The 217,568-nt window shown below is 69.1% G+C and carries 207 protein-coding genes; 137 read left to right on the forward strand and 70 right to left on the reverse strand.

Translation table 11 applies throughout. From position 1 onward, the window contains the following. The first annotated feature begins 20 nt into the window (after positions 1 to 20). Both ACFYRU_RS16505 and ACFYRU_RS16510 read left to right on the forward strand, forming a co-directional pair. Positions 21 to 257, forward strand: coding sequence for a Rieske 2Fe-2S domain-containing protein (locus ACFYRU_RS16505; RefSeq protein WP_387658991.1), 237 nt, complete (start codon positions 21 to 23; stop codon positions 255 to 257). A gap of 5 nt (positions 258 to 262) precedes the next feature. Beyond that, positions 263 to 847 (forward strand): hypothetical protein, encoded by a 585-nt coding sequence (locus tag ACFYRU_RS16510; protein ID WP_387658994.1) that lies wholly within the window; start codon positions 263 to 265, stop codon positions 845 to 847. 30 nt (positions 848 to 877) lie between these two features. Here the strand turns inward: ACFYRU_RS16510 and ACFYRU_RS16515 are convergent, their stop codons facing one another. The 3 genes from ACFYRU_RS16515 to ACFYRU_RS16525 form a co-directional block, all read right to left on the reverse strand. After that, a complete protein-coding gene (locus tag ACFYRU_RS16515) occupies positions 878 to 1,324 on the reverse strand; it encodes a PPC domain-containing DNA-binding protein (RefSeq protein ID WP_387658996.1) in 447 nt (148 codons plus the stop codon). A gap of 1 nt (position 1,325) precedes the next feature. Next, positions 1,326 to 1,715, reverse strand: a complete 390-nt coding sequence (locus tag ACFYRU_RS16520; protein WP_387658999.1) for a VOC family protein — start codon at positions 1,713 to 1,715, stop codon at positions 1,326 to 1,328. A 1,225-nt stretch (positions 1,716 to 2,940) separates the two neighbouring features. Next, entirely contained in the window at positions 2,941 to 3,102 is a 162-nt protein-coding gene (locus tag ACFYRU_RS16525) for a hypothetical protein (protein WP_387659002.1), read from the reverse strand. A 966-nt stretch (positions 3,103 to 4,068) separates the two neighbouring features. Between ACFYRU_RS16525 and ACFYRU_RS16530 the strand changes: the two genes are divergently transcribed. From ACFYRU_RS16530 to ACFYRU_RS16555, 6 genes are read left to right on the forward strand one after another with little or no spacing between them, the layout of a single operon-like run. After that, positions 4,069 to 4,665, forward strand: coding sequence for a Na+/H+ antiporter subunit E (locus ACFYRU_RS16530; protein ID WP_387659005.1), 597 nt, complete (start codon positions 4,069 to 4,071; stop codon positions 4,663 to 4,665). Then, positions 4,658 to 4,918, forward strand: coding sequence for a monovalent cation/H+ antiporter complex subunit F (locus ACFYRU_RS16535; RefSeq protein ID WP_387662902.1), 261 nt, complete (start codon positions 4,658 to 4,660; stop codon positions 4,916 to 4,918). The genes ACFYRU_RS16530 and ACFYRU_RS16535 overlap by 8 nt, the downstream gene beginning before the upstream one ends. Then, positions 4,915 to 5,247, forward strand: a complete 333-nt coding sequence (gene mnhG / locus ACFYRU_RS16540; protein ID WP_387659008.1) for a monovalent cation/H(+) antiporter subunit G — start codon at positions 4,915 to 4,917, stop codon at positions 5,245 to 5,247. Before ACFYRU_RS16535 ends, mnhG begins: the two co-directional genes overlap by 4 nt. Further along, entirely contained in the window at positions 5,247 to 5,537 is a 291-nt protein-coding gene (locus ACFYRU_RS16545) for a Na(+)/H(+) antiporter subunit B (protein WP_387659010.1), read from the forward strand. Before mnhG ends, ACFYRU_RS16545 begins: the two co-directional genes overlap by 1 nt. Beyond that, positions 5,534 to 5,962, forward strand: a complete 429-nt coding sequence (locus ACFYRU_RS16550) for a hypothetical protein (protein WP_387659013.1) — start codon at positions 5,534 to 5,536, stop codon at positions 5,960 to 5,962. Before ACFYRU_RS16545 ends, ACFYRU_RS16550 begins: the two co-directional genes overlap by 4 nt. Before the next feature lie 32 nt (positions 5,963 to 5,994). Continuing rightward, positions 5,995 to 7,446: a proton-conducting transporter membrane subunit gene (locus tag ACFYRU_RS16555; RefSeq protein WP_387659016.1), complete on the forward strand. Its 1,452-nt coding sequence runs from the start codon at positions 5,995 to 5,997 to the stop codon at positions 7,444 to 7,446. On the opposite strand, the gene ACFYRU_RS16560 is transcribed toward ACFYRU_RS16555, so the two are convergent. From ACFYRU_RS16560 to ACFYRU_RS16595, 8 genes are all read right to left on the reverse strand, one after another. Continuing rightward, positions 7,429 to 8,205 carry a GAF and ANTAR domain-containing protein gene (locus ACFYRU_RS16560; RefSeq protein ID WP_387659018.1) on the reverse strand — a complete coding sequence of 259 codons (777 nt, stop codon included), beginning with the start codon at positions 8,203 to 8,205 and terminating at the stop codon, positions 7,429 to 7,431. The genes ACFYRU_RS16555 and ACFYRU_RS16560 overlap by 18 nt on opposite strands. A gap of 60 nt (positions 8,206 to 8,265) precedes the next feature. After that, a complete protein-coding gene (locus tag ACFYRU_RS16565) occupies positions 8,266 to 8,946 on the reverse strand; it encodes a GAF and ANTAR domain-containing protein (RefSeq protein ID WP_387659021.1) in 681 nt (226 codons plus the stop codon). A gap of 43 nt (positions 8,947 to 8,989) precedes the next feature. After that, the gene (locus tag ACFYRU_RS16570; RefSeq protein WP_387659023.1) at positions 8,990 to 9,769 is read right to left on the reverse strand and encodes a sigma-70 family RNA polymerase sigma factor; all 780 of its coding nucleotides are present in this window, start codon (positions 9,767 to 9,769) and stop codon (positions 8,990 to 8,992) included. Between the two features lie 98 nt (positions 9,770 to 9,867). After that, a complete protein-coding gene (locus ACFYRU_RS16575) occupies positions 9,868 to 10,356 on the reverse strand; it encodes a DUF6328 family protein (protein ID WP_387659026.1) in 489 nt (162 codons plus the stop codon). Positions 10,357 to 10,376: 20 nt separating this feature from the next. Then, a complete protein-coding gene (locus tag ACFYRU_RS16580) occupies positions 10,377 to 11,390 on the reverse strand; it encodes a Ppx/GppA family phosphatase (protein ID WP_387659029.1) in 1,014 nt (337 codons plus the stop codon). 58 nt (positions 11,391 to 11,448) lie between these two features. After that, a complete protein-coding gene (locus tag ACFYRU_RS16585) occupies positions 11,449 to 11,973 on the reverse strand; it encodes a hypothetical protein (RefSeq protein WP_387659030.1) in 525 nt (174 codons plus the stop codon). After that, positions 11,973 to 12,440 carry an SRPBCC domain-containing protein gene (locus ACFYRU_RS16590; protein ID WP_387659033.1) on the reverse strand — a complete coding sequence of 156 codons (468 nt, stop codon included), beginning with the start codon at positions 12,438 to 12,440 and terminating at the stop codon, positions 11,973 to 11,975. Before ACFYRU_RS16590 ends, ACFYRU_RS16585 begins: the two co-directional genes overlap by 1 nt. A 42-nt stretch (positions 12,441 to 12,482) precedes the next feature. Then, positions 12,483 to 12,977 carry a DUF3592 domain-containing protein gene (locus ACFYRU_RS16595; RefSeq protein ID WP_387659036.1) on the reverse strand — a complete coding sequence of 165 codons (495 nt, stop codon included), beginning with the start codon at positions 12,975 to 12,977 and terminating at the stop codon, positions 12,483 to 12,485. Positions 12,978 to 13,124: 147 nt separating this feature from the next. On the opposite strand from ACFYRU_RS16595, the gene ACFYRU_RS16600 reads away from it, so the two are divergent. Further along, the gene (locus ACFYRU_RS16600) at positions 13,125 to 16,550 is read left to right on the forward strand and encodes a beta-N-acetylglucosaminidase domain-containing protein (RefSeq protein ID WP_387659038.1); all 3,426 of its coding nucleotides are present in this window, start codon (positions 13,125 to 13,127) and stop codon (positions 16,548 to 16,550) included. Here the strand turns inward: ACFYRU_RS16600 and ACFYRU_RS16605 are convergent. Further along, the gene (locus ACFYRU_RS16605; RefSeq protein WP_387659041.1) at positions 16,547 to 17,749 is read right to left on the reverse strand and encodes a hypothetical protein; all 1,203 of its coding nucleotides are present in this window, start codon (positions 17,747 to 17,749) and stop codon (positions 16,547 to 16,549) included. The two genes, ACFYRU_RS16600 and ACFYRU_RS16605, sit on opposite strands and share 4 nt — an antisense overlap. 257 nt (positions 17,750 to 18,006) lie before the next feature. On the opposite strand from ACFYRU_RS16605, the gene ACFYRU_RS16610 reads away from it, so the two are divergent. After that, on the forward strand, positions 18,007 to 20,067 hold the full coding sequence (locus ACFYRU_RS16610; RefSeq protein ID WP_387659044.1) for a transglycosylase domain-containing protein: 2,061 nt from the start codon (positions 18,007 to 18,009) through the stop codon (positions 20,065 to 20,067). Here ACFYRU_RS16610 and ACFYRU_RS16615 read toward each other — a convergent pair. Next, the gene (locus ACFYRU_RS16615) at positions 20,064 to 20,486 is read right to left on the reverse strand and encodes a MarR family winged helix-turn-helix transcriptional regulator (RefSeq protein WP_387659047.1); all 423 of its coding nucleotides are present in this window, start codon (positions 20,484 to 20,486) and stop codon (positions 20,064 to 20,066) included. The two genes, ACFYRU_RS16610 and ACFYRU_RS16615, sit on opposite strands and share 4 nt — an antisense overlap. Before the next feature lie 82 nt (positions 20,487 to 20,568). Here ACFYRU_RS16615 and ACFYRU_RS16620 point away from each other — a divergent pair, with 82 nt between their 5' ends. Then, on the forward strand, positions 20,569 to 21,255 hold the full coding sequence (locus tag ACFYRU_RS16620; protein WP_387659050.1) for an alpha/beta fold hydrolase: 687 nt from the start codon (positions 20,569 to 20,571) through the stop codon (positions 21,253 to 21,255). A gap of 8 nt (positions 21,256 to 21,263) precedes the next feature. On the opposite strand, the gene ACFYRU_RS16625 is transcribed toward ACFYRU_RS16620, so the two are convergent. Beyond that, on the reverse strand, positions 21,264 to 21,923 hold the full coding sequence (locus ACFYRU_RS16625; RefSeq protein WP_387659053.1) for a FadR/GntR family transcriptional regulator: 660 nt from the start codon (positions 21,921 to 21,923) through the stop codon (positions 21,264 to 21,266). A gap of 105 nt (positions 21,924 to 22,028) precedes the next feature. Here ACFYRU_RS16625 and ACFYRU_RS16630 point away from each other — a divergent pair, with 105 nt between their 5' ends. The 8 genes from ACFYRU_RS16630 to ACFYRU_RS16665 all read left to right on the forward strand — a co-directional run bounded on the left by ACFYRU_RS16630 (position 22,029) and on the right by ACFYRU_RS16665 (position 31,375). Then, entirely contained in the window at positions 22,029 to 23,465 is a 1,437-nt protein-coding gene (locus ACFYRU_RS16630; RefSeq protein WP_387659056.1) for an MFS transporter, read from the forward strand. Continuing rightward, positions 23,465 to 24,349, forward strand: a complete 885-nt coding sequence (locus ACFYRU_RS16635; RefSeq protein ID WP_387659058.1) for an ABC transporter substrate-binding protein — start codon at positions 23,465 to 23,467, stop codon at positions 24,347 to 24,349. Before ACFYRU_RS16630 ends, ACFYRU_RS16635 begins: the two co-directional genes overlap by 1 nt. Then, on the forward strand, positions 24,346 to 25,341 hold the full coding sequence (locus ACFYRU_RS16640; protein WP_387659061.1) for an ornithine cyclodeaminase family protein: 996 nt from the start codon (positions 24,346 to 24,348) through the stop codon (positions 25,339 to 25,341). The genes ACFYRU_RS16635 and ACFYRU_RS16640 overlap by 4 nt, the downstream gene beginning before the upstream one ends. 67 nt (positions 25,342 to 25,408) lie before the next feature. Then, positions 25,409 to 26,797 carry an NAD-dependent malic enzyme gene (locus tag ACFYRU_RS16645; protein ID WP_387659064.1) on the forward strand — a complete coding sequence of 463 codons (1,389 nt, stop codon included), beginning with the start codon at positions 25,409 to 25,411 and terminating at the stop codon, positions 26,795 to 26,797. Beyond that, positions 26,785 to 27,507, forward strand: a complete 723-nt coding sequence (locus ACFYRU_RS16650; protein WP_387659067.1) for an aspartate/glutamate racemase family protein — start codon at positions 26,785 to 26,787, stop codon at positions 27,505 to 27,507. Before ACFYRU_RS16645 ends, ACFYRU_RS16650 begins: the two co-directional genes overlap by 13 nt. Before the next feature lie 119 nt (positions 27,508 to 27,626). Next, positions 27,627 to 29,048 (forward strand): MFS transporter, encoded by a 1,422-nt coding sequence (locus ACFYRU_RS16655; protein WP_387659069.1) that lies wholly within the window; start codon positions 27,627 to 27,629, stop codon positions 29,046 to 29,048. Positions 29,049 to 29,063: 15 nt separating this feature from the next. Continuing rightward, positions 29,064 to 30,485: a M24 family metallopeptidase gene (locus ACFYRU_RS16660; RefSeq protein ID WP_387659072.1), complete on the forward strand. Its 1,422-nt coding sequence runs from the start codon at positions 29,064 to 29,066 to the stop codon at positions 30,483 to 30,485. Continuing rightward, positions 30,482 to 31,375, forward strand: coding sequence for an ABC transporter substrate-binding protein (locus tag ACFYRU_RS16665; protein WP_387659075.1), 894 nt, complete (start codon positions 30,482 to 30,484; stop codon positions 31,373 to 31,375). Before ACFYRU_RS16660 ends, ACFYRU_RS16665 begins: the two co-directional genes overlap by 4 nt. Positions 31,376 to 31,398: 23 nt before the next feature. Here ACFYRU_RS16665 and ACFYRU_RS16670 read toward each other — a convergent pair whose 3' ends face one another. Then, complete coding sequence (locus ACFYRU_RS16670; RefSeq protein WP_387659077.1) at positions 31,399 to 32,670, reverse strand: ABC transporter ATP-binding protein; 1,272 nt, start codon at positions 32,668 to 32,670, stop codon at positions 31,399 to 31,401. 78 nt (positions 32,671 to 32,748) lie between these two features. Continuing rightward, positions 32,749 to 33,888, reverse strand: coding sequence for an N-acetylglucosamine-6-phosphate deacetylase (locus ACFYRU_RS16675; protein ID WP_387659080.1), 1,140 nt, complete (start codon positions 33,886 to 33,888; stop codon positions 32,749 to 32,751). A gap of 98 nt (positions 33,889 to 33,986) precedes the next feature. On the opposite strand from ACFYRU_RS16675, the gene ACFYRU_RS16680 reads away from it, so the two are divergent. Next, positions 33,987 to 34,388, forward strand: coding sequence for a PASTA domain-containing protein (locus ACFYRU_RS16680; protein ID WP_387659082.1), 402 nt, complete (start codon positions 33,987 to 33,989; stop codon positions 34,386 to 34,388). A gap of 1 nt (position 34,389) precedes the next feature. On the opposite strand, the gene ACFYRU_RS16685 is transcribed toward ACFYRU_RS16680, so the two are convergent. The 3 genes from ACFYRU_RS16685 to ACFYRU_RS16695 all read right to left on the reverse strand — a co-directional run bounded on the left by ACFYRU_RS16685 (position 34,390) and on the right by ACFYRU_RS16695 (position 38,696). Beyond that, a complete protein-coding gene (locus tag ACFYRU_RS16685; RefSeq protein WP_387659085.1) occupies positions 34,390 to 37,206 on the reverse strand; it encodes an AAA family ATPase in 2,817 nt (938 codons plus the stop codon). A gap of 39 nt (positions 37,207 to 37,245) precedes the next feature. After that, the gene (locus ACFYRU_RS16690; RefSeq protein ID WP_387659088.1) at positions 37,246 to 37,974 is read right to left on the reverse strand and encodes a universal stress protein; all 729 of its coding nucleotides are present in this window, start codon (positions 37,972 to 37,974) and stop codon (positions 37,246 to 37,248) included. Positions 37,975 to 38,051: 77 nt separating this feature from the next. After that, positions 38,052 to 38,696: an HAD family hydrolase gene (locus ACFYRU_RS16695; RefSeq protein WP_387659090.1), complete on the reverse strand. Its 645-nt coding sequence runs from the start codon at positions 38,694 to 38,696 to the stop codon at positions 38,052 to 38,054. A gap of 37 nt (positions 38,697 to 38,733) precedes the next feature. Between ACFYRU_RS16695 and ACFYRU_RS16700 the strand changes: the two genes are divergently transcribed. After that, complete coding sequence (locus ACFYRU_RS16700; protein WP_387659093.1) at positions 38,734 to 39,750, forward strand: DUF4037 domain-containing protein; 1,017 nt, start codon at positions 38,734 to 38,736, stop codon at positions 39,748 to 39,750. After that, complete coding sequence (locus ACFYRU_RS16705) at positions 39,747 to 40,778, forward strand: enolase C-terminal domain-like protein (RefSeq protein WP_387659096.1); 1,032 nt, start codon at positions 39,747 to 39,749, stop codon at positions 40,776 to 40,778. The genes ACFYRU_RS16700 and ACFYRU_RS16705 overlap by 4 nt, the downstream gene beginning before the upstream one ends. A 4-nt stretch (positions 40,779 to 40,782) precedes the next feature. Here the strand turns inward: ACFYRU_RS16705 and ACFYRU_RS16710 are convergent, their stop codons facing one another. From ACFYRU_RS16710 to ACFYRU_RS16720, 3 genes are read right to left on the reverse strand one after another with little or no spacing between them, the layout of a single operon-like run. Then, a complete protein-coding gene (locus tag ACFYRU_RS16710) occupies positions 40,783 to 42,414 on the reverse strand; it encodes an MOSC domain-containing protein (RefSeq protein ID WP_387659099.1) in 1,632 nt (543 codons plus the stop codon). After that, positions 42,411 to 43,268, reverse strand: a complete 858-nt coding sequence (locus ACFYRU_RS16715) for a DUF427 domain-containing protein (RefSeq protein WP_387659101.1) — start codon at positions 43,266 to 43,268, stop codon at positions 42,411 to 42,413. Before ACFYRU_RS16715 ends, ACFYRU_RS16710 begins: the two co-directional genes overlap by 4 nt. Before the next feature lie 12 nt (positions 43,269 to 43,280). Continuing rightward, complete coding sequence (locus tag ACFYRU_RS16720; RefSeq protein WP_387659104.1) at positions 43,281 to 43,985, reverse strand: SDR family oxidoreductase; 705 nt, start codon at positions 43,983 to 43,985, stop codon at positions 43,281 to 43,283. Positions 43,986 to 44,057: 72 nt separating this feature from the next. On the opposite strand from ACFYRU_RS16720, the gene ACFYRU_RS16725 reads away from it, so the two are divergent. The 4 genes from ACFYRU_RS16725 to ACFYRU_RS16740 are packed head-to-tail and all read left to right on the forward strand — an operon-like array spanning position 44,058 to position 51,003. After that, positions 44,058 to 46,784, forward strand: a complete 2,727-nt coding sequence (locus ACFYRU_RS16725; protein ID WP_387659107.1) for an AAA family ATPase — start codon at positions 44,058 to 44,060, stop codon at positions 46,782 to 46,784. 59 nt (positions 46,785 to 46,843) lie between these two features. Then, positions 46,844 to 47,833 carry an acetylxylan esterase gene (locus tag ACFYRU_RS16730; protein ID WP_387659110.1) on the forward strand — a complete coding sequence of 330 codons (990 nt, stop codon included), beginning with the start codon at positions 46,844 to 46,846 and terminating at the stop codon, positions 47,831 to 47,833. A gap of 60 nt (positions 47,834 to 47,893) precedes the next feature. Continuing rightward, on the forward strand, positions 47,894 to 48,637 hold the full coding sequence (locus tag ACFYRU_RS16735; RefSeq protein ID WP_387659112.1) for a beta-phosphoglucomutase family hydrolase: 744 nt from the start codon (positions 47,894 to 47,896) through the stop codon (positions 48,635 to 48,637). After that, positions 48,634 to 51,003, forward strand: a complete 2,370-nt coding sequence (locus tag ACFYRU_RS16740; RefSeq protein ID WP_387659115.1) for a glycoside hydrolase family 65 protein — start codon at positions 48,634 to 48,636, stop codon at positions 51,001 to 51,003. Before ACFYRU_RS16735 ends, ACFYRU_RS16740 begins: the two co-directional genes overlap by 4 nt. A gap of 43 nt (positions 51,004 to 51,046) precedes the next feature. On the opposite strand, the gene ACFYRU_RS16745 is transcribed toward ACFYRU_RS16740, so the two are convergent. Both ACFYRU_RS16745 and ACFYRU_RS16750 read right to left on the reverse strand, forming a co-directional pair. Further along, positions 51,047 to 51,301, reverse strand: a complete 255-nt coding sequence (locus ACFYRU_RS16745; RefSeq protein ID WP_387659118.1) for a GlsB/YeaQ/YmgE family stress response membrane protein — start codon at positions 51,299 to 51,301, stop codon at positions 51,047 to 51,049. A gap of 118 nt (positions 51,302 to 51,419) precedes the next feature. Next, positions 51,420 to 52,256 carry a hypothetical protein gene (locus ACFYRU_RS16750; RefSeq protein ID WP_387659121.1) on the reverse strand — a complete coding sequence of 279 codons (837 nt, stop codon included), beginning with the start codon at positions 52,254 to 52,256 and terminating at the stop codon, positions 51,420 to 51,422. A 101-nt stretch (positions 52,257 to 52,357) separates the two neighbouring features. Here ACFYRU_RS16750 and ACFYRU_RS16755 point away from each other — a divergent pair, with 101 nt between their 5' ends. Then, positions 52,358 to 53,458 (forward strand): DNA glycosylase AlkZ-like family protein, encoded by a 1,101-nt coding sequence (locus ACFYRU_RS16755; RefSeq protein WP_387659123.1) that lies wholly within the window; start codon positions 52,358 to 52,360, stop codon positions 53,456 to 53,458. Here ACFYRU_RS16755 and ACFYRU_RS16760 read toward each other — a convergent pair. Next, positions 53,420 to 54,292, reverse strand: a complete 873-nt coding sequence (locus ACFYRU_RS16760) for a DMT family transporter (protein ID WP_387659126.1) — start codon at positions 54,290 to 54,292, stop codon at positions 53,420 to 53,422. The two genes, ACFYRU_RS16755 and ACFYRU_RS16760, sit on opposite strands and share 39 nt — an antisense overlap. Before the next feature lie 81 nt (positions 54,293 to 54,373). Between ACFYRU_RS16760 and ACFYRU_RS16765 the strand changes: the two genes are divergently transcribed. Next, entirely contained in the window at positions 54,374 to 55,261 is an 888-nt protein-coding gene (locus ACFYRU_RS16765; RefSeq protein WP_387659129.1) for a LysR family transcriptional regulator, read from the forward strand. Here the strand turns inward: ACFYRU_RS16765 and ACFYRU_RS16770 are convergent. From ACFYRU_RS16770 to ACFYRU_RS16780, 3 genes are all read right to left on the reverse strand, one after another. Then, a complete protein-coding gene (locus tag ACFYRU_RS16770) occupies positions 55,258 to 55,458 on the reverse strand; it encodes a DUF1918 domain-containing protein (RefSeq protein WP_387659131.1) in 201 nt (66 codons plus the stop codon). The genes ACFYRU_RS16765 and ACFYRU_RS16770 overlap by 4 nt on opposite strands. Positions 55,459 to 55,517: 59 nt before the next feature. Next, positions 55,518 to 56,546: a sensor histidine kinase gene (locus tag ACFYRU_RS16775; RefSeq protein WP_387662904.1), complete on the reverse strand. Its 1,029-nt coding sequence runs from the start codon at positions 56,544 to 56,546 to the stop codon at positions 55,518 to 55,520. Positions 56,547 to 56,965: 419 nt separating this feature from the next. Beyond that, positions 56,966 to 57,643 (reverse strand): response regulator transcription factor, encoded by a 678-nt coding sequence (locus ACFYRU_RS16780; protein ID WP_387659134.1) that lies wholly within the window; start codon positions 57,641 to 57,643, stop codon positions 56,966 to 56,968. Between the two features lie 110 nt (positions 57,644 to 57,753). Between ACFYRU_RS16780 and yicI the strand changes: the two genes are divergently transcribed. Next, entirely contained in the window at positions 57,754 to 59,958 is a 2,205-nt protein-coding gene (gene yicI, locus ACFYRU_RS16785; protein ID WP_387659137.1) for an alpha-xylosidase, read from the forward strand. Next, positions 59,955 to 61,862, forward strand: a complete 1,908-nt coding sequence (locus ACFYRU_RS16790; RefSeq protein WP_387659140.1) for a beta-galactosidase — start codon at positions 59,955 to 59,957, stop codon at positions 61,860 to 61,862. Before yicI ends, ACFYRU_RS16790 begins: the two co-directional genes overlap by 4 nt. Positions 61,863 to 61,976: 114 nt before the next feature. On the opposite strand, the gene ACFYRU_RS16795 is transcribed toward ACFYRU_RS16790, so the two are convergent. Together ACFYRU_RS16795 and ACFYRU_RS16800 are read right to left on the reverse strand one after the other, a co-directional pair. Further along, complete coding sequence (locus ACFYRU_RS16795; protein ID WP_387659142.1) at positions 61,977 to 62,996, reverse strand: LacI family DNA-binding transcriptional regulator; 1,020 nt, start codon at positions 62,994 to 62,996, stop codon at positions 61,977 to 61,979. A 12-nt stretch (positions 62,997 to 63,008) separates the two neighbouring features. After that, entirely contained in the window at positions 63,009 to 63,899 is an 891-nt protein-coding gene (locus tag ACFYRU_RS16800; RefSeq protein ID WP_387659145.1) for a DMT family transporter, read from the reverse strand. Positions 63,900 to 63,939: 40 nt separating this feature from the next. Here ACFYRU_RS16800 and ACFYRU_RS16805 point away from each other — a divergent pair, with 40 nt between their 5' ends. The 4 genes from ACFYRU_RS16805 to ACFYRU_RS16820 all read left to right on the forward strand — a co-directional run bounded on the left by ACFYRU_RS16805 (position 63,940) and on the right by ACFYRU_RS16820 (position 67,096). Then, entirely contained in the window at positions 63,940 to 64,437 is a 498-nt protein-coding gene (locus tag ACFYRU_RS16805) for a MarR family winged helix-turn-helix transcriptional regulator (RefSeq protein ID WP_387659147.1), read from the forward strand. Positions 64,438 to 64,439: 2 nt separating this feature from the next. Beyond that, entirely contained in the window at positions 64,440 to 65,267 is an 828-nt protein-coding gene (locus ACFYRU_RS16810; protein ID WP_387659150.1) for an alpha/beta fold hydrolase, read from the forward strand. A 58-nt stretch (positions 65,268 to 65,325) separates the two neighbouring features. Next, positions 65,326 to 66,762 carry a glycosyltransferase family 87 protein gene (locus tag ACFYRU_RS16815; protein WP_387662905.1) on the forward strand — a complete coding sequence of 479 codons (1,437 nt, stop codon included), beginning with the start codon at positions 65,326 to 65,328 and terminating at the stop codon, positions 66,760 to 66,762. A 73-nt stretch (positions 66,763 to 66,835) separates the two neighbouring features. Next, positions 66,836 to 67,096, forward strand: a complete 261-nt coding sequence (locus ACFYRU_RS16820) for a WhiB family transcriptional regulator (RefSeq protein ID WP_387659153.1) — start codon at positions 66,836 to 66,838, stop codon at positions 67,094 to 67,096. Here the strand turns inward: ACFYRU_RS16820 and ACFYRU_RS16825 are convergent. The 4 genes from ACFYRU_RS16825 to ACFYRU_RS16840 all read right to left on the reverse strand — a co-directional run bounded on the left by ACFYRU_RS16825 (position 67,093) and on the right by ACFYRU_RS16840 (position 71,240). Then, entirely contained in the window at positions 67,093 to 67,941 is an 849-nt protein-coding gene (locus ACFYRU_RS16825) for a RimK family alpha-L-glutamate ligase (protein WP_387659155.1), read from the reverse strand. The genes ACFYRU_RS16820 and ACFYRU_RS16825 overlap by 4 nt on opposite strands. After that, on the reverse strand, positions 67,898 to 69,070 hold the full coding sequence (locus ACFYRU_RS16830) for a hypothetical protein (protein WP_387659158.1): 1,173 nt from the start codon (positions 69,068 to 69,070) through the stop codon (positions 67,898 to 67,900). The genes ACFYRU_RS16825 and ACFYRU_RS16830 overlap by 44 nt, the downstream gene beginning before the upstream one ends. Positions 69,071 to 69,351: 281 nt before the next feature. Continuing rightward, entirely contained in the window at positions 69,352 to 70,593 is a 1,242-nt protein-coding gene (locus tag ACFYRU_RS16835; RefSeq protein WP_387659160.1) for a DUF2064 domain-containing protein, read from the reverse strand. Next, on the reverse strand, positions 70,590 to 71,240 hold the full coding sequence (locus tag ACFYRU_RS16840; RefSeq protein ID WP_387659163.1) for a glycosyltransferase family 2 protein: 651 nt from the start codon (positions 71,238 to 71,240) through the stop codon (positions 70,590 to 70,592). The genes ACFYRU_RS16835 and ACFYRU_RS16840 overlap by 4 nt, the downstream gene beginning before the upstream one ends. A 122-nt stretch (positions 71,241 to 71,362) precedes the next feature. On the opposite strand from ACFYRU_RS16840, the gene ACFYRU_RS16845 reads away from it, so the two are divergent. Next, entirely contained in the window at positions 71,363 to 72,058 is a 696-nt protein-coding gene (locus ACFYRU_RS16845) for a response regulator transcription factor (protein ID WP_387659166.1), read from the forward strand. Next, positions 72,058 to 73,203, forward strand: coding sequence for a sensor histidine kinase (locus ACFYRU_RS16850; RefSeq protein WP_387659169.1), 1,146 nt, complete (start codon positions 72,058 to 72,060; stop codon positions 73,201 to 73,203). The genes ACFYRU_RS16845 and ACFYRU_RS16850 overlap by 1 nt, the downstream gene beginning before the upstream one ends. A 77-nt stretch (positions 73,204 to 73,280) precedes the next feature. Here ACFYRU_RS16850 and ACFYRU_RS16855 read toward each other — a convergent pair whose 3' ends face one another. After that, positions 73,281 to 74,273: an NAD-dependent epimerase/dehydratase family protein gene (locus ACFYRU_RS16855; protein WP_387659172.1), complete on the reverse strand. Its 993-nt coding sequence runs from the start codon at positions 74,271 to 74,273 to the stop codon at positions 73,281 to 73,283. Continuing rightward, positions 74,270 to 75,019, reverse strand: coding sequence for an S-methyl-5'-thioadenosine phosphorylase (locus ACFYRU_RS16860; protein WP_387659174.1), 750 nt, complete (start codon positions 75,017 to 75,019; stop codon positions 74,270 to 74,272). Before ACFYRU_RS16860 ends, ACFYRU_RS16855 begins: the two co-directional genes overlap by 4 nt. 77 nt (positions 75,020 to 75,096) lie before the next feature. Between ACFYRU_RS16860 and ACFYRU_RS16865 the strand changes: the two genes are divergently transcribed. Next, positions 75,097 to 75,585, forward strand: coding sequence for a hypothetical protein (locus ACFYRU_RS16865; protein ID WP_387659177.1), 489 nt, complete (start codon positions 75,097 to 75,099; stop codon positions 75,583 to 75,585). On the opposite strand, the gene ACFYRU_RS16870 is transcribed toward ACFYRU_RS16865, so the two are convergent. Then, positions 75,524 to 77,884 (reverse strand): HAD-IC family P-type ATPase, encoded by a 2,361-nt coding sequence (locus ACFYRU_RS16870; protein ID WP_387659179.1) that lies wholly within the window; start codon positions 77,882 to 77,884, stop codon positions 75,524 to 75,526. The genes ACFYRU_RS16865 and ACFYRU_RS16870 overlap by 62 nt on opposite strands. Before the next feature lie 63 nt (positions 77,885 to 77,947). On the opposite strand from ACFYRU_RS16870, the gene ACFYRU_RS16875 reads away from it, so the two are divergent. After that, positions 77,948 to 78,919, forward strand: coding sequence for an RNA polymerase subunit sigma-70 (locus tag ACFYRU_RS16875; protein WP_387659181.1), 972 nt, complete (start codon positions 77,948 to 77,950; stop codon positions 78,917 to 78,919). Here ACFYRU_RS16875 and ACFYRU_RS16880 read toward each other — a convergent pair. Continuing rightward, entirely contained in the window at positions 78,901 to 80,556 is a 1,656-nt protein-coding gene (locus ACFYRU_RS16880) for a bifunctional 3'-5' exonuclease/DNA polymerase (RefSeq protein WP_387659183.1), read from the reverse strand. The genes ACFYRU_RS16875 and ACFYRU_RS16880 overlap by 19 nt on opposite strands. A 66-nt stretch (positions 80,557 to 80,622) precedes the next feature. Between ACFYRU_RS16880 and ACFYRU_RS16885 the strand changes: the two genes are divergently transcribed. The 9 genes from ACFYRU_RS16885 (at position 80,623) to ACFYRU_RS16925 (ending at position 89,097) form a co-directional block, all read left to right on the forward strand. After that, positions 80,623 to 81,969: a PLP-dependent aminotransferase family protein gene (locus tag ACFYRU_RS16885; RefSeq protein WP_387659186.1), complete on the forward strand. Its 1,347-nt coding sequence runs from the start codon at positions 80,623 to 80,625 to the stop codon at positions 81,967 to 81,969. A 73-nt stretch (positions 81,970 to 82,042) separates the two neighbouring features. Next, the gene (pdxS, locus tag ACFYRU_RS16890) at positions 82,043 to 82,936 is read left to right on the forward strand and encodes a pyridoxal 5'-phosphate synthase lyase subunit PdxS (RefSeq protein ID WP_387659189.1); all 894 of its coding nucleotides are present in this window, start codon (positions 82,043 to 82,045) and stop codon (positions 82,934 to 82,936) included. A 450-nt stretch (positions 82,937 to 83,386) separates the two neighbouring features. Beyond that, positions 83,387 to 84,802, forward strand: coding sequence for an N-acetylglucosamine/diacetylchitobiose ABC transporter substrate-binding protein (gene ngcE, locus ACFYRU_RS16895; RefSeq protein ID WP_387659192.1), 1,416 nt, complete (start codon positions 83,387 to 83,389; stop codon positions 84,800 to 84,802). A gap of 2 nt (positions 84,803 to 84,804) precedes the next feature. Beyond that, positions 84,805 to 85,794: a carbohydrate ABC transporter permease gene (locus ACFYRU_RS16900; protein WP_387659195.1), complete on the forward strand. Its 990-nt coding sequence runs from the start codon at positions 84,805 to 84,807 to the stop codon at positions 85,792 to 85,794. Then, complete coding sequence (locus tag ACFYRU_RS16905) at positions 85,791 to 86,681, forward strand: carbohydrate ABC transporter permease (RefSeq protein WP_387659197.1); 891 nt, start codon at positions 85,791 to 85,793, stop codon at positions 86,679 to 86,681. Before ACFYRU_RS16900 ends, ACFYRU_RS16905 begins: the two co-directional genes overlap by 4 nt. Before the next feature lie 23 nt (positions 86,682 to 86,704). Continuing rightward, on the forward strand, positions 86,705 to 87,256 hold the full coding sequence (locus tag ACFYRU_RS16910; RefSeq protein WP_387659200.1) for a DUF6891 domain-containing protein: 552 nt from the start codon (positions 86,705 to 86,707) through the stop codon (positions 87,254 to 87,256). Beyond that, positions 87,253 to 87,846 carry a pyridoxal 5'-phosphate synthase glutaminase subunit PdxT gene (gene pdxT / locus ACFYRU_RS16915; protein WP_387659202.1) on the forward strand — a complete coding sequence of 198 codons (594 nt, stop codon included), beginning with the start codon at positions 87,253 to 87,255 and terminating at the stop codon, positions 87,844 to 87,846. The genes ACFYRU_RS16910 and pdxT overlap by 4 nt, the downstream gene beginning before the upstream one ends. A 34-nt stretch (positions 87,847 to 87,880) precedes the next feature. Continuing rightward, the gene (locus ACFYRU_RS16920; RefSeq protein WP_387659205.1) at positions 87,881 to 88,642 is read left to right on the forward strand and encodes a YebC/PmpR family DNA-binding transcriptional regulator; all 762 of its coding nucleotides are present in this window, start codon (positions 87,881 to 87,883) and stop codon (positions 88,640 to 88,642) included. Positions 88,643 to 88,713: 71 nt separating this feature from the next. After that, entirely contained in the window at positions 88,714 to 89,097 is a 384-nt protein-coding gene (locus tag ACFYRU_RS16925; protein WP_387659208.1) for a hypothetical protein, read from the forward strand. Between the two features lie 84 nt (positions 89,098 to 89,181). Here the strand turns inward: ACFYRU_RS16925 and ACFYRU_RS16930 are convergent, their stop codons facing one another. Both ACFYRU_RS16930 and ACFYRU_RS16935 read right to left on the reverse strand, forming a co-directional pair. Next, positions 89,182 to 89,757 (reverse strand): substrate-binding domain-containing protein, encoded by a 576-nt coding sequence (locus ACFYRU_RS16930; protein ID WP_387659211.1) that lies wholly within the window; start codon positions 89,755 to 89,757, stop codon positions 89,182 to 89,184. A gap of 142 nt (positions 89,758 to 89,899) precedes the next feature. Beyond that, the gene (locus tag ACFYRU_RS16935; RefSeq protein ID WP_387659214.1) at positions 89,900 to 90,259 is read right to left on the reverse strand and encodes a LacI family DNA-binding transcriptional regulator; all 360 of its coding nucleotides are present in this window, start codon (positions 90,257 to 90,259) and stop codon (positions 89,900 to 89,902) included. Positions 90,260 to 90,265: 6 nt separating this feature from the next. Between ACFYRU_RS16935 and ACFYRU_RS16940 the strand changes: the two genes are divergently transcribed. From ACFYRU_RS16940 to ACFYRU_RS16955, 4 genes are all read left to right on the forward strand, one after another. Further along, on the forward strand, positions 90,266 to 90,730 hold the full coding sequence (locus ACFYRU_RS16940) for a hotdog fold domain-containing protein (protein ID WP_387659217.1): 465 nt from the start codon (positions 90,266 to 90,268) through the stop codon (positions 90,728 to 90,730). A 10-nt stretch (positions 90,731 to 90,740) separates the two neighbouring features. Continuing rightward, positions 90,741 to 91,898 carry an enhanced intracellular survival protein Eis gene (gene eis, locus ACFYRU_RS16945; protein ID WP_387659220.1) on the forward strand — a complete coding sequence of 386 codons (1,158 nt, stop codon included), beginning with the start codon at positions 90,741 to 90,743 and terminating at the stop codon, positions 91,896 to 91,898. Positions 91,899 to 92,024: 126 nt separating this feature from the next. Next, a complete protein-coding gene (ispH, locus tag ACFYRU_RS16950; RefSeq protein ID WP_387659223.1) occupies positions 92,025 to 92,990 on the forward strand; it encodes a 4-hydroxy-3-methylbut-2-enyl diphosphate reductase in 966 nt (321 codons plus the stop codon). A 9-nt stretch (positions 92,991 to 92,999) separates the two neighbouring features. After that, the gene (locus tag ACFYRU_RS16955; protein WP_387659226.1) at positions 93,000 to 94,769 is read left to right on the forward strand and encodes a hypothetical protein; all 1,770 of its coding nucleotides are present in this window, start codon (positions 93,000 to 93,002) and stop codon (positions 94,767 to 94,769) included. A gap of 39 nt (positions 94,770 to 94,808) precedes the next feature. On the opposite strand, the gene ACFYRU_RS16960 is transcribed toward ACFYRU_RS16955, so the two are convergent. Next, positions 94,809 to 98,537: a S8 family peptidase gene (locus ACFYRU_RS16960; RefSeq protein ID WP_387659229.1), complete on the reverse strand. Its 3,729-nt coding sequence runs from the start codon at positions 98,535 to 98,537 to the stop codon at positions 94,809 to 94,811. Between the two features lie 149 nt (positions 98,538 to 98,686). On the opposite strand from ACFYRU_RS16960, the gene ACFYRU_RS16965 reads away from it, so the two are divergent. The 10 genes from ACFYRU_RS16965 to ACFYRU_RS17010 all read left to right on the forward strand — a co-directional run bounded on the left by ACFYRU_RS16965 (position 98,687) and on the right by ACFYRU_RS17010 (position 109,755). Further along, positions 98,687 to 99,688, forward strand: coding sequence for a helix-turn-helix domain-containing protein (locus ACFYRU_RS16965; protein ID WP_387659232.1), 1,002 nt, complete (start codon positions 98,687 to 98,689; stop codon positions 99,686 to 99,688). A 79-nt stretch (positions 99,689 to 99,767) separates the two neighbouring features. Then, entirely contained in the window at positions 99,768 to 100,364 is a 597-nt protein-coding gene (gene ruvC / locus ACFYRU_RS16970; RefSeq protein WP_387659234.1) for a crossover junction endodeoxyribonuclease RuvC, read from the forward strand. 22 nt (positions 100,365 to 100,386) lie between these two features. Further along, entirely contained in the window at positions 100,387 to 100,989 is a 603-nt protein-coding gene (gene ruvA / locus ACFYRU_RS16975) for a Holliday junction branch migration protein RuvA (RefSeq protein WP_387659237.1), read from the forward strand. Between the two features lie 3 nt (positions 100,990 to 100,992). Continuing rightward, positions 100,993 to 102,045, forward strand: coding sequence for a Holliday junction branch migration DNA helicase RuvB (ruvB, locus tag ACFYRU_RS16980; RefSeq protein WP_387659240.1), 1,053 nt, complete (start codon positions 100,993 to 100,995; stop codon positions 102,043 to 102,045). A 227-nt stretch (positions 102,046 to 102,272) separates the two neighbouring features. Next, entirely contained in the window at positions 102,273 to 102,722 is a 450-nt protein-coding gene (gene yajC, locus ACFYRU_RS16985) for a preprotein translocase subunit YajC (RefSeq protein WP_387659243.1), read from the forward strand. 95 nt (positions 102,723 to 102,817) lie between these two features. Next, positions 102,818 to 104,572: a protein translocase subunit SecD gene (gene secD / locus ACFYRU_RS16990; RefSeq protein ID WP_387659246.1), complete on the forward strand. Its 1,755-nt coding sequence runs from the start codon at positions 102,818 to 102,820 to the stop codon at positions 104,570 to 104,572. Beyond that, positions 104,572 to 105,750, forward strand: a complete 1,179-nt coding sequence (gene secF / locus ACFYRU_RS16995) for a protein translocase subunit SecF (RefSeq protein WP_387659249.1) — start codon at positions 104,572 to 104,574, stop codon at positions 105,748 to 105,750. The genes secD and secF overlap by 1 nt, the downstream gene beginning before the upstream one ends. Then, a complete protein-coding gene (locus ACFYRU_RS17000; RefSeq protein ID WP_387662907.1) occupies positions 105,750 to 106,289 on the forward strand; it encodes an adenine phosphoribosyltransferase in 540 nt (179 codons plus the stop codon). Before secF ends, ACFYRU_RS17000 begins: the two co-directional genes overlap by 1 nt. A gap of 132 nt (positions 106,290 to 106,421) precedes the next feature. Further along, positions 106,422 to 108,785, forward strand: coding sequence for a RelA/SpoT family protein (locus ACFYRU_RS17005; protein WP_387659251.1), 2,364 nt, complete (start codon positions 106,422 to 106,424; stop codon positions 108,783 to 108,785). A 310-nt stretch (positions 108,786 to 109,095) separates the two neighbouring features. Then, positions 109,096 to 109,755, forward strand: coding sequence for a hypothetical protein (locus ACFYRU_RS17010; protein WP_387659254.1), 660 nt, complete (start codon positions 109,096 to 109,098; stop codon positions 109,753 to 109,755). A gap of 59 nt (positions 109,756 to 109,814) precedes the next feature. Here ACFYRU_RS17010 and ACFYRU_RS17015 read toward each other — a convergent pair whose 3' ends face one another. Then, the gene (locus ACFYRU_RS17015; RefSeq protein ID WP_387659257.1) at positions 109,815 to 110,711 is read right to left on the reverse strand and encodes a hypothetical protein; all 897 of its coding nucleotides are present in this window, start codon (positions 110,709 to 110,711) and stop codon (positions 109,815 to 109,817) included. Positions 110,712 to 110,898: 187 nt separating this feature from the next. Between ACFYRU_RS17015 and ACFYRU_RS17020 the strand changes: the two genes are divergently transcribed. The 4 genes from ACFYRU_RS17020 to ACFYRU_RS17035 are packed head-to-tail and all read left to right on the forward strand — an operon-like array spanning position 110,899 to position 113,399. Continuing rightward, positions 110,899 to 111,501, forward strand: a complete 603-nt coding sequence (locus tag ACFYRU_RS17020; RefSeq protein ID WP_387659260.1) for a papain-like cysteine protease family protein — start codon at positions 110,899 to 110,901, stop codon at positions 111,499 to 111,501. Between the two features lies 1 nt (position 111,502). Beyond that, entirely contained in the window at positions 111,503 to 112,306 is an 804-nt protein-coding gene (locus tag ACFYRU_RS17025) for a hypothetical protein (RefSeq protein WP_387659263.1), read from the forward strand. A gap of 55 nt (positions 112,307 to 112,361) precedes the next feature. Then, a complete protein-coding gene (locus ACFYRU_RS17030; RefSeq protein ID WP_387659266.1) occupies positions 112,362 to 112,811 on the forward strand; it encodes a DUF3592 domain-containing protein in 450 nt (149 codons plus the stop codon). Positions 112,812 to 112,820: 9 nt separating this feature from the next. Further along, entirely contained in the window at positions 112,821 to 113,399 is a 579-nt protein-coding gene (locus ACFYRU_RS17035; RefSeq protein WP_387659269.1) for a GrpB family protein, read from the forward strand. A gap of 22 nt (positions 113,400 to 113,421) precedes the next feature. On the opposite strand, the gene ACFYRU_RS17040 is transcribed toward ACFYRU_RS17035, so the two are convergent. Together ACFYRU_RS17040 and ACFYRU_RS17045 are read right to left on the reverse strand one after the other, a co-directional pair. Beyond that, positions 113,422 to 114,627 (reverse strand): hypothetical protein, encoded by a 1,206-nt coding sequence (locus ACFYRU_RS17040; RefSeq protein ID WP_387659272.1) that lies wholly within the window; start codon positions 114,625 to 114,627, stop codon positions 113,422 to 113,424. Positions 114,628 to 114,750: 123 nt separating this feature from the next. After that, complete coding sequence (locus tag ACFYRU_RS17045; protein WP_387659274.1) at positions 114,751 to 115,608, reverse strand: hypothetical protein; 858 nt, start codon at positions 115,606 to 115,608, stop codon at positions 114,751 to 114,753. 127 nt (positions 115,609 to 115,735) lie between these two features. Between ACFYRU_RS17045 and ACFYRU_RS17050 the strand changes: the two genes are divergently transcribed. Then, complete coding sequence (locus tag ACFYRU_RS17050) at positions 115,736 to 119,587, forward strand: hypothetical protein (RefSeq protein ID WP_387659277.1); 3,852 nt, start codon at positions 115,736 to 115,738, stop codon at positions 119,585 to 119,587. 54 nt (positions 119,588 to 119,641) lie between these two features. Here the strand turns inward: ACFYRU_RS17050 and ACFYRU_RS17055 are convergent, their stop codons facing one another. Continuing rightward, the gene (locus tag ACFYRU_RS17055) at positions 119,642 to 120,868 is read right to left on the reverse strand and encodes a DUF349 domain-containing protein (protein WP_387659280.1); all 1,227 of its coding nucleotides are present in this window, start codon (positions 120,866 to 120,868) and stop codon (positions 119,642 to 119,644) included. Positions 120,869 to 121,114: 246 nt separating this feature from the next. Here ACFYRU_RS17055 and ACFYRU_RS17060 point away from each other — a divergent pair, with 246 nt between their 5' ends. The 4 genes from ACFYRU_RS17060 (at position 121,115) to ACFYRU_RS17075 (ending at position 125,930) form a co-directional block, all read left to right on the forward strand. Further along, a complete protein-coding gene (locus ACFYRU_RS17060) occupies positions 121,115 to 121,804 on the forward strand; it encodes an MBL fold metallo-hydrolase (RefSeq protein ID WP_387659283.1) in 690 nt (229 codons plus the stop codon). Beyond that, positions 121,801 to 123,129 (forward strand): histidine--tRNA ligase, encoded by a 1,329-nt coding sequence (gene hisS / locus ACFYRU_RS17065; RefSeq protein ID WP_387659285.1) that lies wholly within the window; start codon positions 121,801 to 121,803, stop codon positions 123,127 to 123,129. Before ACFYRU_RS17060 ends, hisS begins: the two co-directional genes overlap by 4 nt. Continuing rightward, entirely contained in the window at positions 123,126 to 124,895 is a 1,770-nt protein-coding gene (gene aspS, locus ACFYRU_RS17070) for an aspartate--tRNA ligase (RefSeq protein WP_387659288.1), read from the forward strand. The genes hisS and aspS overlap by 4 nt, the downstream gene beginning before the upstream one ends. A gap of 96 nt (positions 124,896 to 124,991) precedes the next feature. After that, positions 124,992 to 125,930 carry a glycoside hydrolase family 19 protein gene (locus ACFYRU_RS17075; protein ID WP_387659290.1) on the forward strand — a complete coding sequence of 313 codons (939 nt, stop codon included), beginning with the start codon at positions 124,992 to 124,994 and terminating at the stop codon, positions 125,928 to 125,930. Here ACFYRU_RS17075 and ACFYRU_RS17080 read toward each other — a convergent pair. Next, on the reverse strand, positions 125,927 to 126,592 hold the full coding sequence (locus tag ACFYRU_RS17080) for a class I SAM-dependent methyltransferase (RefSeq protein ID WP_387659293.1): 666 nt from the start codon (positions 126,590 to 126,592) through the stop codon (positions 125,927 to 125,929). The two genes, ACFYRU_RS17075 and ACFYRU_RS17080, sit on opposite strands and share 4 nt — an antisense overlap. Positions 126,593 to 126,711: 119 nt before the next feature. Here ACFYRU_RS17080 and ACFYRU_RS17085 point away from each other — a divergent pair, with 119 nt between their 5' ends. Next, positions 126,712 to 127,065 (forward strand): GntR family transcriptional regulator, encoded by a 354-nt coding sequence (locus ACFYRU_RS17085; RefSeq protein WP_387659296.1) that lies wholly within the window; start codon positions 126,712 to 126,714, stop codon positions 127,063 to 127,065. Here the strand turns inward: ACFYRU_RS17085 and ACFYRU_RS17090 are convergent. Continuing rightward, positions 127,050 to 127,793: a class I SAM-dependent methyltransferase gene (locus ACFYRU_RS17090; RefSeq protein WP_387659299.1), complete on the reverse strand. Its 744-nt coding sequence runs from the start codon at positions 127,791 to 127,793 to the stop codon at positions 127,050 to 127,052. The genes ACFYRU_RS17085 and ACFYRU_RS17090 overlap by 16 nt on opposite strands. A 57-nt stretch (positions 127,794 to 127,850) precedes the next feature. On the opposite strand from ACFYRU_RS17090, the gene ACFYRU_RS17095 reads away from it, so the two are divergent. The 4 genes from ACFYRU_RS17095 to ACFYRU_RS17110 all read left to right on the forward strand — a co-directional run bounded on the left by ACFYRU_RS17095 (position 127,851) and on the right by ACFYRU_RS17110 (position 133,440). Further along, positions 127,851 to 128,357, forward strand: a complete 507-nt coding sequence (locus tag ACFYRU_RS17095; RefSeq protein WP_387659301.1) for a hypothetical protein — start codon at positions 127,851 to 127,853, stop codon at positions 128,355 to 128,357. 79 nt (positions 128,358 to 128,436) lie between these two features. Further along, positions 128,437 to 130,509, forward strand: coding sequence for a M64 family metallopeptidase (locus tag ACFYRU_RS17100; RefSeq protein ID WP_387659304.1), 2,073 nt, complete (start codon positions 128,437 to 128,439; stop codon positions 130,507 to 130,509). 5 nt (positions 130,510 to 130,514) lie between these two features. After that, entirely contained in the window at positions 130,515 to 131,264 is a 750-nt protein-coding gene (locus ACFYRU_RS17105; RefSeq protein WP_387659307.1) for a hypothetical protein, read from the forward strand. Between the two features lie 166 nt (positions 131,265 to 131,430). After that, the gene (locus tag ACFYRU_RS17110) at positions 131,431 to 133,440 is read left to right on the forward strand and encodes a GxGYxYP domain-containing protein (protein WP_387659309.1); all 2,010 of its coding nucleotides are present in this window, start codon (positions 131,431 to 131,433) and stop codon (positions 133,438 to 133,440) included. A gap of 8 nt (positions 133,441 to 133,448) precedes the next feature. Here ACFYRU_RS17110 and ACFYRU_RS17115 read toward each other — a convergent pair whose 3' ends face one another. Continuing rightward, positions 133,449 to 134,069 (reverse strand): hypothetical protein, encoded by a 621-nt coding sequence (locus ACFYRU_RS17115; RefSeq protein ID WP_387659313.1) that lies wholly within the window; start codon positions 134,067 to 134,069, stop codon positions 133,449 to 133,451. Between the two features lie 64 nt (positions 134,070 to 134,133). Between ACFYRU_RS17115 and ACFYRU_RS17120 the strand changes: the two genes are divergently transcribed. The 19 genes from ACFYRU_RS17120 (at position 134,134) to ACFYRU_RS17210 (ending at position 154,544) form a co-directional block, all read left to right on the forward strand. Then, entirely contained in the window at positions 134,134 to 134,925 is a 792-nt protein-coding gene (locus ACFYRU_RS17120) for a GNAT family N-acetyltransferase (RefSeq protein ID WP_387659315.1), read from the forward strand. Between the two features lie 45 nt (positions 134,926 to 134,970). After that, entirely contained in the window at positions 134,971 to 137,526 is a 2,556-nt protein-coding gene (locus tag ACFYRU_RS17125; RefSeq protein WP_387659318.1) for an accessory Sec system translocase SecA2, read from the forward strand. A 127-nt stretch (positions 137,527 to 137,653) separates the two neighbouring features. Next, positions 137,654 to 138,292 carry a VC0807 family protein gene (locus ACFYRU_RS17130; RefSeq protein ID WP_387659320.1) on the forward strand — a complete coding sequence of 213 codons (639 nt, stop codon included), beginning with the start codon at positions 137,654 to 137,656 and terminating at the stop codon, positions 138,290 to 138,292. A gap of 28 nt (positions 138,293 to 138,320) precedes the next feature. Beyond that, positions 138,321 to 139,436 (forward strand): epoxide hydrolase family protein, encoded by a 1,116-nt coding sequence (locus ACFYRU_RS17135; protein WP_387659323.1) that lies wholly within the window; start codon positions 138,321 to 138,323, stop codon positions 139,434 to 139,436. Positions 139,437 to 139,461: 25 nt separating this feature from the next. Next, positions 139,462 to 139,710, forward strand: a complete 249-nt coding sequence (locus ACFYRU_RS17140; RefSeq protein ID WP_387659326.1) for a hypothetical protein — start codon at positions 139,462 to 139,464, stop codon at positions 139,708 to 139,710. Next, the gene (locus ACFYRU_RS17145; protein WP_387659329.1) at positions 139,707 to 140,642 is read left to right on the forward strand and encodes a hypothetical protein; all 936 of its coding nucleotides are present in this window, start codon (positions 139,707 to 139,709) and stop codon (positions 140,640 to 140,642) included. Before ACFYRU_RS17140 ends, ACFYRU_RS17145 begins: the two co-directional genes overlap by 4 nt. Positions 140,643 to 141,000: 358 nt before the next feature. Next, positions 141,001 to 142,449, forward strand: a complete 1,449-nt coding sequence (locus ACFYRU_RS17150; RefSeq protein WP_387659331.1) for a replication-associated recombination protein A — start codon at positions 141,001 to 141,003, stop codon at positions 142,447 to 142,449. Then, entirely contained in the window at positions 142,446 to 142,754 is a 309-nt protein-coding gene (locus tag ACFYRU_RS17155; protein ID WP_387659334.1) for a nuclear transport factor 2 family protein, read from the forward strand. Before ACFYRU_RS17150 ends, ACFYRU_RS17155 begins: the two co-directional genes overlap by 4 nt. 157 nt (positions 142,755 to 142,911) lie before the next feature. Then, a complete protein-coding gene (locus ACFYRU_RS17160) occupies positions 142,912 to 143,544 on the forward strand; it encodes an excalibur calcium-binding domain-containing protein (protein ID WP_387659337.1) in 633 nt (210 codons plus the stop codon). 193 nt (positions 143,545 to 143,737) lie between these two features. Continuing rightward, positions 143,738 to 144,148: a DUF948 domain-containing protein gene (locus tag ACFYRU_RS17165; RefSeq protein WP_387659339.1), complete on the forward strand. Its 411-nt coding sequence runs from the start codon at positions 143,738 to 143,740 to the stop codon at positions 144,146 to 144,148. Continuing rightward, positions 144,145 to 144,381, forward strand: coding sequence for a DUF6167 family protein (locus ACFYRU_RS17170; RefSeq protein ID WP_209695005.1), 237 nt, complete (start codon positions 144,145 to 144,147; stop codon positions 144,379 to 144,381). The genes ACFYRU_RS17165 and ACFYRU_RS17170 overlap by 4 nt, the downstream gene beginning before the upstream one ends. A gap of 5 nt (positions 144,382 to 144,386) precedes the next feature. Further along, a complete protein-coding gene (alaS, locus tag ACFYRU_RS17175; protein WP_387659342.1) occupies positions 144,387 to 147,056 on the forward strand; it encodes an alanine--tRNA ligase in 2,670 nt (889 codons plus the stop codon). Continuing rightward, entirely contained in the window at positions 147,057 to 147,515 is a 459-nt protein-coding gene (gene ruvX / locus ACFYRU_RS17180) for a Holliday junction resolvase RuvX (RefSeq protein ID WP_387659345.1), read from the forward strand. It abuts the gene before it with no gap. A gap of 11 nt (positions 147,516 to 147,526) precedes the next feature. After that, the gene (gene mltG / locus ACFYRU_RS17185) at positions 147,527 to 148,711 is read left to right on the forward strand and encodes an endolytic transglycosylase MltG (protein WP_387659348.1); all 1,185 of its coding nucleotides are present in this window, start codon (positions 147,527 to 147,529) and stop codon (positions 148,709 to 148,711) included. Position 148,712: 1 nt separating this feature from the next. Beyond that, positions 148,713 to 149,537, forward strand: a complete 825-nt coding sequence (locus ACFYRU_RS17190) for a shikimate dehydrogenase (protein ID WP_387659351.1) — start codon at positions 148,713 to 148,715, stop codon at positions 149,535 to 149,537. Beyond that, positions 149,524 to 151,110: an FAD-binding protein gene (locus ACFYRU_RS17195; protein WP_387659354.1), complete on the forward strand. Its 1,587-nt coding sequence runs from the start codon at positions 149,524 to 149,526 to the stop codon at positions 151,108 to 151,110. The genes ACFYRU_RS17190 and ACFYRU_RS17195 overlap by 14 nt, the downstream gene beginning before the upstream one ends. Before the next feature lie 14 nt (positions 151,111 to 151,124). Further along, complete coding sequence (locus ACFYRU_RS17200; RefSeq protein ID WP_387659357.1) at positions 151,125 to 152,165, forward strand: DUF2330 domain-containing protein; 1,041 nt, start codon at positions 151,125 to 151,127, stop codon at positions 152,163 to 152,165. An 11-nt stretch (positions 152,166 to 152,176) separates the two neighbouring features. Next, a complete protein-coding gene (locus ACFYRU_RS17205; RefSeq protein WP_387659360.1) occupies positions 152,177 to 152,872 on the forward strand; it encodes a prepilin peptidase in 696 nt (231 codons plus the stop codon). 88 nt (positions 152,873 to 152,960) lie between these two features. Continuing rightward, positions 152,961 to 154,544, forward strand: a complete 1,584-nt coding sequence (locus ACFYRU_RS17210) for an FAD-dependent oxidoreductase (protein WP_387659363.1) — start codon at positions 152,961 to 152,963, stop codon at positions 154,542 to 154,544. 3 nt (positions 154,545 to 154,547) lie between these two features. Here ACFYRU_RS17210 and ACFYRU_RS17215 read toward each other — a convergent pair whose 3' ends face one another. Further along, positions 154,548 to 155,651 carry an ADP-ribosylglycohydrolase family protein gene (locus tag ACFYRU_RS17215; protein ID WP_387659365.1) on the reverse strand — a complete coding sequence of 368 codons (1,104 nt, stop codon included), beginning with the start codon at positions 155,649 to 155,651 and terminating at the stop codon, positions 154,548 to 154,550. A 125-nt stretch (positions 155,652 to 155,776) separates the two neighbouring features. Here ACFYRU_RS17215 and ACFYRU_RS17220 point away from each other — a divergent pair, with 125 nt between their 5' ends. The 4 genes from ACFYRU_RS17220 to aroB are packed head-to-tail and all read left to right on the forward strand — an operon-like array spanning position 155,777 to position 158,805. Then, positions 155,777 to 155,977 carry a hypothetical protein gene (locus tag ACFYRU_RS17220; protein WP_387659367.1) on the forward strand — a complete coding sequence of 67 codons (201 nt, stop codon included), beginning with the start codon at positions 155,777 to 155,779 and terminating at the stop codon, positions 155,975 to 155,977. A 49-nt stretch (positions 155,978 to 156,026) separates the two neighbouring features. Next, a complete protein-coding gene (gene aroC / locus ACFYRU_RS17225; RefSeq protein WP_387659369.1) occupies positions 156,027 to 157,226 on the forward strand; it encodes a chorismate synthase in 1,200 nt (399 codons plus the stop codon). Next, positions 157,223 to 157,723, forward strand: coding sequence for a shikimate kinase (locus tag ACFYRU_RS17230; RefSeq protein WP_387659372.1), 501 nt, complete (start codon positions 157,223 to 157,225; stop codon positions 157,721 to 157,723). Before aroC ends, ACFYRU_RS17230 begins: the two co-directional genes overlap by 4 nt. Further along, on the forward strand, positions 157,720 to 158,805 hold the full coding sequence (gene aroB / locus ACFYRU_RS17235) for a 3-dehydroquinate synthase (protein WP_387659374.1): 1,086 nt from the start codon (positions 157,720 to 157,722) through the stop codon (positions 158,803 to 158,805). The genes ACFYRU_RS17230 and aroB overlap by 4 nt, the downstream gene beginning before the upstream one ends. Here the strand turns inward: aroB and ACFYRU_RS17240 are convergent. Further along, positions 158,798 to 159,433, reverse strand: coding sequence for a TetR/AcrR family transcriptional regulator (locus ACFYRU_RS17240; RefSeq protein ID WP_387659377.1), 636 nt, complete (start codon positions 159,431 to 159,433; stop codon positions 158,798 to 158,800). The two genes, aroB and ACFYRU_RS17240, sit on opposite strands and share 8 nt — an antisense overlap. Before the next feature lie 87 nt (positions 159,434 to 159,520). On the opposite strand from ACFYRU_RS17240, the gene ACFYRU_RS17245 reads away from it, so the two are divergent. From ACFYRU_RS17245 to ACFYRU_RS17255, 3 genes are all read left to right on the forward strand, one after another. Then, positions 159,521 to 160,672 (forward strand): FAD-dependent oxidoreductase, encoded by a 1,152-nt coding sequence (locus ACFYRU_RS17245; protein ID WP_387659380.1) that lies wholly within the window; start codon positions 159,521 to 159,523, stop codon positions 160,670 to 160,672. A gap of 5 nt (positions 160,673 to 160,677) precedes the next feature. Beyond that, positions 160,678 to 161,115: a type II 3-dehydroquinate dehydratase gene (gene aroQ, locus ACFYRU_RS17250; protein ID WP_387659383.1), complete on the forward strand. Its 438-nt coding sequence runs from the start codon at positions 160,678 to 160,680 to the stop codon at positions 161,113 to 161,115. 61 nt (positions 161,116 to 161,176) lie between these two features. After that, positions 161,177 to 161,767, forward strand: coding sequence for a LuxR C-terminal-related transcriptional regulator (locus ACFYRU_RS17255; protein ID WP_387659386.1), 591 nt, complete (start codon positions 161,177 to 161,179; stop codon positions 161,765 to 161,767). On the opposite strand, the gene ACFYRU_RS17260 is transcribed toward ACFYRU_RS17255, so the two are convergent. Next, positions 161,657 to 162,625, reverse strand: coding sequence for an EamA family transporter (locus tag ACFYRU_RS17260; protein WP_387659389.1), 969 nt, complete (start codon positions 162,623 to 162,625; stop codon positions 161,657 to 161,659). The genes ACFYRU_RS17255 and ACFYRU_RS17260 overlap by 111 nt on opposite strands. A 55-nt stretch (positions 162,626 to 162,680) precedes the next feature. On the opposite strand from ACFYRU_RS17260, the gene ACFYRU_RS17265 reads away from it, so the two are divergent. Together ACFYRU_RS17265 and fxlM are read left to right on the forward strand one after the other, a co-directional pair. Continuing rightward, positions 162,681 to 163,178, forward strand: coding sequence for a MarR family winged helix-turn-helix transcriptional regulator (locus ACFYRU_RS17265; protein ID WP_387659392.1), 498 nt, complete (start codon positions 162,681 to 162,683; stop codon positions 163,176 to 163,178). A gap of 2 nt (positions 163,179 to 163,180) precedes the next feature. Continuing rightward, on the forward strand, positions 163,181 to 164,302 hold the full coding sequence (fxlM, locus tag ACFYRU_RS17270; RefSeq protein ID WP_387659394.1) for a methyltransferase, FxLD system: 1,122 nt from the start codon (positions 163,181 to 163,183) through the stop codon (positions 164,300 to 164,302). On the opposite strand, the gene ACFYRU_RS17275 is transcribed toward fxlM, so the two are convergent. Beyond that, positions 164,277 to 165,152 carry a hypothetical protein gene (locus ACFYRU_RS17275; RefSeq protein WP_387659397.1) on the reverse strand — a complete coding sequence of 292 codons (876 nt, stop codon included), beginning with the start codon at positions 165,150 to 165,152 and terminating at the stop codon, positions 164,277 to 164,279. The two genes, fxlM and ACFYRU_RS17275, sit on opposite strands and share 26 nt — an antisense overlap. A 135-nt stretch (positions 165,153 to 165,287) precedes the next feature. Between ACFYRU_RS17275 and efp the strand changes: the two genes are divergently transcribed. Both efp and nusB read left to right on the forward strand, forming a co-directional pair. After that, complete coding sequence (gene efp, locus ACFYRU_RS17280) at positions 165,288 to 165,851, forward strand: elongation factor P (RefSeq protein WP_387659399.1); 564 nt, start codon at positions 165,288 to 165,290, stop codon at positions 165,849 to 165,851. A 24-nt stretch (positions 165,852 to 165,875) separates the two neighbouring features. Beyond that, a complete protein-coding gene (nusB, locus tag ACFYRU_RS17285) occupies positions 165,876 to 166,286 on the forward strand; it encodes a transcription antitermination factor NusB (protein WP_387659402.1) in 411 nt (136 codons plus the stop codon). Between the two features lie 167 nt (positions 166,287 to 166,453). Here the strand turns inward: nusB and ACFYRU_RS17290 are convergent, their stop codons facing one another. Then, positions 166,454 to 166,969, reverse strand: coding sequence for a transcriptional regulator (locus ACFYRU_RS17290; protein WP_141851350.1), 516 nt, complete (start codon positions 166,967 to 166,969; stop codon positions 166,454 to 166,456). 204 nt (positions 166,970 to 167,173) lie between these two features. Here ACFYRU_RS17290 and pyrR point away from each other — a divergent pair, with 204 nt between their 5' ends. From pyrR to pyrF, 8 genes are read left to right on the forward strand one after another with little or no spacing between them, the layout of a single operon-like run. Further along, complete coding sequence (gene pyrR / locus ACFYRU_RS17295; RefSeq protein ID WP_387659405.1) at positions 167,174 to 167,767, forward strand: bifunctional pyr operon transcriptional regulator/uracil phosphoribosyltransferase PyrR; 594 nt, start codon at positions 167,174 to 167,176, stop codon at positions 167,765 to 167,767. Next, positions 167,764 to 168,699 (forward strand): aspartate carbamoyltransferase catalytic subunit, encoded by a 936-nt coding sequence (locus tag ACFYRU_RS17300; protein ID WP_387659408.1) that lies wholly within the window; start codon positions 167,764 to 167,766, stop codon positions 168,697 to 168,699. Before pyrR ends, ACFYRU_RS17300 begins: the two co-directional genes overlap by 4 nt. Beyond that, the gene (locus ACFYRU_RS17305) at positions 168,696 to 169,988 is read left to right on the forward strand and encodes a dihydroorotase (RefSeq protein ID WP_387659411.1); all 1,293 of its coding nucleotides are present in this window, start codon (positions 168,696 to 168,698) and stop codon (positions 169,986 to 169,988) included. The genes ACFYRU_RS17300 and ACFYRU_RS17305 overlap by 4 nt, the downstream gene beginning before the upstream one ends. Beyond that, on the forward strand, positions 169,985 to 170,470 hold the full coding sequence (locus tag ACFYRU_RS17310; RefSeq protein ID WP_387659414.1) for a hypothetical protein: 486 nt from the start codon (positions 169,985 to 169,987) through the stop codon (positions 170,468 to 170,470). The genes ACFYRU_RS17305 and ACFYRU_RS17310 overlap by 4 nt, the downstream gene beginning before the upstream one ends. Continuing rightward, positions 170,467 to 171,600, forward strand: a complete 1,134-nt coding sequence (carA, locus tag ACFYRU_RS17315; RefSeq protein WP_387659415.1) for a glutamine-hydrolyzing carbamoyl-phosphate synthase small subunit — start codon at positions 170,467 to 170,469, stop codon at positions 171,598 to 171,600. Before ACFYRU_RS17310 ends, carA begins: the two co-directional genes overlap by 4 nt. Continuing rightward, complete coding sequence (gene carB / locus ACFYRU_RS17320) at positions 171,600 to 174,902, forward strand: carbamoyl-phosphate synthase large subunit (RefSeq protein ID WP_387659417.1); 3,303 nt, start codon at positions 171,600 to 171,602, stop codon at positions 174,900 to 174,902. Before carA ends, carB begins: the two co-directional genes overlap by 1 nt. Further along, entirely contained in the window at positions 174,895 to 175,959 is a 1,065-nt protein-coding gene (locus ACFYRU_RS17325; protein ID WP_387659419.1) for a quinone-dependent dihydroorotate dehydrogenase, read from the forward strand. The genes carB and ACFYRU_RS17325 overlap by 8 nt, the downstream gene beginning before the upstream one ends. Beyond that, positions 175,956 to 176,795 (forward strand): orotidine-5'-phosphate decarboxylase, encoded by an 840-nt coding sequence (gene pyrF / locus ACFYRU_RS17330; protein WP_387659421.1) that lies wholly within the window; start codon positions 175,956 to 175,958, stop codon positions 176,793 to 176,795. The genes ACFYRU_RS17325 and pyrF overlap by 4 nt, the downstream gene beginning before the upstream one ends. 70 nt (positions 176,796 to 176,865) lie before the next feature. On the opposite strand, the gene ACFYRU_RS17335 is transcribed toward pyrF, so the two are convergent. Continuing rightward, on the reverse strand, positions 176,866 to 177,711 hold the full coding sequence (locus ACFYRU_RS17335; protein WP_387659422.1) for a LysR family transcriptional regulator: 846 nt from the start codon (positions 177,709 to 177,711) through the stop codon (positions 176,866 to 176,868). A 69-nt stretch (positions 177,712 to 177,780) separates the two neighbouring features. Here ACFYRU_RS17335 and ACFYRU_RS17340 point away from each other — a divergent pair, with 69 nt between their 5' ends. The 10 genes from ACFYRU_RS17340 to ACFYRU_RS17385 all read left to right on the forward strand — a co-directional run bounded on the left by ACFYRU_RS17340 (position 177,781) and on the right by ACFYRU_RS17385 (position 186,929). After that, positions 177,781 to 178,746, forward strand: coding sequence for a DMT family transporter (locus ACFYRU_RS17340; RefSeq protein ID WP_387659425.1), 966 nt, complete (start codon positions 177,781 to 177,783; stop codon positions 178,744 to 178,746). Positions 178,747 to 178,755: 9 nt separating this feature from the next. Beyond that, positions 178,756 to 179,136 (forward strand): hypothetical protein, encoded by a 381-nt coding sequence (locus ACFYRU_RS17345; RefSeq protein WP_387659427.1) that lies wholly within the window; start codon positions 178,756 to 178,758, stop codon positions 179,134 to 179,136. A gap of 101 nt (positions 179,137 to 179,237) precedes the next feature. Next, entirely contained in the window at positions 179,238 to 179,612 is a 375-nt protein-coding gene (locus ACFYRU_RS17350; RefSeq protein WP_387659429.1) for a hypothetical protein, read from the forward strand. 98 nt (positions 179,613 to 179,710) lie between these two features. Further along, a complete protein-coding gene (mihF, locus tag ACFYRU_RS17355) occupies positions 179,711 to 180,025 on the forward strand; it encodes an integration host factor, actinobacterial type (RefSeq protein ID WP_141851332.1) in 315 nt (104 codons plus the stop codon). A 53-nt stretch (positions 180,026 to 180,078) separates the two neighbouring features. Beyond that, positions 180,079 to 180,699, forward strand: a complete 621-nt coding sequence (gene gmk, locus ACFYRU_RS17360) for a guanylate kinase (protein WP_387659432.1) — start codon at positions 180,079 to 180,081, stop codon at positions 180,697 to 180,699. 2 nt (positions 180,700 to 180,701) lie between these two features. Next, complete coding sequence (gene rpoZ / locus ACFYRU_RS17365) at positions 180,702 to 181,007, forward strand: DNA-directed RNA polymerase subunit omega (protein WP_141851330.1); 306 nt, start codon at positions 180,702 to 180,704, stop codon at positions 181,005 to 181,007. Between the two features lie 12 nt (positions 181,008 to 181,019). Then, positions 181,020 to 182,258, forward strand: coding sequence for a bifunctional phosphopantothenoylcysteine decarboxylase/phosphopantothenate--cysteine ligase CoaBC (gene coaBC / locus ACFYRU_RS17370; protein WP_387659436.1), 1,239 nt, complete (start codon positions 181,020 to 181,022; stop codon positions 182,256 to 182,258). A 41-nt stretch (positions 182,259 to 182,299) separates the two neighbouring features. Then, positions 182,300 to 183,412, forward strand: coding sequence for a winged helix DNA-binding domain-containing protein (locus ACFYRU_RS17375; protein ID WP_387659438.1), 1,113 nt, complete (start codon positions 182,300 to 182,302; stop codon positions 183,410 to 183,412). Between the two features lie 188 nt (positions 183,413 to 183,600). Further along, entirely contained in the window at positions 183,601 to 184,794 is a 1,194-nt protein-coding gene (metK, locus tag ACFYRU_RS17380; protein WP_387659441.1) for a methionine adenosyltransferase, read from the forward strand. A 110-nt stretch (positions 184,795 to 184,904) separates the two neighbouring features. Then, positions 184,905 to 186,929, forward strand: coding sequence for a primosomal protein N' (locus tag ACFYRU_RS17385; protein WP_387659444.1), 2,025 nt, complete (start codon positions 184,905 to 184,907; stop codon positions 186,927 to 186,929). A 1-nt stretch (position 186,930) separates the two neighbouring features. Here the strand turns inward: ACFYRU_RS17385 and ACFYRU_RS17390 are convergent, their stop codons facing one another. Together ACFYRU_RS17390 and ACFYRU_RS17395 are read right to left on the reverse strand one after the other, a co-directional pair. After that, the gene (locus ACFYRU_RS17390) at positions 186,931 to 188,004 is read right to left on the reverse strand and encodes a phosphotransferase enzyme family protein (RefSeq protein ID WP_387659447.1); all 1,074 of its coding nucleotides are present in this window, start codon (positions 188,002 to 188,004) and stop codon (positions 186,931 to 186,933) included. A 191-nt stretch (positions 188,005 to 188,195) separates the two neighbouring features. After that, positions 188,196 to 189,185 carry a helix-turn-helix domain-containing protein gene (locus ACFYRU_RS17395; protein ID WP_387659450.1) on the reverse strand — a complete coding sequence of 330 codons (990 nt, stop codon included), beginning with the start codon at positions 189,183 to 189,185 and terminating at the stop codon, positions 188,196 to 188,198. Between the two features lie 64 nt (positions 189,186 to 189,249). Between ACFYRU_RS17395 and ACFYRU_RS17400 the strand changes: the two genes are divergently transcribed. Continuing rightward, entirely contained in the window at positions 189,250 to 190,461 is a 1,212-nt protein-coding gene (locus ACFYRU_RS17400; protein ID WP_387659453.1) for an MDR family MFS transporter, read from the forward strand. On the opposite strand, the gene ACFYRU_RS17405 is transcribed toward ACFYRU_RS17400, so the two are convergent. Continuing rightward, positions 190,394 to 191,701 carry an MFS transporter gene (locus ACFYRU_RS17405; protein WP_387659456.1) on the reverse strand — a complete coding sequence of 436 codons (1,308 nt, stop codon included), beginning with the start codon at positions 191,699 to 191,701 and terminating at the stop codon, positions 190,394 to 190,396. The genes ACFYRU_RS17400 and ACFYRU_RS17405 overlap by 68 nt on opposite strands. A gap of 70 nt (positions 191,702 to 191,771) precedes the next feature. On the opposite strand from ACFYRU_RS17405, the gene ACFYRU_RS17410 reads away from it, so the two are divergent. Both ACFYRU_RS17410 and ACFYRU_RS17415 read left to right on the forward strand, forming a co-directional pair. Then, positions 191,772 to 192,767, forward strand: coding sequence for an Lrp/AsnC family transcriptional regulator (locus tag ACFYRU_RS17410; RefSeq protein ID WP_387659459.1), 996 nt, complete (start codon positions 191,772 to 191,774; stop codon positions 192,765 to 192,767). Then, positions 192,764 to 193,375, forward strand: a complete 612-nt coding sequence (locus ACFYRU_RS17415; protein ID WP_387659461.1) for an HAD family hydrolase — start codon at positions 192,764 to 192,766, stop codon at positions 193,373 to 193,375. The genes ACFYRU_RS17410 and ACFYRU_RS17415 overlap by 4 nt, the downstream gene beginning before the upstream one ends. Here the strand turns inward: ACFYRU_RS17415 and ACFYRU_RS17420 are convergent. Both ACFYRU_RS17420 and ACFYRU_RS17425 read right to left on the reverse strand, forming a co-directional pair. Further along, positions 193,372 to 194,487: a hypothetical protein gene (locus ACFYRU_RS17420; RefSeq protein ID WP_387659463.1), complete on the reverse strand. Its 1,116-nt coding sequence runs from the start codon at positions 194,485 to 194,487 to the stop codon at positions 193,372 to 193,374. The two genes, ACFYRU_RS17415 and ACFYRU_RS17420, sit on opposite strands and share 4 nt — an antisense overlap. Further along, positions 194,488 to 195,897: a C39 family peptidase gene (locus tag ACFYRU_RS17425; RefSeq protein ID WP_387659466.1), complete on the reverse strand. Its 1,410-nt coding sequence runs from the start codon at positions 195,895 to 195,897 to the stop codon at positions 194,488 to 194,490. 158 nt (positions 195,898 to 196,055) lie between these two features. Between ACFYRU_RS17425 and def the strand changes: the two genes are divergently transcribed. From def to ACFYRU_RS17445, 4 genes are read left to right on the forward strand one after another with little or no spacing between them, the layout of a single operon-like run. Beyond that, positions 196,056 to 196,604 (forward strand): peptide deformylase, encoded by a 549-nt coding sequence (def, locus tag ACFYRU_RS17430; RefSeq protein ID WP_387659469.1) that lies wholly within the window; start codon positions 196,056 to 196,058, stop codon positions 196,602 to 196,604. Positions 196,605 to 196,614: 10 nt separating this feature from the next. After that, entirely contained in the window at positions 196,615 to 197,547 is a 933-nt protein-coding gene (gene fmt / locus ACFYRU_RS17435; RefSeq protein WP_387659472.1) for a methionyl-tRNA formyltransferase, read from the forward strand. Then, on the forward strand, positions 197,544 to 198,950 hold the full coding sequence (locus ACFYRU_RS17440; RefSeq protein WP_387659474.1) for an RsmB/NOP family class I SAM-dependent RNA methyltransferase: 1,407 nt from the start codon (positions 197,544 to 197,546) through the stop codon (positions 198,948 to 198,950). Before fmt ends, ACFYRU_RS17440 begins: the two co-directional genes overlap by 4 nt. After that, entirely contained in the window at positions 198,947 to 199,909 is a 963-nt protein-coding gene (locus tag ACFYRU_RS17445; RefSeq protein ID WP_387659477.1) for a DMT family transporter, read from the forward strand. Before ACFYRU_RS17440 ends, ACFYRU_RS17445 begins: the two co-directional genes overlap by 4 nt. Here ACFYRU_RS17445 and ACFYRU_RS17450 read toward each other — a convergent pair. Then, positions 199,906 to 200,859: a DMT family transporter gene (locus ACFYRU_RS17450; protein ID WP_387659480.1), complete on the reverse strand. Its 954-nt coding sequence runs from the start codon at positions 200,857 to 200,859 to the stop codon at positions 199,906 to 199,908. The two genes, ACFYRU_RS17445 and ACFYRU_RS17450, sit on opposite strands and share 4 nt — an antisense overlap. A 100-nt stretch (positions 200,860 to 200,959) precedes the next feature. Between ACFYRU_RS17450 and ACFYRU_RS17455 the strand changes: the two genes are divergently transcribed. The 4 genes from ACFYRU_RS17455 to ACFYRU_RS17470 are packed head-to-tail and all read left to right on the forward strand — an operon-like array spanning position 200,960 to position 206,219. Continuing rightward, positions 200,960 to 202,168, forward strand: a complete 1,209-nt coding sequence (locus ACFYRU_RS17455; RefSeq protein ID WP_387659483.1) for a cysteine desulfurase-like protein — start codon at positions 200,960 to 200,962, stop codon at positions 202,166 to 202,168. Positions 202,169 to 202,181: 13 nt separating this feature from the next. Beyond that, positions 202,182 to 203,735, forward strand: coding sequence for a hypothetical protein (locus ACFYRU_RS17460; RefSeq protein ID WP_387659486.1), 1,554 nt, complete (start codon positions 202,182 to 202,184; stop codon positions 203,733 to 203,735). Continuing rightward, entirely contained in the window at positions 203,728 to 204,942 is a 1,215-nt protein-coding gene (locus ACFYRU_RS17465) for an ROK family transcriptional regulator (protein ID WP_387659489.1), read from the forward strand. Before ACFYRU_RS17460 ends, ACFYRU_RS17465 begins: the two co-directional genes overlap by 8 nt. 8 nt (positions 204,943 to 204,950) lie before the next feature. Beyond that, positions 204,951 to 206,219, forward strand: coding sequence for a glycoside hydrolase family 125 protein (locus ACFYRU_RS17470; RefSeq protein WP_387659492.1), 1,269 nt, complete (start codon positions 204,951 to 204,953; stop codon positions 206,217 to 206,219). Here ACFYRU_RS17470 and ACFYRU_RS17475 read toward each other — a convergent pair. From ACFYRU_RS17475 to ACFYRU_RS17495, 5 genes are all read right to left on the reverse strand, one after another. Continuing rightward, positions 206,212 to 207,057 (reverse strand): ABC transporter permease subunit, encoded by an 846-nt coding sequence (locus ACFYRU_RS17475; protein WP_387659495.1) that lies wholly within the window; start codon positions 207,055 to 207,057, stop codon positions 206,212 to 206,214. The genes ACFYRU_RS17470 and ACFYRU_RS17475 overlap by 8 nt on opposite strands. Further along, on the reverse strand, positions 207,047 to 207,940 hold the full coding sequence (locus tag ACFYRU_RS17480) for an ABC transporter ATP-binding protein (RefSeq protein WP_387659498.1): 894 nt from the start codon (positions 207,938 to 207,940) through the stop codon (positions 207,047 to 207,049). The genes ACFYRU_RS17475 and ACFYRU_RS17480 overlap by 11 nt, the downstream gene beginning before the upstream one ends. Before the next feature lie 75 nt (positions 207,941 to 208,015). Then, positions 208,016 to 208,681, reverse strand: coding sequence for a response regulator (locus ACFYRU_RS17485; RefSeq protein WP_387659501.1), 666 nt, complete (start codon positions 208,679 to 208,681; stop codon positions 208,016 to 208,018). 9 nt (positions 208,682 to 208,690) lie between these two features. Then, on the reverse strand, positions 208,691 to 209,335 hold the full coding sequence (locus tag ACFYRU_RS17490; protein WP_387659504.1) for a response regulator: 645 nt from the start codon (positions 209,333 to 209,335) through the stop codon (positions 208,691 to 208,693). After that, positions 209,332 to 210,474 carry a sensor histidine kinase gene (locus ACFYRU_RS17495; protein ID WP_387659506.1) on the reverse strand — a complete coding sequence of 381 codons (1,143 nt, stop codon included), beginning with the start codon at positions 210,472 to 210,474 and terminating at the stop codon, positions 209,332 to 209,334. Before ACFYRU_RS17495 ends, ACFYRU_RS17490 begins: the two co-directional genes overlap by 4 nt. Before the next feature lie 154 nt (positions 210,475 to 210,628). Here ACFYRU_RS17495 and ACFYRU_RS17500 point away from each other — a divergent pair, with 154 nt between their 5' ends. After that, a complete protein-coding gene (locus tag ACFYRU_RS17500; protein WP_387659510.1) occupies positions 210,629 to 211,150 on the forward strand; it encodes a DUF6069 family protein in 522 nt (173 codons plus the stop codon). On the opposite strand, the gene ACFYRU_RS17505 is transcribed toward ACFYRU_RS17500, so the two are convergent. Beyond that, complete coding sequence (locus ACFYRU_RS17505) at positions 211,061 to 211,834, reverse strand: FadR/GntR family transcriptional regulator (RefSeq protein ID WP_387659513.1); 774 nt, start codon at positions 211,832 to 211,834, stop codon at positions 211,061 to 211,063. The two genes, ACFYRU_RS17500 and ACFYRU_RS17505, sit on opposite strands and share 90 nt — an antisense overlap. A 74-nt stretch (positions 211,835 to 211,908) precedes the next feature. Between ACFYRU_RS17505 and ACFYRU_RS17510 the strand changes: the two genes are divergently transcribed. Further along, positions 211,909 to 213,123: an alpha-hydroxy-acid oxidizing protein gene (locus ACFYRU_RS17510; protein WP_387659516.1), complete on the forward strand. Its 1,215-nt coding sequence runs from the start codon at positions 211,909 to 211,911 to the stop codon at positions 213,121 to 213,123. Here the strand turns inward: ACFYRU_RS17510 and ACFYRU_RS17515 are convergent. The 3 genes from ACFYRU_RS17515 to ACFYRU_RS17525 form a co-directional block, all read right to left on the reverse strand. After that, positions 213,120 to 214,253 (reverse strand): sensor histidine kinase, encoded by a 1,134-nt coding sequence (locus ACFYRU_RS17515; RefSeq protein WP_387659519.1) that lies wholly within the window; start codon positions 214,251 to 214,253, stop codon positions 213,120 to 213,122. The genes ACFYRU_RS17510 and ACFYRU_RS17515 overlap by 4 nt on opposite strands. A 79-nt stretch (positions 214,254 to 214,332) precedes the next feature. Next, entirely contained in the window at positions 214,333 to 214,971 is a 639-nt protein-coding gene (locus ACFYRU_RS17520; protein WP_387659522.1) for a pyridoxamine 5'-phosphate oxidase family protein, read from the reverse strand. After that, positions 214,971 to 216,227 carry an MFS transporter gene (locus ACFYRU_RS17525; RefSeq protein WP_387659525.1) on the reverse strand — a complete coding sequence of 419 codons (1,257 nt, stop codon included), beginning with the start codon at positions 216,225 to 216,227 and terminating at the stop codon, positions 214,971 to 214,973. The genes ACFYRU_RS17520 and ACFYRU_RS17525 overlap by 1 nt, the downstream gene beginning before the upstream one ends. Before the next feature lie 120 nt (positions 216,228 to 216,347). Here ACFYRU_RS17525 and ACFYRU_RS17530 point away from each other — a divergent pair, with 120 nt between their 5' ends. Further along, on the forward strand, positions 216,348 to 216,773 hold the full coding sequence (locus ACFYRU_RS17530; RefSeq protein ID WP_387659527.1) for a hypothetical protein: 426 nt from the start codon (positions 216,348 to 216,350) through the stop codon (positions 216,771 to 216,773). On the opposite strand, the gene ACFYRU_RS17535 is transcribed toward ACFYRU_RS17530, so the two are convergent. Then, the gene (locus tag ACFYRU_RS17535) at positions 216,766 to 217,410 is read right to left on the reverse strand and encodes an alpha-ketoglutarate-dependent dioxygenase AlkB (protein WP_387659530.1); all 645 of its coding nucleotides are present in this window, start codon (positions 217,408 to 217,410) and stop codon (positions 216,766 to 216,768) included. The two genes, ACFYRU_RS17530 and ACFYRU_RS17535, sit on opposite strands and share 8 nt — an antisense overlap. Positions 217,411 to 217,568 lie beyond the last annotated feature (158 nt).

Raw genomic sequence — 217,568 nt, forward strand, 5'->3', positions numbered from 1 at the left:
CGTGAGCTGGGAGGTGTTGGATGGCGGCGTGTGGGGTTCGCGGGAACGAGTACGGCGGATCTTTCGCGGTGATCACGGGGGACCGGACGGCGCGCATCTTCGACAGCATCGAATGTGCGGTGCATGCGATCGTGTCGGCGTGTGTGCATCGTGGGTGCTGCGTGCTCGGGAGCGGCGTACAGCGTCAGGACGAGATCTCTTGCTGCGCGCACAGTGCTCGCCAAGCCGGTACCGACGCCGTCCGCGATTACGCCTGATTTGGATGCGTACTTATCGGTGGATGTGGCGGACCGTTGCCGGTGGGCTTCTGCTGCTGGCGCTGGGTGCCGGGTTGCTGATGTTGCCGGCGGTGATCTGGATGATCCTGGCGGCGCTCGCCGTACCGTTCGGGCTGATGCTGGCGATCGGCGCCGAGACGGTGGCGGCTGAGAGCCCGCGAGCGCGTCGGCTGCATGTTGTGAAGCTGACGATGGCGGGTTATCTGGTGGCTGTCGGGGCCGTGGTACTGATCAAATTCCTCGGTGCGGGCGCTTTGGCGCTGCTCGGCGTCGTACTCGCGACCTCGCCGTCGGCTGTTCGCCTGTACGGTGCACGCCTTGGCCGCGGGCGTACGGAGAGGATGCCGGAGGCAACGGTTAGTACGAGTGAACTTTGCCGCGTGTGGCTGGACAGCTATCGCGCACTGAATCAGGCTCCGACGGCCAAGGCGCGTCTTCGCGTCGTGATGGCCCGGCAACGGTGCCTCGACGAGCTGGAGCGTCGCGACCCGGACGGGCTGCAGGCCTGGCTTGCGTCGTCGGCGAGTGCGGCCGGCGACCCGAGCCGATTCCTTACCGACGACCGATGAGATTCCGGGCATGAGCGGCGGTGGGTGGGGTCAGCGCGAGCGGGGGAGGTCGATGAGGGCGAGGCCTAGTTCGGGGTGTTGGGTTTTGCGGAGGTGGGCCGGGGACTCGTGGATGATCGCCTCGAGGGTTGGCATGACCTCGCCTGCGAGCAGGTGACCGCCGCGGACCTGGCCGTCGGACAGGCCTAGTACGGCGTGTACGTGCGCCATCGGGCCGTCGTCCGAGATCGCGATGTCACCGATCAGCGAAAGCAACTCGCACTGCTCGTCGACCTCGATCCGGCGGTAGTCCTTCGCGTCCCGGTCGAACCACCCGACGGTCGCGCGCCGGAACGCCCCGACTGCCGTGATCTGCGCCGCGCCGAGTTGCTGGTCCTGGGCGAAGCCGTTGAGAATTTCGACCGCGTCGTCGCCGGTCTCGCCGATCACCACGAAGGTTCGGTCCGCATCGGTTGAGTGCAGCTCTCGCCAGTCCATGTCAGCTCACCGCGATGACGCAGAACTCGTTGCCCTCGGTGTCCCGCAGTACTACGAAGTCGTGTTCGTCGGGGTAGGGCCAGCGTTCGGGACGGGTCGCGCCGAGTTGGAGCAGGCGATCGATGTGGATGTCGCGTTCCGAGGTGTACAGGTCGAGGTGAACCGGGGCCGGCGCGGTGGGGATTGCCTCGGCGCGCTGCAGCAGTACGGTCGGGCCTGTGCCGTCGGGATCCTCCAGCTTGGCGAACTGGTCGTGGTCGCGGATCCGGTCCGGCCGGCTGTAGCCGAGCGTTGCTGACCAGAAGTCGGCGGCGCGGTTCATGTCGGTCGCGTTCACGCAGACGGTTGCCAGCCGGAGGTCTCCGATGTCGTCAGGTCGTTTGGTAGCCATACCAGTGCGGTGCCCGGCATACCGTTCGTGCTAACGATTCGCGAGTTGGTGCTTGAGGTCGTTGGCGGCGTTCTGGTCGCGGGACAGGCGGGAGCGCGGTCGCGAGTGATGCGTTGCGGGCTGCGTTGTCGGCGCGGGTTGTCGGAGCGCGGGCGCTTCGTCAGGCCGGGTCGTTGCGCCCTTTCCGTCGCGCGTTGGTCGACGTACGGCGCTAGCCGGCGTAGACGGCCGGGCCTAGCCGAGGTAGATGTCTGCGCCGTCCGGCCGATGCCTTTCAATTCCGGAGCAATTGCCGTAGGCGTCCGAGATCGTGCAGTTTGCGGTGGTGGCCGTTCCGGCGGTCGAGGCGGTGTTCGACGAGTTCGGCGAGTTCGGCGGCATGGTCGGCGTGCGTTCGTCGTACGGGCGACAGTGCTCGCGGCGTCCGTGCGGTCCTGCGAGGTTGTTTCGGTTGTCGGACGCTGTGTCCGGCAGTCGGCGGCGAGCAACTCACGCATGGTGGCGACGGCGGTCTCAGCTGAGCTGCGCTGAGGAGAGTACGAGGAGTTGGTACTGGCGATGGCTTGTCGGTTGGGCGGATTCCGGGTTGTTCGGCGTACGTCTGACTGTGGCGTTCGATGATCGGATCAACGGTGTTGGGCAGGTCACGACCGGTGTCGGGGTCGTTTGGTGTTAGGCATCGCGGGAACCGGAAAGTCATGATGAGCAGAGCGTGGCGAATGGTTGCCGCGGCGGCTCTGTTGGTGTTTGCACTGGCGCCCGCCGTGGCTGGTTCGGCAAGTGCGCAAGCGGCGCCGTCGCCGTCTCCGACGTTGGGTTCGAACTCACCGGCACCCAATCCGCCGGGTTCGGCGGACTCGAGTCCGCGGGACTACAACGGCGCGGTCTGGGTTGTGGCGGCCGTCTTGGTCGTCGCTCTTATCGTCGGCGGCGGGACGCTGTACCTGTCGCGCAGCCGCCGGATGAGCCTCGACCCGCTCAGCACACCGGAGGATAAGTCGAAGGCCAGTACGCCAGAGGACCGTGCACCGGAGGTCCGAACGTTGGAGGGCCGTGCGCGGGAGGGCCGTGCGCCGGAGGGGCGTGCTGGCGATGGGCGTACTGCTGCCGGCCGGGATGCCTGAGGTCGAGGGGGAGTGAGTCTGGTGCCGGTGGACGGGATCGGTCGCCGATCCGTGACCAGTTGGCAGCCGATCACCGGCATTGACGTGGCGGCTGCTTGTACCTAGCTGCCGCGGGGCAGTTGTTCGTCGGGGTCCTCGTCAGGGTCGGGTTCCGGATCGGGGTCCGGCGACCTGTCCGGGTCGTCCTCGGGTGCGGTGGGATCGAGGCGGTCCGGGTCGCCGAGTGGTGGTACCGGGCCTGGTGGATTCGGGATCGTGTTCATCTCAGCCTCCTCGCGAACGGAACTGATCCCGTACCGGTGCCCGTCCGCGGCGAGGCCATGCGTGGCGACGCCCGGCGCGGTTGTGCGTGGAGACGTACGGGGCGGGCGTGTGAGGTGACGTGCGGGGCGGGCGTGTGCGGAGCCTGTGCGTGGTGACGCGCGGCGTCGCCAAGCGTGGCGACGTGCGGGGCGGGCGTGCGAGGAGGCTGTGCGTGGTGGCACGCGGCGTGGTGGCGCGCGGCGCGTTTGTGTGCGGCGCGGTTGTGCGGGGCGGCTGTCTGGCGGCGCGTGGCGGCTGGGGGTGGTGGCGTACGGGGGCGGCCCCGCGTGGTGACGTGCGTGGTGACGTGCGGGGCGGGCGTGCGTGGAGGCTGTGCGTGGTGGCGCGCGGCGTGGCGATGCCCGGCGCGTTTGTGTGCGGCGCGGTTGTGCGGGGCGGTTGTCTGGCGGCGCGTGGCGGTTGGGGGTGGTGGCGTACGGGGGCGGCCCCGCGTGGTGACGCGTGTGGTGACGTGCGGGGCGGCGGTGTGTGGTGACGTGCGGGGCGGCTGTGTGTGGTGACGTGCGGGGTCGCCGAACGGAATGCCGTGTGTGGTGCTCGGGGGGCCGGGATGCGCGAGACCCAGTTCTCGTGCCAACCGCACTCGACGTGTCCCGGCTCGACCGAGCTACCAGCGCCGGTCGCGAGCGACCGGACAGTTGCGCGGGGGACGTGATTGCCCGGGTGAACTTCTGGCCGGCTGCGGGGCGTGCGTGAATACCGCAGGATCGCGGTCGGCTGTGCCGTGAAGTTCGTCCATCAACCTGTCCTTGCGGACTGGACGGGGCGGCCCCGCGCTGTTGGAGGGCTTGCCCCTTCATAGGACCCCTGATTCCGGTCCACGTCAACCCGGCATCGTTGTCAGAAGGCAACGAATGCGCGGATGCGATCGCGGGTACCGCTTCGGGTGCGGAAGGGAGTACTGGATGGCGAGGCGTGCGACGACGGTCGGGGCGCTGACGTTCTGGTGTTTCCTTATCTGGTTGGCGCTGACCGGATTGTTGACCGTTGAAGCGGTTGCGGTCGGGCTGGGTGTCAGTCTGCTGGTCGCGTGGTCGCTCGCGCCGCTCGGGCCGGTCGCTCGTCCGTGGCGGATGGTGTCGATGCTTCGGCTCACGGGGTTTGTTGCCTACAAGGTGGTACGGGCCAACTTCTCGCTGGCGCGGCGGATCTGGACGCCGTCGTTGCCGTTGGCAACTGGGATGGTGATTGTGCGGACCCGGTTCGGGGATGAGGGGCGGGTCGCTGCGGTGGGGATCGTCAGCTCGCTGATCGTCGACAACCAGATCGTCGATTTGGACCGGTCGCGGCACGAGCTGGTGTACCACTGCATCGCCGTGCCGGCAGAAGGCCGACGGTACGACGAGATCAACGGCCCACTGGAACGCCGGATCGCTGCGCTGACCCGCGCGGGTGATGCGAACGGTACGCCCGGAACTCCTGGCAATGCCGCCGGCGGTGGGAACGACGGTGCTGGGGGTGGGGACGGGGGTTCTGGTGGGGGTGGTGAGGGTGATGGTTGAGGTTTTTGGGGTGGTTGCGGTTTTGGAGGTTTTGGTGGCGGGGGTGTTGGTGGGGCGGGTTGCGGTGGGGCCTTCGGTTACTGATCGGGTGGTCGCGCTCAATGCGGTGTCTACGCAGGCGACGCTGGCGTTTTTGTTCTTTGCTGCGTATGCGGATCGGACGATTTACCTGGACGTTGCGCTGTGGATGGCGTCGTTCGGGTACTTGGGCGCGCTTGTCTGGGCTCGATTTCTGGAGCGTGGTTTGTTGTGAGGACGGCAATCGTGGTCGTACTGTCGCTGGTCGGCCTGTTCTTCTCGCTTTCCGGGGCGGTCGGCGTGCTGCGGATGCCTGATGTCTACTCGCGCATCCAGTGCACGTCGAAGGTCGTCACGATGGGCGCCTTGCCGGTGTTGCTTGCGGTTGCTGTTGGCAAGGGGTTGTTGTCGCAGTACGGCGTACATGCACTGATCGTTGGGTTCTTGCTGCTGATCCTCAATCCGGCGGCGTCGCATGCGCTGGGGCGAGCGGCGTACAAGACAGGTATCCGTCAGTGGTCGGGCGCGGTGGCCGACGAGCCGCGGGACCGGGGGAGGTCGTGATGTTCTGGGTACTCGACTACCTGTGTCTCGCCGTTGTGCTGACCGGGGCGGTGCTCGTGGTCAGGTTGCGTAATCTGGCCGGTGCGGCGATGGCGTTGTCGCTCGTCGGGACCGTACTCGGTCTGCTGTTCGTCGTACTCGGTGCGCCGGACGATGCGCACGCGCAGATCGTGGTCGGGGCGATCGCGCTGCCGACGCTGTACCTGATTGCTATCGGTAAGACTCGGACCGACGTCGAGGATCGTACGGAACTCGGCGAACCGGCCGACGATCCGGACGAACGGCCATGAAGCGGGCTGTTGTCGGATGGGTTCTCGCTGTCGCGACGGCGGGGGTGCTTGGTGTCGCGGTTGTCGGACTGCCGCGCGAGGGCGCTGCTCTCCCGGATATCGCGCGGCAGGCGATGACGGTGGCGTTGCCTGACTGGCGTACTACGGAGCCGGTTAGTGAGGTTGTGTACGGGACGCGGGCTTTTGACACGTTCGGTGAGACGTTTCTGTTGCTGGCGGCGGTGGTCAGTGTGTTGCTGCTCGCGCGGCATCGGGAACGGCGGCGTGAGTACTTCGGCGAGGAAGAGGCCGGGCTGGAGGAGCAGCAGTACGAGCATCCTGGCGACGTACCTGTCGGCCCGACTGAACGCGCCGCCCGGGCGGCCGATACCCGCGAGGACGACCTGACCGTAACCACCTGGCGCGAGGCCCACCGCTCGGGCTAACCTACGCGCTGCTGACCGCAACGATCGGTACGTTGCTCCTGCTCTACAGTCTGTCCGAGCTCGGCGGCCTCGGCGCCCACGAGGCCGGCTGGTACGCGTGCCTCGCGCAACTGTTGCTCGCAGCAATGATCGGTACGGCGCTGACCGCCGACCTGCTCAACCTGTTCGTGTGGTTCGAGGTCGCGGCGCTCGCGAGCTACGGCCTGACCGGGTTCTTCCTCGAACGTCCGTGGGCGCTGGAGGCAACCTTCAAGATGATGGTGCTGACCAACCTGGCGGGCTTCTTCGTCTTCGTCGCCACCGCGCTGCTCTACTCCGGTCACGGCGCCCTGAACCTCGGCCAGCTCCAGCACGCCCTGGCCGACAATGCCAGTACGGCGGACCTGGTCGCTCTCGGGCTACTGCTCGCCGGCTTCGGTACGAAGGCCGGGCTGATGCCGTTCCACGGCTGGCTGGCCGACGCGCACTCCGCGGCGCCGGGCCCGGTCTCGGCGATGTTCTCCGGACTGATGGTCAACCTCGGCGTCGTCGCGATCGCACGAGTCGCACTGGACGTGTACGCCGTCCATCGGACCGCGTTACCCGCCATCCTGCTGGTCCTCGGCCCGGTCTCGGCGATCGCCGGCGCCGCGCTCGCTCTGGGCCAGGACGACCTGAAGAGGTTGCTGGCGTACGACACCGTCTCGCAGATGGGCGTCCTGCTGACAGCGGTCGGCGCGGGGTCGCTGACGGCTGTCACAGGGTTCGTCTATCACCTGATCGATCACGCTCTGTTCAAGACGCTGCTGTTCCTGTGCGCCGGCGCGATTGTCCACGCCACCGGGATGACCAGGTTGTCGCAGATGGGCGGCCTGGCGCGGCATCGGCCGTTGGCGACCGCGGCGTTCCTGCTCGGTACGGCGTCGATCGCGGGCGTGCCGCCGCTGAACGGCTATGCATCGCTCGGGCTCATCCACGACGCGCTCCGCTCCGAGTATCCGGCCGCGTTCGCTGCGGTACTGGTTGCGCAGGTCCTGACGGTGGCCGCGCTCGGCAGGGCGACGTACCTGGCGTTCTTCCGGCGACGCGACGACGAGTACGACCCGCTGGAGCGCAGGCGGCCCGGCGCGTTGATCGCGTTCGGCGTACTGGCGGCCGGTTGCGTGGCGTTCGGCGTACTGCCGCGCTTCGTGGTGAACCACGTCGCCGCGCCCGCAGCCGCCGTACTACTCGACCAGCACGCGTACGCCGCCGCAGCGCTCGCCGGAAGTGCCACCGTCCACGTGACCACACCGGAGTTCAAGTACTTCGCGCCCGACGAACTCCTGATCGCGGTCGGCTGTATCGTCGCGGGCGTTCTCCTGTGCAGCTGGTACGTACGCCGCCCCGAGCCACGCGCCATCACGCTCCTCCGGCGCCTGCACACGGGCTCCGTCAACGACTACGCCGCGTACTCGATCGCAGGCCTGATTGCCTGCACGGTAGTACTACTGGCCGGACGGTAGGCGGCGACTGTCGATGAGTTGCTGCGCGACCTCACGGAGTTTGGTGTTGGTGTCCTGGGAGTAGCGGCGCAGCACCTGGAAGGCCTGGTCTCCCGTCAGGTTGTAGCGCTCCATCAGGATGCCCATCGCCTGCCCGACGAGCTTCCGGGCGTCCACCGCGACCTGCAGGTGCTGTTCGCGCCGGGCGGTCGCCATGGCCACCGCGGCGTGCCTGGCAAGGATGTACGCGACCGCGATCTCGTCCGCACCGAAGGCGTCCGGACGCTTGCTGTAAAGGCCGAGCACCCCGACCGGCCCGGACGACGTCCACAGCGGTACGTCGAGAACGCTGCGGACCCCGAGCTCGAGGACCCGCTTGGCCCAGTCGAGCCAACGCGCGTCCAGTACGGTGTCCGGCACCAGGACCGTTGCCCGCTCCGCCATGCACAACACCAGCGGGCCGTCGCCGCCGGCCGTCTGGAACTCGTAGATCTCGGCCACCACCGGCGCGGTGACCGCCGGGATCTCCAGACCGCCGCCGGAGGTCCGGAGGGCGACGCCGGCGTAGTCGCAGTTGAGCGCCTGGAGTGCGAAGTCGACCACCGCCTGTACGGTCTCCTCGATGCCCTCCGCCTCGTGCATCTCCAGCGCGAGCCGCGAGAAGACGTCCGCCGATCGCCCGGACTCAGCCTGGGTCGAGGACTCAGCCTGGGTCGAGGACTCAGCCTGGGCCGAGGGCTCGGCGTCCGCGGTACTGCCGGGATCCTCGATGTCTGTCACCTGTTCATCATGCATCCCGCCGGCCACCGAACCCAGGTGCCCCGCAGGTCGAACGCCTGATCACGTGCTGTCCCGGAAATCGAGCGTACGATTGACGATCCGTTCGGCGATCTGGTGCACGGTCGCGTCGTGGGCGAAAGCGTGCGCCCGCATCAGCGCCAAGGCGTCCTCGGGCGAAACCCGCAACTGCACCGCGGCCATACCCGTCGCCAGATGGACCACGGACCGAGCCGTCCAGGGGCCGTGGAGTTCGCCCGCCGCGGCGTCGTCCAGTACGGCGGCCCCGATCGCGTCCGCGAGGAACTGGACGATGTCGGCGGGCTCGCTCAGACCGTGCTCGGTGTAGATGCTGTACACCCCGAACGGATGGCCCGCGGGCCGCATCGGGAAGCAGTGCAGGGTGATGCCGCCGGCCGCTTCCACGGCCGACTGGGCGAACACGGGCCAGGTCCGGCTGTCCGCGTGCCGCAGGTCCGCGACCACGGGCTCGTTGAGCAGGCACGCGTCGTGGCAAGGTCCCTCGCCGAGGACGTCCTGCAGACTTTCGAGCTGGGCCGCGACCCGATCGGTCGCGGCCAGCGTCATCCGGTTGCCGGCATCGTCACTGTGGATGCTGATCGAGCTGCCCAGGCCGCCGGCGAGTTCACGGCCCGCGTCGCACAGCCGGAAGACGAGCGACTGCTGCAGATCGGCGGCCGCGACGAGCCCGGCGAACCGCTCGAGCACCGCCGCCCGATCCACAGATCTCGTCTCCCGAGGTGCGCTACGTCCGTTCTGCCGGTGGTCAGGCCGACAGCGCGAGTTGAAGGTTTCCGATGATCGTCCGGAGCCGCCGCGACACCTGCATCTGGCTGACGCCGATCTCGGCGCCGATCTCGGCCTGCGTGCAGTGGTCGACGAAGCGTCTGCGCAGGATCAGCTGATCCCGCTCCGGAAGGTTGTCGACGACCGGCCGCAACGAGTGCACCTGGTCGACGAGTTCGTAGGTGTTGCCCGGCTGGGCGACCTCACGCGCCGGTGCGGGGGCGCCGGCTTCCGTGCTGCGCTCGGCGTCCAGGGACGTCGGCTGGAAACAGCCGCGGGCCTGTTCCGCCTCGATGATCTCGGCCACGTCGGCCCCGATCGCCTCGGCGAGCTCGCGGTGGTCCGGCCAGTGCCCGAGCGACATCGCGAGCTTGCCCTGGACCGCGTTCACCTGGGACTGGATCTCCTGCAGCCGCCGCGGGAGCTTGATCGCCCACGCGTTGTCGCGGAAGTGGTGCCGGATCCCGCCGCGGATCGTCGGGACCGCGTACGACCGGAAGTCCGAACCGGGTGTCGGCCGGTAGTTGCGGGAGGCCCGGATCAGGTGCTCGATCGCGATCTGCTCGAGGTCCTCGTCGTCGACGCCGCGGCTGCGGTACCGGCGGGCGAGGGTGCGGGCGAGCGGCATGCCGCTGACGATCGCCTCGTCGAGGAGTTGCTCGCGACGAGGCCCGCGGCTGATGTGTGCGGCCCGGAGCAGGCGCTCGGTCCGGGCGGACTCTTCGGCGTACGACGCCGGGACTGGACTACTCGTTGCCATTGCGGGTTGTCCTGCCTGTGTCCGTCCCGGCCGAATGCGGCGCAAGGTTGGACCGCAACCGGGACCACCCCCGGGTACCCGCGGGTTCCACAACTGAATCATCGGTGCCGATGCCGCACGTACGCCGGAATCGCCAGCCAGAACGCCACGAACCAGAGCAGTACGCCGGCCACCACGGCGACGGCCGCGCCGCGGGGGAGTACGACGTCCAGCGCGATCAGCAGTCCGCCGCAGATCGAGGCGACGAGGAAGGCCATGCCGCCGCGAGCCAACCGATCGGCGATCGTGACGAGCCGGTCGCGCATCCCCTGCTGGTACAGGAAACGGTGGAACGCCACCGGCGCCAGGAACAGCACGACAGCGAGGGCCGCGGCCGTCAGAGTGCACGCGTAGACGGCGTGCGTGAACCCGTCGGTGGTGTGGAACTGGTTCTGGAACGCGATCCCGAGCAGGAACGCGAACAGGATCTGCGTACCGGTCTGCACCAGCCGCAACTCCTGCAGCAACTCGTTCCAGTGCCGATCCAGCCGCTCACCGGACGTCTCACCGTCGCGCTCGTACGTCAGCGACTCCTTCAGCGAGGCCATGGCGTTCCGGTACCCGGCGGTCAGCGCTTGATGCTCGTGACCACGGTCGGTGCGGGCGCGAGAGCGGTGAGCGGTTGCAGGGACTCGACCGTCAGCGGATGTTCCTGATCCGTGACGGTCTCGAGGTGATGCAGGAGGATTCCTTCGCGCAGCGCCCACGGGGACACCTCCAGACAGGCGATGTCGAGCGTGGACATCGCCGCGCTCGCGACCACCGCGCCCGCGAGGGACTGCTTGGCGCGGTACTGCGAGATGCCACGCAGGCCGGCGCGGTCACCGCTCGTCATCGCGGCGAGTCGCGGCAGCCAGCGGTGTACGTCCTTCCTGGTCAGCGAACGCCGTACGAACGGCCCGCGACGCTGCGGCGGGGCACCCGCCAGCCGGGCCAGTTGCTTGAACGTCTTCGAGCTGCCGATGACCTGTTTCGGGTCGCCCTCCCACAGCAACCGGTCGGACACCTGGCGCAGCGTCGTACGGACGTGGTGGCGCAGTTCGTGGAGCTGGTCCGGGCTCGGCGGATCGTCCGGCAGGAAGGCGCGGGTGAGCCGCCCGGCGCCGAGCGGCAGCGAGGCCGCGAAGTCCGGGCGGGCGTCACGGCCGAGCGCGATCTCCATCGACCCGCCACCGATGTCCAGCACGAGCAGGCGTCCCGCGGACCAGCCGTACCACCGGCGGACGGCCAGGTAGGTCAGCCGCGCCTCGTCCTCGCCGCTCAGGAAGCGCAGCTGTACGCCGGTCTCGTTGCCGAGCGCGACCGCGATGTCGGCCGCGTTGGTGGCGTCGCGGATCGCGGAGGTGGCGAAGGCGTACATCCGGTCGACCTGCAGGTCACGCGCCACCGTGGCGGCAGTCCGGACCGCCTCGACCACCCGGTCGACGCCCTCGGCCGCGATGGTGCCGTCCGGGCCGAGCGCCTCGCCGAGCAGGATGCGCTGCTTGAACGCGTGGGTGGGGAGCGGGGGCGCGCCCGGTACGGCCTCCGTGACCTGCAGTTGCGCGGTGGTCGATCCGATGTCCAGTACGCCGATCTTCATGCCCTGTTGGTGCCCGCGGCAAAACCAGCGCATCCGCCGGTGAACGCGGAGTGAGCGGTCAGGGTGCCGGTTCCTCCGGCTGCTGCTCGAGCAGGTGGAGGACCGGTACGCCGAGGTGGCGCCGGGCCTGCGCGGACCAGTCGACGTGCAGCAGTTCGGCGATGACGTGCGGCCGCGTGAGTACGACGACCTCCTGGCCGTGCACGCGCTTGATCTGGTCGACGAGCTCGTCGACCGGGTGCCGACGGGTGATGACGCCGTCGGCCTCCCGATCGAACGACCGCAGTCGCCCGAGTCCGCGTTCCAGCGCTGCGGTCGCCTCCGCGTCGACGGCTCGCTGGGCCTCGTCCGCCGCACGGTGGACGTCGTCGGGCGGGCGGAACCCGTACCGCGGGCCGGTCATCCCGAACATGTCCGACCCGGCGATCCCCGACAGCGACGCCTCGACCTGGGCCTGGGCGTCCTCGCACGGGACGATCAGGTGGAACCGGACGGGTTGCGGCGTACCGGCGTACAACTCCACCAGCCGTTCCGCGTCCGGCACGCTCAGTTCTTCCTCGACGAGGACCAGGACGTCGTACATCAGGCACCTCCTGCCGACGTCGGGAGCCGGCCGGCCACGGACATCGGTGCGTTGCCGGCGGCCGCCTGGACGAGGCGGTCGAGGGCGGACGTCCAGAGCAGGTCGTAGTGGTGCAGGCGGCCGGCGGGGATGCCACCGTGGGTGAGGATGAGGTGGGATCCGCGCCTGGCCGGGACCACGTCCACGAGCACTGTGCTCGAACGATGGAGCGGGTCGTTGAAATCGGCCTGGAAGTAGTGCGGTGGCTGACAGGTGGTCACCATGCCGGTTTCCTGTGTCTCCGGCCCGGTCACCACCGTGAATCCGCCGTACTGTGTGTCGCTCAGCGCTGTTGCTCCGAACCAGCTGCTGAGCAGTTCCGGCCTGGTGATGAGGTTCCACAGGCGGCCTGCGTCACAAACCAGCGTCCGGACATACCGGAGCTGTGGCGCCCGACTCGTCTGCTGTGCATGTGTAGTTCGCGCCATGCCCAACCAGTGCCCACAGACCGCCTTGGGTAGTCGTGGCTGCTACAGGGCGTCGCGGGCGTAGAAGACGTACGCCGCGGGGGTGCCGAGGAGCATCGTGGCGGCGAGGAGCAGGATCAGGACGTCGCGGAGGCGTTCCACCGCGAGAGACGTGGTGTAGAACGAGTCTGGGTTGCGCTGGTCGTACACGACGTCGACCTTGTCGCCGACGTGCCGGGAGCGGCTCCACAGCTGGAGTGTCTGCGTGGTGGTGTACGACGTACCGTCCATGGCCGTGAAGGCGATCGTTGCCTCGGTGCCGCCGCCGGTTCCCTGGGGATCCTGCGGGAGCTTGTGAGTGGCAACGATGTGGCCGACGGCCCGTTCCTGGTGCTCGGACAGGTCGCCGAGGGCGTTGATCCGCTGGATGCCCCAGATCAGCGTGACGACGCCGACCGAGAAGATCGCGAGCGCCATCGCGGTGAACACGGTCCAGGTGGCGACGACGCCGAGTCGCTTCCGGCGGGTCAGCCGCCGCGCCGTGTACTGGGTGCTCACAGGTCTAAAGAGAACCCAGCGCAACCGGCGTGTCCAGTCGAACCGGCGATTCCTGCTTCGCTGTCTGAAGTTGCCTACGTTCAAGCCTTGACGAGCAGTTCTGCGCAATGGCTAACTGGTCGGCACCCGCCTGCCCGAGGAGACTCGATGCGCCTGCTCAGGTCTGCCGTCTGCGTGCTCGCCCTGGCCGCTCCGTTCGCAGCCGTTCCCGCCAACGCGCAACAAGCCGGCACCGCAACAACCACCGCAGCAACCACCGCAGCAACCACCGCAGCAACAACCACCGCAGCCGCTGTTTCGCCCGCGCCGCAACAGCTCGTCCAACGCCCCGACGGCTTCCCGGTCACACCGGTGGTCGGTCTGGTCCGTACGTCGCGCACCGACGCCGACGCCGAGCGCGTCGTACGACAGGCCCTCGACCGCGCCGGCGTGAAGACCGTCCGGACCACCGACGGCGCCGACCCCGGTACGCCGACCACGATCTGGCTCGGCCGCAGCCAGCCGGTGCTGAATGCCCTGCACGTCAAGGACAGCATCGGCCTGTCCGCCGAGGGCTACGTGCTGGCGGCCGGCCGCGACGGCGACGACCGCGCCCAGGTCGTCCTCGACGGCGTCGACGGCGACGGCACCTTCTACGCCGCGCAGTCGCTCGCCCAACTGATCCAGCCGCGCCCCGGCCAGGACTGGGTGCCCGGCGTCGCGATCCGTGACTGGCCGACGATGCGGTACCGCGGCGCGATCGAAGGCTTCTACGGCACACCGTGGTCGCAGGCGGACCGCCTGGACGAGCTCAGCTACCTCGGCGCGCATCGCATGAACACGTACGAGTACGCGCCGAAGGACGACCCGTACCACCGGGAACAGTGGCGCGACCCGTACCCGGCCGACAAACTCGCCCAGCTCGCGTCGCTGGTCACCCGCGCCCGCGAGAACAAGGTCGACTTCACGTTCGCGCTCTCGCCCGGTCTGTCGATCTGCTACACGTCCGAGGCCGACTTCCAGGCGCTGATCGCGAAGTTCGAGGCCCTGTACGACGTGGGCGCGCGTTCGTTCAACGTGCCGCTCGACGACATCGACTACAACACGTGGCACTGCGACGCGGACAAGGCGAAGTACGGAACCGGTGGCGGTGCCGCCGGCCGTGCGCAGAGCGAGCTGCTGAACCGGGTGCAGCGCGAGTGGGTCGAGACCAAGCCGGACGTCGCGCCGCTGCAGATGGTGCCGACGGAGTACTACAACGTCAGCGAGACGCCGTACAAGAAGGCACTTCGGGAGCAACTCGACAGCGACGTCGTCGTGCACTGGACCGGAATCGGCGTGGTGCCGCGTACGATCACCGCGGCGCAGGCCGCGCAGGCGAAGGCGGTGTTCGGGCACGACATCCTGATCTGGGACAACTACCCGGTCAACGACTACGCGGCGGGCCGGTTGTTGCTCGCGCCGTACACGGGTCGCGAACCGGCCGTCGCCGACAGCATCGCCGGCATCATCTCGAACCCGATGAACCAGGCCGCGGTCAGCAAGGTCGCGCTCTACTCGTTCGCCGAACTCGGTTGGAACCCGGCGAAGTACGACGCGCAGGCCTCCTGGCGCCGCGCCCTCGCCGAACGAGGAGGCGGCGATCCCGCCACGACCGCCGCACTGCAGGTGTTCGCCGATCTGAACACGTACGACGGCACGCTGCATCCGCAGAGTGCGCCGGTCTTCGGTGCCGCGGTCGACCAGTTCTGGCAGCTGTGGCGCTCCGGGCAACGTACGCAGGCGATCGCCGTACTGCGGCCCCGGGTGAACGCGATTGTGGCCGCCCCCGCGACGATCCGGTCCGGAGTGGTCGACCCGGCCTTCGCCGACCAGGCCGAATCGTGGCTCAAGGCAACCGAACTGTGGGGCCGGGCAATGAACCGCGCGCTGGATCTGCTGGCCGCCCTGGACACGGGCGACGGTGCCGCGGCGTGGACCGCCCGGCAAGGGATGAACGCGCTCGTCAGCCAGGCGAAGGCGATCCGCGACAGCCGCCTCCCGCACAGTGGTACGTACCCGCGGATCGGTGAGGGCGTCGTCGATGCGCTGATCGCGGAAGCCGGCCGCGTTCACGACCGCTGGCTCGGCGTGCGGCCCGGGCGTACGGCGACGACCAGCCTCGGTACGTACCAGGACAACGTACCGGCGCGGATGATCGACGGCGACCCGAACACGTTCTACTGGAGCGACGGTGCGCCGAGCACCGGCTCGGAGGTCCGGGCCGATCTCGGGCAACTGTCGACAATCGGATTGATCACCATCCTGATGGGGAAGGCGTCCAGCCCGAACGACTACATCCACTCCGGCGTCCTCGAGTACTCGCCCGACGGCACGCGCTGGACCGAACTCGCCCGGGCGACCACGGCCGAGGTACGGGCGACGGCGCCGGCGGGTACGACGGCCCGCTACGTCCGGTACCGCTCGTTGAGCGCGAGCGACTACTGGCTGGTCGTCCGCGAGTTCACCGTCGAGACCATCGGCGGTCACACGACGACGCTGACCGCGAGCGGTACGCCAGCACCGGCCACCGGTTCGTCGTTCCGGCAGGCCGTGGACGGCGCCCTCGACACCGCGTACATACCGTCCACTGCGCCCGCCGCTGGTGACGCGTTGACGATCGGCTTGTCGGCGCCGCGCGAGTTGGCCGGTCTGACGATCCTCCAGCGGAACGTCGGTACGGCGGACGTGGAGGTGCAGGTCGGGGGAGGATGGCAGCGGGTCGGCACCGTGTCCTCGGCGTATGCCGAGCTTCGGGTGGCCGACCTGAAGGCCGAGGCGGTTCGCCTGGTCTGGAAGAGCGGTACGCCCGAGGTGGCCGAGGTCGTGCCGCTGTGGAGCGACACCCCGCTCGCGACGCTGAATGTCGGCAACGACCGGGCCGACGTCGTACGTGGCGTACCGTCGACGTTCACGGTCGACATCTCCGCCGACCGGAACACCGATGTCAGCGGTGCGTTGGACGTCGCCGCGCCCGCCGGGTGGACCGTCGAGACCACGGCCTCGGTGACCGTCAAGCGCGGCTTCACCCAATCCGTCCCGGTCCAGCTGACCGCACCGGCCGACGCAGCATTGTCGGCCGTAGACATTCCGGTGCGGTTCACGGTCGGCCAGACCAGCTTCGACGCGGTTCTGCGGGTCGCCGTCCGTCCGCGGACCGGCACCACCGACATCGCCCTGCACCATCCGGTCGTTGCCTCCAGCATCGAACCCGGTACGTCGTTCACCGCCGACCTGGCCGTCGACGGCGACAGCACGACCCGCTGGGCGTCCGGCTACGACGACGCGTCCTGGCTCCTGGTCGATCTGGGTACTCCGACCCGCCTCGGCAAGCTCGTACTGCGCTGGGAGGCGGCGTACGGCGCGGCGTACGACATCCAGGTGTCCGACGACGCGAACACCTGGACGACCGCGACCGCGGTCACGAACGGCGACGGTGGTACCGACACGCTCTGGCTCGACACCACCGCCCGCTACGTCCGCATGCAAGGCGTCCACCGCGCGACCCAGTACGGCTACTCCCTCTACGAACTGGAGGTCTACCCGGCGGTCTAGGAGTCCCAGATCGGCCCGAGCGCCGGGATGCCCAGGCGCTCGAGGCCGTGGACGACCGACCGCGTAACCTTCCGGTTCGACACGCAGATCACTGCCTCCGCGCCGGAGCCGGCGTACGCCGCGTACGCGAGCTTCACCATGTCGGGCTTGCCGTGCGCGTCGGTGTCCCAGATCAGCGTGTCCGGCTGGGCGCGGAGGATCTCGTCGACCAGCTCCTGTCCGTACGTCTGCACCGGGTCACGAGTCACCCAGACCAGCTTGTTCGGAACGCGCGCGGCCAGTACGTGCGCGAGCACCGGTCCGATCCCGCTGCCCGTCACAATGTAGACAATCCGGTTGAAGACGGTTCCGTAGTTGGCCATCCCGGCTGTCGCAACGCCCCGCACCCACACGCGGGCCGGCGGATTGTCGATGAAGTCGCCCGTCCAGTCCCCGGCGCGCGACACCGCCATCCGGAAGCCGGCCACCCCCGGCGTCGGGATCACCGCGAAGCTGTGCCACTCCCGCAGCGGGTGCCGCGAGATCGCCCGCGTCGACCCAGCCATCGGTGTCCGGCTGCCCGCCCGGACCAGCGCCACGTGCGAGGACGGGCGTACCACGTCGATCGGGATCCGCCGCAGCAGCGTCCACGGGATCAGCGAGCTGATCGTGGTCAGTGCGAGTACCCAGACCGCCGGCGTACTGACCAGCGACTGATGCCGCTCGGCGGCGAGCAGGACCGCGCCGGTCCAGAACAGTACGGACAACCCCCAGCCGCCGAAGCGGTGTACCCGCTCGAACAGGTCGTGCTGCTTCGCGCGGAACGAAGGTCGTGCGGTGCTCACGATGATGATCAGCAGCAGCGTCTGCACGTAGTACACGACGAGCAACGGCCAGCCGACCTTGCCGGTCGCGACGACCGTCAGCGCGAGGAACCAGAGGCTCCCGCAGGTCGCCCCGCCGACATGCAGACCGCCCAGGTGATAACCCTTCGCCAGCGCCCAGCGGACCCGCAGCGGCCAGGTTTTCGGCGCTTTCATCACCAGCTGCGAAAGCAGATTCACAAAGAACTGCTGGCGGACCAGAATTGCCGTCGCGAAATTCACCTGCGCGACCAGCGCGACGGCGCCGACCGAGCTCCACCGATCACCGGGAAGCCCACACACGAAGGTGAGAAGATTGACGACCAGCACCAGCGCCACCAGGCGGTTGCTCTGCATCAGTCGTGGATGTTTCAACAGTCGCCGGACCGCCGGCAATGCCTTCGGCAAAGCCACTTCCGGCAATACCGGATCCCAGCAAATCGCACTCATGAAATTCCCCCCGAATATATGTTCTCAATGCAGGCTGAGACGCCCGCGGGATCCGCTTCGGTTGAGCTACGGCCCGGGCCGCAACACAATCTCAACAATGTCCCCGGATGAGAGGACGCTGAGAGCCGTGTGTGTGCGTCGGTACGGCGACCTACTTTGGACAGGTGGGTGCGGCCGGGCAGGGGGTTCGGTTGCTGACGCGGCTCTTCGGCGTCAGCGCGCTGGCCGGTGCCCTGACAGCCGGGCTGGTGGTGCCGATCGCGGGGTTCGCCGGCTTCGGCAGTGAAGAGGTCGTCGACACCCTGCGGAGCCTGCCGAAACCGCTGAACAGCCAGCCGGCCGCCGTCCGGACCCGGATCGTGGCCGCGGACGGCAGCCTGATCGCGAATCTGTACGACGAGAACCGGGCGCCGGTCGGCATCGCCCACATCGCGCCGGTGATGCGGCAGGCGATCATCTCGATCGAGGACTCGCGGTTCTACGAGCACGGCGCGCTCGACCTGCAAGGGACGCTCCGGGCGCTGATCCGCAACCAGGCCGAGGGCACGTCGCAAGGTGGTTCGAGCATCACCCAGCAGTACGTGAAGCTGACCTTGCTCGAGAACGCCAAGACGCCCGCGGAGCAGCGGGCCGCGACGGCACCGACGTACGAACGGAAACTCGTCGAGCTGCGGTACGCGATCGCGGTCGAGCAGCAGCAGTCGAAGGACCAGATCCTCGACGGGTACCTGAACCTCGCGAACTTCGGCGACGGCACGTACGGCGTCCAGGCCGCGGCCCAGCACTACTTCGGCGTGACCGCCGCCCAGCTCACGCTGCCGCAGGCCGCGATGCTCGCCGGAATCGTGAAGAACCCCAGTGGCTACGACCCCGTGACGCACCCGGAGCAGGCGTTGCAGCGACGCAACACCGTGATCGAGCGGATGCTCCAGCTCGGCAACATCACGCTCGCCGAGGCGAACACGGCGTTGCGCGCACCGGTCCTCGACCTGTCCCAGGTGCACCCGATCCTGAACGGCTGCGCGAACTCGCCGTACCCGTTCTACTGCGAGTACGTCGTCTCGAAGCTGCTCGACAACCCGGCGCTCGGCGACACCCCGCAGCAGCGCGACCAGTACCTGAAGACCGGCGGGCTGACGATCCGGACCTCGCTCGATCCGCGGATCCAGGCCGCCGCGCAGAAGTCGATCGACGAGCACACCAGGCCGACCGACAACACCGTCGCGGCGATCACGGTCGTCCAGCCGGGCACCGGCCTGGTCGAGGCGATGGTGCAGAGCAAGCCGTACGGCGAGGGCCGCGACGAGACGGCGTACAACTACAACGTCGAGAAGTCGTACGCCGGCGGGTACGGCGGGTTCCAGAACGGCTCGACGATGAAGGCGTTCACGATCGCGGCGGCGATCCAGCAGGGCATCCCGATCGACCACATGATCAACTCACCGGACCAGATCGACCTCAGCGGCGTCCCGTACCGGACCTGCGACGGCTGGACCCGGGACAGCAACTACACACCGAAGAACTCGACGAAGAGCGGCGACTTCACCATGGTCGACGCCGCCAGGTACTCCGTGAACACGTACTTCCTGCAGCTGTCCCGCGAGACCGGGCTGTGCTCGATCGCGACGATCGCGGGCAAGCTCGGGATGTACAACGCGCAGACGCTGCATCCGCTGGACCAGGTCGTCTCGATGACGCTCGGCGTCGGGTACGTGACCCCGCTGATGCTGTCGAACGCGTACGCGACGTTTGCCGACCGCGGCGTGTACTGCGCACCGCTGCTGGTCACGTCGATCACCGACGAGAGCGGCAAGAGCCTCGCGACGCCCGGCCAGGCGTGCAAACAGGTCCTCGAGCCGTGGGTCGCGGACGGTGTGAACCGGGTGCTGAGCGCGGTCATGCAGCCGGGCGGCACCGGCGGCAACCTGAGCTTCGGCAGCTGGGACCTGGCCGGCAAGACCGGCACGATCAACCAGAACCTCGCCGTCTGGTTCTCCGGTTACACCCCGAACCTCGCCGCGGCAGCGGTCGTCGCCGACGCCACGCCGCCGTACACGAACCTCATGTACGGCCACCAGCTCAACGGCCAGGACATCACCGACCCCACCGGCTCCGGCACCGCGGGGCCGCTGTGGGAGTCGGCAATGCGCGGAGCCCTGCAGGGCCTACCCCGCGAGTCCTTCGTCGCACCACCCGCCCGCGTCCTGGGCAACCTTCCGAACTAGGCGGTCGGGTCCGGGCCGAGGGCGGTGTCGAGGAGGTCGCCGAGTTGCTGGAGTTGGGTGGGGGAGAGGGTGTCGAACGACGTCTTGACAACGGCGTTCACGGCTTCTTGGCCGTCGGCGCGGAGTTGCTCGCCCTTCGGGGTCAGACGGTGTTTGACGGCGCGGCCGGGGCCAGGGACGCGTTCGATCAGGCCGCGGTCGGCCATCCGCGTCGCCAGCGACCCGAAGGACTGGTCGGTCTGGAAGGTCAGCACAGCCAGGTCGTGGAGCGACGCGTCGGGCCGGCGGTCGAGGTGGCGCAGGGTGTCCCACTGCACGAGTGAGAGGCCGAGCGGCGCGAGCGCCTGGCTCAGGGCGCGGTGGTGACGGTACTGCAGGCGCTTGACGGCCAGGGCGACGTCAGCGGGCTGGTGCTTCATGATCTGCACTGTATCAGGTTGCTTAGATCAATATCCTGATCTAAGGTTCCTGATATAAGCATCCTGAGATCATGGAGAGTCGATGATGAGCACGTTCCTGCTGTTGCACGGTGGTGGCGGTGTCCTGACGATGGCCGGCTTCGCCGACCTGCTCAGGGAGCGCACCCACGCCCGGGTCCTCCTGCCCACGCACCCCGGCTTCGGCGGTACGCCGCGGAACGACGCGGTGCGGGACGTGCGGGACTTGGCGATGATGTACGTCGGGATGCTCGAGGAACTGGACCTCGCCGACGTGACCGTGATCGGCAACTCGTTCGGCGGGTGGGTCGCCGCGGAGCTCGCGCTGCGGCACAGCCCGCGGGTCAGCGACGTGGTGATCGTCGACGGGATCGGCATCGAGGTCGAGGACCAGCCGCTGACCGATGTGAGCGGGTTGTCGATCGCCGACATCCAGAAGCTGTCGTGGCACGACCCGTCCAAGGCACCGGCCGCCGGCGGCACCGGACCGAGCCCCGACGTCCAGGCCCTGATCGGATACACCGGCCCGACGATGTCCGACCCAACCTTGCTGCACCGCCTCGCCGCCATCGACATCCCGGTACGCGTCGTATGGGGCGAGAGCGACCGAATCGCCGGCCCCGACTACGGCAAGGCGTTCGCCGCCGCGATCCCGTCAGCGACGTACACACTGCTACCCCGCACGGGCCACCTTCCCCAACTGGAAACCCCCGAGGAACTGCTCAGTGCTCTGTTGGGTGCCGACGACTGAGAGGAAGCCTAGGTGGTGCTTTCCAGGAGGGATAGGGAGGCGGCGGCTGCGGTGGTGGTGTCGCCGGCTTCGATTGCGGCGGCCAGGGCCTCGTGCCAGGTGTCCTGGCCGGAGGTGAAGTTCTGTAGGCACTGGTCGTCGCGGACGCTCTCAGTCAGGGCGTGGGCGAAGCTCGTGTAGAGCTCGATCAGGACCGGGTTGTGCGAGGCGCGGGCCACGCACAGGTGGAAGTCGACGTCGCCGGCCACGAAGGCCGCCTCGTCGCCCGCATCGCCGGCGGCAGCGCGGGCGGCGAGCGCCTTGGTCAGCGCGCGGATGTCGGACCTGGTCCGGCGTGCGGCCGCCAGTCCGGCCGCGACGATGTCGAGGCCGCGGCGGACCTCGAGCACGTCGCCGTGCTCGGCCGCGCCGAGGCGGCGGCGGATCGCGACGTCGGTGGGGTCCTGGGCGGTGACGTAGGTGCCGTCACCCTGCCGGGTGGCGAGCAGACCCGCGTGCACCAGGCCGCGCACCGCCTCCCGGACCGACGCCCGGCTGACACCGAGCTGTTCGACCAGCTCGGTCTCCGACGGGATGCGCTCACCGACCGTCCAGCGGCCCGCGGTGATCTCGTCGCGGAGCTGGGTCCCGACGGACTCGACCAGGGAGACCCGCTCGACCTTTTTCATCGCAGCCCCTTCCTCAAACATCAGATGACTGGTAATCCTATCACCAAGCAACCCCGAGATCCCGGCTCGGTTCCGACAAACATCCTTCGACGGAAGGTCGGTCCGATGCACTCGACTGAATCATCGAACCAGCTCACCTCACGGCCGGCGGACGCCGTCTCCGTGGTAGGTCGTGTCCTGGACGCGATCCCGTTCAACCGCGCGCACCGCCTGATCCTGCTGATGGTGCTGCTCGGCGCGTTCTTCGACGTGATGGAGGAGAACTCGCTCGGCGCCGTCGGACCGGCGCTGAAGTCGGTGTGGAACATCTCCACGCCCGAGTTGGCGTTCCTGCAGACCGTGACGATCGGCGCGATGATCATCGGCAAGGTGGTCACCGGCGCGCTCGGCGACCACAAGGGCCGCCGGTTCGCGCTCGCGTTCAACCTGGCCGTGTACTGCCTCGGCGCGCTGATCTGTGCACTCGCCCCCGGGTACGCCGTCCTCGCGGTCGGCCGGTTCGTGGTCGGCGTCGGCCTCGGCGGCGAGATCGCCGCCGGGATGACGATGCTCAGCGAACTCGTCTCGACCAAGTACCGCGGCGCGGTCGTTGCCTCGCTCAACGTGGGTGCCGGCGGCTTCGGCAACGTGGTGTCGTTCGGCTTCGCGGCCGTCGTCCTCGGACCGCTCGGCAACTTCTTCGGCGGCCCGCACAACAGTTGGCGGTGGATGTTCGCCCTGCTGGTCCTGCCTGCGCTGCTGGTGCTCGTGTACCGGCGGTACCTCCCGGAGACGCCGCGGTACCTGGCGTCGCGCGGCCGGATCGACGAGGCGAACGGCGTCCTGACACGGCTGGCGAACGGCCGCCTGAAGGACCGCAGCGGACCGGTCACGCCGTACATCCAGCACACCGGAACGGCGCCGGCTGTCGAGAAGGTCCGGCTGTCCGAGGTGTTCCGCGGCGTGCTGCTGCGGCGTACGGCAGCCCTCGCGGTGATCTCGTGGATGACGTTCGGCGCCCAGGTGACCGTACTCGTGCTGATGCCGACCATCCTGGTCGAGCAGGGCTACACGATCACCAAGAGCCTCGCGTTCACGATGGTGATGAACGTCGGCAGTCTGCTCGGTGCCGCCGCCGCGACCTGGGCCGCGCTGCGCCTTCCGCGCCGGGTCGTGATCACCTGCGGTGCCGGTGCCGCCTGTCTTGCCGCACTTGCCTTCGGGTTCCTGGCGACGACGCCGGCGCTGGTACTGATCCTCGGCGCGCTCTTCCAGTTCTTCGTGCTGCTGCTGAACAGCACGATCTTCGCGTGGGCGCCGGAGCTCTACCCGACCCGGGTCCGCGCGTTCGGCACCGCGATGGTGGCGGTCCAGGGCAATGTCGCCGGGGCGTTCGTCCCGATCGGCGCCGGACTGCTGCTCGACCGCGCGGGAATGGTCGCGGTGTTCGTCCTGATCGCCGTCATGTACTCGGTGATGGCGGTCGCGAGCAGGTTCGCGCCGGAGACGCACGGGCTGTCGCTCGAGGACATCAACTCGGACACGAATCAAGGAGTCTCGTAATGGATCGTCTGCACGTCAGCGCCACCTCGCACTGGCCGAACTACCTTCCGGAGTACGTCGCCCGCGAACTCGGGTTCTACGCGGAGGAAGGCCTGGACTTCTCCCGCTCGGCGCCGGACGACTGGACGCAGGTGCTGCGGGACCTCGAAGGCGGCAGCGCGGACGTCGTACTCGGCGGACTGTGGGTGCCCGCGATGTACCACGGGCGCGGCCGTGAGTACCGCGCGTTCGCGCAGCTGAACGCCCGCAACCCGAAGGCGCTGGTGACCCGCGAGAAGCTCACCGACTTCGACTGGAAGGATCTCGAAGGCAAGATCGTGGTAGCGCCCGGTGCCGGCGGTACGGCGCCGTACGTGCACACCGCCGGGCTGATGCGCAAGGCCGGAGTGGACATGTCGAAGGTGCGCTGGGTACGCGACCTGTCCGGCTCGATGCTGACCGAACTGTTCCTCGGTGGCATGGGCGACGCGTTGGTCACGGACCTGGTGAACGCGTCGTTCCTCGAGCACCGGGGCGAGGCGCACATCGCGGTACGGCACGACCGCGCGGGCGGCCTGATGCCGAACAGCGTGTACTACACGACCGCCGACGTACTCGCCCGCGACGACGAGCTGGTCGAACGGTTCTACCGGGCGCTGCAGAAGTCGTACGACTGGCTGAAGGCACATGAGGCCGCCGAGCTGACCGACCTGCTGGCGCGCGAGTGGCCTTCGCTGGACACCGAGGTACTCGTGTCGATCGTCGACGATCTGCGCGCCAGCGGGATCTGGGACGACCTGCGGATCAGCGAGGACGGCTTCGCCGAGTGGATGCGGATCCTCGCCGAGGACGGGTTGATCGACGAGGCCCCGGCGTACGACGACCTGGTCGCGGTGGTGTCATGAGCGTCGGCAGACCGATCCTGGCCCTGAGCCGGGCCGAGATCGCGAAGACCCTCGAGATGCCGGCTGTCATCGAGGCGGTCGAGAACGCGCACGCCGCACTGTCGACAGGTGGTGCGGTGCAGGCCGAACGGTCGACGGTCGAGGTGCCCGGGTGTACGACGTTGCTCGTGCCGATGACCGCGGCGATCGGTTCGCGGGTGGCGGGGATCAAGCTGCTCACCGATACGCCGGCGAACCTGGCGCGGGAGTTGCCCGTGCAGCAGTCGACGATCCTGCTGGTGGATCCGGAGACCGGTACTTGTGAGGCGATTCTGGACGGGCCGGCGTTGACGTTGTTCCGTACTGCGGCTGCTTCTGCTGTTGCTACCAGGCATCTTGCGCGTCGGGAGGCGCGGACCGTCGGGTTCGTCGGTGCGGGGGCGCAGGCTCGGGCTCATCTTGATGCGCTTGCTTGTGTTCTTGATATCGAGCGGGTTGTGGTGTGGAGCAGGACGAAGGTTCGGGTCGAGGGGTTCGTTGCGTATGCCCAGGACCGTGGTCATGAAGTGGTGGTTGCCGGAGGCCCCGAAGCGGTCGTTCGGTCGGTGGATGTGCTGTGTACGTTGACGCCTTCTCGGGAGCCGATTGTGCGGGGGGAGTGGTTCGGCGCGGGGCTGCACGTGAATGCGGTGGGGGCGCCGCCGCGGCCGGACCATCGGGAGATCGACAGTGCGGGCGTTGCCCGGAGCAAGGTTGTCGTGGACAGCTTCGACGTCGTCCGGCGGGAGTCCGGGGACGTCCTCGTACCGCTCGGCGAAGGGCTGATCACCGCGGAGCATTTCGCCACCGAACTCGGGGACGTGGTCGCCGGCGTGCGGGTAGGACGCAGTACCGACGACGAGATCACGCTGTTCGACTCGGTCGGGCTCGGCCTGCAGGACATGGCCGCCGCGCGACTCGCCGTCGACGCGGCCCGCCGTACCGGACTCGGCGTCGAGCTGCGGCTCAACTAGACGTGTGACCCGCCGCTCGCCGGGATCGAGACGGCGGGTCACACCACGAACCATCGACAGGAGCGACATGCCTACACCGAGCCCTGGATACTCGATCACCGCACGGGTCGAGGCCCCTGCCTCACCGCACATCACCACCGCTCTGACGACCGCGATCGGCGCGGCCGGCGGCGCGCTGACCGCGCTCGACGTGGTCGAGTCCCGCGCGGACCGGATCGTCGTCGACATGACGTGCGACGCGGTTGACGTCAGCCACGCGGCCGCACTGGAGAAAGCGCTCGACGCGGTCGACGGCGTCACCGTACGGAAGGTCAGCGATCGTACGTTCCTGCTGCACCTCGGCGGCAAGCTGACGGTGGTACCGAAGGTGCCGCTCAAGCACCGCGACGACCTGTCCCGCGCCTACACGCCGGGGGTCGCCCGGGTCTGTCAGGCGATCGCGGAGAACCCGGCGGACGCGCGCCGGCTGACGATCAAGCGGAACACGGTCGCGGTCGTCACCGACGGTTCGGCGGTCCTCGGCCTCGGCAACATCGGGCCGGCCGCGGCGTTGCCGGTGATGGAGGGCAAGGCCGCGCTGTTCCAGCAGTTCGCCGGCGTCGACGCATGGCCGGTCTGCCTGGACACCCAGGACACCGACGCGATCGTGGAGATCGTCCGCGCGATCGCGCCGGTGTACGGCGGCGTGAACCTCGAGGACATCGCCGCGCCACGCTGCTTCGAGATCGAGAAGCGGCTGCGGGAACTGCTCGACATCCCGGTGTTCCACGACGACCAGCACGGTACGGCGATCGTCGTACTGGCCGCTCTTGCGAACGCGTTGCGCGTGGTCGGCAAGCGGATCGAGGACGTCCGGATCGTGGTGTCCGGGGTCGGTGCGGCCGGGCACGCGATCATCCGGCTGCTCGCCGCGCAGGGCGCGGGCGAGATCGTCGGCTGCGGACGGAACGGCGCGGTGCACTCCGGGCAGCACGGGCTCGACGAGTACCGCGGGTGGATCGCGGCGAACACCAACCCCCGGGGCGAGACCGGCAGGCTGACCGACGTACTGCCGGGGGCCGACATCTTCATCGGTGTGTCCGGTCCGGGGCTGCTGACCGGCGACGACATCGCCAAGATGGCCGACGGCGCGATCGTGTTCGCGCTGGCCAACCCCGACCCCGAGGTCGACCCGGTCGCCGCCGGGGAGTACGCCGCCGTGGTCGCAACCGGGCGGTCCGACTACCCGAACCAGATCAACAACGTGCTGGCGTTCCCAGGGTTCTTCCGCGGGATGCTCGACGCCGGCGCGCACGAGATCACCGACGCGGTGCTGCTGGCCGCGGCCGACGCGATCGCGAACTCGGTCGCCGCCGAGGAACTGAATGCGACGTACATCGTCCCGAGCGTGTTCGACCCGGCCGTCGCACCCGCGGTCGCTGCTGCGGTCCGGCAGGTGGCCGAATGCGCATCCTGATCGCGAACGTCAACACCACCAAGGCGATGACCGACACGATCCGGGAATCGGCTGCCGAGTACGCGTCGCCGGGGACCGAGATCATCGGGCTGACGCCGTCGATCGGACCGGAGTCGGTCGAGGGCAACTTCGAGAGCTACCTGGCCGCGATCGCGGTGATGGACGCGGTCGTGCGGTACGACGGTCCGTACGACGCGGTGATCCAGGCCGGGTACGGCGAACACGGGCGGGAGGGACTGCAGGAGCTCCTCGACGTACCGGTCGTCGACATCACCGAGGCGGCCGCGCTGGTCGCGATGCTGATCGGCCGGAGCTACTCGGTCGTGACGACCCTGGACCGTGCCGTACCGCAGATCGAGGACCGGCTTCTCCTCGCCGGCCTGTCGGGCCGGTGCGCGTCGGTGCGGGCGAGCGGTCTGGCCGTACTCGAACTCGAGGAGGATTCACAGCGGGCCGTCGGCGCGATCGTCGAACAGTCGGTCAGGGCCGTCACCGAGGACAAGGCCGAGGTGATCTGCCTGGGCTGCGGTGGGATGGCCGGTCTGGACCGCAAGGTCGCCGCGGCCACCGGCGTACCGGTGGTGGACGGGGTCGCCGCCGCGGTCCAACTTGCGGAGTCGCTGGTCCACCTCGGCCTGTCGACGAGCAAGGTCCGTACGTACGCCACCCCACGGCCGAAAATCGTCACCGGCTGGCCACTGGGAACGTAGCAACAACTGACTTTCCAGAATCCCTTGAAACGTCAGATGACTGGTAATCATACTAAATCGCACCGAGATCCCGGCTCGATCGTCAGCAGAAGTTCCCCTGTCACAAGGAGGCCGGCCCGATGCAATCCTCGGATCCGCACACCACCGCAGTACCACGAACGTCCGGACGCCTCTCGGAGGTGATGGACCGGATCGGCTGGACCCGCGCGCACTGGGTCGTGGCCGGTCTGGTCCTGGCCGGTATGTTCTTCGACGCGCTCGAGCAGGACACCACCGGCGCCATCACCGAAGGCCTGAAGGCCAGCTTCGGGATGGACACCGCGGACCTCGCCTTCCTGAACACCGTGATGATCATCGGTGGCCTGGTCGGGCGCGTCACCACCGGCTACCTGGCCGACCGCAAGGGCCGCCGGTACGCGCTCTCGTTCAACCTGCTGCTCTACACCCTGGGTGGTGTGCTCAGCGCGATCGCACCGAACCAGACCTTCCTCGAGGTGTCCCGGTTCATCGTCGGGATCGGCCTCGGCGGTGAGTTCACCGTCGGGCTCGCGCTCGTCACCGAGATGGTCGCGACCAGGTACCGCGGCACCGTTGCCGCCTCGCTGAACATCGGCTCCGGCGGCGTCGGCAACTTCGTTGCCTTCGGCCTCTTCCTGATCGTGCTCGGCCCGCTGAACGACGCGCTCGGCGGTACGTCGGCGAGCTGGCGCTGGCTCTACGTGCTGCTGGCAGTCCCGGCGTTGCTGGTCGTGTTCATCCGCCGGTACATGCCCGAGTCGCCACGGTTCCTGCTGTCCAAGGGCAGGCTCGACGAGGCGAACGAGGCGCTCACCACGTTGGCGTCCGGCCGGCTCAGCCGCAAGGGCAGCGGTCCGGTCACGCAGTACCTGACCGCCGCCGACGTTCCGGACGTGGTCGGGGAGTCGGTGCCGCTGCGGACGCTGGTGTCGGCCGGCTCGTTGCGCCGGACCGCGGCGATCGGGCTCGCGTCGTGGATGTCGTTCGGTGCCCAGATCACCCTGCTGGTGCTGATGCCGAGCATTCTCGTTGCCCAGGGCTACAGCATCAGCGACAGCCTCGCGTTCACGATGGTGATGAACCTCGGCAGCCTGCTCGGCGCCTGCGCGGCCGCGCTGCTCGCGCGGAACGTCGGCCGCCGGACGACGGTGATCTCGGCTGCTGTACTCGGCTGTGCTGCCGCGGTCGCGTTCGCGACGTTCGCACACGGAGCCGCGCTGATCCTGCTGCTCGGCGGGACGTTCCAGTTCTTCGCGCTCTTGCTCAACACCACGCTCGCCGCTTGGTCACCCGAGGTGTATCCGACCGAGGTCCGGGCGCTGGGTACCTCGATCGTGAACGGCATCGGCAACGTGTCCGGCGCCGTGATGCCGCTGATCGCGGTCCCGGTGTTCGCGGCCTGGGGGATGTCGGGCGTGTTCCTGATGCTCGCGTCGATGTACGTGGTGCTCGCGATCGCGGCCCGGTTCGCGCCGGAGACGTACCGGCTGTCGCTCGAGCAGATCAACCAGACCCAAGTTTGAGAGAGGAACCAACCTGTGAGGGAATACAGCACCCCGGTCGACTACCGGCGGATGGAGTCGCTGCTGCGCGACTTCGAGCCGAGCTTCGACTTCGAACCTGCCGACCAGCTGACCGAGGCGGAGTACGCGGACCGCATCGAGCGGCTCCGGCGGGAGGCAACCGTTGCCGGGCTCGACGCGCTGCTCGTGCACTCCAGCCTGGTCGGGTGGTACCACACGTCGAACCCGTTCCTGCGGTACCTGTGCGACTGGATGCGGGAGGGGGTGCTGGTCCTTCCGACCGACGCCGACCTCGATCCCGAACTGCTCTCGTTCTGGACCGAGTCGGCGGTCGTGCCGCCGGGCGGCGAGCCGTTGCTGGTCGGCGACATCTGGCAGATCTCGCCGTTCGGCCGGGAGAGCGTGAACCGGCCCGGATCGCCGCTGGGCAAGACGATCGACGCCTGCGCGGGCGTGCTGCGCAGGCTCGGTCTCACCGGTGGGTCGATCGGCCTCATCGGTGACGAGACCGCGACCACGTTCTTCACCGGCTTGCGCGCGGAACTGTCGCGGACGGCGTTCACGAACGCGACCGAGATGATCCTGCGGATGCAACGGATCCGGACCAAGGCCGAGATCGACATCATCCGCTCCGCGGGGCAGCTGATCGACATCGGCTGGGAGGCGCTCTGCCACGTCGTACGGCCCGGGGTGACGGACTACGAGGCGTACGCGGCGTTCTCGTACGCACAAATGGCGCGAGGTGGGGAGACCGGTGACGGGTACCAGATCGGCGCGAACCGGTACGGCACGCTGTGCGGCAAACCGTACGGGCATGTCATCGTGCCGGGCGATCTGCTGAACCTGTACATCTCGAACGTCACGTATCTCGGGTACTGCGCGCAGGCGGCGCGGATGATGGTGATCGGTACGGCGACACCGCAGCAGGACGAAGTACTGGAGATGACGGTCGACGCCGTCCGGCGGGCCGAGGCGCTGATCAAGCCGGGCGTGAAGTTCAGCGAACTGCACGACGCGGCGTTCGAGGCGTACGTGGAGCGCGGCTACCTGAAGTCCAAGGAGACGCGGACGATGCCGTTCAACTGGGAGGCGATGCCGGACGGGTCGCCGCGGCAGGTGAAACGCCAGTACGTCGAGGACGCGGACTGGGAGGCGCAGGGGCGGCGGCTGATGCACGTCTGGCCGGCCGCGCCCGGTCCGCACAACCCGAACCTCGGGCACGCGATCGGGATGCCGAAGCTGCCGCAGTACAACGTGACCTCGCACAACACCGACCGGATGGAGCCCGGGATGGTCTTCGTCCTGCACGCGCAATGGGTCGACCCGCTGGTCGCGGGGTCGAACCTCGGTGACCTGTACGTGGTGACCGAGGACGGCTACGAGAACCTGACCTGCCGGACGTCGGTCGAGCCCTACCGGACGGAGATCTCCGCATGACCAGGCTCAAGCTCAGCTCGATGGCGCACGGGCTCAACTACCTGCCCGAGTACGTTGCACGCGGCAACGGAATCTTCGCGGCGAACGGGCTGGAGGTGCCGTACACGCTGCACGACCCGTGGGACGGGATCATGCACGCGCTCGCCGACGGGACCGCCGATATCGCGCTCGGTGGGGTGTGGGTGCCGGCGATGTACTCGGGCCGCGGTAAGGACTTCGTCGCGATCGCCCAGCTGAACGACCGGTTCCCGATGTGCATCGTAACCCGCGAACGGGTGGACGACTTCGACCTGTCGTGGCTGCGCGACCGTACGATCCTCGTGCCCGGTCAGGGCGGTACGGCGCCGGCCGAGTTCACCCGGGGCCTGATGCGCGAGGCGGGCCTCGACCCGTGGCAGACCCGCTTCGCCCACGACCTGTCGATGCCGATGCTGTACGACCTGTACGTCGGCGGGTTGGGCGACGCGTTCCTCACCGACCTGGTCACTGCGCTCAACCTCCAGCGGGCCGGCCGCGGGCATCTCTCGTACGTCCACGCGGAACGCGGCGGGCGGATGCCGAACAGCGTGTACTACGTCCTCCGCGAACGCCTGGACGAACTGACACCGGCACTCGTCCCGTTCGTGAAGTCGATCGACCAGGCCATGCACCAACTCCGCGAAGGCACCGTCGTGGACCTCCCCGGCCTCTTCACCACCGAATGGCCCGGCGCCGACCGGTCGACCCTTTTCGCCGCCACCGAACTCCTCGTCAAACACGGCGTCTGGAACACCTCCCGCGTGGACCGAGCCGCCCTCGAACGCTGGACCGGCATCCTCCACACCGCCGGCCTGACCGTCGGCCACGTCAAGTACGACGACATCGTCGACACCCGGGCGATGGTGGATTAGTCCTCCCGTCAGTGCAGCGTGCTTCAGCGGGTGATGCGGTCTACGCGGTGGCCGGTTTGGTCGAAGATGTGGAGTTTGGTGGTGTCCAGGGCCAGGTGGATGCGGGTGCCGCGTTGGAGTTCGGTGTCGACCGGGAGCTCGACGACCAGGTCGGCACGGCGGTGGGTCGGGCCGTGCGGCTCGATCGGGGGAGTGGGCGCAGTGCCGAGGCCGATCCGGTTGCGGAGCCGGGTGAGGAGCGACGGTGTTGGGTCGGCCAACGGAATGGCGTGCGCGGGAGTCGGGCGGCCGATCCGGTCCGGGTCGGCGACCTCGATACCGCACTGGACGAACGCGATCGACTGCTGGCCGTGGAACTCGAACGCGCGGATCGTACCGGTCAACTGGTTCGGTGCGTCCTGCGTGGTGATCAGGCTGAACGCGTTCGAGCGGGCGCCGACGATCACCGGCGCGCCGTGATGGTGCCGCAGGATCAGTGAGCGGCGGTCGGTCGGATCGAGGCCGATCGACTGGCCGCCGAACTCGAGCCGTACGCGGTGGTGGGCGGTGACGTTGACGGTCGCGGACAGCAGGTTGATCCGCGGCGTACCCAGGAAGCCGGCCACGAACGCGGTCGCCGGGTCGTTGTACACCTGCGTCGGCGTACCGACGTCCTCGATCCGGCCGTCGCGCATCACCGCGATCCGGTCCGCGAGCGTGAGCGCCTCGACCTGGTCGTGGGTGACGTACAGCGTGGTCACGTTCAGGTCGCGGGTCATCGCGCCGATCTCCTGCCGGAGTTCGGTCCGCATCGTCGCATCGAGGTTCGACAGCGGTTCGTCGAGCAGGAACACCTGCGGTCGCCGGACGAGCGCCCGCCCGATCGCGACCCGCTGCCGCTGACCGCCTGACAACGTACGGGGCATCCGGTCGAGGACGGACTCGATGCTGAGGATCTGCGCCAGCCCCGCCGCGGTCGTACCCGCTTCGGCGTCGCCCTTCCCGGCGATCTGCAGCGGGAACATGAGGTTCTCCTGGACGGTCCGGTTCGGGTACAGCGCGCCGGTCTGGAACACCATCGCGACACCTCGTTCGCGCGGTGCCAGCCCGGTGCCGTTGGTCCGCCCGAACCACACCTGGCCGGCGGTCACCCGCTCCAGGCCCGCGATCATCCGCAGCAGCGTGGTCTTCCCGCACCCCGACGGCCCGAGCAACACCATGAACTCGCCGTCGCCGATCTCCAGCGACAACTCGTCGACGGCCAGGTGTTCGCCATCGAACACCTTGGACACACCATCGAGCCGGATCGCCGTCATGTAAGGCTTATACGGGAAGTACCGGTTCACCGGCAAGCACGGCTGCATGTACATGCAACTGCCTGAACGCTTGACTGTTCAGGGTTTGCGAACGGCTCGTCCGTCGACGACGACGGTCACCAGGTCGCCGAGGCCGCCGTCCGCGGTGCGTGCGAATTGGAGGAGGTCGGCGCGGGCGCCTGGTTCGAGGCGGCCGCGGTCGTGCAGGCCGAGGAGCTCGGCGGGAGTGGTCGTCGCCATCGTGACGGCGACGTCCAGCGGGAGGTGGTTCGTGGCCCAGCGCAGGCAGTCGAGGAGCGAAGCACCGCTGCCGGCGAGGTACGGCGTACCAGTCAGCCGCAGACCGCCGTCAGGTGTGACGGTGACCTCGCCGCCGACCGCAGTCTGGTAGTCGCCGGGTGCGCAGCCCGCGAGTGCGGCCGCGTCGCTGGTGAGGACGCAACGTTCGGCGCCCTTCGCGCGGACCAGGGCGGCGAACGTGTCGCCCGGCAGATGGTGGCCGTCGGCAATCAATCCGGCGGTCAGCCGGTCCTCGGTGAGCTGCGCCCAGATCGGGTTGTGGTGCCGATCGATCAGGGCGGGCAGCCCGTTGCCGAGATGCGTCGACATCCGGCCGCCGGCGGCTGCGAACGCGTGCACGTCGGCGGCTGTCGCGAGCGAGTGACCGACGGACGGCAGGACGCCGTTCGCCGCGAGGTGCCGGGTGAAATTGACGGCACCGGTGCGCTCGGGTGCCACCGTCATGATCGCGATCGCCCCGTCCGCGGCGGCCTGCCAGCGGTCGAACTCGTCCGCGTCCGGGTCCCGGATCACGGCCGGGTCGTGGGCGCCGCGAGCACCTTCCACGGACGAGATGTACGGGCCCTCGAGATGCAGTCCGGGTACGCCGTACCGCACGACCGGATCGCTCGCGCGGGCGGCGGCGGCCGTCTTCACGAGCGTGGTCGTGGTCGCGTCGTCGGCCGAGATGATCGTCGGGTAGACCGTGGTCACACCCTGCGCCCACAGCGCACGGACGAGTGCGGGCAGTTCGTTGGCGGACGGGTCGTTCACGTCGAGTCCGCCGTAGCCATTGAGCTGGAGGTCGACCAGGCCGGGGATCAGCAGCAGGTCCGGCGCCGACGGGTGGTCGGTGACTTCCTCGATGCCGGCTGCGGAGTACCGCACCCGTACGCCGCGGCCGGAAGCCGTACGACCTTCCAGGACTTCGCTCGTCACAGTGCACCTCCACGGCGTCGGAGGAAACCTACTACTTGCTGGAAACGCTTGCAGCCGCGGTGTTGGTTGCGCACAGAGTGATGGGGTATGCATAGAGAGTGATCGGAAAGGCGGTCGTCGTCGGTGTCGGGCTGCTGTCGCTGACAGCATGCGGCGGTGGTGGTGGTACGTCCGACAGCCGGCCAACCGTGACGGCGACGGTCACCACGACTGCCACCACCACCGTAACCGTGCAGCCGACGGGGAGCAGTTCGTCGGCAGCACGGCCGTCCGTCCAGGTAGGTGTGGTGCCGAACGTGGTCGGGCTCAACCATCAGTTGGCCCAGGACACCATGCAGGCGGCGGGCTTCTACTACCTCACCGAAGTGGACGCCACCGGCCAAGGCCGTCTGCTCATCAACGACCGCAACTGGGTGGTCGTGTCCCAACAACCCGCCGGCGGCACCAAGGCACCGCCCGACACCAAGATCGTCCTCCGTTCGAAGAAGATCGGCGAGTAGTTCAGCGGGTCAGGGCAGTGCGGAGCTGGCGGCGGGAGGTGATGCCGAGCTTGGCGAACGTCTTGCGGAGGTGCCATTCGACGGTGCGGGGGCTGATGAACAGCTGGGCGGCGATCTCCGGGTTGGTCAGGCCGTCGCGGGCCAGGCCGGCGATCTGGGATTCCTGCGCGGTGAGGTCGTTGGTCGTTTCCGGGCTCCGTTTGCGGACGGTCTCGCCGGTGGCGAGGAGTTCGTGGCGGGCGCGGTCGGCGAAGGCGCCGGCGCCCATCGCCGTCAGCTGTTCGTGGGCGGTCCGGAGGTGCTCGCGGGCGTCCTGGCGGCGGCCTTCGCGACGGAGCCATTCGCCGTACAGGAGCTCGGCGCGGGCCAGCTCGATCCGCAGCGCGGTCCTCCCGAGGTGGTCGATCGACGCGCGGTACGCGTCCTCGTCGTTGGTGAGGAGGGCCTGGGCGCGGGCTTCCATGCCGCGGCCCCAGTCGGTCGGTACGGCGGCGACGCGGTCGGTCAGCCAGGTCAGCGTGGTCTCGACGAGCTTGGTGTCGCCGGTGCGCGAGGCGGCTTCGGTCAGTTCGCCGACGACGAGTGCGCCGTACGCGACGGGGTCCTGCTCGAAGACCTGCAGAGCGGCGTCGCGGGCGGTTTCGTAGCGTCCCAGGCCGTTGTTGAGCAGGGCGCTGGTGTACGTCGCGATCGCGGTCATCCGGCCCTGGTGCTGGGCGCGGGCTTCGCGGATCATCGCGTCGATGAGCGGGGTTGCGGCGGATTCGTCGCCGCGGAGGGCCTGCAGTTGCATGGCGCCGATGCCGAGGACCCGGTTGCCGGTGGCGTTCGCGATCTGGCGTTCTTCCTCGACGTACGCCGCGGCCGCCGTCAGGTCGCCGGTCATCGAGACGACGTTCGCGCGGAAGTTGAGCGCCCACTGGAGCTGGACCAGTGCGCCGCTGTCGCGGGCGATCCGCTCGTGCCGGGCGGCGAGTTCGAGCGCGGCGTCGAGGTCCCACACGTCGATCGCCACGATCCCACTCGCCCGGTTCCCCGCCAACCACAACCACCCACGTTCGTCACCTGCCTCCCCAACCCGGGCCTGCTCCAGCGCCTCCACAAGCTGCGGAGCAGCCGCTACAAACCCCCGAGTGAAGCGAAGCGCCAACGCCTGCAGAAGAAGGTCGCCGGAGGCGCCGGGTGAAGACGACGCGGAGCCCGAAGGTGCGGATGCGGCGGCCCCCGTGCCGGGCGTGCCGGCGGGCGTGCCGGGCGTGCCGGGCGTGCCGGACGCGGCGGAGGTGGTTCGGTCGAGGGTGCTGGGTGCGGGGATGGCGGTGGCGATTTCGGCCAGGATGCCGGGGGTTTCGGGGCCGCTGGACCAGATGGCGGCGGAGATTGCTTCCAGGTAGGTGATTCGGGCCTGGGGGTGGTCGTGGGGTTCGAGTTGGGCGGCGGCCTCGACCAGGGTGCGGGCGGCTTCGGCGGCGTGGCCCCGGTCGAAGGCGATCTCGCCGCGCAGGCGGGTGATCTCGGCTTCACGGATCGGGCTGGCCGGGCCGTTGCCGGCGGCACCCAGGAGGTCCAGGGCGGCGTCCAGTGCGCCGGCGCTGCGTTTGGCGGTGGCTGCGGCCAGTACGCGATCAGCACGTAGACCCGGGTCGATCGTCAGCGCCGCCGAGCGTTCCAAGAAGATGCCTGCGGCAAAGAACCCGCCACGGGCACGAGCACGCCGCGCGGACTGTTCGAGTTCGAGCGCGACGTCCTCGTCCGGCGTCATCGTCGCCTGCGCGCGGTGCCACGCCCGCCGATCGGGGTCCGTCGCCGGATCGGTGACCGCGGCCAGCGCCCGGTGTACGGCGAGCCGCTGCTGCGGGGTCGCCGTACGGTAGGCCGCCGACCGCACCAGCGGATGCCGGAACCGGATGTGCTGGCCGAACGTGATCAGCCCGGACTCGGCCGCCCCGGCTGCCGCGTCCGCGCCCAGCCCGAGCTGCTCGGCCGCCTGCCACAGCAACGTTGGGTCGCCCAACGGTTCGGCCGCCGCGGTCAGCAGCAGCAACCGGGCGTCGGTCGGCAGCACCTCGAGCCGCCGGACGAACCCTTCCTCGATCCGCCCCGCCAGCGTCCCGGACGTCAGCCCGTCCGCCAGCTCGGCAGCCGTCCACGCGCGCGGGAGTTCGAGCAGCGCGAGCGGGTTGCCGCGCGTCTCGGCCACGATCCGGTCGCGCACCCGCGGGTCGATCGGCCCCGGCAGTACCGAGTCCAGCAGCGCCCGCGCGTCGGCGTCGTCGAGCCCGCGGACCGGCAGTACGTCGAGACCGTCGAAGGCGTGCTCGACCCCGTCCCGGACCGCGAGCACCATCACCACCGACTCGGCCGCGAGCCGCCGCGCGACGAACGCGAGGATCCGCGCCGACATCAGGTCCAGCCACTGTGCGTCGTCGACCACGCACAGCACCGGCTCGTCGCCGGCCGCGAGCAGGTTCAGCACGGACAGCCCGATCAGGAACCGGTCCGGCGTCGGTCCGTTCCGCAGACCGAACGCCGTACCGAGCGCGTCACGCTGCGGCGCCGGCAGCCCGTCGAGCTGCTCCAGGAACGGCAGGCACAACTGGTGCAGACCGGCGTACGCGAGCTCCATCTCGGACTCGATCCCCGCGGTCCGCGTGATCCGGCATCCGTCGGCCGCGGCGACCATCGCGTCCAGCAACGCCGACTTGCCGACCCCGGCCTCGCCGGTGAGCACCAGCACCTGACTACGCCCGGCTTTCGCCTCGCTGACCAGCCGGTTCAGTACGTCGTACTCCCGCTGCCGGCCCCGAAGCTCTCTCACTTGGCCAAGCCTAAGCGGTCAGCCAGACACCCCCGACGGCTAGACCAGCACGACCGGTCCGCTGGCCAGCCGCGCTACGTCGGTGTTGGGGGTTTGCCGACGCCAGTGGCGGTCCGCCGTCAGCACGGTGAGCGCCGCGGCGGTGGACTCGGCCAGCACCGCGCTCGCTCCGTCGGCGGTCCCGCAACGTACGTCGACCTCCGGATAGGCGGTCCGCCACGCAGCTACGCAGTCCGCGTCGGCCCTCGTCTGCAACACGGTCAGACCGGTACCTCGCCGACGTGCCGCACCGAACGCGAAGCCGAGCGCATCCGACCCGAGCCCGTCGACGGCCACCACGACTCGCCCCGAGGACGGTCCCACCGTCCGGTGCGGCGTCAGTCCCACTACGGCCAGCGAGGCCTTCGTACGGCGGGCCAATCGACGCGAGAGCTTCCGTTCGAACCTGTGCCCGCGGCTGATGACCAAGAGTGCACCGTCTTCGGCCTCGCTCAGGAGGGCGTCGACAGCACGACCAGGAAAGACTGTGGAGCTGATCTGCAGACTCGGGAAGATCTTCCGAACGTGCTCGATCGCGTTGTCGACGACAACCTCAGCCGTCTCCAGATCGCGCTCTTCCACCGTGAGTTCGCCGAGCGCGTCGAGCAGGTACGGCCAGCGGAACGCGTAGACCACGCGCAGCTCAGCGCGCCGGGCCGCGGCCTCGGCGGCCGCCCACTCCAAAGCGTCCTGGTTGTCCTGCTCCAGTAGAACTACTACCTGCGTCACGGTGGTGCCTCCCTTTCTGGTGACACCACCGTCTCGTCAGACGCGGGTTGCTCACACCAGGGAGAACCACGGGCCTTTCACCGGTTCAGCAGCCCCAGGGCCTCGCTGATCGACCCGGTGACCGGTGCGCCGGTCGTCTCCAGGGCCTCGCGGGTCATCGCCCCGGTAGTGACAAGAACACACTGCGTACCGGCTGCCTGCGCCGCCTGCGCGTCGTCAACCACGTCGCCGATCAGTACGACGCCAGCCGGATCCAGCTGCTGCTCTTGGAGGTGCCGTACCAGGCTGTCCGCCTTGGATCCGCCCCCGACCTCACCGGGCAGCCCGTCCACGCGGGTGAAGTACTGCGTGAGCCCGTACTGCTCCACGGTCGGGGTGAGCCGCGAGTGGAACCACATCGACAGCAACGACTGCGTCCGCCCACCGACGCCCCAGGTCCGCAGTACGTCGTGGACACCGACCGCGAGCTCACACGTGTGCAGGAGTGCGTCGTACCGGTCGTGGTAGAGCTTGTCGACCTGCTCCCACTCCTCGTCGTCGAGCGCGCGCTGCAGGACCTGCTCGTACGAGAGCCGCATCGGCCGCGCGTACGCCGCCTGCCACTCGCCCCAGGTCAGCTCCGGCCGGCCGAACCCGATGCAGACCTCGTTGACGGCGGCCAGCACAGCGTGGTTGTCGTTGAGCAGCGTGCCGTTCCAGTCCCACACCACATGCGAAATCACGAGCGCCACTTTAGTGGGGAGTGGGAGGATGCTGCGCATGCCTGAGTTCGTGCACGCGCAGGAGCTGTCGGCCGGGTTCTACGCCGAGGTGATCGCGCCTGTGCTCAGCGACACGGCGCACGTGGCCGGGCTGATCGGCTGGGGTTCCGATGTCCTCGGCTACGACACCGCGCGCTCCATGGACCACGACTGGGGTCCACGGCTCGTCGTACTGGTCGACGAGCCCGAGCCTGTCCGCAAGCGGATCGAGGCGGTGCTTCCGGACGAGTACCGCGGCTTCGCGGTCCGGTTCGGCTCGTCCGTCAATGCCGTGGAGCACAGAGTGACCGTTGCCACGCTGGGCGAATGGCTGCGCGGGCAGCTGGGCTTTGACGCGTCCCAGGGCATCGCTACAGACGACTGGCTGGTCACCCCGCAGCAGCAGTTCCTGGGTGTGGTGAAGGGGCAGGTGTACGCCGATGACGGTCGGCTCGCGCCTGTGCGCGCGGCACTCCAGTGGTACCCGGACGAGGTCTGGCGGTGGCTGCTGGCGTGCCAGTGGACGCGGATCGCGCAGGAGGAGCCGTTCATGCAGCGGACCTACGAGGTCGGCGACGAGCTCGGGTCCCGGGTCGTAGCGGCGCGGCTGGCCCGCGAGGTGATGCGGTTGGCGCTGCTGCAGTCCCGCGCGTACGCGCCGTACACGAAATGGCTCGGTACGGCGTTCGCCCGGCTCGGGCACGCGGACGGGCTGGACCGGGCGCTTGCGGATACGGTTGCCGCGGGCAACTTCGCGGACCGGGAGCGGGCACTGGTGACGGCGTACGAGCTGCTCGCCCGGCGGCACAACGCGCTCGGCGTCACCGATGCGCTCGACCCGGCGCCGCGGCTGTTCTTCGGCCGTCCGGCGCAGGTCCTGGACGCCGGACGCTTCGCCGCGGCCTGTCATGCGACGGTGTCGGATCCGCAGTTGAAGCGGATCGGGCCGATCGGGTCCATCGACCAGTTCGTGGACAGCACCGACGTACTGAGTAGTCCGTCCGCCTACCGCCGGTTCGTGGGACTGTTCCAGTGACAGGGTCGACGTTGTCGCGGCACGTGATCAGCTCGGTCGGCACCGTGGACGTTCGGTACGAGTACCTGCGGACGATCGGCCGCAACTCGTTCCTCGGCAGCCACGGGAACGGCGGCAGCGTCTCGGCGTACGTCGTCGAGACGAACCGCGGCGCGACCGGCTGGGGGCTTCCGTTGTCGGACGGGGATCCCGGGCTGATCGTCGGCCGGCCGGTGGTCGAGCTGATCGACCCGGAGCTTGGGGTGATCGACGCGGCGGCGGAGTTCCTCGACTACCCGTTGCACGATCTGGCGGCCCGGATCCTCGACGTCCCGGTGTACGCGATGCTCGGCGGCGCCGGGTCGCCGCGGGTGCGGTGCTACAGCGGCGGGATCTACTTCGACGACCTGGACGGCGGGCTGGACGCGATCCGGCACAATCTCGCGCAGGACCACGCGTTCGGGTTCCGCGACTTCAAACTGAAGATCGGCCGCGGGCACCGGTGGATGGACGTGCGGGCCGGGCTGGCTCGGGACATCGAGGTGACGCGGCTGGCCCGCGAGCTGTACCCGGACGCCGCGATCCTCGTCGACGGCAACGACGGCTTCACCGTGAACGGTCTGTTCGAGTATCTCGACAGTGTCGAGGACTGCGGCCTCTACTGGATCGAAGAACCGTTCGCCGAACGGCGCCCGGACCTGCAGGCGTTGCACGAACGCCTGCAGGGCTCGACCAGGGTCGCAGACGGCGAGTACGACCCCGACGTCGAGCACGTCCTCGCCCTGGCGAACGAAGGGCTGATCGACGTGGCCCTGATGGACGTCATCGGCCACGGCCTCACCAAGTGGCGCCAGACCATGCCCCTGCTGAAGGCCGAGGCATCACCCCACGCCTGGGGCCTGCCACTCAAGACCCTGTACGCCGCACACCTGGCCGCCGGCCTAGGCAACACCCCGATCATCGAGGGCGTCCCCGGCCCCGGCACCTACACCCTCGAAGACGGTCACGTCCAACTGTCGGAGGCCCCAGGCTTCGGCCTCGAGCTGTAATCCATCACATGTCCAGGACGACGTCTGTGGTTGGGCGGGAGCAGCAGAGCAGCGCCTGTCCGGCCGGTGGTGGTTCTAGTGGGGTGGGGGAGTAGCTGAGTTCTCCGGCGAGGAGTGGGGTTATGCAGTTGTGGCAGACGCCGGTTCGGCAGCTCCAGCGGGTTGGTACGTCGCAGGCTTCCGCTAGTTCGAGCAGGCTGCCGTCTCGCATGGCCGTGGAGATCCCGCTGCGCGCGAACGTGACCATGGGCCCCGTACCGGGTGCACCGTCGGGCTGGTGCGGTGGTCTAGTCGTTTCGCCGATGACACCTGGGTTCAGCGACGCCAGCGCACCGAACAGCTCCGTACGGACCCGCGTGATCCCCAGGGCATTCAGCGCCTCCTGCATATCGGTCATGAATGACTGTGGTCCACACACGTAGGCCGTGGCGTCAGACGGCAGCCCCAGCTCCACCAGCTTGTCCTTCGTCAGCCGACCATCCGTAGAGCTGTAGTACACCTGCTCATGCGCATACGGCAGTCGGGCCAGCAGTTCGTGTGCTTCTTCAGCCAGCGCGTACTCGGCCGGCGTACGGGCTGCGTGAACCCACCACACCTCGCGGCTCGTGCCTTCTAGCGAGTGAAGCATGGCCAACACAGGCGTCACGCCGATACCAGCAGACAGCAGCAGCACCGACCCGGTGCCCTCCTCAAGCACGAAGTCACCCCGTGGCGCAGCGACCTCCAGTACGCTCCCGGGCTGCAGTTGGCTCATGTACGCACTGCCGACACCATGCGGCTCCCGCTTGACGCTCACCCGGTAGCCCGGCGACGTGGACAGCGAGTAACTCCGTACAGCACCCGGCAGCCGAAACGTCAGGTACTGCCCAGCCTGCGCCGTAGGTAGATCTCGGCCGCTCAAAAGAACAGAGAACACGTCACTGGTCTCCGCGACGACCTCCTCCACCCGCAGCTCCCGGAACCCCTCCCAGGCAGGCTTCGGTGCGACTTCCTCCTTCAAGAGGTCCCGGAACGACCCCTGCCAACCAGGACTCAGCGCAGGGATCCGTACTGCAGTCCGCAGCTTCTCGACGTCGCGCCCGGGCAGGTACAGCAGCGCATCCGTGTCGGACACGCTCAACGCCCCAGGACCGGTCGCGGTCTTGACGATCGAGTCGCCGGCAGTGATCTCGCCCTCCGTGATCACCCGGCAGTAGAACCCCGGCCGGTGATGGCTGACGAGCAACGACGGCAGCTCGGGCTCACCCATCCGCAGACCGACCCGGTAGCAGGTCACGCGTGGCTGCGTCACCTCCAGTTCTGCCGTGCCGATCCGGTACCGGTCTCCGATGCAGACCTCGTCGTCGGGCAGCCCGTCGACCGTCAGGTTCTCGCCGAACTGCCCGTACACGAGATCGTCCCGCCCGAAGTGCTGTTCCCAGTGACGATAGGAGTCGAGCTGATAGACCAGTACGGCCCGCTGCTCACCACCGTGCCCTCCCAGGTCGCCCTGACCGTCGCCGTCGACGTTCAGGCGACGGACCGTCACCGGCCCGTCGACCGGCTGTTTCCAGACGCCGGTGTGGACGGTCCGCCCGTTCCATTCGACGTCCTTGGGCAGGCCGACGTTTACCGACAGCACAGTCCCAGCGCTCATCCGGACAGCTCCTCCACGGTCAGGTCGCGGTCGACACCGTGCGACACGACACCCTGACCAGGCTCCAACCGCAGCCGCCGCCCGTCCAGCTCCACGTCGACCTTGTCGGCCTCGAACGACACCATCCCGGAGATCCGCTGCACCTCGGTCCACGCGTTCTCGTACGACCAGACCGCGCGGTGTGCGTCGCCGACGTCGTAGTAGCTGCACAGACCCTTGTACGGGCAGAACGTCTGCCCTTCGACCGGTGTCAGCACGCTCTCGTCGACGTCTTCCCGAGGTACGTACCAGCGCGGCGCGAAGCCCGATTCGTACAGCACCAGCGGCCGGGAGGAGTCGGCGACGACCTGGTCGCCGTCGCGTACGACCAGGTGCCGGCTCGTCTGCCGGATGTCGATGCGGTGGTAGGCGTCCGCCGCGTGGCCGACGATCCGCTCGTCCTCCTCGTAGAACGCGTCCATCGCCCGCCACGCGAACGCGACCCGTCCCTTCAGCTCACTGGCGTAGTCGGGCAGCTCCGTGTGCTGCCACGCCGACCGTGCCTTGCTGGTATCACCTGCTGACACCGTGAACCAGGTGGTCGCCCCGAGGTCCTTGTGCTGCGTCGTACGGTCCTCTGCCTTCAGTACGTCGGCTACAACGTCCGCAACCGGGAAGTACGCGACCGGATACCGTCCCGGTTCGTGCAGCAGTACGACGTCCTCGCTGTCGGCGATCCAGCTGTCGGCGAACCGCACTCGCATCCGCCTGCGCAGCGGCTCGGCGAACAGCATCCGCTCCGGCAGCTCGACCGGTACCAGGAACCGCCCGATCGCGGCGGTGGCCAAGGGGCCCTGTTGCCATGCCAGTCCCATCTCGGGGCCTCCTCAGATCAGTGGTTCGCCGCCGTCGACGCGGAGCGTCGTACCGGTGACGAAGGTGTTGGTCATCGCGAACAGTACGGTCGCCGCGACGTCGTCCACGGTGCCGATCCGGCGGGCCGGGTTCCGGGCGGTGAGGTCGGCGAAGTACCCGGCCTTGCCGTCGCCGAGCCCGTCCCACGCCCCGGTGTCGATGACGCCGGGGGAGACCGCGTTCACCCGGATCGGCGCCAGCTCCAGCGCCAGCGACCGGGCGAGTACGTCGGCCGCGCCGTTGGTGATCGCCACCGCCAGCGTGCCGACCGCGATCTTGGCGGCCGCCACGCCGGAGAAGATCGTCAGCGAGCCGCCCTCGTTGAACCGCACGTGCTTCGCGAGCATCAGCGGCCCGATCACCTTGGTGTCGAACGACAGCCGTACCGCCTCCCGATCGAGGTCCGCCACCTTCCCGCGGGCCCGTGCGGACGCCGTGGACACGACGTGGTCGACGCTGCCGAGCCGGTCGGCGAGCGCGGCGATCGAGGCCTCGTCGGTGAGGTCGACGTACTCGCCGACGATCCCGGGTTCCCCGTCGTACGCGGCCTTGAGCTGGTCCTGGTTACGCCCCGCGGTCACCACCCGAGCGCCGGCGTCCCGCGCGGCCAGGGTCACGGCGCGGGCGATGCCGCCGCCGCGGCCGATCACCAGGACGGTCTTGTCGTGAAGTGTCATGCCATTACGGAACCCGAACGGCCCCAGCGTCCGCATCCGCCACTGGCTGGCGAGGAGGGATAGCTTGTGGCTGTGCAACGCCCAGCTGACCTTGCCACGCCGACCCTGACGGGACGGCGGGTGGAGTGCGCTGCGCTCGGCCAGCTGGTGTCCGAGGTCCGCAGCGGCCGGAGCAGGGCGCTGGTGCTGTCCGGCGAGGCCGGGGTCGGCAAGACAGCGCTGCTGGACCACCTGGCCGGCGCTGCTGACGGCTGCCGGGTCACCCGGGTGTCTGGCGTGCAGTCGGAGATGGAGCTCGCGTTCGCCGGTCTCCACCAGCTGTGTGCACCGCTGTTCGATCTGCTGGACCGGCTGCCCGGACCGCAGGCGGACGCATTGCGGACCGTGTTCGGTATCAGGGCCGGTCCGCCGCCGGACATGTTCTTGATCGGTCTGGGCGTGCTCAGCCTGCTGGCCGAGGCTGCTGAGCAGCAACCGCTCGTCTGCATCGTCGACGACCAGCAGTGGCTGGACAGGTGTTCGGCGCAGATCCTGTCGTTCGTAGCTCGCCGGCTGGACGCGGAGTCGGTTGCGCTGGTCTTCGCGACCCGTGAGGTCGGCCAGGTGCTGGCGGGTCTCCCGGAGTACCCCATCGGTGGACTGCGCGACGCGGACGCTCGCGCTCTCCTGGACTCCGTACTGGGCTCGCCGATCGACACAGAGGTACTCGACCAGTTGGTGGCGGAGGCGCACGGCAACCCGCTCGCTCTGCTCGAACTGACACCTGCGCAGCTTGCCGGCGGGTTCGGGCTGCCCGGCGCGGGCGGGATCGAGGACACGTTCGTACGGCGGGTCAACGCGGTGCCGGACGATACTCGGCGTCTCCTGGTGCTGGCCGCCGCGGAGCCGTCCGGCAACGACGCACTGGTACGGCGCGCCGCCGCGCGACTCGGTCTGCCGCTGGAGGCTGCTGCCGCTGCGATGGATGCAGGGCTGGCGGAATTCAGTACGCACATCCGGTTCCGGCACCCGCTGGTGCGGTCGGCCGCGTACTGTACTGCGTCGGCGGACGAGCGGCGCGAGGTGCATCGGGCGCTGGCAGCGGTGACCGACGCGGCGGCCGACCCGGATCGTCGTGCCTGGCACCGTGCGCAAGGAGCGGCCGGGCCGGACGAGGACATCGCAGACGAGCTGGAGCAGTCTGCGGGACGCGCACAAGCTCGCAGCGGGTTCGCAGCGACTGCGGCCTTCCTGCTGCGGTCAGCCGCGCTGACGGTCGACCCGGAGAAGCGTGCGGGTCGGGCGCTCGCCGCAGCGCAGGCAGAGCTGCAGACGGGTGCCTACGACTCGGCCGCGGACCTGCTGGCAATGGCTGAGAGAGAACAGCTCAGTGAGCTGCAGCGTGCCCGAGCAGATCTCGTACGGGCACAGCTGGCGTTCTTGACGAACCGGGGCAACGACGCGCCGCAGCTGATGCTCAAGGCAGCCAAGAGGCTTGAGAGCGTCCACGTGGCGCTGGCACGGGCTACGTACCTCGACGCTTTGTCGGCAGCGATCTTCGCGGGCCGCCTGGCCAAGCCGGGTGGTGACGTGTTCGAGGTGGCTCGGGCCGCGGCGCAAGCACCGCGGCCCGCGATAGTTCGCCCTGCGGACCTCCTGCTCGACGGCAACGCGCTGTACTACCGGGACGGCTACTCGGCGGGCGCTGAGACGCTGCACAAGGCCTTGGCCGGGTTCGGTTCCGGGATGTCGGTGGAGGAAGAGTTGCAGCAGTTGTGGATGGCAACGACCTCTGCGCTACGGCTGTGGGATGCGGATCGCTGGGAGCAGCTGTCGCGCAGGCACCTACAGCTCGTGCGTGAGACCGGCGTACTGAGCAACGTGGCTCTCGCACTGACCTCACTGGCGTACGTGAGTGTCTTCTCCGGGGACCTGTCTGCGGCCGCGACGCTGACTGTGGAGGCGCAGGCGGCCAACGAGTCGACAGGCGGCCAGCTGGCACCGTACGGTCGGCTGGCGCTGGCGGCGTTCCGTGGCGACCGGGACGAGACACTCGCGATGGTACGAGCGACCGAACAGGACGGCACCCGCCGTGGTGAGGGTATCGGCATCGCCTTCGCCGAGTGGGCGAGCGCCGTACTCGCCAACGGCCTCGGCCGGTACCAGGATGCGCACGACGCGGCCGGGAGGGCGTTGCGGGATCCGAGTGATGCGCTGTCGATGATGCTCGTACAACCGGAGCTGGTCGAGGCCGCGGTACGGACCGGCGCCATCGACACCGCACACCGCGCCTGCCACACAGTCGGCGTGATGGCGGCAGCGACCGGTACGTCGTGGGCGCTCGGCGTGCATGCCCGCTCGCGCGCGATGATCAGCGCGGGCGCGAGCGCGGAACGCCTGTACGAGGAGGCGATCGCACACCTCGAGCAGACCCGGCTGAAGGTGGAGCTCGCCCGAGCGCAGCTGCTGTACGGCGAATGGCTCCGGCGCGAGCGCCGCCGTGCCGACGCCCGCGACCACCTGCGTACCGCGTACACCGCGTTCACGACGATGGGTCTGGCCGGCTTTGCCGAACGCGCCCGCCGTGAGCTGCAAGCAGCGGGCGGTACGGTGCACCAACGGGTCGTCCAGACCCAGACCGGGCTGACTGCGCAAGAGACCCAGATAGCGCAGATGGCCCGCGACGGTCTCTCCAACCCGGAGATCGCGACCCGCCTGTTCATCAGTGCCCGCACTGTCCAGTACCACCTGCGCAAGGTGTTCTCGAAGCTCGGCATCACCTCACGCAGTCAGCTCGACCAGGTACTACCTCACGCCTGACCGTCCGAATCTGGACACCGTTTACCGCGGTACGCCTGGCGGGCGTAGGTTTGTGCCTCATGGCCATGTTCGACCTTTCCCTCGACAAGCTCCGCGCGTACCGGCCCGACGTGGCCGCACCCGCCGACCTGGTCGACTTCTGGCGCCGCTCGATCGAGAAGGCGCGCACCGACGACCTGTCCGCAACGTTCACCGAGATCGACAACAAGCTCGCGCTGATCGACACCTACGACGTCACGTACGCCGGCTTCGGCGGCACGCCGGTGCGGGGCTGGCTGCACGTCCCGGCCGGTGCCGACGGCCCGCTGCCGACCGTCGTGCAGTACCACGGCTACAGCGGCGGCCGCGGCCTGCCGCACTCGACCACGCTGTGGGCGCAGGCCGGGTACGCGCACTTCGTGATGGACACCCGCGGACAGGGCTACAGCCAGGGCGGCTTCGAAAGCACCCCGGACGACACCCCGTACGCCGGTCTCAACCACACGCCGGGCTTCATGACGCTCGGCATCACCGACCCGGAGACGTACTACTACCGCCGCGTCTACATCGACGCGGTCCGGGCACTGGACGCGGCCCGGACGTCGCCGTTCGTGGACCCGGACAAGCTGATCGTCAGCGGCGGCAGCCAGGGCGGCGGGATCTCGATCGCCGCGGCCGGGCTCGCGCCGCTGGCCGGGATCGAGCTGCTCGGCTGCGCTCCCGACGTACCGTTCCTCTGCCACTTCGAGCGCGCCCTGCAGATCACCGACAAGGATCCGTACGGCGAGATCACCCGGTACCTGAAGGGCTTCCGGCAGGACGTCGACGCGGTGCTCGGCACGTTGAGCTACTTCGACGGCGTGAACCTCGGCCGGCTCGCGACGGCGCCGGCGCTGTTCTCGGTCGCGCTGATGGACGCGACCTGCCCGCCGTCGACGGTGTTCGCCGCGTACAACCACTACGGGAGCGAGCAGAAGGACATCGAGGTCTACCAGTACAACGAACACGAGGGCGGGCAGACCTACCAGCAGCTCGCGCAGCTCGACTGGTTCGCAGGGATCTTCGGATGAAAGCCTGCCGTTAGCCTGCCGGTGCCTTCCCGGACCGCTTGACCCGCTAGCGTGGGCGGCATGCTCGGACTACCTACGGGGATCCAGGCCTGTTTGTTCGACCTGGACGGCGTACTGACCGATACCGCTGCCGTCCACGCTGCGGCGTGGAAAGAGATGTTCGACGAGTTCCTCCGCGACTATTCGGCGCAGCACGGCATCGCGTTCGTGCCGTTCGACGCCCGCGCGGAGTACGACGCGTACGTCGACGGGAAACCGCGGGCCAGCGGCGTACGGGACTTCCTGGCCGCGCGGCACATCACGCTGCCGGAGGGCAGTGCGGACGATCCGCCGTCGGCGATGACCGTGAACGGACTCGGCAACCGGAAGAACGAGGCCGTCCAGCGGCGGATCCGGACCGAGGGCGTGCACGTCTTCGAGGGCTCCCGGCGGTACCTGCAGGCCGCCGAGCAGGCAGGCCTGCGCCGGGCGGTCGTCTCGTCGAGCGCGAACACCCGCGAGGTGCTCGACGTCACCGGCCTGGCGAAGTACGTCGAGGAGATCGTCGACGGCGTCACGATCCGTACCGAGGGGCTGAGGGGCAAGCCGGCCCCGGACACCTTCCTGGCCGCGGCCGCCCGGTTCGGTGTGGAACCGTCCGCGGCGGCCGTCTTCGAGGACGCGCTGGCCGGCGTGTCCGCGGGCCGCTCCGGACATTTCGGGCAGGTCGTCGGCGTCGACCGCGTCGGACAGGCCGCCGGTCTGAAGGCGCACGGCGCCGACATCGTCGTACGGGACCTCGCAGAGCTGCTGGAGGACAAGTGATCGATCGAGGACATCACCCGGTCGAGCCCTGGCGGCTGCGAGAGACGCGGCTCGCGATGGACAAGCTGGCCCAGTCCGAGTCGCTGTTCGCGCTGTCGAACGGTCACATCGGCCTGCGCGGCAACCTCGACGAGGGCGAGCCGTACGCGATCCCCGGTACCTACCTGAACTCGTTCTACGAGCAGCGTCCGCTGCCGTACGCCGAGGCGGGCTACGGCTACCCGGAGTCCGGGCAGACGCTCGTCGACGTCACGAACGGCAAGCTGATCCGGCTGCTCGTCGACGACTCGCCGTTCGACGTCCGCTACGGCTACCTGACCAAGCACGAACGCTCGCTCGACTTCCGCACCGGCATCCTCGAGCGCGACGTCGACTGGACCTCGCCGGGCGGCAAGCGGATCAAGGTCCGCAGCCGCCGCCTGGTCTCGCTGACCCAGCGCGCGGTCGCCGCGATCGAGTACATCGTCGAACCTGTCGACCAGCCGGCCCGGTTCGTGATCCAGTCCGAACTGGTCGCGAACGAGGCCCAGCCGAAGCTGTCCGACGATCCACGAGTGGCAGCGGTCCTCGACAATCCGCTGAAGCCGGTCAGCCACGACGGCGGTGAGCACGGGACCGTGCTGATTCACCGCACGACTCGCAGCCAGCAGTTGATGGCCGCCGCGATGTCGCACGAGGTGGACACGACGGTCCGGTACGCGATGGACCAGGACGTACGTGAGGACTGGGCACGGACCACGGTGATCGCCCAACTGCAGCCGGGCGAGAGCCTGCGCGTCGTGAAGTACCTGACGTACGGCTGGTCCAGCCTGCGGTCCGAGACCGCGATCCGGGACCAGGTCGCGGCCGCGCTGGCGAGTGCCCGGTTCTCCGGCTGGGACGGGCTCACCAAGCAGCAGGTCACCTTCCTCGACGACTTCTGGGACGGCGCCGACGTCGAGGTGGACGGCCACCCGGAGCTGCAGCAGGCGGTGCGGTTCGCGCTGTTCCACGTTCTGCAGGCAGGTGCGCGGGCGGAGCGGCGGGCGATCCCGTCCAAGGGCCTGACCGGTGCCGGGTACGACGGGCACACGTTCTGGGACACCGAGGGTTTCGTCCTGCCCGTGCTGACCTACACGATGCCGGACGCGGCCGCCGATGCGCTGCACTGGCGGCATTCGACCCTGGAGATGGCGAAGCAGCGCGCCGAGGAGCTGGGCTTCCGCGGCGCGGCGTTCCCGTGGCGGACGATCCGCGGCCAGGAGTGCTCCGGCTACTGGCCCGCGGGCACGGCGGCGTTCCACATCAACGCCGACATCGCCGAGGCCGTCATGCGGTACTACCGGGCCACCGGTGACGAGGCCTTCCTCGGCGAGGCCGGGCTCGAGTTGCTGGTCGAGACCGCCCGGTTGTGGATGTCGCTCGGCCATCACGACCGCGACGGCCGTTGGCACCTGCCGGGCGTGACCGGTCCGGACGAGTACAGCGCCGTTGCCGACGACAACGTTTTCACCAACCTGATGGCCGCGCGGAACCTGAGGTCCGCGGCAGAGGTGGCCGCGAAGTTGCCGGCGAAGGCCCGTGAGTTCGGCGTCGACAGCGAGGAGGAGGCGTCGTGGCGGGACGCGGCCGCCGCGGTCTACCTGCCGTACGACCGAGACCTCGGCGTCCACCCGCAGTCCGAAGGTTTCACCGGGTACGCGGTCTGGGACTTCGAGAGCTACAAGGGCAAGTACCCGCTGCTCCTGCACGCGCCGTACTTCCAGCTCTATCGCACCCAGGTGGTGAAGCAGGCCGACCTGATCCTGGCGACCTTCTGGTGCGGCGACGCGTTCACGCCCGAGGAGAAGGCGCGCAACTTCGACTACTACGAGCGGCTCACGGTGCGGGACTCGTCGTTGTCCGCGTGCGTGCAGGCGGTGATGGCGGCCGAGGTCGGTCACCTCGACCTGGCGTACGACTACGCGTACGAGGCCGCGCTGATCGACATGCGCAACCTGCACCACAACACCGGCGACGGGCTGCACATGGCGTCGCTCGGTGGTGCGTGGAGTGCGCTGGTGGCAGGGTTCGGCGGACTGCGCGACCAGGAAGGCACGCTGTCGTTCGATCCGGCGCTGCCGATGGGGCTGTCCGGGTTGAGCTTCACGGTCCGCTGGCGCGGCGTCCGGTTGAAGGTGGAGATCGATCCGGTCGCGGTGAAGTACACCGTGCACGACGGCCCGGGCGCGGCGATCACCTTCCGGCATGCGGGGGAGGAGATCACGGTCACCGTCGATCACCCGGTGGTGCGGACGTTGCAGAAGCGCCGCCCGTTGCTGCCCCGGCCGCCACAGCCGCTGGGCCGTGAGCCACGGGCGGCGATGGCGGTGAACGAGGACGTCTGACGGACGGCGCTCCAGGCGGATTCTTCAGGCGGACGAGCAGGGATCAGTTCTTGTTCTTGGCGGCGAGCGACTCGGCGGTGCCGACCAGCATCACCGACGAGATCACCGCGACCACGAAGCCGATCAGGTTCAGATCGAAGATGCCGCCGGTGCCGAGGATGCTCGCGATCGTGCCGCCGATCACCGAACCGGCCAGGCCGAGCAGCAGCGTCGCGAGCAGACCGAGCTTCTGCTTGCCGGGCGTGAACAGCCGGGCGAGTGCTCCGATGACGAGACCGGCGATGATGAAGCCCAACATGAGTGAAGTCCTCCGAGGTGTCGAACGGTAGGACTCCAGTCTCCGGTCCGGCCGGGCCGGGCGGCAGTGGAGTTTCCCCTGACCCGACCCGGACCCGACCCTGGTCGGCGTCCGACGGTCAGGGGCTTGCGCTGATACCGAGCAACGGACTGTCCGGCAACAACCGGGGCGCGCTGCCGAGCTGGTTGAGTACGGTCGCGCCGAGCTGACCGGCGGCGCGCTCGTCGCCGTTGAGCAGCGCGGTGTACCCGGCCCGGCAGGCCGACCGGGGCCCGAGGATCTTGACGTACAACTCGATGTCCGGCAGACCGGGGTTCGTCCCGAGCATCGTCGTGGTGGTCCGGGCGCAGCGGATCAGCGTCGACCGGCTGCGATCCATGCTCATCTTCACCAGCAGCTGATCGGCGAGTGCCTTGGTGACGAAGTACTCCGCACTCGACGCCTGGTTCTGGACGTACCGGACGCTCGCCGTCTCCTTGACGTTGTCGCTGAGCGCGCAGACCGCCCACTGCGGCGGCAGCGTGATGGTCTGGTTCTTCGGCACGAACGCCGGAATGCTGGGCAGTTGGGCGCCGCCGCTGTTGACCGCGATCAGCGCGACCCGGGAGGCCGCGTCCTTCGGGTTCGCGTACGGAGCGGCGATCAACCGGGTGCTGTACGAGGCGTCCGGTATTACCACCACCGTCATGCTGCCGGTGTTCTTCAGCAGCAGCGATGTGTGGCTGGGATCCGTACTGACGCTCAGCACGACCCCGTCGGCGTCGGCGGCGGGAGCCAGCGACTCGGTCGACTTCGCACAGTTGGTGGCCGGTTTGAGCGCGCCCGGCGTCTGCGGCAGCACGATCGGCGGCTCGGACGGCGGCGCGGCGGTGCCTGCCGAGGCCGAGCAGCCGGCCGCACCGGCCACCGCCAGCAACACAACACCGAGCAGGAACGCCCGACTACGCAACGCCACGAAGTACCCCCTGCCATCCGAGCCTCAGGTCCCCACCCGCTCGGCTCCAATGCCTTCCCGCTTCTCAGAGTACTGTCCGACCTGGGGCTTAGTCTCTGGGCGTGACCGTTCTGCAGCTGACCAAACGCGACGCGCGGCGGCTCGCCGTCCGCGCGCAACTGCTCACCAGCGAGCGACCGGCCGACCTGTACGAGGTCGTCCGCGGGCTGAACGTGCTGCAGCTCGACCAGACGGCGTACGTGGCTCCGAACGCGGACCTGGTCGCCTGGAGCAGACTCGGATCGTCGTACGAGGCCGCCGAGCTGGCCGATGCGCTCGCCTCGCTGGAGCTGGTGGAGCTGCGCGGATTCGTCCGGCTGCCCGAGACGCTGGCGTTGTTCCGGGCCGAGATGGACGCGTGGCCGGCGGACGGCGAGCCGCTCGACTGGCAGACGTACCGCGGCGACTGGGTCAAGGCGAACGAGGGCTGCCGCCTCGACATCCTCGAACGCCTCCGCCAGGACGGTCCGCTGGTGATGCGTGAGCTGCCGGACACCTGCGTACGGCCGTGGAAGTCGAGCGGCTGGACCAACAACCGGAACGTGTCGCAGCTGCTCGAGTTCATGATGCAGCGGGGTGAGGTGGCGATCGCGGGCCGCAACGGCAGGGACCGCCTGTGGGACCTGGCTTCCCGGGTGTACCCGGACGATCCGCCGGTGCCGCTGGCCGAGGCGCTCCGGATCCGGGACGAGCAGCGGCTGCGGTCGATGGGCCTCCTGCGCGCGAAGGGCCCGGCCTGCCCGGGCGAGCCGCTTGACGCCGGCGCGGCGGGGGAGCGGGCCGTCGTGGACGGCGTGCGGGGCGAGTGGCGGGTCGATCCGGAGTTCCTCGACCAGCCGTTCGCCGGCCGGACCGCGATCGTCTCGCCACTCGACCGGCTGGTGTACGACCGCAAGCGGCTGACCGAGATCTTCGACTTCGACTACCAGCTGGAGATGTACAAGCCGGTCGCGAAGCGCCGCTGGGGGTACTTCGCGCTCCCGATCCTGCACAACGACCGACTGGTCGGGAAGCTCGACGCGGTGTCGGACCGGAAGGCCGGCGTCTTCCGGGTCGACGCGATCCACGAGGACGAGCCGTTCTCCAAGACCCTGGCGGCCGCTGTCCAGCGCGAGATCCGCGACCTAGCCAAGTGGCTGCAACTCGAGCTGGTCTTCGCGTGAGCGCCGGTGCGCTCGCTCGATCGACTGGCCCCAAGTAGTGCCGGCCAGCATCAGCAGCGCACCGAACACCGCGGGTACGGTGAGCCGCTCGTCACCCAGACCGATGCCGATGGCAACGGCCCAGATCGGCTCGGTGCCGAGCAGCAGGCTGGCCCGGCTGGCGGAGGTCCGCTGCACCGCCCAGGTCTGCGCGAGGAACGCGAAAACGCTGCAGAACAAGGCGAGATAGACCAGCTGCAACCACGTCCCGACGCCCGCGTGCACCGGCAGGTGCGGTACGCCGGGGACGGCGAACAGTGCCGTACCGACCAAGGTCTGGACCGTTGTCAGCTGCAACGGTCGCAGTCCGGCCGAGAGCCGCCCGACCAGTGCGACATGGCCCGCGCGGACGACGGCGGCGAGCAGCATCAACAGGTCGCCGACGCCGGGAGCATGCAGGCCGTGTGCGGACGTCAGCAGTCCGACCGCGATCACGCACAGCGCAGCCGCGAGGTAGAACCGCGGCGGCAGACCGCGACAATCGAACAGCGGTGTCAGGACGAGCGTGAGGCTGATGATCAGCCCGGCGTTCGCCGCGCTGGTGTGCGTGACGCCGTACGTCTCCAGTACGAGGACCGACGCCTGCGTGAGGCCGAGGATCAGACCGGCCCTCACCTCGCCCCGGCGGATCCCGCGAGCCAAGGGGACCAGTGCGATCGCGGAGATCGCGTACCGCAGGAACAGCACGGTCAGGACCGGCGCGCTTCCGGTCGCGGTCTTGGCCGCGAGGTAGCTCGACCCCCAGACGACGGCAACCAGCAGGAGGATGAGATCGATACGGCGAGATCCGGGCACGAGGTCAACGGTGACGCGCGGAGTCGTTGAAGCCAAGTACCAACTTCTTCAGCGACACTGAAGTGCAACTACAGTATGAGAATGGACGAACGGCAGCTGCGAGTACTCCGCGAAGTCGGCGAGCTGGGCAGCGTGACCGCAGCCGCCGAGGCGTTGCTGGTCACCCCGTCGGCGATCTCGCAGCAACTGCGGTTGCTGCAGCGGTCGATGCCCGTACCGCTGACCGAGCGCGACGGCCGGCGGGTCGTACTGACCGCGGCGGGCCGGGCGCTGGCGGGTGCGGCCGCCGACGTGGAGTCGGCGTTGGCGCGAGCGCGGCAGACCGTGGCGGAGTTCGTCGAGCAGCCTGACGGGGTGGTGACGGTCGCCGCGTTCCACAGTGCGGCCGCGGCGTTCTTCCCGCGGTTGTTGAGGTCCGGGGCCGCGCCGCAGCTCAGCCTGCACGACGAGGACGTACCGCAGGACGAGTTCCCGCCGCTCACCCGTGAGTACGACATCGTTCTGGCGCATCGGCTGGACCACACGGCGGCCTGGCCGCGGACGGTCGCGGTCACGCCGCTGCTGCACGAGCCGATGGATGTCGCCGTGCCGGTCGATCATCCGCTCGCCGCGAAGCGGTCGCTGACGCCGCGGGACGTTGCCGGCGAACCGTGGATCACCGTCCACGACGGGTTCCCGCTGCTGGCCACGATCGAGGCGATCGGGGCCGCGGCCGACCGGCGGCTCGACGTGGTGCACCGGGTCAACGAGTTCACCGTGGTCGCGGAGATGGTGGCCGCCGGCGCCGGGCTTGCCCTGATCCCGCGGTGGACGGCACGACCGCATCCGGGGATCGTCCTCAAACCCCTGCGGGGCGTGCAGACGCACCGGCACGTCGACGCCCTGCACCGCCCGGAACGCACCGCCCGCCGAGCCGTCCGAACGATCCTCACCGAACTCCGGACCGCCGCCGAAACGATCAGCGACTAGCCGGCTCCGCCGGTGTGCACGATGTGGGCGTCCGGACCGGGGAAGAACAGGGAGTCGGAGTCCGTGTCGCTCCAGTGCACCAGGTACGGCGGGGCGCCGGACGGATCGTGCACCTCGACGATCTGCCCTTCCCGCCGGTGCGCCATCAGATGACTGCTCTCCACGACTACCTGATCGCCTGCCACAGCTTTCACCACACCCACCTCCTTCACCACCCAGCTTGATCCCGCACGCCGAAGGACGCCACCCCCTGCGGTCAGATCGGGAGCGTGACAGTGGCGGTCGTGCCGCCGGCCGGGGAGGAGGTGAGGGTGATGGTGCCGTGGTGGGCACGGGTGATCTCGCGGGCGATCGAGAGGCCCAGGCCGGAGCCGCCGCTGGCGCGGGACCGGCTGGTGTCGAGGCGGACGAAGCGTTCGAACACGCGCTGCCGGTCCTCCTCGGGGATGCCGTCGCCGTCGTCCTCGACCGTGATGACCGCCGAGCCGTCGTGTTCGGCCGTCGTCAGCATCACCGTGGTGTGCGCGGCGCGGGCGGCGTTGTCGACGAGGTTCCGCAGTACCTGACTCAGCCGGGCGGGGTCGCCGGTGACGCGGACGGGATGCACGTCGCCCTTGACGGTGAGTTCGGGCTTCGAGTTGCGCAGCCGCTTGATCTCCGCCTCGACCAGGTCGTCGAGGTCGACGTCGGTCGGCCGCATCCGGATGCCGGTGTCGTCGGCCTTCGCGAGCAGCAGCAGGTCCTCGACGAGCTGCCGCATCCGGTCGGTCTCGGTCTCCATCACCTGCCGCAGCTCGCGCCACGCCTTCCCCGTGGTGTCGGCCTCGATCACCTCGAGCGCGGCGGTGAGAGTGGCCAGCGGTGAGCGCAGTTCGTGGCTGGCGTCCGCGACGAACGCGCGCTGGGTCGCCTGCCCGGTCTCGAGCCGGTCGAGCATCTCGTTCATGGTCACGGCCAGCCGGGCGATCTCGTCCCTGGTCTCCGGTACGGGAACCCGCTCGGTGAGGTCTCGCGTCCCGATGCCCTGCACCCGGGACCGGATCCGTTCCACCGGCCGCAGTGCCTGCCCGATCATCAGCCACCCGGCCACGCCGACCACGAGCAGCAGCAGCGGGAACCCGATCAGCAGGTACTTCGAGACCGTCCGCACCGTCTGCCGTTGGGTCTGCACCGACGAGGCGACCACCACCGTGTACGTCGTGCCGTGGTACGCCGCGCCCTGTGCCACGATCAGGAACGAGTGGTCGTCGTCGATCAGCGGCATCTCACCGACCTCCGACCGCATCAGCGCGCCGTCCGGCGGCCGCAGATCGGTGAGTGGCGAGTTGTCCACCCGCGACGAGGAGGCGGCGACGATGTTCCCGTTCGGGTCGAGGACCTGGATCAACTGGCTGGCGCGGGTGGTGTTGGCCAGGTCCGCGCCGAGGCCCTTGGTGCCTTCGGTACTGACCTGGCGGGCGACGTCGGCGACCCGGCCTTCGGCGGCGTCGGAGACCTCGGCGATCAGCGCCCGCTGCAGGAGCAGCAACAGCGCGAAGGCGCCGACGAGCAGCGCGACCGCGACCACGATCACGGCAGCCGCGGTCGACCGGCTCCGCACACTGGCCTGCCGCAGGCCGCCGGCGGTCCGGTACCACCCGTCAACGCGACGTCGCACGACCGTGCTCACCCCACCAGTTTCGCAGGTCCGCCCTCAGCTGGTCCTCAGCCGCCCTCTGGGTTGAGCCGGTAGCCCATGCCGCGGATGGTTTCGATGGCGTGCCGGGCGAACGGGGTGTCGATCTTCTTGCGCAGGTAGCGGACGTACACCTCGACCACGTTCGGGTCGCCGTCGAAGGCGGGGTCCCAGACGTTCTGCAGGATCTCGCTCTTGCTGACGGTGTCCCCGCGGTGCCGCATCAGGAACTCGAGCAGCCCGTACTCACGCGGCGTCAGCGTGATCTCCCGCCCGTTCCGCTCGACCCGGCGGCGGGCCACGTCCAGCGAGAGGTCGCCGGCCATCAGGACGACCGGACGCTCCGGGCCGCCGCGCCGGATCAGCGCGCGCAGCCGGGCGACCAGTACCAGGAAGCTGAACGGCTTCGTCAGGTAGTCGTCGGCGCCGAGGTCGAAGGCGTCGGTCTGGTCGTACTCGCCGTCCTTCGCGGTCAGCATCAGCACCGGCGTCCAGATCCCGCGCGCCCGGAGCAGTTCCAGCACCCGGTACCCGTTCAGCTTCGGCAGCATGATGTCCAGAACGATCACGTCGTAGCTGTGCTCGGTCGCCGCCCAGACCGCGTTCTCGCCGTCGTGCACCAACTCGACCACGAAGCCGGCGTCGGTCAGCCCACGGTGGACCGTGTCGGCCAGCCGCAGTTCGTCCTCGACCATCAGCACTCGCATGCCGACAGTGTCACTGCAACCCACTGAGAATCCGCTGAGAGAGACGAAATTGACGCCGGCCGGGTGCCGCTCTAGCGTTGTCGAAGCGCTTCGACAATCAGGGAGGCCGGATGAAGTTCACCGACGGGTACTGGCAGCTCCGGCCGGGTCTGACCCGCCTGCGTCCGGCGGAGGTGGAGAGCGTCGAAGTGGGTGACCGCGAGCTGGCGGTGTTTGCGCCGGCCAAGCGGATCGAACGGCGCGGCGACACCCTCAACCAGCCGCTGTTCACAGTCACCTTCAGTTCGCCGGCCCCCGGCGTGATCGGGGTCCACCTCGCCCATCACGTCGGCGGGCAGCCTGCGCGCCCGTCGTACCGGCTGAACACCGAGTCGGAGCATCCGGTGAAGGTCGAGGCCGGCCCGGCCGAGGCGCGGCTGACGTCGGGGGAGCTGAGCGTGGTGATCGCGCTCGAGGGACCGTGGGACGTCCGGTTCGAGCAGGACGGCCGGCCGCTGACGAACTCGGGCGAGCGCAGCGTCGGTCTGATCACCGACTCCGCGGGCAACCATTACGTGCACGAGCAGCTCGCCCTCGGGGTCGGTGAGACGATCTACGGTCTCGGCGAGCGGTTCGGACCGCTCGTCAAGAACGGTCAGGTTGTCGACAGCTGGAACGCCGACGGCGGGACGTCCAGCGAGCAGGCGTACAAGAACGTGCCGTTCTACCTGAGCAGCAAGGGGTACGGCGTCCTGGTCGACAATCCCGCGCACGTGTCGTTCGAGGTCGGTTCGGAGGTCACGTCCCGCAACCAGTTCAGCGTCCAGGGCCAGGAGTTGCAGTACTACGTCTTCGCCGGCCCGACTCCGAAGGACGTGCTGCGCCGGTACACCGGTCTCACCGGACGCCCGGCGCGGGTGCCCGCGTGGTCGATGGGGCTGTGGCTGTCGACGTCGTTCACCACCGACTACACCGAGGAGACGACCAGCTCGTTCGTCGGCGGGATGGCCGAGCGGGACCTTCCGCTGAGCGTGTTCCACTTCGACTGCTTCTGGATGCGTCAGTTCCACTGGTGCGACTTCGTCTGGGACCCGGTCGCGTTCCCGGACCCGGCCGGGATGGTCCGCCGGCTGAAGGAGCGCGGCCTGCGGGTCAGTCTGTGGATCAACCCGTACATCGCGCAGCGCTCGGTGCTGTTCGAGGAGGGCCGCCGGCTCGGGTACCTGCTGAAGCGGCCGGACGGCTCGGTCTGGCAGTGGGACATGTGGCAGGCCGGAATGGCGATCGTCGACTTCACCAACCCGGACGCGACCGCGTGGTTCCGGTCGAAGCTGCAGGCGCTCATCGATCTCGGCGTCGACTGCTTCAAGACCGACTTCGGCGAACGCATCCCGACCGACGTCGCCTGGTACGACGGCTCGGATCCGGAGCGGATGCACAACTACTACGCGCAGCTCTACAACGCGGCGGTCTTCGGTCTGCTCGAGGAGAACCGGGGCCGGGGCGATGCCGTACTGTTCGCGCGCTCCGCGACCGCGGGCGGCCAGCAGTTCCCCGTGCACTGGGGCGGCGACTGCGAGTCGACGTTCGAGGCGATGGCGGAGTCGTTGCGTGGCGGGCTGTCGCTGGCCGCGTCCGGCTTCGGTTATTGGAGCCACGACATCGGCGGGTTCGAGGGCACGCCCGATCCGGCGATCTTCAAGCGTTGGGTGGCGTTCGGCCTGCTGTCGTCACACTCCCGCCTGCACGGCTCCTCGTCGTACCGCGTCCCGTGGGCGTTCGACGACGAAGCGGTCGACGTACTGCGGAAGTTCACCAAGCTGAAGCTGTCGCTGATGCCGTACCTGATGACGGCCGCGGAAGAGGCGCACCGCAACGGGGTGCCGATGATGCGGCCGATGGTGCTGGAGTTCCCGGACGACCCCGCGGCCGCGTACCTGGACCGCCAGTACATGCTCGGCCCGGACCTGCTGGTGGCGCCGGTGATGAGCTTCGACGGCGAGGTCTCGTTCTACCTGCCGCGCGGCCGGTGGACCTCGCTGCTGACCGGTGAGGTGCTGACCGGGCCGGGCTGGGTGCAGCAGACCCACGGCTTCGACAGCGTCCCGCTGTACGTTCGCGAAGGCGCGGTGATCCCGATCGGCGCGGTCGACGACCGCCCGGAGTACGACTGGTCCGACAACGTGGAGCTCCGCTGGTTCCAGCCGACGGAAGGACAGGTCGTCGAGGTCCCGGTCGCGCCGGACGCCGTGGTCGAGCTCGCGTACCGCAGCGGCCGGGTGGAGTCACGGGTCCTCGAAGGAACTTGCACGTTCACGGTGGAGGTGAGCGCATGACGCTCTGGTACGGCGGTGACTACAACCCCGACCAGTGGGATCCGGCGGTCTGGAAGGAAGACGTCGAGCTGATGCGTCGCGCCGGGGTGAACCTGGTGACGGTCGGCGTCTTCTCCTGGTCGAGCCTCGAGCCGCGACCGGGGGAGTACGACTTCGGCTGGCTGGATCAGGTGCTCGACCTGCTGCACGACGGCGGGGTGAGCGTGGATCTCGCCACCCCGACCGCCTCGCCGCCGCCGTGGTTCACCCGGTTGCATCCCGACGCGATGCCGGTCACCGCGGACGGCGTACGGCTGACGCACGGGAGCCGGGATACGTACTGCGCCTGCGCACCGGCGTACCGCGACGCCGCGCGAGGGATCGCCGGCAAGCTCGCCGAGCGGTACGCCGACCACCCGGCGCTGGCGATGTGGCACGTGCACAACGAGTACGGGACGACCTGCTACTGCCCGCTCGCGGCGGAGCGCTTCCGCGAGTGGTTGCGGGAGCGGTACGGGTCGCTCGACCGGCTGAACGAGGCGTGGACGACGGCGTTCTGGAGTCAGGGGTACGGCGAGTGGCGGGACATCGAGCCGCCGCGCAAGACGCAGTACATGGTGAATCCGACGCAGTACCTGGACTTCCGGAGGTTCTGGTCGGACGAGTTGCTGGCCGCCTACCGGGAGCAGAAGGAGGTGATCCGGGCGTTCTCGGAGGCGCCGGTCACCACGAACTTCGTGTTCGGTGGCTGGGTTCCGGTGAACCACGCGCAGTGGGCCGCCGAGGTCGATGTCGTTGCCATCGACCACTATCCGGACGATGGCGGGATCGGCGCGGAGGAGCAGACCGCGTTCTCCGCGGACCTGGCCCGCGGGTGGGCCGGCGGGAAACCGTGGCTACTGATGGAGCAGGCAGCCGGTGCGCTGAACGTAGGCCGTCGCTGGCACCCGAAGGAGCCGGGCAGGATGGCACGGCACAGCCTGTCGCACCTCGCCCGCGGATCGCGGGGCGCGTTGTTCTTCCAGTGGCGGGCGTCGCGGGGTGGTTCGGAGATGTACCACCCGGCGATGGTTCCGCACGCCGGGCCGGACAGCCGGATGTTCCGCGAGATCACCGAGCTCGGCGCGGTCCTGCCCCGGCTGGCTGAGGTTGCCGAGAGCAACGTTGTCGCGGACGTCGCGATCCTGTGGGACGCCGAGTGCTGGTGGGCGATGCAGGGTACGCACCTGCCGTCCTCGGAGCTGGACTACCTCAAGGCCGTGCAGTCCGCGCATCGGCACTTCTGGCGCGCGGGCGTGACCGTCGACTTCGCGGCACCGGATGCGGACCTCTCGTCGTACGGCGTCGTGGTGGTTCCGTCGCTGTACCTGATCTCGGACGAGGCCGCGGCGAACCTCACCACGTACGTCGAGAACGGCGGGCAGCTCGTGGTCGGGTACTTCAGCGGGCTGGTGGACCCCGACGTTCGCGTCCGGTACGCCCTCACGGACCTGCTCGGCGTACGGATCGAGGAGCTCCAGCCGCTCGGGGACGAGGTCGCGTTGGCGTCCGGCGGGCGTGGACGGTTGTGGAGCGAGGACGTGCGGGCGGTGTCGGCCGAGGTCGTCGATCGGTACGCCGGGGGAGTGCTCGACGGGAAGCCCGCGATCACCCGGCGACAGGTCGGCGCCGGTACGGCGTGGTACGTCTCGACCGAGCTCGACGACGACACCGCGGCCACGCTGGTCGAGCGGTTGGTGGGCGCGGGCGAGCCCTTGGAAACGGTGCGGAGGCGGTCGGGCGACACGACGTGGACGTTCCGCCTCAACCACAGCGACGAGGACGTCGTCGTCCCCGCGACGGGTGTCGAGCTGGTGAGCGGCGAGGCCGTCGACGGTGAGCTGACGGTCCCGGCCGGCGGCTACACGGTGGTGCGGTCCGAGTGAGGCCGGAGGGTTGCGCGGTGGCGCGGTCGGAGTGAGGCCGGAGGGTTGCGCGGTGGTGCGGTCGGAGTGAGGCCGGAGGGTTGCGCGGTGGTGCGGTCCGAGTGGGGCCGGGGGTCAGGTGGTGGTGCGGTCGGAGTGAGGGCCGGAGCTGCCGCGGGCGGTGAGGGCCGGCAGCAGCAGGGTCAGCTCGGGGACGGTGCCGCCTGAGAGTTTGGTGATCAGCGACTCGACCGCCTGCGCGCCGAGCTGTTCGGCCGGGATCGTCACCGACGACAGCTGCGGGACCTGCCGTTCGGCGACATCGTCCGCGCAGATCGCGACCAGCGACATGTCCTCCGGGACCCGCCGCCCGAGCCGCCGCAGTACGTCGAGTAGCGGGCCGATGATCGGCTCGTTCTGCACGACCAGCCCGGTGAGGTCCGGGTGCTCGGCCAGCAGCTGCCCGACGGTCTGCAGGATCGCCTCGAACGTGTGCTCACACGGCGTTTCCACCCCCAGCACCCCACGCCGCGCGGCAGCCTCGGTGAACCCGGTCAGCGTCCGCTGCGCGAACGCGGTCTGCCGTTCGTAGACAGTGGGTGGCGTACCGAGCAGGGCCAGCGAACGATGACCCAGATCGGCCAGGTGATCCACACACCGCGCGCCCGCGGCAACGAAGTCGAGGTCGACGCAGGTCAGCCCGTCGGCCTGCTCCGGGTACCCGATCAGGACCGACGGCATCGGCAGGCCGCGCAGCACCGGTACCCGTTCGTCGTGCAGCTCGACGTCCATCACCACGAGCGCGTCGACGAGCGAACTCTGCGCCACCCGCTCGAGTCCCGCGGGTCCCTCGTCGGCCGTCAGCAGCAGGACGTCGTGATCGAACCGGCGGGCCGTCGTCACGATCGCGGCCGCGAACTGCATCAGCACCGGGACGTGCATGTCGGTCCGCAGCGGGATCACCAGCGCGACGACGTTCGACCGCTGACTGGCCAGCGCGCGGGCGCTCGCGTTCGGCCGGTAGCCGAGGGCGCGGACACTGCGCTGCACCCGCTCCCGGGTGTCCGGCGAGATCGTCCGCTTGCCGCTGAGCACGTAGGACACCGTGCTGGTCGCCACCCCGGCGTGCCGGGCGACGTCCGCGATCGTGACCATAGTGCTCCTCGTTCAGTCGGGCCTCACCCCAGTTCTACCGTAGTCGAAGCGCTTCGACACGCCTATCGAGCGTAGTTGGCCGATGGCGATTCCGGACAGTACGAGCACGAGGCCCAGCACCTGCCGGCTGGTCAGGTTGTCGCCGGACCACAACACGCCGAGCAGGACGCCGGTGACCGGGTTGAGCAGGCCGATCAGTCCGACGGTCGCGGCCGGCAGCCGCCGGAGCCCGGCGAACCAGGCCGTGAAGGCCAATGCGGTCGCCACGAGTCCGACGTACGTGAATCCCGCGACGGCCGGGAGGTCGAGGTGCGGCGGCGCGCCCTCGATCAGGACCGCGAACGGGATCAGCACCAGACCGCCCGCGATCAGCTGCCACGACGTGGTCGCGATCGAGGCACGGCCCCACTTCTTGACCAGTACGTAGCCGAACGACGACATCGTCAGCGCGGCGGCCGAGGCCGCGACGCCACGGAAGTCGACGGCCGACGACCCGGCGCCGAGCAGGAGTACGACACCCGCAAGGCCGGCGGATGCTCCGATCAGTACGAGTGCGGTCGGTCGTTCCGCGAGCAGGCCCCAGGCGAACAGGGCCATCGTGAACGGCGCCGCCGACATGATCGTCGACGCCAGGCTGACCGGGAGCAGTTGGGACGCGAGATAGATCAACGCGAAGAACGCGCCCATGTTGCAGACGCCGAGCACGACCGAGCGCCACCACCAGACGCCACGCGGCAGTTCCCGGGCGATCGCCAGCAGCAGCAGGCCAGCCGGCAGGGCGCGGAACATCGCGCCGTACAAGGGATGTCCGGCCGGCAGGTACTCGTGCGTGACGAAGTAGTTCGTGCCCCAGGCGACCGGCGCGACCGCGGTCACCAGCCACCACCGGAAAGTAGTTTCCATGGAAAACACTATAGCTTCCTGGGAAGATATAGTGGGCGGCGTGGATCACGTGGCGAGAATCCAGGCAGCGTGGAAGGTCGAGCGGCCCGACGTCGACACCGCCCCGCAGGGTGTGATCGGCCGGCTGCACCGGATCGCGAACCGGCTGACCGGCGAGCTCACCTCGGTGTACGCCCAGTACGGACTGACCGAGGGCGAGTTCGACGTACTCGCGGCGCTGCGCCGGGCGGGAGCGCCGTACGAGCGTGCGCCGGGGGAGATCGCGCTGCACACGATGGTGACGACCGGCGCGGTCACCAAGCGGGTCGACCGGCTGGAGACGGCCGGGCTGGTCCGGCGCCGGCGCAGCGACGCGGACGGGCGCGGGCGGGTGGTCCGGCTGACCCCGGCCGGGCGGCGGCTGTTCGACAAGGCGTTCACCGCGCACATGGCGAACGAGCGGCGGCTGCTCGACGCGTTGACGCCGGACGAGTCGGCGCAGCTCGAGACGCTGCTGACCAGCTGGCTCGCGCGGCTCGAACCTCCGGCACAATCCTGACCATGGACTTCGTGACCGGCACCGGCGGACGGCGACTGGACTTCGTACGGCGCGGGCAGGGCGCGCCGCTGCTGCTGATCCAGGGGATGGCGGCTACCCACGCGATGTGGGGCGAGGAGTTCCTCGGCCCGTTGGAGGAACACTTCGACATCGTCGCGTACGACCACCGCGGCGTCGGTCGCGGTGATCGGGCCGACGGCGAGTTCACGGTCGCGGACCTGGCCGACGACGCGGCCGCGGTGATCGCGTCGCTCGGGTGGGCGAACGCGCACGTACTGGGCATCTCGCTCGGCGGGATGGTCGCGCAGGAGCTGGTCCTGCGGCATCCGTCGGTCGTCCGCTCCCTCGTCCTCGGCTGCACCTGGGCCGGGGGAGAAGGCGGCGTGATCGCGGAGACGTCGCACCGGATGGTGGAGGCGATCGCGAGCCGCGACCTCGGGCGCGGGCTGCGCGTCAGCTTCGATGCGAACTTCTCCCAGCGGTACGCGGAGGTGCCGGGTGCGCGGGAGCTCTACCGGGAGCGGGCGCTCGCGGTCCGGATGCCCGTACCCGTCGTACAGCTGCAGTTCCAGGCGGCGCTCGCGCACAACGCGGCCGATCGGCTGCACGAGGTCGCCGTACCGACGTTGATCATGCACGGGACCGCGGACGCCGGGATCCCGGTCTCCAACGGGCATCGCCTGGCCGAGCTGATCCCGGCCGCACGGCTCGAACTGTTCGACGGCGCCGGTCACCTCTTCTGGTGGGAGGACCCGGCCCGCGCCGCCGCCCTCGTCGCCGCACACGCCACACAGGGGGACCTGCGCGACGGCAGCGACCAGGATGGGTAACCTCACCCCCTAGCGGTGTCTGACCCGGGGCTGTCGCCGGGTGAGCCGATAGGAGATGATGCCCACCGTGACCGGACCACAACGCGAGCTCGCGCTGACGCCGTCGGACGCCGATCCGGCCGTCGCCGGCCTGACCGTCGGGCTCGGTGGACCGTCGGGGCGGTTCGCCCGGACCGGGTCGTCGTGGTGGACGCCACTGCGGATCGCGCTCGCGGTCTGCACGATCACCTTCGGCCTCGGCGTACTGCAGAAGGCGCCGTGTATGGAGGCCGGCTGGGACCGGCAGAGCTGGCGGCCGTTCAAGGCGCTGTGCTACTCCGACATCGGTTTCCTCTACCAGGAACGTGGTTTCGCCGAGGGCAACCGGCCGTTCCTGGACACCGGCAACTACCCGGTACTGGAGTACCCGGTGCTGACCGGTGGCTTCATGGAGGTCGCGGCCCGGATCACCTGGCTGATGACCGGCGACCCGAAGAAGGACCTGACCGTCGAGCAGAAGCGCGACACCGCCGGCGTCTTCTTCGTGGTCAACCTGGTGATGCTGTTCCTCTGCGCGCTGCTCGTCGTCGGTCTCACCGTCGCGACCGCGCGTGGCGTCGAACGAAAACCCGGCGCGGCCCGTGGGCAGCCGCTGGACGGGCTGTACGTCGCTGCCGCGCCGGTGCTGGCGCTGACGTCGACGATCAACTGGGACCTGTTCGCGGTCGCGTTGACGGCCGGGGCGATGTTCGCCTGGTCGCGCGGAAAGCCGATCTGGTTCGGCGTACTGCTCGGACTCGGGACGGCGGCGAAGTTCTACCCGTTCCTGTTGCTCGGACCGCTGCTGATCGTCTGCATCCGCGGGCGGAAGCTGTGGCCGTGGTTCCAGGCGGCGATCGCGGCCGCGGCCGCGTGGGGTCTGGTGAACGCGCCGATCTACCTGCTGGCGAAGAACGAGTGGCTCTCGTTCTGGCAGTTCAACGACCAGCGGGAGAGCGACTACGGCTCGATCTGGTACGTCCTCAAGCTCGCCAAGCACGAGGTCGCCGACGTCAACCAGTTGAACATCGTGATCTTCGCCGGGCTCTGCCTGTCGATCGCGATCCTCGGGTTGATGGCGCCGCGGCCGCCCCGGTTCGCCCAGCTCGCGTTCCTGGTGGTGGCGGCGTTCCTGCTGATCAACAAGGTGTACTCACCGCAGTACGTGCTGTGGCTGCTGCCGCTGGTCGCGCTGGCCCGGCCGCGGTTGCGGGACTGGCTGATCTGGCAGGCTTGTGAATGCTTCTACTGGATGCTGGTGTGGATGCATCTGGCGCAGTTCCTGCAACCGGGCGATCCGAACGTGCCCGACCGGATCTACTGGTTCTCGGTGATCCTGCGGATGGCCGGCACGCTGTGGCTGATGCTGGTGGTCGCGCGCGACATCCTGCTGCCGGAGAACGATCCGGTCCGGCGGGGCGACGCGGTCGACGACCCGTCCGACGGCGTACCGTCCCGGGCGCTCGTGACCGCGTAGCTAATGTCTACTAACTAGATCATATTTCGAGACAAAGGTCGGGCGGGGTCGCGGGGGATCTACCGTCGGTGTCATGAGGCCGACGCTGACCGTGATCGTGGATCCCGCCGACCGCTGGATGAGCCGCGCCGCGTGTATCGGCCAGGCGCCGGCGTACGACGAGAGCGCGAGCCGCTGGGAACAGCGCAGGGCGCGCGAGCTGTGCCTGACGTCGTGCCCGGTGCTCGACGAGTGCCGGGAGTGGGCGCGGCGGGCGAAGTACACCGGAACGGCCGCGGGCGAGACCCTGCTGTACGGTCGCCGCCGCGGCCATCCGGAATCCGCTGCCAGTTAGAGGCGACCCGCTACCGCCGCGGCGAGTTTGCCGACCGCGGCGGGGGACTGCGGGAAGAACAGGTACGGCTCGATGAGCTCGATCTCCATCAGCAGGAAGCGGTCGTTGACCACGACCCCGTCGACGCGGGCGTAGACCGGGGTCGGGCCGGAGGCTTCCAGTGCGGCGCGGGCGCTCTCAAGGACGGCGGCCGGCGGCTCGGTGAGTTCGGTCCGGCCGCCGTAGAACTCCTGCACCCGGTAGTCCCCGTCCGCGGGCCGCTTCACGACCGCGTGGCTGAACTCGCCGTCGAAGAACAGCACCGACCACTCGCCGTCGGACTGGATCTCCGGGACGAACGGCTGCACGAGGTAGACCAGGTCGGGCAGCTCGTTCAGTGCCTGCTCGAGCTCGGGGGACCCGGCGACGCCGCGGACCGTGTGCAGGGCGTTGCCGCTCACGGTCGGCTTGACGACGATCTGCTGGCCGTTCAGCCCGGCGACCACCTCGCGCAGGCAGGCGCCGGCCGCGACCTGGGACGGGACGATCGACACGCCACGCTCGCGGAGCTCGAGCAGGTACTGCTTGTCGCTGTTCCAGCGGACCTGGTCGGCGCTGTTCAGTACCGGTACGTCGGCCTTGCTCAGCTGGGCGAGCCACTCGGTGAACTCGTCGTACCGGATGAAGTAGTCCCAGACCGTACGCAGCAGAACTGCGTCGTACACGGACCAGTCGACCGACGGGTCGGTCCAGACCTCGACGACCGGGTCCAGCCCCTCGGCGCGGAGCGCGTCCAGGAGCGGGCGGTCGTCGGGGTGCAACTCAGCGAGTTCGGCCGAGGTCGCGAGGGCGATGCGTTTCGTCACGCCCGCCAGTGTTCGTGGGCAGGGGGTGTCCGGTCAAACCTGATTCGGCAACGAACCGGTGACGGAGGGTGGTGACGGTGACAACGATGACAGCCGCGGCGAGGTAGATCAGGCCCTGCCGGGTGTCGTGCCCGAAGCTTGCGTAGGCCAGGTAGGAGGCGATCGGTACGGCGATCCACTCGGGGCGGCCGGCGAGCGCGGCGAGGGCGATCAGCGGGAGGCCGTACCAGGGGTAGGTCGGCGTGGCGATCAGGAGCGCGGCGCCGTACAGCCAGCAGCAGGTGAGCGCGATCGGGTCACGTCTGGCGCGGTGGAAGGCCAGTGCGGCGGCGACGACGGCGAGGGCGGCGGCGGTGAGTTGGCGGGCCTCAGGAGGCAGCAGGAGCGCGAGAATCGCGGATCTCGAACTGCCGTCGTCGAAGCCTTCCTGGTTGAGGTAGCCGGGCAGGAACCCGAGTACCAAGGTGCCGACGGCAAGTAGGTGTGGAAGATAGGTCGCGATGAAGGTGCCGAGGGCAACGACCGGTCGGCTGGTGCGGAAGGCGGGGAGGAGCAGGAGGGGGAGGAGTTTCACGCTGCCGGCCGCGCCGAGGAGCGCGGCGGCGAGTCTCGGGCGGCGCGCGGCGGTGACGACGGCGGCGGTGATCAGGAGGGCCGCGAGTACGTCGACGTGGGCCGCGTTGCCGGCTTCGAGCGCGACGATCGGTGACCAACCCCACAGGGCGCCTGCTCGTGGACTCTGTACGGCGAGTAGCCAGGCGAGTGCGATCGCGATCAGCGCGGCCGCGATCTGCAGGCCGAGCGTGCCGGCGGACCAGGGCGTGAACAGCGCGACGGCGGCGAAGTACGCCTCGGCGACCGGCGGGTAGATCGTCGGCACGCCGGGCCTGTTGATCCGGGTCCGGGCGTCGTCCACCGGCAACTGCGCCGGGTCCTCCGGTATCCCGCTGACCCCCGACCGCTGCTCCGGCGACAACCCCGGGAACAACACCGGATCCCGCAACCCCGCAAGCGCATCGTCGAGCGGCACATACCGGTACGGCGAATGCCCGGCGAGCTGCACGCGCCCGTCCCACACGTACCGATAGGCGTCCGTACTGGTGATCGGCGACTGCAAAACCCCCGGCACCTGACAAACCCCCGCCACAACCACCACCACCCCCACACCCAACCCCCGCCCGAACCGCCAAACCAACCCACCGACAACCACCGCCCCCGTCACGAGCACGACGTCGGCCCCCCACCCCCGCCCCACCGCCGCTACCACCCCGACACAAACCCCAACCGCCAGCACGGCAAGCCACCGAGTCGTGGAAAGTGGCTGGATTTCGGCGCCGATCTCCACGACTCGGCGGAGGAGGCCGGAGCCGTTCGCCACGACTCGGCGGGCGGCGCTTTGACGGGCGGGCATCAGGCGGTCCGGCGGAGGGTCAGGAACGCTCGGTGGGGGGTGCGCCAGTCTTCGGTGGGATGGAGGTTGGTGTTGCGGGCGTGGCGGAGCAGGGTCTGGGTGCCTACTCTTGCCCAGGGCAACGGAGTTGAGCGGCGGCCGGTGGGGGTGTGCAGGACGATCGGCGTGGTGTCGTCGAGGGTGTCGTCGGGGTCCACCTCGACCAGGACGAGGCCGTCGGGGCGGACGAGTTCGGCGCAGCGGCGGAGCAGGTCGACCGGGTCGCCGCCGATCCCGATGTTGCCGTCCATCAGTACGACGCTGCCCCAGCGGCCCTCACCCGGCAGCGGTTCCTGCACCGGACGATGCAACGCCGCTGCTCCCCGGGAGGTGGTGAGCGAAACGGCCCGCGGCGACACATCGACCCCGAGCGCCGGAATCCCGCGCTCCGCCAGCGCCGTCACGATCCGCCCGGGACCACACCCGATGTCGAGCACCGGCCCCTCGCACCGGCTCAACGCCAACCGATCGACGTCGTCGGCCGGCGCGGACCACCGCTCCAGCTCCGACAGCGACGGCACCTTCCGCCCATCGATGCCGGTAGCAACGACCCGCGCCGTACCACCCAGCGCCTGGTCGAACAGCAACCCCGGATGCGCCGAATGCTGCAACCGCCGGTACAACCGTGACACCCGCAAGTCCGGAAACTCGGCAGCCAGGTACGCGGCGTCCCGTGGCGTGTCCATGTCCCGCAACGTCGGCAGCAGCCCGACCCGCAGCCCGAGCGCCCGCAACCGCCGCAGCTGGTCCCGCCCGGTGTGCTCGGTCGACATCGGCACGCCGACCAGCGCCCGCCGATCCGGCGTCCGCAGCCCGAGGCACCAGTACCCGCCGTCCTCGGTCAGCCCGAGCACCGCGTCGTACCCGCCCCACTCGAACCCGAGCAGCTCCGGCGGGACCTGTGGCGTGTCCATCCCGACCAGCAACATCGGCGAACCGTCGTACGCGTCCTCGAACGCCGCCGCGATCCGCTCGTCCAGCCCGTCCCCGCGCTGCGCGACGATCTCGAACCCGCCCGCCACCCGGGATCCCTCCAGCGCGATCACCACCCGCGCACCGGTCGCCCGTACGGCGCTCAACGTGTCCATCAGCGACGCCCGTGCGAGCGCGGCCGCCTCCCGCGGCGTGAACTCGGTCTGCAACCGGGTCTTCACCCGCCCGGCGACCGGCTCCTTCGCGATCACGATCACGGTGCCGCTCACCGCGCCAGAACCTTCGACATGTCGAGTACGGCCCGCGCAGCGCCCAACGGCGTACCGGTCACCTTCGACCGCCCCGACCGCGGCAGGTAGTCGACGTCGACCTCCGCGATCCGCCACCCGGCGTCGGCCGCGCGGACGACCGTCTCAAGCGGATACCCGGACCGCCGGTCCGTCAGCCCCAGCCCGAGCAGCGCCGTACGGCGAGCCGCCCGCATCGGCCCGAGATCGTGCAACGAAACGCCCGTACGCCGCCGGATCCGCCGCGACAGCTCCGCGTTCGCGAGCCGCAGGTGCCACGGCCACGCACCTCGCGACACCGGACGCCGGCGTCCGACGACCAAATCGAACCGGCCGCTCTCGATCGGCGCCGTCACCCGCACGAGCTGCCGCGGATCGAGCGAGGCGTCCGCGTCCATCACCGCGACCACGTCGGCCGACGCGGCCTCCAGCCCGGCGTGGCACGCAGCGCCGTACCCCTTGACCTCACACGCCACGACGGTCGCCCCGAGCCGCGCGGCGACCTCGGCGGAACCGTCGGTCGAGCCGTTGTCGACGACGATCGCGTGGACGCCGGCCGGGAGCCGTTCGAGGATCCAGGGCAGCGCGGCCGCCTCGTTCAGGCACGGCAGGACGAGATCGACGGGCATGCTTCGACGGTAAGGACGAGGGGCGGTTCGCGGTGCCCGATTGCGGCTACGGGTCGCTTACGGCGTACTGCGTTCGGCTCCTGGTGCGGCTGCCGGCGGGCCGGAGGATCTACGCTCTGAGCGTGGCTACTCGTGTTCTCGTCGTCGACGACGACCCGACCGTGTCCAATGTCGTGTCGGCGTACCTGACCAAGGCCGGGTACGACGCCCGCGTGGTCGCGGACGGCCTGTCCGCGGTCGAGGTCTGGCAGCAGTGGAAGCCGTCCGTCGTCGTCCTCGACGTGATGCTGCCCGGGCTGTCCGGTCTCGAGGTACTGCGTCGGCTGCGCGCGGCCGACGACGGCGCCGCGGTGATCATGCTGTCCGCGCGCGGCGAGGAGGAGGACCGGCTGGTCGGACTCGAGGTCGGCGCGGACGACTATGTGGTCAAGCCGTTCAGCCCGCGCGAGCTGACGCTGCGGGTGCAGGCGATGGTGCGGCGCGAGGAGCGGCTGGCCGGGCTGGACCTGACGCCGACGAAGCTGAGCGCGGGGCCGGTCACGGTCGACACGGCGGCGCGGCGCGCGTACCTCGGCGACGAGGAGCTGTCGCTGACGCATCGCGAGTTCGACCTGCTGGCGTACCTCGTGTCGCACGCCGGCAAGGCCTACACGAAGGCCGAGCTGCTGCGCCGGGTGTGGGGCTGGGACTTCGGCGACTCGTCGACGGTGACGGTCCATGTCCGGCGGCTGCGCGAGAAGATCGAGGCCGATCCGTCCGATCCGAAGCTGGTGCTGACGGTGCCGCGGACCGGTTACCTGTTCTCCGGTGACGCCTGATGAAAGACATGGCGACGATCTTCGCGCTCACCGCGTTGTGGACGTTGGTGGTGGCCGCGGTCGGGGCCGCGGTGCTGTGGCAGTTCCGGCGCCGGTCGTTGCGGATCACGATGATCGTGGCGGCGGTGGCGCCGATGGCGGCCGCGCTGGCCGCCGTACTGCAGAGCGTGCGGGCGATGTTCATCTCGCAGCACGACTCGTGGGTGGTGCTCTGGACGCTGGCGTTCGCGGCGCTGCTCGGGCTGGCGATGTCGGTACTGCTCGGGCACTGGATCAGTAGCGGTTCGCGTGACGTGGGGCGGCGGTTGCGGCACCTGGGTACGTCGTACGACGCACCCGAGGCGGCCGGTGGCGCCGTACCCGCCGAGCTGGCCGAGCTGACGAACGAGCTCGAGATGACCCGGAAGAAGCTGGCCGCGTCGCACGAGCGTGAGCGGGCGCTGGAGGCGAGCCGGCGGGAGCTGGTCGCGTTCATGTCGCACGACCTGCGGACGCCGCTGGCCGGGCTGCGAGCGGTGTCGGAAGGGCTCGAGGACGGCGTGATCGACGACGTACCGGGTGCGCTGCGGCAGATGCGGTCGACGGTGGACCGGATGACCGGGCTGGTGGACGACCTGTTCGAGCTGTCCCGGTTGTCGGCCGCTCCGCCGCCGCGGCGCCGGTCGGCGGTGAGCCTGCGCGAGTTGGCCGAGGATGTCGCGGGAGAGAACAACGAGCATGCGCGGGCCGAGGGTGTGCAGCTCGCGGTGTCGACGCCGAGCGGGGACGATCGGCTCGCCGTACAGGGCGATCCGGACGAGCTGACCCGGGCGGTGACGAACCTGGTGGGCAACGCGATCCGGCACACCGCGCCGGGCGGGACGGTGACGCTGGCCGTCGATCGTGAGTCCGACGGGCGGGTGCGGCTCGCGGTGACCGACGGTTGCGGCGGGATCCCGGCGGACGACCTGGAGCGGGTGTTCGACGTCGGCTGGCGCGGCGACGAGCAGCGTACGCCCGAAACCGCCGCCGCTGCTTCCGGCGGCGGCGGCCTCGGCCTGGCGATCGCCCGCGGCGTGGTCGAGTCCCACGACGGAAAGATTGCCGTCAGCAACATAGACGGCGGCTGCGCCTTCGAGATCGATCTCCCACCGGTGCACAGCTGACGCGGACGCCCAGCACTCGGTATCAGCTGGACGTCACGCTCACGGGCGCTGCCTCAGGCGGCTGGACCGGAGGTTGGTCAGTGGTGCAGGTCCGGCTCTCGCACGAGCTCCGTCAGGCCGGTGGTCAGGTCGTAAGCCGGTTTCCAGCCGAGGTCGGCCTTGATCAGGTCGGAGGAGGCGGTGATGTGGCGGACGTCGCCGAGGCGGTATTCGCCGGTGACGACCGGGGGCGGGGCAGCGTACGCGTGGCAGAGTTCGGCGGCGACCTCGCCGATGGTGGTGACGGTGCCGCTGCCCACGTTGTACGCGGTGAATGCAGGCTGTTGGGGGAGGGCGGCCGCGGCGAGGGTGACCGCGGTCGCGACGTCGCGGACGTGCACGAAGTCGCGACGCTGGCCGCCGTCCTCGAAGACACGTGGGGTTTCGCCACGCTCGAGCGCGGACCGGAAGATCGCGGCGACGCCGGCGTACGGCGTGTTCCGCGGCATCCCCGGCCCGTACACGTTGTGGAACCGCAGCGCAGTCACCCGCCCGCCGGTCTCGCGCGCCCAGGCGGCGGCGAGGTGTTCGCCGTTCAGCTTGCTGGCCGCGTACGCGTTCCGCGGGTCGAGCCGCGCGTCCTCGGTGACGAACCCGGGCCGCAGGAACGCACCACAGTACGGACACGGCGGCTCGAACCGCCCCGCGTCCAGGTCCTCGACCCGCCGCGGCCCTGGGGCGACCTGTCCGTGCTGGTCGCAGTCGTACCGCCCCTCGCCGTACACGACCATCGAACTCGCGTACACCAGATTCCGCACCCGCCCCATCGACTTCAGCAACACCGCAGTACCAAGACTGTTGTGCGACACGTAGTCGTCGATGTCGTTCAGATCCACCCCCAACCCCACCTTCGCCGCCAGATGCACCACGGTGTCCACCCCCTCCACCGCACCAGCAACCGCGCCCGCATCCCGCACATCCCGCCCACCAGCCAGCAGATCAAACACCTCAACCTCATGCCCGTCAGCCACCAACTGCTCGCGAACATGCGCCCCGATGAACCCAACACCCCCGGTCAGCAAGATCCTCATGAGCGGCAGCTGCAGTCGGTGTCGGGCTTCGGGAGCTGGGTGATGACGTCTTTCAGTAGCTGTTGGAGGCGTTGGATGCTTTGTTTGAAGGCCTCGAAGACCTCCTCCTGGGTGACGCCTGTGCCGACTGCGACGCCGGCGTCGTGGTCGGTTACTACCGCTACGGACGTGTAGCAGAGGGCCAGTTCGCGGGCGATGGCGGCTTCGGGGGCGCCGGTCATGCCGACGACCGACCAACCTTGGGCGGCGTGCCACTGGGACTCGGCGCGGGTGGAGAAGCGCGGTCCGTTGATGACGACCATCGTGCCCTCGGGCACGACGTTGCCGGCGGCAATCACCGTGGCGCGGCCGACGGGGCAGTACGGATCAGCGGCCGACGTATGCACGACCGGCGCAGCGTCGTACACCGTGTGCTCCCGCCCCCACGTACGGTCCACGTACTGATCCGGAACGACGAACGTCCCCGGCACCAACTCCGGCTTGAGCGAACCAACAGCACACGGCCCGAGCACCTGCCGCACACCGAGCGAGCGCAACGCCCACAGGTTCGCGCGGTAGTTCACGCGGTGCGGCGGGAACCGGTGGTCCGCGCCGTGCCGCGGGATGAACGCGACCTCCCGCCCGTCCAGGTTCCCGACCACCGGCGCCTCACTGGGCGCCCCGAACGGGGTGTCGATCTCGATCCGCTCCGCATCGGACAGGAACGAGTAGAACCCGGACCCGCCGATCACGCCGATGTCAGCCATGCTCCAGACGCTAGTGCCGGCCGCGACAACGATTGCCTGATCGGCCCGGACCGTCAGCGCTCCGTAAGAATGGGGCCGTGGACAACTCGTGGGTGCTGGTCGCGGTGGGCGTGATGCTGCTGCTGTTCGCCGCCTACGCGAGCTGGACCGCCGGCCGCTTGGACCGGCTGCACCACCGGGTCGACCTGGCCCGGGCAACGCTCGAGACCGAGCTGGCCCGCCGTTCCGCGCTGGTCGCGGAGCTCGCCGGCAGCAACATCCTCGACCCAGCATCCGCATTGCTGCTCCTCGACGCGGCCCACCGGGCCCGAGCGGCCTCCCTGGACGCGATCGAGGACCGTGAACAGGCCGAGTCCGCGCTGACCCGCGCGATCCACGCCACCGGCACCGACATCGAACCCTGGTCGGCCGAACTCACACTCGCGATGCGCCGCGTCCAACTCGCCCGCCGCTTCCACAACGATGTCGTCGTGTCGACCCGCGACCTGCGCCGGCGCCGCCTGGTCACCTGGTTCCGGCTCGCCGGCCACGCCCCGATGCCGGCCACCATCGAGCTCGAGGACTGAGCACCGCCCGGACGACCTCGATCAGCGCGATCCCGACCGCGCCCATCGCCAACGCGCCGAGGACCCGCCGCGGCGTCACCTCGAGCAGGAAGATCCCGTGGCCGATCGGCGGTACGAGTACGGCGGTCGCCGCGAGTACCGCCATCGCCGCGACCAGGCCGGCCTTCCACAACCGGAACGGCCGCGCCTGGATCGACAACGTCCACAGCGACACTACGAGTACGACGACGGTGGTGACCGTACGCGCCTCGGCAACACTCGCGCCCGGATCGAACACCCGCACCAACCAGTACCCGGCGAACGCACACACCGCCGTGACCACGCCGACAGGTACGGCGAACCGCAGTACCCGGCCGAGGAACCCCGGGACGTACCGCTGCTTGTTCGGCCCGATCGCCAGGAAGAACGCCGGAATGCCGATCGTCAGGTTGGAGATCAGCGTCAGCTGGATCGGCGCCAACGGGTACGCGACGAGGGTGGTCGCGGTGATCACCGCCAGCAGCAGCGAGTACACGTTCTTCACCAGGAACAGCGCCGCGGCCCGCTCGATGTTCGCGATCACACGGCGCCCCTCGGCGACGACGTCCGGCAGGTGCCGGAACTGTCCGTCCAGCAGCACGAGCTGCGCCACCGCCCGGGTCGCCGCCGAACCGTTGCCCATCGCAACACCGATGTCCGCGTCCTTCAACGCGAGCGCGTCGTTCACGCCGTCGCCGGTCATCGCGACGACATGCCCGCGCCGCTGGAGCGCCGCTACCATCGCGCGCTTCTGCTGCGGGCTGACCCGGCCGAACGCCGACGACTCGTCGAGTACGGCGGCCAGCTCGTCGAGGTCCGCCGGCAAGGTCCGTGCGTCGACGGCGTCGTCCGCGCCGTCGACCCCCGGTACGCCGACCGCCGCGGCGACCGCGCCGACCGTCCGCGGGTTGTCGCCGGAGATCACCTTGAGCGTGACGCCCTGGTCGGTGAAGTACCGCATGGTCGGGGCCGCGTCGTCGCGGATCTGCTCGGCGAGTACGACGAGGGTCACCGGGACGAGCTGCGCCGGCAGCTGATCGCCGTCGGTCGCCGCACCGCGTGCGAGTACGAGAACCCGTCGACCCTGCGCGGCGAGCTCGTCTGCCTGAGCGCGGGCGTCCGTCGTACCGTCGACCAGAACCATTTCCGGAGCGCCCAGCACCCACGTATCGGTTGCCGTGGTCACCGACTGCCATTTGCGCGCGGACGAGAACGGGACCCGCGACACGGCGGTCAGTGACGTGTCGGCGTACGACGCCGTGATCGCCAGACCGGTGGCGTTCGGGCTGTCGCTGATCGCGGCGAGCGCGAGCGCCTCCTCGGCGCGGTCGTCCGTGGTGAGGGGGACGAGGTGGTCGAGCACGATCTCGCCGCTGGTCAGCGTGCCGGTCTTGTCCAGGCAGACCACGTCGACCCGGGCGAGACCCTCGACCGCGGGCAGTTCCTGGACGAGCGTACGGCGGCGCGCGAGCGTGATGATCGCGAGCATGAACGCCAGCGAGGTCAGCAGCACGAGCCCTTCGGGGATCATCCCGACCAGGCCGGCGACCGTACCGGTGACGGCTTCCTGCCAGCTCTTGTTGTCCGGCGTGCGGAACTGCGCCCAGAGCAGCAGCGGGCCGACGACCAGCAGGATCAGCGAGATCCGGCGCAGCAGCAGCGTCGTACCGGCGACGAGTTCGGACCGGGTCACCTGGTACCGGCGCGCTTGCGCGGCGAGCTTCGCGGCGTACGTCGACGCGCCGACCGAGGTCGCGGTGAAGTCGCCCTCTCCGGCCACCACGATCGCGCCGGAACGGACCTCGTCGCCGGGGCGTTTGTGCACCGGGTCGGACTCGCCGGTGAGCATCGACTCGTCCAGTTCGAGCCCCTCGGAGCGCACGACCGGACCGTCGGCCGGGACCTGGTCGCCGCTGCCGATCCGGACCAGGTCGTCCTGGACCACGTCGGCGATCCCGACCTCGTGGACCACACCGTCGCGGACGACCCGGACATGCGTGACGTTCAGCAGCGCGAGCCGGTCCAGGGTGCGCTTGGCACGGACCTCCTGGAAGATGCCGATGCCGGAGTTCGTCAGGATCACGAAGCCGAACAGGGCGTTCTGCCAGCTGCCGGTCGCGATCACGGCGACCAGCAAGGTGCCGAGCAGGCCGTTGAAGAACGTGAACACGTTCGCCCGGACGATCTGCGCGAACGTTCGGCTGGTGCGTACCTGGACGGCGTTGGTCCGGCCGTCGGCGACGCGTTCGGCCACCTCCGCTGCTGTCAGCCCACTGCCCATTGGACGTCCTTATCGGTAGCGGCGGCGGCGCGGACCAGCGTACCGGTGTGGACGTCGGATTGAATGGACCTCGTGGACGGGTTCGCGGAACAGGCCGAGCGGTACCGGCACGAGCTGCGGGTGCACTGTTACCGGATGCTCGGATCGTTCGACGACGCCGAGGACGTGGTGCAGGAGACGATGCTGCGGGCGTGGCGCGGGCGGGACGGGTTCGAGGGGCGGTCGTCGCTGCGGGCGTGGCTGTACCGGATCGCCACGAACGCATGCATCGACGTACGGCGGCCGCGCCGGGTACTCCCGTACCAGCTGGAGCCGGCCTCGTTCCCCGCGACCGCGTTGCCGCCGCGCGAGGACGTACCGTGGCTGCAGCCGTTTCCCGACGTACTGCTCGACCGGGCCGCGGAGCCGGACGCGGTCGCGATCCGGCGGGAGACAATCGAGCTGGCGTTCCTGCTCGCGATCCAGCACCTGCCCGCGCGGCAACGCGCCGTACTCATCTTCCGCGACGTCCTCGGCTGGACCGCCCGGGAAACCGCCGACGCCGTGGACCTGTCCGTGGCCGCGGTCAACTCCGCCCTCCAACGCGCTCGCCCTGTCCTGCGCGAGCACCTACCGCCGCACCGCACCGAGTGGTCCGCCCGGGCCACCACCGAGTCCGAACGCGACCTCCTCGACCGCTACCTGACCGCCTGGGACAACGCCGATCCCGCTGCACTGGCCGCCCTCATGCACGAAGACATCCGCATCACGATGCCGCCGTACCCGTTCTGGTTCGAGGGAATCGACGACGCCATCCGCTCGCTGACTCCCAACCTCACTCCGGCCTTCCGCGGCCATTGGCGCTTCCACGCCACCACCGTCAACCACCAACCAACCCTCGCCGCCTACTTGAAACCCCCAGACACCACCACCTACAACCTGTTCGCCCTGGACATCTTCCGCATAGAACAAGGCCGCATAGCCGAGATCACCGCCTTCGAAACCGCCGACTACAACCTCTACGGCCTCCCCGAGTCCTACTTGGCGTCGGCGTAGACCTCGACGGTCGCGGTGGTGAAAGCGAAGTTGGTGGGAGTCGGGCCGAAGGTCAGGGTGCCGGCGAGGGTGCTTGCCTGTTGGATGGCTTCGGTCACCTGGGAGGCTTCGTCGGCGGGGCAGTGGACGATGACCTCGTCGTGCTGGAAGAAGACGAGCTCGGCCTTCAGCGGGGCAAGGGTTTGGCGGAGGGCCGCCAGCATGAGCAGGGCCCAGTCGGCGGCGCTGCCTTGGACCACGAAGTTGCGGGTGAAGCGGCCGCGGGCTCTCGCATGGCGCGGGTCGGTGGTGGGCAGGTCTGCAGGAGGGCCTTCCAGCAGTGCTGCGTCCAGCGCGTGGCCGGTAGGTGGGCACGTCCGGCCCAGGTACGTACGGACGAGCCGGCCCTCCTCGCCGAGACGGGCAGCGTCGTCGACGTACGCGACTGCCTGCGGGAACCGTTTGCGCAGCATCGCGAGGTTCTTCAGCCCGTCGCCGGACGTCTGCCCGTAGATCGCGCCCAGTACGGCGATCTTCGCCTGCGCGCGGTCACCGGAGAAAGCCTGGTCCGAGACCGCCTTGTACAGATCACCGGGGTCGGAAGCGACCTCCATCAGCGCAGGATCCCGCGAGATCGCGGCGAGGATCCGCGGCTCGAGCTGCGACGCGTCGGCGACCACCAACCGCCATCCGGGATCGGCCACCACCGCCCGGCGGATCACCTTCGGGATCTGCAGACCCCCACCACCATTGGTGATCCACCGCCCGGACACCGTCCCACCGGGCACGAACCCCGGCCGGAACCGCCCGTCGTGAACCCAGTCGTTCAACCACGACCACCCGTTGGCCGTGTAGATCCGGTAGAGCTTCTTGTACTCCAGCAGCGGCGCGACCGCCGGGTGATCCAAGTGTTCGAGCTCCCACTTCCGCGTGGTCTTCACCTGGTACCCGGCCTGCTTGAACGCCTTCAGCACATCGGCCGGCAGCTCCGGCCGCACGCGGTGCCCGAACGCCGCCGAGATCTCGTCCGCCAGCTCGGTCAACCGCCGCGGCTCACCCGAACCCGCGAACCGCTCGCCGAGCAACTCGCTCAGCACCTCCCGGTGCCTTTCCGCACTCCACGGCAGGCCGGCCAGATCCATCTCCGCGGCGATCAGCATCGCCGACGACTCCGATGCCGTGAGCAACCGCATCCGGTCCGGGAACTCGGTCAGCCCGTGCCGCCGGAGCTGATCGGCGTACACCTTCAGCAACGCCCCGAACGGCACCGGCTCGGCCGCGATCTCGAACAACGACGACTGTTCACCCGGTACGACGGCGCGCAGCGGCGGATCCGCCGGGACCGGACCGCCGCTCAACCGGCCCCACGCAGCCGCCGCGGACCGTGGCTCGCCGAGCCGCCCCTCGTGGCCGAGCAGCAGGCCCTCGGTGTTCTCGATGTCGTAGCACCGCTCGACCCGCACGCCCGCCGCGAGCAGCCGCGGATAGATGTCCGCCGACGCCCGCCACACCCACCGCGAGACCTGTGGACGGGACGCGACCGCCTGCACGAGATCCGGCTCGTGCCGCACCTCCCCGGCAGGCTGCCCGTCCGGGTGCAGCGCGACAAGCGTCGCCCCGCCGCCCTCCGCCGGTGCGATCGCCCACCTCTCGTCCACCCCTGAATCCAAGCATCCAGGACCGACACTCCGCGAACATCAGGCCAGTTGTGGGAAGCTGGACTTATGTGGCGGGCGGGGGAGCTGGAGACGGCGGACGGGACCAAGACCGAACAGGTCGAGGGGCTCGTGCTGCGGCGGATCGAGCGCGGCGACCTCTCGATCGGCTCCCGGCTGCCCTCGGAACGGGTCCTCGCCGAGCGTCTGGGCGTCAGCCGGGTGACCGTCGTACGGGCGCTGGAAAACCTGCGGCGGGACGGCGTACTGGAGACCAGGCGCGGATCCGGAACCGTCGTCCGACCGCTCGATCGGCTGCTCGACCCGGTGGCACCCGCGTCGACGGTGACGCCGGGCGACCGGCCGGTGCTGGACCTGCGGTTCGCGACGACGGCCGCACCGCACGACGTCGCGGAGGCGGCGGCGCAGATCGTGCAGGATGGGCTGCCGCAGGCGATGGGCGGTGACGGTCCGCCGCCGGGCGGTTCGCAGGAGTTGCGGGCGGCGCTGGCGGAACGGCTGACGGCCGAAGGCGTACCGACGGAGCCCGATCAGCTGACGCTCACCGTCGGCGCCGCGGCCGGGCTGAACGCGGCGCTGGCGGGGCTGGACCTCGGGCCGGGTGTGGCGATCACCGAGACACCGACGTACCCGGCTGCTTTCGACCTGTTGCGTAAGCATCGGTTGGACGTGGCTGGGTGGCCGGCGGGGGTGTGGGACACCGATCAGCTGGCGCATCTTTGCCGTCGGCATCGACCCAAGGTGATCTATCTGCAGGCGGACAACCACAATCCGACCGGGCTGAGCTTGCCGGCTGATCGGCGGCAGGCGGTGGTCGAGATCGCGCGGCGTTATGGGGCGGCGTTGATCAGTGACGAGACGATGCGTCCGCTCTGGTTGGCGAACGGGGTGCAGGCCGAGCCACTGAGCCGATACCCGAGAACTGTGAGTGTGGGTTCGCTTTCCAAGACCGTGTGGGGTGGGTTGCGGGTGGGGTGGGTGCGGACCGGGAAGCAGCTGCGGCGGCGGATCAATACCGCGGGGGTGCTGGCTTCGCCCAGTGCGTTGGACGATCTGCTGGCGCAGGCGATCGTGCCGAAGCTGGACAAGGTGATCGCGCGGCGGCGGACCCGGTTGCGGGCCAACCTGAACGCGCTGGAAGCCGGGCTGCGGACGCTTGACGGTGTGGCGTGGCCCACTCCGACCGGCGGGATGACGCTCTGGCTCGAGCTGACCGAAACCAGGGCTCGCCGGGTCCTGGACGCTGCCCGCGAACGGGCCCTGCTGCTCGGCGCGGGCGACCTGTTCACGCCGGACGCGACCGACCGCCGGCACATCCGGATCCCGTTCACCGCGCCACCGGCCACGCTGCGGCTGGTGGTGGCCCGGCTGGGCGAGGCACTTCAGTCCACTTGATTCGGAGTGGACTGAAGTTGGGTGCCGAACGCCTCCTAACCTGGGAACGGAGCCCCACGACCAGGAGGATGCAGTGAGCCAGCAGAACGAGACCGGCACCGCGAAGGTGAAGCGCGGGATGGCGGAGATGCTCAAGGGCGGCGTGATCATGGACGTCGTCACCGCCGAGCAGGCGAAGATCGCCGAGGACGCCGGCGCGGTCGCGGTGATGGCGCTGGAGCGGGTCCCGGCCGACATCCGCGCGCAGGGCGGCGTGTCCCGGATGAGCGACCCGGACATGATCGACTCGATCATCTCCGCGGTCTCGATCCCGGTGATGGCCAAGGCCCGGATCGGCCACTTCGTCGAGGCCCAGGTGCTGCAGAGCCTCGGCGTCGACTACATCGACGAGTCCGAGGTGCTCACCCCGGCCGACTACGCGAACCACATCGACAAGTGGAACTTCACCGTTCCGTTCGTCTGCGGCGCGACCAACCTCGGCGAGGCACTGCGCCGGATCACCGAGGGCGCGGCGATGATCCGCTCCAAGGGCGAGGCCGGTACCGGCGACGTGTCCAACGCGACCACCCACATGCGCCAGATCCGCCAGGAGATCCGCAAGCTGCAGAGCCTGCCCGAGGACGAGCTGTACGTCGCCGCGAAGGAGCTGCAGGCGCCGTACGAGCTGGTCAAGGAGGTCGCCCAGCTCGGCAAGCTCCCGGTCGTACTGTTCACCGCCGGCGGCATCGCCACCCCGGCCGACGCCGCGATGATGATGCAGCTCGGTGCCGAGGGTGTGTTCGTCGGCTCGGGCATCTTCAAGTCCGGCAACCCGGCCCAGCGCGCCGAGGCGATCGTCAAGGCCACCACGTTCCACGACGACCCCGACGTGATCGCGAAGGTCTCCCGCGGCCTCGGCGAGGCGATGGTCGGCATCAACGTCGACGAGATCCCGCAGCCGCACCGGCTGGCCGAGCGCGGCTGGTAGGTCAGTACAAAGGCACGTACAAAAGTAAATACAAAGTCGGAAACCCGATCATCGGTTGCACGCCGATGATCGGGTTTCGGCATTTTCGAGCAGCTATCCACTTGCCATGAGGTTACGAAATGGGATCGGATTGGGCGCGTCGGTCGCGGTCCGCGGGCAGGAGAGCAAGCGTGGGGGCGTGTGTTTTACAAGGGGTTCGGGGCCGGGGCCCACGGATTGCCGGGTCTGCGACTCGCCGTCCGAAGGGTTGACGCCGAACGACTTTGGCAAAGACAATGCGAAACTACTTGAGCGAGCAGTGCGCATTCAGGTGCGTACTGCTGCCGTGTGGCTGGAACGTGAGTAACCAGCCACGCCGAGCGCTGGCCGCCTACGGACCGGGGGACGCTCACCACAAGGGGCAGGTGCCAACCGCACCGTCGGGAATCTAGTGAGAAGAGGCAGGACCAAATGAGCGAGACCAGCAAGTTCGGACGTCGGAGTCTCCTGCGGGGGAGCCTGGCGGCGGCCGCGGTACTTCCCCTCGGCGGCGCGCTCGCCAGCTGCGCGAGCAGCGGCAACACCGGCAGCAACAACTCCGGGTCGACCGGGACGAAGAGCGACAGCAACCCGTTCGGCATGGCGGACAAGTCGTCCGTCGACGCGGTGATCTTCAACGGCGGCTACGGCTACGACTACGTGCAGTTCGCGGCCGACATCGCGCAGAAGAAGCAGGCCGGCTCGACGTTCAAGGTCTCCCCGTCGACCCAGATCGCCCAGCAGTTGCAGCCGCGCTTCGTCGGTGGCAACCCGCCGGACCTGATCGACAACTCCGGCGCGAACCAGATCGGCTTCAACACGATCCTGGACCAGCTGGAGACGCTGGACGACGTCTTCGAGGCCAAGAACTACGAGGGCACGAAGATCGCCGACACCCTGTACCCGGGCGCCAAGAACCCCGGTACGTTCGACGGCAAGTTCGTTGCCATGAACTACGTCCTCACCCTCTACGGCATCTGGTACTCCGACAGCCTGTTCAAGGCGAACGGCTGGACCCCGCCGAAGACCTACGACGAGCTGCTCGACCTCGGCGCCAAGGCCAAGGCGAAGGGCAAGTACCTGTTCGTCTGGGGCAAGGAAGCCGCGACCTACTACCACACGATGGCCGTCGACGGCGCCATCAAGGAGGGTGGCGACGAGGTCCGGCTGGCGCTGGAGAACCTGAAGGAGAACTGCTGGTCGATGCCGCAGTTCCAGGGCATCTTCAAGGCCATGGAGACCATGGTCAAGAACGGGTACTTCGTCCCCGGCGGCGCCGGCACCCAGTTCACCGCCGCGCAGGCGAAGTGGAGCAACGACCAGCAGGCGATCCTGTACCCGTCGGGTTCCTGGATCGAGAACGAGATGAAGAAGGCCACCAAGGCCGGCTTCGACATGAAGGGCGTCCCGGAGCCCACGCTGACCTCCAGCCCGAAGCTGCCGTACGAGGCGCTGCGCAGCGCGGCCGGCGAGCCGTTCATCGTGCCGTCCAAGGGCAAGAACGTTGCCGGCGGCAAGGAGCTGCTGCGGGCCATGCTGTCCAAGGACGCGGCGACCAACTTCGCCAAGACCCGGCTCGCGCCGACCATCGTCAAGGGCCTGGTGCCGGCCGACGGGTTCGGTTCGACCGCGCTGCAGTCGCAGACGCAGATGCTGGACGCGGCGGGTACGAACGTCTTCGACTACCAGGTCTTCGGCCTGTACGGCATGAACACCGACCAGCTGGTGGTCTGGAACTCGTTCCTGTCCGGTCAGCTGGACGCGGCCGGCCTGACCAAGGGCCTGCAGCAGATCACCGACAAGGTGCGCAACGACAGCTCCATCAAGAAGATTCCGGTCACCAAGTGACCATGACGCAAGATGTTGCGACGGCGGCCGGACCCAAGCGGTCCGTCCGCCGGCGCCGCCGCCCGCTGACCTTCGACCGGGTCAGCTTCATGGTCGTGTTCCTCGGACTGCCGCTCGCGGTCTTCGTGATCTTCGTCGTCTCGCCGTTCGTCCAGGCGCTGTGGTACTCGCTGACCGACTGGTCGGGTTTCAGCTCGGGAATGAACTTCGTCGGCTTCGACAACTACGTGAAGCTGTTCCACGACGACATCTTCCTGAAGGCCGTCCGGAACAACGTCGAGCTCGTGATCGTGGTGCCGCTGGTGACCATCGTGCTGGCGCTGACGCTGGCCACGCTGGTGACGATCGGCGGTTCCGGCAGCGGATCGGTCCGCGGCCTGAAGAACTCGGGCTTCTACCGGATCGTGTCGTTCTTCCCGTACGTGATCCCGGCGATCGTGATCGGCCTGATCTGGGCGCAGGTGTTCACCCCCGCCTCGGGCATCCTGGACGCCGTACTGTCCAAGATCGGGCTGCACCAGTTCGAGAACTACGCGTGGCTGGGTGATGCCCGGACCGCGATGCCGGCCTCGATGTTCGTGATGATCTGGGGCTTCGTCGGCTTCTACATGGTGCTGTTCATCGCCGCCATCCGGGGCATCGACCCGGAGGTGTTCGAGGCGGCCCGGATCGACGGCGCCGGCCGGTTCCGGACGGCGGTGTTCCTGACCCTGCCGCTGATCCGCGACAACGTCCAGACGGCCTACATCTACCTCGGTATCGCCGCGCTGGACGGGTTCGTCTACATGCAGGCGCTGAACCCGGGTGGTGGTCCGCAGAACTCGACGCTGGTGATGCCGCAGCAGCTGTTCACCACGGCCTTCACCAAGGGGCAGTTCGGCTACTCGACCGCGATGGGTGTGGTCCTGGCCGCCGTGACGATGCTGTTCGCGCTCTTGGTCTTCACGGTGAACGCCCTGACCGGCGGACGTGAGCGAAAGGTACGCCGATGACAACCACCACCGCCGACCGGGGCGTCGTCGCCACGTCCCGTGCCTCGGGCAGCGGATCCCGGGAGGGCAAGGGCGTTGCCACCACCGCCCACGTCGCGCTGATCCTGTGGTCGCTGCTGGTCATCCTGCCGCTGGTGTGGACGCTGCTGTCCTCGTTCAAGTCGACGCAGGAGGTGCTGGGCAACCCGCTGTCGCTGCCGCACAAGCTCCGGTTCAGCAACTACGCCAACGCCTGGACGACGGCCGGTATCGGCCGCTACTTCCTGAACACCGTGATCGTCGTCGGCTCCTCGCTGGTGCTGGTGATGATCCTCGGTGCGATGTGCGCGTACGTGCTGGCCAGGTTCACGTTCCCGGGCAACCGGCTGATCTACTACTCGATGCTGGCCGGACTGACGTTCCCGATCTTCCTCGCGATCGTGCCGCTGTTCTTCGTACTGAAGAACCTGGCACTGCTGAACACCCTGCCGGGGTTGATCACCACCTACGTGGCGTTCGCGCTGCCGTTCACCGTGTTCTTCCTGCACTCCTTCTTCAAGGCGTTGCCGGGTGAGGTGTACGAAGCCGCGCAGATCGACGGCGCGGGGGAGTGGCGGTCGTTCTTCTCGGTGATGCTGCCGATGGCACGTCCCGGGATGGCGTCGGTCGCCATCTTCAACTTCCTCGGGTTGTGGAACCAGTTCCTGCTGCCCGTTGCCCTGAACACCAACTCGGACAACTACGTGCTCTCGCAGGGCATGGCGTCGTTCGCGTCGCAGGCCGGGTACGCGGTGGACTTCGGTGCACTGTTCGCGGCCGTGGTGATCACAGTGGCACCAGTACTGGTCGTCTACATCATCTTCCAGCGGCAGCTGCAAGTCTCGGCCACCGCCGGAGGTGTGAAGTAGGGCCCTCGACTACCCTGGGCGGTATGCACGTCGACGAGCGGACCGCCCGGGAACTGCGCGGCCTGGCCCGCGTCCTGGTGCGATCGGGGTACGCCGACCACGCGGCGATCACAGCCGCCCTGACCGAGGCGGTACGGGAGGACGCGCCGTCGATGGACGCGGCGTCGCTCGTACCGCTGCTGATCGGCGAGGCGGTCATGGACCTCAACGCCGACGCGGCGCAGTGGCCCGCGACCACGGACCCGGACCGGCTGGACGCGGTTCTGGGTGAACTGGAGCGGCTCGGCCTCGTGGTGGTCCGGTACACGTCGGACCACCACGCCGCCCGCGAGGCGCTGGAGGCCGCGGACCACCCGCAGGGGCTGGTGTTCTTCACCGACACCGATGTCTGGCACGCCGTCGACTTCGGGATGCTCGAGCTCAAGCTCTGGCATCCCGACACCGGCAACGTCGCCCCCGGCGAACCGCTGCTGGAGGACGTACTCGCGCTTCTGCACCAGCACGACCTCCCGGCCGTCTTCGACGAGGGCCGCATCGAGGTCACCCTCACTTGGCAACGGAGAGTAACGCTGTGAGCGTGATTGGTGTCTTCGCGCTGCAGGGGAACGTCCGGGAACATCTCGAGATGCTGACGTCGGTCGGTGTCGAGGCGCGCCCGGTACGGCGGCCCGCGGAGCTCGAACAGGTCGACGCGATGGTGCTGCCCGGCGGCGAGTCGACCACGATGTACAAACTGGCGCGGACGTTCGACCTGTTCGAACCGCTGCAGAAGCGGATCGCGGACGGCATGCCCGCGTTCGGCACCTGCGCCGGCATGATCATGCTCGCGAACGAGATCACCGGCGGGATCGCGGGTCAGGAGACCCTCGGCGGGCTGGACGTGACGGTGCGGCGGAACGCCTTCGGGCGGCAGGTGGACTCGTTCGAGGCGGACCTGGAATTCGCGGCGCTCGACACGCCGTACCACGCGGTATTCATCCGCGCACCGTGGGTGGAACGCGTCGGACAGGACGTCGAGGTACTCTCGACGGTGAGGTCGGGCCCGGCCGCAGGTAGGATCGTCGCGGTTCGCCACGATCGGTTGCTGGCCACGTCGTTCCATCCGGAGATGACCGGGGACGCCAGGCTGCACGGCTACTTCGCCGAGCTGGTCCGCGGCCTCTAGACGCACGCACGCGGTACAGAAGGGTTGGTTCGCCATGTCAGGCCACTCCAAGTGGGCCACCACGAAGCACAAGAAGGCCGTCATCGACGCGAAGCGCGGCAAGCTCTTCGCGAAGCTGATCAAGAACATCGAGGTGGCCGCCCGGATGGGCGGTGGCGACCCTGGCGGGAACCCGACCCTGTACGACGCCATCCAGAAGGCGAAGAAGTCCTCGGTCCCGAACGACAACATCGACCGGGCGGTCAAGCGTGGTTCCGGGGCCGAGGCCGGCGGCGCCGAGTACCAGACGATCATGTACGAGGGCTACGGCCCGAACGGCGTGGCGATGCTGGTCGAGTGCCTCACCGACAACCGGAACCGGGCCGCCGCGGACGTCCGGACGGCGATGTCCCGCAACGGCGGCTCGCTCGCCGACCCGAACTCGGTCGCGTACCTGTTCAACCGCAAGGGCGTGATCGTCGTCGCCAAGGAACAGGACGGCAAGTCGCTGTCCGAGGACGACGTGATGGAGGCCGTGCTCGAGGCCGGCGCCGACGAGGTCAACGACCTCGGCGACTCCTGGGAGGTCGTCACCGAGGCCACCGACATGGTCGCGGCCCGGACGGCGCTGCAGGACGCCGGCATCGACTACGACTCCGCCGACGTCCAGTTCGTCCCATCGATGACGGTGGAACTGGACGCCGACGGCGCGGGCAAGATCTTCCGCCTGATCGACGCCCTCGAGGACAGCGACGACGTCCAGAACGTCTACGCCAACTTCGACGTCTCGGACGAGATCATGGCCGAGGTCGGCTGACCTCAGCAGTACTTCAGCGACGTTTGCAAGGCTTCTTTCGATTGCATTGGAGCGAGAGAAAGTAGCTTTTGATGTTCGTGGGTAAGGCCCTGAAGTTTGTAGCGTTGACAGGTCTTTGTGTTGGTTTGCTGCCGGCGTGCTCGCATCTCGGCAGCAACAACAGCATCGATAAGTACTGCGATCAAGTGAAAGAGTTCAGCAAGGTCGATACCTCGACCGGTGATATCCCAGGTTTGCTCACCAGGATGAAGAAGGTGCAAGACGCGGCGCCCAAGGACCAGCAGGCTGACTGGGATGTGATAACCGACTACATGAAACGGCTGAACGACGCGAAGAGCGATCCTGCGAAGGCGGCGAAGATCGCGGGCGATACAGCGAAGGTCAAGGAGTCCAGTGACCGGCTGTCGAAGTTCGCGAAGGACAAGTGCGGTGTAGAGATCCAGTCCGGCCACTAGCCCGGCAGCGATACTCCGCTGCCGTCCTCCGGACGTCCCTGTTGTTCGGGCACGCAACTGCAGGCGGATCTTCGTCCCCGCGCATCAGCGGCGGCGCTTGAAGTCGCTGGACTCGCGGACGATCAGGTCCGGCTGGAATATCACCTGCCGGTGCTGCTCAGGAGCCTCGACCTCTTCTTGTAGTAGTTCCATCGCGGACCGCCCGAGCAGCTCGGCCGGTTGCCGCACCGACGACAGCGGTACGGCGGCAGCGCGCGCGAAGTCGGTGTCGTCGTACCCGACGATCGCCATATCCCGTGGGACCCGGAGGCCGGCCACCGCCATACCCTGCAGGAACCCAAGCGCGAGCAGGTCGTTCGCGAGGATCGCGGCGGTCGGGCGGGACCGTGGTGGCATCGCGGCGATCCGTTCACCGATCGCGCGGCCCTCGACCACGACCATCACGTCGACCTCGTAATACTGCAGGTCGGCATCGCCGACTACCGCGGTGATGCCGTCCTTGCGGTCGGCGACCTGTTGCATCGTGAACGGCCCGCCGGTGAAGGCGATCCGGCGGTGACCAGCCTCGATCAGGTGGTTCCCGGCGAGCCGTCCGCCGAGGTGGTCGTCGACGGACACCGAGCACAGAGCGCAGCCGACCGTACGGTCGACGAGCACCACCGGCGTACCGCGGCCGACAAGCGCGGTGAGGCGCGGATCGGCGCTGTTGATCGGGGAATCAGGATGCCCATCACGCGTTGCTGTTCGAGCTGATCGAGGTGGTGACCCCCGCGGACCGGATCGGTTTTGCTGTTGCACAGCATCACGACCGTGCCATGCCCGTACGCGAGCGACTCCGCGCCCTCGCCCAGATCGATGAAGAACGGGTTCGCGTCCCGCACCCGCTCGCGCGTCGCCGGCGCGACGACCCCGGCCGACTCAGGAAATTGCTGACCGTCCCCACCGAAACCCCGGCGCGCCGCGCAACCTCCTTGATGCTTGCCGCCGGCATTCCAGCAGTCCAATGGGACAGAATTGAATCACCTGAGTGAAGACCTGAACGATCCAACGGGGAGCCTGAAGTGTCACTGAAGGGGATCTGAAGTGCGGTCGTTGGACGCGGGGATACGGCGGATCGGCGTTCGGTGGAGGGCTCGACGGGTAGGTGACTCGTCGGTAACATCTGGGTATGGCGACTCAAGTGTTGGGGATGTGGGAGCGGTTGCGGACCGTGCCTTTTGGGGAGCAGGTGTTCTCGTGGGGGTTTGCGTGGAGGGCGCCGTACTTCGGGTCGATTCGGCCTCGGTTCGTGCAGGTGAGTCCGAACTATGCGGCGCTCCGGTTGCCCAAGCGGCGGGCTGTGCTGAACCACATCGGGACCGTGCATGCGATTGCTGTGTGCAACGGATTGGAGGCGGCGATGGGGGCGCTCGCCGAGGCGACCATTCCGGCTGGGAAGCGGTGGCTGCCGAAGGGGATGGAAGTGAAGTACCTTGCGAAGTCCACCTCGGATCTGGCCTGTTCGGCCGAGACGGACCCGGCCAGCTGGACCGGTGGTCCTGACGTACCGGTCAAGGTCAAGGCGACGCGGGACGACGGCACGGTGGTCGTCGAGGGAACAATTCACCTGTGGGTGACAGACAAGAAGACGTAGGGTCTCCCGCGTGACTGAACTGCGGGTGGTGGACGTCACCGAGGAGCAGCTCGACTCGGTGTGGCAGGTACGGAACAGGTCGTTCGGCCCGGGTGGTGACCGGGACGAATGGAAGAAGAACGCGCTGCAGTTCGTCGCGGATCAGCGGATCCTCGGCGTGCTGGACGGCGACCAGCTGGTCGCGGCGGCGCGGATCTGGCCGTTCGAGCAGTGGTGGAGCGGCCGCCGGGTGCCGCTGGGCGGAGTGGCCGGCGTCGTCGTCGCTCCGGAGTACCGCGGTCGCGGCGTCGGCAGTCTGATGATGCGCGGCGTGTTGCGGCGCTGCGCCGAGAAGGGCTATCCGCTGACGGCGCTGTATCCGGCGACGACTGTTCTCTATCGGCACCTCGGCTACGAGTTCGCGGGCGGCCGGTACAAGTTCTCCTTCCAGGCGGCCGATCTGCGGACCCTGGGCGGTCGGGGTACGGCGGTGCGCAAGGCCGGTGTCGACGACGTCGACCGGTTCCTGGAGTTGGCGTCGAAGGCGAACGAGGTACGGCGTTCGAGCGGTCCGCTGATCTGGCCACGGACCGAGATCGAGTCGTGGCTCAAGGACGAGGACAACTTCGCGTACCTGGCCGAGGACGGGTTCGTCGTCTACAGCTGGTCCGACGGCGACCTCGCCGTCGACGAGCTCGTCGCCGGCTCCGAGGAGACCGCCCGGGCGCTCTGGGCGACCGTCGGCTCGGGTTCGTCGATCGCGGCGACCGTACACGCGTACTGCGCGCCGACCGACCCGATCCACCTGCTCGCCGAACACGAGGCGCAGGGCGACGCCCGGATCAACCGCTGGATGCTCCGGCTCGTCGACGCCCCGGCCGCCCTGGCGGCGCGCGGCTACCCGGAAGGCGCCGTCCTCGAGGTGGATCTGCGGATCGACGACCCGGACCTGCCCACGAACACCGGCGACTGGAACCTGTCGATCGCCGACGGCGCCGCGCAGCTGAAGCCGGCCGACCCGTCGGCCGACGCGGTCCGGCTCGGTCCGCGCGGATTGGCCGCGCTGTACGCCGGCACGCCGCTGGCCGCTCTCCGCGCCGCCGGCCTGGTCACCGGGGGAGCGGACCGCGACCCGGCGCTGGACGCGGTCTTCGGCGGCGCCACGCCGTACATGCTCGACTACTTCTGACGGGAAGCTGTCCGACGCAGTACTCGTTCGACTCCGAGCGAATCGAGGTGAGCCAGGTTGGTTTCAGTTTGAGGTCACGCCTGGGTGACACCGTGGGGCCAGCCCCCACGGTCGATCGGAACCACAATGACAGTGTCCCCGCAACGTGCTGGAACGGTCCTGCTCGCGGCACCGCGTGGGTTCTGCGCGGGAGTTGAGCGTGCTGTGACGATCGTGCAGAGGGCCCTGGGGATTTATGGCGCTCCGGTGTATGTGCGTCGCCATATCGTCCACAATCTGAAGGTCGTTGAGACGCTTGAGGAGCTGGGCGCCGTTTTCGTGGAGGACGTCGAGGACGTTCCGGCTGGTGCGACTCTGGTTTTCTCGGCGCACGGTGTATCTCCCGCTGTGCGGCAGCGCGCGGCTCGGCGCGGTCTGCGGGTGGTGGACGCGACCTGTCCGCTGGTGACCAAGGTGCATCGCGAGGCCGAACGGCTGTCTGAGGCCGGTTACGAGATCTTGCTGATCGGGCAGCCAGGGCACGACGAAACCGAAGGCACGCTCGGTGTGGCGCCGACCCTCTCGCGACTTGTGGACCCTTCGAAGCCGGCACCCGAGCTCACGGTGCGCGACCCCTCCCGAGTCGCGTGGCTGTCGCAGACAACTTTGTCCTTCGACGAAACCGACGCCACGGTCAGCAAGCTTCGGGAACAGCTGCCGCTGATCGTGGATCCGCCCAGCGACGACATCTGCTATGCCGCCCAGAACCGTCAAAACGCTGTCAAAGCGATCGCCACCCGCTCTGACGTCGTCCTGGTCGTAGGTTCCGCTCACTCGCACAACTCCGCCATGCTGGCCCGCGTGGCACGCGACCATGGCGCCCCCGACGCCCATCTGATCGAGGGTCCCGAAGCCATCGACCCGGCCTGGCTGATCGACGCCAAGGTCGTGGGCCTCACCGCGGGCGCCTCAGCGCCCGCCACCCGCATTTCCGACACTCTTGCCTACCTCGCCACGCACGGCTACACCGACGTACACGAGATCGAGGTAGCCCACGAAAACCAGACATTCGCTTTGCCTGAAGAACTGCGACGGCGGACGAGCCCCAGATAGGTTGACCTGGTGGGTCAAACGTTGCGGGAACTGTTGCCGGTGGAGTTGCTCGGGCGGGTCTTGGGGGAGGTGGGGCGGGTCCTGCCGGGGATCGGGGCGTCGGCCTGGGCGCAGGTGTCCTCGGCGGAGCGGGTCGCGGTGCTGGCGGATGCCGAGGAGACGGCCGCGCGGGAGTGGCCTGTGCTGTTGGCGCGAGACTTCGCGCGGTACCAGCGGGAGGGCGACCGCACCACCTACGAGACACCGTACTTCGCGCGCCGCCGGCGGATCGTCCTCAGCGCGCTCGCCGCTCTGCTGACCGGCGACGACCGGTGGATCGCCGACGTGGTGGACGGGGTCTGGCTGGTGTGCGACGAAGCGACCTGGACCATCCCGGCACATGCTTGGGCGGCGATCGCGCGCGGCGAGCCGTTGCCGCGACCGGGCGACCGCGACCTGGACCTGTTCTGCGCCGAGACCGGCGGCCTACTGGCGTTGGTGGATCACCTGCTCGGGTCAGTACTGGATCAACCGACCCGGCGGCGGATCGCGGCCGAGGTCGACCGGCGCGTACTCACACCGTTCCTCGAGGTCCGGGACTGGCGCTGGCTCGTTGGCTTCACCAACAACTGGAACCCGTGGATCCACTCGAACGTCACTGCCTGCGCCTTGCTCGTCGAGCCCGACCCGGTGCGGCGTGCGCAGCTCGTCGGCCTCGTCGTCGAGGGCCTCGACGTGTTCCTGGACTCCTACCCCGACGACGGCGGCTGTGACGAGGGTGCGTCGTACTGGACCCGCGCCGGCGGCTCCCTCGGGGACACCCTGGTGTTGTTGTACGACGCGACGTCCGGGCAGCTCGACGGGTTCGGGCATCCCAAACTGCGGCCGATCACGTCGTACCTGCCGGCGATGCACATCGACGACCGGTGGTACGTGAACTTCGCGGACTGCCCGGCGCAGCTGGCCGATCCGTCGACGGCGTACCCGCTGTACCGGCTCGGCGTCCACACCGACGAGCCGAACGCGCGGCAGCACGCGCGGGTGATCCGGCGCCACGACGAACCGCTGGTACCGCAGATCCCGTCGCTGCTGCGGGTCGTCGGCGCGCTGCTCGAACCCGGGTTGACCGCCGACGAGGAGGTGGCCGGCAACAAGAACGTCTACCTGCCGCAGACCGAGGTGGTGGTCACCCGGACGGACGACCTGCTGCTCGCGTGGAAGGGCGGCCACAACGACGAGTCGCACAACCACAACGACGTCGGCACGTTCGTGCTCGCCAAGTACGGCGTGCCGCGGGTGATCGACCTCGGCGTCGGTACGTACACCCGGCAGACGTTCTCCCCGGACCGCTACCAGATCTTCACGACGCAGAGCGACTACCACAACCTGCCGCGGATCAACGGCTTCTCCCAGCAGTTCGGCCGCTCGTACCACGCAACCGGGATGACCGCCGCGGGACTCGATCTCGCCCAGGCCTACCCACCGGAAGCCGGCATCCGCTCCTGGCGCCGAAGTCTGTCCCCGACCGAGGTCACCGACACGTGGGACCTGGACGACGACCCGACCGAACTCGTCTGGCACCTGCTCCTCAACGGCCACCCGGTTCACGAGTGCAACACGATCGTCGTCGACGACCTGACGATCACCTACGAGGGCGAGGTTCAGGTCGACCTCGAGCCGATCGCCCTCGACGACCCGAAGCTCTCCGACGTCTGGGGCCCCGAGGTGACCCGCGCCGTACTGACGGCCCGCCCAGCCCTCCTGAACCGAACCGGCGCGATCACGATGACGTTCGCCTGACGCGATCGGCGGACGGGCCCACCGCGCCAGGCTTGTGCCTCAGCGAACGTCGTACGCGTGGTCGACGGTCTGCGTCACCTTCGCGCCGTGGGCGTCGGTGAGTTCGACCCGCAGCGACACCTGCTTACCGGTGTCACCTGAGTGGTTCACGACCAGGTCGGCACCAGTCTTCGTGAGGTTCGCCGTCCCCTCGGTCCAGGTGGTGCCGTCGTCGACCGACGTCCACACCTTCGCCGCGGTCAGTGCGCCCGCGTCGTACCCGGGGTTGGCGTCGAACCGTGCCGGGATCGTGACCGTCGAAGCTCCGACCGTCTTCAGGCCGTCGGCCGGCAGACCGAGCCGCGGCATCAGCAGCGGCAGCGCCCGGCTGAACACGTCCGGCTCCAGGCGCGAGCGGAACGCCCACGTCGTGGTCGTCGACACCGACCGCGCCCAGATCTTGGCCGGCGCACCGATCTTGTTCGTCCGCATCGTCAGCTCGTACGACGCGTCGCCGGCCGGGACCGTGAAGACACCGAACGGATCGTACGAGGAGCCGATCGGGACGCCGTCCCGCGTGAGCTCCAGGTTGCCGAGGTCGCCGAAACTGCCCTGATCCGCCCAGTGGCCCGCGCTGTCACCCCACATGGTCGGTGCGACGCCGATCAGCTCGCCCTGCCGCTCGGCGATCAGCCGCGCGGTCCCGTCGGTGCCGGCCCGGACACCCGGCGCGACGACCCCTCCGTACCAGCTGTCCTTGATCTCCTGACCCGGAGTGAGCGTGCGGTACCGGTCGTTCATCGCCTCGCCGAACGGCATGCTCGAGATCACCGACTTGTACCAGGAGGTCCCGTCGGCGGTGAGGTACTCGGTCCGGCTGCTCGGCACGGCGACCAGGTCGAACGTACCGACCGCGAACGCCACACCGGTGGGCCGCAGCGCGCTCGTGAGGTCGACGAAGTTGGTCTTCACGCCCATGCTGTTGTACGTCGCGTTGATCCGGCCGAGCGACGCGTCCGCGACGTAATGGCGTTGCGGTGTGACGAGTTGCTTGTCGTCGAAGAAGCCGAGCGTGTAGGCGTACGGCGTACTCGCGGACGCTGTCCAGGTGAGCGAAACCGGACCTGCTGCGAGCTTCGCGGCCAAGGCCGCGCCCTGCGTTGCCGGCAGCGAGTAGACGGGGACCGGGCTCGGGTTGAAGCCCACGGAAGGCAGCCAGTCGGTGGGGCCGTCGCGGTAGAGCAGCAGTGCCGTGACGCCGGCCTTCGCGGCGGCCGACTGAACGGTCGAGTCGCCGCCCCCGGCGGCGAGATGGACCAGCGCAACCTTGCCCTTGGCAACAGCCAGTTCGGCCGCGGTACCCGCACCGCCGTCGACGAGTTGCCCGCTGCCCTTGCCGTCGAGGTTGGCGACACCCGGCTGCGGAGCGGCCGGCGTCAGTACGAGGCCGTCGGTCGTGCGCATCGAGGAGACCACCGGCGAGATCCGCCGGGTCCAGTGCCCGAACTCGAACGAACCATTGCCCTTGGCAACCGTACCGGTGACATCGGCGTACACGGCATTGGTCAACGGACCCGTCGTCATCGAACCGCTGTGCAGCCAGGACGTCGGCCACTGCCGCTCGAAGGTCAGCGTGGTCGACCGCAGCTCGCTCGGCCGCTGCGTCGCAACCGTCAAGGCATGCGCCTGCCGTGCGTCGAGCACGATCGAAGTGTCCCGCGTGATCGTCACCGCCGGACGGGCCAGGTAGCTCACGGATGAGGGAGCTGCTGTCAGTGCGTAGGCGCCGAGGTAGTAGCGGCCCGGCCGTACCTGGAATACCTGCTCGGTCGCGCCCGAGTTGTACCGGCGCTCGCCGCTCGCCGTGTCGGTGTTGATCAGGTCCACCGACGACGCTCCGTCGGCAGGCTTCCCGGCGCGGTCGAGCACGGACACCTTCACCGAGACCGTTGCCGGCTGCAAGTACGTGTTGAACGACGTCGACACCCGCTGCCCACGTCCGGTCGCGACGATTCGCGCGGTCACGTCGCCGAGCGCCGACGGGTTCAACTTCTGGCTGGGCCGGACGGTCACCGGGACGGTGGCGGTCGACTTCGGCGGTACGACAACGTGCTGGGGGACCCGGACGACCGGAGCGGTCAGAGCACGCCCGTCGTTGCCGGTGGCATCTTCCACCGACAGCCGCAGGTCGATCGGACTCGATCCGCTGTTGGTGTAGGTGAGCCCGACGGTCTTGTCCGCCGTACCGGCCTGCGGCCAGGCGTACGTCCCGCCGTACACGGTCGACGGTCCGGTGATCGTTGTCGTCAGCAACTTGGCGATGTCGAGCCGCCCGGCGCCGACCTCCTGGACGTCGCCCGGCACGTTCGGGTCGGCCGACGAGACCAGCAGGTTCTTCAGCTGGGCGCCGGTCAGCGACGGGTTCGCCTGCTTGGCGATCGCGACGGCACCGGAGACGTGCGGTGTCGCCATCGACGTACCGGACATGGTCTGGTATGCGTACACGCCGCGGCCGCCCGCGTTCGCGGCGAGGATCGCGACGCCGGGCGCGGCGAGCTCGGGCTTCTGCACGTGCGTACCGGAGACCGGACCCCGGCTGGAGAAGTACGCCGTCGCGTCGTCGGAGTCGACCGCGCCGACAGTCAGGGCCTCCGGCGCGCAGCCTGGGCTGGAGACCGTACCCGGGCCGGCGCCCATGTTGCCGGCGGCAATCACGAACAGGCTGCTGCTCGAGTTCGAGAGCTGTGTGACGGCCTGCGCGATCGGGTCGTCGCAGGTGGTCGCGGGTACCGGCGAACCGAGGCTCATCGAGATCGCGTCCGCCTTGTTGTCGACGGCCCACTGCATGCCCGCGATGATGTCGGACTCGCTGCCGCTGCCACTGTCGCCGAGGACCTTGCCGATCAGCAGCTTGGTCCCGGGCGCGACGCCGCGCTCCTTGCCGCCACTGGCCGCGCCGGTACCCGCGATCGTCGAGGCGACATGCGTACCGTGACCGATCTTGTCGTCGGTGCCGTAGGCCGACCGCGTGAAGTCCTTCGACTCCGCGATCCGCCCGGCGAGATCCGGGTGCCCGGCATCGACGCCGGTGTCGAGGACAGCGACCGTGGACCCGGTGCCGTCGAGCCCGGCCTGCCACGCGACCGGTGCGCCCACCTGGGCGGTCGAGTCGGCCAGCGTCGGCTTCATCGCGCGGTCCAGCCACAGCTTGGTGATCCCGCGCCCGGAACGCGTCCGCGTGCTGGTCAGCTCGGCGAACGCGGCGCCCGCCTGCTCCTTTTCGACCGGGTACGCCACGGAGCTCACCGCGGGCAGTGCCTGCGGGGTTTCGGTCGCGCCGGTCGGCGCCAGGGTCGCGGCGAGTGCCGTACGAGCGGTTCCGTCGTACTGCGCGATCACCGGGATGGTTTGCTGGTGGGCGTCGTCGTACCCCTGCGCGACCAGACCGGTCACGTCGAAGAACTCGGGGTCGACGAGGCCGGCCGCGAGCACGCCGGCCGCCGAGGACGGGTACACGAACACGCGGTCGCCGTCGCGAGATGTCTCGTAGTCGGGAGTGCTGCCGTCGGGTCCGGGCAGGAGTTGTACGACGGGCTGTCCCTCGGGGGTGCGGGTCAGCCGTGCGCGGTCGCCGGTGATCAGCGTGACGGTTGCCGACTGGGTTGCCTTGGTGGCACCTACAAGTGGGCGGTCGCCGGCAGGTGGTGCCGACGCGTTGGCGGTGAGGACGGCAGCGGCGCACAGCAGTACGCCTGCCGCGGCCACCGGATGACGCCAGCTCGGGCGCATGGGGGACCTCCAGGGTCTTCCGGGCTGCTGGGCCCGGGGAAGCGGGCGGGACTGGCACCGAGGGTGTCAGTGTGGTCACCTCTGGAGGAACGAATCCCGGCGGCGGAGAATCGCCGTGACGTGTTTTCGACAGAGGGGCCTGCGTGGGCATGACCGACATCGACCTGTCCGCTCTCGGCCTCAGTACGGCCGAGGAGGAGCAGTACCGGTCGTTGGTCGTCGACGGCGGTGCGACCGTCGACGTACTGGCTGCTCGGCACGGGCTGACGGCTGACGACGTACAGGCGGTGCTGGACGCGCTGGCGAAGCTGGGGCTGGCCGAGACCGTACCGACCGACGACGGCGAGCCGCGCTGGTTCGCCGCGCCGCCGGACGTCGCCCTGCGCGGGCTGATCAACTCCCGCCGGCACGAACTGTCCGTCGCGGAGACCTCTGTCGCACGCTTGGCGGCGATCTTCCGGAGCGACCTCGGCCAGGCCGCGATCGGCGATCTGGTCGAGGTCGTGCTCGGATCGGGCGCCGTACGGTCCCGCTTCCTGCAGCTGCAACTCGCCGCGCGGCACGAGGTCTGCGCGTTCGTCGACGCACGTCCGGTCGCGATGTCCGGCCCGGAGAACGAGGCCGAGGGGGAGGCGCTCGGGCGCGGGGTCCGGTTCCGGGTGGTGATCGAACGTGCCGCGTTCGAAGCGCCCGGTACGGTCAACGAGACCGTCGACGCGATCGAGGCCCACGCCCAGGTGCGAACCGTCGACCGGGTGCCGACCAAGCTGGTCGTCGCGGACGGGACCGTGGCGATGGTGCCGCTCGCGGTCCGCGGCTACCAGACCGCGGCACTCGTTATCCGCGCTCCCAGCCTCGTCCAGTCCCTGGTAGCCCTCTTCGAGTCGATCTGGTCCTCCGCGGTGCCCATCGCGCTCGGTGACTCGAGACGCCCTGAAGAGCAGTCGTCCGCGGGCCCCGACGAAGCAGACCTGGCAGTCCTGGCCCTGATGCTCACGGGTCTGACCGACGACGCGGTGGGTAAACAGCTGGGCATGAGCGGCCGCACCGTCCAACGGCGCCTGAGAGCGCTGATGGACCTGACCGGCTCCACCTCCCGCATGCAACTGGGCTGGGAAGCCTCGGAACGCAACTGGGTCACCCGCCGCTGACTGCGTTCTCCGGCGCGTCGATTTCGGTGGCGGGACCACCGCCGACTAGGGTTGTCGAACAAACGTTCGGAGGTGGTCCATGCGGGTGCTCGGCGTCGACCCGGGTCTGACCCGGTGCGGCCTCGGCGTCGTCGAGGGGACACCGGGGAGGCCGCCGGCACTGGTCGCCGTCGGGGTGATCCGGACGCCGGCCGAGCTGGACGTGTCCAAACGGCTGGTCCAGATCGAGGAAGAGCTGGACGCGTGGATCGCGAAGTACCAGCCGGACGCGGTCGCGGTCGAGCGGGTGTTCGCGCAGCACAACGTCCGTACGGTGATGGGCACGGCGCAGGCGTCCGGGATCGCGATGGTGGTCGCCGCCCGTCGCGGACTGCCGGTCGCGCTGCACACACCGAGCGAGGTGAAGGCCGCGGTCACCGGATCGGGCCGCGCCGACAAGGAACAGGTGACCACGATGGTGACCCGGATCCTCAAGCTCAGCGAGCGTCCGACGCCCGCCGACGCAGCCGACGCGCTCGCGCTGGCGATCTGTCAGGTCTGGCGCGGCGGCGTGGCGAGCAAGCTTCAGCAGGCGGCCTCGAGCCGGGCCGGCCTCGAGGCGACCGCCCAGGCGCAGGCGCGGCTGCAGGTCGCGAGACTGAGAGCCGCCGTGGCGGCGCAGCAGAGCAAGCGGTGAGCAAGACGAGTGGAGGTGCGCAGTGATCGCGTTCGTGCGGGGGCCGGTGGCGGCCGTGGGGATCGACAGTGCCGTCGTCGAGGTCGGCGGCATCGGCCTGCAGGTGTACTGCGATCCCGGCACGCTGGCCGGTTTGCGGCCCGGCCAGGAGGCCCGGATCGCGACCTCGATGGTGGTCCGTGAGGACTCGCTGACGCTGTACGGCTTCGCGGACGACGACGCGAAGGGCCTGTTCGAGCTGCTGCAGACCGCGTCCGGCGTCGGGCCGAGGCTCGCCCAGGCGGCGCTGGCCGTGCTCAGTCCCGACCAGCTCCGGCAGGCGGTCGCGACCGAGGATCTCGCCGTCCTGGTGAAGGTTCCGGGGATCGGCAAGAAGGGCGCGCAGCGGATCGTGCTCGAGCTCAAGGACAAGATCGGCGCGCCGTCGAAGACGGTGACCGGGCGTCCGCTGCAGCCCCAGGAGGCGTGGCGCGAGCAGGTGCACGCCGGTCTGGTCGGTCTCGGCTGGTCCGCCCGGGACGCCGAGGACGCGGTCACCGCGGTCTCGCCGCTCGCCGCCGACAACCCGAATCCGTCCGTGCCCGACCTGTTGCGTGCCGCGCTGCGCGTGCTCTCGAAGGCCTAGGCCGTGGAGGAAAACGTCCGCCCACTGGTCTCCGCCGACGCGGTCGACCTGGAGGAACGCAAGATCGAGTCGGCGCTGCGGCCGCGGTCGCTGGCCGAGTTCGGCGGTCAGCGAAGGGTGAGCGAACAGCTCGAGCTCGTACTGCACGCGGCCCGCGGGCGGAACCGCGCGCCCGACCACGTACTGCTCTCCGGCCCTCCCGGGCTCGGAAAGACCACGCTGGCGATGATCATCGCCAGCGAGATGTCGGCGCCGCTGCGGGTCACCAGCGGTCCGGCGATCCAGCACGCCGGCGATCTGGCCGCGATCCTGTCCGGGCTGAGCGAGGGCGAGGTCCTGTTCCTGGACGAGATCCACCGGATGTCCCGGCCCGCCGAAGAGCTGCTGTACATGGCGATGGAGGACTTCCGCGTCGACGTGATCGTCGGCAAGGGGCCGGGTGCGACCGCGATTCCGTTGGAGATCCCACCGTTCACCCTGGTCGGCGCGACCACCCGGGCCGGCTTGCTGCCCGGGCCGCTGCGGGACCGGTTCGGGTTCACCGGTCACCTGGAGTTCTACGAGGCCGCCGAGCTGGAGAAGATCGTCAACCGGTCGGCCGCCCTGCTCGAGGTCGACGTCACGCCGGAGGGCGCGACCGAGATCGCGTCCCGGTCCCGGGGGACACCGCGGATCGCGAACCGGTTGCTCCGCCGGGTCCGCGACTACGCCGAGGTCCGCGCGGACGGGATCGTCACGCTCGCGCTGTCCAAGGCTGCCCTGGACCTGTACGAGGTCGACAAGATGGGCCTGGACAGGCTGGACCGGTCGGTGCTGGACGCGCTGTGCCGCCGGTTCGGTGGCGGACCGGTCGGTCTTTCCACGTTGGCGGTTGCGGTCGGCGAGGAACGTGAGACCGTGGAGGAAGTAGCGGAACCTTTCCTGGTCCGATCGGGCTACCTGGCCCGGACGCCGCGCGGCCGCGTCGCCACCCCCGCGGCCTGGCGGCACATCGGCCTCAAGGTCCCCAAGGGCGCGACCTTCGCGGACACGCTCTTCGACAGCGAAGACGACTAAGGAGTACGGCCCTCAACTGAACAGCCGGGAACCACTGGCGGCGCCGGTACGTAGACACTCCGTAACGAGTAACTCAAACGTGACCCGGTGTCATGAGGCAGTTGTTGACGCTCAGGGTTAGACTCCCCGGTGGCCTGACCTCCAGGTCTTTCCGCTGCGACCTGCGCGCTCCCGCAGAGCGTGCCGGATGCCCGTACAACCGACCCGACGAAGGATTCTGAGACCAAATGCAACTCCTCGCCGTACCGATGGCCTCCTCCGGGGGCGGCGGCATCACGCTGCTGCTGCCGCTGATCCTGATCGTCGGAATGATCTGGTTCATGAGCCGCACGCAGAAGAAGCAGCGTCAGCGTCAGGCCGACACGGTCGCGCAGCTGCAGCCCGGCACCAAGGTGATCACCACCAGCGGCCTGGTCGGCATCGTCGAGGAGACCGATGACGACTACGTGACCCTGGAGATCTCCGAGGGCGTGCTGGTCCAGGTGGTCAAGGCCGCGGTCGGCCGGGTGATCCCGGACGAGGACCCCGCCGAGGAGCCGGCCGCCGGCGAGGCGGCCACGGACGCGGACGAGCCTGCCACCGCGGAGAAGGTCGACGTACCGGACGCCGGTGGGGAGAAGACCGACGGCAAGGTGCAGGACACCCCGAAGCTGCCGCCGACGCACACCGAGAACTGATTTCCGTCCCAACGGCCTGCGGCGCGTCGGACGGCGTCCTGTGAAGGATCCAGCGACGGTACGGCGCGCCCAGAAGTACAAAGGTTGAATCTGACGTGGCAACGACTTCGACATCCCGCCCCGGGCGGAGCCTGATCACCTTGCTGGTGGTGGTCGTTCTGCTGTTCGGGATCATGGCGCTGACCAAGACCTGGAAGCCCAAACTCGGTCTGGACCTGCGTGGCGGTACCACCATCACGCTGACCGCCAAGACCATCGACGGTGCCGGCAAGGTCACCGCCGACCAGTTGAACGAGGCGAAGAACATCATCGGCCAGCGGGTGAACGGTGCCGGTGTCGCCGAGTCCGACATCACCACCTCCGGGTCGAACATCATCAACGTCGCCGTTCCCGGTGCCACGAAGGAATCCCTGGTGTCGCAGGTCGGCCAGACCGCCCTGCTGTACTTCCGGATCGTCTACAGCGCGGAGGCCACGGCCGCCCCGGCGCCGACGACGACCCCGACGACGACGCCCAAGCCGAGTACGACGCCGAAGCCGAGTACGAAGGTGACGCCGAGCGCCACGATCAAGCCGACCACCAGCAGTACGCCGAAGGGTCGCGCCTGGACGAGCGCGCTGGGACAGGCCACGCCGACCCCGACCCCCAAGGCGAGTACGACGCCGACCGCGAAGCCGAGCACTCCGTCCGCGACGCCGTCGACCCCGGCCACCACGAGCACCGACCCGCTGAAGTACACGCCGGACGCCGCCACCCAGGCGGGTTTCGCGGCCTTCAAGTGCGCGGACAAGGACAAGCAGTCCGACGACCCGAAGAAGCCGCTGTTCTCCTGCGACAAGGCCGGTCAGTACAAGTACCTCCTCGGCCCGGCGATCATGGCCGGTACGGACCTGTCCGACGCGTCGGCCGGGATCCCGCAGAACGGCCTGCAGTGGCAGGTCAACCTGAAGTTCACCGGCGCGGGCGGTGACAAGTTCCTCAAGGCCACCACGGCGATCTCGCAGCGCGGCCAGGGCAACAACCTGTTCGCGATCGTGCTGGACGGCGTGACGATCTCGACCCCGAGCGTCGACAACCCGATCCCGGGCGGCCAGGCGCAGATCACCGGTACGTTCACCGAGGCCGAGGCACGCGACCTGGCGAACGTGCTGAAGTACGGTTCGCTGCCGGTGAAGTTCGAGATCTCCTCGGTCGACACGGTGTCGCCGCAGCTCGGCGGTGACCAGCTCTCGGCCGGTATCTGGGCCGGTCTGGCCGGTCTGGCCCTCGTGGTCGTGTTCTGCTTCCTGTACTACCGCGGCCTCGGCATCGTCGTGGTGCTGTCGCTGGTCGCGGCCGGCATCCTCACCGGGACCTTGGTGATCCTGCTCGGCAAGGCGATCGGGTTCACGCTGACGCTGGCCGGTATCGCCGGTCTGATCGTCGCGGTCGGTATCACCGCGGACTCGTTCATCATCTACTTCGAACGACTACGCGACGAGGTCCGCGAGGGCCGCAGCCTGCGCTCCTCGGTGGAGACCGGCTGGGCCCGCGCCAAGCACACGATCATCGCCGCCGACTCGATCTCGCTGCTCGCCGCGATCGTGCTGTACGTGCTGGCGATCGGCAGCGTCCGCGGCTTCGCGTTCACGCTCGGCCTGACCACGCTGATCGACCTCGTGGTCGTCTTCCTGTTCACCAAGCCGGTCGTCACGATGCTGGCCCGGACCGACTTCTTCGGCCACGGGCACAAGCTGTCCGGCCTGGACCCGGAACATCTCGGCGTCGAACGACTACCCGGGCAGACCAAACCGTCGGCCCGGCCGCGCCGGACGCCGTCGACGCGCAAGCCGGTGGGAGGCGAGGTCTGATGTCGAAGCTCGGACAGATCGGTGCCAAGCTGCACCGCGGTGAGGTCTCGTACGACTTCATCGGCCACCGCAAGTTCTGGTTCAGCCTCTCCGCGATCCTGGTCATCGTCTCGCTGGCGGGCCTGTTCGTCCGCGGCCTCGCGCTCGGTATCGAGTTCCGCGGCGGTGTCGAGTACGAGGCGAAGGTCAAGGTCACCAACAGCACGGTGGACGACTTCACCAACGCGGTGAAGGACACCAACGCCAAGGGGCTCGGTGACCCGGTGGTCACCACGATCAACAACGAGAAGGTCCGGGTCCAGACCAAGCCGCTGGAGCAGGCCGACATCGGCCGGGTCCGGGAGGCGATCGGCAAGGAGGCCGGGCTGCCGGCCGACCAGGTGACCTCGCAGCAGATCGGTGCCTCCTGGGGCAAGCAGATCGCCGACAAGGCGATCATGGCGCTGATCGTGTTCCTGGCCCTGGTCTTCTTCGTGATCTGGCTGTACTTCCGGGAAGCCAAGGCGTCGATGGCCGCGATCATCGCGCTGGTCCACGACGTGACGATCACGGTCGGCGTGTACGCGCTGGTCGGCTTCGACGTGACGCCGGCGACCGTGATCGGCGTACTGACGATCCTCGGCTACTCGCTGTACGACACCGTCGTCGTGTTCGACAAGGTCCGCGAGAACACCCGCGGCATCACCGGGTCGAACCGGTTCTCGTACTCGGACGCGACCAACCTGGCCGTCAACCAGACGGTGGTCCGGTCGATCAACACGACCGTCACCGCGCTGCTCCCGGTCGGCGCGATCCTGGTCGTCGGCACCTGGGTGCTCGGCACCGGCCCGCTGAAGGACCTGTCGCTGGCGCTGTTCGTCGGTATCGCCGTCGGTGCGTACTCGTCGATCTTCATCGCCCCGTCGCTGCTCGCGGTCTTCAAGGAGCGCGAGCCGGCCATGCAGGCGCTGAGCAAGCGCGTCGCCGCGAAGAAGGCGCAGGCGGCGAAGGCGGAGACGGCTCCGGCCGAGGTGGCGACCGCCGGTGCGCCGGCGGCACGTTCCGTCGTACAGGACACGCCGCGGAAGGCGGACCGGGCCACCGGTTCGGCGCCCGCGCCGTCCTCGCGGCCGATGAAGGCGGCGGCCGCCGGGCGTCCGCAGCCGACCCGCAAGCCGCGGTCGAAGCGCGGTAAGTGATGCGGCCGCTGGAGCAGGTCCTCGCCGACGGCATCCGCGACATCCCGGACTACCCGCAGCAGGGGGTGGTGTTCAAGGACATCACCCCGCTGCTGGCCGACCACACCGGTTTTGGCCAGGTGGTGGAGGCGCTGGCGGCGGCAGGCAAGGACGACGACGGCAACCCGGTGGTCGACAAGGTGGTCGGGATCGAGGCGCGCGGGTTCATCCTGGCCGCCCCGGTCGCGCTCGCCCTCGGCGCCGGGTTCGTCCCGGTGCGGAAGAAGGGCAAGCTGCCGGCCGCGACGTACGAGGAGTCGTACGCGCTGGAGTACGGCGAGGCGACCATCGAGGTGCACCAGGACGCGTTCGCGCCGGGGGACCGGGTGCTCGTCATCGACGACGTGCTGGCCACGGGTGGCACCGTCGAGGCCTGCCTGCGGCTGATCCGCCGCTGCGGCGCCGAGGTCACCGGCACGGCCGTACTGATCGAACTGTCATTCCTCCCCGGCCGCAAGCGCCTCGAAGGCGAACACGTCACAGCATTGCTGACTGTCTAGTTCCGGATACACTCTCCGCAGCCGTCGGGTGACCCGGCGTGTTGTCCACAGGCGGTTCTGCCTGGTTGGACGAAGGCCTCTAGACTGGTGGCCTGTCGGCGGAGGGACACAAACGTGGGCGAAGACCCGGCGATGACATCTGCGGTACCGAATGCCGTACCGCAGGAGCCTCCGCGCGCGCCGTCACCGGTGCGGCCGGCTCCGGCGTCGCCGCTGCCTGCCACCCAACCGCCGCGGATCGCACCGGCCCGGGTCCGGGCCCGGCTGGCCCGCCTCGGCGGCACCCGGCACCCGAACCGGGCGCCGATGCTCGAGCCGCTGTTCCGGGTGGTCCGCGCGACCCACCCGAAGGCCGACCTCGGGATGATCGAGCGCGCCTACCGGACCGCGGAGAAGTACCACACCGGCCAGATGCGCAAGTCCGGCGACGCGTACATCACGCACCCGCTGGCCGTCGCCACCATCCTCGCCGAGCTCGGTATGACCGCGACCACGCTCTGCGCCGCGCTGCTGCACGACACCGTCGAGGACACGCCGTACACGGTCGAGGAGCTGACCCGCGACTTCGGCGAAGAGATCGCCATGCTGGTCGACGGCGTCACCAAGCTCGACAAGGTGCGCTACGGCGAGTCCGCGCAGGCCGAGACGATCCGCAAGATGGTCGTCGCGATGTCCAAGGACATCCGGGTGCTGGTGATCAAGCTGTCCGACCGGCTGCACAACATGCGTACGCTCGGCTCGCTGCGGCAGGAGAAGCAGGAGCGGATCGCCCGCGAGACGCTGGAGATCTACGCCCCGCTGGCCCACCGGCTCGGTATGAACACGATCAAGTGGGAGCTCGAGGACCTGGCGTTCTCGACCCTGCACCCGAAGGTGTACGACGAGATCGTCCGGCTGGTCGCCGAGCGCGCCCCGTCCCGCGACGAGTACCTGGCCACCGTGATCGACCAGGTGCACGAGGACCTGCGCTCGGCCAAGGTCAAGGCCACCGTCACGGGCCGGCCGAAGCACTACTACTCGATCTACCAGAAGATGATCGTCCGCGGCCGCGAGTTCGGCGACATCTACGACCTGGTCGGCATCCGGGTCCTGGTCGAGTCCGTCCGCGACTGTTACGCGGCCCTCGGCATCATGCACGCGCGCTGGAACCCGGTCCCCGGCCGGTTCAAGGACTACATCGCGATGCCGAAGTTCAACATGTACCAGTCGCTGCACACCACCGTGATCGGCCCGCAGGGCAAGCCGGTCGAGCTGCAGATCCGGTCCTTCTCGATGCACCGCCGCGCGGAGTACGGCATCGCCGCGCACTGGAAGTACAAGGAGGACCCGACCTCGGTCGTGCCGGCCACGCCGAGCACCGAGATCGGCGGCCCCAACGACATGCCGTGGGTCCGGCAGCTCGTCGACTGGCAGCGCGAGACCTCCGACCCGTCGGAGTTCCTCGACTCGCTGCGGTTCGAGATCAACAACGCCGAGGTGTACGTGTTCACGCCGCGCGGTGACGTGATGTCGCTGCCGGTCGGGTCGTCGCCGGTCGACTTCGCGTACTCCGTGCACACCGAGGTCGGGCACCGCTGTATCGGCGCCCGCGTCAACGGCCGCCTGGTGCCGCTGGAGAGCACCCTGGAGAACGGCGACGTCGTCGAGGTCTTCACCTCGAAGGCGCAGGGCGCGGGACCGTCGCGCGACTGGCTGACGTTCGTCAAGAGCCCCCGCGCGCGGAACAAGATCAAGCACTGGTTCTCCAAGGAGCGCCGCGACGAGGCGATCGAGCAGGGCAAGGACGCGATCGCGAAGCAGCTCCGCAAGGAGGGCCTGCCGCTGCAGCGCCTGCTGTCGCACGAGACGCTGACCGCGGTCGCCAACTCGCTGCGCTACCCGGACGTCACCGGGTTGTACGCCGCGGTCGGTGAGCAGCACGTCAGCGCCCAGGCCGTCGTCCGCCGTCTGATCGAGACGTACGGCGGGGAAGAGGGCGCGGCCGAGGACCTGGCCGAGGGCTTGCGGCTGCCGCAGTCGCGGGAGCGGCGGAAGCGGACCGCACGCGGCGACGCCGGCGTCATCGTCAAGGGCGCGACCGACGTGCTGTCGAAGCTGGCCCGGTGCTGTACGCCGGTGCCGGGGGACGAGATCATCGGCTGGATCACCCGCGGCGCGGGCGTCTCGGTGCACCGCGCCGACTGCGCGAACGTGGAGAACCTGAAGACCCAGCCGGAGCGGATCGTCGAGGTCGAGTGGGCACCGACGGCCCAGTCGGTGTTCCTGGTCGCGATCCAGGTCGAGGCGCTGGATCGGGCGCGGCTGCTGTCCGACATCACCAGGGTGCTGTCGGACTACCACGTGAACATCCTGTCCGCGGCGCTGACGACGACCCGGGACCGGATCGCGAAGTCCCGGTTCACCTTCGAAATGGGCGACCCGACGCACCTCGGCCACGTACTGAAGGCGGTGCGCTCGGTCGAGGGCGTGTTCGACGTCTATCGCGTGACGCAGTAGCCCGGTTTGTGCCGCCGGGCACACTGCGAACATGAGGCGTCGGGTGTTGTTGATCGCAGGTGCCGGGTTGTTGGCGGGTTGCAGTGATTCCTCGGCTCCGAGCTCCTCAGGAGGGTCGAGCGCGCCGCCCTCCGCCACCACGCCGCCCAGCAGCGCGCCGTCCGCCACCGGCACGCCTTCCGTTACTCCCAGGCCTTCCGCCGGCTCGCCGACCCCGGTGCCCTCCGCCTCGCCTACCGTCGCGCTGCCGGCGGTCCAGTCGTGGACGCCTGGCCCGGGCGAGATCGAGCCTGAGGTCAAGCGTCTGGCGGTGGCCGCTGTGGTGAAGCTGCTGCAGCCGACCGAGATCCCGGCCGCGATCGACGTCATCGACGCCCAGTACGGCGGCATCCTCGCCGACTCCGCCAGCGTCCTCGTACCGTGCCGCGTCTACTCGATCAGGGCCAACCGCCTCATCTCCGGCGGCACCACGGTCGACGTGCGCCTGAGCAGATCCACCCAAGGAACCTGGCGGGTGACCGCGACCCACCCCGCCCAGCCCGGAGCGCCGATGACCGACCTGTCCGCGACCGCGCGGCAGGTGCTGGCGAGCGAGCAGATCTCGTTGCCACCGGCATCCGCCGCGGACATCCGCTCCGGCCAGGTCCACGACAGCGTCCTCACGACGATGCTCGAGCTGGCGAAGACGTACCGGATCGGGATCAGCGTGATCCGCTCCGGTCACCCGATCGATGTCTTCGGCACCGATCGTCCCAGCGACCACCCGCGCGGCCGGGCGTTCGACACCTGGCAGCTCAACGGCCGCCCGGTCGTGTCCCCGTCGACGCCGCGCTCGCTGGTCACGTCGTACATGCGCGCCGCCGAATCACTCGGCTCGTACAACGTCGGCGGCCCGTACCAGCTCTCCGGCACCGCGTTCTTCTCCGACAACACCCACCACGACCACGTCCACGCCGGCTTCCGCAGCTAGGGCTTTGGCTGGGAAACAATTCGTCACCACGTGCAAACTTCTTTCCCAGCCGGCGGGGGCTAGTCCCATTCCCAGGCGATGCCGACTGTGCCCGAGGGCGCGGACGGTTCGATGACGTGGACGCGGCCGTCGGGGGTGAGCATCAGGTCGCGCTGGACGAGGTTGGGGCCGCTGGTGTGCCGGCGGCGGAGTTCGTGGACGCGGACCGGGAGCGCGGCGCGGTCGAACTGGACCTCCAGTACGTAGTGCATCCCGTCCCACTCGCTGAACCGCTGGTAGTCGGTGGCCGGCAACTTGTTGCGGTCCTCGATCTCGTACCGCACGACCGCGGTCTCGCCGACCGCGAGCACCCGGTCGAGCAGCAGTTCGCCGAGCAGCGCGCCGGCCTCGGGGGAGCGCGCGACCCGGCCGGTCCGGCAGCCGCTCTCCGCCCGCAGCGTGAGCCGCTCCGCGTCGCAGCCGGCCTCGCCCTGGTGCGCGATGATCAACCGATCCACCGGCTGGACGGCGACCACGCTCTGGCAGACGCGCCGCAGGTACGCGCTGCGCTGCGCGTCGATCCGTACCTCCTCGAGAACCGTGACGTTGCGGAGCCGCCCGTGGGCGTCCCGGCGGAGCCGATCGAGCATCCGGGAGAGTGCCTCGGCGTAGTCGACCACGGCGTACGGCTGGGTCTCGGTGCGCGGCGGCGGGATCCGTACGGTCAACCAGCCCGGCGGTACTTCGAGAAGCTCCTCCAGCGCCGTCACGGTCGCCCGCGAGTCCTCGCGCGGTACCCGGCGGCCACTCTGCCACGTACTCAGCGTCGCCACACCGACATGCAGCCCGCGGTCGGCGAGGTGGGTCCGGATCCGGTTCAGGGCCAGGCCGCGGCGGGCGATCGCCAGCCGTAGCGCGTCCGCGAACGACGCCTCCGGGCTCACCACCGGGACCGATGCTTGGACGGTTCTCACCATGGGCCCACGCTCCTTGCCGGAAGTGTAAACGTTCACACCACTGAGCGGCACTCTCCGATCACGCACTGTTCACGCGAGCGTGCCGTTCACACTGCCGGTTCGTGGTGCGACCGAGTGCTTGCCCCGCTGGGGTGAGCTCCTGACGATGGACTCCGCCCATCCCGCAGTACCTCGCAGAGGAGGACACATGCGCAGGCTCCGCCCCAGCCGGCACACTCGGCACAGCCGTTCCTGGTCGTTGCTCTTGGCCACGATCCTCGGACTCGCCACACTGGCGCCGCTCGCCCCGGCAGCCACCGCGGCAGCGCCGTCCAGCTACTACCTGAACGTGACCGGTCAGTCCCAGCAGAAGACGAACTGGTGCTGGGCGGCGAGCGGCAACAGCATCGCCGCCTTCTACGGCTACACCTACAGCCAGAACCAGTTCTGCAACCTTGCCTTCGGCTACTCGATGAACGGCACCTGCCCGAACAACCAGGCCACCCTCGGCAACGACCAGAACGCGTTCCGGGCGATCGGCATCAGTACCGGCAGCTACATCTCCGGGACGCTCGGCTTCAGCACCCTGGTGTCCGAGCTCGCCGCCGGCCGGCCGGTGATGACGCGGATCGGCTGGACGTCGGGCGGCGGTCACATGATGGACATCATCGGGTACGACTCCTCGGACACGACGATCGAGTACTACGACCCGTGGCCGGACGACCAGCGGTACAACTACTCGACGTACAGCTGGTACAAGTCCAACTCGCAGTTCACCTGGACCCACTCCCTGTACCGGATCGGAGCCTGACATGCGCCGCCCGAAGAACGTCCTGCTCCGCTGCGCCGCCGTCCTGGCCGCCGGTCTCGGTCTCGCCGCCGGAGCCGCCAGCTTCGCCGGTGCCGCCGGACCGCAGCCGATCACACCGGCCGAGTTGTCCAAGGCAACCACTGCGGCGCACTCGGCCACCGCCGCCAACCTCCTCGCCAAGGCCGCGACCAACTCCGGCGCCGCCGCGAGGCCCGGTGCTGCGAAGGTCGGGACAACGGTTGCATCCGACACGCATCCGATCTACGCCCTCAACCCCGCCTTCGTCCGCGACGCGTCCGCCCCGGTAGCAACCTTCTGGTACGCCGCCACCAGCGCGACCGCGGGCGGCAAACCACTGACCGTCTACACAACTCCGGACACCACCGGCACCTGGCAAACCGTAAACGTTGCCACCGGCAACACCGAGTCCCGGATGGCGAAGGCCGCCGCGGGCGCCACCGTCTTCACCGAGCCCCAGCTCGGCGCCTGGTACGCCCTCACACCGACCCAGCTCCGCCCGCTGAACCCGTCCGCGGTGAAGTCGATCGGCTCCAAGCCCATCACCCTCAAGGCGTACCAGCGCCTGGTCTCCCACCGCTACTCCGACAAACTCCCCGGCTCCCACTACAACACCACCGGCACCGCCGGCGGCTACGAAACCACCACCTACTCCGACACCACCCGCGCACCGGCCGCAGCCGTGGCGCAGACGCATAACCTGACCTTCCCGATCACCGCAGCACTTGCGGCCGTCGCTCTCCTGCTGGTCGTCGTGCGGCGACTGAGGACATCGGCCGTCCGATGACCTGAGGCCCGGCGGGCAGGGTGCGCTGACCCGCCGGGCCTGCATGCTGGTCGGCATGGCAGCCAACCGGACTGGACCACCGCTCGATCTGCGCCTGCTGCTCACCGTGTTCGCCGTTGTCACGGTCGTCCTGGCAGCGCTCGTCGTGGGCGCGGCGCGGCATCGCGTCGTACCGGCCGATGCGCCGACCACGAACGGGCAGGTGGTGAAGGTCGACCACCCGAGCAGCAACCACGCGACGACCTGGATCGAGATCTCGTACACGCTGCCCGATGCTCGCCAGTTCACGTCCCGCACGACACAGTTCCGCGTGGCGGACGCCGTGGTCGGTCGTCAAGTCCAGATCCGCTACCTGCCTGACGACCCGAAGCACATCGCGGTCGCCGGCACGACCGAGAGCTGGACGAGTCGCTGGCTCTACGTCCTGATCGCCGCGCTGGTCGAGCTCGCACTCCTGGTCGCCGTACTTCGTCGTCTGCGACATCACCGCACCGACGTCACCTAGCATGGCTGGATGCCTTTTCCGGATGAGATCCGCGGCGCCGTAGCTGTCGTCGAGTACGACCCGGACTGGCCGGCCGAGTTCGAGCACCTGGCAGCCAGACTGCGCGCGGCGCTGGGCAACCTGCCCCTGGCAGTCGACCACATCGGCTCCACCTCTGTCCCAGACCTCCCCGCAAAGAACTGCATCGACGCCCAGGTGCGCGTCGCCGAGCTCTCACCCATCCTCGTCGAACGCCTGGAATCAGCCGGCTTCCGCCTCCGCCCCGAGTCCTGGAACCGCACCGAAATCTCCAACGGCCACGAGTGCCCCAAACTCGTCTTCGCCCCACCCCAAGGCGAACGCTCCACCAACACCCACCTCCGCCCCGCGAACGCCCCCAACACCCGCTACGCCCTTCTCTTCCGCGACTACCTCCGCGCCAACCCAACCGCCCGAGACACCTGGGGAGCGTTCAAACAGCGCCTGGCCCAATCCGTCCCCGACCTGTACGACTACGGCCAGATCAAAGCCCCCGCTACAACCCTCCTGATGCAATCCGCCGAACACTGGGCAACCAAAACCAACTGGACGGTTCCGTCAGTCAACTGAGCCACGTGGCTGTCGTCGGATGTCAGGAAAGCAGACTCTTCTCCGTGACGAACGCGTGCTCACCCGTCTCGTCCTTCCAGTAGACGAGGGTCGGCGAGGCCGTGGCGTCCACCGGTGCCGCAGCCTCAAGCGCCTTCCGAGTGGTGCGGGCGGATTCGATGAGCGAATGGAACTCGCTCATGATGACCCGCTCGCTCTCCATCGTCGACGTGTACGCCGCGTTGCGCTTAGCGAGCTCCTTCTCGAGCATGGCGCCCTCTCCGCGTGGCAGGTTGCGCGTCGCCCAGTTCATCTCCTGGAGCTTGGCCTCGAGCTGACTGATTTCGTCCTTGAACGTTCGCGAGCGATCCTGCAACTGCTGCCAGAACGCGATCCCGTCGTCGATGACCGACTTCAGCTGTTCCATCGACGAGGTCACCGATTTCGGATTCTCCTGCATATCGACACAGACACGGAGATAGGAGACCCGGAGCTCCACGAACGAGGAAAGCATCGCACTGTGGGCGTCGTAGTTCGCCTGCTGAATCTCGTCGGCGTCATCGAGGTTGTTCGTGCTGCGCGCTTCGACAAGCTGCCGGAACCTGGTGGCGAGTGCTCTCACGTCGCGTTCGGCGAGCGCGAGGCGGATGAGCATGTCGTTCGAGAAGGATCCACCGAGACTGTATTGCCGGTAGATGTCGTCGACGGTCCTGGACGCGGCGAGCAGCTCGCCGGAGTGCGTCGCTTCGATCCGGCCGATCGCCTTGTCCAACGCGCCCTTGATGGTGTCCAGCTTCCGATCGACCCGCTTGAACTGCTGCATCATCACCGCAGTGTTGAGCGCCTGGATCGCAAGGATCGGCGCGACGACCGGAAGTGAGCTCGCTACGGGGATGAACGCCGCCTGCGCGACGATCCCGCCGGCTCCCATCACGGCACTGCCGACGCCGTTGCCAAGTGTCATCAGCGTGGCGGGATTCGCCGTCGCCATGAAGAGCGTCGACGAGAACGCTGCCGACAGCGCGGTCGCTCCCGTCGCTGCGCCTGCGACAGCCAACGACATGGCAGCTTGCGGAGAAACTGCCTTCGCGTCCGGGGCGTAGTTCCCGCTGGCCAGATAGCCTTCGCGGAGGCTGGAGATCATCAGCTCTCGCAGCTTCCCTTGGAACTCGAAGACGGCGAGCTCTGATCCCTCCTTGCCCAAGCGCCGAACGGCGACCTCTTGAGGCACTTCTTCAGATGCGTCCATGACTCCCCCTCAGATCAGTTCGTACAGCGGCACGCACCCCTCGTGCCGGTGCGACCTTATCCCAGTCCGCGACGGATCCGGCCGCAGCGCGAGCACCCTCGTACTCGCGGATGCGACCGTGTCTCACCACCGCCGCGGTAGGCGTGGTTCTTGGCAGAGGAAGCTGCCGACGGCTAGTTCCAGGGCGGGGTAGCGGCCCCAGAGGTCTGGGCGGCGGACGGGGATGATGTGCCAGCCGAGGGCGTCCAGTTCCGTGCGGCGGGTTTCGTCTTTCAACTGTTGTTTTGCGGACGAGTGCCACTGGTCGCTGTCGTACTCGAGGCCCAGGCGGCGGCCGTCGATCGGGTTGTCGGGGTAGCCGAGGTCGAGGCGGTAGGTGCGGTTGTCGCCCTTCACGTTCACCTGTAGTTCGGGGCGGGGGAAGCCGGCGTCGAACAGGCGGAGGCGGAGCCAGGACTCACCGGGGGAGGCGGCGCGGGCGTCGGCGAGGCGGAGAATCTGGGCGGCCTGGGAGTCGCTGTGCTCGGCGAAGTACGTGACGGCCGCGTTCCGGAGGGCGGTCAGGGACATGCCTGAGTGCAGGAGCGCGTCGATGGCTGACAGTGCGAAGGGCCGTGGCAGCTGTCTCGCCAGCTCGATCGCGGAGGCTTCGCGGGTCGTGACCTTGACGCCGAGGACCTCGGTGGACGGTCGTTCGGTGAACGTCCACTGAGGCCGGAACAAGTCCTGGCCAAGTGCGGTGGTGTCGATGCCGTGTAGCCACGCGGCGGCTTGGCCGCACACCGTGGCGCCGGGAGGCACGACGAGTTGTAGGGCCTGTGCCCGAAGTTCGGGAGTGTCCGGCACGCGGGGGTCGACGTACACGCCGGAGATCAGTTGCCGGATCTCCCCACGTGCGAGGAGCCAGTTGAGTTTGCGGCCTACTTGGTAGGGGCGGAAGGGGAGGCCGCTCCAGTAGTACGGGAGGTCAGCGGGGAGCATCAGAGCAGCATGACGGAATCCCCTTGGGTGTGCTCCGAGTTATCCACAGAGGGTTGACAGCCTGGACGCCGGGTGAGGTGCTTGCATCAGCCAACAATCGCGCTCGGGGGAGCCAAAGGGGTGCGGAATGGGGAGTCGGCGTTCGATAGCAGGGATCGGGTCGGCGGTACTGGTCGCGGCGCTGGTGGCAGCGCCGTCGGGAGCGGCCGGTGGTGCGGTCGCGGATGACACCCCGACTTTCACGGCGGGTACGGCGCCGCCGCGGCTCAACGAGGACGACGAACAGGTCCAGTTGCAGCGCGACCTGTACTTCATGAGCCGCCGTACGGCCGGTGACCAGCAACTCGACAACCAGCAGGCCGGTGCGTTGCGCGCGGCCGCGGCGCGGGCGGCGGCCGACCTGCGCAAGAACGGTACGCCGAGTCCTGGACCGGCGACGTTCACCGGTTCGTGGACCGGTCTCGGTCCGAATCCGATCGTGCAGCGGACCCGGAGTACGCCGATCTTCAGCGCGATGGCCGGGCGGATCGGCGCGCTCGCGATCCGGCCGAGTACGGGGCAGTTCATCCTCGGCGGTGCGCAAGGCGGCATCTGGCTGTACGACCCCTCGTCGGGCACCTGGTCGCCGAAGACCGACGGGCTGCCGTCGCTGGCGATCGGCGCATTGGCGGTCGCACCAACGAACGACGCGATCGTGTACGCCGGGACCGGTGAAGGCGCGCTGTCCGGCGACAGCTACTTCGGCAACGGCATTCTCAAGTCGACCGACGGCGGCCAACACTGGGCGCAGGTGTCGGGCGACTTCTTCGAAGGCGTGTCGACGTCCGCCCTGGTCGTTGACCCGACCAACGCCAACCACCTGTACGCCGCGATCCTCCGCGGTCGTGGCGGCGCCCGTCGTACGACGCCTCCCGTGCACTCCCAGTACGGCGTGTGGGAGTCGAAGGACGGCGGTACGAACTGGACGCTGCTCAAGGGCGCGAAGTCCGAGCTCAACGGCGCCACCGACCTGAAGATCGACCCGCAGAACCCGAGCACGCTCTACAGCTCGTTCTGGGGCGACGCGATCTACAAGAGCACCGACGCCGGCGCGCACTGGGCGCCGATCATGACCGGTCTCCCGGCGGCCGACTACGCCGGCACGGGCACGCGGTTCGCGCTGGGCCTGTCGCATCCGGCCGGGCAGAGCGCCGTACTGTACGCGGGCTTCAACTGGAACGACCAGCCGGCCCGCATCTTCAAGTCGACGAACGAAGGCGCCAGCTGGACGATGACGCCGGCCGGAAGCGGCGCCGACGACGTCGAGGACTACTGCGCCGAGCAGTGCACGTACGACAACGTCGTGGTCGCCGATCCGGTGAACCCGGACGTCGTCTACGTCGCCGGCCAGTTCAACTACGGCATCGGCTCCGGGGGTATCTTCCGCTCCGACGACGGTGGCCAGACCTGGAAGAACCTCGGCTGGGACATGCACCCCGACTTCCATGCGGTGGCGCTCGACCCGGCGAACCCGGCGCACGTACTGATCGGCAACGACGGCGGCGTCTGGTACAGCGCGAGCCGCGGCGGCCGGCCGAACAGCACCGATCCGCTCAACGCCGTGACGTGGCAGAACCTCAACGGCTCCGTGGATCCGAACACGGCGGCGGTGACGCATCGGACAGGTCTGCAACTGGGCCAGTTCACCTCGATCGCCAACGTGCCGACGATTCCGGCGCGGGTCTGGGGCGGTACGCAGGACAACGGTACGGACCGCAAGTCGGCGGCCTCGGACTCCTGGTTCGACGTTGCCAGCGGCGACGGCGGCCAGGTCCTCGTCGACCCGAACGATGCGAACTACGTCTTCGGTACGTACTTCGGGATCTCGCCGTACCGCTACACCGACGGCGGCCTGCAGTTCTTCTCCAACCAGACCATCACGAACGGGATCGACACCAAGGACCGGGCCGAGTTCTACGTCCCGTGGGTGCAGAACCAGCGCAGGACCGACCAGCTGTTGCTCGGTACGTATCGGCTCTACCGCACCGACAACGCCAAGGCACCGTCGGCAGGTGACGTGCACTGGAAGCCGATCAGCCCCGACCTCACCAGCGGCTGCACCGGTGCCGCACCGAACGGCGGACGTGGATGCTTCATCTCCGCCATCGGCATCGGCGGCGGCGACGCGGTCTACACGGGTTCCGAGGAAGGGCTCGTGTACCTGAGCACCAACGCTCAGGTGGCCGACACCCCGAGCTGGACGCGCGTCGACCGTGGCGCGCTGCCGAAGCGGCCGATCACCCAGATCGCCGTCGACCCGAGCAACTACCGGATCGCCTACCTCGCGTACGCGGGGTTCAACCGGGCGACCCCGTCCCGGCCGGGCCACGTCTACAAGACGACCGACGGCGGCGCGAACTGGCAGGACATCAGCTTCAACCTGCCGGACAGCCCGGTGAACTCGATCATCCTCGATCCGGCCTACGCGAACACCCTGTACGCCGGCACCGACGTCGGCGCGTTCGTGACCCACGACGGCGGCGTGCACTGGGCACCGCTCGGCTCCGGGATGCCGGACGTCGCGATCTGGCAGCTCAACCTCGACGCGTCGCACCGGGTCCTCGCGGCCGGAACCCACGGCCGTGGTGCCTTCCGCTCGTTCGACACGACGGCGGTCCCGGCACTCCGGCTGAGCCAGACGGACGCGGGCGTACCGGTCGGACCGGCCAGCCGGCTCGACTACACGCTGACGGTCAAGAACATCGGCAACGCGGACGCGACCGGCGTACAGATCACCGATCCGCTGCCCGCCGACACCTCGTTCATCGACGCCGACAACGGCGGTACGAACGTCAACGGCGTCGCGACGTGGTCCGGTCTGAGCATCCCGGCGGGCCAGAGCGTGACCGTGCAGCTCGGCGTCCGGATCGCGAACGCCAAGAAGCTCGGCGCCATCGTCGACGACGGTGTCCGCGTGACGTCCGCACAAGGCCCGTTCACGACCGGTTCGCCGGTCACGACGCCGATCGCACCGCCGTACGCGGCCGCTCTCACTCCGGTCACCCAGACCGACGGTGCGCGTCCGGGGACGAGCGTGACCTACCCGCTGACGGTGCGGAACCTCGGGTTCAACACCGACAGCTACACGATGTCGAGCACCGGCGGGACCGACCCGGTGGCGTTCCTCGACGCGACCTGTACGACGCCTCTCACGACGACCCCGGCGATCGCACCGGGTGCGACGACCGCCGTCTGCGTGAAGGTGTCCGTCCCGGCGGGGGCGACCGGTGCGAACACCTCGACAGTGGTCGCGACGTCGGTCGGTAGCCCGAGTGCGACGGCGACCGCGTCGATCAAGACGCTCGCGGTCACCAACGACACACTGCTGGTGGACCAGGACGGCAATGCTCCGGACGTCCAGGGCGCCTATACGACGGCCCTGACGGCGAAGGGCGTTTCGTTCGACACGTGGGACCTCGCAGCGGACAGCAACCTGCCGCAGAACTACCTGGTCGCGCACAAGAACGTCGTGTGGTTCACCGGCAACACGTATCCGGGTCCGATCACACCGTACGAGTCGCGGTTGAAGGCGTTCCTCGACGCGGGCGGCCGGCTGCTGATGTCCGGGCAGGACATTCTGGACCAGGCTGCGGGTACGACGGCGTTCGTGCACGACTACCTGCACATCACCTGGGACGGTACTGAGGCGCAGAACGACAAGTCCACGTCCGCCGTGCACGGCGTCGCCGGCAGCCCGGTGACCAACGGGATCGGCGCTGTGACGCTGGATCACAGCGTCCTGGGAGCGACGTTCGAGGACCAGGTCACTCCGAACGGTGGAGCAGCCGCGGCGTTCACCGATGACACGGCAGCGCCCGACGCACTGACCTTCGCGGGCACCTACAAGGTCGTGTTCCTGGCGTTCCCGCTGGAGGCCTACGGGACGGCAGCGGACAAGGCCGATCTGATCGGCCGGACGATGACCTTCTTCGGGCCGTGACGACAGGCTGCCGGGGTGCGAAACCGCACCCCGGCAGCCCGCGGTCAGCCTCGGTCAGCTGAAGTCGGTCAGGGCGTTCTGGGCCTGGGTCAGCCATTCGCGGCGGGCGGCGATGGCTTCGCGGGCCTCGGTGGCCTTGCGGGTGTTGCCCTGGGACTCGAACTTGGCGGCTTGCTTCTCCAGGTCGGCGATCAGGGACTGGAGCTGTTTGACCGTGGCTTCGGCGCGGGCGCGGGCCTCGGGGTTGCTGCGGTTCCAGACCTCGTCCTCGGCCGATTTGACGGCCTGTTCGACGGCGCGCAGACGGCCGTCGATGGTACGCATCGAGTCGCGCGGGACCTTGCCGATCTGGTCCCAGCGGTCCAGGTAGTCGCGCAGCTGCTCGCGCGCGGTCCGGGCGTCCTCGACCGGCAGGATGCCCTCGATCTCGACCAGCAGCGCTTCCTTGGCCTTGAGGTTCTCGACCTGCTCGGCGTTCTCCTCGGCCTGGACGGCGTCCCGCGCACCGAAGAACAGGTCCTGCGCGGCCCGGAAGCGGGCCCACAGCTTGTCGTCGACCTCGCGCGGCGCGGGGCCGGCGGCCTTCCACTGCCGCATCAGGTCCCGGAACCGGCCGGACGTCGGGCCCCATTCGTTCGAGGAGGCGAGCGACTCGGCCTCCGCGGCCAGCCGCTCCTTCACCTGCGCGGCCTCTTCGCGTTTGGAGGAGAGTTCCGCGAAGTGCTGCTTGCGGTGTCGCGTGTACGTCGTCCGCGCGGAGGAGAAGCGGTGCCACAGCTCGTCGTCGGACGACTTGTCCAGCCGGGGGAGCGCCTTCCACTCGTCCAGGAGCTCGCGCAGCCGGGTGACGCCGTGCCGCCAGTCGGTGCCGGCCGCGATCGTCTCGGCCTCGGTGGCGATCTTGGTCTTGGCGGAGCGCGCCTCCTCGACCTTCGCGGCCCGTTCGGCCTTGCGCCGTTCGCGCTGCTGCGCGACCAGCGGGGTGAGCGCGTCGAGCCGGCCCCGGAGGCCGTCGAGGTCGCCGACCGCCTGCGCGTCCTCGAGCGAGCTGCTGACCTTCTTGACCGCGGCGCGGGCGTCGTCGGGCGAGACCGTACCCGCCTGCACCCGCTGCTCCAGCAGTTCGACCTCGAAGGCCAGCGCGTCGTACCGGCGGGTGTAGAAGGCGAGCGCCTCCTCGGGGTTCGCGTCCGGCCACTGGCCGACCGCCCGTTCACCGTCCTTCGTCCGTACGAAGACCGTTCCGTCCTCGGCTACCCGGCCCCAGTTCTCTCCGGCCACAACTCGCCCCTTCCGGCGGTATGCACTGCGCTCGTGCCCATTCTGGTCAGTCCCCGGTCCAACCGTGCGAACAGGGCCCGCCTGGGCGCGTCGAGCCGCTGACCCGACGCCTCCTTGACGCTTATCCCTGAACAATCACAAACTCCCAGCTCAGGCGCAACGGTGTTGAGTCACAATCCGGTTCGAACTCACCCCACGCGGACCGGTAGCCTTGGTGGGTCCAGAACGGTTCCAGGAAGGCTTGTCGTGCTCATCGCCGGGTTCCCCGCGGGGTCGTGGGGTACGAACTGCTACGTCGTCGCCACCGGCCAGGGCGCGGAATGCATCGTCGTCGATCCCGGGATGGACGCGACCGCGGGCGTCGAGGAGGTCGTCCGGGAGAACAAGCTCAAACCGGTCGCCGTACTGCTCACCCACGGTCACATCGACCACATGTTCTCGGTGCTCCCGGTCTGCGGGACGTACGACGCGACCGCCTGGATCCACCCGGACGACCGGCACCTGCTCGCCGACCCGATGGCCGGGGTCAGCCCGGAGACGGCCCGGATGCTGCTCGGCGGCAACCACTCGTTCGCGGAGCCCGACGACGTGGCCGAACTGAAGGACGGGCTGAGCCTGGAGCTCGCGGGCCTGAACTTCACCGTCGACCACACCCCGGGGCACACTCGCGGGTCGGTCACTTTCACCACGCCGTACGACGGGCCGGAAGAGGTGCCCGCGGTGCTGTTCTCCGGTGACGTGTTGTTCGCCGGGTCGATCGGCCGGACGGATCTGCCAGGCGGCGACCATCCGGCGATGCTGCATACCTTGGCCACCAAGATCCTGCCGATGCGCGACGAGATCGTCGTCCTGCCGGGTCATGGTGGCCAGACCACGATCGGCCGGGAGAAGGCGACCAACCCCTACTTGCAGGACCTGGAGACACAGAACTTATGAGCAAGGTGACCCCACTGAGCGGGTTTCCCGAATTCCTACCGTCGGACCGGATCGTCGAGCTGCAGTTCCTGGACACGATCCGGGAGACCTTCGAGCTGCACGGTTTCGCGTCGATCGAGACCCGTGCGGTCGAGCCGGTCGAGCGCTTGTCCAACCAGGGCGAGGACGCCGACAAGGAGATCTACGGCGTCCGGCGGCTCGCCGCGAACGCCGACGAGGACGCGGCCCTCGGGTTGCACTTCGACCTGACCGTGCCGTTCGCGCGGTACGTGCTGGAGCACAGCGGCAAGCTGGTGTTCCCGTTCCGGCGCTACCAGATCCAGAAGGTCTGGCGCGGTGAACGCCCGCAGGAGGGCCGGTACCGCGAGTTCACCCAGGCCGACATCGACATCATCGACAGCGGCGAGCTGCCGTTCCACTACGAGGTCGAGCTGCCGCTGGTGATCGCGGACGCGTTCCGCAAGCTGCCGATCCCGCCGTTCCGGATCCAGGTGAACACCCGCCAGATCCCGGAGGGCTTCTACCGCGGCCTCGGCATCGAGGACATCGTCGGTACGCTCCGGATCGTCGACAAGCTGGACAAGATCGGCCCGGACAAGGTGACCGAGCTGCTCACCGGGGCCGGTCTGTCCGCCGAGACCGCCAAGCAGGTACTGCGACTCGCCGAGATCTCCAGCACCGACGCGTCGTTCGCGGACCAGGTACGGGCGCTCGGCGTACAGCACGAGATCCTGGACGAGGGTCTCGAACGGCTCTCGCAGATCATGACGGCGGCCAACGAGCACGCCCCGGGGCTGCTCGTCGCCGACCTGAAGATCGCGCGCGGGCTCGACTACTACACGGGCACCGTGTACGAGACGCAGCTGATCGGGGACGAGGGGTACGGGTCGATCTGCTCGGGTGGGCGGTACGACTCGCTCGCATCCGACGGGAAGACGACGTACCCGGGCGTCGGGATCTCGATCGGGGTGTCGCGGCTCGTGCACCGGCTGATCTCGAAGGGTCTGCTGAGTGCGAATCGTCGTACTCCGACTGCTGTGCTGATTGCCCTGAACTCTGAGGAGGACCGGGCGGAGGCTATGCGGACGGCCATCGCGCTGCGCGCCAGGGGGATTGCGGTCGAGGTGGCGCCGGCGGCGGCGAAGTTCGGGAAGCAGATCAAGTTCGCCGATCGGCGGGGGATTCCGTTCGTCTGGTTCAGTACCGAGAACGGGCCCGAAGTGAAGGACATCCGCAGCGGCGAGCAGGTGCCGGCCGACGCCGCCACCTGGGCCCCGCCGGCCGGAGACCTACGTCCAAGCATCATCGAAGAGGAGAAGTCGTGATCCGTAACCGTTCCGCAGGTTCGCTGCGTGCCGAGCACGCCGGCGAGACCGTCGTACTCGCGGGCTGGGTGGCGCGGCGGCGCGATCACGGCGGCGTGGCGTTCATCGACCTGCGCGACTCGACCGGCACCGTCCAGGTCGTGATCCGGGACGAGGACGCCGCCCACGGCCTGCGTTCGGAGTACTGCCTGAAGATCGTCGGCGAGGTGTCGCCGCGCCCGGAGGGCAACGCGAACCCGAACCTGCCGACCGGCGAGATCGAGGTGATCGCGACCGAGGTCGAGGTGCTGAACGAGGCCGCCCCGCTGCCGTTCCCGGTCGAGGAGCACCACGCGACCCCGGTGAACGAGGAGATCCGGCTCAAGTACCGCTACCTCGACCTGCGCCGCCAGGGTCCCGGTACGGCGATCCGCCTGCGCAGCAAGGTGAACCAGGCGGCCCGCGCGGTGCTGGCCGAGCATGACTTCGTCGAGATCGAGACGCCGACGCTGACCAGGTCGACCCCCGAAGGTGCCCGCGACTTCCTGGTGCCGGCCCGACTGCAGCCGGGAAGCTGGTACGCGCTCCCGCAGTCGCCGCAGCTGTTCAAGCAGCTGCTGATGGTGGCCGGTATGGAGCGGTACTACCAGATCGCCCGCTGCTACCGCGACGAGGACTTCCGCGCCGACCGGCAGCCGGAGTTCACCCAGCTCGACATCGAGATGAGCTTCGTCGACCAGGACGACGTGATCGCGCTGGCCGAGGAGGTCCTGACCGCGCTCTGGAAGCTGGTCGGGTACGACGTGCAGACGCCGATCCCGCGGATGACGTACGGCGAGGCGATGGCCCGGTTCGGCTCCGACAAGCCGGACCTGCGGATGGGCCTCGAGCTCGTCGAGTGCACGGAGTACTTCAAGAACACGCCGTTCCGGGTGTTCCAGGCGCCGTATGTCGGTGCCGTCGTGATGCCGGGTGGTGCCGACCAGCCGCGCAAGCAGCTGGACGCGTGGCAGGAGTGGGCCAAGCAGCGCGGCGCTCGCGGGCTCGCGTACGTGCTCGTGGGTCAGGACGGTGAGCTCGGCGGTCCGGTCGCGAAGAACCTGTCCGAGGACGAGCGCGCCGGGTTGGCCGACCACGTCGGCGCGAAGCCGGGCGACTGCATCTTCTTCGCCGCGGGTCCGGTGAAGACGTCGCGGGCGCTGCTCGGCGCGGCCCGGCTGGAGATCGGCCGCCGGGGCGGTCTGATCGACGAGTCGGCCTGGTCGTTCGTGTGGGTCGTCGACGCGCCGCTGTTCGAGCCGGCCGACGAGGCGACCGCGGCCGGTGACGTCGCAGTCGGGTCCGGCGCCTGGACCGCCGTGCACCACGCGTTCACGTCGCCGAAGCCGGATTCGCTGGAGACCTTCGACACCGACCCGGGCTCGGCGCTGGCGTACGCGTACGACATCGTCTGCAACGGCAACGAGATCGGTGGTGGGTCGATCCGTATCCACCGCGAGGACGTGCAGAAGCGGGTCTTCAAGGTGATGGGGCTGACCGACGAGGAGGCGACCGAGAAGTTCGGCTTCCTGCTCGACGCGTTCAAGTTCGGCGCCCCGCCGCACGGCGGGATCGCGTTCGGCTGGGACCGGATCACCGCCCTGCTGGCCGGTACCGAGTCGATCCGCGACGTGATCGCGTTCCCGAAGTCCGGCGGCGGGTTCGACCCGCTCACCGCGGCACCCGCCCCGATCACGGCGGCGCAGCGCAAGGAAGCGGGGGTGGACGCGAAACCCGACAAGGGTTGAGCAATCCCGGGTTTGGGAGGAAACTGGCGGTGTCGTGAAGGCGCTTAGTTAGGTTTTCACGGCACCGCCCCGTCTCCTACCGCCCCAGGAGTGCTCATGCGTCGTCTCGTTCTTGCGTTGCTCGTCGGCTTCGGCCTCACCGTCGCCGCGGTGGCCCCCGCGTACGCGACCGTCTTCCAGACGTACGACAGCGGCGTCAACGTCCGTGCCGACGCCTCGCTGTCCTCCGCTGTCGTCGGCACCCTGAGCGGTCCGACCTCGATCGACGTCGATTGCCAGAAGAGCGGCGACCTGGTCAGCAACTCCGACGGGACGAGTTCGTGGTGGGCGCATGTGCCCGCGCTCGGCGGCTACGTGACCGTCGTGTACGTCGCGATCCCCGAGGACAAGCTGCCCGGCGTACCGGAGTGTGGTGACGGCAACCCGCCGCAGGACGGGGACATCACGCTCGCCGACGTGCAGGCGATGTTCGGCAGCAGGATCGCGAACCCGTCGATCGTCGAGACGGGCCTGCCGTCGCTCAACCAGGCGATGCGGGACGCGCAGATCAACACGCCGTACCGGAAGGCCGCGTTCCTCGCGACGCTCGTGCACGAGTCGCGGCTGGAGTACAACATCCGCGAGATCGGCGACACCCGGCTGTACGGCGGCCGCGGGTACATCCAGCTCACCGGCGACTTCAACTACGGGCCGGCCGGGGACTACTTCGGCATCGATCTGCTCGGCAACCCGGACCTCGCGCTGTCGCTGGACTGGAGCGCGCCGATCGCCCGCTGGTACTGGACCGTTGCCCGCAACATCAATCCGTACGCCGACAACCTGGACATGGGCCGCGTGAACGCCGCGATCGGGTACCCGGCCGGCGCCGAGGACCAGCGCCGCTGCGACTCGTTCAAGAGTGCTCTGCAGTACCTGACCGGTTCGGTTCCGGACGGCGTGATCTGCACCCGCCCGGCCGCGCTGAAGGGCGACACGAGCAAGCTCACCCAGGCCCAGTTCGACAACCTCGCCCGGCGCGGCGGCGGCCTGGGTTAGACCGGTCGGGCGCGGACCCACATCCCGTCGGGGGTCAGGTAGTCCGTGCGTCGCAGGCCGGCCTCCGCCAGTTGAGCGGTCAGGTCGGCCTCCGACAGGTACTTGGTGACGATCCGCTGGGACCAGGAACGGCCGTTCACGACATGGGTCAGGGTCGCCGCCTGCGCGCCGCCGGGGAGGTCTTCCACGTCGGCGATGACGAGTTTGCGGCGTTCGTCCTCGAGTACGGCCGGAGCGTGCCGCGCGATCTCCTGCTGCAGGATGACCGAGCCGCCGGGGCGGACGTGCTGCGCGCATGTCCGCAGCAGCCGGAGGCGTTCGGCGTCGTCGGCGACGTTGATCAGGAACGACATCATCAGCACGACGTCGAACCGCCGCTCCAGCCGGAGCTCGTCGATCGTGGCGCAGATCGTCTCGGCCCCGGTCACCCGCGCGAGCATCTCCGGCGACTCGTCCACACCGACAACCTGGTGCCCGCGGGCGAGCAACGGCCGGGTGATCCGCCCGACCCCACACCCGAGCTCGAGAATGCTGCTCCCCGGCGCGATCGCCGCGTCGATCACCTCGTCCTCACCGTGCGCCGGCGTCACCTCGTACAACTCCACCGCGCTCCCGTCCGGCGTATGCACCCCCGGCCCGGTACCGCTCTGTCCGACTCTCATACTGCCGACGGTGCCTGGACGGTCACGGCGCGACCAGTCTTTCGGTACCTGCCGAAAGTACCTAGGTTTGCGGTGTGAGCGTCGTACCGGTGGAGGACTTCAGCTGAGATGCTGAGGGGATGGACATCACGGTCGACCCGGTCGGACTGACGCCGCCGTACGAGCAGGTGCGGGCCCAGATCGAGGCGCTGATCCGGGCCGGTGAGCTCGCTCGCGGCACCCGGCTGCCCACCGTACGGCAGCTGTCGCTGGATCTCGGGCTCGCGGTGAACACGGTCGCCCGCGCGTACAAGGAGCTGGAGGCCGACCAGCTGGTGGAGACGCGTGGGCGCAACGGTACGTTCGTCCTGGCGTCCCGCAGCCAGATCAACGACGCGGCCACGCATGCGGCGGCCGTGAAGCTGGCGCAGGCCGCACGCGAGGCCGGGATGTCGTTCGCCGAGGCGACGGAGATCCTTCAGCGCGCCTGGTAGCTGGGCGTGGGCTGCTGTGGCGTTCCTGGCGGGGACGCTGCGACTGCGATGAGGTTGCCGCCGTCCTGCTCGACCACCTGTAGCCCGGCACGCTCCAGCTCGGCCCGGAGCGCGTCCGGGCGCAGGTGCCGCCGGTGCGGGAGGTACCAGGTGTCGTCGAGCCGTACGGCGTCCTCGGTCGGCTCGGTGGTTGCCTGGTAGCAGATGCCGGTGCCGGCGTCGTACCGGAAGTCGCCCTCGTAGACGCGCTCGGCGTCGTACACGGCCGTCGACAGGACGTAGTACCCCTTCAGCCGTTCACGTACGGCCCGAAGCACACGCGCCCGGTCAGCATCCGTCACGATCGACTGCAAGCAGTAGCTGTCCAGCACCACGTCGTACCGCATACTACCCGGCGGCAGCGCACACACGTCCTGCACCTCGAAGCTGACGTCGAGCCCCCGCTCGCGAGCAAACCGTCGAGCCAGCTCGATCGCCTCCGGGATCAGGTCGATCGCATCGACCCGAAACCCCCGCTCCGCCAGGAAGCAGGCGGCCGGCCCGGTCCCACACCCGTACTCCAGCACCTCACCCCCAACCGGCAACCGACCGAGAACGCTCTCGAGGAAAGCCCGGTTCGGGAAGTTGTCGAAGGTCCAGCTCTCGCCGAACAGATCGTTCCACTGTGTCAGGCCTGCCCGCTCGAGTCGCTGGTAGGCCGCCTGGTGCTCGGTGTAGTAGTACCGCATCTCGCTTACTATGGCTCGCCGCCGTACGGCGGACCAGTGCTTTTGGAGGGCGGGCGGATGGCTGAGGAGACCGAGCGGGCGGACGCGACCGAAGCCGTCGAGGCCGCCTACCGGCTGCGGGACGACGCGGCGGACACGCAGTCCGACCCGGCGATCCAGGAGGAGTGGATCCGGCAGTCCAACCTGATCTACGGCGGGCTGGGCGCCGCCGGACTGGTCGCGGTCCAGCCGTTCCTGACCACGTCGCCGCTCGACCTGACCGCGACGATCTGCGTCGTAGCCTTCGCGGTCGCGATCCCGTTGCTGGCAGCGCTGCTGGTACTCAACCGCCAGGAAGCGTTCCGCCGCCAGGTCACCAGATCACGCCTGGTCAGCGTAGCCAAAACCCTCGCCGAAGGCGCCTCGTTCGTAGGCCTCACCGCGGCCTTCTGGCACATCTCCCTCATCGCCGGCCTCACCTTCCTGGTCACCACCTTCTTCGCCGTCGGCGTCCACTCCGCCGGCTACACCAAACTCGAGTACGACGGCTCCTTCCGCGCCCGCTTCGCCCGCCGCAAGACCTGACCCTGTATCACCGGGCCTCACAGGACACTCCGCCCGAGTAGGGGTGTTCGTTGGGGGCGCCGCTGTGTAAGGGGGAGCAATGGCTGACAGCATGACTGTGCTGCGCAAGGCAGGGCCGCCTGGGGTGAAGCGGAACATCGCGGTGCTGGGGGACGGGTTCACCGCGCTCGATCAGGTCGCGTACAACAACTGGGTGCAGACGACGCTGATCGACGGCGTGTTCGGGCACGACTACTTCAGTGAGGACGCGTCGGCGTACAACATCTACCGGGTGAACCTGGACTCCGTCGACTCCGGAGTCAGCACCCGGACGTACGACGAGCACGGTACGCCGACCGACCCGTCGGACGACACGATCTCGTCGGAGACGATCCACGACACCGCGCTCGGGATGATCTTCAGCGGGTCGTGGGCGCACTGCTGGCTCGAGTACGGGCCGGACACCGAGGCGCGGATCCAGGCCGCGCTCAACAAGTGGGTGCCGGACTGGAACGAGCTGCTGGTCGTACTCAACAACCCGAACTACGGCGGTTGCGGTGGTGGCGGCCGGGCGCATGTGCCGATGGGCGTGAACTGGACCGTGATCGCGCACGAGTTCGGGCACGGGATCGGCGGGTTCGCCGACGAGTACTCGGCCGGCGGCGCGTACACCGGACCCGAGCAGGGCTGGATCAACCTGACCACGATCACCGACCGGGCGACCACCAAGTGGGCGAACCTGATCGCGCCGAGCACCCCGCTGCCGACCGGCAGCGGCGCGGCCGCGAACTACAACAACGGCCCGCGCCCGGCCGACTGGAACAGCAACACCGACGTCGGCCTGTTCGAGGGCGGCGGCACGCTCGAAACCGGCATCTACCGCCCGGTCGAGAACTGCCGGATGAACACGAACACGCCGCCGTACTGCCCGGTCTGCTACACCTCGATCAAGACCGCGCGTGACCACGAGACCGAGCACACGTTCCGGAACGCGTACGCCGGCCGCTTCTACGGCACCGGCCGCAGCGACCTGCTGCTGCACCACGGCACGTCGATCCAGCTGTTCCGCGCCGACGGTACGGCGCTCGAGCACAGCTTCAGCGCCGTCGAACGGGTCCCGGGATCCTGGCAGTTCATGCCGAACGACCAGGTGTACGTCGGCGACTTCGACGGTGACGGCACCGACGAGGTCGCGATCTTCAACGGCGTCGACTGGGTGATGCCGTACCTCGGCCTGCTCAAGTCCGACGACGCAGGCGGCCTGCGGCTGGTCGCACGGTACGACGGCGACATTCCCGGCTGGGGTGGCTTCGCCGCCCACGACCGCTTCCTGGTCGCGGACCTGAACGGCGACGGCAGCGACGACCTGGTCGTGGTGAACACCGACGACTGGTCGATGCCGTACGTCGGCCTGCTCCGCTCGACCGGTAACGGGTTCTGGGTCAGTCAGCGTTACGACGGCGACATCCCGGGCTGGGGCGGGCTGGCCCGGCACGACGAGTTCTTCGTCGGCGACCTGACCGGCAACGGCACCGACGACCTCGTGATCTTCAACGGCGACGACTGGTCGATGGCGTACGTCGGCCTGTTCCGCGCGAGCGCGTCCGGGTACTCGATGATCCACCGCTACGACGGCGACATCCCCGGCTGGGGCGGGCTCGCCCAGCACGACCGGCTGATCCTCGGCGACTTCGACGGCGACGGCAAGTGCGACGTGTTCGTGTTCAACGGCGACGACTGGTCGATGGCGTACCTCGGCATGTTCCGCTCGACCGGGTCCGGGCTCGCGTACGTGCACCGCTACGACGGCGACGTACCGGGCTGGGACGGTCTCGGACGGCACGACCAGTTCTTCGCGGCCGACATCGACGGGACCGGACGCTGCGACCTGTGGGCGTGGAACTACCAGGACTGGTCGACGGAGTACCTCGGGCGGATGCTGAGCTCGGGCGTCGGGCTGAAGGCGGACTACGTCGGTGACTGGGTCGGGGAGTGGAACCTGGGCTCGGTCGACCGGTTCGAGCCGGCCCGGGTGACCGGACGTTCCGGCAAGCCGCAGCTGTACGTGCACAACACCGACTGGTTCGGCGTCGTCAACGGGCGGCGCGGGATCACGCTCGACCGCATCTACTACCGCTGGATCCACAACTACCGCTACGGCCGGAACTGGTGAGGACGATGAAGCATCCGAAAGGCAGCCCCGCGGAGCGCTCCGCCAGGCCGGACAGCCGGCCGGCGAAGGCCCCGGCGGGAGACGTACGCCGGCAGCACGCCGCCGTACCACCACACGCCGGACCGGTGAAGGGTGACGAGCTGCGCCCCGACCCGACGCGTTCGGCGAAACCGGCGTACGACCACGCCGCGGCGACCGCCGCACGGCAGGCGAAGCCGGCCGGCTCGTGGCCGGATCAGCAGGCCGCGCACACCCGCCGTACCGGAGCGCCGGACGAGCAGTACGTACGGCTGCGGATCCGCGTCCGCGGTGACCGGCTCACGGTCGTCGACAGCCATCTCGTCGACGGACCGCTGGCCCAGTCGACCACGTTCCACGGCGCCGACGCGTACGAGGTCACGTACGACGACCGCCTGCTGCACGCGGGCACCGTCGCGGACCCGAACACGCAACGCTCCTTCCCGAACCTCGACGGCCCGGCGGAGCAACGCGGCCACAACGTGACGCCCCGCGAGATCTACGAGTTCACCGCTCGCGTCCCGGCCGCCGACATCACCGAACAGACCCGCGGCGGCATCCACGTCCGGCTGCACCGCATCGACGACCCGGCAAGCACCGACCACGTGGGCGCGGCCCCGCTGGCCGCGCAACTCCAAGGCCGCCTCACCCAGGTAGCCGAGCTGGTAGGCCTCCCGGCCTCCACCCTCCCGGCCGCCATCGAATCCCGCGGCGGCCGCACCGGCACCGGCAACTGAGCACACCCAATGGTGTCTGGGAACAAGCAATAGCTTGTTGCCAGACACCGGCGGGTGGTCGCAGATTCGACGGAAACGATTCCAAGCGAGCTATGTACACGCTCTCTCCGGGTTGCTAGATTCCGGGCTGATTTGACATCGATGTCAACCTCAGGGAGTGGTCGCGATGGTTTCGAGACGTACGTTCCTGGCGGGCAGCGGTGCGGTCACGGCGGGGCTGGTCCAGCCCTTCGCATTGACCGCAAATGCTGAAGATTCATCGACGTCCGGCAGCCCCGCTCGGCTGCTGCCGGTGTTCAACCGCCCACGACACCTGGATTACGGCGACGTCAGCAAGCTCAGCGGGCAGGACCAGACCCTGCTGACAACGTTGCAAGGCGTGGTCAACCGTTCCGAGCCGGAGTTGTACTTCATCTACGACACCGGGACCGAGAGTGTGCCGGACGCCAAGTGGCTGTCCGACATGCGCCTGCCGACGAAGCTGTACAAGAACCCGCTGGACCTGGTCGCGAAGTACCGGAACCGGATCCGGGGCGCGATCGTGTACGACGCCGCCGTACCGGACTCGCTGAATGTGGCGACGACGCTGGCCGGCCTGGAGAACTCCGTCGTCGCCGACGCGGACCAGGTGAAGGCGTACGGCCTGAAGATCGTGAAGGACCTGCGCGGGATGTTCGACGACGACCGCGTGAAGACGTACCGGTGGCAGCTGGACAACCTGTTCCCGCGGGTCACCAAGCAGCTCCTGGCCGGCCTGCCGCCGACCCGCGTGGTCGACGTGGAAGGCGTTGTCTGGCAGGAGATCGCCCGCGAGACCCAGCAGATCCGCGACTCGTCGAACCGCGGTACGTACAACCTGGACGTGTCCGCCAAGCTCGGCAAGGAGGCCGTGTACGTCAGGTTCGCGGACTCGTTCACCGACGACGGCTGGGGCGCCTCGGTACGGCACGTGTCGATCAAGGCGAACGACACCGTGATCGCCACCTTCGAACCGAACACGCCGGAGGAGGCCCCGTACCTTTTCGACGGCTCGCACTCCTCGATCGGTGGTGAGGGCAACCGGTTCGCCGACGGCGGCAACTACTGGATCTACCGCATCGCACCACCGGCCGGTACGACGTCCCTCGTCGTCACCGTGGAGATGTGGAACCAGTACCTCGTCAGCGCCACCGACACGTCGCCCACCCGGGTCGAACCGTTCCCGTACTTCCGCGACTACGTGGTGGCCACCAAGGCCCTGGTGAGCTGGCTACCACCGGGTGGTGCGACGGGTGACCTGCTGATCGAGCACTACGCGAAGTGGCCGACGCTGGCGCCGTACATGGGCTGGTTCGCGAACGACGTCTCCGGTGAATGGGACGGCGTGGACCTGGCCAGCAAGGGCGGGTCGCCCGTGGTCGCGGCCGACTTCTACATGAACGGCAGCGTGCACGCGGGCTTCACGTCGCCGATCTCGCCGAAGCCCCGTCCGATCAAGCGGATCGACAAGCCGCAGAACAAGGTGTACCTGACGCTGACGTTCGGCGAGGGCGACAACATCCAGTACTGCCAACGCCGGCTGCGGGAGATCTGGGACGACCCGAAGCGTGGCGAGGTACCGACCAACTGGACGATCGACCCGCTGCTGGCCGAGGCGGGGCCGAACATCTACAGCTACTTCCAGCGCACGGCGACCGCGAACGACCTGCTCGTGTGCGGTCCGTCCGGCGCGGGCTACACCTACCCGGCGTCGTGGGCGCCCGCCGAGCTCACGCAGTACCTGAAGATGTCGGGTTCGTTCATGAGCCGTACCGGGCTCGACGTCGTCTATGCGTACAGCGGCCGCGCGAACGGCACGTGGGTGCAGCTCTCCGAGGAGATCGCCAAGGGGTACGCCGACTACACCCCGACGAAGGGGATCATGCAGACGTGGGACGGCGACACCTTGACCGTCCGCCACGGTGGCATCCCGATCACCGGCGGGTGGGGCGCACCCGGCCGGGCGGCCGAGTTCAAGGCCGCGCTGGACCAGCGGATCGCCGGCTGGGACGGTACCAAGCCGTTGTTCATCTCGGGACTGATCGGCGCCTGGTCGTGGGCGCCGTCCGACATGGCCGAACTCGGTGCGCTGCTCGGCGATCCGTACGAGCTGGTCCTGGCGAACAGTTTCTACGACCTGCTCAACCGGGTGCTGTAGGCAACTGATTACCAGCGGTGGGCGACGTCCACCACGAGACGGGTGTTCGAGCCCGGCCCCGCAAGCGTGAACACGCGGAACGGGAGCCGGGCCCGGACGCCCAGCCCGAGCGTCGTCTGCCCCTCGAAGCTCCCGGCGAACGCGACCTGGCGGAACGTGCTGTACCCGCTCAGGTTCGTCAGCTCCATAGGGTTCTTCGGCGCGTACGTCGGCTTTCCGGTGTTGATGTTGTACGCCGGTGCGCGGACGACGATCTGCAACCGGGCGCCGCCGCGCAGCGGGACCAGCCGGCCGGAGGCGTCCTCGCGGACGCTGCTGACGTAGCGGACGTCGTACCCGGTGGCGCCGCCGGTCAGGTCGACGACGAGCCGGTCGAAGCAGGTGTGGCGGCCGGTGCGCACGTTCGTGACGGTCGTCGGCGTCTTCGAGAGCGGCGACCGGACGTGGTTGTTGACCTCGGGCAGCGATCCCCATCCGCGTGGGCAGGACGTGGTGGTGGTCGTGACGGAGGCGGTTCGGGGGGCGGTGGACGATCCGGTCAACGCGGGCGCGGCGAACGCGGCGGCGGGCACGGCCAGTACCGCGAACGCGGCGACAATCGTCTTCAGGGTGCTGTGGTGAATGTTCATGGTGCTTCCCCCTTCAGGACATACCAGTTGGACGCGTGGTGTGGTCATTTGGTTGGCTGCACAGATGACTCCTGACGAACTGCTCGACGTCTTCCACCGCCGCATCCGGCTCCCGGACGCGGACGCGATCCCCGGGTGGAAGCAGGAGCACGTCGGCCCCGTACATCGGTCGTACGTGGAAGGACCGGAAGGTGCCGGGTTCGTCGAGGCGCCGCGGGGGCTCGGGGACGAGCCGGACGCGGTGATCGCGCAGGAGGTCGCGTTCTTCCGCGAGCGCGGCCTGCCGTTCGAGTGGAAGACGTACGCGTACGACGAACCGGCCGACCTGGGGGAGCGGCTGGTCCGGGCAGGGTTCAGCCGGGAGACGCCGGAGACGCTGATCCTCGGCGAGGTCGACCGGATCCTCGAACGCCCGTCCGCGCTGCCGTCGAAGGTCCGGTTGCGCGAGGCCGAAGGCCCGGACGACTACCGCCGGATCGGCGAGCTGACCCACACGCTGTGGGACAGCGGGCTCGCGCGCATCGTCGAGCAGTTGCAGGGCGAGGCGCGGATGTTCCCGGACCGGCTGTCGGTGTTCCTGGTCGAGGACGTGCTCACGGCGGGCCCGGTGTTGTCGGCCGCGTGGGTCCGGTTCCACCCGGGCACCGGATTCGCCAGCCTCTGGGGCGGCGGCACGCTCCCGGAGTGGCGACGGAAGGGCCTGTACTCCGCCCTGCTCACCCACCGCGCCCGCCTGGCGAAGGACCGCGGCTACGAGTTCCTCCGCGTCGACGCCTCCGAGGACTCCCGCCCGATCCTCCAGAAGCTAGGTCTCCACGCCGTCACAACCACAACACCGTACGAATGGACACCCTGACCTGACGAGCGGAACGACACACTGAGGCTGTACGTTGCCTGCATCATGGCCCTGAAAATCGCTTCTCGCTTCCGCCGGCTGCTGCAGCGCCCCGGCTCGATCGATCTCGGCCCGTACGAGCGGCTCACCCAGCTGGTCGGCGAGGCGGAGGAGTCGGTCCTGTCCCTGACCGACGAAGAGCTCACCGAGGCGGTCGCGGAGCTGCGTACCACCGGTGGGCTGCACGAGGACGAGCAGATCGAGTTCCTCGCGCTGGCCCGGGACGCGGGCAAGCGGGCGATCGGCGAGCGGGCGTTCGACGGCCAGGTCGTCGGCGCGCTGGCGATGCTGCAGGGCCGGATCGTCGAGATGGCGACCGGTGAGGGCAAGACGCTGGCCGGTGCGATCGCCGCAGCCGGATACGCAGTCGGCGGCCGCAAGGTGCATGTGCTTGCGGTGAACGACTACCTGGCCAAGCGCGACGCCGAGTGGATGGGCCCGGTGTACGAGCTGCTCGGCGTGACCGTGTCGTACGTCGGCCAGGCGTCCACGCCGGAGGAGCGCCGCGAGGCGTACCAGGCCGAGGTCTGCTACGTACCGGTGAACGAGATCGGCTTCGACGTACTGCGGGACCGGCTGGTGACCAAGGTCGACGACCGGGTCACCGTGGATGCCGACGTGGCGCTGGTGGACGAGGCGGACTCGGTGCTGATCGACGAGGCGCGCGTGCCGATGGTGCTCGCCGGTGCGACCCGGACCGAGGCGCTCGACGACGACGTGGTCCAGCTGGTCCGGACGCTGCGGGCCGGAGTGGACTACGAGATCGACGGCGACGGACGGACGGTCGCGCTGACCGACCGCGGCACCGACAAGGTCGAGAAGGCCCTCAGCGCCCAGCCCGAAGAGCCCGAGACCGAAGAGTCCGAGACGGAAGCGCCTGAAGCAGAGGACTCTGAGGCAGAGGACGCTGAAGCCGCGGAGCCTGAGGCGGTCGAGCAGTTCAATCTCTACGCGGACGAGAACGTCGACCGGCTGACCCAGATCAACGTCGCGCTGCACGCCGAGGTGCTGCTGCGCCGCGACGTCGACTACCTGGTCCGGGACGGCAAGGTCAGCCTGATCAACAACAACCGCGGCCGGGTCGCGAAGCTGCAGCGCTGGCCCGACGGTCTGCAGGCCGCGGTCGAGGCCAAGGAAGCCGTCCCGATCAGCGACGCCGGTGAGATCCTCGACAGCATCACCGTGCAGGCCCTGATCAAGCGCTACCAGACCCTCTGCGGCATGACCGGTACGGCGGTCGTCGTCGGCGAGTCCCTGCAGGAGGTCTACGACGTCGACGTGGCCGTGGTCCCGCCGAACAAGCCGAACGTCCGCAAGGACGACCCCGACCGGCTGTACCTGACCGTCGACCAGAAGAACACCGCGCTGGTCGAGCACATCGCCGAGGTGCACGAGACCGGCCGGCCGATCCTGATCGGTACGCACAGTGTCGAGGAGTCCGAGCAGCTCAGCGACCGGCTCGAAGCTGCCGACATCCCGCACGTCGTGCTGAACGCGAAGAACGACGCCGAGGAGGCCGCGATCATCGCCGAGGCCGGTGTGCCCGGCACGGTGACCGTGTCCACGCAGATGGCCGGCCGCGGTACCGACATCCGGCTCGGCGGCAAGGACGAGACGCACGACAAGGACAAGGCGCTCGAGCTGGGCGGCCTGTACGTCATCGGTACCGGCCTGCACGCCTCGCGCCGGCTCGACGACCAGCTCCGCGGCCGCGCCGGCCGCCAGGGCGACCCGGGTGGCACGCTGTTCTTCGCCTCGCTCGCCGACGAGCTCGTGACGCGGTACTCCGTCTCCTCGGGGCTGCGGCCGCACCCGGACGACACCGGCCGGCTCACCGACCGCAAGTCCGTGGGCATGCTCGAGCACGCACAGCGGGTCGCCGACGGTGCCAACGCCGAGCTGCACCGTACGACCTGGCAGTACAACCGGCTGACCGGTCAGCAGCGCGCCATCCTGCTCGACACCCGCGAGAAGGTACTCACCGGCGACCTGGCCGCGGAGGAGCTGTCCGAGCGGGCCAAGGAGCGGTACGACGAACTCGTCGAGGAGCACGGCGAGGACGTCGTGAAGGACGCCGCCCGGCGGATCGCGCTCGGCCACCTGGACCGGCGCTGGACCGACCACCTGGCGTACCTGGCGGATCTCCGCGAAGGTATCCACCTGCGCTCGCTGGCCGGCGGCATCGTGCACCTGAAGCCGATCGACGAGTTCAACAAGTCCGCGATCGCGTCGTTCGACACGCTGATCTCCGACGCCTGGGACGACGCGGTCGAGACGTTCACGACGGCCGAGATCAGCGCGGACGGGCTGGACGAGGAAGCCAGTGGGATCCCGCGGCCGACCGCGACCTGGACGTACCTGGTCAACGACAACCCGTTCGGTACCGAGGCGGACCGGATCCTCGGCCGGCTCCGGAACGCGATCAAGCCCGAGTCCGCCGCCGAGCCGGAGGAAATCCTCCCGGAGGAGTTCGACGAGGACGACCTCCCCGAGGAACTCCGCGACGCCGACGATGACGCTGACGAGCCTCGCGACGCGAAGGACGCCGACCCGGAGAAGTAGCCGGTTTCCGGAACATTTTCCGCGCCAGGTGCAGGAAATGTTCCGGAAAGCTGGTTCGACTTTGGTCTAGGGGTACCCAGCCGTCGGCTCGATGCCCGCTGACGGCCGGCTGCGCGAGGCTCGTCGCATGCCCACGCACCGCGGCCCCTGGCTCCTCGTCGTCGACATCGGCATCCCGCTCGCCTTGTACTACGGTCTCAAGGCTCTCGGGGCGAGCGACCTGACCGCACTGGTCGTCGGTGTGGTCCCAGGACTGATCAGTTCGGCGGTCTCCCTGGTGCGCGAACGCCGTACCGACCTGTTGGGTATGGCAGTTGTGGTGAGCATGGTGGCGAGCACGGTCGTCGCCGTGATCGGCGGGGACGCGCGGCTGCTGCTCGTACGGAACGCCTGGATCAGCCTGCCGTTCGCCGGCATCACGCTGTGGTCGCTGCGGCACCCGCAGCCGATGACGTACGTCGTGACGCGGGCGATGATGCCGCGCCGCGCGCCGATCATGGACGAACTGTGGGCGACGAACGCGCGCTACCGGGACGCCTGGAAGTGGATCACCGTGTGGTGGGGGATCGCCACTGTCATCGACGCGATCGTCCGGGTCGTGGTGTCGTACACCCTGCCGATCTCCGTCGTACCGGCGACCGACCCGATCATCACCGTCCTCACCATCGTCGCCCTGCAGATCCCGACCATCGTGCTGCTACGCCGCAGCGGCACCTGGAACCTCGTGTTCGCCCCGCACCGTTCCCGATCGGCCGCTTCAGGTTGAGCTCAGTTGCCGGCGATACCGTGACGGCATGGCACGGGCTCGGGTGTCTCCCGTTCAGATCGATGTCCCCGAGTCCGTCCTCGAGGATCTTTACCTGCGCCTTGATGTTGCCAGGTTGACGTCACCGCCGATCCTCGATGGAGGTGAGTCTCAGGAAACGATCCAGAGGATCGAGGGACTGCTCACGTACTGGCGCCACGGCTACGACTGGAGGGCTGCGGAGCGCCGCTTGAATGCGGTCCCGCAGTTTCGGGCAACCGTCGATGGAATCGGGTTGCACTTCGTGCATCTCCGCGGTGCGGGCAAGTCGCCGTTGCCGTTACTGCTGACCAACGGTTGGCCGAGCTCGTTCGCGGAGTATCTTGGCGTGCTTGAATCGCTGGCCGCCGCCGGCTTCTCCGTTGTCGTGCCGTCCTTGCCCGGAGTTGGATTCAGCGATCGGTGTCTCGATCAGTCCTTGAGCCGCTCACGCCTGGCCGACCTCTTCGACGAGCTGATGACCCGCGTTCTCGGATACTCCCGCTACGTCGCGCATGGCGACGACATCGGTGGACGCGTAGTCAGCCGGATAGGGATTCATCACGGCAGCTCGCTTGCGGCGTTCCAGACCGCGAACTGGTTCACGTTGCCCAGCTCCGCGCACGAGGCCGACGAGGCGGAGCAGACCTACGACTCAGCCAGTGAAGCCTGGGGGCAGCTGCACGGCGCATATGCGCACGTCCAGGAGACGCGGCCACATACGTTGGCCTACGCGCTCAATGACTCGCCGGTCGGCCTGGCAGCCTGGATTGCCGAGAAGTTCCTGACCTGGAGTGATCCGGCGACACGCTCCGCTCTCACCGATGACGATCTGCTGACGACGGTGATGATCTATTGGTGCACGGAGACCATCGGCAGCTCGATGCGGCTCTACGCTCTGCGCGACGGCGCTCGAGATGAACTACAGCCCGTCCCGGTCCCGGCGTCGGTCTTGGTGCCGAATGAGCCTGATCTGCCGGTGCCGCCACAGTCTGCATTGCAGCGCGCCTACCCGCTGATGTACCGGTTCCGGAGGCTTGACCGCGGTGGCCATTTCCTCGCGCAGGAATCGCCCGAGACCTTCGTTTCCGAAGTGACAGCAGCTTTCGCCGGCTACTTGCCTTGACCCTCGCCGTTCTAGAGTCGGGTGAGTGACCGACTACGTGACGCAGGACCGCATGCGCGAGCTGATCGACAGCGGCGAGGCGACGCCGATGCTGGTCGGGATGGAGGTCGGGCCGACCTTCTACGCGGACTCCTGGTGGTACATCCCGGCAGAGGCCGCGGAGGACGCAGACTACCGGCAGGCCGACCCGGAGCAGGCCGAGCGGTTCGACAAGCTCCGGCGCCGCGCCGAGGCCGCCGACCGGGTCCAGGCCGAACTGGACGAGCGGCGATGAGCCCGCGGGCCGCCCGCCGCGAACCGGACCGCGACGAGCTGGCCGCGGCGCAACAGGTCGTCGACCTGTTCGCCACCGAGGCGGTGCTGGCCCTCGACCGGTACGAGGAGTCCTTTCCGGCGGACGCGCCGGACAAGGCACGCCGGGTGGCGGATCGGCTCGCGTACTGGTGGCGGAAGCTCGAACTGGACGACGTACGAACGGATCGGGCCGGCACCGACGCCGAACAGCTCCTCGCGAAGGCGGCCGAGCTGTCGCTGGACCCGGACAACAACTGGGGCGTCAGCATCGAGGAGGCGGCCGCGCAGGCGGTCAACGACGCCGCGGTCGAGGGGCGACCGCTGCCGGCCAAGGGCATCGAGGACTACCGGCGGGAGTTCGCGGAGGCGTACGGCGGACATGCGCAGGAACCGGACTGGGACGACACCTGGCTGGCCGAATCGCTGGTCCGGTTCCGCCGGGCGAGTGTGCTCCGCGACGTCGTCGCCGCCAGTGCGAGGGTGCGGGTGAGCGAGCCGCTCCGCAACGCGGCCGACGACCTGGTCCGGCGCGGCCAGCAGTTGATGGACCGCCGGCTGGACCTCGCCCGCCGCCAGGAGGCACCGGTCAGCCGCCGGGAACCGCTGCTGCGCAACGCCCGGGATGCGGCGGCGTTGCTCGCCTGGGATGTCGGCGTCAACATGACTGGCGCTCCGCTCTGGGCGGACCTCGCGCTCAAGGGGCCGGCGCTCGCGGTGTACGTCAAGGCGGTCACGGACGCCTGGCGCGACCACGACCACGCGGTCGCCACCCGGCTCGATCCGGCCCAGGCCCAACTGCGATCCGTACGAAAAGGCATCACCGACACCCTCGACACACAATCCCCCGCCACCCGCCGCGACCACCGAGCCCTCCGCAACACCCCCGCCCCCCGCCAAGGCCCAGCCCGCTAACTGCCCCACCTGCCCGGCCCACCTGCCCGGCCCACCTGCCCGGCCCACCTGCTCGGCCCGCCTGCTCGGCCCATCTGCCTGGCCCGCCTGCCTGGCCCGCCTGCCTGGCCCGCCTGCTCGGCCCGCCTGCTCGGCTGCCCTGCCCGCCTGCCCCGCCGGCGTGCCCCGCCCGCCCGCCTGCCCCGCCCGCCCCTCCGCCTGCCCCCGCCCCTGCCCCAGCCCGCGGTTGGGGAGGATTTCCCTCCCGAACCGGGCCGAAATCCTCCCCAGGTCCGTGGGGATGCTCCGGCGGGCAGGGCAGTGGGGACGGGCGAGATGGGTGGGATCGGTTGTCGGTGGGGGTGGATAGGGTGCTGGGGTGAGTGATGGGTTGTTCGATCTTCCTGGTGCGCCGGCGCCTGCTCGTGGGGGCGGGAGTTTGGCGGACACGGACCACACCGCGGCTCCGCTTGCGGTGCGGATGCGGCCGCGGAGCCTCGACGAGCTGGTGGGGCAGCAGCATCTGCTCGCGCCGGGGTCGCCGTTGCGGCGGCTGGTGGAGGGCGACCAGCCGATGTCGCTGCTGCTGTGGGGTCCGCCCGGGACCGGGAAGACCACGATCGCGGCCGTCGTGTCGCACCAGACCAACCGGAAGTTCGTCGAACTGTCGGCGGTGACCGCGGGCGTGAAGGACGTCCGGCAGGTGATCGACGGTGCTCGCCGCGACCTCGCGCGGCCGACCGGGTCGGTCGAGACCGTACTGTTCATCGACGAGGTCCACCGTTTCACCAAGGCCCAGCAGGACGCGCTCCTTCCCGGGGTCGAGAACCGTTGGGTCACGCTCGTCGCGGCCACCACCGAGAACCCGTTCTTCAGTGTCATTTCTCCGTTGTTGTCGCGCAGCCTCCTACTGACGCTCGAGTCGCTCACCGACGACGACATCTCGTTGCTGCTCGATCGCGCACTGGTCGACGAACGCGGCCTGAACGACGAGTTCGAACTGGCCGCCGACGCCCGGGACCACCTGCTCCGAATGGCCGGCGGCGACGCCCGCCGAGCCCTCACCTACCTGGAAGCAGCAGCCGGCGGCGCCCGAGCCAAACACGACCAAGCCCTGAAGCTCGAGGCCGCCACAGAGCGGACCCCGACCGCGGAGGGCGAGGCCGAAGCTGACGTGGTGGCGCCTCGGGCTTTGATTGACTTGGTGACGTTGGAGACGGCGGTTGATCGGGCTGCGGTGCGGTATGACCGGGCGGGGGATCAGCATTACGACGTGGCGTCGGCGTTGATCAAGTCGATCCGGGGGTCGGACGTGGACGCGGCGATGCATTACCTGGCGCGGATGATCGAGGCGGGGGAGGACCCGCGGTTCATCGCGCGCCGGCTGGTGATCTCGGCGAGCGAGGACATCGGGATGGGTGATCCGACCGCGCTCGGGGTCGCGGTGGCGGCGGCCGAGGCGGTGCAGCTGATCGGGATGCCGGAGGCGCGCATCAACCTCGCGCAGGCCGTGGTCGCGCTCGCGCTGGCGCCGAAGTCCAACGCGGTGATCACGGCCGTCGACGTGGCGATCGCGGACGTGAAGGCGGGCAAGGTCGGCCCCGTACCTCCGCACCTGCGGGACGCGCACTACGCCGGCGCGAAGAAACTCGGCCACGGCTCCTCCTACCAGTACTCCCACGACGACCCGCGCGGCATCGTCCCCCAGCAGTACGCGCCCGACGTCATCGACGGCACCGACTACTACAACCCGACCCGCCGCGGCGGCGAGGCGTCGTACGCCGACCGCGTCACCGCGATCCGCAAGATCCTCCGGGACCGCAAGTGAGTCGTACGGCCGACCACGTGGCCGCGTTCAATCGAGCGGTGACGACCCGCGACTGGGACACGTTCGCGGAACGGTTCGCGGTCGACGCGACGATGCGGTTCACCGGTATTCCGGTCGGACCGTTCGAAGGCCGGACAGCGATCGCCGCGGCGTACCGGGAGAATCCGCCCGACGAGACGATGACGCTGGTCGGCGACGGCGACGAGGTGGCGCGTTTCCGCTGGTCAGGCGGCGGTACGGGGACCATGGAGTTGCTCTGGGCACCGGACGGAACGGTGCAGGCACTCACCGTGAGCTTCGACTGAAGCGTTCGAATCGGTAGGCTGCGGAACGGCCTGGGGGCGAAAGGTAGTCGTGAGGCAGTTCCACTTAGGTCGACATGCACGCACGTTCGGAGCACGGCACAGCAGACGTCGTCTGCCGGTCCTGAAACTGGGCCTGGCCGCCTCGGTCGTGGTCGCGTTGGCAGGTACCTGGTTCTTCGTCCCGTTCGGCAGGCCGGACCCGGTCGGCAGCCAGGCGCCGGAGAGTTCGTCGGTTCCCACGGTCGAGCGCACGCAGGGTACGACGCGCTCGAACCCGCGACCGTCCCTCCCGGTCGGCAAGCCGCTGAGCACCACCTCGCTGCTGCCACCGTCGGCGACGGTAACGCCCGACGCCCCCGCCTGGGCAGCCCCACCGGCAACCACCGGCGACCCGGCAACAGGCACGATAACAGGCAGGACAACAGGCACGCCGCCGACGACAGGCCCAGCGACAACAACCACTCCGACAACAACCGGTACGAGCACAACCCCACCGGCGACAGGAACCCCGACCACCGCAGGCCCGACGACAACCACCCCACCACCGACCACCCCACCGACATCCACCACCCCGAGCACCCCGCCGACCTCCACCACCCCAGGCACCACCCCGAGCACCACCCCGAGCACCACCCCGAGTGCCACCCCCAGCGGCGCACCGACGGCGTACGAGAACTGTGCCCAGGTACGAGCCGCCGGCAAGGCACCCTTGTACCGCGGCGATCCCGGCTACACACCAACCCTGGACCGCAACGGCGACGGAATCGCCTGCGAACGCGGCAACTCCTGAGTGTCACCTGTCCACCACGGAACCGGGAGATCCGGTTTGGTGAGGGACTGTGATGTGCGGGATGGTGTCCTGGAGCGGAGTGCGGTATGGCCGCGCGATAAGGTCGGGCGGTCCATAAGCTGGGCACAAGGTCAAGCTGGGCCGAGCTGGGCACAAGGTCGCACGAGGTCGCTACGGAAGGTGGATCGTTTCCATGAGCGTCGGTGAAGTCGCGGGGCTGATAGCCGCCTGCGCGCTGCTCATCCTGGTGGGCCTGCTGGCCTATCCGATCCTGAAGCTCGGCAAGGTGTTCGACGAGACCCGGATCATGGTGAAGGGCGTCTCCGACTCCAGCATCCCGCTGCTCGGCGAGGTGACCACCACGGTCGCCACCACCAACGCCCAGTTGGCGAAGGTGGACACGATCACCGACAACGCGACCACCGTGACCACGAACGCGGCCGCGCTGATGTCGCTGTTCTCGGCCACCGCCGGCGGTCCGCTGGTGAAGGCGGCCGCGTTCACGTACGGGGTCCGCCGCGCGCTCGGTGACCAGCAGCGCAAGGACGTCGCGAAGCGCGTCAAGGACGAGATGAAAGCCGAGCGGAAGGCGCGGAAGCGGTGAAGCGGATCTTCTGGCTGATCATCGGGATCGCCGTCGGCGTGTACGCCGTCACCAGACTGAAGAAGAAGGCGCAGATCCTCGCGCCCGAGAGTGTGCAGGAGTCCGCGGCCAAGCTGGCGGCCGCGGTCCGGCACTTCGGCGACCAGGTCCGCGAGGGCATGGCCGAGCGGGAGACCGAGCTGCGGGACGCGCTCGGAATCGAGAACACCAACGATCGTGAGGACTACCGGTAACACCCATGGAAACCAGTGAGATCAGGCGGCGGTTCCTGCAGTACTTCGAGGACCGGGGCCACACGGTGGTGCCGAGTGCGCCGCTGCCGTCGCCGGACCCGAACCTGCTCTTCAACGTCGCCGGCATGGCCCAGTTCGTGCCGTACTTCGTCGGCCAGCAGACCCCGCCGTACCCGCGGGCGACCAGCGTGCAGAAGTGTGTCCGCACGCTCGACATCGACGAGGTCGGCAAGACCACCCGGCACGGCACGTTCTTCCAGATGAACGGCAACTTCTCCTTCGGCGACTACTTCAAGGAGAAGGCCATCGAGTACGCCTGGGAGCTGGTCACCAAGCCCCAGAACGAGGGCGGCTACGGCTTCGACGAGTCGGTCCTGTACGCCTCGGTGTACTACGAGGACGACGAGGCGATCGACATCTGGAAGCGGGTCGCCGGGTTGCCCGACGACCGGATCGTCCGGCTCGGGATGAAGGACAACTTCTGGTCGATGGGCATCCCGGGTCCGTGCGGCCCGTGTTCGGAGATCCTGATCGACCGCGGCCCGGAGTTCGGCGCGGACCGGGACTGGGAGGCGGGCGACCGCTACCTGGAGTTCTGGAACCTGGTCTTCATGCAGAACATCCGCGGTGAAGGTGGCGGCAAGGAGGGCTACCCGATCCTCGGCGAGCTGCCGAAGAAGAACATCGACACCGGCCTCGGCCTGGAGCGGGTCGCGTACCTGCTGCAGGGCGTCGACAACATGTACGAGATCGACGAGATCTACCCGGTGATCGAGCGGGCGACGGAGCTGACCGGCCGCAAGTACGGCTCGGAGCACGACGACGACGTCCGGTTCCGGGTGGTCGCGGACCACGTCCGCAGCGCGCTGATGCTGATCGGCGACGGCGTCACCCCGGGCAACGAGCAGGGCGGGTACGTGCTGCGCCGGCTGCTCCGCCGGGCGATCCGTTCGATGCGGCTGCTCGGCTACGAGGACCCGAGCCTGGTCGAGCTGCTCCCGGTGAGCCTCGAGCAGATGAAGAAGTCGTACCCGGAGCTCGAGACCGACTTCGGCCGGATCAGCCAGGTCGCGTACGCGGAGGAGGAGGCGTTCCGCCGTACTCTCACCGCCGGTACGACGATCTTCGACGTGGCGGTCCGCGACACCAAGGCGTCCGGGGCGCACCAGCTCGAGGGCGCGAAGGCGTTCCAGCTGCACGACACGTACGGCTTCCCGATCGACCTGACCGTGGAGATGGCGGCCGAGCAGGGCCTGAACGTCGACACCGAGGGCTTCAAGAGCCTGATGAAGGAGCAGCGCGAGCGGGCCAAGGCCGACGCGCGGGCGAAGAAGGCCGGTCACGCGGACACCTCGGGGTACCGGGAGCTGCGGGACAAGGGCGTCACCGAGTTCACCGGCTACCAGGAGCTGTCCAGCGACTCGCAGGTGCGCGGTCTGCTCCGGGACGGCGCGGTCGCGTCGTTCGCCGAGCAGGGTGAGACTGTCGAGGTCGTACTGGAGAAGACCCCGTTCTACGCCGAGTCCGGTGGCCAGATCGCGGACGAGGGCCTGATCGTCGGCGACGGCCTGCGGCTGAAGGTGCTCGACGTACAGCGCCCGGTGAAGGGCCTGATCGTGCACCGGGTCGAGATCCTCGAGGGCGTACTGCGTCCCGGGACCGACGTGCACGCCCAGGTCGACCACGAATGGCGGGTCTCGGCCTGCCAGGCGCACTCCGGTACGCACGTGGTGCACGCCGCGCTCCGCCAGGTGCTCGGCCCGAACGCGCTGCAGAGCGGTTCGTACAACAAGCCCGGGTACCTGCGGCTCGACTTCGCCTGGACGTCGGCGCTCGACCCGGCGACCCGTTCGGAGATCGAGGAGGTCGCGAACCTCGCCGTTCGGCAGGACCTCCCGGTGTCCGCGCAGTACATGACGTTGCCGGAGGCCCGGGAATGGGGCGCACTGGCGCTGTTCGGTGAGACGTACGACGAGCAGGTCCGCGTCGTCGAGATCGGCGGCCCGTGGTCGCGCGAGCTCTGTGGTGGTACGCACGTGAAGCACTCGTCGCAGGTGGGTGCGCTGGCCGTCACCGGCGAGTCCTCGGTCGGTGCCGGGGTCCGGCGGATCGAGGCGTTCGTCGGCATGGAGGCGCTGCACTACCTCGGCCGCGAGCGCGCGCTGGTCCGGCTGCTCAGCGAGAACCTTAAGACCCGCCCGGAGGAACTGCCGGCCAAGGTCGCGGACCTGTCCGAGCGGCTGCGGACCGCGGAGAAGGAACTCGAGCGGATGCGGGCGGCGCAGGTGCTGCAGGCCGGCGCCGAGCTGGCCAGCAACCCGAAGGACGTGTTCGGCGTGCAGTTCGTCGGCCATCGCGCGCCGGACGGCGTGAACGGCGGGGACCTGCGCAAGCTGGCCCTGGACGTGCGCGGCCGGATGGGGAACGACAAACCGGCCGTGGTCGCGGTGCTGAGTGTGAACGACGGCAAGCCTGGCGTGGTGGTCGCGCTCAACGACACCGCCCGCGAGTGGCGGCTGAAGGCCGGTGACCTGGTCCGGATCGCGGCCGAGAAGCTCGGCGGCCGCGGCGGCGGCAAGGACGATGTCGCGCAGGGTGGCGGCACGGACGCGGCCGGTGCCGACGACGCGCTGAGCGCCGTCGAGCACGCCATCGGTCATCAGGTGACCGGCTAGATGAGACGGGGCGTGCGGATCGCACTCGATATCGGGGACGCGCGGATCGGCGTCGCCAGCAGCGATCCGCACGGGATCCTGGCTACTCCGGTGGAGACTGTCAGGCGCGGACCGGGCGATCTGGATAGGATCGCGGCACTCGCCGCCGAACTGGAGGCGTTCGAGATCGTGATCGGGCTGCCGCGTTCCCTGTCCGGGGGCGAGGGCCCGGCCGCGGTGAAGATCCGGGAGACGGCGGAGCAGGTGCAGGACAAGGTGCGCGAGACGAACTCGGGGACGACGGTGCGGCTGGTGGACGAACGGTTCACCACGGTCACCGCCGAACGGCAGTTGCGGGAACGGGGAAAGAAGGGTTCCAAACGGCGTGCGGTGGTCGACCAGGCCGCGGCGGTCGTGATTCTCCAGCACGCGCTCGACCTGGAGCGCGAGACCGGCAACCCACCCGGGAGGCCCCTGTGAACGGACCATCCGTGGACGAAGACGTCAACGAAGGCGAGCGCGACGACCTGGGCAGCGGCCTGGGTCTGCGCGCCGAGACCCGGGTGGAGCGGCGCGCGAGCCGGCGCCGCGCCCGTGGCCGCCGCGCCTTCGGCTGCTTCGCCGGCCTGGTCTCCCTGCTCGTCGTCGGCGCGATCGTCGCCGGTGCCGTGATCGGGTTCGGCAAGGGCAAGGACGCGCTGGCCGGGGTGTTCTCCGCGCCGGACTACAAGGGTCCGGGCACCGGCACGGTGGTCGTCGAGATCACCAAGGGCCAGGCCGTGTCCTCGATCGCGGACACCTTGGAGAAGAAGGAGGTCGTGAAGAGCGCCCGCGCCTTCGAGCGGGTGGCCCGTGACGACCCGCGCTCGCTGCAGATCCAGGCGGCGACGTACACGCTCCGCAAGCACATGTCCGCGAAGGCCGCGCTCGACCTGATGCTGAACACGCAGCTGTCGGTGCTGGTGACCCGGATCAGCTTCCCGGCCGGGAAGACCAAGGCCGAGGTCGCGCTGATCCTGCAGGGCTCCAAGATGAAGCTTCCGCCCGGCGCGGCGGCGACCGCACTGGGCAAGCCGGCCATGCTCGGCCTCCCGGCGTACGCGAACAACAACGCCGAAGGCTTCCTGTTCCCGGGGACGTACGACGTGCCGAAGAACGCGACGGCGTACACGATGCTCAAGCTGATGACGGCCAACTACGCCAAGGCGGCGGCCTCGCTCGACCTGGTGAACAGCGCTAAGCGGAAGGGCCTCGACCCGTACCAGGCGGTGATCGTGGCGAGCATCATCGGCGCCGAGACGAACCGCCAGCAGGACTACGCGAAGGTCGCCAGGGTCATCTACAACCGGCTCGCCGCGAACATGTACCTGGGCATGGACTCGACCGTGCACTACGTGGTCGGCAAGGACGGCGGCGTGTACACGACGCCCGAGCAGCGCAAGAACCCCTCGCCGTACAACACCTACAACCACAAGGGTCTGCCGCCGACGCCGATCAACTCGCCGACCCGCGAGGAGCTCAGCGCGGCGATCAACCCGGCACCTGGTCCGTGGAAGTACTTCACGCTGGTCAACCTCGACACCGGCGAGACCGCCTTCGCGTCCACCTTCGCGGAGCACCAGGTCAACGTGAAGAAGCTGCAGACGTGGTGCCTGGCGCACAAGAACAGGTGCTGACGTGACTCGTTGTGCCGTGCTCGGTTCGCCGATCGCGCATTCACTGTCACCGGCCATGCACCGGGCCGCGTACGCCGCGCTCGGGCTGGACTGGCAGTACGACGCCTACGAGGTAGCAGAAGCCGAGCTTGCCGGGTTCGTAGCCGCCCTCGGTCAGGACGTCCGTGGGCTGTCGTTGACGATGCCTTTGAAACGGGTTGCGCTCGACCTGGTCGACACAGTCGATCCGGTCGCGCAGCTGATCGGTGCGGCGAACACCATGCTCTTCGAGCCGGACGGATCACGCTCGGCGCACAACACCGACGTACCCGGGCTGGTGAACGCGTTCGCTGAGCGAGGTATTACTGCCGCCGACTCCGCGGTCGTGCTGGGCGGTGGTGCGACCGCAGCCTCGACGCTGGCCGCGCTGCGCGGGATGCGGGTCAGCGAGGTGACTGTCGTCGTCCGGGACGTCTCGAAGGCCGAGCGGCTGCGCGACCTGGCTGCGGAGCTGGGACTCCGGACGTCGGTCGCGGACTTCTCCCAGGTGGAGCAGATCGGCGGCTTCGACCTGTGCGTCTCGACGCTGCCCGGTGGTGCGGTCGACCCGTGGGCGGAGCACTTCGCCGGGGTCGCGCCGGTGGTGTTCGACGTCGCGTACGACCCGTGGCCGACCCGGCTCGCGATCGCGGCGCACCGGATCGGTACAGAGCTGTTGAACGGACTTGACCTGCTCGTGCATCAGGCGACCCTCCAGGTGGAGATGATGACGGGTAGGTCGCCGGCTCCTCTGGCGGCCATGCGGACGGCCGCGCGTGAGGAGTTGGGGGACCGTGAGCCTGCTTGATCGTCGTACGGTACTGATCGCCGGTGCCGCCGTAACGCTCGCCGGTTGTGGGAACGCGAAGAAGGACGCCGGTGGTACGCCGCCTTCGCAGCCACCAAGCTCGACGCCGACGAGCGGGTCGTCGAGCACCCAGTCGAGCACCCCGTCGAGCAGCGCTCCGCCCAGCTCGACGCCGCCGCCGAGCACAACCGTCCCGAGCACGCCGCCGAGCAGCACCGGCACCGCGTCGGCCCCGACGCTCACCGCGGCGCCGAACTGGAACGCTTTCGCGCGGTCCCTCAAGGGCCGCCTCTACCTCGCCTCGACCTCCGGGTACGCCGCCGCGCACCAGCTGTTCAACCCGCGCTGGGACAGCGTCCGCCCGACTGCCGTCGTGAAGGCCGCGGCACCGTCCGACGTCCAGAAGGCGATCAACTTCGCCCGCGCGAACAAGCTCGTCCTGGTCCCGAAGAGCGGCGGCCACTCGTACGTCGGCGCGTCCACGATCGCGAACGGCATGATGCTCGACGTCGGCGGTCTGAAGAGTATGAGCTACGCGAACGGCATCCTCACCGTCGGCGCGGGCGCCCGGCTGTACGACGTGCACGCGTTCCTCGACCGGTACGGCCGTTCCTTGCCGACCGGGACCTGCCCGACCGTCGGGGTTGCCGGGCTGACGCTCGGCGGCGGGATGGGGATCCACACCAGGACGTACGGACTGACCTGCGACCGGGTCGTGTCGATGGGCGTGATCACCGCGGACGGCAAGGCGCACAACGTCAGCGCTTCCTCCGAACCCGACCTGTTCTGGGCGTTGCGGGGCAGTGGTGGCGGCAACTTCGGCGTGGTCACGTCGTTCCGGTTCGCGACGATCCCGGCGACCAAGCTCGGGTTCTTCCGGCTGACCTGGCCGGAGTCGCAGGCGGCCGCGGTGGTCCGTGGCTGGCAGAAGTTCGCGCAGACCGCCCCGACGACCTCGTGGGGCAACTTGCACATCGATGCCAAGAGCAACGGAACGCTGTCGGTCCACGTGCTCGGCGTCTCCACCACCGGCAACGCGAACGCGGCCGCGGCGCAACTGGAGTCGTTCGTCGGCGCCAAGGCGTCGGCGCGGACGATCTCGGTGAAGTCGCATTTGGAGGCGGTGAAGTACCTCGGCGGCGGTACGACGAGTCCGCGGCAGGGCTTCCTCGCCGGTTCCGACGTACTCAAGGGCCCGATGGATGCGGCGACGATCACCGGGCTGCTCGGCGCGGTCAAGGCCGCGGCGCGCGCCGGTACGCCGGCGTCCGCGATCCTCGACCCGCTCGGTGGACAGGCCGCGAAGCAGCCGGCCGGCGGCTCGTCCTGGCCGTGGCGCAGCGCGCTCGCCACCATCCAGTGGTACTCGTCGGCGCAGAACAGCGGCGCGAAGACCTTCATCGCGAACGGTCACCGCGCGGTCCGGTCGTTCTCCGCGGGCGCGTACGTGAACTACCTCGAGGCCGGCCGGCCGGTCAGCGCGTACTACGGCGCGAGCTCGGCCAAGCTGCAGGCCGCGAAGAAGAAGTACGACCCGACCAACTTCTTCCACACCCCGTACACCCTTACGTAGCTAGTGTTCGGCCCGTGAAGCTTTGGCGGGTCGTTGCGGGGGTTCTGGCGGTCGGGTTCGTGGCGGCCGGGGTGACGCCTGCCTGGGCATGTGCGTGCGGCGGCTACCTGCCGGACGCACAGTCGCAGGCGCGGGCGTACGGCGAGAACGCCCTGGTCCAGCACACCCGCGGCATCGAACAGATCACGCTGTCGATGGCGGTTCGCGGTACGTCGAAGAAGGCCGCGTGGATCATGCCCGTGCCGGCCGCGGCCAAGGTCGAACTCGGTGACACGGACCTGTTCTGGCGGCTCGACCGGATGACGCAGCCGAAGCGGGTGGTGAAGAAGACGTACTGGCCGTTCCGTGACCTCGGCATCCTGGGCCGTTCCCGCGACGGCGTCGGCGCGGCGGCACCCCCGTCCGGCGTGAACGTACGGCAGCAGATGGTGCTCGGGCCGTTCGCCGTCACCCGCCTGACCGGCTCGAGCGGTACGGCGGTCACGGACTGGCTGGGCAGGAACGGGTACGTCGTACCTGCGACGCTGGCCACGAACCTCACGCCGTACCTGACCGAGAAGTGGGAGATCGTCGCGGTCAAGCTCGCGCCGAAGCGGGACGGTGAGACGCTGTCCGGCGCGACGCCGCCGCTGCGGTTGACGTTTGCATCGGAGCGGATCGTGTACCCGATGCGGCTGAGCAAGGGCGCGACCACCGCGCAGACCGTGACCGTGTACGTCGCGGCCGACCACCGCGTCGACGCGACGAAGGTGCCGTACGACGGGGTGCGGCCGGAGCTGCTCTTCGCGGGCCGCGTCGAGGACCAGGCGCTGCCGAAGCCGGCGGACTTCCTGACCGCGTACACGGCGACCTACAGCGACCCGAGCCGGATCACCGACGACTTCACGTTCGCGCAGTCCGCGAACGACGACGAGTATCAGCGCGTCACGTACGTCACCGAGAACGATGGGCTCGTCAGCACGCTGCTGGTGCTCCTGGCAGGCGTGCTGTTGATCGGCGTCGCAGCGGTCGTGCTGACGCGGGTGCTGGTCAAGCAGTCCGCTCCGAGACGCTAGGCTGCACGATCGTGCCAGTGCTTGCTGCCGGGATCGGTGCGGTCGTCTGCGGTCCAGCCGCGTACGTCCTCGGTCCCTGGCTGATGCGGCGCATCCCGGAGCCGGTGCTGGACGAGGGGGAGACCAAGACGCCCTACGCGTCGCTGGCTGGTCGTAGAGCTGCGTACTGGTGTGGTGGTCTTGCAGCGTTCGCCGGTGGGTTGCTGGGTTGGCTGCTGGGCCTTGACGCCGTACTGCCCGCGTGGCTCGTGTTGGCGGTGGCTGGCTCGGTGCTTGGGTACATCGACGCCCGCACTCGGTTCCTGCCGTCGATCATCATCTGGCCGACGTACGGTCTTGTCGGTGTCGCACTGGTGGTCGCTGCGATTGCCACGGGGGAGTGGGGCTCGTTGCGGCGGGCAGCGATCGCCGGCGCGATCGGCTTCGCGGTGTTCTACGTTCTGTGGTTCGCGTTTCCGCGCGGCGTCGGGTTCGGCGACGTACGGCTGTCGGGGCTGCTCGGGCTGCCGCTCGGCTGGCTGGGCTGGGGTCAGTTCGTGTCGGGCCTGTACGGCGGGTTCTTCCTCGGTGCGGTGGTCGGCATCGTGCTGATCGCGACCCGCGTGATGACCCGCAAGCAGATGGTCCCGTTCGGGCCGTTCATGCTCGTCGGCGCGCTGGCCGGCGTACTGCTCGGTGCGCCGTTGGAGCACTTGTACGCCGGATAGGGGAGTCCTGCACTCCACCAGATGGTTGATGTGCGGCCACCGCTGTTCTTCCTAGGGTCGAGGTACTCGATCTCGGGAGGGAAACTACATGCCAGTCAGTCGTCGTGGCCTGTTGGCCGGAACGGCCGTCGCAGGTGCCGCACTCGCCATCCCCGGTACGGCGTCCGCCGCGCCGGCCGCCGCTCCGTTCGGTCCCCGGATCGGACCGAGCGACCCGCGCTACCAGGACCTGGTCACCCGCGGGCAGAACCGGCGCTTCGTCGGCAAACCCGACTACATCAGGGTGATCCGGTCGCCGCAGGACGCCGTCGCCGCCGTGCAGGAGGCGGTCCGCGCCGGCAAGCGGATCGCGGTCCGCGGCGGCGGGCACTGCTTCGAGGACTTCGTGGACAGCAGCGACATCGAGGTCGTGCTGGACATGTCGACGAACAACGACATCACCTGGGACCCGCAGTACCGGGCGTTCTCGGTCGGTTCCGGCGCGATCCTGGAGAACCTCTACAAGGAGCTGTTCTTCGGGTGGGGGCTCACCGTGCCGGCCGGCGGTTGCCTCGGCGTCGGTGTCGGCGGCCACTTCGCCGGTGGTGGGTACGGTCCGCTGTCCCGCAAGTACGGCTCGGTCGTCGACCACCTGTACGGCATGGAGATCGTGGTCGTCGACGCCCGCGGCCGGGCCCGGATAGTGGTGGCGACCCGCGACAACGAGCACCGCGACCTGTGGTGGGCGCACACCGGGGGTGGCGGCGGGAACTTCGGCGTCGTGGTCCGGTACTTGCTGCGCAGCAGCGGTGCGACCGGACGGACCCCGGAGGAATCGTTGCCCAAGGCACCGGCTTCGCTGCGCTCCACGCTGCTGGTGTACGACTGGTCGAAGACCACGCAGGCCGACTTCGTTCGTACGATGCGGAACTGGTTCACGTTCTTCGAGCAGCACAACACTCCGGACTCGCCGTACGCCACGCTCTACGCGCCGTTCGTGATCACCCAGAAGAAGGCGGGTCAGTTCCTGCTCTCCACCCAGATCGACGCCGCGGCGCCGGACTCCGAGCAGTTGATGAACGCGTTCAACGCGGCGATCACCGCCGGCGTACAGGTGAAGCCGCAGACTGTCGACATCGGCGTCGGGCCGTTCCTGCACCTGACGATGGCGCGTTCGATCGGCGAGACGGCGACGCCGAGCCGCGGCAAGTACAAGGCGGCCTACCTGAAGAAGGGCTATGCCGACGAGCAGATCGTCGCGATGTACAACGCGCTCACCGACCCGGACTACAACGGGCCGGATTCGTCGATCCTGCTCGTGCCGTACGGCGGCAAGGTGAACACCGTCCCGTCGGACGCGACCGCTGCCGCGCAGCGCGACGTCGTCTGCAAGATGGTGTTGACCGCGTCCTGGGACAACCCGGCCGACGACGCCGTGCACCTCGCGTGGGCGCGTAAGTCGTACGCCGACATCTACCGCGACACCGGCGGCGTACCGGTGCCGAACGCGATCAACGCCGGGTCGTACATCAACTACCCGGACAGCGACCTGGCGGATCCGGCGTACAACAAGTCAGGCGTGCCGTGGCACGACCTGTACTATCTCGGCAACTACCCGCGGCTGCAGCAGATCAAGGCGAAGTGGGACCCGCGGAACGTGTTCCACCACAAGCTCTCGATCGAGCCTTTGTAGTCGTCACCACCCGGGATAGCGGGTCGTCCACGCGGTGTGCGGCCCGTAGTCCCCGTGCAGACGGCTGCCCTGGGTGAACTCCAGGGCGAAGTCGTCGGCGAGCTGGAGGATCACCGGGCGCCCCTCGACGGCGAAGACGAGCTCCGCGGGGAGGGCCGTCTCGCCGTGCAGGGCGCCGAGGATGTTGCCGCAGATCGCGCCGGTGGAGTCGCTGTCGCCGGAGTGGGTGACCGCGAGGGCGAGGGCGTCGAGGAACTGTTCCGGTGCCGGGTACGCGAGGGCGGCGTACACCGCGATCGCGAGCGCTTCCTCGGCGACCCACCCGCCGCCCAGGTGCTCGACGGTCACGGGGTCGGCGGGTGCTGTCGCGGCCAGATGCCGGGCGAGGGTCAGTGCCTCGCTCGTCTCCTCGTGTCCCTCGTGCTGGACCAGGAGACCCGTCGCACGCGTGATCGCCTCGTCGAGTCCGTTACCGTCGCACAGCGAACGGATGATCGCGGCCAGGGTGCCGGAGGCCAACTTGCCGGTCGGGTGACCGTGCGTGTACCCGGCGGCTTCGGCGGCCGAGTCGAACACCCACTCGGCCGGGAACCGCTGCGGCAGCAATCCGAACGGCGCGACCCGCATGACACCGCCGCAACCCTTCGAGTCGTTGACCGCCTGAGCGCCGAACTGCGGGATCTTCGCCCTGCCCTGTCGCGCTTCGCCGAGCGCGGTCAGACAGGTGTTGCCGGGCGCGCGGCGCGCGTACAGCCACTGCTCGCCCTGCAACCAGCCGTCCCGCTCACCACTCGGTCCGGCCAGCGTCTGAGTGTCGAGCCACCGGTCATACGCATGATGTACGACGGCCACGGTGAAGCCGATCCCACGATCGGTGCGGACGCTCGCGCGGATCAGCCCCTCCACCGTGAACAGCGTCAGCTGCGTGTCGTCGGTGATCGTCCCGACCGGCCACCCCGGTCCACCGGGCAGGAACTCACGCACCCCGTCCGGGTACCTCGCGACGATCGACCGCCCGTCCTCGAACTCCACCGGTCCACCCAGCGCGTCCCCGATCGCACCACCCAGCAGACACCCGCGCACCCGCGCCCGCCATCTCTCGGTCATGACAGGACCCTATCCATGGTGGAGCCAGCGCTACCTCCGAAACGGGATCTGGGGCCAGTTCGCGCGGAGCCCGTTGCTTCTAGTGTCGTTGTTACAAGCAACCGATGGCTGAGAAGGAGCAGACGATGACCACCGCATTCCGTCGTACCGCCGGGCGCCTGGCCGTCGCGGCCCTCGCCACCACCGCCCTCACGGGCGCCGCGATCGCCGGCGGTCAGGCAGCCACGGCCAGCACCAGCTGCAAGGACTCCCCGATCGCGAAGACGTTCAACGCGGTCCTGGCCGTCCGCACCGGCCCCACCCACGACAACCAAGCCTGCGGCTGAGTCTGAGACCGCCGTCCGGACCGTGGGCCGGACGTGGAAGAATCGGGGCATGCTGCGCTGGCTTACCGCCGGCGAGTCGCACGGACAAGCGCTCGTCGCCGTACTCGAAGGTCTCCCTGCCGGGGTCGAGGTCACCACTGATGACGTGGCCGACGCCCTGGCCCGTCGGCGGCTCGGCTACGGCCGGGGCGCCCGGATGAAGTTCGAGCGGGACGAGGTGACGTTCGTCGGCGGCTTCCGGCACGGGCGCACCCTCGGCAGCCCGGTCGCCATCCAGGTCGGCAACACCGAGTGGCCGAAGTGGGAGCAGGTGATGAGCGCGGATCCGGTCGACCCGGAGACGCTGGCCGGCCTGGCGCGGAACGCACCGCTGACCCGCCCGCGGCCCGGTCACGCCGACCTGGCCGGCATGCAGAAGTACGGCTTCGACGAGGCCCGCCCGGTGCTGGAGCGCGCGAGCGCCAGGGAGACCGCGGCGCGGGTCGCCCTCGGCGAGGTCGCGGCCCGCTTCCTCCGCCAGGCGTACGGCGTGACCATCGTCAGCCACGTCGTCGAACTCGGCACGGTGAAGGCGCCGTACGGCGTGATCCCGGCGTACGCCGACGTCGCCCGGCTGGACGAGGACCCGGTGCGCTGCCTGGACCCGGACGCGAGCAAGCAGATGGTCGCCGAGATCGACGCCGCGCAGAAGGCCGGTGACACGCTCGGCGGCGTGGTCGAGGTCGTCGTCGACGGCCTCCCGCCGGGCCTCGGCAGCTACGTGCACTGGGACCGCAGGCTGGACTCGAAGCTGGCCGGTGCGCTGATGGGCATCCAGGCGATCAAGGGCGTCGAGCTCGGCGACGGGTTCGAGCTGGCGCGGACGCCGGGGTCGAAGGCGCACGACGAGATCGTCACCGAGGCCGGAGAGGTACGCCGTACCAGCGGCCGCTCGGGTGGTACCGAGGGCGGCATGAGTACCGGCGAGACGCTGCGGGTGCGGGCCGCGATGAAGCCGATCGCGACCGTGCCGCGGGCGCTGCGCACGATCGACACCGCGACCGGCGAGGCCGCGGCGGCGCACCACCAGCGCTCGGACGTCTGTGCCGTACCGGCGGCCGGGATCGTCGCCGAGGCGATGGTGGCGCTGGTGCTGGCGGAGGTGTCGCTGGAGAAGTTCGGCGGCGACTCGGTCGCGGAGACCGCCCGCAACCACGAGTCGTACCTGGCGAACCTGCCGAAGACCATCACCCCGCGGGAGTGGGAGTGAGCCCGGTCGTCGTCTTGGTCGGCCCGCCCGGATCCGGGAAGTCGACGATCGCGGCGGTGCTGTCCCAGCGGCTCGGCGCCCGGCACCGTGACACCGACGCCGACATCGAGGCGACGGCCGGCAAGCCGATCTCGGACATCTTCGTGGACGAGGGCGAACCGCACTTCCGCAAGCTCGAACGGGCCGCGATCACCGCGGCCCTGCGGGACGCCGGTGAGGTGCTGTCGCTCGGCGGCGGCGCGATCCTCGACCCGGAAACCCGCGCCGACCTGGCCGGCCATACCGTCGTCTTCCTGGACGTCAGCCTGGCGGAGGCGACCAAACGAGTAGGCCTCAGCGTCGCCCGCCCGCTGCTGCTGGGGAACGTCCGCACCCAACTCCGCAACCTGATGGAAGCCCGCCGCCCCCTCTACACCGAGGTGGCCAAACTGACGATCCTCACCGACAACAAAACCCCCGACGAAATCGCCGACGAGATCCAGGACCACCTCGCATGAGGATTCGGGTTGCTGCTTCGTCGCCGTACGACGTTGTCATTGGCAACAATCTGCTGGGGGAGCTGCCTGGGCTGCTGGGTGACGGCGTGCAGCGGGTGGCGGTGATTCATCCGCGGGCTCTGCGGGAGACCGGGGATGCGATCCGGGACGACCTGACCGCGTCCGGGTTCACCGCGCACGCGATCGAGATTCCGGACGCGGAGGAGGCGAAGACCGCCGAGGTGCTGGCGTACTGCTGGTCGGTGCTCGGGCAGGCCGGGTTCACCCGGTCGGACGCGATCGTCAGCGTCGGCGGCGGTACGACCACCGACCTGGCCGGTTTCGTCGCGGCGACCTGGTTGCGCGGCGTCAAGGTCGTACACATCCCGACCACCCTGCTCGGCATGGTCGACGCGGCCGTCGGCGGGAAGACCGGGATCAACACCGCCGAGGGCAAGAACCTGGTCGGCGCGTTCTGGGAGCCGGCCGGCGTACTGTGCGACCTCGCCGCGCTCGAGAGCCTGCCGAAGAACGACTACGTCAGCGGCCTCGCCGAGGTCGTGAAGTGCGGCTTCATCGCCGACCCGGTGATCCTCGACCTGGTCGAGAAGGACCCCGCCGCCGCCACCAGCCCCTCGTACGGCGCGACCGAGGAGCTGATCGCCCGCTCGATCCAGGTGAAGGCCGACACCGTCGGCGCCGACCTACGCGAGCGGACCACGACCGCGGGCGGCCGGATCGGCCGCGAGGCGCTGAACTACGGCCACACCCTCGGCCACGCGATCGAACGCGTCGAGCGGTACAAGTGGCGGCACGGCGCCGCGATCAGCATCGGCATGGTCTTCGTCGCCGAACTCGCCCGCGCGGCCGGCCGCCTCGACGACGCCACCGCCGACCGGCACCGCGCGGTCCTGGAGTCGCTCGGCCTCCCGGTGACCTACCGCGCCGACGCCTGGCCGCACCTGCAGGACGCGATGAAGCTCGACAAGAAGACCCGCGCCGACCGCCTCCGCTTCGTCATCCTCGACGCCCTCGCCAAACCGACAATCCTCGAAGCCCCAGACCCAAGCCTCCTGATCGCCGCCTACGGCGAAATCAGCTGATGAGTAGGCGGACCGTGAATTCGAAGCGGTCGGGGGCGGGGCCGGAGATCAGGTCCGCTGCGTGGCGGCGAGTCTCGGGGAACCGCTCCGCGGGTAGGGCGCGGAAGCGGGCCAGTAGTTCGTCGTGGCTGAGTACCCAGTCCTGGTCCGGGTCGCGGCGGCGTAGCTGGACCAGTGACTGTTCCAGTGCGTAGGCGCTGACGTAGAGGGACAGTGCGTCGCGGGTCCAGGCTGCGGTGCGCGGGTCGATGCCGCCCGCGAGCAGGATCGCCAGGATCCCCTCGCCGACCCGGAGGGTTTCCAGGTTGGTCGGCACGGTGGCCAGCGCGGCGCGAGACACGCCCGGGTACTTCAGGTACAGGTCGCGGATCTGCGTGTACACCCCGAGCAACTGCTCGCGCCAGGCGCCGGTGTCAGGCTCGGGGAGGACGACCTCGGCGTAGAGCCTGCCGATCAGTAGTTCGTCGATGTCGTCCTTGGTGACGATGTGCGCGTACAGGGACGACGGTCCGGTGCCGAGGACGGCGGCGACCCGCCGGATGGTCAGCGCGTCGTATCCCTCGGTGGCGACGACTTCCAGGGCCGCGTCGGTGATTCGTTCGACCGTGATCGGTTGCTTGCGCGGCATGTGGGCACTCTACCTTGACACGAACTAAGTTCGTTCTGTAGAACTTAGTTCGTTATCAACGAACTAAGTTCGTCAACTGGAGGTGCGATGCGGGTTTCGGTGATCGGTGCCGGTCTGGGTGGTCTCGCGCTCGCGCAGGGTCTGCGCGGTGCCGGGATCGCGGCCGAGGTGTACGAGCGTGATCCCGGAATCGTGGCGCGGTTCCAGGGTTACCGGCTCATGCTCGACCCGATCGGGTTCCAGGCGGTCCGCGACTGCCTGCCGGCGCGCTGGCATCCGCTGCTCGACGAGATCGTGATGGAAGCGTCCGCCGAGCAGCTGATCCTGGACCCACAGCTGAACGAGATCGGCAGGCTCGGCGCGGCCCGGACCGGCATCGTCGTCGATCGGCAGGTGTTGCGGCACCTGCTGCTGACCGGCCTCACCGTGCACACCGACGCCGCGCTCACCGGCTACGAGCTACCGGCCGACGGTGGTGTCCAGGCGCAGTTCGCCCGCCGCGACCCGGTCACCGCCGACCTGCTCGTCGGCGCGGACGGCGTCACCTCCGCGGTCCGTGGCGTGCTGTCGCCGCACACCGTTCCGACCGACACCGGCGTCCGGTTCGTCATCGGCCGCACCCCACTGACCGACGAGTTCGCCGGCCTGTCCAAGGCGTACGGCTCGAAGATCGCGGGCGACGGCGTCAGCCTGCTGCTCGGCGCGATGTGCTTCCGGACGCCGCCGAAGCACGCGGCGGAGCGGCTCGCCCCCGAGGTCGAACTGCCCGACATCGGCGACTACGTGCGCTGGGCCATGATCCTGCCGCCGAACGGCTCGCCCGCGGACCTGACCGCGCAGGAGTCCGTCCTGTCCAGGATGGACGGCTGGCATCCGCAGCTGCGCGCGCTGATCGAGCAGGCCGACCCGGACAACAGCACACTGCTGTCGATCCGGGTGGTCGAACCCGGTGCGCGCTGGGCGTCCGGTCCGGTCACGTTGCTCGGCGACGCGATCCACGCCACCTCGCCGACCGGCGGCAACGGCGCGAACACCGCACTGCGCGATGCCGACCTGTTGCGCCGCTGCCTGATCGACGCCGACGAAGGCCGCCGGACCCTGCTCGGCGCGGTCGACGACTACGAGCGGCAGATGTTCGGGTACGGCGCCGAGGCCGTCCGCAGCAGCCTCGAGAAGCTGCCCGCCTTCGCCCCCGTGGCGGTCACCGAAGTCGACCAGGGCTTCGGCAGACTAGGGTGATGTATGTGAGCAACCGCGTGCTGGTGCTGAACGGCCCGAACCTCGGCCGGCTGGGATCACGAGAGCCGGAGAAGTACGGTACGACGACGTTCGCGGAGCTGGTGAGCGTCTGCGAGAAGACCGGCGCCGAGCTCGGCCTCGACGTCGAGGTACGGCAGACCGACGACGAGGCGGAGCTGGTCGGCTGGCTGCACGAGGCCGCCGACGCGCGGACCGCGGTCGTGCTGAACCCGGCCGCCTTCACCCACTACTCGTACTCACTGCGCGACGCGATCGCGCAGCGGACCGCGCCCCTGATCGAGATCCACCTGACCAACCCGGCCACCCGCGAGGACTTCCGGCACACCAGCGTCGTCGCCGGCGTCGCCACCGGCACCATCGCCGGCTTCGGCCTGGATTCGTACCGCCTGGCCCTCCGCGCACTCACCACCCTGGAGTCGTAACCAAACTGCCCCATCGGGCATCAGGGTGAGTGTGGACAACGCTCGGGTTTGGGGGACAAGGATGATTCCGGTCTGGGTGAAGGCGCTCGACCCGCTCTCGCAGTTCGGCCTGGTGTACACGCTGGGGCATCGTCCGGAGGTCCGGCTGATCGACGAGCCCGAGGCGGCGACGGTCGCACTGGTCGCGGTCGACGCGCTCGACCACGGTGCTGTTCAGGTACTGCGCGCCGCGACGCAGCGGGGTTGCCGGCGGATCGTGCTGATCGGCAGCTCGATCGACGACGACGCGCTGATGACCGCGGTCCAGCTCGGTGTGTCCGGCGTACTGCGTCGTGCCGAGGCGACCGGGGACCGGATCGTGCATCTCGTCCAGGCGGCCGCGGCCGGTGACGGCAACCTGCCGACCGGGCTCATGGGCCGGCTGCTCGGGCAGCCGTCGACGGTGCGCCGGCTGCCCGGCTCCGGACTGTCCGACCGGGAGACCCAGGTGCTCCGGTTGGTTGCTGATGGCAAGGACACGCAGGAGATCGCCCGGGAGCTCTCATACTCGGAGCGGACGGTCAAGAACGTCCTCCACGACGTCACCAGCCGGCTCCAGCTCCGGAACCGCTCGCACGCTGTCGCGTACGCCCTCCGGCAGGGGCTGATCTGACCGGCGCAACTGTGCGCCGACCAGCGCTGCCAGCACGATGACCCCGCCGAGGATCTGCAGCGGAGCAAGCTGCTGCCCGAGGACCAGCCAGCCCAGCGTGGTCGCCACGACCGGGCTGAGCAGTCCCATGAACGCCACCTCGGTCGGGGCAAGCTCCCGCAGCCCGCGGAACCACAGCGCATAAGCAACCGCGGAACCGAACACTGCCAGGTACGCGTACCCCGCAACGTTCCGCAGGGTGAAGTCCGGCAGCGACCCCTCCACCACGAACGTGAGTGGCAGCAGGACGAGCCCACCCGCGACCAACTGCCAACCAGTCGTGGCCAGCAGGGGAGCGGGTGAGGTCCACCGCTTGCTGAGTACTACCCCGAACGCCATCACAATCGCACCGCCGAGAGCTGCCAGCACGCCCCACGCGTCGAGCCGTGCAGTGGCTCGCAGTACGAGCAGGCCGACGCCAAAGATGCCGGCCACCGCAACAAGAACGGTTCGCAGCGACAGGCGCTGTCGTAGGAGTGCCGCGGACAGTAGTGCGACCAGGAGCGGCTGGATGGCACCGACCGTCGCAGCCACGCCGCCCGGCAACCGGTGGGCGCCGACGAACAGCAGGGCGTTGAAGGCGCCGATGTTGAGCGTGCCGAGAACCAGTGAGCGCCACCACCAGCTGCCACGCGGCAGGATGCGAGTGATCGCCACCAGAAGCAGACCCGCGGGCAGAGCGCGCAGGAGCGCAGCCAGCAGCGGGCGGTGGGGCGGAAGTAATTCAGTGGTGACGAGGTAGGTCGTACCCCAGAAGGTCGGGGCAACCGCCGTGAGTAGTAGAAGTCGATTCCTTAGCACTAAGATAAAGTATCTCACCGCTAAGGTAGTTTCAAGTCTCTCACCGCTAAGTGATTGGCGTTAGGGTGGACAGATGGCAGATCACGTCGACCTGGTGCTCGAGCAGTGGCGCGAGCGGCGGCCGGACCTGGATGCGACGCCGATGGGGATCATCGGCCGGATGAGCCGGCTCGGCGCACTGTTCGACGCCGAGCTGCGGCGGAACTTCGCCAAGCACGACCTGGACCGCGCCTCGTTCGACGTGCTCGCCACGCTGCGGCGCAGCAACCCGGAGCACAGCCTGACCCCGGCCGGCCTGATGCACTCGTCGATGGTGACCTCGGGCGCGATCAGCCAACGGCTGGACCGGCTGGAGGCACGCGGCCTGGTGACCCGCGCGCCGAGCGAGACCGATCGGCGCGGCGTGCAGGTGACGCTGACGGCCGAGGGACTCGAACTGATCGACAAGGTGCTGCCGACCCACATCGACACCGAGGCACAGTTGCTGGCCGGTCTGTCGAAGGGTGAGCGGGACCAGTTGGCGGGGCTACTGCGGGCGTTGCTGGAATCGCTCGGGGACAAGCGGGACTGACCATGACCGGCGCGGCGTTGCTGCGAACGGCCCTGGTCCACCATCTGGTGTCGACCGGGACGATCAGTGACCCGCGGATCGCTGCCGCGTTCGAGTCCGTACCGCGGCACGTGTTCGTCCCCCACGTACCGCTGCAGCTCGCCTATGCCGACGACGTCGTGCCGATGAAGCAGGACGAGGCCGGTGTGCTCACGAGTTCGGTGTCGCAGCCGAGCATCGTCGCGCTGATGTTGCAGCAGGCCGCGATCCGGCCGGGGGACCGGGTACTCGAGATCGGGTCCGGCGGCTACAACGCCGCGCTACTGCGGGAGCTCGCAGGCCCGGGCGGAACGGTCACCACGGTCGACATCGACGCGGACGTGACCAAGCGGGCCCGTGCGTTGCTCGACGAAGCCGGGTACGGCGACGTGGTCGTCGTCTGCGCCGACGGGGAGTTCGGTGTGCCGGAAGGGGCGCCGTACGACCGGATCGTGGTGACCGTGACCGCGTGGGACATCGCGCCCGCGTGGCTGCGGCAGCTGCGGCCGGACGGGCGGATCGTCGTACCGCTGAGGCTTCGTGGGCAGACGCGGTCGATCGCGTTCGACCGGGTGGGGGAGCACCTGGAGAGCAGGTCCACGACGATGTGCGGGTTCGTGAGCATGCAGGGTGTCGGCGGGCACTACGAGCGGCAGGAGGCCGGGCTGACGTTCGACGAGGACCAGGAGGAGGAGCCGCACCCGGAGGACGGCGTACTGACGTTGCGCCGGGAGCGGAGGTGGTCAGGGATCCAGGCATTGCGCGAGGAGCCGCTGCTCGACTTGTACCTCTGGCTTGCGAGTACGCTGCCCGGCTACTGCGTTCTCAGCGGCGACGACTGGCCCTGGGTAGCCGCGATCGCAACCGCGGACAGTCTGGCGTACGTGTCGACGAGACCCGGCCGGGACGACTTCCACGTCGAGCTGGGCTGTAGCGGTCACGGGCCGAACGCCAACGTGTTGATGGACCGCATGCTGCAGCAGCTGTGTGCGTGGGCCGGGAAACAGCCGACGTTCCAGGTGCATGCGGTCGGGCCTGAGTTACCGCCGGGCTTTCACATTGCCCGGCGGCACAGTTACATCACCGTGCGGTGGGAGGATTGCTGACGGTCTGCCAGAGCTCGTCGATGTCGGACCGGTCGTCGGGCTCGGGCGTGTCCACCCAGCCACTGGCCCAGACGTTCTCCTCGCGGTCGTCCAGGTTGAAGATCGACTCCGCGAACGCGGCCGAACCGACGTACCGGCCGTCGTCCTCGTCGGGCTCGTCAGGTACGGGGGCAGCGGCCGACTGCGGTGTCACCAGGGACCGGGCGTACCGCTGCGCCTCGAGGATGCCGAGCTCTCGCTCCTCGCTGAGCAGCCGGACGGCCGCGACCTCGTTGCCGGCCTTCATCAGGTCGCGTACGCGGGTGTCCAGGTCCTGTCGCGGCGCGGGAAGGTTGTGCTGCGGCGGCCGATGCGCAGGCGGCTGGTACGGAGCCGGGTTGTACTGCACCGGGTTGTACTGCGTCGGGTTGTACTGCATCGGGAACTGCTGGGCCGGCTGGAACTGACCTGGCGCCCGGTAGCCCACGGTCCCGCCCGGAGGCGCTCCCTCGCCCGGACGGGGTTGCTGCCGGCCCTGCGCGAGGAGCTGCTGAAGTACGGCCGCGGCCTGCTGACTGCCCTGCGGAGCACCGGCCTGGACCGGGAACGACGACTGGCCCGGGAACGACTGGCCCGGCGCGGGAGCCGGGGGAGGACTGCCCTGGCCCGCGGCCTGGGTGTACTGGCCCTGGAACTGGATCGGCTGGTTGCCGCCCTGCTGCGCCTGGATCCGCTCGACCAGCGCCTGCATCCGCGCGCTCTGCCGCGCCTGCCTGGCCTGTTTGGCGCCGGCGCCACCGGACTGCTGCTTCGCCTTGTTGATCAGGCCGAGCACGATCATCACTACGACGAAGATCACGAACCCCGTCATCGCACGACCTCCTGGCACTCGGTGGACGACCCAGAGCCAGCCTACGGCCACCCGAGGTCCGCCGAATCGGAGGAAAGCGGTAGCGACCGCTACAATCCGGTGTTACCGCTGATCGATTTCGAAGGGCTTACCCGCGTGGCAACGACGAACGACCTCAAGAACGGCATGGTGCTCGACCTGGACGGGCAGCTGTGGTCCGTCGTCTGGTTCCAGCATCACAAGCCGGGCAAGGGCGGCGCCGTCGTCCGCACCAAGCTGAAGAACGTGCTCTCCGGCAAGGTGGTCGACAAGACCTTCAACGCCGACGTCAAGGTGGAGATCGCCACCGTCGACAAGCGCGACATGACCTACCTGTACAACGACGGCGCGGCGTACGTGTTCATGGACAAGTCGACGTACGAGCAGCTGCAGTTGCAGCCGGACGTGGTCGGCGAGGCCGTGCACTTCCTGCTGGAGAACCAGGACGCGATCGTCGCGGTTCACGACGACCTTCCGCTGTACGTCGAGCTCCCGGCCTCGGTCGAGCTGCTCGTCGAGTACACCGAGCCGGGCCTGCAGGGCGACCGATCCACCGGTGGCACCAAGCCGGCCAAGCTGGAGACCGGCTACACCATCCAGGTCCCGCTGTTCCTGACCACCGGCGAGAAGGTCAAGGTGGACACCCGGACCGGGGACTACCTCGGCCGCGTCAACTCCTGACCCAGAGAGCCGGCAAAAGAGAACATGTCTGCCCGGAGCAAGGCCCGCAAGCGCGCCCTCGACGTGCTGTTCGAGTCCGAGGTGAGGGGGCTGCCGGTCGGTGGCACCCTGGCCGACCGGGTGGCCGACAACGACCCGCCGGTGAACGAGTTCACCGTGGCGCTGGTCGAGGGTGTCGCGAAACACATCGAGCAGATCGACGAACTGCTCGAGACCCACTCGGTGGGCTGGACGCTGGACCGGATGCCGGCCGTCGACCGGAACATCCTGCGGATCGGTGCCTACGAGCTCCTGTACGACGACCAGGTCCCGGACGTGGTCGCGGTGAGCGAGGCAGTGGCGCTGGCGCGGGACCTGTCGACCGACGAGTCCCCGACGTTCGTGAACGGGCTGCTGGCCCGGCTGCTGCAGTTGAAGCCGACCCTCGGCCTCTGACATTCGGAGGGGGCGAGACCCTCTCTTCTGCTGCTACCTGGCCCGGTGACCGTCTCGGTACGGTCCCGGGCCACCTTTGTGCGCGGTGGTGCTGAGCGGTGTGGGAAGGCGGGCGGCCGCGGGCCAGCTGCTACAAGCCCCGACCGTCTACATGCCTTCGCCTGGAATCAGGCGCCGGCGGCCTCGGACGACTCTTCGACGTCACCCTTCGCCTCGGGGTTCAGGACACCCCAGGAGATGAAGCGCTCGGTCAGCGTCGTCGGCGACTCGTCGTAGATCACCGCGAGCGTCCGCATGTCGTCCTGACGGATCGACAGCACCTTGCCGTTGTAGTCCCCACGCTGAGCCTGGATCGTGGCCGCGTACCGCGTCAGCGGACCGGCCTCGCTCGCGTCGAGGTGTTGCAGAGCCTCCAGGTCGAGGATCAACCGTGGCGGAGCGGCAGCCGCAGCAGCCGCGCTGGCGTTCCCAGGAAGCAGTTCACGGATCGGTACGCCGTAGAAATCGGCGAGTTCCGCGAGCTTCTGGACCGTGACGGCTCGATCGCCGCGCTCGTACGAGCCGACGACGACCGCCTTCCAGCGACCCTTGGACTTCTCTTCCACGCCATGCAGCGACAGCCCTTGCTGCTGGCGGATGGCACGTAACTTGCCACCCAGTGTCTTCGCGTATTCGCTAGGCACGCTGGTTCTTCCCTCCGACTAGTTCGTCATTCCGGCCTGCCGGAACAGCCCGGTTCTGGTGAACCCCCCTCGATTACACAGAGTAACAATATTCTGGGGGCGAGGCCAGCGTCAAGACGGCGTGTCACATCCGATACCATGTCAAGCGGTCCGAACGTCCTTTAAAGACCTGTCCCGAGAGACAGAAAAGGAGGAACGGTAGCGATGAGCCCTGCCCAGAGCGCAGAGCAACCCGAGCTCGCGGAGCCGCTGGAACGCAGCAGCCGCGAAGTCCTCGACGCTTCCGACATTTCCCGGGCACTGACCCGGATCGCGCACGAGATCCTCGAGCGCAACCGCGGTGCCGACCCGGTCGTCCTGCTCGGCATCCCGACCCGCGGAGTCCCGCTGGCGCAGCGCGTCTCCGCGCGGATCCAGGCCGTCGAGGGGCAGAGCGTACCGACGGGGTCACTCGACGTGACGATGTACCGCGACGACATCGGTCTCAAACCACCCCGTGGCCTGGAACACACCGACATCCCGGCGGACGGCATCGACGGCAAGGTCGTGGTCCTCGTCGACGACGTGCTGTTCTCCGGCCGGACGATCCGCGCCGCGCTGGACGCCCTCGGCGACATCGGCCGCCCGCGCGCGGTCCAGCTCGCGGTCCTGGTCGACCGCGGCCACCGGGAACTGCCGATCCGCGCCGACTACGTCGGCAAGAACCTGCCCACCTCGCTGGTCGAGCGGGTCACCGTGCACCTGGACGAGTTCGACGGAGAAGACGCCGTGCTGATCGCCGACAAGGGGGCGAAGTGAAGCATCTGCTGAGCGCGGCCGACCTGAGCCGGGACGAGGCGAACCTGATCCTCGACACCGCCGAGGAGATGCGGTCGCTGGCCGACCGCCCGATCAAGAAGCTGCCCGCGCTGCGCGGCCGGACCGTGGTGAACCTGTTCTTCGAGGACTCCACCCGGACCCGGATCTCGTTCGAGGCCGCCGCCAAGCGGCTGTCCGCGGACGTCATCAACTTCTCCGCCAAGGGCTCCAGCGTGAGCAAGGGCGAGAGCCTGAAGGACACCGCGCTGACGCTGCAGGCGATGGGCGCCGACGGGGTCGTCTGCCGGCACGGTTCGTCCGGCGCGCCGCACCTGCTGGCGAAGTCCGGCTGGATGACCGGCTCGGTGGTGAACGCCGGTGACGGCACCCACGAGCACCCGACGCAGGCGCTGCTCGACGCGTTCACGATGCGCCGCCACCTCGGCTCGCTGGAGGGCCGCCGGATCACGATCGTCGGCGACGTCCTGCACTCCCGGGTGGCGCGGTCGAACGTACTGCTGCTGTCCACGCTCGGCGCCGAGGTGACCGTGGTCTCCCCGCCGACGCTGCTGCCGGTGGACATGAGCAACTGGCCGTGCGTGACGTCGTACGACTTCGACTCCGTACTGCCGAAGAGCGACGCGGTGATGATGCTGCGGGTGCAGCGGGAGCGGATGAACGACGCGTTCTTCCCGAGCGCCCGCGAGTACACCCGCCGCTACGGGCTCGACCGGAACCGGATGGCGCAACTGCCGGACGAGGCGATCGTGCTGCACCCCGGCCCGATGAACCGCGGGATGGAGATCAGCGCCGAGGTCGCCGACTCGACCCGCTCGGTGATCGTCGAACAGGTCACGAACGGCGTGGCGATCCGGATGGCCGTCCTCTACCTGCTGTTGTCCGGTACCAACGAAGGAGAACCCACAGCATGACCGCATACTTCATCACCGGCGCCCGCATCGTGGGCGGTGACGTGGCGGACCTGCTGATCGACAACGGCGAGATCGTTGCTGTCGGCACTGACCTGGCCAAGCCCGAGGGCGCCGAGACGATCGACGCCACCGGGCTGGTCGCGCTGCCCGGCCTGGTCGACCTGCACACGCACCTGCGCGAGCCGGGCCGCGAGGACGCCGAGACCGTCTTCACCGGCACCCGGGCCGCCGCCAAGGGCGGGTTCACCGCGGTGTTCGCGATGGCCAACACCGACCCGGTCGCCGACACCGCGGGTGTCGTCGAGCAGGTCTGGCGGCTCGGCCGGGACGCGGGGTACGCCGACGTCTACCCGATCGGCGCGGTCACCGTCGGCCGGAAGGGTACGCAACTCGCGGAGCTCGGCGCGATGGCCGACTCGGCCGCCCGGGTCCGGGTGTTCTCCGACGACGGTGACTGTGTCTGGGACGCCGCGCTGATGCGCCGCGCGCTCGAGTACGTGAAGGCGTTCGACGGCGTGATCGCCCAGCACGCGCAGGAGCCGCGGCTGACGCAGGGCGCGCAGATGAACGAGGGCGCCCTGTCCGGCGTACTCGGCCTGACCGGATGGCCGAGCGTCGCCGAGGAGGCGATCATCGCCCGCGACATCCTGCTGAACGCGCACGTCGGATCGAAGCTGCACATCTGCCACCTCTCCACCAAGGGCTCGGTGGAGATCGTCCGCGCCGCCAAGCGCCGCGGGCTCGAGGTAACCGCCGAGGTCACCCCGCACCACCTGCTGCTGACCGAGGACCTGGCCGCGTCGTACAACCCGGTGTACAAGGTGAACCCGCCGCTGCGTACCAAGGCGGACGTCGAGGCGGTCCGGGAGGGTCTGGCCGACGGCACGATCGACATCGTCGCCACCGACCACGCCCCGCACCCGGTCGAGGACAAGGACTGCGAGTGGAGCGCGGCGGCGTTCGGGATGACCGGGCTGGAGACGGCGCTGAGCGTCGTACAGCACGCGATGATCGACACCGAGCTGCTCACCTGGGCCGACGTCGCGGACCGGATGAGCTACCGGCCCGCCGCGATCGGTCAGACCGCCGACCACGGGCAGCCGCTGGTCGCCGGGGCGCCCGCGAACGTGGTGCTGTACGACCCGCGCGTCGAGCGGACCGTCGTACCCGAGGAGTCGGTGTCGCTGTCGCGGAACACGCCGTTCGACGGAATGACGCTGCCGGGCAAGGTCGTCGCGACCTTCCTGCGCGGTACGCCGACCGTCCTGGACGGTGAGCTGACGAAGTGAAGGCCTTCCTGGGCATTCTCGGCACGCTGCTGATCCTCGCGGCGGGCTACTTCGGGATGTACCGGGGTTGGCGGAACCGCCAGTCCCGGCAGGCCGACCTGGCGCCGCTGCCCACGGCACCGGACAACGAGACCCGCGGAGTCGAAGGCGTGTACGTCGCCACGACGACCGCCGGCGACTGGATGGACCGGATCGCCGTCCACGAACTGGGCGTCCGCAGCGTCGCGGACCTGGCCGTCAGCGCGGACGGCCTGATCTTCCACCGGCAGGGCGCGGCGGATGTCTTCATCCCCGCCGATCACCTGACCGCCGTCCGGACCGACCAAGGCATCGCCGGCAAGGTGACCGCGGAGAAGTCCGGCCTGGTGGTGGTCACGTGGACCCACGACGGCCGTTCGCTGGACACGGGGTTCCGGCCCCGCCGCAAGGCCGACACCGCCGCCCTGACCGAATCCATCTCGACCCTGATCGGAGCATCATGAGCCAGCCTGCCCAGAAAAAGGCACTGCTGGTCCTGGAGGACGGCCGGGCCTTTACCGGTACGTCGTACGGGGCGACCGGATCCACGTTCGGCGAGGCGGTGTTCACCACCGGCATGACCGGGTACCAGGAGACACTGACCGACCCGTCGTACCACCGGCAGATCGTCACCCAGACCGCGCCGCACATCGGCAACACCGGGATCAACGACGAGGACGACGAGTCGCAGAAGATCTGGGTCGCCGGGTACGTCGTCCGTGATCCCGCCCGGGTGCCGTCGAACTGGCGCGCCAAGCGCTCGCTCGACGACCAGCTGCAGGCGCAGAACATCGTCGGCATCTCCGGGATCGACACCCGCGCGCTGACCCGGCACCTGCGCGAACGCGGCGCGATGCGGGCCGGCATCTCCACCGAGATCCTGGACGCCGGCGAACTGCTGAAGAAGGTGCTGGAGCAGCCGCCGATGGTCGGCGCCGACCTCGCGGCCGAGGTGACGACGTTCGAGCCGTACGTCGTGCCGGCCGAAGGCGAACGCCGGTTCACCGTGGTGGCACTCGACCTCGGGATCAAGTCGATGACGCCCAAGCGGATGTCCGAGCGGGGCATCGAGGTGCACGTCTTCCCGGCGACGGCGTCGCTGGACGAGATCCTCGCGGTGAACCCGGACGGCATCTTCATGAGCAACGGGCCGGGTGACCCGGAGACCACCGAACACCCGACGACGCTGCTCAAGGAGCTGTTGCAGCGCGGCAAGCCGTACTTCGGGATCTGCTTCGGCAACCAGGTGTTCGGGCGGGCGCTCGGGCTCGGGACGTTCAAGCTGAAGTACGGGCACCGCGGCATCAACCAGCCGGTGCTCGACCGGGCCACCGGCAAGGTCGAGATCACCGCGCAGAACCACGGGTTCGCCGTGGACGCGCCGCTCGACTCGGTGGTGGAGACGCCGTACGGAACCGCTGAGGTGTCGCATGTTTCGCTCAACGACAACGTCGTCGAGGGCCTTCGACTGACCGGGAACGACGGTCGGGTGCTGGCGTTCTCGGTGCAGTACCACCCTGAAGCGGCAGCAGGTCCGCACGATTCCGCGTACCTGTTCGATCGCTTCGTAGAGCTGATGGAGGGGCGGGCCTGATGCCACGTCGTACAGACATCGAGTCGGTGCTCGTCATCGGCTCCGGCCCGATCGTGATCGGGCAGGCCTGCGAGTTCGACTACTCCGGGACCCAGGCGTGCCGGGTGCTGCGCGAGGAGGGCTTCCGCGTCGTCCTGGTGAACTCCAATCCGGCCACGATCATGACCGACCCGGAGTTCGCGGACGCGACGTACGTCGAGCCGATCACGCCGGAGTACGTCGAGAAGGTGATCGAGAAGGAGCGCCCGAACGCGCTGCTCGCCACCCTCGGCGGCCAGACCGCGCTGAACGCCGCGATCGCGCTGCACGAGAACGGCGTGCTGGAGAAGTACGGTGTGGAGCTGATCGGCGCGTCCGTCGACGCGATCCAGCGCGGTGAGAACCGGGAGTCGTTCAAGCACATCGTCGAGAAGCTGGGCGCCTCCGTCGCCCGGTCGGTGATCTGCCACTCGCTGGACGACGTGATGGGTGCGGCCGGCCAGCTCGGGTACCCGCTCGTCGTCCGGCCGTCGTTCACGATGGGCGGCGTCGGCAGCGGGATGGCGTACGACGAGGCCGACCTGCGCCGGATCGCCGGCGCCGGGCTGCACGCCTCGCCGACGACCGAGGTGCTGATCGAGGAGTCGATCCTCGGCTGGAAGGAGTACGAGCTGGAGGTGATGCGCGACAAGGCCGACAACGTCGTGATCATCTGCTCGATCGAGAACGTCGACCCGATGGGCGTGCACACCGGCGACTCGGTGACCGTCGCACCGGCGATGACGCTGACCGACCGCGAGTACCAGGTCATGCGGGACCTCGCCATCGGCATCATCCGCGAGGTCGGCGTCGACACCGGCGGCTGCAACATCCAGTTCGCGGTGAACCCGGCCGACGGCCGGCTGATCGTGATCGAGATGAACCCGCGGGTGTCGCGGTCCTCGGCGCTGGCGTCCAAAGCGACCGGCTTCCCGATCGCGAAGATCGCCGCGAAGGTCGCGATCGGCTACACGCTGGACGAGATCCCGAACGACATCACCCGGCAGACCCCGGCGAGCTTCGAGCCGACGCTGGACTACGTGGTGGTGAAGGTGCCGCGGTTCGCGTTCGAGAAGTTCCCGGCCGCGGACGCCACGCTGACCACGCACATGAAGAGCGTCGGCGAGGCGATGGCGATCGGCCGCAACTACACCGAGGCGCTGCAGAAGGCGCTGCGTTCGCTGGAGAAGCCGGAGGCCCGGTTCTCCTGGGCCGGGCAGCCCTCCGAACTCGGCCCGTTGCTGGAGGCAATCAAAACTCCGCACGACGGCCGGCTGCGGACGATCATGGACGCGATCCGGGCCGGGGCGACTCCGGAGCAGATCTTCGATGCGACGAAGATCGACCCGTGGTTCGTGGACCAGCTGTACCTGATCCACGAGACGGCGCTGCAGGTGGCGGCCGCGCCGCGGTTGACGCCCGAGGTGATCAAGCTCGCGAAGCGGCACGGGTTCAGCGACCTGCAGCTGGCGGAGATCCGCGGGCTGACCGAGGACGTCGTCCGGGGTGTACGGCAGGCGCTCGGGATCCGGCCGGTCTACAAGACCGTCGACACCTGCGCGGCCGAGTTCAAGGCGGAGACGCCGTACCACTACTCGTCGTACGACGAGGAGACCGAGGTCGCGCCGCGGACCGAGCCGGCCGTGCTGATCCTCGGCTCCGGGCCGAACCGGATCGGGCAGGGGATCGAGTTCGACTACTCCTGCGTGCACGCGTCGATGGCGCTGCGCGAGGCCGGGTACTGCACCGTGATGGTGAACTGCAACCCGGAGACGGTCTCGACCGACTACGACACCTCCGACCGGCTCTACTTCGAGCCGCTCACCTGCGAGGACGTGCTCGAGATCGTGTACGCCGAGATGCAGGCCGGCCCGGTCGCGGGCGTGATCGTGCAGCTCGGCGGCCAGACGCCGCTGGGGCTGGCGCAGCGGCTCGCGGACGCCGGCGTACCGATCGTCGGGACGTCGCCGGCGGCGATCCACCTCGCCGAGGAGCGCGGCGCGTTCGGGAAAGTACTGGCGGACGCACAGCTGCCGGCGCCGAAGCACGGTACGGCGATGTCCGCCGAGGCCGCGCACGAGGTCGCCGCGGAGATCGGGTTCCCGGTGCTCGTCCGGCCGTCGTACGTGCTGGGTGGTCGCGGGATGGAGATCGTGTACAGCTCCGCCGAGCTGAGCGCGGCGCTGGAGCGGCTGAGCGCCGGATCCGGCTCGTGGGAGCACCCGGTGCTGATCGACCGGTTCCTCGACGACGCGGTGGAGATCGACGTCGACGGGCTGTTCGACGGCGACGAGCTGTTCCTCGGCGGCGTGATGGAGCACATCGAGGAGGCCGGGGTGCACTCGGGCGACTCGTCGTGCGCGCTGCCGCCGATCACGCTCGGGAACGCCGACATCGAGAACATCCGCCGGTCCACGGAGGCGATCGCGCGCGGGGTCGGCGTACGCGGGCTGCTGAACGTGCAGTACGCGCTGGCCGGCGACGTGCTGTACGTACTGGAGGCGAACCCGCGGGCGTCGCGGACGGTGCCGTTCGTGTCGAAGGCGACCGCCACGCCGCTGGCCAAGGCGGCCGCTCGGGTAATGCTCGGTGCGTCGATCTCCGAGCTGCGTTCGGAGGGCCTGTTGCCGGCGTCGGGTGACGGCGGGACGCTGCCGGCGTCGACGCCGATCGCGGTGAAGGAGGCCGTGATGCCGTTCAACCGGTTCCGGACCATCGACGGGGCGTCGGTGGACACGGTGCTCGGGCCCGAGATGCGCTCCACCGGTGAGGTGATGGGCATCGACGACACGTTCGGTACGGCGTTCGCCAAGTCGCAGGCGGGGGCGTCGCAGCCGCTGCCCGCGGCCGGGAAGGTGTTCGTGTCGGTCGCGAACCGGGACAAGCGGCACATGATCTTCCCGGTCAAGCGGCTGGCGGACCTCGGGTTCCAGATCTATGCGACCGAAGGTACGGCCGACGTACTGCGGCGCAACGGCGTCGAGGCTGTCACGGTGCGGAAGAGCAGCCAGGGGCCGGGGCCGAACGGTGAGCCGACGATCGTGCAGATGGTGCAGGACGGCGAACTCAACCTGATCGTCAACACTCCGATCGGGATCACCCAAGGTGGGTCGCCACGCCTCGACGGGTACGAGATCCGCAGCGCAGCCGTCGCCCGCAACATCCCGTGTATCACCACGGTCCAGGGCCTGGCCGCCGCAGTCCAAGGCATCGAAGCCCAACGCTCCGGCGACATAGCAGTCCGCTCCCTCCAGGACTGGGTCCCGAGGATCCACGGTGCCTGAGCCGGCGGTGCGGGCGCGGCGGTCGGCGTACGAGCGGGTGGTGCGGCCGGTGCTCTACCGGCTGGGGCGTGGGGATGCGGAGGTCGCACATGAGCAGACGCTCGCCGGCCTCCGCCTCCTCGGCCGCATCCCCGGCGCCCCGCGCGCCGGGGCGCGCCTCTTCGGTGTGCCCTCACCTCGGACCGTGTTCGGGGTTCGGTTTCCGTCGCCCGTGGGGCTTGCGGCGGGGATGGACAAGAACGGCGTCGCGTTGCGGGCTTGGCCTGCGATCGGGTTCGGGTTTGTGGAAGTGGGGACTGTTACCGCGCATCCGCAGCCGGGGAACGACAAACCGCGCCTCTTCCGCCTGGTCGAGCATGAAGCGGTGATCAACCGGATGGGGTTCAACAACCTCGGCAGCGCCGCACTGGCCGAGCGGTTGGCGGCGTACGGCGAGCTCGGTTACCCGCTCGGGATCTCGATCGGCAAGTCGAAGATCACCCCGCTCGAGGAGGCGGTCGAGGACTACGTGACCTCGCTGCGACGGCTGTACCGGTACGGCGACTACTTCGCGGTCAACGTCAGCTCCCCGAACACCCCGGGCCTGCGCGAACTCCAGGACGCCGGCCACCTCAAGGAGCTGCTCACCGCCCTCCACGCCGAGGCGCAGGCGCTGACCGTCACCGGACTCGACCCGAAGCCGATCCTGGTCAAGATCGCCCCCGACCTCACCACCACGGCGATCGACGAACTCCTCCAGGTCTGCACCGACACCGGCGTCGCCGGCATCATCGCCACCAACACCACCATCGGCCGCCCCGGCGTCGAATCCCACCCGCTGGCCAAGCAAACCGGCGGCCTCTCCGGCAGACCTCTGACCGAAATCTCCGCAAAGGTGATCACCCACATCCACCACGAGACCGGGGGAGCACTACCCGTCATCGGTGTGGGCGGGATCGTCGACCCGGCCGACGCACTGAGGTTGTTCGACGCCGGCGCCAGTCTCGTTCAAATCTACACAGGACTGATTTACCGCGGCCCAGGACTGATCCGCCAGATCAACAGGAGCTTGCCATGAGCAACAACAAACCCTTCGGCGCGAGCCTGCGGGCCGCGATGGACACCCGTGGCCCGCTGTGCGTCGGCATCGATCCGCACGCCCACCTGCTGGACGCGTGGGGTCTGCCGGACACGGTCGAGGGCCTGGCGTCGTTCACGTACGGGGTGGTCGACGCGCTCGCGGACCGGGTCGCGGTGTTCAAGCCGCAGTCGGCGTTCTTCGAGCGGTTCGGTTCGGCCGGTGTCGCCGTACTCGAGCAGGCCACGATCCGGCTCCGCGACGCCGGTGCGCTGGTGATCATCGACGCGAAGCGCGGTGACATCGGTACGACGATGGCCGGGTACGCGTCGGCGTACCTGTCCGAGAAGGGCCCGCTGGCGTGCGACGCGCTCACGGTCAGCCCGTACCTCGGGTTCGGCTCGCTGCAGCCCGCGATCGACGAGGCCCGCGAGGCCGGCGCCGGCCTGTTCGTACTCGCGCTGACGTCGAACCCGGAAGGCCCGCAGTTCCAGTCCGCCCGCACCGCCGACGGCTCGACCGTCGCCGGCGCGGTGCTGGCCGGTCTGCGGGACCTGAACGCGGACGCCGACGTCCTCGGCTCGTTCGGCGCGGTCGTTGGCGCGACCATCAGTTCGACCGACGAGAACCTGGACATCAACGGCCCCCTCCTGGCCCCCGGCCTAGGCGCCCAGGGCGGCACCGCCGAGAGTCTCACCAGAGTCTTCGGCCCAGCCGTCCGCAACGTAGTCCCATCCAGCTCCCGCGAGATCCTCGGAGCCGGCCCGGACGCCAAGGCCCTCCAAGACGCCGCCTCCCGCGCCAACGACACCTACCGAACGGCCCTGGGCTACTGACGGAGTCGTGGAGGATGGCTCCCGCCCCGGCTGCCTGCCGCCACTTCCCACGACTCGACGGCGGAGCGAGTCAATCCTCGTAGAGGCGGGCGAGTAGGTCTACGGCGGCTTGGGTGGCCGGGTGCGGGTCCTCGCGGGGCCAGATGAGGTGGACGTCGACCGGCGGAGCGTCCCGCACGGGGCGGTACGTGACGCCGTCGCGCCGGTACTGCGTCGTGGTGGCCTGCGGGGTCATCCCGACGCAGCGGCCGGAGGCGATCGCGGCGAGCCAGTCGTCGACGTCCTGGGTGTATTCGATCGCCGGGCGCGCGTCCTCCGGCCACAGGTCGGCCGTGGTGCTGCCGGTACGGCGGTCGATGACCAGCGTCCGCGTACGGAGCTGGTCGAGCGTCACGGCGCGCTTCCGGGTGAGCGGGTCGTCGGCCGGCAGCGCGCAGTACCGCCGTTCCTGGGTGAGCAGTACGTGCGCGAACCGGCGGAGGTCGAGGTGGCTGCGGACGACGGCGAGGTCGCAGAGTCCTTCGGCGAGGCCGCCGGTGGTCGTGTTGGTGCGGATCAGCTGGAGTTCGATGCCGGGGTGTTCGGCGGCCCACCGACGCTGGAACTCGCGGGTGTGGCTGCCGAACGCCGACCACGCGTGGCCGACCCGCAGCCGGGTGTGACCGCTGGTCGCCTCGGCCACCAGCTCGTCGAGCTCGGCGAGGATGTGCCGGGCTCGCGCCAGCACCCGGACCCCGGCGGTGGTCGGGGTGAGCGAGCGGCTGGTGCGGTGCAGCAGCCGGACGCCGAGTTCGCGTTCGAGCGCGAGCAGGTTCCGGGAGACGGCGGCCTGGGAGATCCCGAGCTCGATCGCGGCGTCGGTGAACGTACCGGAGTCGACGATCTCGACCAGGCACCGCAGCTGCCGGATATCCATGACTCCAGCGTATAGATCGCCAAGCTCGTGCATTTTGCGCCAGGCCTTCGTGCGCGGATTCTCGGCAGGGTGAGGCGCGACAGGTTGACCGGAGTGGTGATGATGCTCGGCAGCGGGCTGTCGACGCAGATCGGTGCGTCGGTGGCGGCGCTGGCGTTCCCGGTAATCGGCCCGGCAGGAGTGGTCGCGATCCGGCAGTGGGTCGCGGCAATCGTCCTGCTCGCGATCGGCCGCCCGCGCCTCCGAACAATCACAGCTGCGCAATGGCGACTCGTCGTCGCCCTGGCCGGTGTCTTCGCGGTCATGAACCTGTCCCTCTACACCGCCATCTCCCGCGTCGGGCTCGGTCTGGGAGTAACGCTGGAGTTCCTCGGTCCGCTCTCCGTTGCATTGCTGGGCTCTCGGCGCGCTCTCGACCTGGTATGCGCACTCGTAGCCGCACCCGCCGTCGTCGTACTGGCCCGCCCACAACCAACAACGGACTACCTAGGCATCGCCCTCGGCCTGCTCGCCGCGCTGTGCTGGGCGTTCTACATCCTCCTCAACCGCCGCATCGGCAGAGAGTTGCCGGGCGCAACCGGTTCCGCGGCGGCCGCCGGTTTGTCCGGCACCGCGTACGTCCCGGTCGGCATCGTCGTACTGCTGCACCATCCCGCGACGCTCGCCGCGGTGTCGTACGCGCTGGTCGCCGGCGTGCTGTCGTCGGCCGTACCGTTCCTGGTCGACGTACTCAGCCTGAGAAGGGTCTCGGCCCAGTTCTTCGGCGTGTTCATGAGCGTCAACCCCGTACTGGCGGCCCTCGTCGGCCTCGTCGTACTGCATCAGCGGCTCGCGACGCCCGACTGGATCGCGATCCTCGTGATTGTTGCCTCCAACGCTGTAGCTGTGACGTTCGGCGCTGACGCAGTACGTCACAACCCGGTTCCAGTCCCGGAGTGCGACGTTGTTCACGGCGCGCCGGAGCCGGCGATGACCCCCGCGTTCGGAAAGGTGTCGGCGGACGGGGAGCGACGGTCTTCCCGCAGGACACAGTGAAGGAACACGATGCGGAAGCTGGCAGCCCTCGCGGCCGTTGTGACGATGAGTGTTGGCGCCCTGACGGCTTGCTCGAGTGGCAATTACTGCGACAACCTGAAGGGCTACGTCGACTCGGCGAAGGACCTGGACATCAAGGATTCCAACGCCGTCGGCAAGATGCTGGACCAGGCCAAGAAGGTGGAGAAGTCGGCGCCGAAGGACCTCCAGGACGACTGGAAGACCATCATCGACTACGCCGAGAAGGCGCAGGCGGCCAAGGGCGACACCAACAAGCTGATGGAGCTGGCCAAGAGCGACGGCTCCAAGATCACCCCCGCCATGGAGGCGATCACCAAGCAGGCGAAGGACAGCTGCAAGATCGACCTGCCGGGCGCCGGCGCGAACTGATCCGCAGCCCTGTGTAAGCCCTGTGCACGCCCTGCGCGGGCCTGGTGGGACGGCTCTGCCCGTTCCGTTCCACCGGCCCGGCCGGGTAGTAGCGTGACGCTGTGAAGCGAACACTCGCCGTTCTGATGACCGTGGCTACCGGTGCCGGCCTGTTGACTGCCTGTACCGACGACCAGGCCTACTGTGTCGATCTCGCCAAGTACGCCGCCAAGGCGGTCGACGTCGACCCGCAGAAGCCGGTCGACTACGTGAAGATCCTGGACGACGCGAAGAAGCTCCAGGGCTCGGCTCCGAAGGACGTCAAGGACGACTGGGGCGTCGTCGTCGCGTTCGCCGAGAAGGCCAAGAAGGCCGGCTCCGACGCGGCCGCGCTGGGCAAGCTGACGAAGGAGACGCCGAAGGTGATGACGGCGTACAAGAACATCACCAGCCAGGCCAAGGACAGCTGCAAGGTCGACCTCCCGGCCCTGAAGTGACGACTCCGCCCGACATCTGCCCGACGCCCGACTGATCGCGGGCTCAACCCGTGTTAGGTTCCCTTGCGAAGCCATACAACGGGACAGGTGAAACAACGGTGCCACTTCCTACTTTGACTCCGGAGCAGCGTGCGGCGGCTCTGGACAAGGCCGCGGCGGCGCGGCGTGAACGAGCCGAGATCAAGAACCGGATCCGGCACTCGGGAGCGTCTCCGACGGAGGTGCTGCACGAGGGGCAGACGAACGACGTGATCGGCAAGATGCGGGTCAGCCAGCTGCTGCAGTGCATCCCGGGCGTCGGCAAGGTCCGGGCGCAGCAGATCATGGAGCGGGCGGGGATCTCGGAGACCCGGCGGGTCCGCGGCCTCGGTTCGAACCAGATCGCCGCGCTCGAGCGCGAATTCGCAGAGTGATCCAGGTGAGCCAGAGCAAAACCCTGACTGGCTCGTTGGACACTGGTGTGACGATGACCACGCACCCGAACGGCCCCGCCCCCACTGACGCCGGTGACCGGCCGCCGGCCCGGTTGACCGTCCTGGCCGGCCCGACCGCGGTCGGCAAGGGGACGGTGGCGGCCGACATCCGCGAGCGGTTCCCGGACATCTGGATCTCGGTCTCGGCGACCACCCGCAAGCCGCGGCCGAACGAGGTGCACGGCGTGCACTACCTGTTCGTGTCCGACGCCGAGTTCGACCGGATGATCGCCGACGGCGAACTGCTGGAGTGGGCGGTCGTGCACAAGGCCGCCCGGTACGGAACACCCCGGCAGCCGGTGCTGGACATGCTGGCCACCGGCCGGCCCGCACTGCTGGAGATCGACCTGCAGGGCGCCCGGCAGGTCCGCGAGACGATGCCGGACGCACAGTTCGTGTTCCTGGCCCCGCCGAGCTGGGACGAACTGGTGCGCCGGCTGGTCGGTCGCGGCACCGAGTCCGCCGCGGAGCGTGAGCGCCGGCTCGAGACCGCGGTGCTGGAGCTCGCGGCCGAGAAGGAGTTCGACGTGACGATCGTGAACGCCTCGGTTCGGGAGGCTGCCGATCAGTTGGTAAAGTTGATTCGATCACCCTCCATCTCTGGAAAGAGCTGAACTTGTCTGGCAACCAGCCCGTCGCCATCGGCATCACCTCCCCGCCGATCGACGACCTGCTCACCCACACCGACTCCAAGTACAAGCTCGTGCTGTACTCGGCCAAGCGGGCGCGGCAGATCAACGCCTACTACTCGCAGCTCGGCGAGGGCCTGCTGGAGTACGTCGGACCGCTGGTCGAGACGCACGTCCAGGAGAAGCCGCTGTCGATCGCGATGCGCGAGATCAACGAGGGCGTGCTGACCTGCACCGACATCGACCCCGAGGCCGAGGCGGAAGCCGCCGCGGCCGCGGAGAAGTCCGAGTAACCCGGACCTCTCGTGCCCACGCACAAGCCGAACGTCGTGCTCGGTGTCGGCGGCGGCATCGCGGCGTACAAGGTCTGTGACCTGCTGCGGCGGCTGACCGAGTCCGGGCACAGTGTCCGGGTGGTGCCGACGGCTGCCGCGCTGGAGTTCGTCGGCGCGGCCACCTGGGCGGCGCTGTCCGGGCAGCCGGTGACGGCGGACCCGTTCGAAGACGTGCAGGAGGTTCCGCACGTCCGGATCGGCAAGGCCGCGGAGCTGGTCGTGGTCGCACCGGCCACCGCGAACCTGATCGCCAAGGCCGCGCACGGACTCGCCGACGACCTGCTCACGAACACGCTGCTCACCGCGCGCTGCCCGATCCTGTTCGCGGCCGCGATGCACACCGAGATGTGGGAGCACCCGGCCACCCAGGCGAACGTCGAGACCCTGCGCTCGCGCGGGATCACGGTCCTCGACCCGGCCGTCGGCCGGCTGACCGGCGCCGACACCGGCCGCGGCCGGCTGCCGGAGCCGTCGGAGATCTTCGCGATCAGCCAGCTGATGCTCGCCGACGAGGCGGCCCGCGCCGCCGGTCAGGCGGTCGCCGACCTGACCGGCAAACACGTACTGATCAGCGCCGGCGGCACCCGTGAACACCTCGACCCGGTGCGCTACCTGGGCAACTCCTCGTCCGGCAAGCAGGGCTACGCGCTGGCCCGGATCGCCGCCGCCCGCGGCGCGAAGGTCACGCTGGTCGCGGCCAACTCCGAACTGCCCGACCCGGCCGGCGTCCAGGTCGTCCCGGTCGTCTCGGCCCAGGACCTGTACGACGAGATCACCGGCCGCGCCGCCGACGCGGACGCGATCGTGATGGCCGCGGCGGTCGCGGACTTCCGCCCCGCGGACGTGGTCGAGCACAAGATCAAGAAGACCGCCGACGGCGCCGTACCGGCGGTCAACCTGGTGCAGAACCCGGACATCCTGAACACCATCTCGCACGACCGAGCCCGCCCCGACCAGGTGATCGTCGGGTTCGCGGCCGAGACCGGCGACGCCGACCACACGGTGCTCGAGCTCGGCCGGGCCAAACTCGACCGCAAGGGCTGCGACCTGCTGGTCGTCAACGACGTCTCCGGCGGCAAGGTCTTCGGCAGCGACCTCAACGAAGCCGTCATCCTCGACCGCTCGGGCAACGCCCTCCCGGTCCCCTCCGGCAGCAAGGACGCCCTGGCCGGCGTCATCTGGAACCTCGTCGCCACCCACTGGTCCTAAGAGGACAGAACCTGTCCGCTTCTCCACGTACCTTCGTCGGTATGGAGATCAGTTGGCAGGCTGTCGTGGCGCGGCGGACGCGGCGGCACGGGCTGGTCGAGCCCGTAGGTACGCCGGTGGACGCGGTGCGCGGGATGTGCGGGGCGCACGCGCAGATCGCGGCCGCGGGAGAGTTGTCCGTGGCGCTCCGGGTTGACGGCGCGGATCGGGCTTCGGTGCAGCGCGACGAAGGGCTGGTCAAGACGTTCGGGCCGCGGGGGACCGTGCATCTGTTGCCGCTCGAGGACCTGCCGATGTGGACCGGGGCCTTGTCGGCGCTGCCGTCGAACGGGCAGCAGCCGGTACCGATCCGGATGAGCGCGGACGAGATCGACCAGATCGTCGCCGCGATCGGCGAGGCGCTCGCGCACGACGATCTGACCGTCGACGAGTTGACCGAGGAAGTCGTACGGCGGACCGGCGAGTGGGCCCGTACGCCGACGATCCCCGCGTTCCAGGGCGCGTGGGCGCGGTGGCGGCAGGCTGTCTACGTGGCGGCGCACGCCGGCGTGCTGTGTCACGGGCCGATGCGCGGGCGGCTCACGACGTACTCGAATCCGCACCGGCTGCGCCCGTTCGACCCGATGCCCGGGGAGAAGGCCCTCACCGAGCTCCTGCACCGCTACCTGTACTCCTACGGCCCGGCGACACCGCAGCAGTTCGCGCGTTGGCTCAACGTGACGCCGACGACGGTCAGGCAGTACTTCGAGGATCTCCCGCAGGTCATGCTCAACGGCGAGACGGCGTGGGTCGCGCCCGGCGACGAGGACTTCCCGGACGAGCGAGCCGAGGGCGTACGGCTGCTGCCGTACTTCGACGCGTACGGAGTCGGCAGCTTCCCGCGGGAACTGCTCTTCCCGGGTAAGGCGTTCGAACGGGCGACCGCCCGCGGCCAGGCCGGGAACTATCCGCTGCTGCTCGTCGACGGCGTCGTCGCGGGCGTCTGGCACCAGCGGAAGTCCGGCCGGACACTGCACGTGACCGTCGAGGCGCTGAGCCCGCTGAACCGGCGTCGCCGCAGGCTGCTGGAGGCCGAGGTGGACCGTGTAGGGGCCGTTCTCGGTGCTGCGCCATCGCTCACACTCGGCCACGTGACGGTCGGCGCGCACGCGTGAAACCCGTCCCCGCGTCCAGTATGTGATCAGCGATCTCGGATTGCGGATAAATTCGGAGCGTCGCCGGGCCTGCGGGGGAAACTGCTGGCATACTTCCCAGATGCATCGCCAACCGCCGGTGCATGGGGGGATCGCGCGGCCGTGCCAACGCGCAGCCGGGCGGCACACGAGGAATTCGAGGGAGAACTGTGGCGAGGCGCCTTTTCACGTCCGAGTCCGTGACCGAGGGTCACCCGGACAAGATCGCTGACCAGATCAGCGACTCCATCCTCGACGCGTTGCTGGCCGAGGACCCGAAGAGCCGGGTCGCGGTCGAGACCCTGATCACCACGGGTCTCGTAGTCGTCGCGGGTGAGGTCACCACGACGGCGTACGTCGACATCCCGGGGATCGTGCGGTCGCGCATCCTCGAGATCGGCTACGACTCGTCCCTGAAGGGCTTCGACGGCGCGTCCTGTGGGGTGCAGGTCGCGATCGGGAGCCAGTCGCCGGACATCGCGCAGGGCGTCGACACGGCGTACGAGACGCGCTCCGACGCGTCCAAGGACGAACTGGACCTGCAGGGGGCGGGCGACCAGGGACTGATGTTCGGCTACGCGTCGAACGAGACGCCGGAGCTGATGCCGCTGCCGATCACGATCGCGCACCGGCTGTCCGAGCGGCTCGCCGAGGTGCGCAAGAACGGCACCCTGGCGTACCTGCGGCCGGACGGCAAGACCCAGGTCACCATCGAGTACGACGGCGACCGCGCGGTCCGGGTCGACACCGTGGTGGTGTCCAGCCAGCACGCGGCCGACATCAACCTGGACACGATGCTGACGCCGGACATCAAGAAGCACGTCGTCGACCCGGTGCTCGAGCAGTTCGACATCGACGCGGCCGACTACAAGCTGCTGGTGAACCCGACCGGCCGGTTCGAGATCGGCGGCCCGATGGGCGACGCCGGGCTGACCGGGCGGAAGATCATCATCGACACCTACGGCGGCATGGCCCGGCACGGCGGCGGCGCGTTCTCCGGCAAGGACCCGTCGAAGGTGGACCGTTCGGCGGCGTACGCGATGCGCTGGGTGGCGAAGAACATCGTCGCGGCCGGGCTCGCGGACCGGGTCGAGTGCCAGGTCGCGTACGCGATCGGCAAGGCCGCTCCGGTCGGCTTCTACGTCGACACGTTCGGCACCGAGAAGGTCGAGGTCGGCAAGATCGCCGACGCGGTCCGCGAGGTCTTCGACCTGCGGCCGGCCGCGATCATCCGCGACCTCGAGCTGCTCCGGCCGATCTACGCCCAGACCGCGCGGAACGGCCACTTCGGCCGCACCGGCGAGGACTTCACCTGGGAGCGCACGGACCGCGTCGAGGCCCTCAAGGCCGCGGTCAACAAGTAGGCACGGCATACCCGGCCCGGCCCCCTCGCGAGGGGGCCGGGCCGTCGGTTGTCCACAGGCGAGGCGTCGGCCTCCGACGGAGTGTCGTCGTGGCCGACTAGAGTTTCCCGGTGACATCGAACGGAGACTCCCCGCAGCAGTTGACGCTGCTGCGCGACACCGTTCGCAAGTCGCGCACCAAGGAACCGGCCGAGATCACCACGACGTTGCCGGTGGCCCGGATCGCGGTCGATGTCTCGCTGCCGCATCTGGACCGGCCGTTCGACTACCTGGTCCCGGACGACATGGCCGCGGCCGCGCAGCCTGGCGCGCGGGTGAAGGTACGGTTCGCCGGCAAGGACCTGGACGGGTTCGTACTGGAGCGACTGGCTGAGTCCGATCACGACGGCAAGCTGGTCCGGCTGCGCAAGGTGGTTTCTCCCGAGCGTGTGCTGACACCGGAGATCGCGGACCTGTGCCGAGCGGTCGCCGATCGGTACGCCGGGGTGTTCGCCGATGTCACCCGCCTGGCGGTCCCGCCCCGGCACGCCAAGGTGGAGAACGAGTCGCTGCGCTGCGACCAGCCCGCCTTGCCGCCGGCGTCGACGTCGCGCTCCGAGTGGTCGCCGTACCCTGCTGGCTTCCTCGACGCGATCGCCCGCGGCGAGGCGCCGCGCGCGGTGTGGACCGCCGTACCGGGGGCTGACTGGCCGCTGGCGTTCGCGCAGGCGGCCGCGGTGTGTGCGGCGTCGGGTCGTGGGGCGTTGCTGCTCGCGCCGGACGCACGGGATCTGGAGCGGCTGGCGGCGGCGTGTGCGTCGGTGTTGGGGGAGTCGGGGTTCGTCACGCTGTCGGCTGATCTGGGGCCGACGGCTCGTTATCGCGCGTTCCTGTCCGCGTTGCACGGTCGCGCCCGGGTGGTGATCGGGACCCGCGCCGCGGCGTTCGCGCCGGTGGCGGACCTCGGGTTGGTGGCGATGTGGGACGACGGCGACGAGTCGTACGCCGAACCGCGCGCGCCGTACCCGCATGCCCGGGAAGTCCTGCTGCTACGGGCGTTCCGGCAGCAGTGCGCGGCCCTCCTCGGTGGGTACGCGCGGTCGGCCGAGGCGGCGGCGCTGATCGAGTCCGGGTTCGCGCACGAGCTGATCGCGGACCGGAAGGTGATCCGCGCGGCGGCGCCGTCGGTACACATCGCGGGGGAGTCCGACATCGACCTCGCGCGGGACCCGTCGGCGCGGGCGGCGCGATTGCCGCACCGGGCGTTCGAGATCGCGCGCGAGGGGCTGCGGTCCGGGCCGGTGCTGGTCCAGGTCCCGCGCGCCGGGTACTTGCCGAGCCTGGTCTGCCAGACGTGCCGGGCGCCTTCGCGGTGCTCGACGTGTGGCGGGACCTTGCGCCGTACCGGGGGATCCGGGCCGGCGAGCTGCAGCGTGTGTGGTCGTCCCGCGGCGGACCACCGCTGTCCGGAGTGCGGCGACACCCGGATGCGCGCCGCGATCATCGGTGCGCGTCGGACGGCGGAAGAACTCGGGCGGGCGTTCCCGGGCGTCGTCGTACGGACGTCGGGCGGCGACAACGTACTCGACTCGGTGTCGGACGCGCCCGCGTTGATCGTCACCACCCCAGGCGCCGAACCTGTCGCCGAGGGCGGGTATGCCGCCGCGCTTCTCCTGGACACCTGGCTGATGCTCTCCCGTCCCGACCTGCGGGCCGCCGAGGAAGCCGTCCGCCGTTGGTTCAACGCGGCCGCCCTGGTCCGCCCAGGCGCTCCCGTCATCCTCGTGGGCGACCCGTCCGCCCTTCCCCTGCAGGCGATCGTCCGCTGGAGTCCCGAAGGGTACGCCCTCCGAGAGATCGAAGAACGCCGTACCGCCCGGCTCGCCCCGGCGGCCAAACTCGCGGAGCTGACCGGCCCGCCGGAATCCGTGAACGACCTGATCACCCGCCTTCGCGAGCTGATCCCGCCGTCCGCCGGCCTGGAGGTCCTCGGCCCGGTGGACATCGACGACGAAACAGCCCGCGCCGTGGTCCGCACCCCGCGTACCCACGGCGCGACGCTGGTCCGCTCGCTCAAGGAAGCCCAATCGGCCCGGGCCACCAAGAAGAACCCGGGCACGGTCCGCCTCCAGGTCGACCCCCCGAACTTCGGCTGACCTACCGTCCGAAGGCCTTTCGGGTTGCCGCCGCGGTGGTCGTGAAGTACTCAGCCGGCTCGAGGAACCACCACTCCTCGAACGGCACGCCCTTGGTGAGGTCGCGCCGGTAGCCGAAGCACACCAGGTAGAGCGGCCTGATGTACATCACGCCTTCGAGCCGGTCGAGTTCCTCGTCGGTCAGCTCGACGTGCTTGCGGTACGCCCGGACCACTGCTTCGACGCGTTCCTCGTTGGTGCTTCTCGTCGGAGCCCAGTTCCCGGTTCCCCACAGCAGGTACGCGAGGTCGGACAGCCGTGGACCGCGCCCGGAGGCCTTCCAGTTGATTGCCACCGGCCCGTTCTTGCCGATGACCGCGTGATCGGGAGCATGCAGGAGGTTGCCGTGTACGAGTCCCTCGGGCAGACCGTCACCGTCGTCCGCGGAGCGTACCTGGTCGAGAAGCTGCTCGAACCGCTCGCGGTCGGCCGCCCCCACCTTCGTGTCAACCGCGTCGAGAAACGCCAAGCCCGCAAGGAGATCCTGCCGCGGCTCGCCCATCCGCCGAGGGTCCTCACCGCTCGCTCCACCAGGCCGGCTGACGGTCTCGTCGAACGGCAACGCGTGCAGCCGTCCGAGCAGGTCCGCCATCATCTCGAACCCTTGCTCCGCCGGCAGCGGGGTGTGTTCGATGTACTCGGTGACGAGCACTGCGCTGCCGTCGAAGTCGGACACCGCGTCGTCGACCGCGAGCCGTTCGGCCGGGTAGTCGTGGTGCTCGAGAAACCGCAGGACCGCGGCGTCGCCCTCGACGTCGGCCCGCGGCCGGGCCGGGGGAAACGCCCGCGCGATCCACGGCGGACCGTCGTTCCGGTCGATGCGGAAGACGTACGTCTTGTGCACGCTGAGCTTGGTCGCCGCGACCGCGTCGATCCCGTAGCGGTCCCGCAGGTGGACGACCAGCCGTTCGCCGTCCGGCTCGTGGTAGATGCGGTCGTTCAGACCTTCGAGATCGGTCAGCGCTTCGGTGTACCGCTGGCCGGTCTCCTCGGCGTGCCGCCGTACGACCTTCTTGAAATTGCCGTCCTTCGTCATGACAAGCCTCCTCGTCGACACCGTCGCCCCCCAGTGACGTGGTGTACGGAGTTGGCCTGCTGGCATCGACGACCGAGAGGGCTGATTCCCCTTCGCCCGATGGAACCCCGACTGGGGCGGATGTCCCACGGCTCGGCGACCGGTCGGCGCCGTTTGCCAATCTGTCCGATCGCCGCGGGGCTTGTCAAGGATCAGGCGGTTGTCGCGAGCGTCGTGGAGGCGGCGAGGAGTTGGTTGCCGAGCGAGGTGCGGTGGTAGAGGACGGTGCGGCCGTCGCGGCGGGAGGTGACGACGCCGGCGTTGCGCAGGATGCTGAGGTGGACGCTGAGGGTGGGGGCGGAGACGCCGAGCTGGTTGGCCAGGTGCGTGGTGGACATCGGGAGATCCAGGTGGCTGACGATGGCGGCCCGGGTGCGGCCGACCAGGTCCGCGAGGGGTGAGTCCGTGGTGTCCTGGCGGTCTTCCCAGAGGCGGCCGAGGCCTCTCGGCGGGTACGTGATCGTGGGGACATGCGGCGCCGCGGTGACGGCCAGGCCGGCCGGCCAGGTGAAGACGCAGGGGACCAGCAGGAGACCTTGGCCGGCCATCGGTTCGCCGTCGCAGCAGTACGGGCGGTCGATCTCGATCCGGTCGCTGCGGTAGTGGATCGACGGGTGCAGGTTGCGGAACAGGCGTTCCAGGCCGCCGCTCGCCAGTTCGTCGAGGCGGAACGCGAGGTCTTCCTGGAGCAGCGCGCGCATCCGGCGCCAGTCGGGTTCGAGGGCGCGCCGCCAGTACGAGTCCAGAGCCGACGTGATCCGGTCCAAGCCGCGGGCGGGGTGCGCGATCAGCTCGGGCAGCAGCGGGTGCGGGGTGTCGGTGTTGAGCTTGCCGAGCTCGCTCACGACGAGGTCGAGGGGTGTGGCGGCGACGGTGGCCAGGCCGGACTCGAAGCTCGTCGACCGCCGCGGCGGCGCGGGCGTGAGGAAGTCCGGCACGTAGCCGTACGGCGGGATGAGGGCCTTGAGCAACGTCAGGTCGTCGCCCTCGATGGTGGGCCGGACCTTCTGCAGCCACGGGCCGTGCACGCTGCGCGCGGTGTTGTTGCTGAGCGCCCGGACGCTCGTCATCGCCTCCCACAGCGGCGACAGTGCGAACCGGATCCGCCCGACGTCCCCGGCGGTCAGCCTGATCGTGATCACCGCCCAAGATTAGCCCTGGGACTAATCGTCGACAAGGCGGCCTCGACCCCGGACAGTTGATGCCATGAGCGCGATCACCGCCGACGGCACCCGTACCACCGCACTCCCGCGGGCGTTCTGGGCACTGTGGGTGTGCCAGTTGGTCAACCGGCTCGGGAGCTTTGTCCAGCCGTTCCTCGTCCTTTACCTCACTCATGACCGCCACCTCACTGCTGGTACGGCCGGAGCCGTCGCGGCCGCTGTCGGCGCCGGGACCGTCACCGCCCAACTCGCCGGCGGGTTCCTGTCCGACCGCGTCGGGCGCCGCCTGACCATGCTGATCTGCTTCTTCGGTACGGCGGCCGCCCTGGTCCTGCTCGGATCCGCCCGCGACATGGCGCTGATCTGGGTCTGTGCGTTCCTCGTCGGCCTGCTCGGCGACCTGTTCCGCCCGGCGGTCCAGGCGACGGTCGCGGACCTGCTCGATCCGACCGAGCGGGTCCGCGCGTACGGCTTGCTGTTCTGGGCGATCAACCTCGGCTTCTCGGTCTCGACCGTCGCCGCCGGTGTGCTCGCGTCGTTCGGGTACGGCCTGCTGTTCTGGGTGAACGCGGCGACGTCGGTGATCGCCGGCCTGGTGATCTGGTCGATGGTGCCGGAGAGCCGCCCGGCGCCCGAGGACAATTCGGTACGCCGGTCGCTGCTGCCGGTGGTGATCCGCGACCACGTGTTCCTGCTGATGATCCTGATCCAGATCGGCTACGCGACGATCTACATGCAGGGCTACTCGACCCTCCCGCTGGCGATGTCGGACGACGGTCTCTCCTCCCGGACGTACGGCCTGGTGATCGCGCTGAACGGTGTCGTGATCGTGCTGATCCAGCCGTTCCTCGGCAAGTGGATGGTGACGCTGGACCGGCCGAAGTTGCTCGCGGCCTCGATGCTGGTCGTCGGTCTCGGGTTCGGCCTCGGCGCGGTCGTCCACAGCTGGTGGGGCTACGGGCTGTCGGTGGTGGTGTGGACGATCGGCGAGATCGGCTTCGCCGCAGTGATTGGTGCGGTGTTCGCCGATCTCGCCCCGGTCGACCTGCGCGGCCGCTACATGGGCCTGTCCGGGATGGCGTTCGGCGTCGGTACGGTCGTCGGCCCGCTGGCCGGTACGAACGCGCTCGAGCACCTCGGCCCGACGGTCACCTGGCTCGGCTGCGCCGTTCTCGGCGTCGCGATCTTCATCGGCCAGTACTCGCTGGCGCCCGCTCTGCACGCCCGAGCCGAAGCGAACGCGGCGACCGCATGAGGTGCGCGGTCGCGACCGTCACCACGATCGCCGCGACCGCCACCCACACGGCACGGTCGATCGTCACCGGGTGCTGCAGGAACACCGATCCGAACGCCGCCACCCCGAGCGTCCCACCGAACTGCTGGACCGCGTTGAGCAGTCCTGCAGCGGACCCGGTCTGATGTGGCTCCACCCGGTGCAGTGCCTCGGTGAAGAACGACGTCGTGAACAGTCCGACACCGGCACCACCGAGCGCGAGCGCGGGCAGCAACGCGTACGGCGCGATCGCCAGGCCGGCAAGCAGTATGCCGAGTCCGGCGTACATGAGCCGCGAACCGAAGCGTGCGACCAGCCACTGGCCCGCTGCCAACGAGGCGATTCCGGACGCCGCCGACCACGGGAGGAGGACGAGGCTCGAGCGCATCACGGTGTGATGCAGCGTCAGTTGCTGATGCAGTACGACGACCAACGTCACGCCGCTCATCACCGAGAAGAACAACGCCGAGGTGATCAGCGCGGGCGCGAACCCGCGATGCTCGAACAGGCTCCGCTCGATCAGGTCCTTGCGCAGGAAGCACAGTCCGAGGAACAGGACACCGGGAGCGAGTAGGTACCACGCCTGCGACTGCAGGATCGGGTACACGACGAGACCCGTGCCGCTGATGAGCAGCACCGTCCCGATCAGATCGATCCGCTGCGGAGCGGCCGACTCGGGCAACAGGTGGGACAGGGAGAGTACGGCAAGGCCGAGCGGCACGTTGACGAGGAAGACGGCGCGCCACGAGGTCGTCTCGGTGATGACGCCGCCGAGCAGCGGACCGGAGATGCCGGCCAGTCCCATCACGGGGCCGATCGTGCCGAGTGCCTTGGACAGTTCGCGGCCGGTGAAGCTCGTCTTGATCAGGCCGATCGTTTGTGGAATCACCAACGCGGCTGCGGCGCCCTGTACGGCGCGGAAGCCGATCAGCGACGCCGACGTGGTCGCGAGCGCGCACGCTGTCGACGTGAGTACGAAGACGGCGACGCCGATCCGGAAGCAGCGCCGTCGGCCGAAGCGGTCGCCTAGCCGTCCACCGGTGATCAGCAACGCCGCGAACGGCAATGTGTACGCGGCGCTGAACCACTGGAGATCTGATGTACGGCCGCCGAGGTCTGTGTGGATCACCGGGGCCGCGACCTGGACGATCGTCGCGTCGAGCAGGTTCATCGCCTCGGCGACCAGGAGGGCGATCAGCCCGATCCATCGCATGTTTTTCATACCGCCACGATCTGGTCCGGCCGCTTGATCTTCCATCTATCATCAGGAATCTGCAGGAATCTTCCATTCGATGGCGAGATCGGCGATGATCGTCACCATGCTGGATGAGATCGACCGGGCCTTGCTCCACGCGCTGCAGCTGGACGGCAGGGCGCCGTACAGCCGGATCGGGGAGGTGCTCGGCGTCTCCACGCAGACCGTGGCGCGCCGGTTCAACCGGCTGCGTGCCGAGGCCGGACTGCGCGTGACCGCGCTGCCTGATCCGCAGGCCGCCGGTCGCTCGCAGTGGCTACTCCGACTGACCGCGGCGCCGCAGACCGCGCAGGATCTTGCAGGCGCCCTGTCGCGCCGCCCGGACACCAGTTGGGTCAAACTCGCGTCCGGCGGCACCGAGATCGTGTCGATCGTGCACAGTACGCCGACCGACAGGAACGCCCTGCTGCTGAACGACATCCCGCGTACCAGCAGCATCACCTCGGTCTCGGCGCACTACCTCCTGCACCTGTACGTCGGCGGTTCGACGGCCTGGCGTGGTCGCGCGAAGACGCTCACCGAGGCGCAGGTCGCCGCCCTGACCCGAGCCCGCCGCGGCGAGCCGACGACGTTAGGCCCCGACGACGCGAAGCTGCTGACGGCACTCGGGGAGGACGGGCGAGCCACCCTCGCGGACCTGGCTGTACGGACAGGATGGTCCACGGCCACCGTCGCACGGCGGCTCGACGAGTTGCTGCAGAGCGGCGCGATCTTCCTCGACGTGGACGTGGACCCGATGACATTCGGGTTCACCACCAGCGCCATGCTGTGGCTGTCCGTGCCACCCGCGCATCTCGACGCCGTCGGGCGGGCCCTCGCCGAGCACGACGAACTGGTCTTCGTCGCCGCGACGACCGGCCGGACCAACCTGGTCACGCAGGCGATCTGTACCGGACCGGACGCACTGCATACGTACCTGACCCAACGCCTCGGCGCGATCGAGCACATCACGGCGATCGAGACCGTACCGATCCTGCGGACCGTGAAAGCCGCGGCCCCGTTCGCGCCAGGTCTCGTAGGGTGGCGGGTATGACTGAGCGGATGACCGACGTGGTCGTGTTCGACATCGGTGGGGTGCTGCTGGACTGGAGTCCGACGTACCTGTACGCCGACCTGATCCCGGACGAGGAGGAGCGGACCCACTTCCTGACCAACGTCACGACGCCGGCCTGGAACCACACGCTGGACGAAGGACGCCCGTGGGCCGAGGCAGTCGCGGAGTTGAAGAGCCTGCACCCGGAGCATGCCGAGTGGATCGAGGCGTACGACACCGGGTGGCTGAAGATGGTGAAGGGCGTGTTCGAGGACACCGCCGCGGTCCTCAAGGAGCTTCAGGCGGCCGGCGTACCGACGTACGCGCTGACGAACTTCTCCGCCGACAAGTGGGAGGTGGCGAAGGACGCGTTCGGAGTCCTCCGGCACTTCGACGGCGAGATCGTCTCCGGCGCCGAGCAGATCGCGAAGCCGGACGAGAAGATCTACCGGATCCTGATCGAGCGCTTCGACCTGGACCCGGCACGGACCTTCTACACCGACGACATGGCGTACAACGTCGACGGCGCCCGGGCGGTCGGCCTCGACGCCGAACTCTTCACCGGCGCCACAACCCTCCGCACCCAACTCGCTGCCCGGGGCCTCTAAACCGCGGCCGAGATCGTTTCGGTGTACGCCGGGGTGGTCGCGAGGTAGGCCGCTTCGACGTAGATGGTGTTGTTCTGGCAGGTCATCGGCGTGAGTGCCACGCCGGGCTTGCCGCCGTACATGGTCTGCGGTTTGGTGAGACCGGGGCGCCAGCGGTTGATCTGGTACGTGTCCTCGCCGGTGGCGCCGACGGTGCGCGTCTCCCAGAGGATCCAGTTGCCGCAGGCAAGGATCGTGTCGGTGACGACGGTACCGAGCGGGCGGGCGGGGGAGTCGCCGGACTCGCGGACGTACGCCTTGCTCTGGTACTGATCCGGGTCGTTGGCGCCGACCTCGGACCAGACGGTCGCTCCTTTGACGGTGGCGCCGCTCCACTGGATGCAGTTCGTTGCCGCGGGCACCGGTTGGACCGGGCCGCCGGCGAGGGCCGCGGTCAGGACGCGCTTGCAGCGGCGTGAGGTCTCCGGCGCGACGATCTCGCTGAACGTGACGGTGTCGGCGGACACCACCGGGTCGGCCACGTACCCGGGTGCGTCGACGCAGGTGACGCTGCGGGACTTCAGGGTCGCGAGGTCCGCGACGATCAGGCAGGAACGGTTCTTCGCGTCGGTGGAGCTGTACGCGAACGTGCCGTCGTACGCGCCGATCTCCGGCTCGGACACCGGCGGGATCGCCGGTGCGGTCGCCTTGCCGGAGGTGAGGTCGTAGCGCAGGACCTTGATCTGCGGGTCCGGGCCGTCGGAGCGGATGTCCTCGAGCAGCGCGTAGCGGTCGTCGATCACGACGGGGGACTGGGCGACGAAGCCGGTTGCGGGGACGTGCCGGACCACGGCCCGTTTCGACGTGCGGTCGGTGATGGTCGTCGTACCGGCCTCGTCGCTGCCGCGGGTGACGACGTACTTGCTCTGCTGGGTGACGAGGTGCTGACCGTCGACCGGTTGCCGCAGGACGTTCGCCCACGTGGGCAGTGCCGTACCCACATCCGTCGGTCTCGACGGCGTCGGCGTGGGGGTGGCCGACGGCGTTGGCGTCGGGCTGCTCTCCGGCTTGGTGGTGGAGCAGCCCGCCAGTACGAGGACAAGGGTGCCTACGGCAACGGTACGGCGACGCATCTACAGCCCGATGTTCTGGAAGGAGTTGGCCAGGGTGGCGTTGAACAGGGCGCTCGCGGGGATGTTCCGCGGGCCGTCGGTGACGTTGCCCCGGCTGTTGAAGCGGCGCTCGTTGAACACCTCGAAGATCGCGATCGTGCCGTTCTTCTTGTCGTAGCCGCGGCCGACCTGGTAGTGGCCGCTGTGGTTGAACGCGAGGTACGGGAAGTACCGCTTGAGCAGTTGGACGTGTTCGATCACCGGGGCCTTGTAGACGCCGAGGTGCTTCTGGTGCACGGCGAAGAAGGTCTGCGCGTTCCAGGTCGAGACGCTCTGCACGATGTACGTGCCGGCGGACTTGGGCCAGCTGGTCTTCAGGTTGGTCTGCTGGACCATCGAGGAGATCGCCGTACCGCCGGTGGTCGAGCCGAGGTCCTTCGCCCAGGACGCCTGGGTGTCCTTCTGGTTGTCATCCGCCCAGTCGATCGACTGGAACGTCGCCGGACCGCACCAGTAGCCCTTCTCCTGCGACGTCTGATACCCCTTCATGATGTACGCCGAACCCGGCACCACAACAGGCGCCGCCGGAGTCGTCGGCACCGGCGTGGTCGGAGTCCCGGTGGTCGGAGCCGTCCGCGTAGGGACAATCGTCGGCGTCACGGTGGGTGTTGCGGTCGGGGTGCTCGTCGGGCCGCTGGTCGGCGTGGCCTCAGCGGTTGGCCGGCCGAGGCCCGCCGACGGCTCGGGCGTGCCCTCCTCCTCGGCGTTGGGGGGTGGGGTGTTGGCTTCGGCGAGTTCGCGGAGTTCGCGGGCTTTTTCGCGGCCGTTCCAGGCGGACTGCATCTCGTCCAGTTCGGCGGTGACGCGCCGGCTCTTGGGGAGGGCGGCGCGCTGGGCGACGAACGCGGCGGGGGTGAGGTCACCCGTCGGGATGTCCTGCTCGGCGCCGACCTCGTCCGCGGCGCGCAGACTCGGCTGTTCCATCAGCGCATGCCGCTGAGCACCAGTCGGCACCTGATCCACGAACCCGAGCCCGAGGCAGTAGTTCTCGGTCTCGAGCTTGAAGCACCGAAGCATCGAAGCAGCCTGCGCAGACGTATCTGCGGACCGCAGCTGCACGTCGCCCGGTGAGGTCTCCGTCACCTCTTTCACGACCTCGCTCCACGACCGCGCGGCAGGCGGCTCGTCCGAGCTTGCCGTCGGCGTCGAGCCGGGGCTGGAAGGGGTGGTGGGGTCAGCGGTCGGCTCCCCACTCGCGATCCCGGTCGGTGACCACGGCGTCGCGGTCGCGGACGGTTGGGGGGTCGGTGTCGTACCGGGTGCGGTACGGAGTTCCGGGTCGCGGGGTTGGTAGGCCTGGGCGGTGAGGGGTGCCTGGGTGAGCAGTGCACCCAGAAGGACCAGAGTTGCCCCCCGTGCTGCTGTGAGCATTGGGTCTCCCGAGCGGCGTGTGACGGCAGTGACTGTAGGTACGCCTGAGAACACAGTACGTGCTTGTGGCAACAAACGGGAGGGGGCCTCCCAACAGAACCCACCGCGCAGGCCAACTAAACTGTCCCGGTCCAGGTCCTGAGTGCTGTGGAGAGTCTGTGTCGGTCCAAACCATCCGCCTGTTCGGCGACCCCGTGCTGATCACGAAGGCCGAGCCGGTCGTCGACTTCGACGCCGAGCTGCGCCGCCTGGTCGCGGACCTCACCGACACCATGCAGGACGCGCCCGGTTCCGGCCTGGCCGCGCCGCAGATCGGCGTCGGTCTGCGGGTGTTCACGTACCACGTCGAGGGCGAACTCGGACACCTGATCAACCCGGAGCTGAGGCTGTCGCTGGAGGAGCAGTTCGGCCCCGAGGGCTGCCTGTCGATCCCCGGCCTGACGTTCGACTGCCGGCGCGCCCAGTCGGTGATCGCGAAGGGCTTCAACATGTACGGCGACCCGGTCGTGATCGAGGGCTCCGACCTGCTCGCGCGCTGCATCCAGCACGAGACCGACCACCTCGACGGCGTGCTGTTCGTCGACCGCCTCGACCGCGAGACCCGCAAGGCCGCGATGAAGGCGATCCGCGAAGCCGAATGGTCCGGCCTGTCGGGCCCACCCACGGTCAAGGTGTCACCCCACCCGACGAACGGATTTGGCCTGTGAGAGGTGCACTGTGAGAGTCGTCTTCGCCGGTACGCCGGAACCCGCGGTCACGGCACTCGAGGCGATCGTTGCCAGCCGCCACGAACTGGTCGGGGTGGTGACGCGGCCGGACGCCCCGGCCGGGCGCGGCCGGAAGCTCGTCGCGTCGCCGGTGGCGCAGTACGCGGAGGAGCTCGGCGGGATCGAGATCCTGAAGCCGGTGAAGCCGAGCGACCCGGAGTTCCTGGCGCGGCTGCGGGAAATCGCGCCGGACTGCTGCCCGGTGGTCGCGTACGGCGGTCTGCTGCCGCAGGCGGCGCTCGACATCCCCGAGCACGGCTGGGTCAACCTGCACTTCTCGGTGCTGCCCGCGTGGCGGGGTGCGGCGCCGGTACAGCACTCGATCATCTCCGGTGACGACGTGACCGGCGCGAGTACGTTCCGGATCGTGAAGGCGCTCGACGCCGGCCCGGTGTACGGCGTACTGACCGAGCCGATCGGGCCCGAGGACACCGCCGGCGACCTGCTGCACCGGCTCGCGGTATCCGGATCGAAGCTGCTCGTCGACACGCTCGACGGGATCGAAGCCGGCGTCCTCGAGGCCCGCGAGCAGCCTGCCGACGGGGTGACGCTGGCGCCGAAGATCACCGTCGAGGACGCGGAGCTGGACCTGCACGCACCGGCGCAGCGGGTGGACCGGCTGGTGCGTGGATGCAACCCGGCGCCGGGGGCGTGGACGACCTTCCGGGGCGAGCGACTGAAGGTGCTCGCCGTCCGGCTGACCTCCGACGAACTCAAGCCGGGCGAACTGCTGGCGACCAAGTCGAGCGTGAAGGTCGGCACCGGGAGCAAGGCGGTCGAGCTGGTGACCGTCCAGCCGCAGGGCAAGAAGCCGATGGCAGCCGCGGACTGGGCTCGTGGCGTACGGCTGACAGACGAGGACGTCCTGGGGCCCTCGGCGTGAGTGATCGGTCGCCGCGGAATCGTGGTCCGCAGCGCGGGCCGGATCGGGTACGCCGGGTCGCGTACCAGGTGATCCGCCAGGTCAACGCCGAAGGCGGCTACGCGAACCTCGCCCTGAACAAGGCGCTTCGGGAGTCGCGCCTGTCCGGGCGCGACGCCGCGTTCTGTACGGAACTCGTCCACGGAACGCTGCGCTGGCAGGGCACGTACGACGGCTTCCTCGCGCGCACCGTCTCACGCCCGCTGGACGAGCTGGATCCCGAGCTGCTCGACATGCTCCGCCTCGGCACCCACCAGTTGCTGAACATGCGCGTCGACTCGTACGCCGCCGTGTCCGAGATGGTCACGCTGACCCGTTCCGAACTGGGCCAGAAACGCACCGGCCTGGTCAACGCCGTGCTCCGCAAGATCAGCCAGCGAACCCTGAACCAGTGGATCGACACCGTCGCCCCGCGCTGGGAAGACGATCCGGTCGGCCACCTCGCGATCGCCGAAGCACATCCGCGGTGGGTGGTCGAGTCCTTCGAGCGGGCCCTTGCCGATGGTCCGGGCGCCGCGCCGCCGGGTGAGGCCGCGAACGAGCTGGAGCGGCTGCTGGTGGCGGACAACGACCCGCCTCGGGTCACCTTGGTAGCGCGCCCCGGGCTGTCGGACGTGGAGGAGTTGACCAAGGCCGGTGCGGTTCCGGCCAGGTGGTCGCCGTACGGGGCGGCGCTCGAGGGCGGCGGGGATCCAGGGCGGATCGGCGCCGTCGCGGCCGGTCGTGCCGGGGTGCAGGACGAAGGCTCCCAGCTGGTGGCGATCGCCTTGGCGTCGGTGAAGGTCGACGGGGACGACGCGAACTGGCTCGACCTGTGCGCCGGACCCGGTGGGAAGTCCGCGCTGCTGGCCTCGCTGCTGAAGGACGGGCGGCTGACCGCGGTCGAGCCGCTCAAGCACCGCGCCGAACTGGTCCGGCAGAACCTGCGGGCGATCCCTGGTGATCACCAGGTGCTGGTCGGCGACGGCACCAAGCCGACCTGGCCCGCCGGTTCGTTCGACCGGGTACTCGCGGACGTCCCGTGCAGCGGGCTCGGGGCGCTCCGGCGTCGACCGGAGGCGCGCTGGCGTCGTACGCCGGAAGACATCGAGGCGCTCTGCCCGCTTCAGGAAGCGCTGCTCGACTCCGCACTCACCTCTGTCCGCCCGGGCGGCGTCGTCGCGTACGTGACATGCTCCCCGCATCCGGACGAGACCCGCGCGGTCGTCGACGCCGTACTGGCGCGCCGCGACGACGTGACCCTCGAGGACGCCCGCGCGCTGTTCCCCGGCGTACCGGACCTCGGCGACGGCCCTGACGTCCAGCTCTGGCCGCACCTCCACGGCACCGACGCGATGTACCTCGCGCTGATCCGCCGCACATGAACCGGAAGCATCATCTGGTCGGCCTGTCGGCGGCATTCGGGATCGGGATGCTGGTGGCGGTCCAGTCCCGGATCAACGGCGAGCTCGGCGGTCTGCTCGGCGACGGGATCCCGGCCGCGCTGATCTCGTTCGGCACCGGCCTGTTCGTACTGCTCCTCATCACCGCTGCGGTCCCCGGCGTACGGCGCGGACTGGCCAACGTCTGGCGCCAGATCCGTACACCGATGCGCGGGTACGGCGGCCTGCGCTGGTGGCAGTGTCTCGGCGGCGTCGCGGGAGCGTTCCTCGTCGCGACGCAGTCGATCACCGTCTCCGTCATCGGTGTCGCGGTGTTCCTGGTCGCGGGCGTCGCCGGTCAGGCGATCAGCAGCCTGGTCGTCGACCGCCTCGGGTTCGGCCCGGCCGGCCCGCAGCCGCTCACCGCGCTCCGGATCGTCGGCGCCGCGATCGCCCTCGTTGCAGTCGGACTCGCCGTGTCGGAGCAGTTGAGCCATCCCGACGGCCTGCTGCTCGCGATCCTGCCCGCGCTCGGCGGCGTCGGTACGGCCGTACAGCAAGCCATCAACGGGCGCGTCGCGCGGACAGCCTCCACCGACGCGTACGGCGCGGTCGCGGCCGGCGTGGTGAACTTCCTCGTCGGCTTCCTCGCGCTGCTGCTCGTGTTCGCCGCCGACCTGGCGTTCCGCGGAGCACCGAAGCACCTACCGAGCGAACCGTGGCTGTACTTCGGTGGCATGTGCGGCGTGATCTTCATCAGCGCCGCGGCCGCCGTGGTCCGCGTCGTGGGCGTCTTCGTCCTGGGCCTCGGCACGATCGCCGGCCAGCTGATCGCCAGCCTGTTCATCGACATCTTCGTCCCGGTCACCGACGAGCCGATCACCGCACCCGTGGTCGCCGGAACCCTCCTCGCCCTCCTCGCCGTCGTGGTCGCCGCGGTTCCCAACCTCCGTCGTGCTTAGGTGGTCGCCGCGGCGACCACCGGCTTACGGCGGAGGCCGGCGAACAGGCCTTGGGAGACGGCGACACCGAGCAGGACGATCAGGCCGCCGACCGGCTGGTACCAGGTGATGTGTTCGTTCAGCACGATCACGCCGACCACGATCGAGAACACCGGCATCAGGTACGTCACCATCGACGAGCGGCTCGCGCCGATCAGCCGGATGTTGCGCATGTTGAGGACGAACGCGAGCCCGCTGCCTAGGGCACCGAGCGCGACCACGCTCAGCACGACCTTCAGTGACAGTGACCACGGCGCCGGCGGTGCCTGCCCGGTGACCAGCGGCGCGACGACGGCCAGCTGGACCGTTGCGCAGAGCAACAACGCGGTCGACAACGCCGTACCGGACAACGCCGTACCGGCCAGGAATCGTTTCTGGTAAGGGATCGCGAGCCCGTAGAAGAACGCGGCGAGCATGCACAACCCCTGTCCGACCAGGTTGGCGCCGCCCTGCACCCGCCACGCACCGAGTACGACGAGCATCCCGAGGAACCCGATCAGCAGCCCGAACCCGCGCTGCGCCGAGAACCTCTCGGTCCGGAAGATCAGCACCGCGATCGGCAGCACGATCAGCGGCGTGATGCCGTTCCAGATGCCGGCCAGCAGCGACGGGATCCGCTGCTCGCCGTACCCGAACAGGGTCCACGGGATCGCCGAGCCGATCGCGCCGACCACGAACGAGTGCCCCCACAGCCGCGGGTCGCGCGGCAGCGGCTCGCGCTTCACGATCAGGATCGCGAGCAGTACGACGGAACCGGCCAGCACGCGGCCGAGTGCCAGGTAGAGCGGCGGCAGTTCGCGGACGCCGACCGAGATGAACAGGAAGCTGCAGCCCCAGATCGCCGCGAGGGTGATCATCGTGGGCAGCCAGGCCCGCACAGGAGCGGTGTCAGTAGTCGTATCCGTGCTCACTCCTGACATCCTGCACTAATCGGCGGACAGTTCGTGCATTTTTATCCGTATTCGGGCACGTGGTAGCAATGGGTGTCAGTAGCGAGAGAGGATGACGCGCATGAGTGCCTCCTTCGATGTCGTCGCCGTCCGCAAGCAGTTCCCCGCGCTCGGCGAGGGCGCCGCGCACTTCGACGGGCCGGGCGGTTCGCAGACGCCACAGGCCGTCGCCGACGCGGTCGCGCGGACCATGACGTCCGCACTCGCCAACCGCGGCCAGTTGACTCCCGCCGAGCGACGGGCCGACGAGACGGTCGTGAACGCCCGCCAGGCGATCGCCGACCTGCTCGGCACTACCGCCCAGGGCATTGTCTTCGGCCGCAGCATGACGCAACTCACGTACGACTTCTCCCGGACGCTCGCGAAGACGTGGCAGCCAGGCGACGAGGTGATCGTCACCCGCCTCGACCACGACGCGAACGTCCGGCCCTGGGTGCAGGCCGCCGAGGCCGCCGGCGCCACGCTCAAGTGGCTCGGGTTCGACCCGGAGACCTCCGAACTGGACGACCTCACCCCGCTCCTGTCGGACCGCACCCGCCTGGTTGCGGTCACCGCCGCCTCCAACCTCCTCGGTACGCGTCCCGACACGCAGAAGATCGCCGACCAGGTCCACGAGGCCGGTGCGTTGATTTACGTCGATGGCGTGCACCTGACCGCGCACGCGCCGGTCGACGCGCGGTACGCCGACTTCTACGTCTGCTCGCCGTACAAGTTCTTCGGCCCGCATCTCGGTGCGTTGACCGCGGCGCCGGAGCTGCTCGAGACGCTGCGGCCCGACAAGCTCCTGCCGTCGACGGACGTCGTACCGGAGCGGTTCGAATTCGGCACCCTGCCGTACGAGCTGCTCGCCGGTACGACGGCCGCGGTCGACTTCATCGCCGGTCTCGGCGGCTCCGGCAGCACCCGCCGCGAGCGCCTCGTCAACTCGCTCAACCTGGTCGCGGAACACGAGGACGCGCTCCGCGACGACCTGGAGGCCAGGCTCGCCGCGATCCCGGGGATCAAGCTCCACGGTCACGCCGCGAGCCGTACGCCGACGCTGCTCTTCACGCTCGACGGTCACGAGCCGTCCGCCGTCGCGGAGCACCTTGCCAGGGCCGGCGTGAACGCGCCCGCCGGTTCGTTCTACGCGTACGAACCGGCGCGGCAGCTCGGCCTCGGCCCGGCGGGCGCGGTCCGCGCCGGTCTCGCGCCGTACAACGACCAGTCCGACGTCGACCGTCTCGTGGCCGCGCTGTCCACCTTGACCGGTTCGAGAGGCACTAACTAAAGTCTCTGGGGAAATGAGAGAACCCACCGCCTACTTCGTCCAGACGGACCCCTCGGACGGATTGGTCACTCCGTCCCGCGCGGGTGCCGAGATCACCTGGAACGACGGGATCGTCGAGGTCACCGCGCAGCGCGTCTCCCGGGTCGCGCTGCGCTGGTCGGAGCGGCTCCCGGCCGATGCGCTGATCCTCGGTGACGCCTGGGAGCGTTCGTACGGCGACCTGCAGTGGCGGCACCAGCAGCCCGAGCGGCTACTGCCGTGGTACTTCCTCGTCCACTCGCGAACAAGCACGTTCGGGATGGGTGTCGACGTACAGCCGAACGCGTTCTGTGCGTGGACGGTCGACGGCGACGGGTACACCCTGTGGCTCGACCTGCGGAACGGCGGCGGTCCGGTTCACCTGGACGGTCGTACGCTGGCAGCAGCAGTCGTGCGACGATTCGACGACGGGGGTACTCCCTGGCAGACGCTGAACGCAGCCGTCGCCTCCATGAGCACCCGGCTACCGGCGCGACCTGAGCCCGCGCCGGTAGCCGGGCCTGTAGTTGGTGCCAACAACTGGTACTACGCGTACGGCGAGAACTTCGACGAGAAGGCGGTCCTGAAGGACGCCGCCACCATCGTCGAGCTCGCCGACGGGCACCCGGTGAAGCCGTTCAGCGTCGTCGACGACGGCTGGTACCCCGGCGGCGTCTGCTCCGGCGGCCCCTGGGACCGCGGCATCCCCGGCGTCTTCGACGACCTCGCCGCCACCGCCTCCGCGATCAAGGAAATCGGCGCCCGCCCCGGCATCTGGTTCCGCCCACTCCTGGTCCGCGAGCCGTCCCCCTTGGCCTCGAAAGCCCCGCACGACAAACCAGGCCGCGCCCTGGACCCCACTCACCCCGAGGTCCTCGACGGCTTGCGCGCGGATCTCCACCGCTTCCAGTCCTGGGGTTTCGAACTCGTGAAGCACGACTTCACCACCTTCGACCTCTTCGGCAATTTCGGCCCCGCCATGGGCTCCCACCTCACCGCCGACGGCTGGCAGTTCCACGACCCGACCCGAACCACCGCCGAAATCGTTCTCGACCTCTACCGCGAGATCCGCTCCGCCGCGAACGACCTGCTGGTGATCGGCTGCAACACCGTCGGCCACCTGGCCGCCGGCCTCGTCGACATCCAGCGAACCGGCGACGACACCTCCGGCCGCGACTGGGAACGCACCCGGAAGATGGGCGTGAACACGCTCGCGTACCGCCTCCCGCAGCACAACCGGTTCTTCACCGTCGACGCCGACTGCGTCCCGTGCACCCCGCAGACCCCGTGGGAGCTGAACGCCCGCTTCCTCGACCTGATCGCCCGCTCCGGCACCGCGCTGTTCCTCTCGATCGACCCGGCCGCACGAACCCCCGAGGCCGACCGCGACCTCCGTGCCGGGATCCGCCTCGCCCTCGACGGCGGCGACGAGAGCGGGATCGAGCCGACGGACTGGTTGGTCAACACCACGCCCAACACCTGGCGTACCGGCGATGGAGATGTGGAGTACGACTGGTCGAGGCCATGGGGCGCGGACCCGCATGGCTAGGCGGGGAACGAATCTGGATCGGGTCGGCGGCTTCAACGACGCCGTCGTCCTGGACGCGATCCGCCGCAGCGAGCAACTCAGCCGGGTCGAGCTCGCCGCGGCGACCGGCCTGTCCGGCCAGGCGATCTCGAACATCGCGCGCCGCCTGCTCGACGCGGGCCTGGTTCGCGAGGCCGGCCGGCTGCGCGGCGCCGGGCTCGGCAAACCGCGGACGCTCCTCGAACTCGAACCCACCGGCCAGTACGCCGTCGGCGTCCATCTCGACCCGTCCGTGGTCACCGTCGTACTGCTCGACCTGACCGGCGAGGTGGTCGCGCGGCGACCGGTCGACCAGTACGCCGACGACCCCGACCTGCTGATCGACGGGATCGCGAAGACCATCGAGGAAGTGATCGCCTCCTCAGGCGCACCGCGCGAACGGGTCACCGGTGTCGGCATCGCCGCGCCCGGTCCGATCGACGTCGAACGCGGCGTGGTCGTGGACCCGCCGAACCTGTCGACCTGGCATCTCGTCCCGCTCCGTGACCAGCTCCAGGAGCGCACCGGTCTGCCGATCATCCTGGACAAGGACGTGACCGCTGCCGCGGCCGCGGAGCGATGGGCCGGGCAGGGCGGGAGCTTCGTGTTCTTCTATCTCGGTACGGGGGTCGGCGCCGGACTGGTGATCGGCGACGAGGTGGTCCGCGGCGCGTCCAGCAATGTCGGCGAGATCGGCCACGTGATCGTCGACCCGGACGGACCGGTCTGCTACTGCGGACGGCGCGGCTGTGTCGGCGAGACCAGCCAGCCGCGGTACCTGGTGCAGCAGGCGGTGCAGGCCGGAGTACTTGCCGAAGGCACCGACCTGGACGACCGGCTCGCGGTGGAGACCGCCTTCGCCGAACTGTGCGCGCTCGCCGGCGAACCCGGCGCGGCCCGGGACATCGTGACCACACTGGCCGTACGGATCGCCAAGGTCGTCGAGGACATCGCGAACCTGCTCGACCTCGACCGTGTCGTCTTCGGCGGTCCGCACTGGCCCCAACTCGCCCCGGTGCTGGGCGAGGCGGTGCGCGGCGCGCTCGCAGAGCGCTTCCTGGTTCGCGCCGTCCATCCGTTCGAGGTCACCGGTACCGCGCTCGGTGCCGATGTCGGCGCGATCGGCGCCGCGAGCCTGGTCCTGGACCGGACCTTCTCGCCCAATCCCGCCCTCGTTGCTGAAAGGTAGACGTGTTGATGATCGACCCCGAGGTCCTTGCCCGCGCCACGGCCGCTGTCCGACAGGCCAGTGGCGACGAGACGATCGCGGAGATGTTCCGGCGTTCGATGGCCGAGAACCTGCCCGCGGTCGCCGAGCGGCTGCCGGACGGGACGACGTTCGTGCTCACCGGCGACATCCCGGCGATGTGGCTGCGCGACTCGGCCGCCCAGCTGCGGCCGTACCTGCTGCTGTGCAAGGACGATCCGGGGCTGCAGGAGATCCTGATCGGCGTACTGCACCGGCAGCTGGAGTACGTCGTACTCGATCCGTACGCGAACGCGTTCAACAAGGAGGCGAACGGCGCCGGCCACGTCACCGACGAGACCGAGATGTCGCCGTGGGTGTGGGAGCGCAAGTACGAGATCGACTCGCTGTGCTTCCCGCTCGAGCTGGCGTACCGGCTGTGGCGGATCACCGGGCGCGCGGACGTGATCGACGAGCGGTTCCGGGCCGCGGCGGAGGCGATCGTCGACCTGTGGACGGTGGAACAGGACCACGAGGCCCGGTCGCCGTACCGGTTCCAGCGGCACGACGACCGTGACTCCGACACGCTCGTCCGCGACGGCCGCGGCCGGCCGACGAAGCCGACCGGGATGTCGTGGAGCGCGTTCCGCCCGAGCGACGACGCGACCGAGCTGGGCTTCAACGTGCCGGGGAACATGTTCGCCGCGGTGGTCCTGGGGTACGTCGAGGAGCTCGCGACCGAGGTACTGCACGACGAGTCGCTCGCCGTCCGGGCCAAGGCGCTGAAGGCCGAGATCGACGAGGGCATCGCGTCCTTCGGCACGGTCCAGCATCCGGTGCACGGCCGGGTGTACGCGTACGAGGTGGACGGGCTGGGGGAGTCGTTGCTGATGGACGACGCGAACATGCCGAGCCTCCTCGGAATCCCCCTCACCGGGTACGCCGCCGCGGACGACCCGACCTATCTCGCAACCCGCCAGCTGCTCCTCAGCCCGGAGAACCCGTACTACTACAGTGGTACCGCGGCCGCCGGCATCGGCAGCCCGCACACCCCACCCCGCTACATCTGGCACATCGCCCTGGCCGTCCAAGGCATCTCCAGCACCTCGGCCGAAGAACGCCAACGCCTTCTCGAACTCCTCCGCGACACCACCGGCGGCACCGGCCTGATGCACGAGGGCTTCGACGTCGACGACCCCCGTAAATTCACCCGCGACTGGTTCTCCTGGGCCAACGCCATGTTCTGCGAACTCGCCTTGGTCCACGCCGGCATCAGGTGACGTCTCGTCTCCTGGTTGTCCAGGCGGCGAGGGTGGTGAAGGCTGCGCAGTAGGCGAGCAGGGTCAGGAGGGCTCGGGCGCCGCCTACTGCGTCGCGTACGCCGGGTGGGGCGTCGGCGGCGGCCATGCCTGTCACGTTGAAGACGAGCGAACCGGCGTTCGTGCCGGGCAGTAGGTTGGCGAGCCACTTGAGGCTTGGCAGCAGGCTGCTGACGACGCCGGCCAGGAGCGTTTCGATGCCTAGGATCCAGACGACGCCCAGGCCGATCGGTAGTGCGACGTTGCGGAAGGCAACGGCCAGGACGGCGCCGGCGAGGCACCACATGATCAGGACGAGCCAGCCGCCGGCCAGGCCCTTGAGGAGATCGCCGATGCTCGGCCAGGTTGTGGCGCCGTTCTCCGCAGCCGCGACGGCGATACTGCACGCGGCACAGGCTGCGAAGATGCCGAGTACCCAGACCGCGATCATGGTGCCTAGGGCAAGGAACTGCGCGCCGAGGATCGTGCCGCGACGCGGGCGCTGGGTAAGGACGGTCTTGAGGGTTCCCCAGCTGTACTCGCCGCCGATCACGATCGCCCCGAGGACCAGGGCGAGCGCGCCGGCGAAGATCGGGTAGCCGCCGATCGTGTTGTCGATCACGCGTCCCGGCAGCATGCCGCGGAGCACCTCGGCCCGCGGTACGCCGGCCGTACTCGGCGCGTCGTCGCCGGTCGTGTACGCGATGTACGGCAGGAGGTACCCGAAGATCAGGCTCAGCACGAGACCGGCGCCGAACAGCACCCAGACGGCGGATCGCTTGCGCAGCTTGAGGATCTCGGCGCGGTAGCTACCCAACATGGGTCTTCTCCGTCGTCAACTCGAAGAAGATGTCCTCGAGCGCGAGTTCCGCGGTGTGCAGCTCGGACACCTCGATACCGGCCTCGACGAGCGCGCGGTTCACCTCGGCGGCCCGGTGCGGATCGACCTGCAACCGAAGCGTGTCGTCGTACTGATGGACCGTACCGAACCGCGCGAGCAGCGTCTGCGCCTCCTGCTTCGGCGTGGCCCGGACGACGAGTTCCTGTTCGCCACGGAGGTCGTCGACGTTGTGCTCGGCAACCATCCGGCCGGCGTTGATGATGCCGACCCGGTCGCAGATCTGCTGGACCTCGCCGAGCAGATGGCTGGACAGCAGTACGGTCCGTCCGCCGGTACCGAGGTCGCGGATCAGCCGCCGCATGTCGCGCATCCCGGCCGGATCGAGCCCGTTCGTCGGCTCGTCGAGGATCACCAGTTCGGGATCCTTCAGCAGCGCGGCCGCGACGCCGAGGCGCTGCTTCATGCCGAGCGAGTACGTCGAGAACCGGTCCTTGGCCCGATCCGCCAGGTCGACCAGCTCGAGCACCTCGTCGATCCGCTGCCGCTTCACCCCGGCGTACTCCGCGAGCAGCCGCAGGTTGTCGAGCCCGGACAGGTACGGGTAGAACGCGGGCGACTCGATCATCGACCCGGTCCGCCCTAGTACTCCCGACTCACCCGGCCGCCCGCCCAGCACCCGCACCCTCCCACTCGTCGGCGCGATCAACCCGGTGAGGATCCGCAGGGTCGTCGTTTTCCCCGCCCCGTTGGGCCCCAGAAACCCGTACACCTCACCCGCCAGCACCCTCAGATCGACACCGTCAACCGCGACGGTGTCGCCATACCTCTTCGTCAGCCCACTGACCTCAACAAGCGCATCCATACAACGAGAGTGCCGCCGTCAAGCCCCCACCGCGTCGCCTCGGGGGAGTGACCCCACCTACCACCCGCGGAGTACTCAGTCGAGCCAGCCGGGGCGGACCAGGCCGGTTTGGTAGGCGACGACTACTAGTTGGGCGCGGTCGCGGACGGCTAGTTTGATCATCGCGCGGCTCACGTGTGTCTTCGCGGTCGCCGGGCTCAGGACGAGCCGCTCTGCGATCTCGTCGTTCGACAGGCCTTCGCCTACCAGTGCGACGATCTCTTTCTCGCGTTCCGTGAGTACGTCGAGTTCCTTGCTCGCATGGGGTTGCCGTGACCGCGACGCGAACTCCGCCACCAGCCGCCGCGTGACGCCGGGGGAGAGCAGCGCGTCCCCCCGCGCCACTACCCGTACCGCCTGCAGCAGCTCGACCGGTTCCGTGTCCTTCACCAGGAACCCGCTCGCCCCGACCCGCAGCGCCTCGAACACATACTCGTCCAGGTCGAACGTCGTCAGGATCACCACGTGAACGTCGGACAGCTCCGGATCCGCCCCGATCCGCCGGGTCGCCTCGAGGCCGTCGGTCCCGGGCATCCGGATGTCCATCAGCACCACGTCGGGCTTCTCCCGCCGCGCCACCACGACCGCCTCCGCTCCGTCGGACACCTCACCGACGACGGTGATGTCGTCCTCGGAGTTCAGCAACGACCGGAACCCGGCCCGCACCAACGCCTGATCGTCCGCCAGCAACACCCGAATCATGCGGGGAGCCTATGCGAGCCCGGCGTCATGGGCGAGCAGCGCGACCTGGGTGCGGTTGCCGAGTTCCAGCTTGGTGAGGATGTGGGAGATGTGGGCCTTCACCGTCGCGAGGCTCATGAACAGCTCGGTCGCGATCTGGGCGTTCGCCTTGCCCTGGGCGACCGCGAGCATCACGTCGTACTCCCGTGGTGACAGCCGCTGAAGCTTCTGCTGCGCGATCGTGTGCGCGTCGGCCTGGGTCGCGGCGCGGTCCATCAGCCGCCGGGTGATCGCCGGGGACAGAATCGGGTCCCCGGCCGCGACCCGGCGTACCGCATCGACGATCCGCGCCGGCGGAGTGTCCTTGAGCAGGAACCCGCTCGCCCCGGCGCGAAGCGCGTGCAGGACGTTCTCGTCGGTGTCGAACGTGGTGAGTACGACGACCTCGGGCGGATTCGGCCGCGCCCGCAGCCGGCGGGTGGCGACGATCCCGTCGACGCGCGGCATCCGCAGGTCCATCAGCACGATGTCCGGGAAGTGCGCGTCGACGGCGGCCGGTACCTCGTCACCGTCGGCGGCCTGGCCGACGACCGAGATCCCGTTCGCGCCGTCCAGCATCATCTCCAGGCTGGCCCTGACCAACGCGTCGTCGTCCACCACGAGTACCCGGATCATGGGGGCCACGGTAGCGAGGCCTCGAGGCGGAACGCGCCACCGGGCTCCCTCCCGTGGTCGAGCGTGCCGCCCGCGAGCTGGACGCGTTCGGTCAAACCGACCAGACCGGTCCCGCTGCCGGGCACCAGCGGCGTACCGTTCGACGCCGGATTGGTCAGTTCGATCCTCAGGCCGTCGCCAGGGTGGCCGGTGACGATCACCTGTACGGGATGTCCCGCCGCATGCTTGCGGGCGTTCGTCAGCCCTTCCTGCACGACCCGGTACGCCGTCCGGCCGGTTGCCGGGGGCAACGAGGTGGCGTCGGTGACCCGGTCGTCGTACGCGATCGTGGTCCCCGCCTCGCGCGACTCGTCGACGAGCGCCCGCAGATCACCGAACGTCGGCTGCGGGCGCGCCTCGTACACCTCCTCGTCGCGCAACACGTTGATCACCTCGCGCAGCTCGTCGAGCGCCTGGTGTACGCCGGTACGGATCACGCCGGCCGCCTTCGCCAGCTTCTCGGGGGAGGAGTCCGGGCGGTACTCGAGGGCGCCCGCGTACGTCGCGAGCAGGGACAGGCGATGCGCCAGTACGTCGTGCATCTCGCGGGCCATCTTCGTACGTTCGAGTGATCGTGCTTCCGCGACCCGGCGGCCTTGCTCGGCCTCGGCGCGGCGGGCGCGTTCACGGAGCGATTCGAGGAGTTGCTGTCGGGCCTGGACGCCTTGGCCCCAGCCGAGCAGGCCGGCGTGGACGACCACGACGAGTACGGCGTACCAGAGGTAAGGCAGACCGTCTATCGGTTGCCAGAGGCCCTGAACGAGGTGCGCCACGGTGCCGATGCCCGCGACCAGGATCGACGTCCGGAGCGGCTTGCGGAGCGCGACCGAGAGGGTCCCGACCGTCGACGGCGGGGTCGCCGCGGGCGAGATCGCCGCGAGTACAGCCACCGCGATCGCGCCTTGGACGGGCCGCCGAAACACCAACGGCATCAACCCGACCGAGACGACCCCGACCAACACATCCAGCCACAGGAACTTCCGCTGCGCGGGATCCGACAACCGCCCGACAACCGTCAGCAGCACCAGCACCGCGATCGCCCCGACAGCCAGCACCTCAACCACAAGTCGAGGCCGCCGAGGCGCGCACAACTCACTCATGTCCCGAGCGTAAGTGTCCCCACCCCGCCCCACCACCAACCAAAGTCGAACCCCCCACCGACTTCCGCCCGCCCACCCCCATCCCCCCGCCCGATGCCACCCGGGCCCCCTCCACGGCACGTTTACCCCATCACCCCACCCCAAGGAGCAAGAAATGCCAACCCCCAACCCCCGCCCCACCACTACCAGCCCGCACCCCACCACCACCGGCCCGCGCCCCACCACTAACCTGCCGTCCGCGCCTGCGTCAGCCCTCAACTCCACAGTGCTGGGCTCTCGGCGCCGAGGTCCTGGTAGCCGGCTCGCCGTGGTCGGCATCGCAGCAGCCGCCGCGTTGGCCGACTGGGCAATCCTCAGCCCCCTGGCCGGCCTCACCCTGACCGCCCGGCAAGGAGGCGTTCAGCACATCGGCGCCCCAGCAGTCCTAGCCGCAACGATCGTCGTGACCTTCCTAGGCTGGGCCCTCCTGGCGATCCTCGAGCGCCGCACCCACCGCGCCCGCAACATCTGGACCGCCATCGCCACGATCGTCTGCATCACGTCCCTCGGCAGCCCGCTCACCAACGGCATCGGCACCGGCACCAAGCTAGGCCTCGCCTCGCTCCACCTGATCGTCGGCGCGATCGTCATCCTCGGCCTCCGCCGCACGACCCTCAGCGCCGCCGAACGGTGCTAACTGCGCCGCCTGGTAGAACCCCCGGATGTGCGCGGCCACCAACGAGGCCGCGCGCTCTGCCTCCCCGTCCCGCACCGCAGCGAGAATCGCCCGATGCTCAGCCCGCAACCCCACCGCCGTACCTTCCCAATCCGGCAGATTCGGCACAGCGGCGAGTACGTACCCATGAATGGCGGACCGCAACGAAGCCATCACCGCGGCGATCAGCACATTCCCGGCCAACCCCGACAACGCGACATGAAACTCCGCGTCGAGCTCATGGAACTCCTCCGGCGACAACCCCGCATCATCCATCTGATCGAGCAGTTCCGACGCAACCTTCAACTCACCGACCCCGAGCGCCCGGCCGGCCGCCTCCCGCGCCGACCACGACTCCAGCAACAGCCGCGTCTCGACCACGTCCCCGATCGGCAGATGATTAGTTGCCAGGTGCAACCGCAGTACGGCGGTCAGCGGCGACACCGGCTCCGCAACGATCACCGCGCCGGCTTCCGGCCCGGACCCGGTCGCGGTCCGTACGACGCCCATCGCCTCCAGCACCCGGACCGCCTCACGGACCGACGGCCGGCTGATCCCGAGCTGTTCCGCGAGCGCCCGCTCCCCGGGCAACCGCCCGCCGATCCGCAGCCGCCCGGCCGCGAGGTCGGCCTCCACCCGGTGCAGAACCAGCTCGTAGTTCTTCATGCGGACAACTCTATCTGTGTGGTCGGACCACAGGGTAGGGTGTGGTCCGACCACAGAATCAGCCGGGAGTTGTGATGACCGATCGCCAGATGCCCAAATGGTCCGAGCTGAAGCCGCTGCTGCGGCCGAAGCCGATCACGGTGAACCCGACCGACCGGCGGCTGGAGAAGGCGCTGACGATCGCGGACCTGCGGACGATCGCCCGCCGCCGGACGCCGCGTTCGGTGTTCGACTACACCGACGGCGCCGCCGAGGCGGAGATCAGTCTGCGCCGCGCCCGCCGGTTGTTCGCGGAGATGGAGCTGCAGCCGTCGATCCTGCGCGACGTGTCCGAGATCGACCTGGGTACGTCGATCCTCGGCGGCCGCTCGGAGCTGCCGTTCGCGTTCGCGCCGACGGGCTTCACCCGGATGATGAACCACGAGGGCGAGAGCGCGGTCGTCAAGGTCGCCGAGGACATCGGCATCCCGTACGCGCTGTCCACGATGGGCACCACCTCGATCGAGGACGTCGCGGCCGCCGCGCCGAACGCGCGCAAGTGGTTCCAGCTGTACGTGTGGAAGGACCGCGACGCCGGTGAGGACCTGGTGAAGCGGTCGGCCGCCGCCGGGTTCGAGGCGCTGATGCTGACCGTCGACGTACCGGTTGCCGGCGCCCGGCTCCGCGACGTGCGCAACGGTTTCACGATCCCGCCGTCGCTGACCGCCAAGACCGTTCTGGACGCGTCGATGCATCCCGCGTGGTGGGCGAACCTGCTGACCACCCGCCCGTTGACGTTCGCATCGCTGTCCAGCTGGGACGGCACGGTCGCCGAGCTGCTGGACAAGCTGTTCGACCCGACGATGACGATCGACGACCTGAACTGGCTGCGTTCGATCTGGGACGGCCCGCTGATCGTGAAGGGCATCCAGACCGTCGAGGACGCCCGCCGGGTCGTCGACGCCGGCGCGGACGCGGTCGTACTGTCCAACCACGGCGGCCGGCAGCTGGACCGCGCGCCGACGCCGCTGCGCATCCTCCCGGACGTCCGCAAGGCGATCGGCAGCGACGCGGAGATCTACCTGGACACCGGCATCATGTCGGGCGCGGACGTGGTCGCGGCGATCGCACTCGGCGCGGACGCCTGCCTGGTCGGCCGCGCGTACTTGTACGGCCTGATGGCCGGTGGGCAACGCGGGGTGGCCCGCGCCGCGGAGATCCTGACCAAGGAGGTACGGCGAACCATGGCGCTACTCGGCGTCTCCAGCGTCGCCGACCTGAACCCGTCCCACGTCCGCCTGCCCTCCTAGAGAGGCAGCGTCGCCGTGATCCGCAGGCCGCCGGCCGGCGTGCGGTTCGCGGTCAGCGTTCCGCCGAGTGCGGTCGCGCGTTCGCGCATACCGGAGATGCCGTTGCCTTCCTTCGGTTGCGTGGTGAGCGATTCGCCGTTGTCGTCGATCTGCAGGACCAGTGCCTGCTCGCCGTACTGGATCCGGACCGTCGCGGACGTGGCCTTGGCGTGCCGTACGACGTTCGTCAGCGACTCCTGGATGATCCGGAACGCGGCGCGGTCCAGTCCGCTCGCCAGCGGACGGGCTTCACCGTGGATCAGCTTGTGCACCTCCAGCCCGGCACGCGCCGTACGGCTGACGAGGTGGTCCAGGTGGTCGAGCCCTGCGACCGGTTGGCGCGGGGCGGACTCGTCGGACTGCCGCAGTACGCCCACGATCGAGCGGAGCTCCACCAGAGCTTCCTTGCTGGCGTCCTTGATCGCTGACAACGCCGGAGCAGCCTGTTCGGGCTGTCTGTCGACCAGGTGGAGCGCGGTGGCCGCCTGCACGTTGATGAGTGAGATGTGGTGCGCGACGACGTCGTGGAGCTCCTGTGCGATCCGCAGGCGCTCCTCGCCGGCACGGCGGAGCTCCTCCTCCTGGCGGGTCTTCGCGGCCGCCATGACGCGGTCGCGATGCGCACGGAAGAGCTCAGCCAGGAAGCCGAGGACGCAGAAGCACGCGCCGACGAGCAGTACCTGGTAGATGCCGTCCTGGCCGAGACCGAGGACGATCCGGCCGCCGACATGTCCGACGTACAGCGAGATCAGCCCGGCCCAGCCCGCCACCCGATGGCCGAGGCGGATCGTGGTGAAGACCGCGATCACGAACGGGATGATCACCGGGCCCCACGGATACTCGCGGAGCATGTAGAACAGCGTCGCGCCGACGATCACCCACAGCACGGGCACTGGGTGAGTACTGCGCCAGAACAGGGCGAGGGCCGAGATCAGCACCAGTACGACCATCAACGCGTCGGGCTGGTGCCGGTCGGTCTGACCGCGCGCAGCGCCGAACGTCCCGACCACGCAGAACACGGCCAGCACGACCGGCAGCGTGTAGCGGCGCACTCGGGTCCCGAGATCGGGGACGTCGGCAGACTGGGTCACACTACGGAACCGTAGAGGGCGGCCGGCCCGGGTGTCATCGTCGCCACGGAGTACTCGCGCCTGCGTCCGCCGTAGTAGTTCAGTATTTGACCTTGTAGATCTTCTCTTCGTACGCGGCGCCGTAGTAGTCCTCGAGCTCCGCCAGGTCGGTGTCCTGACGCTCCAGCGCCTTCGCGATCCGCGGCCGGCTCGGCATCGCGTCCGGCTCCCAGGTCTCCGGCTTCCAGAGCTGCGAGCGCAGGAACGCCTTCGAGCAGTGGTGGAAGATCTCGTCGATCTCGACCAGCAGCGCCAGCTGCGGCCGGTTGCCCTTGACCACCATCTCGTCGAAGAACGGCGCTTCCTTGACGATCCGGGCGCGGCCGTTGATCCGCAGGGTGTCACCGCGGCCGGGGATGAAGTAGATCAGCCCGACGTGCGGGTTGGCGATGATATTGGTGAACCCGTCCACGCGCCGGTTCCCGGCCCGCTCGGGGATGGCGATCGTAGTGCTGTCGAAGATCTTGGTGAAGCCGGCCGGGTCGCCTTTGGGGGAGACGTCGCAGTTGCCGTCCGCGTCGGAGGTGGCGATCAGGACGAACGGCGAAGCGGCCAGCCACTGCCGGTCCAGCTCGTGCAGTTCCTTCCGGGCCTTGCCGGCGGCCGCGGCCAGCGGCGGCGGGACGATCTCGCGCAGCTCGTCGTACGTGGTGATCTCGACCAGTCCTGGAATCTCCATCAGGCGGCGTTCTCCTCTGCCAGCGACGGCGTGGCGTCCTCGTTGACGGCCCTCGTCCGCGCAGCCCATCGTACGGCGGGACCAGTCGCGCAACTGGTCCCCAGGAACAGGGCACCGACCACCAGCCAGCCGATCGGACCCCAGCCGAGGATGACCGTGGTCAGCAGCACCGGGCCGAGCATCCGGGCGATCGCAGGGCCGGTTCCGAAGAAGCCCTGGTACTGGCCCTGCTTGTCCGCGGGCGCCAGTCCGAAGCTGATCTCCCAGGCGCCGGACGCGAGCTTCATCTCGCCGACCGTGAGCAGTGCGGCGGCCACAACGAGTACCGCGGCGGTCGCGGCCGGGCCGAGGTCGGCCGCGGTGATCGCGAAGACTGCACAGGCGGCCAGCATCGCGAGTCCCGCGTACCGGACGGAGCGTGCTGCGGTCCGCAGATCCTTGACAGCCTTGGCGATCCGGACCTGGAAGAGCGTGACGCCGATCGTGTTCACGATCATCAGCGACGCGACGACCCAGCTCGGCGCGTGCGTACGGGTGACGATCCAGAGCGGTCCGACCAGGCTGATCAGCGGCATGAAGAGGAGCATTACCGCGTTGATCAGCGCGAGTACGGCGTACGGGCGGTCGTGCAGTACCGCGAGCCGCGGTTCGCCCTTGGTGCGGATCGTCGTCGCGATCGGCGGGACCCGCCGGATCAGCGCGGCCGCGATCAGGAAGCTCAGCGCGTCGATCCCGAAGACGATCAGGTACGCCGCCTTGGTGTCGAAGCGCAGCGCGATACCGCCGAGGAGCGCGCCGACCGCGAGACCGGCGTTCACAGTGGACTGCAGGAACGCACGGATCCTGGTCCGCTGCTCCGGCTGGACGAGCCCGGCCAGCAAGGCCTGCCGCGCCGCGGTGAGGCCGGTCTGGCTGCAGGCGTACAGGATCGCGGCGGCGAGGAAGCCCGCGAAGCTCCGGACCACGAGGAACGAGGCGACCGCGGTCGCGGTGCTCAGGGCGAGCAGTACGGCGGTGCCGCGAGCGCCTCTGCGGTCCGCGAGGTTGCCGAGCGGTACGCCGGCCAAGAAGCCGAGCAGCCACGCGATCGTCAGCCCGAGCCCGACCTCCGCGGTCGAGAGCCCGACGACCCGGGTGAAGAACAACGCCGAGGTGACGACGAACGCGCCGTCGCCGACCGAGTTCGCCAACTGCGCCATCGCGAGGTCCCGCGGCGCTCCGGCCGGGGGAAGCATCTGCCCAAGTCTGCTGCTCATGCCCTGAGCCTAAGGTGCTTTCGGCCCAGGAGTGAGGTCCATTCCTGCGGATGAGTCATGGGCCACTTTGGTCTGTGGATAACCCGGATCACACCTCCGGAACGCGGCATCTTTCTAAGCATGAGCTTCGAACAGCTGCCCACCGACTGGCCCGACCACCCACTCACCGATCCCACCTTCGCCGCCGACGTCGTCGACCTGATGGTCAGTCTCGGCGATCGGCACCAGGGCACCCTAGCCGCCATCCTCTGCCAACCCGACCACCGCTACCGCGCAACCGTGATCATCGAGCTGCCGTCTTCCCCGGGTCCCGCCCGTGCCGATCTCTGCCGGCCCGCCCTGGAGCCGATCGTCACCAGCCTCCAGTCAGTTCCCGGCACCTCCGTCATCCTGGCCCTCGGCCGCCGCCCGAACCCGATCGCCCACGACGAGGAATGGGCTTCGACCGCCGCCGCGGTCTGCGAAGCCGCCGGCGTCCCGCTGCTGGGCTTCTACGTAGCGACCAAGGACGGAGTGCACCGATCTGCTCTGGCAGCACTCACCTGACCCCGCGCGGACGGAACTGAATGCTGATCCGCGGCCCCACATGCCCAGCCGCCTTCGGGATCGCATGCTCCCACGTCCGCTGACACGACCCGCCCATCACGATCAGATCCCCGTGCCCCAACGGATACCGCACCGTCGACCCCACCGACGAATCCCCGAACCCAGGCCGCGGCCGAAGCGCCAGCACCCGCGGCTCACCGACCGAAAGGATCGCCACCATCGTGTCCTCGTGGTTCCCGCGCCCGATCCGGTCCCCATGCCACGCGACGCTGTCCTTGCCGTCCCGGTAGAAACACAACCCCGCCGTCCGGAACGGCTCCCCCAGTTCGTCCGCGTAGTACGCGCTCAACTGGTCCCGCGCCGCCGCCAGAATCGGTAACGGCAGCCGCGCGTCCTCCCCGTAGAAACACAACAACCGAGGCACATCGACCACCCGGTCGTACATCTGCCGCCGCTCCGCCTGCCAAGGCACGTCCCGCGCCAACCGCCCGTACACCTCGTCAGCACCACTCAACCAACCAGGCAACACATCGATCCAGGCTCCACGCCCCAGCTCGGTCCGAGAAACCCCACCCAACGCCCCCAGCCCCGGCTCCTCGAACCCACCAAGCAACGAGCCCTGAAGTTCAGCACCCATACCCCCACCTTACCCGAAACTCGAACAAACGTTCCCCATAATCAACTCACCCATCCCGCCCAACCTGCACCCCCGGACGCACACACCTCGCCCTAACCCACCCCACCCGACCAGCCCGCCCAATTCCGACCCGCCTGACCCAACCTGCCTGACCGACC

The organism is Kribbella sp. NPDC004536, assembly GCF_042873835.1.
GTDB lineage: Bacteria > Actinomycetota > Actinomycetes > Propionibacteriales > Kribbellaceae > Kribbella.

Excerpts from the sequence above, each read along its gene's own strand:
- ACFYRU_RS16840 (WP_387659163.1), bottom strand. The coding sequence starts at position 71,240 with ATGCCCGTCGATCTCGTCCTGCCGTGCCTGAACGAGGCGGCCGCGCTG.
- yicI (WP_387659137.1), top strand. The coding sequence starts at position 57,754 with ATGAAGTTCACCGACGGGTACTGGCAGCTCCGGCCGGGTCTGACCCGC.
- aroB (WP_387659374.1), top strand. The coding sequence starts at position 157,720 with ATGAGGATTCGGGTTGCTGCTTCGTCGCCGTACGACGTTGTCATTGGC.
- ACFYRU_RS16590 (WP_387659033.1), bottom strand. The coding sequence starts at position 12,440 with ATGGCGCGAACTACACATGCACAGCAGACGAGTCGGGCGCCACAGCTC.
- ACFYRU_RS17505 (WP_387659513.1), bottom strand. The coding sequence starts at position 211,834 with ATGAAGAACTACGAGCTGGTTCTGCACCGGGTGGAGGCCGACCTCGCG.
- ACFYRU_RS16765 (WP_387659129.1), top strand. The coding sequence starts at position 54,374 with ATGGACGAACGGCAGCTGCGAGTACTCCGCGAAGTCGGCGAGCTGGGC.
- ACFYRU_RS16735 (WP_387659112.1), top strand. The coding sequence starts at position 47,894 with ATGCTCGGACTACCTACGGGGATCCAGGCCTGTTTGTTCGACCTGGAC.
- nusB (WP_387659402.1), top strand. The coding sequence starts at position 165,876 with ATGTCTGCCCGGAGCAAGGCCCGCAAGCGCGCCCTCGACGTGCTGTTC.
- ACFYRU_RS16665 (WP_387659075.1), top strand. The coding sequence starts at position 30,482 with ATGACCAGGCTCAAGCTCAGCTCGATGGCGCACGGGCTCAACTACCTG.
- ACFYRU_RS16795 (WP_387659142.1), bottom strand. The coding sequence starts at position 62,996 with ATGGTCACGATCGCGGACGTCGCCCGGCACGCCGGGGTGGCGACCAGC.
- ACFYRU_RS16615 (WP_387659047.1), bottom strand. The coding sequence starts at position 20,486 with ATGAAGCACCAGCCCGCTGACGTCGCCCTGGCCGTCAAGCGCCTGCAG.
- ACFYRU_RS16815 (WP_387662905.1), top strand. The coding sequence starts at position 65,326 with ATGCCCACCGTGACCGGACCACAACGCGAGCTCGCGCTGACGCCGTCG.
- ACFYRU_RS17345 (WP_387659427.1), top strand. The coding sequence starts at position 178,756 with ATGCGGAAGCTGGCAGCCCTCGCGGCCGTTGTGACGATGAGTGTTGGC.
- ACFYRU_RS17490 (WP_387659504.1), bottom strand. The coding sequence starts at position 209,335 with ATGATCCGGGTACTCGTGGTGGACGACGACGCGTTGGTCAGGGCCAGC.
- ACFYRU_RS17165 (WP_387659339.1), top strand. The coding sequence starts at position 143,738 with ATGAGCGTCGGTGAAGTCGCGGGGCTGATAGCCGCCTGCGCGCTGCTC.
- ACFYRU_RS17110 (WP_387659309.1), top strand. The coding sequence starts at position 131,431 with ATGGTTTCGAGACGTACGTTCCTGGCGGGCAGCGGTGCGGTCACGGCG.
- ACFYRU_RS17145 (WP_387659329.1), top strand. The coding sequence starts at position 139,707 with ATGAGCCCGCGGGCCGCCCGCCGCGAACCGGACCGCGACGAGCTGGCC.
- ACFYRU_RS16545 (WP_387659010.1), top strand. The coding sequence starts at position 5,247 with ATGTTCTGGGTACTCGACTACCTGTGTCTCGCCGTTGTGCTGACCGGG.
- ACFYRU_RS16775 (WP_387662904.1), bottom strand. The coding sequence starts at position 56,546 with ATGCGGTCGGAGGTCGGTGAGATGCCGCTGATCGACGACGACCACTCG.
- carB (WP_387659417.1), top strand. The coding sequence starts at position 171,600 with ATGCCACGTCGTACAGACATCGAGTCGGTGCTCGTCATCGGCTCCGGC.
- ACFYRU_RS17465 (WP_387659489.1), top strand. The coding sequence starts at position 203,728 with ATGGCTAGGCGGGGAACGAATCTGGATCGGGTCGGCGGCTTCAACGAC.
- ACFYRU_RS16780 (WP_387659134.1), bottom strand. The coding sequence starts at position 57,643 with ATGCGAGTGCTGATGGTCGAGGACGAACTGCGGCTGGCCGACACGGTC.
- ACFYRU_RS16965 (WP_387659232.1), top strand. The coding sequence starts at position 98,687 with ATGACCGACATCGACCTGTCCGCTCTCGGCCTCAGTACGGCCGAGGAG.
- ACFYRU_RS17255 (WP_387659386.1), top strand. The coding sequence starts at position 161,177 with ATGATTCCGGTCTGGGTGAAGGCGCTCGACCCGCTCTCGCAGTTCGGC.
- ispH (WP_387659223.1), top strand. The coding sequence starts at position 92,025 with ATGACAGTGTCCCCGCAACGTGCTGGAACGGTCCTGCTCGCGGCACCG.
- ACFYRU_RS17525 (WP_387659525.1), bottom strand. The coding sequence starts at position 216,227 with ATGAGCAGCAGACTTGGGCAGATGCTTCCCCCGGCCGGAGCGCCGCGG.
- ACFYRU_RS16745 (WP_387659118.1), bottom strand. The coding sequence starts at position 51,301 with ATGTTGGGCTTCATCATCGCCGGTCTCGTCATCGGAGCACTCGCCCGG.
- ACFYRU_RS17005 (WP_387659251.1), top strand. The coding sequence starts at position 106,422 with ATGACATCTGCGGTACCGAATGCCGTACCGCAGGAGCCTCCGCGCGCG.
- ACFYRU_RS17500 (WP_387659510.1), top strand. The coding sequence starts at position 210,629 with ATGCCAACCCCCAACCCCCGCCCCACCACTACCAGCCCGCACCCCACC.
- ACFYRU_RS16790 (WP_387659140.1), top strand. The coding sequence starts at position 59,955 with ATGACGCTCTGGTACGGCGGTGACTACAACCCCGACCAGTGGGATCCG.
- ACFYRU_RS17035 (WP_387659269.1), top strand. The coding sequence starts at position 112,821 with ATGCCTTTTCCGGATGAGATCCGCGGCGCCGTAGCTGTCGTCGAGTAC.
- ACFYRU_RS17405 (WP_387659456.1), bottom strand. The coding sequence starts at position 191,701 with ATGAAAAACATGCGATGGATCGGGCTGATCGCCCTCCTGGTCGCCGAG.
- ACFYRU_RS17535 (WP_387659530.1), bottom strand. The coding sequence starts at position 217,410 with ATGGGTGCTGAACTTCAGGGCTCGTTGCTTGGTGGGTTCGAGGAGCCG.
- ACFYRU_RS16575 (WP_387659026.1), bottom strand. The coding sequence starts at position 10,356 with ATGGCCTCGCTGAAGGAGTCGCTGACGTACGAGCGCGACGGTGAGACG.
- ACFYRU_RS17105 (WP_387659307.1), top strand. The coding sequence starts at position 130,515 with ATGAAGCATCCGAAAGGCAGCCCCGCGGAGCGCTCCGCCAGGCCGGAC.
- ACFYRU_RS17400 (WP_387659453.1), top strand. The coding sequence starts at position 189,250 with ATGAGCGCGATCACCGCCGACGGCACCCGTACCACCGCACTCCCGCGG.
- ACFYRU_RS16655 (WP_387659069.1), top strand. The coding sequence starts at position 27,627 with ATGCAATCCTCGGATCCGCACACCACCGCAGTACCACGAACGTCCGGA.
- ruvX (WP_387659345.1), top strand. The coding sequence starts at position 147,057 with ATGAGACGGGGCGTGCGGATCGCACTCGATATCGGGGACGCGCGGATC.
- hisS (WP_387659285.1), top strand. The coding sequence starts at position 121,801 with ATGAGCAAGGTGACCCCACTGAGCGGGTTTCCCGAATTCCTACCGTCG.
- ACFYRU_RS16570 (WP_387659023.1), bottom strand. The coding sequence starts at position 9,769 with ATGGCAACGAGTAGTCCAGTCCCGGCGTCGTACGCCGAAGAGTCCGCC.
- ACFYRU_RS17475 (WP_387659495.1), bottom strand. The coding sequence starts at position 207,057 with ATGTTGGGTAGCTACCGCGCCGAGATCCTCAAGCTGCGCAAGCGATCC.
- ACFYRU_RS16550 (WP_387659013.1), top strand. The coding sequence starts at position 5,534 with ATGAAGCGGGCTGTTGTCGGATGGGTTCTCGCTGTCGCGACGGCGGGG.
- ACFYRU_RS17080 (WP_387659293.1), bottom strand. The coding sequence starts at position 126,592 with ATGAGAGTCGGACAGAGCGGTACCGGGCCGGGGGTGCATACGCCGGAC.
- ACFYRU_RS17520 (WP_387659522.1), bottom strand. The coding sequence starts at position 214,971 with ATGGAGATTCCAGGACTGGTCGAGATCACCACGTACGACGAGCTGCGC.
- ACFYRU_RS16515 (WP_387658996.1), bottom strand. The coding sequence starts at position 1,324 with ATGGACTGGCGAGAGCTGCACTCAACCGATGCGGACCGAACCTTCGTG.
- ACFYRU_RS17015 (WP_387659257.1), bottom strand. The coding sequence starts at position 110,711 with ATGGTGAGAACCGTCCAAGCATCGGTCCCGGTGGTGAGCCCGGAGGCG.
- ACFYRU_RS16625 (WP_387659053.1), bottom strand. The coding sequence starts at position 21,923 with ATGAAAAAGGTCGAGCGGGTCTCCCTGGTCGAGTCCGTCGGGACCCAG.
- ACFYRU_RS17425 (WP_387659466.1), bottom strand. The coding sequence starts at position 195,897 with ATGCTCACAGCAGCACGGGGGGCAACTCTGGTCCTTCTGGGTGCACTG.
- ACFYRU_RS17075 (WP_387659290.1), top strand. The coding sequence starts at position 124,992 with ATGCGTCGTCTCGTTCTTGCGTTGCTCGTCGGCTTCGGCCTCACCGTC.
- ACFYRU_RS16900 (WP_387659195.1), top strand. The coding sequence starts at position 84,805 with ATGACGCAAGATGTTGCGACGGCGGCCGGACCCAAGCGGTCCGTCCGC.
- pyrR (WP_387659405.1), top strand. The coding sequence starts at position 167,174 with ATGAGCCCTGCCCAGAGCGCAGAGCAACCCGAGCTCGCGGAGCCGCTG.
- ACFYRU_RS17120 (WP_387659315.1), top strand. The coding sequence starts at position 134,134 with ATGACTCCTGACGAACTGCTCGACGTCTTCCACCGCCGCATCCGGCTC.
- ACFYRU_RS16935 (WP_387659214.1), bottom strand. The coding sequence starts at position 90,259 with ATGTTACCGACGAGTCACCTACCCGTCGAGCCCTCCACCGAACGCCGA.
- ACFYRU_RS16710 (WP_387659099.1), bottom strand. The coding sequence starts at position 42,414 with ATGAGCGCTGGGACTGTGCTGTCGGTAAACGTCGGCCTGCCCAAGGAC.
- ACFYRU_RS16630 (WP_387659056.1), top strand. The coding sequence starts at position 22,029 with ATGCACTCGACTGAATCATCGAACCAGCTCACCTCACGGCCGGCGGAC.
- ACFYRU_RS17135 (WP_387659323.1), top strand. The coding sequence starts at position 138,321 with ATGGCACGGGCTCGGGTGTCTCCCGTTCAGATCGATGTCCCCGAGTCC.
- ACFYRU_RS17495 (WP_387659506.1), bottom strand. The coding sequence starts at position 210,474 with ATGAGTGAGTTGTGCGCGCCTCGGCGGCCTCGACTTGTGGTTGAGGTG.
- ACFYRU_RS16620 (WP_387659050.1), top strand. The coding sequence starts at position 20,569 with ATGATGAGCACGTTCCTGCTGTTGCACGGTGGTGGCGGTGTCCTGACG.
- ACFYRU_RS16715 (WP_387659101.1), bottom strand. The coding sequence starts at position 43,268 with ATGGGACTGGCATGGCAACAGGGCCCCTTGGCCACCGCCGCGATCGGG.
- gmk (WP_387659432.1), top strand. The coding sequence starts at position 180,079 with ATGACCACGCACCCGAACGGCCCCGCCCCCACTGACGCCGGTGACCGG.
- ACFYRU_RS16640 (WP_387659061.1), top strand. The coding sequence starts at position 24,346 with ATGAGCGTCGGCAGACCGATCCTGGCCCTGAGCCGGGCCGAGATCGCG.
- ACFYRU_RS16505 (WP_387658991.1), top strand. The coding sequence starts at position 21 with ATGGCGGCGTGTGGGGTTCGCGGGAACGAGTACGGCGGATCTTTCGCG.
- ACFYRU_RS16730 (WP_387659110.1), top strand. The coding sequence starts at position 46,844 with ATGGCCATGTTCGACCTTTCCCTCGACAAGCTCCGCGCGTACCGGCCC.
- pyrF (WP_387659421.1), top strand. The coding sequence starts at position 175,956 with ATGAGCAACAACAAACCCTTCGGCGCGAGCCTGCGGGCCGCGATGGAC.
- ACFYRU_RS17240 (WP_387659377.1), bottom strand. The coding sequence starts at position 159,433 with ATGCCGCGCAAGCAACCGATCACGGTCGAACGAATCACCGACGCGGCC.
- ACFYRU_RS16820 (WP_387659153.1), top strand. The coding sequence starts at position 66,836 with ATGAGGCCGACGCTGACCGTGATCGTGGATCCCGCCGACCGCTGGATG.
- ACFYRU_RS17470 (WP_387659492.1), top strand. The coding sequence starts at position 204,951 with ATGATCGACCCCGAGGTCCTTGCCCGCGCCACGGCCGCTGTCCGACAG.
- ACFYRU_RS17510 (WP_387659516.1), top strand. The coding sequence starts at position 211,909 with ATGACCGATCGCCAGATGCCCAAATGGTCCGAGCTGAAGCCGCTGCTG.
- ACFYRU_RS16850 (WP_387659169.1), top strand. The coding sequence starts at position 72,058 with ATGAAAGACATGGCGACGATCTTCGCGCTCACCGCGTTGTGGACGTTG.
- ACFYRU_RS17410 (WP_387659459.1), top strand. The coding sequence starts at position 191,772 with ATGGCGAGATCGGCGATGATCGTCACCATGCTGGATGAGATCGACCGG.
- ACFYRU_RS17485 (WP_387659501.1), bottom strand. The coding sequence starts at position 208,681 with ATGATTCGGGTGTTGCTGGCGGACGATCAGGCGTTGGTGCGGGCCGGG.
- aroC (WP_387659369.1), top strand. The coding sequence starts at position 156,027 with ATGCTGCGCTGGCTTACCGCCGGCGAGTCGCACGGACAAGCGCTCGTC.
- ACFYRU_RS16910 (WP_387659200.1), top strand. The coding sequence starts at position 86,705 with ATGCACGTCGACGAGCGGACCGCCCGGGAACTGCGCGGCCTGGCCCGC.
- ACFYRU_RS17445 (WP_387659477.1), top strand. The coding sequence starts at position 198,947 with ATGAACCGGAAGCATCATCTGGTCGGCCTGTCGGCGGCATTCGGGATC.
- ACFYRU_RS16940 (WP_387659217.1), top strand. The coding sequence starts at position 90,266 with ATGGCGACTCAAGTGTTGGGGATGTGGGAGCGGTTGCGGACCGTGCCT.
- ACFYRU_RS16635 (WP_387659058.1), top strand. The coding sequence starts at position 23,465 with ATGGATCGTCTGCACGTCAGCGCCACCTCGCACTGGCCGAACTACCTT.
- ACFYRU_RS16920 (WP_387659205.1), top strand. The coding sequence starts at position 87,881 with ATGTCAGGCCACTCCAAGTGGGCCACCACGAAGCACAAGAAGGCCGTC.
- ACFYRU_RS16700 (WP_387659093.1), top strand. The coding sequence starts at position 38,734 with ATGCCTGAGTTCGTGCACGCGCAGGAGCTGTCGGCCGGGTTCTACGCC.
- ACFYRU_RS17390 (WP_387659447.1), bottom strand. The coding sequence starts at position 188,004 with ATGACGAAGGACGGCAATTTCAAGAAGGTCGTACGGCGGCACGCCGAG.
- ACFYRU_RS17530 (WP_387659527.1), top strand. The coding sequence starts at position 216,348 with ATGAGCTTCGAACAGCTGCCCACCGACTGGCCCGACCACCCACTCACC.
- ACFYRU_RS16875 (WP_387659181.1), top strand. The coding sequence starts at position 77,948 with ATGGACCTCGTGGACGGGTTCGCGGAACAGGCCGAGCGGTACCGGCAC.
- ACFYRU_RS17455 (WP_387659483.1), top strand. The coding sequence starts at position 200,960 with ATGAGTGCCTCCTTCGATGTCGTCGCCGTCCGCAAGCAGTTCCCCGCG.
- fxlM (WP_387659394.1), top strand. The coding sequence starts at position 163,181 with ATGACCGGCGCGGCGTTGCTGCGAACGGCCCTGGTCCACCATCTGGTG.
- secF (WP_387659249.1), top strand. The coding sequence starts at position 104,572 with ATGTCGAAGCTCGGACAGATCGGTGCCAAGCTGCACCGCGGTGAGGTC.
- ACFYRU_RS17220 (WP_387659367.1), top strand. The coding sequence starts at position 155,777 with ATGACCACCGCATTCCGTCGTACCGCCGGGCGCCTGGCCGTCGCGGCC.
- ACFYRU_RS17480 (WP_387659498.1), bottom strand. The coding sequence starts at position 207,940 with ATGGATGCGCTTGTTGAGGTCAGTGGGCTGACGAAGAGGTATGGCGAC.
- ACFYRU_RS17090 (WP_387659299.1), bottom strand. The coding sequence starts at position 127,793 with ATGCGGTACTACTACACCGAGCACCAGGCGGCCTACCAGCGACTCGAG.
- yajC (WP_387659243.1), top strand. The coding sequence starts at position 102,273 with ATGCAACTCCTCGCCGTACCGATGGCCTCCTCCGGGGGCGGCGGCATC.
- ACFYRU_RS16605 (WP_387659041.1), bottom strand. The coding sequence starts at position 17,749 with ATGCAGAGCAACCGCCTGGTGGCGCTGGTGCTGGTCGTCAATCTTCTC.
- ACFYRU_RS17375 (WP_387659438.1), top strand. The coding sequence starts at position 182,300 with ATGGAGATCAGTTGGCAGGCTGTCGTGGCGCGGCGGACGCGGCGGCAC.
- ACFYRU_RS16800 (WP_387659145.1), bottom strand. The coding sequence starts at position 63,899 with ATGGAAACTACTTTCCGGTGGTGGCTGGTGACCGCGGTCGCGCCGGTC.
- ACFYRU_RS16535 (WP_387662902.1), top strand. The coding sequence starts at position 4,658 with ATGGTTGAGGTTTTTGGGGTGGTTGCGGTTTTGGAGGTTTTGGTGGCG.
- ACFYRU_RS16925 (WP_387659208.1), top strand. The coding sequence starts at position 88,714 with ATGTTCGTGGGTAAGGCCCTGAAGTTTGTAGCGTTGACAGGTCTTTGT.
- ACFYRU_RS17115 (WP_387659313.1), bottom strand. The coding sequence starts at position 134,069 with ATGAACATTCACCACAGCACCCTGAAGACGATTGTCGCCGCGTTCGCG.
- ACFYRU_RS16580 (WP_387659029.1), bottom strand. The coding sequence starts at position 11,390 with ATGAAGATCGGCGTACTGGACATCGGATCGACCACCGCGCAACTGCAG.
- ACFYRU_RS16520 (WP_387658999.1), bottom strand. The coding sequence starts at position 1,715 with ATGGCTACCAAACGACCTGACGACATCGGAGACCTCCGGCTGGCAACC.
- ACFYRU_RS17415 (WP_387659461.1), top strand. The coding sequence starts at position 192,764 with ATGACTGAGCGGATGACCGACGTGGTCGTGTTCGACATCGGTGGGGTG.
- ACFYRU_RS17335 (WP_387659422.1), bottom strand. The coding sequence starts at position 177,711 with ATGGATATCCGGCAGCTGCGGTGCCTGGTCGAGATCGTCGACTCCGGT.
- ruvC (WP_387659234.1), top strand. The coding sequence starts at position 99,768 with ATGCGGGTGCTCGGCGTCGACCCGGGTCTGACCCGGTGCGGCCTCGGC.
- ACFYRU_RS16905 (WP_387659197.1), top strand. The coding sequence starts at position 85,791 with ATGACAACCACCACCGCCGACCGGGGCGTCGTCGCCACGTCCCGTGCC.
- ACFYRU_RS17265 (WP_387659392.1), top strand. The coding sequence starts at position 162,681 with ATGGCAGATCACGTCGACCTGGTGCTCGAGCAGTGGCGCGAGCGGCGG.
- ACFYRU_RS17125 (WP_387659318.1), top strand. The coding sequence starts at position 134,971 with ATGGCCCTGAAAATCGCTTCTCGCTTCCGCCGGCTGCTGCAGCGCCCC.
- ACFYRU_RS16720 (WP_387659104.1), bottom strand. The coding sequence starts at position 43,985 with ATGACACTTCACGACAAGACCGTCCTGGTGATCGGCCGCGGCGGCGGC.
- ACFYRU_RS17130 (WP_387659320.1), top strand. The coding sequence starts at position 137,654 with ATGCCCACGCACCGCGGCCCCTGGCTCCTCGTCGTCGACATCGGCATC.
- carA (WP_387659415.1), top strand. The coding sequence starts at position 170,467 with ATGAGCCAGCCTGCCCAGAAAAAGGCACTGCTGGTCCTGGAGGACGGC.
- ACFYRU_RS17020 (WP_387659260.1), top strand. The coding sequence starts at position 110,899 with ATGCGCAGGCTCCGCCCCAGCCGGCACACTCGGCACAGCCGTTCCTGG.
- ACFYRU_RS16645 (WP_387659064.1), top strand. The coding sequence starts at position 25,409 with ATGCCTACACCGAGCCCTGGATACTCGATCACCGCACGGGTCGAGGCC.
- ACFYRU_RS16670 (WP_387659077.1), bottom strand. The coding sequence starts at position 32,670 with ATGACGGCGATCCGGCTCGATGGTGTGTCCAAGGTGTTCGATGGCGAA.
- ACFYRU_RS16525 (WP_387659002.1), bottom strand. The coding sequence starts at position 3,102 with ATGAACACGATCCCGAATCCACCAGGCCCGGTACCACCACTCGGCGAC.
- ACFYRU_RS17100 (WP_387659304.1), top strand. The coding sequence starts at position 128,437 with ATGGCTGACAGCATGACTGTGCTGCGCAAGGCAGGGCCGCCTGGGGTG.
- ACFYRU_RS17050 (WP_387659277.1), top strand. The coding sequence starts at position 115,736 with ATGGGGAGTCGGCGTTCGATAGCAGGGATCGGGTCGGCGGTACTGGTC.
- ACFYRU_RS17245 (WP_387659380.1), top strand. The coding sequence starts at position 159,521 with ATGCGGGTTTCGGTGATCGGTGCCGGTCTGGGTGGTCTCGCGCTCGCG.
- ACFYRU_RS17040 (WP_387659272.1), bottom strand. The coding sequence starts at position 114,627 with ATGGACGCATCTGAAGAAGTGCCTCAAGAGGTCGCCGTTCGGCGCTTG.
- ACFYRU_RS17095 (WP_387659301.1), top strand. The coding sequence starts at position 127,851 with ATGGCTGAGGAGACCGAGCGGGCGGACGCGACCGAAGCCGTCGAGGCC.
- ACFYRU_RS17460 (WP_387659486.1), top strand. The coding sequence starts at position 202,182 with ATGAGAGAACCCACCGCCTACTTCGTCCAGACGGACCCCTCGGACGGA.
- ACFYRU_RS16585 (WP_387659030.1), bottom strand. The coding sequence starts at position 11,973 with ATGTACGACGTCCTGGTCCTCGTCGAGGAAGAACTGAGCGTGCCGGAC.
- ACFYRU_RS16650 (WP_387659067.1), top strand. The coding sequence starts at position 26,785 with ATGCGCATCCTGATCGCGAACGTCAACACCACCAAGGCGATGACCGAC.
- ACFYRU_RS17420 (WP_387659463.1), bottom strand. The coding sequence starts at position 194,487 with ATGCGTCGCCGTACCGTTGCCGTAGGCACCCTTGTCCTCGTACTGGCG.
- ACFYRU_RS16855 (WP_387659172.1), bottom strand. The coding sequence starts at position 74,273 with ATGAGGATCTTGCTGACCGGGGGTGTTGGGTTCATCGGGGCGCATGTT.
- ACFYRU_RS17215 (WP_387659365.1), bottom strand. The coding sequence starts at position 155,651 with ATGACCGAGAGATGGCGGGCGCGGGTGCGCGGGTGTCTGCTGGGTGGT.
- ACFYRU_RS16860 (WP_387659174.1), bottom strand. The coding sequence starts at position 75,019 with ATGGCTGACATCGGCGTGATCGGCGGGTCCGGGTTCTACTCGTTCCTG.
- ACFYRU_RS17045 (WP_387659274.1), bottom strand. The coding sequence starts at position 115,608 with ATGCTCCCCGCTGACCTCCCGTACTACTGGAGCGGCCTCCCCTTCCGC.
- ACFYRU_RS17085 (WP_387659296.1), top strand. The coding sequence starts at position 126,712 with ATGGACATCACGGTCGACCCGGTCGGACTGACGCCGCCGTACGAGCAG.
- ACFYRU_RS16960 (WP_387659229.1), bottom strand. The coding sequence starts at position 98,537 with ATGCGCCCGAGCTGGCGTCATCCGGTGGCCGCGGCAGGCGTACTGCTG.
- ngcE (WP_387659192.1), top strand. The coding sequence starts at position 83,387 with ATGAGCGAGACCAGCAAGTTCGGACGTCGGAGTCTCCTGCGGGGGAGC.
- ACFYRU_RS17030 (WP_387659266.1), top strand. The coding sequence starts at position 112,362 with ATGGCAGCCAACCGGACTGGACCACCGCTCGATCTGCGCCTGCTGCTC.
- ACFYRU_RS16510 (WP_387658994.1), top strand. The coding sequence starts at position 263 with ATGCGTACTTATCGGTGGATGTGGCGGACCGTTGCCGGTGGGCTTCTG.
- ACFYRU_RS16530 (WP_387659005.1), top strand. The coding sequence starts at position 4,069 with ATGGCGAGGCGTGCGACGACGGTCGGGGCGCTGACGTTCTGGTGTTTC.
- alaS (WP_387659342.1), top strand. The coding sequence starts at position 144,387 with ATGGAAACCAGTGAGATCAGGCGGCGGTTCCTGCAGTACTTCGAGGAC.
- ACFYRU_RS16885 (WP_387659186.1), top strand. The coding sequence starts at position 80,623 with ATGTGGCGGGCGGGGGAGCTGGAGACGGCGGACGGGACCAAGACCGAA.
- ACFYRU_RS16810 (WP_387659150.1), top strand. The coding sequence starts at position 64,440 with ATGGACTTCGTGACCGGCACCGGCGGACGGCGACTGGACTTCGTACGG.
- ACFYRU_RS17000 (WP_387662907.1), top strand. The coding sequence starts at position 105,750 with ATGCGGCCGCTGGAGCAGGTCCTCGCCGACGGCATCCGCGACATCCCG.
- ACFYRU_RS16600 (WP_387659038.1), top strand. The coding sequence starts at position 13,125 with ATGCGCCTGCTCAGGTCTGCCGTCTGCGTGCTCGCCCTGGCCGCTCCG.
- ACFYRU_RS16870 (WP_387659179.1), bottom strand. The coding sequence starts at position 77,884 with ATGGGCAGTGGGCTGACAGCAGCGGAGGTGGCCGAACGCGTCGCCGAC.
- ACFYRU_RS17275 (WP_387659397.1), bottom strand. The coding sequence starts at position 165,152 with ATGACGGGGTTCGTGATCTTCGTCGTAGTGATGATCGTGCTCGGCCTG.
- ACFYRU_RS17305 (WP_387659411.1), top strand. The coding sequence starts at position 168,696 with ATGACCGCATACTTCATCACCGGCGCCCGCATCGTGGGCGGTGACGTG.
- ACFYRU_RS17025 (WP_387659263.1), top strand. The coding sequence starts at position 111,503 with ATGCGCCGCCCGAAGAACGTCCTGCTCCGCTGCGCCGCCGTCCTGGCC.
- ACFYRU_RS17210 (WP_387659363.1), top strand. The coding sequence starts at position 152,961 with ATGCCAGTCAGTCGTCGTGGCCTGTTGGCCGGAACGGCCGTCGCAGGT.